The 230686-nt window shown below is 73.3% G+C and carries 208 protein-coding genes, 7 tRNA genes and 1 riboswitch (1 of these 216 cut by a window edge); of the genes, 152 read left to right on the top strand and 63 right to left on the bottom strand.

Annotated features, from left to right (window positions below; translation table 11 throughout):
* On the bottom strand, positions 1-44 hold the 5' portion of the coding sequence (locus ACIF6F_RS18285; protein ID WP_399947646.1) for a lysophospholipid acyltransferase family protein. The gene continues 691 nt to the left of window position 1, outside the view; only the first 44 of its 735 coding nucleotides appear in the window; its start codon is at positions 42-44; the stop codon falls past the left edge of the window.
* Between the two features lie 190 nt (positions 45-234).
* On the opposite strand from ACIF6F_RS18285, the gene ACIF6F_RS18280 reads away from it, so the two are divergent.
* The 3 genes from ACIF6F_RS18280 (at position 235) to ACIF6F_RS18270 (ending at position 2688) form a co-directional block, all read left to right on the top strand.
* Positions 235-1422 (top strand): glycerophosphodiester phosphodiesterase, encoded by a 1188-nt coding sequence (locus ACIF6F_RS18280; RefSeq protein ID WP_399947645.1) that lies wholly within the window; start codon positions 235-237, stop codon positions 1420-1422.
* 215 nt (positions 1423-1637) lie between these two features.
* Entirely contained in the window at positions 1638-2144 is a 507-nt protein-coding gene (locus ACIF6F_RS18275; protein ID WP_399947643.1) for an RNA polymerase sigma factor, read from the top strand.
* Positions 2145-2181: 37 nt separating this feature from the next.
* Entirely contained in the window at positions 2182-2688 is a 507-nt protein-coding gene (locus ACIF6F_RS18270; protein ID WP_399947641.1) for a GNAT family N-acetyltransferase, read from the top strand.
* 37 nt (positions 2689-2725) lie between these two features.
* Here ACIF6F_RS18270 and ACIF6F_RS18265 read toward each other — a convergent pair whose 3' ends face one another.
* Both ACIF6F_RS18265 and ACIF6F_RS18260 read right to left on the bottom strand, forming a co-directional pair.
* On the bottom strand, positions 2726-3139 hold the full coding sequence (locus ACIF6F_RS18265; protein ID WP_399947639.1) for a hypothetical protein: 414 nt from the start codon (positions 3137-3139) through the stop codon (positions 2726-2728).
* A complete protein-coding gene (locus ACIF6F_RS18260; protein ID WP_399947637.1) occupies positions 3132-3500 on the bottom strand; it encodes a hypothetical protein in 369 nt (122 codons plus the stop codon). The genes ACIF6F_RS18265 and ACIF6F_RS18260 overlap by 8 nt, the downstream gene beginning before the upstream one ends.
* Positions 3501-4125: 625 nt before the next feature.
* On the opposite strand from ACIF6F_RS18260, the gene ACIF6F_RS18255 reads away from it, so the two are divergent.
* The 8 genes from ACIF6F_RS18255 to ACIF6F_RS18220 all read left to right on the top strand — a co-directional run bounded on the left by ACIF6F_RS18255 (position 4126) and on the right by ACIF6F_RS18220 (position 15387).
* Positions 4126-5196 carry a methionine ABC transporter ATP-binding protein gene (locus ACIF6F_RS18255; protein WP_399947635.1) on the top strand — a complete coding sequence of 357 codons (1071 nt, stop codon included), beginning with the start codon at positions 4126-4128 and terminating at the stop codon, positions 5194-5196.
* Complete coding sequence (locus ACIF6F_RS18250) at positions 5193-5861, top strand: methionine ABC transporter permease (RefSeq protein WP_399947633.1); 669 nt, start codon at positions 5193-5195, stop codon at positions 5859-5861. The genes ACIF6F_RS18255 and ACIF6F_RS18250 overlap by 4 nt, the downstream gene beginning before the upstream one ends.
* Before the next feature lie 79 nt (positions 5862-5940).
* Positions 5941-6804, top strand: a complete 864-nt coding sequence (locus ACIF6F_RS18245) for a MetQ/NlpA family ABC transporter substrate-binding protein (RefSeq protein ID WP_399947631.1) — start codon at positions 5941-5943, stop codon at positions 6802-6804.
* A gap of 187 nt (positions 6805-6991) precedes the next feature.
* On the top strand, positions 6992-7630 hold the full coding sequence (locus tag ACIF6F_RS18240; RefSeq protein WP_399947629.1) for a GNAT family N-acetyltransferase: 639 nt from the start codon (positions 6992-6994) through the stop codon (positions 7628-7630).
* Positions 7631-7718: 88 nt separating this feature from the next.
* Positions 7719-8921 carry a precorrin-6y C5,15-methyltransferase (decarboxylating) subunit CbiE gene (gene cbiE, locus ACIF6F_RS18235; protein WP_399947627.1) on the top strand — a complete coding sequence of 401 codons (1203 nt, stop codon included), beginning with the start codon at positions 7719-7721 and terminating at the stop codon, positions 8919-8921.
* Between the two features lie 339 nt (positions 8922-9260).
* On the top strand, positions 9261-12653 hold the full coding sequence (cobT, locus tag ACIF6F_RS18230; protein ID WP_399947625.1) for a nicotinate-nucleotide--dimethylbenzimidazole phosphoribosyltransferase: 3393 nt from the start codon (positions 9261-9263) through the stop codon (positions 12651-12653).
* A 588-nt stretch (positions 12654-13241) separates the two neighbouring features.
* A complete protein-coding gene (gene cobA, locus ACIF6F_RS18225) occupies positions 13242-14486 on the top strand; it encodes a uroporphyrinogen-III C-methyltransferase (protein WP_399947623.1) in 1245 nt (414 codons plus the stop codon).
* Between the two features lie 82 nt (positions 14487-14568).
* Positions 14569-15387 (top strand): TrmH family RNA methyltransferase, encoded by an 819-nt coding sequence (locus tag ACIF6F_RS18220; protein WP_399947621.1) that lies wholly within the window; start codon positions 14569-14571, stop codon positions 15385-15387.
* Positions 15388-15474: 87 nt separating this feature from the next.
* Here ACIF6F_RS18220 and ACIF6F_RS18215 read toward each other — a convergent pair whose 3' ends face one another.
* From ACIF6F_RS18215 to ACIF6F_RS18205, 3 genes are all read right to left on the bottom strand, one after another.
* Positions 15475-18276 carry a VWA domain-containing protein gene (locus tag ACIF6F_RS18215; RefSeq protein ID WP_399947619.1) on the bottom strand — a complete coding sequence of 934 codons (2802 nt, stop codon included), beginning with the start codon at positions 18274-18276 and terminating at the stop codon, positions 15475-15477.
* A 23-nt stretch (positions 18277-18299) separates the two neighbouring features.
* The gene (locus tag ACIF6F_RS18210; RefSeq protein WP_399947617.1) at positions 18300-19067 is read right to left on the bottom strand and encodes a hypothetical protein; all 768 of its coding nucleotides are present in this window, start codon (positions 19065-19067) and stop codon (positions 18300-18302) included.
* Positions 19068-19302: 235 nt separating this feature from the next.
* Positions 19303-20511, bottom strand: coding sequence for a protein kinase (locus tag ACIF6F_RS18205; protein WP_399947616.1), 1209 nt, complete (start codon positions 20509-20511; stop codon positions 19303-19305).
* Positions 20512-21102: 591 nt separating this feature from the next.
* Between ACIF6F_RS18205 and ACIF6F_RS18200 the strand changes: the two genes are divergently transcribed.
* From ACIF6F_RS18200 to ACIF6F_RS18190, 3 genes are all read left to right on the top strand, one after another.
* On the top strand, positions 21103-21267 hold the full coding sequence (locus ACIF6F_RS18200) for a hypothetical protein (RefSeq protein ID WP_399947615.1): 165 nt from the start codon (positions 21103-21105) through the stop codon (positions 21265-21267).
* Between the two features lie 304 nt (positions 21268-21571).
* Entirely contained in the window at positions 21572-22546 is a 975-nt protein-coding gene (locus ACIF6F_RS18195; protein WP_399947613.1) for a phosphotransferase family protein, read from the top strand.
* A 66-nt stretch (positions 22547-22612) separates the two neighbouring features.
* On the top strand, positions 22613-22888 hold the full coding sequence (locus tag ACIF6F_RS18190; RefSeq protein WP_399947611.1) for a zf-TFIIB domain-containing protein: 276 nt from the start codon (positions 22613-22615) through the stop codon (positions 22886-22888).
* Between the two features lie 121 nt (positions 22889-23009).
* Here ACIF6F_RS18190 and ACIF6F_RS18185 read toward each other — a convergent pair.
* The 5 genes from ACIF6F_RS18185 to ACIF6F_RS18165 form a co-directional block, all read right to left on the bottom strand.
* A tRNA-Val gene (locus ACIF6F_RS18185) sits at positions 23010-23084 on the bottom strand.
* Positions 23085-23144: 60 nt separating this feature from the next.
* A tRNA-Val gene (locus ACIF6F_RS18180) sits at positions 23145-23216 on the bottom strand.
* A gap of 22 nt (positions 23217-23238) precedes the next feature.
* A tRNA-Val gene (locus ACIF6F_RS18175) sits at positions 23239-23310 on the bottom strand.
* A gap of 1 nt (position 23311) precedes the next feature.
* Positions 23312-23385 (bottom strand) — tRNA-Cys (locus ACIF6F_RS18170).
* Positions 23386-23424: 39 nt separating this feature from the next.
* Positions 23425-23497, bottom strand: a tRNA-Gly gene (locus ACIF6F_RS18165).
* A gap of 225 nt (positions 23498-23722) precedes the next feature.
* Between ACIF6F_RS18165 and ACIF6F_RS18160 the strand changes: the two genes are divergently transcribed.
* The 3 genes from ACIF6F_RS18160 to ACIF6F_RS18150 all read left to right on the top strand — a co-directional run bounded on the left by ACIF6F_RS18160 (position 23723) and on the right by ACIF6F_RS18150 (position 26524).
* Complete coding sequence (locus tag ACIF6F_RS18160; protein WP_399947610.1) at positions 23723-24781, top strand: chorismate-binding protein; 1059 nt, start codon at positions 23723-23725, stop codon at positions 24779-24781.
* Positions 24778-25602, top strand: a complete 825-nt coding sequence (locus ACIF6F_RS18155) for an aminotransferase class IV (RefSeq protein WP_399947608.1) — start codon at positions 24778-24780, stop codon at positions 25600-25602. Before ACIF6F_RS18160 ends, ACIF6F_RS18155 begins: the two co-directional genes overlap by 4 nt.
* Positions 25603-25681: 79 nt before the next feature.
* Positions 25682-26524: a GNAT family N-acetyltransferase gene (locus ACIF6F_RS18150; protein ID WP_399947606.1), complete on the top strand. Its 843-nt coding sequence runs from the start codon at positions 25682-25684 to the stop codon at positions 26522-26524.
* Positions 26525-26581: 57 nt separating this feature from the next.
* Here ACIF6F_RS18150 and ACIF6F_RS18145 read toward each other — a convergent pair whose 3' ends face one another.
* Complete coding sequence (locus ACIF6F_RS18145) at positions 26582-27103, bottom strand: DsbA family protein (RefSeq protein WP_399947604.1); 522 nt, start codon at positions 27101-27103, stop codon at positions 26582-26584.
* Positions 27104-27279: 176 nt separating this feature from the next.
* Here ACIF6F_RS18145 and ACIF6F_RS18140 point away from each other — a divergent pair, with 176 nt between their 5' ends.
* Together ACIF6F_RS18140 and ACIF6F_RS18135 are read left to right on the top strand one after the other, a co-directional pair.
* Entirely contained in the window at positions 27280-27711 is a 432-nt protein-coding gene (locus ACIF6F_RS18140) for a hypothetical protein (RefSeq protein ID WP_399947602.1), read from the top strand.
* Positions 27712-27780: 69 nt separating this feature from the next.
* Positions 27781-27939 (top strand): hypothetical protein, encoded by a 159-nt coding sequence (locus ACIF6F_RS18135; RefSeq protein WP_399947600.1) that lies wholly within the window; start codon positions 27781-27783, stop codon positions 27937-27939.
* A gap of 20 nt (positions 27940-27959) precedes the next feature.
* On the opposite strand, the gene ACIF6F_RS18130 is transcribed toward ACIF6F_RS18135, so the two are convergent.
* Positions 27960-28517, bottom strand: coding sequence for a CGNR zinc finger domain-containing protein (locus tag ACIF6F_RS18130; protein ID WP_399947598.1), 558 nt, complete (start codon positions 28515-28517; stop codon positions 27960-27962).
* Positions 28518-28713: 196 nt separating this feature from the next.
* Positions 28714-29127 (bottom strand): SsgA family sporulation/cell division regulator, encoded by a 414-nt coding sequence (locus ACIF6F_RS18125; protein WP_004002642.1) that lies wholly within the window; start codon positions 29125-29127, stop codon positions 28714-28716.
* 177 nt (positions 29128-29304) lie between these two features.
* Between ACIF6F_RS18125 and ACIF6F_RS18120 the strand changes: the two genes are divergently transcribed.
* The gene (locus ACIF6F_RS18120; RefSeq protein ID WP_399947596.1) at positions 29305-29736 is read left to right on the top strand and encodes a TIGR02611 family protein; all 432 of its coding nucleotides are present in this window, start codon (positions 29305-29307) and stop codon (positions 29734-29736) included.
* A gap of 70 nt (positions 29737-29806) precedes the next feature.
* A tRNA-Val gene (locus ACIF6F_RS18115) sits at positions 29807-29878 on the top strand.
* 56 nt (positions 29879-29934) lie between these two features.
* On the opposite strand, the gene ACIF6F_RS18110 is transcribed toward ACIF6F_RS18115, so the two are convergent.
* Positions 29935-32358 (bottom strand): SCO7613 C-terminal domain-containing membrane protein, encoded by a 2424-nt coding sequence (locus ACIF6F_RS18110; protein WP_399947594.1) that lies wholly within the window; start codon positions 32356-32358, stop codon positions 29935-29937.
* Positions 32359-32525: 167 nt separating this feature from the next.
* Between ACIF6F_RS18110 and ACIF6F_RS18105 the strand changes: the two genes are divergently transcribed.
* Both ACIF6F_RS18105 and ACIF6F_RS18100 read left to right on the top strand, forming a co-directional pair.
* Positions 32526-32987 carry an SRPBCC family protein gene (locus tag ACIF6F_RS18105; RefSeq protein WP_399947592.1) on the top strand — a complete coding sequence of 154 codons (462 nt, stop codon included), beginning with the start codon at positions 32526-32528 and terminating at the stop codon, positions 32985-32987.
* Between the two features lie 52 nt (positions 32988-33039).
* Positions 33040-33111, top strand: a tRNA-Val gene (locus ACIF6F_RS18100).
* 160 nt (positions 33112-33271) lie between these two features.
* Here ACIF6F_RS18100 and ACIF6F_RS18095 read toward each other — a convergent pair.
* A complete protein-coding gene (locus tag ACIF6F_RS18095) occupies positions 33272-33997 on the bottom strand; it encodes a 3'-5' exonuclease (protein WP_399947590.1) in 726 nt (241 codons plus the stop codon).
* A gap of 198 nt (positions 33998-34195) precedes the next feature.
* On the opposite strand from ACIF6F_RS18095, the gene ACIF6F_RS18090 reads away from it, so the two are divergent.
* From ACIF6F_RS18090 to thrS, 3 genes are all read left to right on the top strand, one after another.
* Positions 34196-34741: a DUF4365 domain-containing protein gene (locus ACIF6F_RS18090; RefSeq protein WP_399947589.1), complete on the top strand. Its 546-nt coding sequence runs from the start codon at positions 34196-34198 to the stop codon at positions 34739-34741.
* Positions 34741-35946, top strand: coding sequence for a hypothetical protein (locus ACIF6F_RS18085; protein WP_399947587.1), 1206 nt, complete (start codon positions 34741-34743; stop codon positions 35944-35946). Before ACIF6F_RS18090 ends, ACIF6F_RS18085 begins: the two co-directional genes overlap by 1 nt.
* A 130-nt stretch (positions 35947-36076) precedes the next feature.
* Entirely contained in the window at positions 36077-38053 is a 1977-nt protein-coding gene (gene thrS / locus ACIF6F_RS18080; RefSeq protein WP_399947585.1) for a threonine--tRNA ligase, read from the top strand.
* A 50-nt stretch (positions 38054-38103) separates the two neighbouring features.
* Here thrS and ACIF6F_RS18075 read toward each other — a convergent pair whose 3' ends face one another.
* On the bottom strand, positions 38104-38766 hold the full coding sequence (locus ACIF6F_RS18075; RefSeq protein ID WP_399947583.1) for a potassium channel family protein: 663 nt from the start codon (positions 38764-38766) through the stop codon (positions 38104-38106).
* A 67-nt stretch (positions 38767-38833) separates the two neighbouring features.
* On the opposite strand from ACIF6F_RS18075, the gene ACIF6F_RS18070 reads away from it, so the two are divergent.
* Positions 38834-39394, top strand: a complete 561-nt coding sequence (locus ACIF6F_RS18070; protein WP_399947581.1) for an HIT family protein — start codon at positions 38834-38836, stop codon at positions 39392-39394.
* A 104-nt stretch (positions 39395-39498) separates the two neighbouring features.
* Here the strand turns inward: ACIF6F_RS18070 and ACIF6F_RS18065 are convergent, their stop codons facing one another.
* Both ACIF6F_RS18065 and ACIF6F_RS18060 read right to left on the bottom strand, forming a co-directional pair.
* The gene (locus ACIF6F_RS18065; RefSeq protein ID WP_399947580.1) at positions 39499-41157 is read right to left on the bottom strand and encodes a hypothetical protein; all 1659 of its coding nucleotides are present in this window, start codon (positions 41155-41157) and stop codon (positions 39499-39501) included.
* Between the two features lie 197 nt (positions 41158-41354).
* On the bottom strand, positions 41355-43553 hold the full coding sequence (locus ACIF6F_RS18060; RefSeq protein ID WP_399947578.1) for an elongation factor G-like protein EF-G2: 2199 nt from the start codon (positions 43551-43553) through the stop codon (positions 41355-41357).
* Between the two features lie 251 nt (positions 43554-43804).
* On the opposite strand from ACIF6F_RS18060, the gene pgsA reads away from it, so the two are divergent.
* The 15 genes from pgsA (at position 43805) to ACIF6F_RS17985 (ending at position 59850) form a co-directional block, all read left to right on the top strand.
* A complete protein-coding gene (gene pgsA, locus ACIF6F_RS18055; RefSeq protein WP_399947576.1) occupies positions 43805-44533 on the top strand; it encodes a phosphatidylinositol phosphate synthase in 729 nt (242 codons plus the stop codon).
* Positions 44530-45435 (top strand): phosphatidylinositol mannoside acyltransferase, encoded by a 906-nt coding sequence (locus ACIF6F_RS18050; protein ID WP_399947575.1) that lies wholly within the window; start codon positions 44530-44532, stop codon positions 45433-45435. Before pgsA ends, ACIF6F_RS18050 begins: the two co-directional genes overlap by 4 nt.
* Positions 45432-46592 carry a glycosyltransferase family 4 protein gene (locus ACIF6F_RS18045; protein ID WP_399947573.1) on the top strand — a complete coding sequence of 387 codons (1161 nt, stop codon included), beginning with the start codon at positions 45432-45434 and terminating at the stop codon, positions 46590-46592. The genes ACIF6F_RS18050 and ACIF6F_RS18045 overlap by 4 nt, the downstream gene beginning before the upstream one ends.
* Before the next feature lie 759 nt (positions 46593-47351).
* Positions 47352-47897, top strand: coding sequence for a hypothetical protein (locus ACIF6F_RS18040; protein ID WP_399947571.1), 546 nt, complete (start codon positions 47352-47354; stop codon positions 47895-47897).
* Positions 47898-48062: 165 nt separating this feature from the next.
* The gene (pdxS, locus tag ACIF6F_RS18035) at positions 48063-48980 is read left to right on the top strand and encodes a pyridoxal 5'-phosphate synthase lyase subunit PdxS (RefSeq protein ID WP_399947569.1); all 918 of its coding nucleotides are present in this window, start codon (positions 48063-48065) and stop codon (positions 48978-48980) included.
* A 13-nt stretch (positions 48981-48993) separates the two neighbouring features.
* On the top strand, positions 48994-49587 hold the full coding sequence (pdxT, locus tag ACIF6F_RS18030; RefSeq protein ID WP_399947567.1) for a pyridoxal 5'-phosphate synthase glutaminase subunit PdxT: 594 nt from the start codon (positions 48994-48996) through the stop codon (positions 49585-49587).
* Between the two features lie 57 nt (positions 49588-49644).
* Positions 49645-50397 carry a YebC/PmpR family DNA-binding transcriptional regulator gene (locus ACIF6F_RS18025; protein WP_399947565.1) on the top strand — a complete coding sequence of 251 codons (753 nt, stop codon included), beginning with the start codon at positions 49645-49647 and terminating at the stop codon, positions 50395-50397.
* Positions 50398-50517: 120 nt separating this feature from the next.
* Positions 50518-51132, top strand: a complete 615-nt coding sequence (gene ruvC / locus ACIF6F_RS18020) for a crossover junction endodeoxyribonuclease RuvC (protein ID WP_399947561.1) — start codon at positions 50518-50520, stop codon at positions 51130-51132.
* On the top strand, positions 51129-51758 hold the full coding sequence (gene ruvA / locus ACIF6F_RS18015) for a Holliday junction branch migration protein RuvA (RefSeq protein WP_399947559.1): 630 nt from the start codon (positions 51129-51131) through the stop codon (positions 51756-51758). The genes ruvC and ruvA overlap by 4 nt, the downstream gene beginning before the upstream one ends.
* Positions 51759-51993: 235 nt before the next feature.
* A complete protein-coding gene (ruvB, locus tag ACIF6F_RS18010; RefSeq protein WP_399947557.1) occupies positions 51994-53070 on the top strand; it encodes a Holliday junction branch migration DNA helicase RuvB in 1077 nt (358 codons plus the stop codon).
* A 168-nt stretch (positions 53071-53238) separates the two neighbouring features.
* Positions 53239-53694: a preprotein translocase subunit YajC gene (gene yajC, locus ACIF6F_RS18005; protein ID WP_399947555.1), complete on the top strand. Its 456-nt coding sequence runs from the start codon at positions 53239-53241 to the stop codon at positions 53692-53694.
* Positions 53695-53843: 149 nt separating this feature from the next.
* Positions 53844-55604, top strand: a complete 1761-nt coding sequence (secD, locus tag ACIF6F_RS18000) for a protein translocase subunit SecD (RefSeq protein ID WP_399947554.1) — start codon at positions 53844-53846, stop codon at positions 55602-55604.
* A gap of 1 nt (position 55605) precedes the next feature.
* Positions 55606-56667: a protein translocase subunit SecF gene (gene secF / locus ACIF6F_RS17995; RefSeq protein WP_399947552.1), complete on the top strand. Its 1062-nt coding sequence runs from the start codon at positions 55606-55608 to the stop codon at positions 56665-56667.
* Positions 56664-57206, top strand: coding sequence for an adenine phosphoribosyltransferase (locus ACIF6F_RS17990; protein ID WP_399947550.1), 543 nt, complete (start codon positions 56664-56666; stop codon positions 57204-57206). The genes secF and ACIF6F_RS17990 overlap by 4 nt, the downstream gene beginning before the upstream one ends.
* Positions 57207-57408: 202 nt before the next feature.
* A complete protein-coding gene (locus tag ACIF6F_RS17985; RefSeq protein WP_399947548.1) occupies positions 57409-59850 on the top strand; it encodes a RelA/SpoT family protein in 2442 nt (813 codons plus the stop codon).
* Between the two features lie 119 nt (positions 59851-59969).
* On the opposite strand, the gene ACIF6F_RS17980 is transcribed toward ACIF6F_RS17985, so the two are convergent.
* Both ACIF6F_RS17980 and ACIF6F_RS17975 read right to left on the bottom strand, forming a co-directional pair.
* Entirely contained in the window at positions 59970-61199 is a 1230-nt protein-coding gene (locus tag ACIF6F_RS17980; RefSeq protein WP_399947546.1) for a DUF349 domain-containing protein, read from the bottom strand.
* Positions 61200-61344: 145 nt separating this feature from the next.
* Entirely contained in the window at positions 61345-62127 is a 783-nt protein-coding gene (locus ACIF6F_RS17975) for a peptidylprolyl isomerase (protein ID WP_399947544.1), read from the bottom strand.
* Between the two features lie 154 nt (positions 62128-62281).
* Here ACIF6F_RS17975 and ACIF6F_RS17970 point away from each other — a divergent pair, with 154 nt between their 5' ends.
* Both ACIF6F_RS17970 and hisS read left to right on the top strand, forming a co-directional pair.
* Positions 62282-62992 (top strand): MBL fold metallo-hydrolase, encoded by a 711-nt coding sequence (locus ACIF6F_RS17970; protein WP_399947542.1) that lies wholly within the window; start codon positions 62282-62284, stop codon positions 62990-62992.
* Between the two features lie 10 nt (positions 62993-63002).
* Complete coding sequence (gene hisS, locus ACIF6F_RS17965) at positions 63003-64265, top strand: histidine--tRNA ligase (protein ID WP_399947540.1); 1263 nt, start codon at positions 63003-63005, stop codon at positions 64263-64265.
* Between the two features lie 89 nt (positions 64266-64354).
* Here the strand turns inward: hisS and ACIF6F_RS17960 are convergent, their stop codons facing one another.
* The 4 genes from ACIF6F_RS17960 to ACIF6F_RS17945 are packed head-to-tail and all read right to left on the bottom strand — an operon-like array spanning position 64355 to position 67939.
* Positions 64355-64975 (bottom strand): response regulator, encoded by a 621-nt coding sequence (locus tag ACIF6F_RS17960; protein ID WP_399947538.1) that lies wholly within the window; start codon positions 64973-64975, stop codon positions 64355-64357.
* Positions 64972-66222 carry a sensor histidine kinase gene (locus tag ACIF6F_RS17955; protein WP_399947536.1) on the bottom strand — a complete coding sequence of 417 codons (1251 nt, stop codon included), beginning with the start codon at positions 66220-66222 and terminating at the stop codon, positions 64972-64974. The genes ACIF6F_RS17960 and ACIF6F_RS17955 overlap by 4 nt, the downstream gene beginning before the upstream one ends.
* A complete protein-coding gene (locus ACIF6F_RS17950) occupies positions 66180-67031 on the bottom strand; it encodes an ABC transporter permease (protein ID WP_399947534.1) in 852 nt (283 codons plus the stop codon). Before ACIF6F_RS17950 ends, ACIF6F_RS17955 begins: the two co-directional genes overlap by 43 nt.
* Positions 67028-67939 (bottom strand): ABC transporter ATP-binding protein, encoded by a 912-nt coding sequence (locus tag ACIF6F_RS17945; protein ID WP_399947532.1) that lies wholly within the window; start codon positions 67937-67939, stop codon positions 67028-67030. Before ACIF6F_RS17945 ends, ACIF6F_RS17950 begins: the two co-directional genes overlap by 4 nt.
* A 147-nt stretch (positions 67940-68086) precedes the next feature.
* Here ACIF6F_RS17945 and ACIF6F_RS17940 point away from each other — a divergent pair, with 147 nt between their 5' ends.
* Positions 68087-68692: a vitamin K epoxide reductase family protein gene (locus ACIF6F_RS17940; RefSeq protein ID WP_399947530.1), complete on the top strand. Its 606-nt coding sequence runs from the start codon at positions 68087-68089 to the stop codon at positions 68690-68692.
* A 109-nt stretch (positions 68693-68801) separates the two neighbouring features.
* Positions 68802-70151 (top strand): replication-associated recombination protein A, encoded by a 1350-nt coding sequence (locus tag ACIF6F_RS17935; RefSeq protein ID WP_399947528.1) that lies wholly within the window; start codon positions 68802-68804, stop codon positions 70149-70151.
* Between the two features lie 40 nt (positions 70152-70191).
* Here ACIF6F_RS17935 and ACIF6F_RS17930 read toward each other — a convergent pair whose 3' ends face one another.
* Complete coding sequence (locus ACIF6F_RS17930) at positions 70192-71118, bottom strand: DUF2470 domain-containing protein (RefSeq protein ID WP_399947526.1); 927 nt, start codon at positions 71116-71118, stop codon at positions 70192-70194.
* Positions 71119-71174: 56 nt separating this feature from the next.
* On the opposite strand from ACIF6F_RS17930, the gene rpsD reads away from it, so the two are divergent.
* Positions 71175-71786 (top strand): 30S ribosomal protein S4, encoded by a 612-nt coding sequence (rpsD, locus tag ACIF6F_RS17925; protein ID WP_399947524.1) that lies wholly within the window; start codon positions 71175-71177, stop codon positions 71784-71786.
* 57 nt (positions 71787-71843) lie between these two features.
* Here the strand turns inward: rpsD and ACIF6F_RS17920 are convergent, their stop codons facing one another.
* Positions 71844-73982 carry an ATP-binding protein gene (locus tag ACIF6F_RS17920; RefSeq protein WP_399947522.1) on the bottom strand — a complete coding sequence of 713 codons (2139 nt, stop codon included), beginning with the start codon at positions 73980-73982 and terminating at the stop codon, positions 71844-71846.
* 150 nt (positions 73983-74132) lie between these two features.
* Between ACIF6F_RS17920 and ACIF6F_RS17915 the strand changes: the two genes are divergently transcribed.
* The 18 genes from ACIF6F_RS17915 to ACIF6F_RS17830 all read left to right on the top strand — a co-directional run bounded on the left by ACIF6F_RS17915 (position 74133) and on the right by ACIF6F_RS17830 (position 91903).
* Complete coding sequence (locus tag ACIF6F_RS17915; protein ID WP_399947520.1) at positions 74133-74561, top strand: DUF948 domain-containing protein; 429 nt, start codon at positions 74133-74135, stop codon at positions 74559-74561.
* A gap of 7 nt (positions 74562-74568) precedes the next feature.
* On the top strand, positions 74569-74922 hold the full coding sequence (locus ACIF6F_RS17910; protein ID WP_399947518.1) for a DUF6167 family protein: 354 nt from the start codon (positions 74569-74571) through the stop codon (positions 74920-74922).
* Positions 74922-77591 (top strand): alanine--tRNA ligase, encoded by a 2670-nt coding sequence (gene alaS / locus ACIF6F_RS17905; RefSeq protein ID WP_399947516.1) that lies wholly within the window; start codon positions 74922-74924, stop codon positions 77589-77591. The genes ACIF6F_RS17910 and alaS overlap by 1 nt, the downstream gene beginning before the upstream one ends.
* Before the next feature lie 2 nt (positions 77592-77593).
* Positions 77594-78064 (top strand): Holliday junction resolvase RuvX, encoded by a 471-nt coding sequence (ruvX, locus tag ACIF6F_RS17900; protein WP_399947514.1) that lies wholly within the window; start codon positions 77594-77596, stop codon positions 78062-78064.
* A gap of 123 nt (positions 78065-78187) precedes the next feature.
* Positions 78188-79972: an endolytic transglycosylase MltG gene (gene mltG, locus ACIF6F_RS17895; protein WP_399947512.1), complete on the top strand. Its 1785-nt coding sequence runs from the start codon at positions 78188-78190 to the stop codon at positions 79970-79972.
* A 10-nt stretch (positions 79973-79982) separates the two neighbouring features.
* The gene (locus tag ACIF6F_RS17890; RefSeq protein WP_399947510.1) at positions 79983-80804 is read left to right on the top strand and encodes a shikimate dehydrogenase; all 822 of its coding nucleotides are present in this window, start codon (positions 79983-79985) and stop codon (positions 80802-80804) included.
* 45 nt (positions 80805-80849) lie between these two features.
* Positions 80850-81089, top strand: coding sequence for a hypothetical protein (locus ACIF6F_RS17885; protein WP_399947508.1), 240 nt, complete (start codon positions 80850-80852; stop codon positions 81087-81089).
* A 114-nt stretch (positions 81090-81203) separates the two neighbouring features.
* Entirely contained in the window at positions 81204-82388 is a 1185-nt protein-coding gene (gene aroC / locus ACIF6F_RS17880) for a chorismate synthase (RefSeq protein ID WP_399947506.1), read from the top strand.
* Positions 82385-82903, top strand: coding sequence for a shikimate kinase (locus ACIF6F_RS17875; RefSeq protein ID WP_399947504.1), 519 nt, complete (start codon positions 82385-82387; stop codon positions 82901-82903). Before aroC ends, ACIF6F_RS17875 begins: the two co-directional genes overlap by 4 nt.
* Complete coding sequence (gene aroB / locus ACIF6F_RS17870) at positions 82900-83988, top strand: 3-dehydroquinate synthase (RefSeq protein ID WP_399947501.1); 1089 nt, start codon at positions 82900-82902, stop codon at positions 83986-83988. The genes ACIF6F_RS17875 and aroB overlap by 4 nt, the downstream gene beginning before the upstream one ends.
* A complete protein-coding gene (gene aroQ / locus ACIF6F_RS17865; RefSeq protein WP_399947500.1) occupies positions 83985-84437 on the top strand; it encodes a type II 3-dehydroquinate dehydratase in 453 nt (150 codons plus the stop codon). Before aroB ends, aroQ begins: the two co-directional genes overlap by 4 nt.
* Positions 84438-84640: 203 nt before the next feature.
* Positions 84641-85363, top strand: a complete 723-nt coding sequence (locus ACIF6F_RS17860) for an AAA family ATPase (RefSeq protein ID WP_399947498.1) — start codon at positions 84641-84643, stop codon at positions 85361-85363.
* A gap of 71 nt (positions 85364-85434) precedes the next feature.
* Positions 85435-86541: an aminopeptidase P family protein gene (locus tag ACIF6F_RS17855; RefSeq protein ID WP_399947495.1), complete on the top strand. Its 1107-nt coding sequence runs from the start codon at positions 85435-85437 to the stop codon at positions 86539-86541.
* 58 nt (positions 86542-86599) lie between these two features.
* Positions 86600-87166, top strand: coding sequence for an elongation factor P (efp, locus tag ACIF6F_RS17850; protein WP_399947493.1), 567 nt, complete (start codon positions 86600-86602; stop codon positions 87164-87166).
* 2 nt (positions 87167-87168) lie between these two features.
* Complete coding sequence (gene nusB / locus ACIF6F_RS17845; RefSeq protein ID WP_399947491.1) at positions 87169-87600, top strand: transcription antitermination factor NusB; 432 nt, start codon at positions 87169-87171, stop codon at positions 87598-87600.
* Between the two features lie 264 nt (positions 87601-87864).
* Positions 87865-89853 carry a B12-binding domain-containing radical SAM protein gene (locus tag ACIF6F_RS17840; RefSeq protein ID WP_399947489.1) on the top strand — a complete coding sequence of 663 codons (1989 nt, stop codon included), beginning with the start codon at positions 87865-87867 and terminating at the stop codon, positions 89851-89853.
* Between the two features lie 113 nt (positions 89854-89966).
* Complete coding sequence (locus ACIF6F_RS17835; RefSeq protein WP_399947487.1) at positions 89967-90788, top strand: S-adenosyl-l-methionine hydroxide adenosyltransferase family protein; 822 nt, start codon at positions 89967-89969, stop codon at positions 90786-90788.
* A 50-nt stretch (positions 90789-90838) separates the two neighbouring features.
* The gene (locus ACIF6F_RS17830) at positions 90839-91903 is read left to right on the top strand and encodes an LLM class flavin-dependent oxidoreductase (protein WP_399947485.1); all 1065 of its coding nucleotides are present in this window, start codon (positions 90839-90841) and stop codon (positions 91901-91903) included.
* A gap of 150 nt (positions 91904-92053) precedes the next feature.
* On the opposite strand, the gene bldD is transcribed toward ACIF6F_RS17830, so the two are convergent.
* Positions 92054-92554, bottom strand: a complete 501-nt coding sequence (bldD, locus tag ACIF6F_RS17825) for a transcriptional regulator BldD (RefSeq protein WP_365034064.1) — start codon at positions 92552-92554, stop codon at positions 92054-92056.
* A 302-nt stretch (positions 92555-92856) separates the two neighbouring features.
* Between bldD and pyrR the strand changes: the two genes are divergently transcribed.
* From pyrR to ACIF6F_RS17755, 14 genes are all read left to right on the top strand, one after another.
* Positions 92857-93429, top strand: coding sequence for a bifunctional pyr operon transcriptional regulator/uracil phosphoribosyltransferase PyrR (gene pyrR, locus ACIF6F_RS17820; RefSeq protein ID WP_399947483.1), 573 nt, complete (start codon positions 92857-92859; stop codon positions 93427-93429).
* 116 nt (positions 93430-93545) lie between these two features.
* Positions 93546-94541: an aspartate carbamoyltransferase catalytic subunit gene (locus tag ACIF6F_RS17815; RefSeq protein ID WP_399947481.1), complete on the top strand. Its 996-nt coding sequence runs from the start codon at positions 93546-93548 to the stop codon at positions 94539-94541.
* A gap of 2 nt (positions 94542-94543) precedes the next feature.
* On the top strand, positions 94544-95830 hold the full coding sequence (locus tag ACIF6F_RS17810) for a dihydroorotase (RefSeq protein WP_399947479.1): 1287 nt from the start codon (positions 94544-94546) through the stop codon (positions 95828-95830).
* Complete coding sequence (locus ACIF6F_RS17805; RefSeq protein WP_399947477.1) at positions 95827-96408, top strand: hypothetical protein; 582 nt, start codon at positions 95827-95829, stop codon at positions 96406-96408. Before ACIF6F_RS17810 ends, ACIF6F_RS17805 begins: the two co-directional genes overlap by 4 nt.
* A complete protein-coding gene (carA, locus tag ACIF6F_RS17800; protein WP_399947475.1) occupies positions 96405-97547 on the top strand; it encodes a glutamine-hydrolyzing carbamoyl-phosphate synthase small subunit in 1143 nt (380 codons plus the stop codon). Before ACIF6F_RS17805 ends, carA begins: the two co-directional genes overlap by 4 nt.
* Positions 97540-100848, top strand: coding sequence for a carbamoyl-phosphate synthase large subunit (gene carB / locus ACIF6F_RS17795; RefSeq protein WP_399947473.1), 3309 nt, complete (start codon positions 97540-97542; stop codon positions 100846-100848). The genes carA and carB overlap by 8 nt, the downstream gene beginning before the upstream one ends.
* Before the next feature lie 99 nt (positions 100849-100947).
* A complete protein-coding gene (locus ACIF6F_RS17790; RefSeq protein WP_399947471.1) occupies positions 100948-102057 on the top strand; it encodes a quinone-dependent dihydroorotate dehydrogenase in 1110 nt (369 codons plus the stop codon).
* Positions 102054-102890: an orotidine-5'-phosphate decarboxylase gene (gene pyrF / locus ACIF6F_RS17785; RefSeq protein ID WP_399947469.1), complete on the top strand. Its 837-nt coding sequence runs from the start codon at positions 102054-102056 to the stop codon at positions 102888-102890. Before ACIF6F_RS17790 ends, pyrF begins: the two co-directional genes overlap by 4 nt.
* Before the next feature lie 557 nt (positions 102891-103447).
* Positions 103448-103771, top strand: coding sequence for an integration host factor (locus ACIF6F_RS17780; RefSeq protein WP_016638838.1), 324 nt, complete (start codon positions 103448-103450; stop codon positions 103769-103771).
* A 61-nt stretch (positions 103772-103832) separates the two neighbouring features.
* Entirely contained in the window at positions 103833-104396 is a 564-nt protein-coding gene (gene gmk / locus ACIF6F_RS17775; RefSeq protein WP_399947467.1) for a guanylate kinase, read from the top strand.
* A 39-nt stretch (positions 104397-104435) separates the two neighbouring features.
* Entirely contained in the window at positions 104436-104708 is a 273-nt protein-coding gene (gene rpoZ / locus ACIF6F_RS17770; RefSeq protein WP_004948662.1) for a DNA-directed RNA polymerase subunit omega, read from the top strand.
* Positions 104709-104812: 104 nt separating this feature from the next.
* Positions 104813-106015, top strand: coding sequence for a bifunctional phosphopantothenoylcysteine decarboxylase/phosphopantothenate--cysteine ligase CoaBC (gene coaBC, locus ACIF6F_RS17765; RefSeq protein WP_399947850.1), 1203 nt, complete (start codon positions 104813-104815; stop codon positions 106013-106015).
* A 194-nt stretch (positions 106016-106209) separates the two neighbouring features.
* A complete protein-coding gene (metK, locus tag ACIF6F_RS17760) occupies positions 106210-107418 on the top strand; it encodes a methionine adenosyltransferase (RefSeq protein WP_399947466.1) in 1209 nt (402 codons plus the stop codon).
* Positions 107419-107512: 94 nt separating this feature from the next.
* On the top strand, positions 107513-109633 hold the full coding sequence (locus ACIF6F_RS17755) for a primosomal protein N' (RefSeq protein ID WP_399947464.1): 2121 nt from the start codon (positions 107513-107515) through the stop codon (positions 109631-109633).
* A 592-nt stretch (positions 109634-110225) separates the two neighbouring features.
* On the opposite strand, the gene ACIF6F_RS17750 is transcribed toward ACIF6F_RS17755, so the two are convergent.
* Positions 110226-110762 carry a hypothetical protein gene (locus ACIF6F_RS17750; RefSeq protein WP_399947462.1) on the bottom strand — a complete coding sequence of 179 codons (537 nt, stop codon included), beginning with the start codon at positions 110760-110762 and terminating at the stop codon, positions 110226-110228.
* Between the two features lie 271 nt (positions 110763-111033).
* On the opposite strand from ACIF6F_RS17750, the gene fmt reads away from it, so the two are divergent.
* From fmt to ACIF6F_RS17720, 6 genes are all read left to right on the top strand, one after another.
* Complete coding sequence (gene fmt, locus ACIF6F_RS17745) at positions 111034-111966, top strand: methionyl-tRNA formyltransferase (protein ID WP_399947848.1); 933 nt, start codon at positions 111034-111036, stop codon at positions 111964-111966.
* Positions 111967-112056: 90 nt separating this feature from the next.
* Positions 112057-113529, top strand: a complete 1473-nt coding sequence (locus ACIF6F_RS17740; RefSeq protein ID WP_399947460.1) for an RsmB/NOP family class I SAM-dependent RNA methyltransferase — start codon at positions 112057-112059, stop codon at positions 113527-113529.
* Positions 113530-113664: 135 nt separating this feature from the next.
* Positions 113665-114351, top strand: coding sequence for a ribulose-phosphate 3-epimerase (gene rpe / locus ACIF6F_RS17735; RefSeq protein ID WP_399947458.1), 687 nt, complete (start codon positions 113665-113667; stop codon positions 114349-114351).
* A gap of 112 nt (positions 114352-114463) precedes the next feature.
* Positions 114464-115531, top strand: a complete 1068-nt coding sequence (locus ACIF6F_RS17730; RefSeq protein ID WP_399947456.1) for a sugar-binding transcriptional regulator — start codon at positions 114464-114466, stop codon at positions 115529-115531.
* A 144-nt stretch (positions 115532-115675) separates the two neighbouring features.
* The gene (locus ACIF6F_RS17725) at positions 115676-116122 is read left to right on the top strand and encodes a ribonuclease domain-containing protein (RefSeq protein WP_399947454.1); all 447 of its coding nucleotides are present in this window, start codon (positions 115676-115678) and stop codon (positions 116120-116122) included.
* Positions 116119-116529 (top strand): barstar family protein, encoded by a 411-nt coding sequence (locus tag ACIF6F_RS17720; RefSeq protein WP_399947452.1) that lies wholly within the window; start codon positions 116119-116121, stop codon positions 116527-116529. The genes ACIF6F_RS17725 and ACIF6F_RS17720 overlap by 4 nt, the downstream gene beginning before the upstream one ends.
* Positions 116530-116648: 119 nt before the next feature.
* Here the strand turns inward: ACIF6F_RS17720 and ACIF6F_RS17715 are convergent, their stop codons facing one another.
* The 5 genes from ACIF6F_RS17715 to ACIF6F_RS17695 all read right to left on the bottom strand — a co-directional run bounded on the left by ACIF6F_RS17715 (position 116649) and on the right by ACIF6F_RS17695 (position 120056).
* On the bottom strand, positions 116649-117110 hold the full coding sequence (locus ACIF6F_RS17715; protein WP_399947451.1) for a group II truncated hemoglobin: 462 nt from the start codon (positions 117108-117110) through the stop codon (positions 116649-116651).
* 10 nt (positions 117111-117120) lie between these two features.
* The gene (locus tag ACIF6F_RS17710) at positions 117121-117447 is read right to left on the bottom strand and encodes a putative quinol monooxygenase (RefSeq protein WP_399947449.1); all 327 of its coding nucleotides are present in this window, start codon (positions 117445-117447) and stop codon (positions 117121-117123) included.
* A 77-nt stretch (positions 117448-117524) separates the two neighbouring features.
* Positions 117525-118019, bottom strand: coding sequence for a hypothetical protein (locus ACIF6F_RS17705; RefSeq protein WP_399947447.1), 495 nt, complete (start codon positions 118017-118019; stop codon positions 117525-117527).
* 70 nt (positions 118020-118089) lie between these two features.
* Positions 118090-119793 (bottom strand): FAD-dependent oxidoreductase, encoded by a 1704-nt coding sequence (locus ACIF6F_RS17700; protein ID WP_399947445.1) that lies wholly within the window; start codon positions 119791-119793, stop codon positions 118090-118092.
* A complete protein-coding gene (locus ACIF6F_RS17695; protein WP_399947443.1) occupies positions 119790-120056 on the bottom strand; it encodes a UBP-type zinc finger domain-containing protein in 267 nt (88 codons plus the stop codon). The genes ACIF6F_RS17700 and ACIF6F_RS17695 overlap by 4 nt, the downstream gene beginning before the upstream one ends.
* 286 nt (positions 120057-120342) lie before the next feature.
* Here ACIF6F_RS17695 and ACIF6F_RS17690 point away from each other — a divergent pair, with 286 nt between their 5' ends.
* The 28 genes from ACIF6F_RS17690 (at position 120343) to ACIF6F_RS17555 (ending at position 148960) form a co-directional block, all read left to right on the top strand.
* Positions 120343-121167, top strand: coding sequence for a type 1 glutamine amidotransferase domain-containing protein (locus ACIF6F_RS17690; RefSeq protein WP_399947441.1), 825 nt, complete (start codon positions 120343-120345; stop codon positions 121165-121167).
* Between the two features lie 57 nt (positions 121168-121224).
* Complete coding sequence (locus tag ACIF6F_RS17685) at positions 121225-122868, top strand: thiamine pyrophosphate-binding protein (RefSeq protein ID WP_399947439.1); 1644 nt, start codon at positions 121225-121227, stop codon at positions 122866-122868.
* Positions 122869-122891: 23 nt separating this feature from the next.
* Entirely contained in the window at positions 122892-123323 is a 432-nt protein-coding gene (locus ACIF6F_RS17680) for a nuclear transport factor 2 family protein (protein WP_399947437.1), read from the top strand.
* 23 nt (positions 123324-123346) lie between these two features.
* Complete coding sequence (locus ACIF6F_RS17675) at positions 123347-123802, top strand: nuclear transport factor 2 family protein (protein ID WP_399947435.1); 456 nt, start codon at positions 123347-123349, stop codon at positions 123800-123802.
* A gap of 16 nt (positions 123803-123818) precedes the next feature.
* Positions 123819-124220 (top strand): nuclear transport factor 2 family protein, encoded by a 402-nt coding sequence (locus tag ACIF6F_RS17670; protein ID WP_399947433.1) that lies wholly within the window; start codon positions 123819-123821, stop codon positions 124218-124220.
* A gap of 10 nt (positions 124221-124230) precedes the next feature.
* Entirely contained in the window at positions 124231-125826 is a 1596-nt protein-coding gene (locus ACIF6F_RS17665) for a GMC family oxidoreductase (RefSeq protein WP_399947431.1), read from the top strand.
* Complete coding sequence (locus ACIF6F_RS17660; protein ID WP_399947429.1) at positions 125816-126430, top strand: DJ-1/PfpI family protein; 615 nt, start codon at positions 125816-125818, stop codon at positions 126428-126430. The genes ACIF6F_RS17665 and ACIF6F_RS17660 overlap by 11 nt, the downstream gene beginning before the upstream one ends.
* On the top strand, positions 126430-126864 hold the full coding sequence (locus ACIF6F_RS17655; protein ID WP_399947427.1) for a VOC family protein: 435 nt from the start codon (positions 126430-126432) through the stop codon (positions 126862-126864). Before ACIF6F_RS17660 ends, ACIF6F_RS17655 begins: the two co-directional genes overlap by 1 nt.
* Positions 126857-128677 (top strand): AGE family epimerase/isomerase, encoded by a 1821-nt coding sequence (locus tag ACIF6F_RS17650; RefSeq protein ID WP_399947425.1) that lies wholly within the window; start codon positions 126857-126859, stop codon positions 128675-128677. The genes ACIF6F_RS17655 and ACIF6F_RS17650 overlap by 8 nt, the downstream gene beginning before the upstream one ends.
* Positions 128678-128714: 37 nt before the next feature.
* Positions 128715-129077: an STAS domain-containing protein gene (locus ACIF6F_RS17645; protein ID WP_399947424.1), complete on the top strand. Its 363-nt coding sequence runs from the start codon at positions 128715-128717 to the stop codon at positions 129075-129077.
* Positions 129074-131212 (top strand): glycogen debranching protein GlgX, encoded by a 2139-nt coding sequence (glgX, locus tag ACIF6F_RS17640; protein WP_399947423.1) that lies wholly within the window; start codon positions 129074-129076, stop codon positions 131210-131212. Before ACIF6F_RS17645 ends, glgX begins: the two co-directional genes overlap by 4 nt.
* Positions 131213-131252: 40 nt before the next feature.
* Positions 131253-131564 (top strand): STAS domain-containing protein, encoded by a 312-nt coding sequence (locus ACIF6F_RS17635; RefSeq protein WP_399947421.1) that lies wholly within the window; start codon positions 131253-131255, stop codon positions 131562-131564.
* Entirely contained in the window at positions 131557-132030 is a 474-nt protein-coding gene (locus ACIF6F_RS17630) for an ATP-binding protein (protein ID WP_399947419.1), read from the top strand. Before ACIF6F_RS17635 ends, ACIF6F_RS17630 begins: the two co-directional genes overlap by 8 nt.
* Positions 132012-133256 (top strand): PP2C family protein-serine/threonine phosphatase, encoded by a 1245-nt coding sequence (locus ACIF6F_RS17625; protein ID WP_399947417.1) that lies wholly within the window; start codon positions 132012-132014, stop codon positions 133254-133256. Before ACIF6F_RS17630 ends, ACIF6F_RS17625 begins: the two co-directional genes overlap by 19 nt.
* Positions 133256-134002 carry a MinD/ParA family protein gene (locus ACIF6F_RS17620; protein ID WP_399947415.1) on the top strand — a complete coding sequence of 249 codons (747 nt, stop codon included), beginning with the start codon at positions 133256-133258 and terminating at the stop codon, positions 134000-134002. Before ACIF6F_RS17625 ends, ACIF6F_RS17620 begins: the two co-directional genes overlap by 1 nt.
* Before the next feature lie 70 nt (positions 134003-134072).
* Complete coding sequence (locus tag ACIF6F_RS17615) at positions 134073-134810, top strand: type 1 glutamine amidotransferase domain-containing protein (protein WP_399947413.1); 738 nt, start codon at positions 134073-134075, stop codon at positions 134808-134810.
* A gap of 47 nt (positions 134811-134857) precedes the next feature.
* Positions 134858-136342, top strand: a complete 1485-nt coding sequence (locus ACIF6F_RS17610) for an aldehyde dehydrogenase family protein (RefSeq protein ID WP_399947411.1) — start codon at positions 134858-134860, stop codon at positions 136340-136342.
* A gap of 6 nt (positions 136343-136348) precedes the next feature.
* Positions 136349-136975 carry an NADPH-dependent F420 reductase gene (locus tag ACIF6F_RS17605; RefSeq protein WP_399947410.1) on the top strand — a complete coding sequence of 209 codons (627 nt, stop codon included), beginning with the start codon at positions 136349-136351 and terminating at the stop codon, positions 136973-136975.
* Between the two features lie 89 nt (positions 136976-137064).
* Complete coding sequence (locus ACIF6F_RS17600) at positions 137065-137583, top strand: (2Fe-2S)-binding protein (protein ID WP_399947408.1); 519 nt, start codon at positions 137065-137067, stop codon at positions 137581-137583.
* The gene (locus ACIF6F_RS17595; RefSeq protein ID WP_399947406.1) at positions 137580-139982 is read left to right on the top strand and encodes a xanthine dehydrogenase family protein molybdopterin-binding subunit; all 2403 of its coding nucleotides are present in this window, start codon (positions 137580-137582) and stop codon (positions 139980-139982) included. The genes ACIF6F_RS17600 and ACIF6F_RS17595 overlap by 4 nt, the downstream gene beginning before the upstream one ends.
* A complete protein-coding gene (locus ACIF6F_RS17590; protein ID WP_399947404.1) occupies positions 139979-140821 on the top strand; it encodes an FAD binding domain-containing protein in 843 nt (280 codons plus the stop codon). Before ACIF6F_RS17595 ends, ACIF6F_RS17590 begins: the two co-directional genes overlap by 4 nt.
* A 156-nt stretch (positions 140822-140977) precedes the next feature.
* Positions 140978-142228: an MFS transporter gene (locus ACIF6F_RS17585; protein ID WP_399947402.1), complete on the top strand. Its 1251-nt coding sequence runs from the start codon at positions 140978-140980 to the stop codon at positions 142226-142228.
* A complete protein-coding gene (locus ACIF6F_RS17580) occupies positions 142225-143763 on the top strand; it encodes an ATP-binding protein (RefSeq protein ID WP_399947400.1) in 1539 nt (512 codons plus the stop codon). Before ACIF6F_RS17585 ends, ACIF6F_RS17580 begins: the two co-directional genes overlap by 4 nt.
* A gap of 1 nt (position 143764) precedes the next feature.
* Positions 143765-144106 carry a nuclear transport factor 2 family protein gene (locus ACIF6F_RS17575; RefSeq protein WP_399947398.1) on the top strand — a complete coding sequence of 114 codons (342 nt, stop codon included), beginning with the start codon at positions 143765-143767 and terminating at the stop codon, positions 144104-144106.
* Between the two features lie 89 nt (positions 144107-144195).
* On the top strand, positions 144196-144843 hold the full coding sequence (locus tag ACIF6F_RS17570; RefSeq protein ID WP_399947396.1) for a TMEM175 family protein: 648 nt from the start codon (positions 144196-144198) through the stop codon (positions 144841-144843).
* A 72-nt stretch (positions 144844-144915) separates the two neighbouring features.
* A complete protein-coding gene (locus tag ACIF6F_RS17565) occupies positions 144916-146205 on the top strand; it encodes an IS701 family transposase (RefSeq protein WP_399947394.1) in 1290 nt (429 codons plus the stop codon).
* An 8-nt stretch (positions 146206-146213) separates the two neighbouring features.
* Positions 146214-147377, top strand: a complete 1164-nt coding sequence (locus ACIF6F_RS17560; protein ID WP_399947392.1) for an XdhC family protein — start codon at positions 146214-146216, stop codon at positions 147375-147377.
* Positions 147378-147511: 134 nt separating this feature from the next.
* The gene (locus ACIF6F_RS17555) at positions 147512-148960 is read left to right on the top strand and encodes a GuaB1 family IMP dehydrogenase-related protein (protein ID WP_399947846.1); all 1449 of its coding nucleotides are present in this window, start codon (positions 147512-147514) and stop codon (positions 148958-148960) included.
* A gap of 171 nt (positions 148961-149131) precedes the next feature.
* Here the strand turns inward: ACIF6F_RS17555 and ACIF6F_RS17550 are convergent, their stop codons facing one another.
* Positions 149132-150124 (bottom strand): GDSL-type esterase/lipase family protein, encoded by a 993-nt coding sequence (locus ACIF6F_RS17550; RefSeq protein ID WP_399947390.1) that lies wholly within the window; start codon positions 150122-150124, stop codon positions 149132-149134.
* Positions 150125-150556: 432 nt separating this feature from the next.
* Here ACIF6F_RS17550 and ACIF6F_RS17545 point away from each other — a divergent pair, with 432 nt between their 5' ends.
* Positions 150557-152020 carry an amino acid permease gene (locus ACIF6F_RS17545; RefSeq protein ID WP_399947388.1) on the top strand — a complete coding sequence of 488 codons (1464 nt, stop codon included), beginning with the start codon at positions 150557-150559 and terminating at the stop codon, positions 152018-152020.
* 10 nt (positions 152021-152030) lie between these two features.
* On the top strand, positions 152031-152486 hold the full coding sequence (locus ACIF6F_RS17540; protein ID WP_030199146.1) for an Lrp/AsnC family transcriptional regulator: 456 nt from the start codon (positions 152031-152033) through the stop codon (positions 152484-152486).
* A 126-nt stretch (positions 152487-152612) separates the two neighbouring features.
* Here the strand turns inward: ACIF6F_RS17540 and ACIF6F_RS17535 are convergent, their stop codons facing one another.
* On the bottom strand, positions 152613-153194 hold the full coding sequence (locus tag ACIF6F_RS17535; protein WP_399947386.1) for a Repetin: 582 nt from the start codon (positions 153192-153194) through the stop codon (positions 152613-152615).
* A 288-nt stretch (positions 153195-153482) separates the two neighbouring features.
* Between ACIF6F_RS17535 and ACIF6F_RS17530 the strand changes: the two genes are divergently transcribed.
* Positions 153483-154280: a carbon-nitrogen hydrolase family protein gene (locus tag ACIF6F_RS17530; RefSeq protein ID WP_399947384.1), complete on the top strand. Its 798-nt coding sequence runs from the start codon at positions 153483-153485 to the stop codon at positions 154278-154280.
* Positions 154281-154377: 97 nt separating this feature from the next.
* Positions 154378-156075: a flavin monoamine oxidase family protein gene (locus ACIF6F_RS17525; protein ID WP_399947382.1), complete on the top strand. Its 1698-nt coding sequence runs from the start codon at positions 154378-154380 to the stop codon at positions 156073-156075.
* Positions 156076-156185: 110 nt separating this feature from the next.
* Here ACIF6F_RS17525 and ACIF6F_RS17520 read toward each other — a convergent pair whose 3' ends face one another.
* The 3 genes from ACIF6F_RS17520 to ACIF6F_RS17510 form a co-directional block, all read right to left on the bottom strand.
* Entirely contained in the window at positions 156186-156869 is a 684-nt protein-coding gene (locus ACIF6F_RS17520; protein WP_399947381.1) for a DUF5995 family protein, read from the bottom strand.
* Between the two features lie 77 nt (positions 156870-156946).
* Positions 156947-158338, bottom strand: coding sequence for a uracil-xanthine permease family protein (locus tag ACIF6F_RS17515; RefSeq protein WP_399947379.1), 1392 nt, complete (start codon positions 158336-158338; stop codon positions 156947-156949).
* A gap of 59 nt (positions 158339-158397) precedes the next feature.
* Positions 158398-159615 carry an MFS transporter gene (locus tag ACIF6F_RS17510; RefSeq protein ID WP_399947377.1) on the bottom strand — a complete coding sequence of 406 codons (1218 nt, stop codon included), beginning with the start codon at positions 159613-159615 and terminating at the stop codon, positions 158398-158400.
* Between the two features lie 69 nt (positions 159616-159684).
* Here ACIF6F_RS17510 and ACIF6F_RS17505 point away from each other — a divergent pair, with 69 nt between their 5' ends.
* Positions 159685-160821: an ROK family protein gene (locus tag ACIF6F_RS17505; RefSeq protein WP_399947375.1), complete on the top strand. Its 1137-nt coding sequence runs from the start codon at positions 159685-159687 to the stop codon at positions 160819-160821.
* Positions 160822-160900: 79 nt separating this feature from the next.
* On the opposite strand, the gene ACIF6F_RS17500 is transcribed toward ACIF6F_RS17505, so the two are convergent.
* From ACIF6F_RS17500 to ACIF6F_RS17490, 3 genes are all read right to left on the bottom strand, one after another.
* Entirely contained in the window at positions 160901-161656 is a 756-nt protein-coding gene (locus tag ACIF6F_RS17500) for an SDR family oxidoreductase (RefSeq protein ID WP_399947373.1), read from the bottom strand.
* Between the two features lie 49 nt (positions 161657-161705).
* Positions 161706-162602 (bottom strand): RNA polymerase sigma-70 factor, encoded by an 897-nt coding sequence (locus tag ACIF6F_RS17495; protein WP_399947371.1) that lies wholly within the window; start codon positions 162600-162602, stop codon positions 161706-161708.
* Between the two features lie 86 nt (positions 162603-162688).
* Positions 162689-165103 (bottom strand): chitinase C-terminal domain-containing protein, encoded by a 2415-nt coding sequence (locus tag ACIF6F_RS17490; protein ID WP_399947369.1) that lies wholly within the window; start codon positions 165101-165103, stop codon positions 162689-162691.
* A 320-nt stretch (positions 165104-165423) separates the two neighbouring features.
* Positions 165424-165554, top strand: a riboswitch (FMN riboswitch).
* A 184-nt stretch (positions 165555-165738) separates the two neighbouring features.
* Between ACIF6F_RS17490 and ribD the strand changes: the two genes are divergently transcribed.
* From ribD to ACIF6F_RS17440, 10 genes are all read left to right on the top strand, one after another.
* Entirely contained in the window at positions 165739-166806 is a 1068-nt protein-coding gene (gene ribD / locus ACIF6F_RS17485) for a bifunctional diaminohydroxyphosphoribosylaminopyrimidine deaminase/5-amino-6-(5-phosphoribosylamino)uracil reductase RibD (protein ID WP_399947844.1), read from the top strand.
* On the top strand, positions 166807-167430 hold the full coding sequence (locus ACIF6F_RS17480) for a riboflavin synthase (RefSeq protein WP_399947367.1): 624 nt from the start codon (positions 166807-166809) through the stop codon (positions 167428-167430).
* Complete coding sequence (locus tag ACIF6F_RS17475; protein WP_399947365.1) at positions 167427-168083, top strand: nicotinamide riboside transporter PnuC; 657 nt, start codon at positions 167427-167429, stop codon at positions 168081-168083. The genes ACIF6F_RS17480 and ACIF6F_RS17475 overlap by 4 nt, the downstream gene beginning before the upstream one ends.
* Positions 168080-169378 (top strand): bifunctional 3,4-dihydroxy-2-butanone-4-phosphate synthase/GTP cyclohydrolase II, encoded by a 1299-nt coding sequence (locus tag ACIF6F_RS17470; RefSeq protein ID WP_399947363.1) that lies wholly within the window; start codon positions 168080-168082, stop codon positions 169376-169378. The genes ACIF6F_RS17475 and ACIF6F_RS17470 overlap by 4 nt, the downstream gene beginning before the upstream one ends.
* A 50-nt stretch (positions 169379-169428) precedes the next feature.
* Positions 169429-169914, top strand: a complete 486-nt coding sequence (gene ribH / locus ACIF6F_RS17465) for a 6,7-dimethyl-8-ribityllumazine synthase (RefSeq protein WP_399947361.1) — start codon at positions 169429-169431, stop codon at positions 169912-169914.
* Between the two features lie 58 nt (positions 169915-169972).
* On the top strand, positions 169973-170245 hold the full coding sequence (locus ACIF6F_RS17460; protein WP_399947359.1) for a phosphoribosyl-ATP diphosphatase: 273 nt from the start codon (positions 169973-169975) through the stop codon (positions 170243-170245).
* Positions 170246-170339: 94 nt separating this feature from the next.
* Entirely contained in the window at positions 170340-171188 is an 849-nt protein-coding gene (hisG, locus tag ACIF6F_RS17455; protein WP_399947357.1) for an ATP phosphoribosyltransferase, read from the top strand.
* A 52-nt stretch (positions 171189-171240) separates the two neighbouring features.
* Entirely contained in the window at positions 171241-171705 is a 465-nt protein-coding gene (locus ACIF6F_RS17450) for a PH domain-containing protein (protein WP_399947355.1), read from the top strand.
* A 179-nt stretch (positions 171706-171884) separates the two neighbouring features.
* The gene (locus ACIF6F_RS17445; RefSeq protein ID WP_399947353.1) at positions 171885-173258 is read left to right on the top strand and encodes a hemolysin family protein; all 1374 of its coding nucleotides are present in this window, start codon (positions 171885-171887) and stop codon (positions 173256-173258) included.
* Positions 173255-174301 carry a hemolysin family protein gene (locus ACIF6F_RS17440; protein WP_399947351.1) on the top strand — a complete coding sequence of 349 codons (1047 nt, stop codon included), beginning with the start codon at positions 173255-173257 and terminating at the stop codon, positions 174299-174301. The genes ACIF6F_RS17445 and ACIF6F_RS17440 overlap by 4 nt, the downstream gene beginning before the upstream one ends.
* 25 nt (positions 174302-174326) lie before the next feature.
* Here ACIF6F_RS17440 and ACIF6F_RS17435 read toward each other — a convergent pair whose 3' ends face one another.
* Both ACIF6F_RS17435 and ACIF6F_RS17430 read right to left on the bottom strand, forming a co-directional pair.
* A complete protein-coding gene (locus ACIF6F_RS17435; RefSeq protein ID WP_399947349.1) occupies positions 174327-176258 on the bottom strand; it encodes an AAA family ATPase in 1932 nt (643 codons plus the stop codon).
* A 393-nt stretch (positions 176259-176651) separates the two neighbouring features.
* Entirely contained in the window at positions 176652-177278 is a 627-nt protein-coding gene (locus ACIF6F_RS17430) for a uridine kinase (RefSeq protein WP_399947842.1), read from the bottom strand.
* 314 nt (positions 177279-177592) lie between these two features.
* On the opposite strand from ACIF6F_RS17430, the gene ACIF6F_RS17425 reads away from it, so the two are divergent.
* The 5 genes from ACIF6F_RS17425 (at position 177593) to ACIF6F_RS17405 (ending at position 183392) form a co-directional block, all read left to right on the top strand.
* On the top strand, positions 177593-178963 hold the full coding sequence (locus tag ACIF6F_RS17425; RefSeq protein ID WP_399947348.1) for a peptidase C39 family protein: 1371 nt from the start codon (positions 177593-177595) through the stop codon (positions 178961-178963).
* Positions 178964-179670: 707 nt separating this feature from the next.
* Positions 179671-181071, top strand: a complete 1401-nt coding sequence (locus ACIF6F_RS17420) for a hypothetical protein (RefSeq protein ID WP_399947346.1) — start codon at positions 179671-179673, stop codon at positions 181069-181071.
* A 90-nt stretch (positions 181072-181161) separates the two neighbouring features.
* Entirely contained in the window at positions 181162-181311 is a 150-nt protein-coding gene (locus tag ACIF6F_RS17415; RefSeq protein WP_399947344.1) for an SCO1431 family membrane protein, read from the top strand.
* A gap of 66 nt (positions 181312-181377) precedes the next feature.
* Positions 181378-182016 (top strand): TetR/AcrR family transcriptional regulator, encoded by a 639-nt coding sequence (locus tag ACIF6F_RS17410; protein ID WP_399947342.1) that lies wholly within the window; start codon positions 181378-181380, stop codon positions 182014-182016.
* A gap of 203 nt (positions 182017-182219) precedes the next feature.
* The gene (locus tag ACIF6F_RS17405; RefSeq protein WP_399947341.1) at positions 182220-183392 is read left to right on the top strand and encodes an acyl-CoA dehydrogenase family protein; all 1173 of its coding nucleotides are present in this window, start codon (positions 182220-182222) and stop codon (positions 183390-183392) included.
* Between the two features lie 47 nt (positions 183393-183439).
* On the opposite strand, the gene ACIF6F_RS17400 is transcribed toward ACIF6F_RS17405, so the two are convergent.
* Entirely contained in the window at positions 183440-183661 is a 222-nt protein-coding gene (locus ACIF6F_RS17400; RefSeq protein WP_399947340.1) for a hypothetical protein, read from the bottom strand.
* Between the two features lie 982 nt (positions 183662-184643).
* Between ACIF6F_RS17400 and ACIF6F_RS17395 the strand changes: the two genes are divergently transcribed.
* Together ACIF6F_RS17395 and ACIF6F_RS17390 are read left to right on the top strand one after the other, a co-directional pair.
* Positions 184644-185717 (top strand): hypothetical protein, encoded by a 1074-nt coding sequence (locus ACIF6F_RS17395; RefSeq protein ID WP_399947840.1) that lies wholly within the window; start codon positions 184644-184646, stop codon positions 185715-185717.
* Positions 185718-185764: 47 nt separating this feature from the next.
* The gene (locus tag ACIF6F_RS17390) at positions 185765-186874 is read left to right on the top strand and encodes a phosphotransferase family protein (RefSeq protein ID WP_399947338.1); all 1110 of its coding nucleotides are present in this window, start codon (positions 185765-185767) and stop codon (positions 186872-186874) included.
* A 61-nt stretch (positions 186875-186935) separates the two neighbouring features.
* Here ACIF6F_RS17390 and ACIF6F_RS17385 read toward each other — a convergent pair whose 3' ends face one another.
* Complete coding sequence (locus ACIF6F_RS17385; RefSeq protein WP_399947337.1) at positions 186936-187349, bottom strand: hypothetical protein; 414 nt, start codon at positions 187347-187349, stop codon at positions 186936-186938.
* Between the two features lie 215 nt (positions 187350-187564).
* Between ACIF6F_RS17385 and ACIF6F_RS17380 the strand changes: the two genes are divergently transcribed.
* The 4 genes from ACIF6F_RS17380 (at position 187565) to fxsA (ending at position 192047) form a co-directional block, all read left to right on the top strand.
* Positions 187565-188005 carry an Lrp/AsnC family transcriptional regulator gene (locus ACIF6F_RS17380; RefSeq protein WP_399947838.1) on the top strand — a complete coding sequence of 147 codons (441 nt, stop codon included), beginning with the start codon at positions 187565-187567 and terminating at the stop codon, positions 188003-188005.
* A 239-nt stretch (positions 188006-188244) separates the two neighbouring features.
* A complete protein-coding gene (locus ACIF6F_RS17375; protein WP_399947335.1) occupies positions 188245-189888 on the top strand; it encodes an amidohydrolase in 1644 nt (547 codons plus the stop codon).
* A 385-nt stretch (positions 189889-190273) separates the two neighbouring features.
* Positions 190274-191068 (top strand): polyprenol monophosphomannose synthase, encoded by a 795-nt coding sequence (locus ACIF6F_RS17370; RefSeq protein ID WP_399947333.1) that lies wholly within the window; start codon positions 190274-190276, stop codon positions 191066-191068.
* A 394-nt stretch (positions 191069-191462) separates the two neighbouring features.
* A complete protein-coding gene (gene fxsA / locus ACIF6F_RS17365) occupies positions 191463-192047 on the top strand; it encodes an FxsA family membrane protein (RefSeq protein WP_399947331.1) in 585 nt (194 codons plus the stop codon).
* Between the two features lie 129 nt (positions 192048-192176).
* Here fxsA and ACIF6F_RS17360 read toward each other — a convergent pair whose 3' ends face one another.
* From ACIF6F_RS17360 to ACIF6F_RS17350, 3 genes are all read right to left on the bottom strand, one after another.
* On the bottom strand, positions 192177-192551 hold the full coding sequence (locus tag ACIF6F_RS17360; RefSeq protein ID WP_003959706.1) for an RNA polymerase-binding protein RbpA: 375 nt from the start codon (positions 192549-192551) through the stop codon (positions 192177-192179).
* 255 nt (positions 192552-192806) lie between these two features.
* Entirely contained in the window at positions 192807-194159 is a 1353-nt protein-coding gene (locus ACIF6F_RS17355; protein ID WP_399947836.1) for an MFS transporter, read from the bottom strand.
* Positions 194160-194268: 109 nt separating this feature from the next.
* Positions 194269-195054 carry a glycerophosphodiester phosphodiesterase gene (locus ACIF6F_RS17350; RefSeq protein ID WP_399947329.1) on the bottom strand — a complete coding sequence of 262 codons (786 nt, stop codon included), beginning with the start codon at positions 195052-195054 and terminating at the stop codon, positions 194269-194271.
* 166 nt (positions 195055-195220) lie between these two features.
* Between ACIF6F_RS17350 and ACIF6F_RS17345 the strand changes: the two genes are divergently transcribed.
* Complete coding sequence (locus ACIF6F_RS17345; protein WP_399947327.1) at positions 195221-196720, top strand: PLP-dependent aminotransferase family protein; 1500 nt, start codon at positions 195221-195223, stop codon at positions 196718-196720.
* A gap of 52 nt (positions 196721-196772) precedes the next feature.
* Here ACIF6F_RS17345 and ACIF6F_RS17340 read toward each other — a convergent pair whose 3' ends face one another.
* Complete coding sequence (locus tag ACIF6F_RS17340) at positions 196773-198383, bottom strand: hypothetical protein (RefSeq protein ID WP_399947325.1); 1611 nt, start codon at positions 198381-198383, stop codon at positions 196773-196775.
* A gap of 47 nt (positions 198384-198430) precedes the next feature.
* A complete protein-coding gene (locus ACIF6F_RS17335; protein WP_030199023.1) occupies positions 198431-198625 on the bottom strand; it encodes a hypothetical protein in 195 nt (64 codons plus the stop codon).
* A 312-nt stretch (positions 198626-198937) separates the two neighbouring features.
* On the opposite strand from ACIF6F_RS17335, the gene ACIF6F_RS17330 reads away from it, so the two are divergent.
* Positions 198938-199339, top strand: a complete 402-nt coding sequence (locus ACIF6F_RS17330) for an ankyrin repeat domain-containing protein (RefSeq protein WP_399947323.1) — start codon at positions 198938-198940, stop codon at positions 199337-199339.
* A 254-nt stretch (positions 199340-199593) separates the two neighbouring features.
* Positions 199594-200988, top strand: a complete 1395-nt coding sequence (locus ACIF6F_RS17325) for a HEAT repeat domain-containing protein (protein WP_399947321.1) — start codon at positions 199594-199596, stop codon at positions 200986-200988.
* A gap of 1459 nt (positions 200989-202447) precedes the next feature.
* Here ACIF6F_RS17325 and ACIF6F_RS17320 read toward each other — a convergent pair.
* The 3 genes from ACIF6F_RS17320 to ACIF6F_RS17310 form a co-directional block, all read right to left on the bottom strand.
* Positions 202448-203350 carry a biotin-dependent carboxyltransferase family protein gene (locus ACIF6F_RS17320; RefSeq protein ID WP_399947319.1) on the bottom strand — a complete coding sequence of 301 codons (903 nt, stop codon included), beginning with the start codon at positions 203348-203350 and terminating at the stop codon, positions 202448-202450.
* Positions 203351-203366: 16 nt separating this feature from the next.
* Positions 203367-204020, bottom strand: a complete 654-nt coding sequence (locus tag ACIF6F_RS17315) for an allophanate hydrolase subunit 1 (protein ID WP_399947317.1) — start codon at positions 204018-204020, stop codon at positions 203367-203369.
* A gap of 121 nt (positions 204021-204141) precedes the next feature.
* On the bottom strand, positions 204142-204903 hold the full coding sequence (locus ACIF6F_RS17310; protein WP_399947315.1) for a LamB/YcsF family protein: 762 nt from the start codon (positions 204901-204903) through the stop codon (positions 204142-204144).
* Positions 204904-205066: 163 nt separating this feature from the next.
* On the opposite strand from ACIF6F_RS17310, the gene ACIF6F_RS17305 reads away from it, so the two are divergent.
* From ACIF6F_RS17305 to ACIF6F_RS17295, 3 genes are all read left to right on the top strand, one after another.
* On the top strand, positions 205067-206572 hold the full coding sequence (locus ACIF6F_RS17305; protein ID WP_399947314.1) for a hypothetical protein: 1506 nt from the start codon (positions 205067-205069) through the stop codon (positions 206570-206572).
* Between the two features lie 241 nt (positions 206573-206813).
* Positions 206814-207731, top strand: a complete 918-nt coding sequence (locus ACIF6F_RS17300; RefSeq protein WP_399947312.1) for a hypothetical protein — start codon at positions 206814-206816, stop codon at positions 207729-207731.
* Positions 207732-207905: 174 nt separating this feature from the next.
* On the top strand, positions 207906-212624 hold the full coding sequence (locus ACIF6F_RS17295; RefSeq protein ID WP_399947310.1) for a hypothetical protein: 4719 nt from the start codon (positions 207906-207908) through the stop codon (positions 212622-212624).
* A gap of 121 nt (positions 212625-212745) precedes the next feature.
* Here the strand turns inward: ACIF6F_RS17295 and ACIF6F_RS17290 are convergent, their stop codons facing one another.
* Positions 212746-213258, bottom strand: a complete 513-nt coding sequence (locus tag ACIF6F_RS17290) for a hypothetical protein (RefSeq protein ID WP_399947308.1) — start codon at positions 213256-213258, stop codon at positions 212746-212748.
* A 327-nt stretch (positions 213259-213585) separates the two neighbouring features.
* Here ACIF6F_RS17290 and ACIF6F_RS17285 point away from each other — a divergent pair, with 327 nt between their 5' ends.
* The 4 genes from ACIF6F_RS17285 to ACIF6F_RS17270 all read left to right on the top strand — a co-directional run bounded on the left by ACIF6F_RS17285 (position 213586) and on the right by ACIF6F_RS17270 (position 218125).
* Positions 213586-216420, top strand: coding sequence for a nitrate- and nitrite sensing domain-containing protein (locus ACIF6F_RS17285; RefSeq protein WP_399947306.1), 2835 nt, complete (start codon positions 213586-213588; stop codon positions 216418-216420).
* Positions 216417-216857, top strand: coding sequence for a roadblock/LC7 domain-containing protein (locus ACIF6F_RS17280; RefSeq protein ID WP_399947304.1), 441 nt, complete (start codon positions 216417-216419; stop codon positions 216855-216857). The genes ACIF6F_RS17285 and ACIF6F_RS17280 overlap by 4 nt, the downstream gene beginning before the upstream one ends.
* 244 nt (positions 216858-217101) lie before the next feature.
* Positions 217102-217506 carry a DUF742 domain-containing protein gene (locus ACIF6F_RS17275; protein ID WP_399947834.1) on the top strand — a complete coding sequence of 135 codons (405 nt, stop codon included), beginning with the start codon at positions 217102-217104 and terminating at the stop codon, positions 217504-217506.
* On the top strand, positions 217487-218125 hold the full coding sequence (locus ACIF6F_RS17270; RefSeq protein WP_399947303.1) for a GTP-binding protein: 639 nt from the start codon (positions 217487-217489) through the stop codon (positions 218123-218125). Before ACIF6F_RS17275 ends, ACIF6F_RS17270 begins: the two co-directional genes overlap by 20 nt.
* 298 nt (positions 218126-218423) lie before the next feature.
* On the opposite strand, the gene ACIF6F_RS17265 is transcribed toward ACIF6F_RS17270, so the two are convergent.
* From ACIF6F_RS17265 to ACIF6F_RS17250, 4 genes are all read right to left on the bottom strand, one after another.
* Positions 218424-219614 carry a lipid-transfer protein gene (locus ACIF6F_RS17265; protein WP_399947301.1) on the bottom strand — a complete coding sequence of 397 codons (1191 nt, stop codon included), beginning with the start codon at positions 219612-219614 and terminating at the stop codon, positions 218424-218426.
* Positions 219611-220072: a Zn-ribbon domain-containing OB-fold protein gene (locus tag ACIF6F_RS17260; protein ID WP_399947299.1), complete on the bottom strand. Its 462-nt coding sequence runs from the start codon at positions 220070-220072 to the stop codon at positions 219611-219613. Before ACIF6F_RS17260 ends, ACIF6F_RS17265 begins: the two co-directional genes overlap by 4 nt.
* A 63-nt stretch (positions 220073-220135) precedes the next feature.
* A complete protein-coding gene (locus ACIF6F_RS17255) occupies positions 220136-220486 on the bottom strand; it encodes an Mpo1-like protein (protein WP_399947297.1) in 351 nt (116 codons plus the stop codon).
* Complete coding sequence (locus ACIF6F_RS17250; protein ID WP_399947295.1) at positions 220381-221118, bottom strand: M15 family metallopeptidase; 738 nt, start codon at positions 221116-221118, stop codon at positions 220381-220383. Before ACIF6F_RS17250 ends, ACIF6F_RS17255 begins: the two co-directional genes overlap by 106 nt.
* A gap of 156 nt (positions 221119-221274) precedes the next feature.
* On the opposite strand from ACIF6F_RS17250, the gene ACIF6F_RS17245 reads away from it, so the two are divergent.
* Positions 221275-221817, top strand: a complete 543-nt coding sequence (locus tag ACIF6F_RS17245) for an NUDIX domain-containing protein (protein WP_399947832.1) — start codon at positions 221275-221277, stop codon at positions 221815-221817.
* 22 nt (positions 221818-221839) lie between these two features.
* On the opposite strand, the gene ACIF6F_RS17240 is transcribed toward ACIF6F_RS17245, so the two are convergent.
* Positions 221840-222274 (bottom strand): Appr-1-p processing protein, encoded by a 435-nt coding sequence (locus ACIF6F_RS17240; RefSeq protein ID WP_399947293.1) that lies wholly within the window; start codon positions 222272-222274, stop codon positions 221840-221842.
* A gap of 48 nt (positions 222275-222322) precedes the next feature.
* Positions 222323-224761 (bottom strand): glycoside hydrolase family 31 protein, encoded by a 2439-nt coding sequence (locus tag ACIF6F_RS17235; protein ID WP_399947291.1) that lies wholly within the window; start codon positions 224759-224761, stop codon positions 222323-222325.
* A gap of 214 nt (positions 224762-224975) precedes the next feature.
* On the opposite strand from ACIF6F_RS17235, the gene ACIF6F_RS17230 reads away from it, so the two are divergent.
* A complete protein-coding gene (locus ACIF6F_RS17230; protein WP_399947289.1) occupies positions 224976-226955 on the top strand; it encodes an acetoacetate--CoA ligase in 1980 nt (659 codons plus the stop codon).
* Positions 226956-227033: 78 nt separating this feature from the next.
* Positions 227034-227933, top strand: coding sequence for a hypothetical protein (locus tag ACIF6F_RS17225; RefSeq protein WP_399947287.1), 900 nt, complete (start codon positions 227034-227036; stop codon positions 227931-227933).
* Between the two features lie 91 nt (positions 227934-228024).
* Here the strand turns inward: ACIF6F_RS17225 and ptsP are convergent, their stop codons facing one another.
* Together ptsP and ACIF6F_RS17215 are read right to left on the bottom strand one after the other, a co-directional pair.
* On the bottom strand, positions 228025-229695 hold the full coding sequence (gene ptsP, locus ACIF6F_RS17220; protein ID WP_399947285.1) for a phosphoenolpyruvate--protein phosphotransferase: 1671 nt from the start codon (positions 229693-229695) through the stop codon (positions 228025-228027).
* A 76-nt stretch (positions 229696-229771) separates the two neighbouring features.
* Positions 229772-230218, bottom strand: coding sequence for a PTS glucose transporter subunit IIA (locus tag ACIF6F_RS17215; RefSeq protein WP_399947284.1), 447 nt, complete (start codon positions 230216-230218; stop codon positions 229772-229774).
* Between the last annotated feature and the right edge of the window lie 468 nt (positions 230219-230686).

Raw genomic sequence — 230686 nt, 5'->3', positions numbered from 1 at the left:
GAGCGGTTCTTGCACGGCACGAAGTCAGTGCAGGTGAGGACCATACTCGCGGCTCTGCGCTGATCGCACATCGGGTTCACAGATCGGATACGCAGTGTTGACGCGTGTTTCCGCCATGTTCCGGCCGGGATCGCCCCGATGTAAGGGGCCGCTGCCTACCATCGCCGCACCGATGCGGGCCTTCAGGCCCCGGAGATCCCGGGGCGCGGGGCCCCACCGAGGTGAGGAGCACTCATGACGCAGGGAGGGACGGCGCGCCGCAGCGTGCTGGGCGCGGCGGTGCTCGCCGCCGGGGGGACCGCCGTGGGCCTGGCACCCGCCGCGGCCGCGACGGGTTCCGGGAGCCCGGCCCCCGCGGGCGCGGAGGCGGCGGCCGGGCACGGCGGCGAGGGCGGCCACCGGCGGCTGCCGGTGCCCGCGGTGATCGGCCACCGGGGCGCCAGCGGCTACCGCCCCGAGCACACCCTCGGCTCGTACCAGCTGGCCCTGGACCTGGGCGCGCACGTGATCGAGCAGGACCTGGTCCCGACCAGGGACGGGCACCTGGTGTGCCGGCACGAGAACGAGATCGGCGGGACCACCGACGTCGCGGACCACCCGGAGTTCGCCGGCCGGCGCACCACCAAGACCGTCGACGGCGTGGCCGTCACCGGCTGGTTCACCGAGGACTTCACGCTCGCCGAGCTGAAGACCCTGCGCGCGAAGGAGCGCATCCCGGCCGTCCGCCAGCGGAACACCCTCTACGACGGCCGCTGGGCCGTGCCCACCTTCGAGGAGGTGCTGCGCTGGGCCCGCCGCGAGGGCCGCCGCCGGGGCCGGGAGGTCTGGCTGCACGTCGAGACCAAGCACCCCAGCTACTTCCGCGGCCTCGGCCTCGGCCTGGAGGAGCCGCTCGCGCGGCTGCTGCGCCGGTACGGGCGCGACCGCCGCGACTCCGCGGTGTTCCTGCAGTCCTTCGAGCCCTCCAGCATCCAGCGGCTGGGCCGCCTGGTGGACTCCCCGCGCGTGGTGCTGCTGTCCGCGGCCGCCTCCCGGCCCTGGGACTTCGAGCAGGCCGGGGACCCGCGCACGGTGGCGGACCTGGTCACGCCCGAGGGCCTGAAGTGGATCGCCGGGTTCGCCCAGGGCATCGGCCCCACCCTCGACCTGGTCATCCCTCGCGACGCCGCCGGGCGGCTGGGCACGCCGACCACCCTGGTGCGGGACGCGCACGCGCACGGTCTGGTCCTGCACCCCTACACGGCGCGCAACGAGAACCAGTTCCTGCCGGCCGACTTCCGCAGGGGCACCGACCCCACCGCGTACGGCGACGTCTTCGGCGCCCTGCGCACGTACTTCGCGCAGGGCATCGACGGCATCTTCACCGACCAGCCGGACACCGCGCTGCTGGCCGCAGCCGACTTCACCGGGCCCTACAGCTAGGCCCCCGGTCCAGGGCTCTTTCCCCGGACCGGGAACCTCCGCGTGCCGGAACGTCCGCGTGCCGGAAGGTCCGCGCGCCGGAACGTCCGCGCGCCGGGACCCGGAGGAACGTTCAGCCCGCCCCGCGCGCCGTCAACCGCGGGGCGGAACCTCTCGTACGGCTGAGCCATGGCCGGAGACGAAACCGCCGGCCACGGCACGCCCGTCCCCCGGGCATGGACCTGGTAACCGAACTCGGCCCCCTGCTCTCCGCGGAGGCGGCCGCCGAGGCCCCCGCCGCCGGGGTCGACCCCGCCGACCTGGAACAGGCGGTCTGGCTGCGCCTGCTGGAGCGCGACACCGCCGCCGGCCGCACCCCCGAGGCGGCCCGCTGGCTGCGCCGGGCCGTCCGGGCCGAGGCGCGTGCGGCCCGCCGCCGGGCCCTGCGCGAGGTGCCGTACGCGGCCGTCGCCCCCGGCGCCGAGAGCTCGCCGGAGCGGGCCGCCCTGGACGGGGAGGAGCAGCGGGTGCTCCGGTCGGCCGTCGCCCGTCTGCCGGGCAGGTGCCCGGAGCTGTTACGGGCGCTTCTGTCGCCCAGGGACCTCACCTACCGAGAAATCGCAGGCGAGTTGGGTATCTCACAAGGAAGTCTTGGGCCCGTTCGTTCCCGTTGCCTGGGATGTCTGCGCAGAATGCTGGCGGCAGAGGTTGCGGCTCCTGAACTCCGGGGAAGGGAGCGGTAGACCGACGGGCTATCTGGTGAGCGGGAGGCATGCGCACATGGGCATGAGCGTGACCATCTCTGCGGCGGACGCGGACGATGCCGAGCAGATCTTCAGACTCCAGTACCTGTGCTTCCAGAGCGAGGCGGAGCTCTACGGCAACTACCGCATCCAGCCGCTCGTCCAGTCCCTCGACTCGGTCAGGGCCGAGCTCGCCTCGGACTGCGTGCTGGTGGCCCGGCTCGGCGACGAGGTGGTCGGTATGGTCCGCGGCGCCGCGGCCGAGGAGGGCACCGGCCGGATCGGCAAGCTCTGCGTCCACCCCCGCCTGCAGGGCCACGGTCTGGGCGCGCGGCTGCTGAACGCCGTCGAGGACGCGCTGGCCGGCCGCTCCGGCACGGTGAAGTACCAGCTGTTCACCGGCCACCGCAGCGAGGGCAACCTCCGCCTGTACCGCCGCGCCGGGTACGTACCGGTCGGCGACCGCACCGGCGAGGACGGCGTACGCCTGATCGTCCTGGAGAAGGACGCGAAGGAGCCCGGGAGCTACGCGGTCAGCGCCTGAGCCCTGCGCGCCCCGCTCCGGTACGCGCGCCCCGCGCTCAGCGCCGGGCGCGCAGCCAGAGCATCCCGGTGACCGGCAGGACCACCGGGATGAACAGGTACCCCATCCCGAAGTCCGACCACACGGTCGCGTCGGGGAAGGCGGCCGGGTCCACCAGCGTCCACGCGCCGACCACCAGCACACCGGCCAGCTCGGCGGCGCAGCACACCAGCGCCGCCCTGCGGGCCTTCTCGCCGCCCCGCACCAGGGAATAGGTGATGAAGGCGTACACGAGCGCGGCCACGGCGGAGAGCGAGTAGGCCAGCGGGGCCCGGTCGAACTCGGTGGAGATCTGGTAGACGGACCGCGACAGCGCGCCCACCACCATCACCCCGTACAGCCAGACCAGCAGCAGGCCGGGGCCGGATACCAGCCGCCGGCGCCCGTTCGTGACCTCGGCCGTCTCAGGCACCGGTGCCTCCCCAGATGTCGCTGAGCCGTACTTCGAGGACGGCGAGGACCACCGCGCCCGCGGCCACCGTCACCGAGCCCCACCTGGTCCGCTCGGACAGCGACAGGAACCCGGCGGCGGGGACGGCGGCGAAGGCGCCGACCAGGTACGCCACGAAGATCACGCCGCCTTCGTCGGGCTGCGCGCCCTGGAACAGCCGCACCGCGCCGATGACCAGCTGGGCCAGGGCCAGCACGGTCACCACGGCCATCCCGATGAAGTGCCAGTCCTTGGTCGGCTGGTCCTTGTACGCGGCGTGGCCGCACCACACGGCCAGGGCCAGCGCGGCCACGCCGAGGGTGAGGGTGAGGGCGTCGAGCATGCAGCGAGGGTATTACGGGCCGAAAGACCCGATGCGCGGGGCCCCCGGCCCGGGCCTTCCCCAAGGTCACGGCCTTCCGCACCCCGCCGAGATCGCGGCGGACCTGCTGCCCGCGGGCATGGGGACCGTGGCCTTGACCACAGCGCACCCCGCTCGCGTGTGCGTCGCGGACCGGGGCCCGAGGGGCCTCTCGGCCGTGTCCGCGCAGGTCACGGCGGGTGGTCCGGAGGTCGGGACGGAGGGCTGGGAGTGCCCCGCCCTGTCCGTTATGTGGCCGGATTCTGTCCGCTATACGGACAGTCGTGATCGGTCCGGGGGCTTGTCTGCTTTACTGATGCCCATGACCACGACGAGCAGCCGCACCCTTGCGACCGAGGCGATGATGACGCCCGGTGCTCGTTGTATGTGTCGAATGTGCGCCTTCTGAGGGCCCCTTTCCTGAGCCTCGCGCCCCGAAGCGAGACCCGGCCGAGCCTGTCCGCCCGCTGAACACCAGTACGGACCGGTTCCTGCCCCGCGCATGCGCTGCCCACCGGTTTTTCCCGGTTCAGCCCGTTTCGCGCCCCAGATGTTTGCCCCGTGCCCGGCACGCCCGCGCCGCGCACTCGACAGCGACGGAATTCCTGTGATCACCACATCGGGCCTCACGAAGGTCTACCAGTCCCGTGGCCGCGAGGTCACCGCCCTGGACGGCGTCGACCTGCACGTCCGCGAGGGCGAGGTCTACGGAGTCATCGGCCAGAGCGGCGCCGGCAAGTCCTCCCTGATCCGCTGCGTGAACCTGCTGGAGCGCCCCACCTCCGGCACCGTCACCGTCGGCGGGACGGACCTCACCGCCCTCGCCGGCGGCACCCGCCGCGCCGGCAAGGAGCTCCGCGAGGCCCGCAGCCGCATCGGCATGGTCTTCCAGCACTTCAACCTGCTGTCCTCCCGCACCGTCGCCGGCAACATCGAGCTGCCCCTGGAGATCCTGGGCGTCTCCGGCCGAGAGCGCTCCCGCAAGGCACTGGAACTCCTCGACCTCGTGGGCCTGGCCGACAAGGCCAAGGCCTACCCCGGCCAGCTGTCCGGCGGCCAGAAGCAGCGCGTCGGCATCGCCCGCGCCCTGGCCGGCGACCCCAAGGTGCTCCTCTCCGACGAGGCGACCAGCGCCCTGGACCCCGAGACCACCCGCTCGATCCTCCAGCTCCTGCGCGACCTGAACCGGCAGCTCGGCCTGACCGTCCTGCTGATCACGCACGAGATGGACGTGGTCAAGAGCATCTGCGACTCCGCAGCCCTGATGAAGCGCGGCCGGATCGTCGAGTCCGGCACCGTCTCGGAACTGCTGGCCACCCCCGGCTCGGAGCTCGCCGCGGAACTGTTCCCGGTCAGCGGCGCGGCCACCGGCGCCGACCGCACCGTCGTGGACGTCACCTTCCACGGCGAGGCCGCCACGCAGCCGGTGATCTCCCAGCTCTCCCGTACGTACAACATCGACATATCGATCCTCGGCGCCGCGATGGACACCGTCGCCGGCCGGCAGATCGGCCGCATGCGGATCGAGCTGCCCGGCCGCTACGAGGACAACGTCGTGCCCGTCGGCTTCCTGCGCGAGCGGGGCCTGCAGGTGGACATCGTGGACGAGGAGGACGCCGTCGCCGACGCCGGCGTCCGGACCGCCGGCCGCGCGCCGGTCAAGGAAGGTGCCAAGTGAGCTGGTCGGAGATGCAGCCCCTGCTGACCCAGGGAACCTACGACACCCTCTACATGGTGCTGTGGTCCACCCTGGTCACCGTCGCGGGCGGCCTGCCGCTGGGCATCCTCCTCGTCCTCACCGACAAGGGCGGACTCCTCCAGAACCGGATCCTCAACAAGATCATCGGCGTGATCGTGAACATCGGCCGCTCGCTGCCGTTCATCATCCTGCTGATCTTCCTCATCCCGGTGACCACCTTCGTCGTCGGCACCTTCATCGGGCCCACGGCGATGATCGTGCCGCTGGCCATCGGCGCCATCCCCTTCTTCGCCCGCCTCGTCGAGACCGCGGTCCGCGAGGTCGACCACGGACTGGTCGAGGCCGTCCAGTCCATGGGCGGCGGCGTCCCCACGCTGATCTGGAAGGTGTTCCTCCCGCAAGCCCTGCCCTCCCTGGTCGCCGGCGTCACCACCACCGTGATCACCCTGGTCGGCTACTCCGCCATGGCCGGCGCGGTCGGCGGCGAGGGCCTGGGCTCCAAGGCCATCACGTACGGCTTCCAGCGCTTCGAGACCGGCTTCATGATCGCGACCGTCGTGGTCCTGATCGCCATCGTCACCGTCATCCAGCTCGTCGGCGACGGCGTGGTACGCCTGCTCGCCCGCCGCGGCCGGACCGCCTGACCCACAGACTTCCCTCCCCCTCAGCCCGCACTCGTCGTGCTCGGGCGCAGTCAGCACCACCAGGAAAGAGGCACTCTTCGTGCGCAAGAACACCAAGCTCACCGCCGCCGCTGCCGCCACCGCCGCGATAGCCCTCGGCCTCACCGCCTGCGGCACCTCCTCCGACCCGGCCTCCTCGAAGGCCGACGGCGGCAAGGACGCCGCGTCCAAGCCCCTCGTCGTGGCGGCCTCGCCGAGCCCGCACGCCGACGTCCTGAACTTCGTCAAGGACAACCTGGCGAAGAAGGCCGGCCTCGACCTGGAGGTGAAGGAGTTCACGGACTACGTCCTGCCCAACACCGCCACCCAGCAGGGCCAGGTCGACGCCAACTACTTCCAGCACAAGCCGTACCTGGACGACTTCAACGCCAAGAACGGCACGACCATCGTCCCGGTCGTCAACGTGCACCTGGAGCCCCTCGGCCTCTACTCCAAGAAGGTCAAGGGCCTGGGGGACATCAAGGCCGGCCAGACCATCGCCGTCCCCAACGACACCACCAACGAGGGCCGCGCCCTCCAGCTGCTCGCCGCCAACGGCCTGATCACGCTGAAGGACGGCGTCGGCACCTCAGCCAAGCTCTCCGACATCACCGACAAGAAGGGCCTGGAGTTCAAGGAGCTGGAGGCCGCCACGGTCCCGCGCGCCCTGAACGACGTCGACGCCGCGGTCATCAACGGCAACTATGCCCTGGAGGCCGACCTCAAGCCCGCGAAGGACGCCCTGGTCCTGGAGAAGGCCGAGGGCAACCCGTACGCCAACTTCCTCGCGGTGAAGAAGGGCAACGAGAACGACCCGCGCGTCCAGAAGCTCGCCAAGCTCCTGAACTCCCCCGAGGTCAAGAAGTTCATCGAGGACAAGTACGACGGCTCGGTCATCCCGGCGTTCGGCGCCCCCCAGGCCTGATTCGACGGTCCCTCAGGGGCCCCGCGCAGCCGTCCGGCGCGCGGGGCCTTCGGGTGTCCGCAACGCGGACACCCGCCCATGCACTTCTCCCGGCCGATGCTGCATGCTGTGCCAAGGAGTCCCCCCAACTGGCCGCCTACGACACGGAAACGGCCCGGAAACCGGTCCCACTGGCATGGAGCTGCGCATGACTACCACCTTCCCGGACGTCTCGATCAGCACCGACCGGCTGGTGATGCGTCCCTTCGAGGAAGCCGACGTCATGGCGTTCACCGAGATGATGAACGACGAGCTCGTCACGGCCTGGACCTCGGCCCCCCACCCCTACACCGCCGAGGACGCCCGCGCCCGCACCCTCCAGCACGCGCCCGCCGAGCGCACCGAGGGCCGCGGCATCCTCTTCGCCGTCACCGAGTTCCTCACCCAGCGTCTGGTGGGCTACGTCCACCTGCGCAACACGAACTGGCGTACCCGCAGTACCGAGGTCGGATACGTCACCGCCCCCTGGGCCCGCGGCGAGGGCTACGCCTGCGAGTCCGTGCTCGCCGTCGCCCAGTGGCTCTTCAGCGACCAGAAGTTCGAACGCCTCGAACTGCGCACCGCGGCCGACAACACCGCCTCCCAGCAGGTCGCCCAGCGCATCGGTTGCATCAGTGAAGGCGTGCTCCGCAACGCGGGGATAGTGCGCACCCAGACGCAGGACGGCGGCTGGGCCGAGGTCCGCACCGACCTCATCGTCTGGAGCCTGCTGCCGGAGGACCTCGACGGCGTCGACGACCGCATGGTCGACGCGGGCGGATACGCCGGTTACACCGACTGGAACTGAGCCGATGACCAGGTAGTCTCACGATGCCCGCGCCGGTTGGTACAGACCGGCAGCCGCCGGGGGTGAGGACCTAAGGAGACTGACGACGATGGCCGACCGGGTCACGGTGATCGGCTGGGACGGCTCGCCCCTCACCAGGGCCGCCAGTTCCGCGCTCTCCGCCGCCACCCTCGTGGCCGGAGCCGCCCACCACCTGGCGCTCCCCGAGATCCCGGAGACCGCCGAGCGCGTCCGCCTCGGCAGCATCGGCCTCGCCGCCGGCCGCATCGCCGGCCACCGCGGCACCGCCGTCGTGCTCGCCGACGGCGACCCCGGCTTCTTCGGAGTGGTCCGCACCCTCCGCGCCCCCGAGCACGGCCTGGAGGTCGAGGTGGTCCCGGCCGTCTCCTCCGTCGCCGCCGCCTTCGCCCGCGCCGGGATGCCCTGGGACGACGCCCGGGTGGTCGTCGCCCACCCCCGTACGCTCCGCCGCGCCGTGAACGTCTGCCGTGCCCACCCCAAGGTGGCCGTCCTCACCTCACCGGGCGCCGGACCGGCCGAACTCGCCCTCCTCCTCGACGGGGTCCACCGCACCTTCGTCATCTGCGAGGAGCTCGGCACCGCCAACGAGCAGGTCACCGTCCTCACCTCGGACAAGGCCGCCGACCACAGCTGGCGCGACCCCAACGTCGTCATCGTCATCGGCGGCGCCGGCAGCGTGGACGGACACGACGGCGGCTGGCTCGCCGGAACCGTCGGCTCCGTCCGCGACCGCGGCTGGGCCCGCCCCGAACCCGACGCCACCGAGGGCAGCGGCGCCCAGCTCCGGGCCGCCCAGCTCGCCCGGCTCGGCCCCCGCACCGGCGACCTCGTCTGGGACATCGGCACCGGCAGCGGAGCCCTCGCCGTCGACTGCGCCGCGTTCGGCGCTGCCGTCATCGCCATCGACGCCGACCCACGCGCCTGCGAACGCGTAACGGCCGCAGCCCGGGCGCGGGGCGTACAGGTCCAGACTGTCCAGGGCCGGGCACCGCACGTCCTCGAAGCCCTGCCCGAACCCGACGTCGTGCGCGTCGGCGGCGGGGGACCGGAGGTGGTCGCCGCCTGCGCCGACCGCCGCCCCGAACGGATCGTCACCCACGCCGCCACCCGCGACGAGGCCGAGCGGCTCGGCCGGGCGCTGGCCGAAGGCGGGTACGCGGTCGAGTGCGTACTCCTCCAGTCCCTCGGGCTGGACACCCGCACCTGGGAGGAACACGAGCGGTCCGTCGTCTTCCTGCTCGCGGCCGAACGCGTGGACCGCGCCCCGTGATCCTGACGCCGCGCCACGGGGGGTAGGCTGGCCGATCGTTGTACCGCACTGGGCCGCGTGGTGGAATCGTCCACCAATGTCCGGAGAAGGCGCCCCGCTTGGGCGCCTTTTGTGGTACGGCGAGGCCGGAGGGGACGCGCGACGTGGCGCAGTCCACAGCGGGCCGTGGCGGCAAGGGCTGTCACGGCGGCGAACGGACGCGACAATGCTTCAGTAGTCGGCGGGCGTTCGTGCCGCGCGGCGCACCCGCTCGTTCTTCATGACGGGCGCCGGGGTGTGCCGCGATCGGGCGCCCGGTGAGCTGATCGCAGAAGCACAACCGATGGGCGAGGGGTACGCATGACTGACACCGGCCAGGTTCCGGGCGAGGGTTTCCCGGAGAACGCGGGCATGGTGGATCAGCAGGGCGGCATCCCCGCTGCCGACCAGCACACCCCCGTGCCCGGTGCCTACGCCTTCGTCGACCCCGCCGACAACGGCGCCGAGGACGACGACATCCTGCTGATGCCGAGCGCGCAGGGTGCGTGGAGCGACCCGCAGGTCGTGCCGCCGAACCCCTTCGTCCAGGAGACCGTCGAGACGGGCACCTTCGAGACCGGCGTGTTCGAGACCGGCACCTTCGACACGGGAGCCGTCGCCTACGAGGCGGGCGCGCACGAGGCCGCGGGCCGCGACTCCGGCCACGTCGACCTCGGGGGCGTACGGGTTCCCCCGGCGGCCGCACCCGGCGCCACGGCCGCCGGCCGCCGTCCGCTGCACATGGGCCCGCCCGTGCCGGACGCCACCGGCGGTCTCGTACGCTCCCTCGCCGACCGGGGCCCCGCCGCGCCGGCCGAGGCTCCGGCCGCCGCCGCCGTCCCGCCCGTCCCGCCCGTCGCCGTCCAGCCCACCCCCGTACCGGTGCGGCAGCCCGGCCCGCCCACCACGGGCCCCGAGTACCTCGACGTCCCGCGCACCGAGTCCGTGGTGCTGCCCGGCCCGCAGCTCGGCGAGATCCCGCCGCAGGCCGGGGCGCCCTGGGGCGACGGTGCCGCCCAGGTGGCGCCGGTGGCCGAGCCCGCGCAGGGCCCGGTGGCCGCGCCGCAGCCCGTGGCGGCCACCCCTGACGCATCCCCGGCCCCTGCAGAAACGGTCGTCCCGGCGGCCGCGGCCGCCGAGCCGGAGCAGCCGGCCGACTCCGCCGCACCCGCGGAGGCCCTCGGCGCCCCCGCGGCTCCGGAGCCCGTCCCGGCCGAGGCCGCCGAGGTTCCGGAGGCCGGCGCGGAGGCACCGGCCGTTGCGCCGGTCGCCGCCGAGCCGGTTGTCGCGGCCGAGGCGGTCGCCGAGCCGGTCGCCGGGCCCGTCGCGCCGGAGCCGGTGGCCGTGGAGCCGGCCGCCGCGGCGCAGCCCGTGGCCGAGGCCGTCGTGCCGCAGGCCGCCGAGCCGGTGGTCCCGGTCGCGCCGGCCGCCGTCGAGACCGCTGCGGCCACCGTCGTGGCCGAGGCGGCAGGTGTCGAGCCCGCGCAGCCCGAGGCACCGGCCGTGGAAGCCGTTCCCGCGGAGCCGGTGGCCGAGGTGCCCGCCGCGGCCGAGCCCGTCGAACCGCAGCCCGTGGCCGTCGAGCCGGTGGCCGTGCAGCCCGTGGCCCCCGAGGCCGTGCCGGTGCCCGTCGACGCGCCGGCGCCCGTTGCCGCCGCGGAGCCGGTGCTGGCCGACGTCCTGGTCTCCGGCGCCGTGCCGGCCGCCGTCCAGGTCCCGGCTGCCGAGCCGGTCGTACCGGCGGAGCCCGTCGTGCCGGCGGAGCCCGTCGTGCCGGCGGAGCCCGTCGTGCCCGCCGAGCCCCGGCCCGAGCCGGTCGCCGAGCAGTCCGCGGCTCCCGAGGCCGTGCCGCTGCCCGTCGCCGAGCCGGGGCTCGCCGAGTCCCCGGAGCCGGCCGAGGCCGCCACGGCTTCCGCGGCGGACGAGGACGCGGAGCAGCCCGCCACCGAGGCCGAGGCCGGGACCGAAGCCGTGGACCGCCCCGCCCCGGCCCCCGGCTACGCCGACGCCGAGCGCGAGGCCGTCCTGCGCGTGATGCGCGAGCGCCGCGACATCCGCAACGGCTTCCGCACCGACCCCATCCCGCACGAGGTGCTGCTGCGCGTCCTGGAGGCGGCCCACACCGCTCCCAGCGTCGGCCACTCGCAGCCCTGGGACTTCGTCGTGATCCGCTCCGCCGACACCCGGCGGACCATGCACGAGATGGCGACCCGGCAGCGCGAGGCCTACGCCAAGTCGCTGCCCAAGGGCCGGGCCAAGCAGTTCAAGGAAATGAAGATCGAGGCCATCCTCGACACCCCGGTCAACATCGTCGTCACGGCCGACCCGACCCGTGGCGGCCGGCACACCCTCGGCCGCCACACACAGCCGCAGATGGCCCCGTACTCCTCCGCGCTCGCCGTGGAGAACCTCTGGCTCGCCGCCCGCGCCGAGGGCCTGGGCGTCGGCTGGGTCAGCTTCTTCGACGAGCGTGAGATGGTCCGCGCGCTGGGCCTCCCGGAGCACCTGGAGGTCGTCGCGTACCTCTGCGTCGGGTACGTCGACGAGTTCCCGGACGAGCCCGAGCTGATGCAGGCCGGCTGGTCCAAGCGCCGTCCGCTGTCCTGGGTCGTCCACGAGGAGACGTACGGCCGCCGCGCGCTGCCCGGCGAGGAGCCGCACGACCTGCTCTCCGAGACCGTCGGCAACATCCGGCCGCTGGACGCCAAGGCGCTCGGCGAGGCGTGGGAGCGCCAGAAGCGGATGACCAAGCCCGCCGGTGCCCTCGGCATGCTGGAGATCATCTCCGCGCAGCTGTCCGGGCTGTCCCGGATGTGCCCGCCGCCGATCCCGGAGCCTGCCGCCGTCGCGATCTTCGCGGGTGACCACGGCGTGCACGCCCAGGGCGTCACCCCCTGGCCGCAGGAGGTGACCTCGCAGATGGTCGCCAACTTCCTCGGCGGCGGCGCGGTCTGCAACGCCTTCGCGAACCAGGTCGGCGCCGAGGTGTGCGTCGTGGACGTCGGCGTCGCCGGCGACCTCCCGGCCACCCCCGGCCTGCTGCCCCGCAAGGTCCGTCCCGGCACCGCCGACATGACCGCCGGTCCCGCGATGTCCCGCGAGGAGGCCGTCGCGGCCATCGAGGTCGGCATCGAGACCGCCCGCGACCTGGTCGCGGCGGGCAACAAGGCGCTGCTGACCGGTGAGATGGGCATCGCCAACACCACGGTGTCGGCCGCCCTGATCTCGGTCTTCACGGGCGTCGACCCGGCCGAGGTGACGGGCCGTGGCACGGGCATCAACGACGAGACCCACGCCCGCAAGGTCGACGTGGTCCGCCGCGCGCTCGAACTGCACCAGCCGGATCCGTCCGACCCGATCGGCGTGCTCTCCGCCATCGGCGGCCTGGAGCACGCGGCGATGGTCGGCCTGGTGCTGGGCGGCGCGTCGCTGCGTACGCCGGTGATCCTGGACGGCGTCAGCGCCGGTGCCGCGGCGCTGGTGGCCCGTGCCATCGCTCCCGAGTCGCTGGCGGCGTGCATCGCCGGTCACCGCAGTGCCGAACCGGGGCACGTGGCCGCCCTCAACAAGCTGGGCCTGCGCCCGCTGGTCGACCTGGACCTCCGCCTGGGCGAGGGCACGGGCGCCCTGCTGGCCCTCCCGCTGGTGCAGAGCGCGGCCCGCGCGATGCACGAGGTGGCCACCTTCGACTCGGCGGGCGTCACGGAAAAGTAGCCCCGCCAACTTCCGCTGCCGTGGGGGTGCGGGCCGTTGCCGCTGCGCGGAGCCGGTTCCCCACCCCGCCCTCCCCCAGACTTCGTCCGGGGGGACCCCCGTCCCGAAACCGGGGGCTCCGCCCCCAGACCCTCCCCCAGCTACCGCTGGGGGGACCCCCAGCGCCTCAAACGCCGGCGAGGCTTCGTATAGCCCCGGGGGGCAGATTCAGCCCCTCCGGCGTTTGAGGAGCTGGGGGTCTGGGGGCAGCGCCCCCGAAGGGGTCCGGGCGGAGCCCTGGGGGCACCTCCCTGCGGTAGCTGGGGGAGGAACGGAGGAAGGGCGGGTTGGGGGCACCTCCCAGCGGTAGCTGGGGGAGGGACAGCCCCGCAGGGCAACGACCCGCACCCGGCAACGACCCGCACCCGGCACGGGACCGGCACCCGGCACGGGACCGGCCAGCCCCGCCTAGGGACCCGCCCCGCACCCCGCAGGGGACCCGCGCCGTATCGTGGACCCCGCACCACCGGCAAACCCGCACGTCACCGACACGCCGCTCCAGCGCAGCAGCGGCGAAACAGGCCCACCGCCACTCAGGAGCGCACCGTCATGGCCGAAACCCCCGCCTACCCCGTTGGGCTGCGCCTCACCGGCCGCCGCGTCGTCGTCATCGGCGGCGGCCAGGTGGCCCAGCGCCGGCTGCCCGCGCTGGTCGCGGCCGGTGCGGACGTCGTGCTGATCTCCCCGTCCGCCACCCCCTCCGTGGATGTGATGGCGGAGACCGGCGAGATCCGCTGGGAGCGCCGCCGGTACCAGGAGGGCGACCTGGCCGGCGCCTGGTACGCGCTCATCGCGACCCGCGACCGCGAGGCCAACGACCGCGCCTCCGCCGAGGCCGAGCGCGAGCGGATCTGGTGCGTCCGCAGTGACGACGCCGAGGCGGCCACTGCCTGGACCCCCGCCACCGGCCGCACCGAGGGCGTCACCGTGGCGGTGCTCACCGGCAACGACCCCCGCCGTTCCGCCGCTGTGCGCGACGCCATCGTCGAGGGCCTGCGCGACGGCTCGCTGGCCGCCCCCGCCCACCGCGGGCCGGCCCGGAACCCGGGCGTGGCGCTGGTCGGCGGCGGCCCCGGCGACCCGGATCTCATCACCGTCCGCGGCCGCAGGCTGCTCGCCGAGGCCGACGTCGTCATCGCCGACCGCCTCGGCCCCCGCGACCTGCTGGACGAACTGCCGCCGCACGTCCAGGTGATCGACGCCGCGAAGATCCCGTACGGGCGCTTCATGGCGCAGGAGGCCATCAACAACGCCCTCATCGAGCACGCCAAGGCCGGCAAGGCCGTGGTGCGGCTCAAGGGCGGGGACCCGTACGTCTTCGGCCGCGGCATGGAGGAGGCGCAGGCGCTGGCCGAGGCCGGCATCCCCTGCACGGTGGTGCCCGGCATCTCCAGCTCCATCTCCGTGCCGTCCGCGGCCGGCATCCCCGTCACGCACCGGGGCGTGGCCCACGAGTTCACCGTGGTCAGCGGCCACGTCGCGCCCGAGGACCCGCGCTCGCTGGTCGACTGGGCCTCCCTGGCCCGCCTCACCGGCACCCTCGTGATCCTGATGGGCGTCGACAAGATCGGCGCGATCGCCGCGACGCTGGTCGCCCACGGGAAGTCCCCGGAGACCCCGGTCGCCGTCGTCCAGGAGGGCACCACGGCCGCCCAGCGCCGGGTCGACGCCACCCTGGCCACCGTCGGCGAGACCGTGGCCGCCCGGGAGGTCCGGCCGCCCGCCGTCATCGTGATCGGCGACGTGGTCAACGTCGGCATCCCGCCGATCGCGACCGAGCCGGTCACCGACTGATCCGGCCGCACCGAGTAACCGCGGGTAACAGATCTCGTACCCGGCCGTTGGCACCACACCCAGGACAAGGCAGTATCACCCTGTGGCTGATCTCATCACCGTCGAAGACCCCGACGACCCGCGCCTGCGCGACTACACGGGCCTGACCGACGTAGAACTGCGGCGCAAGCGAGAGCCCGCCGAGGGCCTGTTCATCGCCGAGGGCGAGAAGGTCATCAGACGGGCCAAGAGCGCCGGGTACGAGATGCGGTCGATGCTGCTCTCGGCCAAGTGGGTGGACGTCATGCGCGACGTCATCGACGAGCTCCCGGCCCCGGTGTACGCGGTCAGCCCGGAGCTCGCCGAGCGGGTCACCGGCTACCACGTGCACCGGGGGGCGCTGGCGTCCATGCAGCGCAAGCCGTTGCCCACCGCCGACGAACTGCTGGCCACCGCCCGCCGGGTGGTGATCATGGAGTCGGTGAACGACCACACCAACATCGGCGCGATCTTCCGGAGCGCGGCCGCCCTCGGCATGGACGCGGTGCTGCTCTCCCCGGACTGTGCCGACCCGCTCTACCGACGCTCCGTCAAGGTCTCGATGGGCGCGGTGTTCTCGGTGCCCTACGCCCGCCTGGAGTCCTGGCCGAAGGGGCTGGAGTCGGTGCGGGAGGCCGGGTTCAAGCTGCTCGCGCTCACCCCGCACGAGAAGGCCTCCGCCATCGACGAGGCGGCCCCGCACACCCTGGACCGGGTGGCGCTGATGCTGGGCGCCGAGGGCGACGGGCTGTCCACCCAGGCCCTGGTCGCGGCCGACGAGTGGGTCCGCATCCCGATGGCCCATGGCGTGGACTCCCTCAACGTGGGCGCGGCGGCCGCCGTGGCCTTCTACGCGGTGGCGACGGGCCGCCCGACGGGCTGAGCAGCAGGGGGCTGGCGGGACGCCCTCCGGGGCCGTCCCGCCACTCCCGCCACCTGAAGGCGATGCACCTCAGAAGGCGACGGCACCTCAGAAGGCCATGGCGCCCGACCTCACCTGCGCGAAGGCGTTCATCGCCCGGATGCCGGCGGGCGGCTGGCCGGAATCCGAGTAGGCGACGGCCTCGCCCAGGCCCTCCGCCAGCGCCTTGAACTTCTCCAGGGTCACGCGGTCGTTCGAGAGCTCCTCCGCGGGGGCGGCCGCCGCCACGTCCCGCAGCACCTGGATGTGCCGGTCGATCCGCCGCCCGGCGGCCACCCGGTCGTTCGCGTACAGGTCGTCGAGCGCGCGGTACGTGACCTCGCTGGTCCGCAGGCCCACCGCGTGCACGACCACGGTCTCCTCGGCCAGCGCCGCCCCCTCGGCCAGCGCGATCTCGCGGCTCCGGCTCTCCCGGGCGAGCGTGTCGGCGTACTGCACCGTCGCCGTGCCCAGCCCGTCCGCGGCGTGCCACCCCTCCGGGACCTGGACCTCCAGCACCACCCAGTACGTCTCCCCGTACGCCAGGTCGGGCGCGAAGATCCGGATCCCCTTCTCGCCGGTGATCAGGTCCGGCAGCACCTCGGTGCCGTACACCTCGCGCGCCGTCCGGGCGGCCCCGGCCGCGTCCTCGAACACCCGCGCCCGCTCCCGCGGGTCGGTCACCAGGTCGTGCCCGTAGAGGTGCCACGGCACCACCCCGGAGCCGAGGTCGATGCGGAGCTGGATGTCGACGGCGGCGAGGTGGTCCCGCCGCTCCAGGTCGTCCAGCAGCCCGGTGGCGACCTGCTCGGGGCGGGCGACGAAGGTCGCGCTGCCGCCGGCGGTCCCGGCCAGCGCGGAGAGCTCCGTCATCCGGGCGTTCGCGCCGAAGCCGAAGCAGGAGAGGGTCAGGTCGCCGCGCAGCCTCGCGGCCGCGTTCCGGCGGATCACCGTCCAGTTCCGCTCGCCGGAGTTCGGGTCGCCGTCCGAGAGCAGGTACAGCCGGTTGACCGTACGCGCGGGGCTCGCCCGGCGGCCGGTCTCCGCGATCCCGTACTGCACGCCGAGGTTGATGTCGGTGCCGCCGCCGGCCGACATGCCGGTCACGAGCTCGGCGAACCGCTCGGGCGGCAGCTCGGACTTGCGGGTGCCGGGGAGGAGGGTGGCCACCTCGGTGGCGAAGGTGACGATGCCCAGCGAGTCGGCGGGGCGGAGCCGCCGGTAGACCTCCTGGAGGGCGGCCTTCACCATGTCGAGCTTCGCCCCCGCCATCGAGCCGCTGACGTCGACCGCGAAGACGAGGTTGACCGGGAGCGGTTCGCCCGCCGGTGCCCCCTCCGCCGCGCCGGCCCCCGCCCTGAGGGCGATCTCGACGAAATGGGTGGTGGCCGCGCGGGCCCTGGACCCGGCGGGCACGGCGGCGATCCCGTGGCTCACGGCGACGGCCTCGCCCGGGGGCGGCCCGGGCACCTGGTCGGCGCGGGGCGCGACGAAGTCGTCGAACCGGATCTGGTCCTGCCCGACCATCACCCCGTTCTCGATCAGCTCGGGCACCCCCAGCCCGGCCCGCGTGCCGTAGGCGGTACTGCGGCGGATGAACAGCCCGTCGCGGGGGAGCGGCGACTCGGGATCCCGGCCGGGCCCACTCCGGGCGGGCGGTACGGACGGCCGGCTTCCGGCGTCGCGGTAGCGGCTGCGGACGGACCGCGTGGAGACGGTGTCACGCTCGCCGACGCGGTGGGAGGCGAAGAACGAATCCCCGACCTCGTCAAGGACCCCGGGGAACGCATCGTCGTAGTACGCAGCGTCCTCGCCCACGGAACCGGTGCCCAGGAATTCGCCCGGCCGCGCGGTGATTTCCCGGCGGACGTCCGCCACCTCGGCGCCGGCCCGGTCCAGCTGTTCCCCCTCCCGCTCGCGCAGGAGAGCCGCGTGCTGCCGCAGCCGCTCGATTTCCGCCTCCAGATCCCTCAGCCGCTCCGCGCTCACCTCCAGCTCCAGGTCGTACCGCCGCTGGAACTCCGCCTGCATCGCCGGGCCGTCGGCGCGCTCGGTCCCGTGCCGGTCCTCCCCCCTCAGGCCGGGCTCGCCCCTCTCCGCGTCCGACGCCGCGTCCCCCTTGGCCCGTACTCCCCGCCCCGGCTCCGCCGGAACCCGCACCCGACCCGTCGAGTGGACCACCACACCCCGCTCCAGCCACCGCCAGAGCGGACTCTCGCGGCGCCCCGGCCGCCCCTGCGCTCCGGCCGTTCCCGCTGTTCCCGCTGCTCCCTCCACGAAGGCATCGGCGTGGATGATCACGGTCACGCCAGGATCCCGGTGGTAGCGGCCCAGCTCCCGGGCGACGAACTCCCCGTACGTCACCCGGTCGTGGACGACGTCGATCCCGTACGCGCCGAGGAACGCCGCGTACCGCGCGCAGGCCCGCTCGCGCCCCGCCCGCTCCCCGGCCGGCAGCCCGGCAGCACCGAACGGATCGGCGACCAGCATCACCACCCGGCCGCCCGACCAGGTGTCGCGGGCGGCCCAGGACATCTCGCCGCCCTCCCGGCACAGCCGCAGCGAGGCCCCCAGCGCGAGCAGCCCCTCCACCGGCTCCGGGCCGCCGCGGAGCAGGTCCTCCCGCAGCGTCCGGCCCTCCAGCACCGGCCGGACCAGCACCCCGGCCCGCGGGTGGCGGTCCAGTAACAAGTCCACCAGTTCCGGGGCCCGGAGCGTCCGCCTCGGCAGCCGCAGTCCCTTCCGCCGTGCCTGCCAGCGCGTCTCCGACTCCGCTGCCGCGAAGGACGGCAGATCGTCCCCGCCCGCCGTCCTCGGCACGTAGAACACGGTCGGGGCGCCCTGCCCGGCCTCCCAGAACTCGTCCGTCATGCGCGTTTCCTCCGCCATCGATGTCAGCGCCCCGCCGGCCGGCCCTGCCGGACCGGCAGCGGGAAGCGGTCGTCCAGCTCGGTGTTGGTACGGACGCCGACCCGGAACATCCCCTCGGCCCGCAGCCGGCGCAGCCACACGTCCAGCCCCGCGTCCCGTCCCTCGGCGGCCGTGGCCAGCGCCTGCGCGCGGCCCAGGTCCGCGGGGTCCTGGCCGACCAGCAGGATCCGGATCTTGAGGGCGGTGGCGTGCGGGTTGCCCGGCTCCAGCTTCAGGGCCTCGTCCACGTACCCCAGGGCTGTCGCCGCGTTGCCGCCGGCCAGCGCGATCCGGGCCTTCCAGTACCAGAACTCCTCGGACTCCCGGTCCGTGCCCGAGCCCTCCAGCGCGCGCTCGGCCGCCGCGGGCTCCCCCTGGGAGACCAGCCGCGCCACGCGCGCCAGGGTCCGCTCCTCCGGGTCGGCCCCGGTGGCGGGCCCGGGGCGCGGCGCCACGAACCGGCCCACCAGGACCACCGCCGCCAGGAGGAAGAGCAGCAGCAGTCCCACCATGACCATGAACTTCGTGGCACCCCTGCCGTCCGCGAGCGTGGCGAAGATGCCCAGGATCGCGATGGCGAAGGTGAGGGTGATCACGGCCCCGAACAGGATGGTCGCCTGCGCGGCCGTCAGTGTCCTGAACAGCCTCTGGCGGATCAGGTTCTGGATGAAGTTGCGGTAGATCAGGAACAGTCCGCCGAGGGCGACGCCCCCGATACCGGCGATGGCGCCGAGCATCTGGAAGTCCAACATGCCACGGACTGTAGGACCTTGGGCCATGGCGACGCAGGGATACGGCGGGAGATCCCCCGTACCGGGCCGCCTAGGGGGTGTTGCGAAAGTCCCGCACGGCGCCCACGGCGCCCGGCACGCACTCTCGCCGCACCGGCCAGAGCCCCGAGTACGCCCGGTACGAGGGTCTTCGTCCGGCACGCCGAGAGCACGCACCGGACACCGCGGGCACCACACAGGACTTTCGCAACACCCCCTAGAAGTGCTGCGCCGCCGCGATGCCGAGCGCCACGATCAGCGTGACCACCACGAACACGATCAGCCGCTGCCGCAGGAGCCGCCGGTCGGGTCCGGCCGGCCGCCGACCGCCCGTGGTGCTCCGCGGCGCCGGCCGGCCGCCGGTCCGCGATCCGGTACGGGGACCCGTGCGGCCGGTGTCCCGACCCGCGCCCGGCCGTGCCTGCTCCGCGCCGCGCGCGGGGTTCCGGGTGCCGCTGGTGGCGCCGCCCTGGGGGCGCGGAGCGGGTGTGCCCGCGGTACGGCGTTCCGTGCGCTGGCGCGCGTACTGCTCCGCCAGCCGGCCGCTGGGCCGCTCCGGCTCCGTCCGCGGGGCCGGCGTACGCGCCTCGGGCAGCCCCTGGGCCTCGCGGGCCGCGATCTCCTTGAGCCGCATCGACAGCTGGAGGGTCGTGGGCCGCTCCTCGGGGTCCTTCGCCAGGCAGGCCCGCACCAGCGGCGCGAGCGAGTCCGGTACGCCGTGCAGCTGCGGCTCCTCGTGCACGACCCGGTACAGCATCACCTCGGAGCTGCCGTGCCCGAACGGGGAGTCGGCCGTCGCCGCGTACGCGAGGGTCGCGCCCAGCGAGAACACGTCGGTGGCCGGCGTCACGGCCGCCCCGCGCACCTGTTCGGGCGCGAGGAAGCCGGGTGAGCCGACCGCCGTGCCCACGTGGGTGAGGGTGCTCGCCCCGGTGGCCCAGGCGATGCCGAAGTCGATGATCCGGGGGCCCTTGGGGGAGAGCAGGATGTTCGAGGGCTTCAGGTCGCGGTGCACCACGCCGGCCTCGTGCACCGCCACCAGGCCCTCGGAGAGCGCCGCGCCGATGGCCGCGATCTGCGCCGCGGACAGGGGGCCGCCCTCGTTGACCTTGTCGTGCAGGGAGGGGCCGGGTACGTACTGCGTGGCGAACCAGGGGCGCTCGGCCTCCAGGTCGGCGGCCACCAGGCGCGCGGTGCAGCCGCCCCGGATGCGGCGGGCGGCGGACACCTCGCGGGCGAAGCGGGAGCGGAACTCCTGGTCCTCGGCGAGATCCGGCCGGATCACCTTCAGGGCGACGCGCTGGCCACGCCGGTCGGACCCCAGGTAGACCACGCCCATGCCACCGGCACCGAGCCGCCGGTGCAGCCTGAACGAGCCGACGACACGCGGGTCCTCGCGCCGGAGCCGCATCATCGCCATGTCCACCCCGCTGCCCGGTCGTCCTGTTGACGTGCCACAGCTTACGGACGATCCGCCATGTGTGCTCAGAGGCCGCGCCCTCGTCCCGGGATTCGATTGTCAGTGCGGCGGGGGACACTTGAGGGTTGGTCAGATCCCCGTGCTCGAACACCGGTTCGTGTCATGGGTGCGATCAAAATCCGCCGCGGCAAAGGGGATTGGGCCGCGAGGCGGTCCCGGGTGCGTGTTCCGGGGCGCACCGGCGCGACGGCGTGCGTGCGGACCGGTGCCCGCCCGGGCGAGCCGGCGGGCCGGGCGGCGGGAGGCCTGCCACCGTGGCGGAAGTGACCGAAGTCACGCGGTCGCGGGGTGTAACCGGCCGGAATCCGGGATCCCCTCCGGGAGGACCCCGACTCCGGGGGGACCGTCTCCACCCAGGGGAGTACGCGCGGGGGACCCCCGTCATCCTCCCGGAGGCCCGGGAAAGGGTACGGAGGCATGAGGACTCGGGACGCCCGCGCTCCTAGTGTTGAGGACAAGCGGCGGGTGGAGCACTCGTCCCCCGAGGTCAGACACCCGCCGCTGCCAGACCAGGGAGAGAGGACCGAGGAGCGGGACATGGCGATCATCCGCACGCAGGGACGCAAGCCGTCCGGGACGCGCCACCCGCTGGTGGCCGCGGCCATGGTCCTCCCCCTCGCCGCCCTCCTGGTCGTCGTCTTCGGCGGCTGGGAATCGGTGGTGACACAGGCGTCGTCCGTGGGCGCGTTGCTGGGGCGCTGAGCGGCGCCCCGGGTCCGGGAGAGCGGCCCGGACCGGGACATCGCCCATCAACCCCGTGGGGACGGGGGTACGGCGGACGGCTGTAAGAGGGTGTCGGCGGTGACGGCTGGGGAGCCGTCACCGCCGCCACCCTTTTCGACGTCCCGCAGCGTCCCGGCCCCGGGGCGTTCCGGCTCCTGGGTGCCGCCCCCGGCGTCCTCCGCCCGGTGGGCGTTGGCCGCGGCACCGGGCCGGGACGCGCGTACGGGGCGCGGGAACACGTACGATCCGAGCGGCGACCGGGACCGTACGACTGGGGGAATCCGTGAACGCGCGCTTCGCGGCGGAACTGGCCGCGCTGGTCGGCGGGGACGCCCCGCGGGGCCGGCCCGGTGTGCCCCGCCAGCACACCCTCCTCGCGGACCGGCCCGACGGCACCGTGGTCCGCACCGGCGGCGTCGTCGTCAAGGCCCACGCCCCCGGCACCGACCAGGCCGCCCTCGCCGTACGGGTCCGCCTGGCCGCAGCCCCCGCCCTCACCGGCATCCTGCTGCCCCCGCTGCCCGCCTTCGCCCGGGACGGCGAGCCCGCCCTGACCACCGTGCTGCGCGGCCGCGCCGTCTCCGCCTGGCCGCACGGCACCCCGGTGGACCCCGCCGCCCCCGAGGCAGCCCCCTGGGAGGACGCGGCCCGGCTGCTGGCGCGGCTGCACACCCTGCCGGCCGCCGCCCTGCCCGAGCGGCTGCCGCCGATGCGCGGCCCCGCGAAGGTGGCCCGCGCCCTGTCCCGGATGGCCGCGGCGGGCCCGCACCCCGACTCCGCCGCCGTCCTCGCGGCCGCCGCCCGGCTGCCCGCCTGGGCCCGCGGCGAGACGCCCGCGCCCCCCTCCGCCACCGTCTGCCACGGCGACCTGCACCTGGGCCAGCTGGTCCGGCACCCGGGCCCGGACGGCCCCTGGCTGCTCATCGACGTGGACGACCTCGGGCTCGGCCGCCCCGGCTGGGACCTGGCCCGCCCCGCCGCCTGGTACGCCGCCGGTCTCCTCGACCCCGGCGTGTGGACCCGGTTCCTCGGCGCCTACCAGGACGCCGGAGGCCCGGCCGCCGGCCCCCGGGGCGCCGACCCCTGGCCCGAACTCGACGTTCCTGCCCGGGCGCTGACGGTCCAGACCGCCGCCCTGGCCATCGCCAAGTCGGTCGCGGAGCGGCGCGGACTGGACGAGGTGGAGCGGATGATGGCCGACAGTTGTTCCCGAATCGCCACACTCCCGCCGGACTTGGAGTCCGTCCTTCCGTCGTAGGGTGAGCGTCACGTCACCGGGCAGGATTCCGGGGACGACGTCCGACGGCGAGGAGTTGAGCCGATCATGCAGTGCCCGAAGTGTCACGCGATGATGCACACGTACAACCGCAGCGGGGTCCAGATCGAGCAGTGCAGCGGCTGCCGGGGCATATTCCTGGACTACGGCGAGCTGGAGGCCCTGACCCGCCTGGAGTCCCAGTACGGCCAGGTCCCGCCGCCGCCCGCGCCCCCCGCGTACCCGGCCGGCCAGGCGCCCGCCTGGGGTGCCCCGCAGCACCACGGGCACGGCCACGGACACCACCACCGCGGCGGCTTCGGCCGGATGCTGTTCTCCTCCTGACCCGCGGGCGCCGAAGCCGCCGCGGTCCCGGCCCGTCGTACGTACGGCCGGGGACCGCGGTGGGCCGCGACCGTACACAGCGGAAAGCCCCGGCCGATCTGATCGGCCGGGGCTTTCCGGGTGGTGCGCGATACTGGGATTGAACCAGTGACCTCTTCCGTGTCAGGGAAGCGCTCTCCCGCTGAGCTAATCGCGCGGGACGATCCTTGCGGACCTGTTGACCATCGTCCGGAGACCGCAGGTCTGGCGTGCTGCGTGCGCGATACTGGGATTGAACCAGTGACCTCTTCCGTGTCAGGGAAGCGCTCTCCCGCTGAGCTAATCGCGCGGGGTGATCCTTGCGGATCAAGTGGACGATACTGGGATTGAACCAGTGACCTCTTCCGTGTCAGGGAAGCGCTCTCCCGCTGAGCTAATCGTCCTTGGAGGTGGAGACGGGATTTGAACCCGTGTAGACGGCTTTGCAGGCCGTTGCCTCGCCTCTCGGCCACTCCACCATGGAGCTGCAGGGGTTCTCGGGAAGATCCCCCACTTCGAGCGGACGACGAGATTCGAACTCGCGACCCTCACCTTGGCAAGGTGATGCTCTACCAACTGAGCCACGTCCGCAGGTCGCCGGTGTTGCTTCCGGGTTTTTTCCTTCGCTCCCCGGCGACGTGTTGAACTCTAGCGGATTCCCGGGCCAGCTCAAAAACGCGTTTCCGCAGCGTGCTGCGGCCGTTCACCGGAGCCCACCCGCACGGCCAGCTCAGCGGGGGTCCGGCCCGCCGCTCACCGGCGTCCCCGCCCCGCACCCACCGACGTCCCCACCCCAGCCGTCCTAGACTCACAGCCGTGCAGCACCTGCCTCCCATGGCCCGCTTCGGCGGCCTCATCGCGACCGACCTCCGTGACGTCACAGGCGACCCCTCAGCGCTGGACTCGGCCGGCTTCTGGGCCGTCTCGGCGGACTTCGAAGGCCGCCTCGTGTGCGCCCGCTTCGGAGACATACGCCCCGACCCCGTCCCCGCGCCCGTCCCGGGCGCCTGGCGGGGTCCCGGGACGTCGTCCTGGACCTCCTCCCTGGACCGCGAGGCCTACGTGGCCGGCGTACGGTCCATCCGCGCCCACATCGCGCGCGGCGAGGTCTACCAGGCCAACCTCTGCCGCGTGATGTCCGCACCGCTCCCCGACGCCGACGGCGCCGACGTGGACGCCCTCACCGCCCTGCTGGCCCGCGGCAACCCGGCGCCCTACGCAGGAACGATTCGGCTCCCCGCGCACGGCGTGGAGATCGCCACGGCCTCGCCCGAGCTCTTCCTGCGCCGCACCGGCCGCACTGTGGAGTCCGGACCGATCAAGGGCACCGGCCGCACCGCCGACGACCTCCTCCCCAAGGACCACGCCGAGAACGTGATGATCGTGGACCTGGTCCGCAACGACCTCGGCCGCGTCTGCGCCACCGGTTCCGTGACCGTCCCCGAGCTGTGCGCCGTCGAGGAGCACCCGGGACTGGTCCACCTGGTCTCCACCGTCCGCGGCGAGCTGGCCGACGGCGCCGGCTGGCCCGAGCTGCTGGCGGCCACCTTCCCGCCCGGCTCCGTCACCGGCGCCCCCAAGTCCTCCGCCCTGCGGATCATCGAGGCCCTGGAGACCGCCCCGCGCGGCCCGTACTGCGGAGGCATCGGCTGGGTCGACGCCGACCGCGGCACCGGTGAGCTGGCCGTCGGCATCCGGACCTTCTGGATCGACCGGGAGGCCCCCGGCGGCCCCCGGCTCCGCTTCGGCACCGGCGCCGGGATCACCTGGGGCTCCGACCCCGAGCGCGAGTGGGCCGAGACCGAACTGAAGGCCGCCCGGCTGCTCGCGGTAGCGTCGGGTACGTACCAGGCGAGTGAAGGGACCGTACGGTGAGGATCTGGCTCGACGGGCAGCTGCGGGACGCCGAGAACGCCCGGGTTTCCGTCTTCGACCACGGGCTGACCGTGGGGGACGGCGTCTTCGAGACGCTCAAGGCCGTGGACGGGGAGGCCTTCGCGCTCACCCGCCACCTGGACCGGCTGACCCGCAGCGCGCGCGGCCTCGGCCTGCCCGACCCGGACCTCGACGAGGTGCGCCGCGCCTGCGCCGCCGTCCTCGAGGCCAACCCGATGCCGCTGGGCCGGCTGCGCATCACCTACACCGGCGGGCTGTCGCCGCTCGGCTCCGACCGCGGCGAGACCGGCCCCACGCTGGTCGTGGCCGTCGGCGAGACCACCCGGCGCCCCGACACCACCGCCGTGATCACCGTCCCGTGGGTGCGCAACGAGCGCAGCGCCCTCGCGGGCCTGAAGACCACCTCGTACGCGGAGAACGTGGTCGCCCTGGCCAAGGCCCACGAGGCCGGCGCCTCCGAGGCGCTCTTCGCCAACACCGTGGGGCAGCTGTGCGAGGGCACCGGCTCCAACGTGTTCGTGGTCCTCGACGGCGAGCTGCACACCCCGCCCGTCCCCTCCGGCTGCCTCGCCGGGATCACCCGCGCCCTGGCGGTCGAGTGGACCGGGGCGCACGAGACCGACCTGCCCTTCGACGTGCTGGAGCGTGCCGACGAGATCTTCCTGACCTCGACGCTGCGCGACGTGCAGGGCGTCCACCGGGTCGACGGCCGCGAGCTGGCCGCCGCCCCCGGCCCCGTCACGGCCAAGGCCATGCGCATCTTCGACGAGCGGGCGGCCCAGGACGCCGACCCCGCGTAGCGGAGGCGCCGGAGTCCCGGGGCGCGGGCGCGTCACGCACCGGTGACGGGCGGGCCCGCGGGCGGGTACAACAGGCGTGATGACCACGACCCTGCGGCCGGCCGGGCCGCTCCAGAGCGCCGCGGAAGGGGCGCGCTCGCGCCCGTACGAGGTCCGCGTCAACAGCCGCGTCGTCGGGAAGGTGGAGCTGGCCGCCGATCCGGCCGCCGGCCCCGGCGTGGGCCTGATCCGCGGCCTGTGGATCGACCGCCCGGACCGGCGGCGCGGTCGCGGCACGGTCGCGGCGCTCGCCGCCGAGGAGGTGCTGCGCGGCTGGGGCTGCCGGCGGATCGACGTCGCGGTACCCGGGGACGCCGCCGAGGCGCGCCGGATGGCCGACGCCCTCGGCTACACCGAGACCGGCCGCCACATGGTCAAACGCGTCTCCGCCCGGTCGCCTGCCCTGCCCGCGGGCGACGCGGGCCGGCCGATGACGGCGGAGGAGTTCGAGGCCTGGCTGGGCCCGGCCGTCGAGGGCTACGCGGCCGTCTGGCGGGAGCGCGGCCTGGCGCCCGCGGAGGCGCTGGCCCGCTCGCGCGCGGCCCACGACGAACGACTGCCGCGGGGCCTCGACACCCCCGGCACGTCCTTCTCCGTCCTGGAGAGCGGGGGCGTGCCCGTCGGGCACGTGTGGGTGGGCTTCGGCGTCGCCGGCCTGCCGGGGGACCCCGGCGCGTACGTCTTCGACGTGGCGGTGGCAGGGGAGCACCGCGGGCGCGGCCACGGGCGCTCGCTGATGCTGCTCGCCGAGCGGGCCGCCCTGGCCGGCCGGGCCCGGCTGATCGGCCTGCACGTCCTGGTGTCGAACACCCCGGCCCGGCGGCTCTACGAGTCCCTCGGGTACCAGGTCGTCCGGCACAACTTCACGAAGCCGCTGATCTGACCCGGCGGGGGAGCGGCCGAACCGCGGCTGCCGGGCATCCCGGCAGCCGGGGGCGCCCTACCGGACGGCCAGCAGGCGGTCGGCGATCTCCTCGACGCGCTCGCGGAGGCCCTCCTGGCTCTTGCCGCCGTCCAGGCGCTCGCCGTCGATCACGTACGTCGGGGTGCCGGTGACGCCGATCGCCTTGCCCTCCGCCTGGTCGGCGTCCACGATCAGGATGTGCCGGCCGTCGATCAGGGCGGTGTCGAACTCCTCGGCGTCCAGGCCGAGTTCCTTCGCGGTCTGCACGAGGAAGGCCTCGCCCCGGCGCTCCAGCTCCTCGGCGCGGGCGAGCACGGCCTCCGCGTACGGCCAGCCCTGACCCTGCTCCACGGCCTCCTCGGCGGCCTGGGCCGCGGCGAAGGCGTGCTTGTGCTTCGCCAGGGGGAAGTGCCGCAGCCGGATGTCCATCCGGTCGCCGTACCGGGCCCGCAGGGCGCGCACGTCGTCCAGGGCGGTGCGGCAGTCGGTGCACTGGAGTTCGCACCAGACGTCGAGGACGACGGGACCGGGGGCGCCGGAAGGCTGGGAATCGCTCATGGGGCCAGTCTCCCAGACCCTCCCTGAGGAGGAGACCGACCCCGAGACGCCCCGGAGATCTCCCGGAGATGTGCCGCCACGGGCGCCGATCCGTGGCCCGTGCGCACCCGCCCGGTGCAGGATGGAAGGGGCGGAAACGCCCGCCCACGCGCCGCATCCACAGCTGGAGGGACCGCATGCTTGCCGAGACCATATGTTCCGCGGTGTCCGCGGCGGGCCTGGGCATCGCCGCGCTCACCGCCTACCGCAAGCGGTACCTGGCGGCCACGCGCATCGCGGCCTACTCGCTGGTGCCCGTGGCGCTGGTGATGACCGGCCTCGTGGAGTGGGTCACCGGCATCGTCTTCAAGCCCGGCGTCTGGATCGGCTTCGGACTCCTCGCCCTGGCCTGGGTGCTGCTCGCCACCACCCGCGCGGTGGAGCGCCGCGGCACCGGCACCCGCAAGGAGCGCAAGGAGCGCAAGGCGGCCACCGGCACGGCCCCGGCAGCCGTCGCACCCGCGCCCGCACCGACCACCCGCCCGCGGCAGACGCCCGCCTCCCCGGCGGTCACCCCCGCGGATGACTTCTCCGACATCGAAGCGATTCTGAAGAAACACGGGATCTAGCGAACTGCCGCGTGGTCCTGGCGTGTTGAGGGGGTGGGGCGAGGGGGCTGCGTCATCATTCGCCCCGAGATGCTGGACACATCGCGGGGCGAGCCCGCCACCACCGTTCCCACGGAGGAACAGCGCGGCTGCCTCTTCGCGCTCTCCCAGCCGCCGTTGATGATCTTCCTGGCGGTGATCGGCACCCTTCTGCTGCTCGCCGCCACGCACGACCTCTTCCTGCTCTAGGGCCGTGGCCGGGGTGGTGGCTACTCGGCGGCTTCCTTGCGCCGGGCGCGGTACGCGGCCACGTGCAGGCGGTTGCCGCAGGTGCGGGAGTCGCAGTAGCGGCGCGAGCGGTTGCGGGACAGGTCCACGAAGGCCCGGCGGCAGTCGGGGGCCTCGCACCGGCGCAGCCGCTCCCGTTCGCCCGAGACCACGATGAAGGCCAGCGCCATCCCGCAGTCCGCGGCGATGTGGTCGCCGACGGAGGCGCCGGGGGCGAAGTAGTGCACGTGCCAGTCGTAGCCGTCGTGGTCGGTCAGCCGGGGCGTGGTGCCCGCCGCCGCCACCAGCTCGTTGATCACGCCGGCCGCCACGCGGTCGGTGCCGGCCGCGAAGATCTGACCGAACAGGCCGCGTACCGTCCGCACCCCCGCGAGGTCGCGGGCGCCGAGTACCCCGACGTCACTGATCTCGTGCTCCCGTACGAACTCGCGCAGCGCCCCGAGGTCGGCCAGCCCGTCGGGCCCGCCCGGATCGGGCGAGGTGTTCACCAGATCGACGACGACGTCGAGTGCGCGACGCGTGTCGTGGGGGATCTGCATGGGGTTCTCGCTCCCTGGGGCCGCTGCGGGCCGGTGCCCGCCGATGTCGCCGAACAATAGCGTCCCCTGGAAAAAGCGCACCGGCGCCGTCCGCGCGGGTGGCTTCCGCGGGAACAGCGCCGGTACTGCCGTATGTGGTTGTCCGGCCCACACCGTCGCCCCGAGTCGGACGGTGTCGGGCGGCTCTCGCCCTGGCTCAGCTTTCCGCCAGGATGTGGGAGAGCTCCTGGTCGAGGTCGAAGTGGCGATGCTCGGTGCCGGGTGGCACCGCCGCGTCGGTCCGCTTCAGGAACGACTCCAGGGCCCTCGCGGGGGCTTCGAGCAGGGCTTCTCCCTCCGGTGAGCTCAGGGCGATGCAGACGACGCCCTGACCGTGGCTCCGGGACGGCCAGACGCGGACGTCTCCGGTACCGGTGGGCCGGTGGAGGCCCTCCGCGAGGAGGTCGCGGGCGAAGACCCACTCGACCGTCTCCTCGGCGCCGGTGTGGAAGGTGGCGTGCACGGCGTAGGGGTCGGCCGTGTCATACCGCAGGCCCGCGGGTACAGGCAGTGAGGACTCGCTCGACACAACGAGGCGCAGGTGCAGCTCGCAGCTGACCGTGGTGTTCATAAGCGCCAGGGCCTTTCGCTCAGTGTGCGCTCGGGGATTCGCACGTCGGCGAAATCGACATGCCACCTACGGTGCCGTTGTAAACCCCTCTGACCGTTTTGCGGGCGTTCAGGTACCTCGTACGGCGGATCCCGCAGCCCGTTCACCTGTGCTTGGAGCTCCGGTAGGTTTGCTCCCATGAACACGGGGAGTGACGGCCGCGGGAACAGCGAGAACCCGGCCGCAGAGACGGAAGAGGCGCCGCTCGGCTCGCGCGCGCCGGAATTCATCAAGGCACGCCGCACCCTGCACCTCAGCTGGCAGGTCGGCGTCTTCATCGTGGGCCTGGCCGTCGTGGGAGCGGGCGTCGTCATGCTCCCGCTGCCCGGTCCGGGCTGGCTGGTGATCTTCGCGGGCATGGCGATCTGGGCGACCGAGTTCGTCTGGGCGCAGCTCGTCCTGCGCTGGACCAAGCGCAAGGTGACCGAGGCCGCGCAGAAGGCGCTCGACCCGAAGGTCCGGCGCCGCAACATCATCCTGACCTCCATCGGCCTGGTGATCACCCTGACGCTGCTGGGGATCTACCTCTGGAAGTTCGGCTTCGCCATGCCGTGGAACATCGGCGAGTGACCCCGCGGGTGCCCGGCGCCTCCGTGGTCCCGGGCACCCTCTGACATGCGGTAATGTTTGAGGTGCGCCGGGGCGATTAGCTCAGCGGGAGAGCACTTCGTTCACACCGAAGGGGTCACTGGTTCGATCCCAGTATCGCCCACCCGGACCGAAGGCCCGGAGACTCGTGAGAGTCTCCGGGCCTTCGGCGTTCCCGCGTCACTTCATGCGGCCCAGCGCCTCACGGACCCGCCGCGCGTCCCGCAGGCGCCGCTCGTACGTGGCACCCACCGCCAGCAGCAGCACCCCGGCCAGCGCCGGCGGCATCCAGCGCGGCAGCGCGTCCGCGACCTGTACGACGTACGGCGCCAGCTCGTGCAGCGCGTCCAGGGCCAGCACCGCGCCGCCCAGCAGCAGCGGCGCCCGCAGCTTGTACCGCGCCCCCAGCAGCGTCACCACCAGGGCGGCCACCCCGAGCAGCAGCGGCCGCAGCCAGTGGGCGTCGCCCCACGCGGCGACCAGGCTCGGCACCAGCGTCGCGGCCAGTCCGGGCCCGTACGCCGTCCAGGACCCCGCCTCGGGGTCGCGCCGGCGCCGCAGCAGGCCCACCACCAGCGCGGGCACCGTCACCGGCAGGGTGTACGCCTCCGGCACGGTCACCCCGGACGCCGCCAGCCGCACCCAGGCGGCCAGCAGGAAGAGCGCCCCCGCCGCGTACCCCGCCGGCCGCCGGTCGGCCCGTACGGCCGTCCCCGCGCAGACCACCCCGAGCAGCGCCAGCACCAGGGCCAGCACCGGCAGGTCCGGCAGTGCCAGCGCCACGGCAAGCGCCCCCGCGCCCGCACCGGCCGCCTCGAACGGCACCCGTACCGGGCGCGCCGCCGGCGCCACCGCGGCCAGGGCGACCATCACGGGCACCGCCAGCACCAGCAGCGCGGTCGAGTGGGCCGGCAGGTCGAAGGCCCGGCCCAGGGCGAGCAGCAGCCCGGTGGCGTAGCCGACGGACAGCACCGCGGCCGCCGACCGCGCCCACACCGGCCCCCGGCCCGCGAAGGCGGCGGCGGCGAACAGCGCCAGGAAGGCCCCCAGCACCGCGAAGGTGCCCGGCTTCCCCGCCAGCGACAGCACCGACGCGCTCGCCGCACCGGCCACCGCGCACACCCCCGCGGCCACGGACCGCCCGAGCGCCCCCGCCACCGGCCCACCGGCCCACAGGGCGTACCCCACGGCCACGGCGGTCAGCAGCACCTGACAGCCGAGCACCACCGGGTGGGCCGACGGCAGCACCGCGGAGGCCGTGAAGAGGGCCGCCCAGACCAGGACGACCACCGCCGTCCCCGCCTCGGCCCGGCGCCGCACCCAGGGCCCGGCCATGCCCGCCACCACGAGCAGCACCACCGGCGCGGCCTGCATCCCCACCACCCGGACGTCGGAGGACACCGGCACCCGGCCCGCCCACACGCCGCCCCACACCTCGGCCGGCAGCGCCAGCGCCAGCAGCACCGCGGGCAGCGCCGACAGCGCGCCCAGCACCGCCACGCCCGCCCCGGCACCGGCCAGCCCGCGCCGCACCCCCGCGCGCACCCCGGCCACCCGCAGGAACAGCAGCAGCGGCACCGCACAGACCAGGTACGGCAACACCGCCCAGCCGTCCGGCAGCGCCGCCCGCGGCACCCCGCCGAGCGCCGCCACCGCGGCAGCGCCCGCCAGACCGGCCAGCGGCACCGCGCCCTGCTCCGGCACCCGGAACGCCACGGCCAGCGCCAGCACCGCGCCGCCCAGCAGCAGCGCGCCCGGTGCCACCGCCGCCGCGGGGTCACCGGCCGCCAGCGACAGCCACAGCGCGCCCAGCAGCGCCCAGCCACCCGTCGCCGCCCCGGCCACCGCCGCGAGCACCCGCACGAACCGGTCCCGCCACCACAGCGCCACCGCCGCGTCCAGCACCGCCGTCCCCAGCAGCGCCCAGCCCACGGCCTGCGCCGGAGCCCCGGCCGCCACCGCGCCCAGCGGCAGCGGCAGCTGGGCCGTCACCAGCGCCACCGGCACCGGCAGCCGCAGCGCGCCCAGGGCCAGCCCGTAGGCCGTCCACAGCGCGGCCAGCACCGCCGCCGCACCCGCCGTGTACGCCGTGCCGTCCGTACCCGGCAGCGCCACCGCGTACAGCGCGTACGCGTCCAGCACCGTCAGAGCCAGCCCCAGCCCCGCCACCGACTCGGCCGTCGACCGCAGCCCGCGGCGCAGCAGCGCCACCGGTGCCGCCAGTGCCGCGGCCGTCACCACGCCCAGCACCGCGGCCCGGCCGCCGATGCCCATGGAGCCCCAGCTCACCACCGTGAACGCGAACGCGGCGATGGTCAGCAGCACCGCGCCCAGCGTCAGCAGCACGTTCTGGGCACTCGGCCCGGACATGTCACGCGCCGGACCGGCGGCCGGCGGCGCCTGCCACCCGGGGAAGGGCGCGGCCGGGGCGGCCGGCGCCGTCAGCACCGAGACCAGCCAGGCCCGGCGGGCCAGCAGCTGCGCGCGGCGCGCGTCGAGCTGCACCAGCTCCCGGTCGAGCAGGACGAGCTCCTCGGCGGGCGGCGGTACGCCGGGCCCGGGCGGCCCCTGGGGCGGCGGCATGTGCGGCGGAACGTTTTCCATGCCCCGGAGTGTGGCGCCGGTCACCCGGCGGGAACATGGGTGCGGATACTCAGATTTCCGCGGGGACGCGCGTGAGTACGGGTGGGGGCGGCCCGCGGAAGCCGGGGGAGTGGGGGAAAGGCGGCCGCGGGCGAGTACCGGGCCCGCCCGGCGCGCAGACTCCCCCTATGGACTGGTGCCGCTACCGCTTCCGGAGCGTGTGGGAGCTCCCCGCGCCGCCCGGCCGGGTCTTCGCCGTACTCGCGGAGCCCGGGCGGTACCCCGAGTGGTGGCCGCAGGTCCGCCGGGTGGCCCCGGGCGGGGCGGGCACCGGCACCGCGCGCTTCCGCTCCCTCCTCCCGTACGACCTGGTCGTCACCGCCTCGGAGCGGCGCAACGACCCCGGGGCCGGCGTGCTGGAGGTCGCGATGAGCGGGGACCTCGACGGCTGGGTGCGGTGGACCGTACGCCCCGGCCCGGGCGGCGGCACACAGGCCGTCCACGAGCAGGAGGTCGTGGTGCGCAAGCCCCTGATGAGGTGGCTCGCGGTGCCCGGCCGGCCGGCCTTCCGCGCCAACCACGCCCTGATGATGCGCGCCGGACGGCGCGGACTGACGCGCTTCCTGGCGGAGGGCGGGGACGCTGCCTGAGGACCGGGTTTTGAACCACCCGCCCGTGCCCTGTATGGTTCAACTCGTTCCCGGGCGATTAGCTCAGCGGGAGAGCACTTCGTTCACACCGAAGGGGTCACTGGTTCGATCCCAGTATCGCCCACCGGGAGAGGCCGGTCCGTCACCAGACGGACCGGCCTCAACTCTTTTCCGGGGTACGCCGGTTCCGCGGGTACCCCGGTCCCGCGGGTACCCCGGTCCCGCGGGTACGCGGGTTCCGCACCTCCGGCGGCACGCCGGCTCCCCCGCGGCGCGCGCCCGGCTCACGCCGCCGCCGGCACCTCCGGGCGCAGCGGCCAGTGCGGGTCCACCGCCTCCTCCGAGCCGTTCCGCGCGAACCACGCCTGGAGCCCCCGGGCCTGCGCCGCGTGCCACACCGCCTGCAGGGCGTGCAGCTCCGCCGGGCTCAGCCGCTCCAGCCGCGCCGCGAACCTGCGCCCCACCGCCCGGACCACCTCCAGCGACGCCACCGCGTCCGCCGCCGCGTCGTGCGCGCCCTCCAGCGCTATGCCGTAGTGCGCGCACAGGTCCGTCAGTGTCCGCCGCCCCTTGCGGTAACGGTCCAGGTGCTTGTCCAGCACCCGCGGATCCAGCACCGTCAGCGGCCGGCTGTCGAGGTACCGCGACAGCGACGACGCCCGGTGCCTGCGCAACTCCCGGTCCAGCAGCGTCAGATCGAAGGGGGCGTTCATCACCACCAGCGGGCGGCCGGCCGCCGTCTGCTCCGCCAGGGCGCGGGCTATCTCCTCCACCACCGGCGCCGGCCACCGGCCGTTGCGCTGCAGGTGGCCATCGGTCAGACCGTGCACCTCGGTGGCCTCGCGGGGCACCGGGATGCCCGGGTTGACCAGCCAGCGGGTGGCCCGGACCCGGCCCCCCGCACACTCCTGGACCACCACCGCCGCGGAGACGATGCGGTCCTGCTCGACGTCCACCCCGGTGGTCTCGGTGTCAAATGCGGCCAGCGGCCCCTCGTACCAGCGCGTCATGTCCGAACTCCTCGTCCCCGATCGGCAGATGGCGCGCGCCTTCGATCCGGCCACCCCTGCCCGAGAGCGTGATACCCGTGGCCCCGGCGCCGTACGCCGTTTGCGGCACGCCCGTCGCGGAGACAACACCGGTGGGGGACCGTACACCTGAACGGTCGTCATGGACCGGCTGACACGACCCGGAAGGCACGGGGAGCCATGGCGCTCGTACAACCCGAGCGGACGGAGCCGCTGCGGGGCAACCTCGCCACCACCGCCTGCATGGAGACCCTCCAGGTGGGCTATCTGCACGCCGTCGCCGCGGCGGCGGGCTGCTCGCTGTCCCAGCCGTTCCCGGACAACGGCATCGACTGGCACGTCAGCCACGGATCCGACGGCCACACCGTCGACGACGAGGTCACCATCAAGGTCCAGCTCAAGGCGACCTACCAGGTGGCCCCCCGTCCGCCGGGGCCGAGCTTCGGCTTCACCCTCGACAACGACCACCTGGTCAAGCTCGCCCGCACCCCCGTCGCCGTGCACAAGATCCTCGTCGTGATGCTCGTCCCCCGGTCCCGCGGGGACTGGATCGGCGCCGGGCACGACGCCCTCGGGCTGCGGCACTGCTGCTACTGGACCAACCTGGCCGGACACCCCGTCACCGGCCGGAGCAGGACCACCGTCAGGATCCCCACCACCCGGATCTTCGACGACCGCGCGCTCTGCGAGATCATGACCCGGGTCGGGGTCGGAGGGAGACCTTGATGCACTGGACGCACCACGACACCCCGCCCCACCCCGCCGCCGCGCCCCGCCGGCCGGCCGCCGCGGACGTCGACCCGACCGTGCTGGGCGCCCTGCTGCACCGGCACGGCTGGCAGCGCAGGGGCGGGGCCGCCGGGAAGTACGGCCGCTGGACGCCGCCCGGCGCCGGCCCCGGCGGCACCAGCCTGCTGGTGCCCGAGAGCACCGGCTTCCCGGACAGCGAGGACCTGCTCGGCGAGGCCCTCACCGCCCTGTCGCACAGCGCCCTGCCCGGCGCCCGCGAGGTGCTCTACGGGCTCACCGTGCCCAGCGACGAGGTGCGCTGGTGGCGGGAGGTCCCGCCCGGGCTGCGCGAGGAGTCCTCCTGGGCCGCCCATGAACAGCTGCGGAACGCCGCGCACCGGCTGCTGCTCGCCGGGGCGCTGGCCGACCGGGCACGGGCCGGGTACCACGGGGCGCGGCACCGGGCGCAGGCCGAGCGGGCCCTGGAGGGGGTGCTGGTCGGGCCCTCGCCCGGCGGATCGCGGCTGACCGCCTTCGTGCCGGTGGACGGCGGCCGGGGCACGGTGATCCGGCTCCACCACGCGCTGCACGCGGCACGGGAGGCCGTCGACTACCGGCGGGCCACGGGAGGGATGGAGGCGTTCGACGCGGCGGTCGAGGCGGGCGTGAGCCGCGAGCTGGCCGAGGCGCTGATCGCCCTGGTGCGCGGCACGGAGGGGGCGCGGGTGGCGCTGGCCTGGGCGCCGGCGGCCGGGACCCCCGCCGGGTGCGCGGTGCGGCCCGAGCCCGTGGAGTTCTCGCCGGGGGACCTCCCGGTGCTGCGGGAGGCGGGGGAGCGGTACACGCGGGACGAGCCGGCCGTGCCGGTGCGGATCGCGGGCACGGTGGTGCGGATGCGGCGCGCGTCCGCGCGGGGCGGCGGGAGCGTACGGTTGCGGGTGCTGGCCGGGGCGGAGGTGCCGTACGTCCGTGCCGCGCTCGACGAGGAGGCGTACCAGGTCGCGGGCCACGCGCACCTGGCCGGGCTGCCCGTGCGGCTGTCCGGGCGGCTCCAGCGCCGGGGCGGGTTCCGGCGGCTCACCGACGCCCGCGACGTGGCTCCCGTACCGCTGGACGAGGTGGAGCGGGACCGGCTGATGAAGTCGCTCCAGGGCAGCGGGGACGGCGTGGACTTCCTGGCGGAGGCGTGCGACGAGGACTGACGGCGGGACCCGGGGTTAACCGTTTCGCGGGCGGGCCGCTCGGCTCGGTACGATTCAGGCGCGCAGTGACCACTGTCGCGATCTCCCCGGGCACTCGCCCGGGAGGTGCCCCCAGAGTCAGGAGAGACCGGTGTCAGACGTCCGTGTGATCATCCAACGCGATTCCGAGCGGGAAGAGCGCGTGGTGACCACGGGCACTACTGCGGCGGACCTCTTCCCCGGCGAGCGCACCGTGATCGCCGCGCGCGTGGCCGGCGAGCTCAAGGACCTCTCGTACGAGCCCGCGGACGGCGAGACCGTCGAGCCGGTGGAGATCTCCTCCGAGGACGGCCTGAACATCCTGCGCCACTCGACCGCGCACGTCATGGCGCAGGCCGTGCAGGAGCTGTTCCCCGAGGCCAAGCTGGGCATCGGCCCGCCGGTCCGGGACGGCTTCTACTACGACTTCGACGTGGCCAAGCCCTTCACCCCCGATGACCTCAAGGCCATCGAGAAGAAGATGCAGGAGATCCAGAAGCGCGGCCAGCGCTTCTCCCGCCGTGTGGTCACCGACGAGGCCGCCCGCGAGGAGCTCGCCGACGAGCCGTACAAGCTGGAGCTCATCGGCATCAAGGGCTCGGCCTCCACCGACGACGGCGCGAACGTCGAGGTGGGCGCCGGCGAGCTGACCATCTACGACAACCTGGACGCCAAGACCGGCGAGCTGTGCTGGAAGGACCTCTGCCGCGGTCCCCACCTGCCCACCACCCGGAACATCCCGGCGTTCAAGCTGATGCGCAACGCCGCCGCCTACTGGCGCGGCAGCGAGAAGAACCCGATGCTCCAGCGCATCTACGGCACCGCGTGGCCGTCGAAGGAGGAGCTGAAGGCCCACCTCGACTTCCTCGCCGAGGCCGAGAAGCGCGACCACCGCAAGCTCGGCAACGAGCTGGACCTCTTCTCCATCCCGGACGAGATCGGCTCCGGCCTCGCCGTCTTCCACCCGCGCGGCGGCATCATCCGCCGGACCCTGGAGGACTACTCGCGCCGCCGGCACGAGGAAGAGGGCTACGAGTTCGTCTACTCGCCGCACGCCACCAAGGGCGCGCTCTTCGAGAAGAGCGGCCACCTGGACTGGTACGCGGAGGGCATGTACCCCCCCATGCAGCTCGACGGTGGTACCGACTACTACCTCAAGCCCATGAACTGCCCGATGCACAACCTGATCTTCGACGCGCGCGGGCGTTCGTACCGTGAACTGCCGCTGCGCCTCTTCGAGTTCGGCACCGTGTACCGGTACGAGAAGTCCGGCGTCGTGCACGGCCTGACCCGGGCCCGCGGCTTCACCCAGGACGACGCGCACATCTACTGCACCCGTGAGCAGATGGCGGACGAACTGGACCGGGCCCTCACCTTCGTGCTGGACCTGCTGCGCGACTACGGCCTGACCGACTTCTACCTGGAGCTGTCCACCAAGGACGAGACCAAGTTCGTCGGCTCGGACGAGGCCTGGGAGGAGGCCACCGCGGTCCTCCGGCAGGTCGCCGAGAAGCAGGGCCTCCCGCTGACCCCCGACCCGGGCGGCGCGGCCTTCTACGGCCCGAAGATCTCGGTGCAGGCGCGCGACGCCATCGGCCGCACCTGGCAGATGTCGACCGTGCAGCTGGACTTCAACCTGCCGGAGCGCTTCGACCTGGAGTACACCGCGGCGGACGGCTCGCGCCAGCGGCCCGTCATGATCCACCGCGCGCTGTTCGGCTCCATCGAGCGGTTCTTCGCGGTGCTGCTGGAGCACTACGCGGGTGCCATGCCGCCGTGGCTGGCGCCGGTGCAGGCGGTCGGCATCCCGATCGGCGACGCGCACGTCGAGTACCTGCAGGAGTTCGCCGCCGAGGCGAAGAAGAAGGGCCTGCGGGTCGAGGTGGACGCCTCCTCCGACCGCATGCAGAAGAAGATCCGCAACCACCAGAAGCTCAAGGTCCCGTTCATGATCATCGTCGGTGACGAGGACATGGCCGCGGGCACCGTCTCCTTCCGCTACCGCGACGGTTCGCAGGAGAACGGCATCCCGAAGGACGAGGCGCTGGCCAAGCTGGTCAAGGTCGTCGAGGACCGCGTCCAGGTCTGAGGCTTCGAGGACTGAACCCCGCCGCGCGCGGGGCCGGACCCCCGGGGAGATCACTCCCCGGGGGTCTTCTCGTCCTCCCTGGTGAACACCTGGAGCAGCCAGGACGAGAAGGAGCCGGTCACCGCGCCGAGCAGGGCCAGGCCGCCGAACATCAGGCCCGCCGCGACCGTACGGCCGACCGGGGTCACCGGCACCACGTCCCCGTACCCGACGGTGGTCAGCGTGGTGCACACCCACCAGATCGAGTCGCCGAAGGTGACGATGGACGCACCGGGCGCCAGGTGCTCGTGGTCGTACACCGTCAGCGCCCCCGAGAACCCCAGCAGCACGGCGGAGAGGCTCGCGTACGCGATCACCCGGGCGTGCAGGCCCAGGCGCGGCTTGTCCCGCCGCTTCTGGAGCACGTTGTACATCCGCACCATGCGCAGCGGGCGCAGCAGCGGCAGGATCAGCACGAGGGTGTCCAGCAGGTGCGTGCGGGCGAAGTGCAGCGGGCGCCGGCCGCTGATCCTCAGCCGCACCAGGTAGTCGGTGCCGAAGCAGGCCCAGGCGCCGAGGGTCACCGCGAGACCGGCGTCCCGCAGGCCCTGGTCCGAGTCGGGCACCAGTACGCGGACCGCGTAGCCGGCGATGAAGGCCAGGGAGATGAGGAACAGGGGCAGCTCGGTACGGCTCTCCCAGCGCTCCAGGCGGGGATCGGCTACAGGGTCCATCCGGACAGGATCGCCGCAGGCCGGCCGGTGTGCGCCCCGGCGACACGCCGCGCGGGGGCGAAGCCATATGCTGCATGGCATGACGACTGAGCCGGAGCAGCAGATCGGTGTCGGGGTGCAGGACGCGTTCCAGCGGCTGTGGACGCCCCACCGGATGGCGTACATCCAGGGCGAGAACAAGCCCACCGGCCCGGAGGCGGGCGACGGCTGTCCGTTCTGCGGGATCCCGGACATGACCGATTCGGACGGCCTGGTCGTGGCGCGGGGCCGGCACGTCTACGCGGTGCTCAACCTCTACCCGTACAACGGCGGGCACCTGATGGTGGTCCCGTACCGGCACGTTGCCGACTACACCGACCTGGACGGTCCGGAGACCGCGGAGCTCGCCGACCTGACCAAGCGGGCCATGGTCGCGCTGCGGAAGGCCTCGGGCGCCCACGGTTTCAACATCGGCATGAACCAGGGCGCGGCGGCCGGTGCCGGCATCGCCGCCCACCTGCACCAGCACATCGTGCCGCGCTGGGGCGGGGACACGAACTTCATGCCGGTGGTGGGGCACACCAAGGTGCTGCCGCAGCTGCTGGCGGACACCCGCGCGATGCTGGCGGACGCCTGGCCGACCGACTGACGCCGCCCGGCCGAGCGGCCGGCCCCGGCCGCCGGCCCGGTGCCGGACGCGAGGGGGCCCGTACGGATCGCCGTACGGGCCCCCTCGCACAGGTGCGCGGCGCGCTACGCGTCGTACAGGTCCGCCTTGCGCGGGGACGGGTCCTGGACCAGGCCGCTGACGATCATCGAGCGGTTGGTGAAGCGCTCGGTGTCCACGCCGTTCTCCTCCAGCACCTTCATCGCGGCGGAGTGCACCACCCGCAGCACCGGGGTCGCGGCGCGCATCGCGTCGTCGGCCATGAAGCGGTGGCGCCAGGGCTGGGCGGCCCAGACGTGGCGGACGCCGAACGGCTCGGGCAGGACGATCTTGCCGCCGAGGAAGTTCAGCACCGGCGGGTACCAGCTGAGCAGGGCGCGGACGCTGAGCCTGACCACCTCGTTGGTGTCGCAGAGCGGCTCGACGACCTCGACGGTCTCCCAGAACCGGATGCTCTTGGGAACCTCGTGGGTCTTCGGCGCGGACTTGGTGGTGAACAGGCCGTGGACCGGGCCCAGGGCGTGGCCGGTGACCTCCACGCGCAGGGTCTGGTAGAGCACGGTGACGGTGACCAGCATGGTGAGCACCAACTGGCCGTCCCAGAGGGTGAACTGGACGCCGAGGTAGTGGCGGTTGCCGCTGCCGAACTGCTGCTCGTTGCAGATCCGCGTTATCTCCTGGCCGGTGATCTGGAAGCTGTCGGCGCCCTCGCCGGACGGCCGGGTCACCTCCTTGGCGCCCTCGCCGACCGGGCTGACGATCCAGTGCTTGACGGAGGGGGCGGGGAAACCGCCGGTGTGCAGGGGACCGCGGTCGAGCTGGGTGAGCTGCTTCTCGATCATGCGGATGACGTCCCAGCTGCGGAACGGGTGGATCTCCGTGCCGGCGGTGCGGGGGGCCAGTTCCTCGGCCAGCTGCCAGCTGCCCCACCGGGTGCCCATGCCGAGTATCCCCTTGGGGCCGGCGTAGAAGACCGAGTTGCTGCGGTCCTCGGCAGTGAGCCTCGCCAGCTGGCGGCGCAGTTCCTCGGCCGCGGTCTCGTCGGGGTTGCCGGGCACCGCCTCGGGGATCTTGGCGCCGATGCCGCCCCCGGAGAGCAGGCCGTCCCAGCGGGCCCGCATGTCCTTGGCGGTGGACTCGCAGATACGGCGGGCCAGCGGCCAGCCGACGGCGGGGGCGATCACCATGGCGCGGAGGTAGTAGCCCCAGAAGCCGGTGAACGGCAGCCGGAACATGGCCACGGCGGCGACGATGCCGATGCCCACGAGGACGGCGGTGCCCATCCAGGTGGCCTTCCGGTCGCCCTCCTTGCCCGCGAGGGTCTTGCGGAGCTGGAAGAGGCCGAGCCACAGCAGGAGGCCGGGCAGGAAGACCACGCCGCACACGAACATGATCATGCGGAGTTTGGCGTCGCGCTCCTTGCGGATGCGGGAGGCGGCCAGGCAGTGCTCGACCACGGTCTGCGGTTCGGCCCCGAAGGACTGGACGAGGGGCTTCCGCTTGGCGCCGAGCATCCGGGCCTCGACCGCGGTGCAGAAGGCCTCGCCCAGGTTGGGCTTGAAGAGCGAGAGCTTGCCCGCCTTCACGTCGGTCTTGTACCAGTCGTTGTCGGCCTTCTGGATCTCGTCCACGGGGCTGTCGCGGTACGCCGCCGAGGCGAGGGCGTTCGTCGCCGCGGTCTGGCCGCCCGCGCCCTGGAGCGGGACCTGTGCTCCGGGACTGAAGTCGAAAAGATCGTCCGCCACCGCTGCCCCCATCACGCGCGCTTGACCCCGCCCGCCGTGCCCGGGCGGTGCCCCCTACCTTGCGGCTGTTCCCCGTGGTCACACCCGGCACACTTCGTGACGAAGCCTATCCGCCAGGTGTACCACCCCGGAACGGGACCCGGAAATGCCGCCCGCCGCAAGTGAGTTGGGCGGGCGGCTCCGGACGGCACGACCGACTACGCTCCCTTCCGGGCCTCTTCGCGCATCTTGTCCGCCAACTGCTGCGGCATGGGCTCGTGCCGGGCGTACGCGCGGTCGAAGCGGCCGGTGCCGTGGGAGACCGAGCGCAGCTCCACCGCGTACCGGTCGATCTCGATCTCGGGGATCTCGGCGCGTACGAGCGTCCGGCCGGGGCCGGCCTGTTCGGTGCCGACGACCCGGCCGCGCCGGCTGGACAGGTCACTCATGACCGGGCCGACGTACTCGTCGGGGATCAGCACGGACAGCTCCGCGACCGGTTCCAGCAGGTGGATCCGGGCCTCCGCGGCCGCTTCGCGCAGGGCGAGCGCGCCGGCGGTCTGGAAGGCGGCGTCGGAGGAGTCCACCGAGTGCGCCTTGCCGTCGACCAGGGTGATCCGTACGTCGACCAGCGGGTACCCGGCGGCCAGTCCCTTGGCGGCCTGGGCGCGCACCCCCTTCTCGACGGACGGGATGAACTGCCGCGGCACGGCGCCGCCCACCACCTTGTCGACGAACTCGATCCCGCTGCCGGGCGGCAGCGGCTCGACCTCGATCTCGCAGATGGCGTACTGGCCGTGGCCGCCGGACTGCTTGACGTGGCGGCCGCGCCCGGCGGCCCTGGTGCCGAAGGTCTCCCGGAGCGAGACCTTGTGGGGCACGGCGTCGACGTGGACGCCGTACCGGGTGCGCAGGCGCTCCAGCGCGACGTCCATGTGGGCCTCGCCCAGGCACCACAGGACCACCTGGTGGGTGTGCTTGTTCTGCTCCAGCCGCATGGTCGGGTCCTCGGCGACCAGCCGGGCCAGGCCCTGGGACAGCTTGTCCTCGTCGGCCTTGCTGTGCGCTTGGATGGCGAGGGGGAGCAGCGGGTCGGGCATCACCCAGGGCTCCATCAGGAGCGGGTCGTCCTTCGAGGAGAGGGTGTCGCCGGTCTCCGCGCGGGTGAGCTTGGCCACGCAGGCGAGGTCACCGGCGATGGCCCTGCCCAGGGTGCGCTGGGCCTTGCCGAAGGGGGAGGAGAGGGCGCCGACCCGCTCGTCGACGTCGTGGTCCTCGTGGCCGCGGTCCTTCAGGCCGTGGCCGGAGACGTGCACGGTCTCGTCGGGGCGCAGGGTGCCGGAGAAGACGCGTACGAGCGAGACGCGGCCCACGTAGGGGTCGGAGGAGGTCTTGACGACCTCGGCGACGAGCGGGCCGGCGGGATCGCAGGTGACGGCGGGGCGCGCCCTGCCCTGGGGGGTGGTGACGGCGAGTTCCGGCCGTTCCTCGGGGGTGGGGAAGCCGCCGGTGATCAGTTCGAGGAGTTCCACGGTGCCCAGGCCCTGGCGGGCGCCGTCGGTGGCGGGCGCGGCCATCAGCACGGGGTGGAAGGTGCCGCGGGCGACGGCCCGCTCCAGGTCGTCGACCAGCGTTTTCAGGTCGATCTCCGCGCCGCCGAGGTAGCGGTCCATGAGGCCCTCGTCCTCGCTCTCGGCGATGACGGCCTCGATGAGCCGGTTGCGCGCGTCCGCGATCAGGGCCAGTTCGTCCGGCTCCGGGTCGCGCTCGCGGCGTTCGCCCGAGGTGTAGTCGTACACGCGCTGGGAGAGCAGGCCGAGCAGGCCGTGGACGGGCGCGTGGCCGTCGGGGCCCGGGGGGCCGTGGAGGGGGAGGTAGAGCGGGGTGACGGCGTCGGGGTCGTCCGCGCCGAAGATCTCGCCGCAGACCGCGGTCATCTGGGCGTAGTCGGCCCGGGATGCCTCCAAATGGGTGACGACGATGGCCCGGGGCATGCCGACGGCGGCGCACTCCTCCCAGACCATGCGGGTGGCGCCGTCGACGCCGTCCGAGGCCGAGACGACGAAAAGGGCCGCGTCCGCTGCCCGCAGACCGGCCCTGAGTTCCCCGACGAAGTCGGCGTATCCGGGGGTGTCCAGAAGGTTGATCTTGATGCCGCCCCATTCGACCGGGACGAGCGAGAGCTGTACGGACCGCTGCTGGCGGTGTTCGATCTCGTCGTAGTCCGAGACCGTGCCGCCGTCCTCGACCCGTCCGGCCCGGTTGACCGCTCCGGCGGTCAGCGCGAGCGCTTCGACCAGGGTCGTCTTCCCGGCACCGCTGTGGCCGACCAGCACCACGTTCCGGATGTCGGAGGGCCGGTCGGCCGTCAGTGCCCTGCCGGCGGCCCCGGGCTGTTGGTTCGCCTTGTCGCCCATGGTTGCCTTGCCTCCCTGTTCCTTGCACGGCGAGGAGGGTGTGAGCGCGGACCCAGGGGAGGCGCGAGGGGAATCGACGGCTCCGGCGACGCCCGCGGTCCTTCGAGCTTTGCACCCGTGTCACGGTGCGTCCATACGTCGTACCCGACGCGAACCGGTGGGTGCGAGGGGGTGAACACGCCACCCCTGGCTACGATGGGCCAGCCGGTGGCCGCTGTGGCCGCGCGGCCCAGCGACCCTCCGGGAAGGCCATGCTGAACAAGTACGCGCGTGCATTCTTCACGCGTGTCCTCACACCGTTCGCCGCGTTTCTGCTCCGCCGGGGGGTGAGCCCGGACGCGGTCACCCTCATCGGCACCGCCGGTGTGGTGGCGGGTGCGCTGGTCTTCTTCCCCCGGGGCGACTTCTTCTGGGGCACGATCACGATCACCCTGTTCGTCTTCTCCGACCTGGTCGACGGGAACATGGCGCGGCAGGCCGGCGTGTCCAGCCGGTGGGGCGCCTTCCTCGACTCGACCCTGGACCGGGTCGCCGACGCGGCGATCTTCGGCGGCCTGGCGCTCTGGTACGCGGGCGGCGGGCACGACAACGTGCTGTGCGCCGTGGCGATCTTCTGCCTGGCGAGCGGCCAGGTGGTCTCGTACACCAAGGCGCGCGGCGAGTCGATCGGGCTGCCCGTGGCCGTGAACGGCATGGTCGAGCGGGCGGAGCGGCTGGTCATCACGCTGGTGGCGGCCGGTCTGTCGGGCCTCCAGACCTTCGGGGTGCCCGGCTGGATCGGCGTGCTGCTGCCAGTGGCGCTCTGGGTGGTGGCGGTCGGCTCGCTCGTCACGCTGGTGCAGCGCGTGGTGACCGTGCGGCGGGAGTCGGCGGAGGCGGACGCGGCCGAGCGCTCCCGTACCGCGGGGGACGGCGGGGCCGGGGACGGCTCCCGTACCGCCGGAAACGGCGCCCACCCGGCCGGGGACGGTGCCGCGTGAACCTGCGCGACCGGCTGACGGACGGGGTGTACGGGCTCGGCTGGAGCACCGTGAAGAAGCTGCCGGAGCCCGCGGCGACCGGGCTGGGGCGGCGCATCGCCGACTTCGCCTGGCGTCGGCGCGGCAAGAGCGTCCTGCGGCTGGAGTCGAACCTGGCCCGGGTGGTGCCCGGGGCGGACGCCGAGCGGCTGCGCGAGCTGTCGCGGGCCGGCATGCGCTCGTACATGCGCTACTGGATGGAGTCCTTCCGGCTCCCGGCCTGGGACGCCGAGCGGGTCCGGGAGACCGTGGAGATCAAGGACGACCACATCCTGCGGGAGGCGCTCGCCTCCGGACGCGGTGTCGTCATCGCCCTGCCGCACCTGGCCAACTGGGACCTCGCCGGCGCCTGGGTCACCACGTACCTCGGAGTGCCCTTCACCACCGTCGCGGAGCGGCTCAAGCCCGAGTCGCTGTACGACCGGTTCGTCGCCTACCGCGAGAGCCTGGGCATGGAGGTGCTCCCGCACAGCGGCGGCGCGGCCTTCGGGGCGCTGGCCCGGCGGCTGCGCTCGGGCGGCCTGATCTGCCTGGTCGCGGACCGGGATCTGTCCTCCTCGGGCGTCGAGGTGGACTTCTTCGGCGCCGCGGCCCGGATGCCGGCGGGGCCCGCGCTGCTGGCGCAGCAGACCGGGGCCGTCCTGCTGCCGGTGACGCTCTGGTACGACGGGGCGGCCATGCGCGGCCGCATCCACCCGGCGGTCGAGGTACCCGAGGAGGGCACCCGGCCCGCGAAGACGGCGACGATGACGCAGGCGCTGGCCGACGCCTTCGCCTCCGGCATCGGCGAGCACCCGGAGGACTGGCACATGCTCCAGCGGCTGTGGCTGGACGACCTCGAACCGCGGGGGGACCGCGCGTGAAGATCGGCATCGTCTGCCCGTACTCCTGGGACGTACCGGGCGGGGTCCAGTTCCACATCCGGGACCTGGCCGAGCACCTGATCCGGCTGGGCCACGAGGTCTCCGTCCTCGCGCCCGCGGACGACGACACCCCGCTGCCGCCGTACGTGGTCTCCGCGGGGCGGGCCGTGCCGGTGCCCTACAACGGCTCCGTGGCGCGGCTGAACTTCGGCTTCCTGTCCGCGGCGCGGGTGCGGAGGTGGCTGCACGACGGCACCTTCGACGTGATCCACATCCACGAGCCGGCCTCGCCCTCGCTCGGCCTGCTCGCCTGCTGGGCGGCGCAGGGGCCGATCGTGGCCACCTTCCACACCTCGAACCCGCGCTCCCGGGCGATGATCGCCGCGTACCCGATCCTCCAGCCGGCGCTGGAGAAGATCAGCGCCCGCATCGCCGTGAGCGAGTACGCGCGGCGCACGCTGGTGGAGCACCTCGGCGGCGACGCGGTGGTCATCCCCAACGGCGTCGACGTCGGCTTCTTCGAGAAGGCGGAGCCGAACCCGGAGTGGAGCGGCCGGACCCTGGGCTTCATCGGCCGCATCGACGAGCCGCGCAAGGGGCTGCCGGTGCTGATGGCGGCGTTCCCGGAGATCGCGGCGGCCTGCCCGGACGTACGGCTGCTCGTGGCGGGCCGGGGCGACGAGGAGGAGGCGGTGGCGACGCTGCCGGCCGAACTCCGCTCGAAGGTCACCTTCCTGGGCATGGTCTCGGACGAGGACAAGGCGCGGCTGCTGCGCAGCGTGGACGTGTACGTGGCGCCCAACACCGGCGGCGAGAGTTTCGGGATCATCCTGGTCGAGGCCCTCTCGGCGGGGGCTCCGGTGCTGGCCTCGGACCTGGACGCGTTCGCGCAGGTGCTGGACCAGGGCGCGGCGGGCGACCTCTTCACGAACGAGGACCCGGCGTCGCTGGCCCGCGGCGCGGTGCGGCTGCTGGAGGACCCGGCCCGCCGCGCGGAGCTGAGCGCCCGGGGCTCGGCGCACGTGAAGCGCTTCGACTGGTCGACGGTGGGGGCGGACATCCTGGCGGTCTACGAAACGGTCACGGACGGGGCGGCCTCGGTCGCCACCGACGAACGGGTCCCCCTCCGCACGAGGTGGGGCCTGACCCGGGACTAGGGGGTGTTGCGAAAGTCCCGCACGGCGCCCACGGCGCCCGGCACGCACTCTCGCCGCACCGGCCAAAGCCCCGAGTACGCCCAGTACGAGGGCCTTCGTCCGGCACGCCGAGAGCACGCACCGGACACCGCGGGCACCACACAGGACTTTCGCAACACCCCCTAGGCCGCGTCTTTCGGATCGGGCCGGATCAGCCCCGCCCCCGAGGGCCCGGCCCCTGGCCGCCCGATACAGGCTCTGGCTCCTTCCAGGGCCTCGGTGGGGCGGCCCCCGGCCCCCGAAGCGGGCCCTGGATCCCTCCCTGGCCCCGGCGGGGCCGGCCCTGGCTTCCGGAAGCGGCCGCCTGGCGCCGGGCATCCGGAGCGGCCCGACCTGTCGGTGAGTGCCCCGGCCGGCCGGAGGGTGCCCAAGCCGCGAAGGCGGCGCCGCAGCCGCAGCCGGCTCTGGCTTGCCGAAGCCGGCCCCACCGGAGCGGGGGCACGGACGGCCGGTACGGGGATGGTGGAGCCGGGTCGGCTGAGCGGTGCCGGGGTGGACGGGCCGGGCGCCGTGCGCCGGCATCGTGGACGGGGCCGCGGCGGTCAGGCCAAGCGCGGGGCCGCCGGCACCGCGGACGGGGTCCGGGGCGGTCGGGCCGGGCGCCGGGCCTCGAATCGGCCACCGCCACCCTCCAGCGCCGGCATCGCGGACGCCGGCCGAGCGCGGCGGACCGGTACCGTCGGGACCGCGCCGCGCAGCGGACCGGTAGAGTCGCCGGGCGTGATCGAAACCCTCGTCTGGATCGCCCTGGTGCTCGTCGCCGTCGGGATCTACCTCAGCTGGACCGCCGGACGGCTCGACCGGCTGCACACGCGCATCGACGCCGCCCGCGCCGCGCTCGACGCCCAGCTCGTGCGGCGCGCCTCCGTCGCGCTGGAGTTGGCCACGTCGGGGGTGCTCGATCCCGCCGCGTCCATCGTGCTCTACGAGGCCGCGCACGCGGCCCGCCAGGCCGAGGAGGACCACCGCGAGGTCGCCGAGAGCGAGCTCAGCCAGGCCCTGCGGGCCGTCTTCGAGGAGCCCGACCAGGTCGAGGCCGTCAAGGAGGCGCCCGGCGGCGAGGAGGCCGCCGGCGAGCTGGCCGCGGCCGTGCGCCGCGTACCCATGGCCCGGCGGTTCCACAACGACGCGGTCCGCGCGGCCCGCGCCCTGCGCCGCCACCGCAAGGTCCGCTGGTTCCGGCTGGCCGGCCACGCGCCGTTCCCGCTCGCCTTCGAAATGGACGATGAGCCTCCGGTGGCCTTGGCAGACCGCCCCGGCAGCTGACACTGGCCACTCTGGCCATGCGGAAGGATCCACTCGCTCCACATTGGCCCTTGCAGTGGACTGATCGGCCCGGTTTCCTGGCTCAGGTCGGACTTTCCGGCCCACGCCGGGTTTCCTGGCTGCGTAGTACCGCAGTACCCCGTCTGCATCGAGTGAGGTCAATCCGTGAGCACGCTTCCCACCACCCCGCAGTCCGCTGAGTCGGCCATCGGCACCTCCCGCGTCAAGCGCGGCATGGCCGAGCAGCTCAAGGGCGGCGTGATCATGGACGTGGTCAACGCCGAGCAGGCGAAGATCGCCGAGGACGCCGGCGCCGTGGCCGTCATGGCCCTGGAGCGGGTTCCCGCGGACATCCGCAAGGACGGCGGCGTCGCCCGCATGTCGGACCCGAACATGATCGAGGAGATCATCGACGCGGTCTCCATCCCGGTGATGGCCAAGTCCCGCATCGGCCACTTCGTCGAGGCCCAGGTCCTGCAGTCCCTCGGCGTCGACTACATCGACGAGTCCGAGGTCCTCGCCCCGGCCGACGAGATCAACCACTCCGACAAGTGGGCCTTCACCACCCCCTTCGTCTGTGGCGCCACCAACCTCGGTGAGGCCCTGCGCCGCATCGCCGAGGGCGCGGCCATGATCCGCTCGAAGGGCGAGGCCGGCACCGGCAACGTCGTCGAGGCCGTCCGCCACCTGCGCCAGATCAAGAACGAGATCGCCCAGCTGCGCGGCTACGACAACAACGAGCTGTACGCCGCCGCCAAGGAGCTGCGCGCCCCGTACGAGCTCGTCAAGGAGGTCGCCGAGCTCGGCAAGCTCCCGGTCGTGCTGTTCTCCGCCGGTGGCGTCGCCACCCCGGCCGACGCCGCCCTGATGCGTCAGCTCGGCGCCGAGGGCGTCTTCGTCGGCTCCGGCATCTTCAAGTCCGGCGACCCGGTCAAGCGCGCCGCCGCCATCGTGAAGGCCACCACCTTCTACGACGACCCGAAGGTCATCGCGGACGCCTCCCGCAACCTGGGCGAGGCCATGGTCGGCATCAACTGCGACACCCTGCCCGAGGCCGAGCGCTACGCCTCCCGCGGCTGGTAAGGCACCCCGGACCATGAACAACCCTCCCATCATCGGCGTCCTGGCCCTCCAGGGTGACGTCCGGGAGCACCTGATCGCCCTGGCCGCGGCTGACGCCGTGGCCAGGCCGGTCCGGCGCCCCGAGGAGCTCGCCGAGGTCGACGCCCTGGTCATCCCCGGCGGCGAGTCCACGACCATGTCCAAGCTCGCCGTCCTCTTCGGCATGCTGGAGCCGCTGCGCGAGCGCGTGCGCGCCGGGATGCCGGTGTACGGCACCTGCGCGGGCATGATCATGCTCGCCGACAAGCTCCTGGACGGCCGTGAGGACCAGGAGACGCTCGGCGGCATCGACATGATCGTCCGCCGCAACGCGTTCGGCCGCCAGAACGAGTCCTTCGAGGCGCAGATCGCCTTCGAGGGCATCGAGGGCGGCCCCGTCGAGGGCGTCTTCATCCGCGCGCCGTGGGTGGAGTCGGTCGGCGCCTCCGCCGAGGTCCTCGCGACGTACGACGGCCACACGGTGGCCGTGCGCCAGGGGAACGTGCTGGCGACCTCGTTCCACCCGGAACTCACCGGCGACGACCGCGTCCACGCGTATTTCGTCGACATGGTGCGCGCGAGCGCCTGACGCGGCCCCGGTAGGATCTGAGGCGAACACTGTTGGTTACGCGAAGGAGACAGGCGGATGTCCGGCCACTCTAAATGGGCTACGACGAAGCACAAGAAGGCCGTGATCGATGCCAAGCGCGGCAAGCTCTTCGCGAAGCTGATCAAGAACATCGAGGTCGCGGCCCGCACCGGCGGTGCCGACCCGGACGGCAACCCGACCCTCTTCGACGCCATCCAGAAGGCCAAGAAGAGCTCGGTGCCCAACAAGAACATCGACTCCGCGGTCAAGCGTGGCGGTGGTCTTGAGGCGGGTGGCGTCGACTACGCCACGATCATGTACGAGGGCTACGGCCCGAACGGTGTCGCGGTGCTCATCGAGTGCCTCACCGACAACCGCAACCGTGCCGCGTCCGACGTGCGCGTCGCCATGACCCGCAACGGCGGTTCGATGGCCGACCCGGGCTCGGTCTCGTACCTGTTCAACCGCAAGGGCGTCGTCGTGCTGCCCAAGGGCGACCTGACCGAGGACGACGTCCTGGAGCACGTGCTCGAAGCGGGTGCCGAGGAGGTCAACGACCTCGGTGAGCAGTTCGAGGTCATCAGCGAGGCCACCGACCTGGTTGCGGTCCGCTCCGCGCTCCAGGAAGCGGGCATCGACTACGACTCGGCCGAGTCCAGCTTCGTCCCGACCATGCAGGTCGAGCTGGACGAGGAGGGCGCGCGCAAGATGTTCAAGCTGATCGACGCGCTGGAGGACAGCGACGACGTGCAGAACGTCTTCGCCAACTTCGACGTCAGCGACGAGGTCATGGCGGCGGTCGACGCCTGATCGGCAGCGGCTCCGGCGGGCCGGCGGGGGACACACCCCCCGCCGGCCCGCCGCCGTTTGGGCGGCGCTGTCGGCGGCACCCGGTAGCCTGCTCGAACCGGAGACCACAGGGAGGGTGACGTGCGCGTTCTCGGGGTGGACCCGGGGCTGACCCGGTGTGGCGTGGGGGTCGTCGAGGGAACCGCCGGCCGGCCCCTGACCATGCTCGGCGTGGGCGTCGTCCGCACGCCCGCCGACGCGGACACCCCGGTCCGGCTGGTCGGGATCGAGGCGGGCATGGAAGCCTGGCTCGACGAGTACCGGCCCGAACTGGTCGCCGTGGAGCGGGTGTTCAGCCAGCACAACGTCCGTACGGTGATGGGCACCGCCCAGGCCAGCGCGGTGGCCATGCTCTGCGCGGCCCGCCGCGGCATCCCGGTCGCCCTGCACACCCCCAGCGAGGTCAAGGCCGCCGTCACCGGCAGCGGCCGGGCGGACAAGGCTCAGGTCGGCGCGATGGTCACCCGGCTGCTCCGGCTCGACGCCCCGCCCAAGCCCGCCGACGCCGCCGACGCCCTGGCCCTCGCCATCTGCCACATCTGGCGCGCCCCCGCGCAGAACCGCCTCCAGCAGGCGGCCGCCGCACACGCCGCGGGCAGGCGGGGCGGCGGGTCCCCCGCCGAGGCCCTCCTCGCCGCCCGCCGGCCCGCCCGCACCCCGTCCGCCGCCCGCAGCCCGAAAGGCCCCACCGCATGATCGCCTTCGTCACCGGCCCCGTCGCCGCGCTGGCCCCGACCACGGCCGTGATCGAGGTCGGCGGCGTGGGCATGGCCGTCCAGTGCACCCCCACCACCATCGCCGGGCTCCGGCTCGGCGAGCAGGCGCGGCTGGCCACCTCGCTGGTCGTCCGCGAGGACTCGCTCACCCTGTACGGCTTCGCGGACGACGACGAGCGGCAGGTCTTCGAGCTCCTCCAGACCGCCAGCGGCGTCGGCCCGCGCCTCGCCCAGGCCATGCTGGGGGTGCACAGTCCCGACGCGCTGCGGACGGCGGTCTCCACCGGGGACGAGAAGGCCCTCATGGCAGTGCCGGGGATCGGCAAGAAGGGCGCCCAGAAGCTGCTGCTGGAGCTGAAGGACAAGCTGGGCGCTCCGCTGGGCTCCTCCGGTCTGGTCGGCGCCCAGCGGGTGGCGGCCGGGCCGGCGCCCTGGTCGGAGCAGCTGGCTGCCGCGCTCATCGGCCTCGGGTACGCCTCCCGGGAGGCCGACGCCGCCGTCGAGGCGGTGGCTCCGCAGGCCGAGGCCGCCATCGCCGCCGGCGGCAGCGCCCCCGTCCCGCAGCTGCTGCGGGCCGCCCTCCAGACCCTGAGCCGCACCCGCTAGCCGGGGCTCCGCCCCAACGCCGGCGAGGCTGCCTACAGCCCCTCCGGCGTTTGAGGAGCTGGGGGAGGGTCCGGGGGCGGAGCCCCCGAAAGGGGTCCGGGGCGAAGCCCCGGGAAACGGAGAAAGGGCGGGGCGGGGAGAAAGCCCCGCAGGGCAACGACCCGCACCCGGCACGGGACCGGCACCCGGCAGCGCACCGGACGACCACCGCACGACACCGAAAAGGGCAGACAACGTGAACTGGGACGAGGACGACGACACCGGCACCGCCGCGGAGCGACTGGTCGGCGCCGTCGCAGACGGCGAGGACAGCGCCGTCGAGGCGGCGCTGCGCCCGAAGGACCTCGACGAGTTCGTCGGCCAGGAGAAGGTCCGCCAGCAGCTCGACCTCGTCCTCAAGGCGGCCCGCCAGCGCGGCGCCACCGCCGACCACGTCCTGCTCTCCGGCGCCCCCGGCCTCGGCAAGACCACCCTCTCGATGATCATCGCGGCCGAGATGGGCGCCCCGATCCGGATCACCTCGGGCCCCGCCATCCAGCACGCGGGCGACCTGGCGGCCATCCTCTCCTCCCTCCAGGAGGGCGAGGTGCTGTTCCTCGACGAGATCCACCGGATGTCCCGGCCCGCCGAGGAGATGCTCTACATGGCGATGGAGGACTTCCGCGTCGACGTGATCGTCGGAAAGGGCCCCGGCGCCACCGCCATCCCCCTGGAGCTGCCGCCCTTCACCCTGGTCGGCGCCACGACCCGGGCCGGCCTGCTGCCCCCGCCCCTGCGCGACCGCTTCGGCTTCACCGGCCACATGGAGTTCTACGCCCCCGAGGAGCTGGAGCGCGTCGTCCACCGCTCCGCCCGCCTGCTCGACGTGGAGATCGACGCCGACGGGGCCGCCGAGATCGCCGGCCGCTCCCGCGGCACCCCCCGCATCGCCAACCGCCTGCTCCGCCGCGTCCGCGACTACGCCCAGGTGAAGGCCGACGGTGTGATCAACCGCGAGATCGCGGCAGCGGCCCTCGGCGTGTACGAGGTGGACGCGCGCGGCCTGGACCGCCTCGACCGCGCCGTGCTGGAGGCCCTGCTGAAGCTCTTCGGCGGCGGCCCGGTGGGACTGTCCACCCTGGCCGTGGCCGTGGGGGAGGAGCGCGAGACCGTCGAGGAGGTGGCCGAACCCTTCCTGGTGCGCGAGGGACTGCTGGCCCGCACCCCGCGAGGCCGGGTGGCCACGCCCGCGGCCTGGGCCCACCTGGGCCTCGTACCGCCGCGGCAGGCCGGAAGTGGATCAAGCGGACAACAGGGCCTGTTCGGGGCGTGACGGCGCGGAGGGTCGCCTGGTCAGGAACCCGGGTGCCATGCTGGGCGTTGTTCCATCGGTGCGGACTCGCCTAGACTCCGCCGATGCCGACCGTCCGAGGTCGGCGTGCCCACCCCCGTAGAAAATGGCCGCCTCTCCTGCGCGGTCGTGCGAAGGAAACTCCGTCCCGTGAACAATCTCGTGACCTTCCTCCCGTTCATCGTGCTCATCGGGGCCATGTTCCTGATGACCCGCTCCGCCAAGAAGAAGCAGCAGGCGGCGGCATCGATGCGCGACCAGATGACGCCCGGCACCGGTGTGCGCACGATCGGCGGCATGTACGCCACGGTGAAGGAAGTCGGCGACGACACCGTCACCCTCGAGGTCGCCCCCGGCGTCCACGCGGTCTACGCGAAGAACGCCATCGGTGCCGTCCTCGAGGATGCGGAGTACAACCGCATCGTGCACGGCGCCGGCGATGATCTGACCATCGACACGCCGGTCGTCCCGGACGACGCGTCCTCCCTCACCGAGGCCGCGGACAAGGCGGACGACACCAAGATCGACCTCGGCAAGTCCGAGGCCGACGGGGACACCCAGGGCACCAAGGACGGCAAGACGGACGGCGAGGCCGACGCGAAGTAAGCCGGCCGACGGGGACCGCGCGACGCCCACCGGCGTCCGGCGCGGTCCCGGTCAGTGCTCACTTCTGCGGGGGGCAGGCCCCCACAACACTTTCGTGGCCGCCTGAGCGCACACCCGGCGCGGGCGGTTGGACAGGGAGATACGACAAGGTGGCAGCACCGAAGAAGGGCCGACGGCCCACGGGGGCTCAGGGCAGGCCGGGGCGTGCCCTGGCGGTGATCCTGATCGCGATGGTGGCGCTCACCGCGGGGATGTTCATCTCCAAGCAGACGACGCCCCGCCTGGGCATCGACCTGGCGGGTGGCACGACCATCACGCTCAAGGCCAAGAGCGAGCCCGGCAAGCCGAACGCGGTCAACGAGACCAACATGAACACCGCGGTCGGCATCATCGAGCGCCGTGTCAACGGTCTCGGCGTCTCCGAGGCCGAGGTCCAGACGCAGGGCCGCGATCACATCATCGTGAACATCCCCAAGGGGACGAACGAGAAGCAGGCCCGCGAGCAGGTCGGCACGACCGCGCAGCTCTACTTCCGCCCGGTCGTGGCGTACGCGCCCGGCGCCCCGGCGGCCCCCGAGCCGACCCCGTCGGCGAGCCCCTCCGGCAAGCCGAAGGCGGAGGGCGGCAAGAGCACCGCCACCCCGACCCCCAAGGCGAGCGCGAGCTCCCAGGGCCGCGCGGTGCCGGAGGCCCTGAAGGCCCCGAGCCCGACGCCGACGCCGGACGCCTCGAAGAAGGCCGACGACAAGAAGGCGACCCCGGCTCCGACGCCGACCCCGGACGCCGCCACCGGTGACCTCCAGAAGCAGTTCGCCGCACTGGACTGCACCAAGGAGGCCGTGCGGGCCAACGCCGGCAAGAACGCCAAGCCCACCGAGCCCACCGTCGCCTGTGGCCTGAACAACGCCGGCCAGTGGTCGAAGTGGCTGCTGGGCCCGGTCGAGGTCGACGGCCAGGACGTCTCCGACGCCAAGGGTGTCCTCGACCCGCAGCGCGCGATGTGGATCGTCCAGCTGAAGTTCACGGACAAGGGCGCCGACAAGTTCGCCAAGACCACCGGCGCGCTGGCTGCCAAGCAGTCCCCGCAGAACCAGTTCGCCATCGTGCTCGACGGCGAGGTCATCTCCGACCCGTCCGTCAGCACCGCGATCACCGGCGGCAACGCCGAGATCTCCGGCGGCTTCACCCAGCAGTCCGCCCAGGACCTGGGTAACATGCTCTCGTACGGCGCCCTGCCGCTGTCCTTCCAGGAGGACAGCGTCACCACCGTCACCGCCGCGCTCGGCGGCGAGCAGCTGAAGGCCGGCCTCATCGCCGGTGCCATCGGCCTCGCCCTCGTCGTGATCTACCTCGTGGCGTACTACCGGGGCCTGGCGTTCATCGCCATCATCAGCCTCCTGGTCTCCGCGATCCTCACGTACACGATCATGGCGCTGCTCGGCAAGGGCATCGGGTTCGCCCTGAACCTGCCCGCCGTCTGTGGTGCGATCGTCGCCATCGGCATCACCGCGGACTCGTTCATCGTGTACTTCGAGCGCATCCGCGACGAGGTCCGCGAGGGCCGCACCCTGCGCCCGGCCGTCGAGCGTGCCTGGCCGCGCGCCCGGCGCACCATCCTGGTCTCCGACTTCGTGTCGTTCCTGGCCGCGGCCGTGCTGTTCATCGTCACCGTCGGCAAGGTGCAGGGCTTCGCGTTCACGCTGGGCCTGACCACCCTCCTCGACGTGGTCGTGGTCTTCCTCTTCACCAAGCCGATCATGACGCTGCTGGCGCGCACCAAGTTCTTCGCCGACGGCCACCCGTGGTCGGGCCTGGACCCGAAGCGCCTCGGCGCCAAGCCGCCGCTGCGCCGCTCCCGCCGTGCCACCGCTCCTGCCGCTGGCAGCCCCGTCGAACCGAAGGAGGCCTGAGATGTCGAAGCTCGGTAACCTCGGCGCCCGGCTGTACCGAGGCGAGGTCGGCTACGACTTCGTCGGCAAGCGGATGATCTGGTACGCCGTCTCGATCCTGATCACCATCACGGCGATCGTGGCGCTGGCCGTCCAGGGCCTCAACATGGGCATCGAGTTCAAGGGCGGTGCCGTCTTCACCACCCCGAAGACCACCGTGTCGGTGGAGAAGGCCCAGGAGGACGCGGAGACGGCCTCCGGCCACGACGCGATCGTCCAGGAGCTCGGCACCGGCGGCCTGCGCATCCAGATCTCCGGTCTGGACACCGACCAGGCCAACGACGTGAAGACGAAGCTCGCCGCCGACCTGGGGGTCAAGGAGGCGGACATCAACGCCGACCTCGTCGGCCCCAGCTGGGGTGAGCAGATCGCGAACAAGGCCTGGACCGGCCTCGCGGTCTTCATGATCCTCGTGGTGATCTACCTCGCCATCGCCTTCGAGTGGCGCATGGCCGTCGCCGCGCTGATCGCGCTCATCCACGACCTCACCATCACCGTCGGCATCTACGCGCTGGTCGGCTTCGAGGTCACCCCGGGCACGGTCATCGGTCTGCTGACGATCCTCGGTTACTCCCTCTACGACACCGTCGTCGTCTTCGACGGTCTGAAGGAAGCCTCCAAGGACCTCACCAAGCAGACCCGCTACACCTACAGCGAGGTCGCCAACCGCAGCCTCAACGGCACGCTGGTCCGCTCGATCAACACCACCGTCGTGGCGCTGCTGCCCGTCGCCGGCCTGCTGTTCATCGGCGGCGGCGTGCTGGGTGCCGGCATGCTCAACGACATCTCGCTGTCGCTGTTCGTCGGCCTCGCGGCCGGCGCGTACTCCTCGATCTTCATCGCCACCCCGCTGGTCGCCGACCTCAAGGAGCGCGACCCGGCGATGAAGGCCCTCCGCAAGCGCGTGCTCGCCAAGCGGGCCGCGGCCGCCGCGAAGGGCGAGTCCCCGGACGACGCCGACGACGCGGGCGCCGAGGTCGTGGGCCAGGGCGGCCGTACCGCGCGGACGGGACACCGCCGGTGACCGGGGCCGTACGCGAGCTGCTGCTCAGCCGGATCAAGGACGTACCGGACTACCCGAAGCCCGGGGTGATGTTCAAGGACATCACCCCGCTGCTGGCGGACCCGGAGGCGTTCGGTGCCCTCACCGAGGCCCTCGCCGAGCTGTGCGCACGGTACGGCGCGACGAAGATCGTCGGTCTTGAGGCACGCGGGTTCATCCTCGCCGCCCCGGTGGCGGTCCGGTCGCGGATCGGCTTCGTGCCGGTCCGCAAGGCCGGCAAGCTGCCCGGGGCGACCCTCCGGCAGGCGTACGAGCTCGAGTACGGCACCGCGGAGATCGAGGTGCACGCCGAGGACCTGGTCCCGGGCGACCGGGTCATGGTCATCGACGACGTACTGGCCACCGGCGGCACCGCCGAGGCCTCGCTGGAGCTGATCCGGCGGGCCGGGGCGGACGTCGCGGGCGTCGCGGTGCTGATGGAGCTCAGCTTCCTCGCCGGCCGCGCGCGCCTGGAGGCCAGCCTGGGCGGGGCCCCGCTGGAGGCCCTGATCGTGGTCTGACGACCGCACTCTCCCGCGGAGCGGCGGGCACCGGAACACGTCCGGCGCCCGCCGCTTCCGTGTCTGCGGGGGTCCCCGGGGCCGTCCGCAGGGCGGCCGCGGGGAACGTGCCGGGCCACAGGTCGCTACCATGGGTTTTCCGGACCTGACCGGGGCCCCGGAACCTCCCCCGGACTCCGGGGGGACCCCCAGAGGAGCGCTCTTGCCAGACGAGGTCCAGCCACTCTCCGCCGCGCAGCCCGACAAGAAGGCAGACCCGGCCACGGCGCCCGCCGCCACGCCCCCCGCGGCACCCAAGCCCGTACCGCCGGTTCCGCCCCGGCCGCTGCCGGCCAAGCCCGGCGGTTCGTCCAACCGCGTGCGGGCCCGACTCGCCCGGCTGGGCGTCCAGCGCTCCAACCCGTACAACCCGGTCCTGGAGCCGCTGCTGCGCATCGTCCGCAGCAACGACCCGAAGATCGAGACGGCTACGCTCCGGCAGATCGAGAAGGCCTACCAGGTCGCCGAGCGCTGGCACCGCGGCCAGAAGCGCAAGAGCGGCGACCCGTACATCACGCACCCGCTCGCGGTGACGACGATCCTCGCCGAGCTGGGCATGGACCCGGCCACGCTGATGGCGGGCCTGCTGCACGACACCGTCGAGGACACCGAGTACGGGCTCGACCAGCTCCGCCGCGACTTCGGTGACGCCGTCGCCCTGCTCGTCGACGGCGTCACCAAGCTGGACAAGGTCAAGTTCGGTGAGGCCGCGCAGGCCGAGACGGTCCGCAAGATGGTCGTCGCCATGGCCAAGGACCCGCGCGTCCTGGTCATCAAGCTCGCGGACCGCCTGCACAACATGCGCACCATGCGCTACCTCAAGCGGGAGAAGCAGGAGAAGAAGGCCCGCGAGACGCTTGAGATCTACGCGCCCCTGGCCCACCGCCTGGGCATGAACACGATCAAGTGGGAGCTGGAGGACCTCGCCTTCGCGATCCTCTACCCCAAGATGTACGACGAGATCGTCCGCCTGGTCGCCGAGCGCGCCCCCAAGCGGGACGAGTACCTCGCCGTCGTCACCGACGAGGTCCAGGCCGACCTGCGGGCCGCCCGCATCAAGGCGACCGTCACCGGCCGCCCGAAGCACTACTACAGCGTCTACCAGAAGATGATCGTGCGGGGCCGCGACTTCGCCGAGATCTACGACCTGGTGGGCATCCGCGTCCTCGTCGACACCGTCCGCGACTGCTACGCGGCGCTGGGCACCGTCCACGCCCGCTGGAACCCGGTTCCGGGGCGGTTCAAGGACTACATCGCGATGCCCAAGTTCAACATGTACCAGTCGCTCCACACGACGGTCATCGGGCCCAACGGCAAGCCGGTCGAGCTGCAGATCCGCACCTTCGACATGCACCGCCGCGCCGAGTACGGCATCGCCGCGCACTGGAAGTACAAGCAGCAGACCGTCGCCGGCGCCTCCAAGATCCGCACCGACGTCCCGCAGGCCGCCAAGGGCAGCGCCGGCCAGGACACGGTCAACGACATGGCCTGGCTGCGCCAGCTGCTGGACTGGCAGAAGGAGACCGAGGACCCGGGCGAGTTCCTCGACTCTCTGCGCTTCGACCTCTCCCGCAACGAGGTCTTCGTCTTCACGCCGAAGGGCGACGTCATAGCGCTCCCGGCCGGGGCCACGCCGGTCGACTTCGCCTTCGCCGTCCACACCGAGGTCGGCTACCGGACCATAGGGGCCCGGGTCAACGGCCGCCTCGTCCCGCTGGAGTCCACCCTGGACAACGGCGACCTCGTGGAGGTCTTCACCTCCAAGGCCGAGGGCGCCGGGCCGTCCCGCGACTGGCTGACCTTCGTCAAGTCGCCGCGCGCCCGCAACAAGATCCGGGCCTGGTTCTCCAAGGAGCGCCGCGACGAGGCGATCGAGCAGGGCAAGGACGCCATCGCGCGGGCCATGCGCAAGCAGAACCTGCCGATCCAGCGGATCCTCACCGGCGACTCGCTGGTCACCCTGGCCCACGAGATGCGCTACCCCGACATCTCCTCGCTGTACGCGGCGATCGGCGAGGGACACGTGTCGGCGCAGGCCGTCGTCTCCAAGCTCGTCCAGGCCATGGGCGGTGAGGAGGCCGCGAACGAGGACATCGAGGAGAGCGTCCCGCCGTCGCGCGGCCGCTCCAAGCGGCGGGCCAACGCCGACCCCGGCGTCGTGGTCAAGGGCGTCGAGGACGTGTGGGTCAAGCTGGCCCGCTGCTGCACGCCGGTGCCGGGCGACCCGATCATCGGCTTCGTCACGCGCGGCAGTGGCGTATCGGTTCACCGCGCCGACTGCGTGAACGTCGACTCGCTCTCGCAGCAGCCCGAGCGGATCCTCGAAGTCGAGTGGGCGCCCACCCAGTCGTCCGTCTTCCTGGTCGCCATACAGGTCGAGGCGCTGGACCGGTCCCGCCTCCTGTCCGACGTCACGCGGGTCCTCTCCGACCAGCACGTCAACATCCTGTCGGCGGCCGTGCAGACCTCCCGCGACCGGGTGGCCACCTCGCGGTTCACCTTCGAGATGGGCGACCCCAAGCACCTGGGCCACGTACTGAAGGCCGTACGCGGCGTGGAGGGCGTCTACGACGTCTACCGCGTCACCTCGGCCCGCAGGCCCTAGCCGGCCGGCCCGCAGGGCCCCGGCGGCCGGGCGACGACACGAAGAGGGGCTCCCGTACCGCGGTACGGGAGCCCCTCTCGTTCGCTCGGGACGGCGTCCCGGCGGCCTGATCGGCCTGATCAGCCGCCGAACTCCTCCAGGCCCTTCAGCGCCTGGTCCAGGAGGGCCTGGCGGCCCTCCAGCTCACGCTGGAGCTTGTCGGCCTTGGCGGTGTTGCCCGCCGCGCGGGCGGCCTCGGCCTGCTCGCGCAGCTTGTCGACGGCCGCCTGCAGCTGACCGGTCAGACCCGCGGCACGCGCCCGCGCCTCCGGGTTCGTCCGGCGCCACTCGGCCTCCTCTGACTCCTGGATGGCCCGCTCGACGGCGTGCATCCGGCCCTCGACCTTGGGACGGGCGTCCCGCGGCACGTGGCCGATGGCCTCCCAGCGCTCGTTGATGGACCGGAACGCGGCACGCGCGGCCTTCAGGTCCGTCACCGGGAGGAGCTTCTCGGCCTCGTCGGCCAGCTCCTCCTTGAGCTTCAGGTTCTCCGCCTGCTCGGCGTCACGCTCGGCGAACACCTCGCTGCGCGCCGCGAAGAAGACGTCCTGCGCGCCGCGGAAGCGGTTCCACAGGTCGTCCTCGGCCTCGCGCTGCGCCCGGCCGGCCGCCTTCCAGTCCGCCATCAGCTCGCGGTAGCGGGCGGCCGTCGGGCCCCAGTCGGTGGAGCCGGAGAGGGACTCGGCCTCGACGACCAGCCGCTCCTTGATCTTGCGGGCGTCCTCGCGCTGCGCGTCCAGGGACGCGAAGTGCGCCTTGCGCCGCTTGGAGAACGCCGAGCGGGCGTGCGAGAAGCGGTGCCACAGCTCGTCGTCCGACTTGCGGTCGAGGCGGGGCAGCCCCTTCCACGTGTCGACCAGGGCGCGCAGCCGCTCGCCCGCGGACCGCCACTGGTCGCTCTGCGCCAGCTCCTCGGCCTCGGCGACCAGCGCCTCCTTCGCGTGCTTGGCCTCGTCGGTCTGCTTGGCCTTCTGGGCCTTGCGCTCCTCGCGGCGCGACTCGACCGTCTCGACCAGCTTGTCGAGCCGCACGCGCAGCGCGTCGAGGTCGCCCACCGCGTGGTGCTCCTCGACCTGCTGGCGAAGGTGATCGATCGCCGTCGTCGCGTCCTTGGCGGACAGGTCGGTGGTCCGCACCCGTCGTTCGAGGAGGCCGATCTCGACCACCAGGCCCTCGTACTTGCGCTCGAAGTAGGCCAGGGCCTCCTCAGGGGTGCCCGCCTGCCACGATCCGACGACCTGCTCGCCCTCGGCAGTACGCACGTACACGGTGCCCGTCTCGTCGACGCGGCCCCACGGGTCGCTGCTCACAGCGCCTCCTCCACCTGATGCCGGGGGTCAAGCCCCCTGGCATCGTCCACAGTTTCCTGGGGCGGGCAGCGCCCGCCCTGCACAACGCCAATCTAGGCGACCGCCGGGCCGCCTGTCCGCATCCGGCGACACGGAATCTCGCCCGTCAGCCCTTGGCGACCGTCGCCTTTTCGATGGTCACTCCCTTTTGCGGCGCTCCGTCCGTCGCACCGCCCGCGACACCGGCCTTCGCGACCTCCTCCACGGCCTTCAGACCGGCCGCGTCGAGCTTGCCGAAGGGCGTGTACGTCGGGGGCAGCTTGCTGTCCTTGTACACGAGGAAGAACTGGCTGCCGCCCGAGCCGGGCTGCCCGGTGTTGGCCATGGCCACGGTGCCGGCCGGGTACGTCACCGTGCCGTCCGCGCCCGCCTTGCCCAGGCCGTCCAGGTTCTCGTCCGGGATCGTGTAGCCCGGGCCGCCACTGCCGGTGCCCTGCGGGTCGCCGCACTGGAGGACGAAGATGCCGCCCGTGGTCAGCCGGTGGCACTTCGTCTTGTCGAAGTAGCCGGCGTCGGCCAGCGACTTGAACGAGTTCACGGTGTGCGGGGTCTTGGCCGCGTCCATCGTGATGCCGAGGTCGCCCTGGTTCGTCTTGAGGGCGAACGTGTACTTCGCCTTCCGGTCGATCGCCATCGCGGGCTCCTTCTTCGCCTCCGGCGTGGCCGAAGGTGTCGCCGTGGCGCTCGGCCGGGCCTCGGGGGTGGCGTCGTCCTTCGAGGAGAACGCGCCGGACGCCACGGTCGCCACGACCGCCGCGATCACCACCGCCACCGCCGAGCCGATGACCGCGCCCTTGCGGCGCGCCTTGCGCTGGGCCTCCACCCGGCGCTGCTGCTGCCGCTCGAACTTCTCCCTGGCGTTCTTCCGCCGCTGCTCACTGGTGACCACCGGGTCGTCTCCTTGTGCTCTCACGTACTGCTGTCCGGGCTGGGTCAGGCCGTACCGTATATGGGTTCGCTGTGTGCTGAGCAGCGCCGGTAGGCTCTGATCTGCCGCAATCCGCCGGCCGCTACGCCGGCCCGATGACGATCTGAGGACGAACGTGCTCATTGCCGGGTTCCCCGCCGGGGCCTGGGGGACCAACTGCTACGTGGTCGCCCCCGCCGCCGGCGAGGAGTGCGTGATCATCGACCCGGGCCACCAGGCCACCCAGGGAGTCGAGGACACCCTCCGGAAACATCGGCTCAAGCCCGTCGCGGTCGTCCTCACCCACGGCCACATCGACCATGTCGCCTCCGTGGTTCCGGTCTGCGGGGCGCACGACGTGCCCGCCTGGATCCACCCCGAGGACCGCTACATGATGAGCGACCCGGAGAAGGCCCTGGGCCGTTCCATCGGGATGCCGCTGATGGGCGAGCTGACCGTGGGGGAGCCGGACGACCTCCGCGAGCTCACCGACGGCAGCGAGCTGAAGCTGGCCGGTCTGGACCTCACCGTCGCGCACGCGCCCGGTCATACCAGGGGGTCGGTGACCTTCCGGATGCCCGAGCTCGCGGACGTGCCGTCCGTGTTCTTCTCGGGCGACCTGCTGTTCGCCGGCTCCATCGGACGCACCGACCTGCCCGGCGGCTCCCACGCCGAGATGCTCGAGTCGCTGGCCCGCGTGTGCCTGCCGCTCGACGACTCCACCGTGGTGCTGTCCGGCCACGGCCCCCAGACCACCATCGGCCGCGAGCGCGCGACCAACCCGTACCTCCGGGAAGTCGCCGCCGGCCTGGGAGACGGCACCGCCGCTCCACGACGAGGAATGTGACGAGAGTTTCGTGAGCACCTTCAAGGCCCCCAAGGGCACGTACGACCTGATCCCGCCGTACTCCGCGAAGTACCTGGCGGTGCGCGAGGCCATTTCCAGTCCGCTCCGCACGTCCGGCTACGGCTACATCGAGACCCCCGGCTTCGAGGACGTCGACCTCTTCGCCCGCGGCGTCGGCGAGTCCACGGACATCGTGACCAAGGAGATGTACGCCTTCGAGACCAAGGGCGGCGACAGGCTCGCCCTGCGTCCCGAGGGCACCGCCTCCGTGCTGCGCGCGGCCCTGGAGGCCAGCCTGCACAAGCAGGGCAACCTGCCGGTCAAGCTCTGGTACTCGGGCTCGTACTACCGCTACGAGCGCCCCCAGAAGGGCCGCTACCGCCACTTCTCGCAGGTCGGCGCCGAGGCGATCGGCGCCGAGGACCCGGCCCTGGACGCCGAGCTGATCATCCTGGCCGACCAGGCGTACCGCTCGCTGGGCCTGCAGAACTTCCGCATCCTGCTGAACTCGCTGGGCGACAAGGAGTGCCGCCCGGTCTACCGCGAGGCGCTCCAGACCTTCCTGCGCGGCCTCGACCTGGACGAGGAGACCCTGCGCCGGGCCGAGATCAACCCGCTGCGCGTGCTGGACGACAAGCGTGCCGACGTCCAGAAGCAGCTCGTCGACGCCCCGCTGCTGCGGGACTACCTGTGCGACGCGTGCAAGGCGTACCACGAGGAGGTGCGTGCGCTGGTGACCGCGGCGGGCGTGGTCTTCGAGGACGACGCGAAGCTGGTGCGCGGCCTGGACTACTACACCCGCACCACCTTCGAGTTCGTGCACGACGGCCTGGGCTCGCAGTCCGCGGTGGGCGGCGGCGGCCGGTACGACGGCCTGTCCGAGATGATCGGCGGCCCCGCGCTGCCGTCCGTGGGCTGGGCGCTGGGCGTGGACCGCACGGTGCTGGCCCTGGAGGCCGAGGGCGTGGAGCTGGACATCCCGGCCGCCACGGCCGTGTTCGCCGTCGCCATCGGCGAGGAGGCCCGCCGGCTGCTGTTCGGCAAGGTGACCGAGCTGCGCCGGGCCGGGGTCGCGGCCGACTTCGCGTACGGCGGCAAGAGCCTCAAGGGCGCCATGAAGGACGCGAACCGCAGCGGCGCGCGGCTCACCGTGGTCGCCGGCGAGCGGGACCTCGCCGAGGGCGTCGTCCAGCTCAAGGACATGGAGTCCGGCGAGCAGACCGCGGTGCCGGTCGCGGACCTGGTGGCCACGGTTCAGGCGAAGCTGGCGTAACGCCGGCCGGCCGGGCGAGCCCGGCGCGGCACCGGCCGGACGCCGGAGGGGCCTGCCGCGAGCGGCAGGCCCCTCCAGCGCCCCCGCGTCTACAGCAGGCCCTCGCGCAGGGCGGTGGTCACGGCTGCGGTGCGGTCGTCCACGCCCAGCTTGCCGAAGATCCGCAGCAGGTGGGTCTTGACCGTGGACTCCGCCACGTAGAGGCGGCGGCCGACCTCCGCGTTGGTCAGGCCGTCAGCGACCAGCCGCAGCACCGCCACCTCCCGGTCCGAGAGCCGGGGCCGCTCGGACTTCGCGCGCAGCCGGTCCACCAGGCGGCCCGCGACCGTGGGGGCCAGCACCGTCTCGCCGCGCACGGCCGCCCGCACCGCCTCGGCCAGCTCCCCGCGGGCCAGGTCCTTCAGGAGGTAGCCCGCGGCGCCCGCCTCCACCGCCCGCAGGATGTCGCGGTCCGTCTCGTACGTCGTGAGGACCACGACCCGGCAGGGCAGGCCCGCCGCGGTGATCCGGCCGGTCGACTCGACCCCGTCGCCGCCCGGCATCCGCAGGTCCATCAGCACGATGTCCGGCCGCAGTTCGGCGGCCAGGGCCTCCGCCTGCGGGCCGCTGGCGGCCTCGCCGACCACCTCCAGGTCCTGTTCGGCGCTGAGCATGCCGCGCAGGCCCTCCCGTACCACGGGGTGGTCGTCGGCGAGCACGATGCGGATCACGGGGCACTCCCGGGGTCGGTCGGCAGGGTGACGGAGACGGTGGTGCCCAGGCCGGGGGCGCTGGTCACGGACGCGGTGCCGCCCGCCTCGGCGGCGCGGGCGCGCAGGCCGCGCAGGCCGAATCCGCGGGTCGGGGCGTCGGGCGCGAAGCCGCGGCCCCCGTCCCGCACCGACACCGTCAGTTCGTGATCACCGTAGGCGAGCGAGAGCCGGACCGCGGCGCCGGGGCCCGCGTGCTTGGCGGCGTTGGCCAGGGCCTCCTGGCAGGTGCGCAGGGCCACCACGTCCAGCGCGGGCGGCAGCGGCCGCACCGGGCCGGTGACGGCGACCTCGGCCGGGGGTTCGTGCCGGGCGGCCAGTCGTCGTACCGCGTCGGGCAGCGAGCCGCCGTCCAGGTCGGCCGGCGCGCCGCCGGCGACCAGGGCCCGGGCCTCGGCGAGGTTCTGCCTTGCCGTGACCGCCATCAGGTCCAGGTGCCGGCGGGCCTCCGGCAGGTCGTGGTCGAGCTCGGACTGCACGGCCTGGACGAGCATCAGCAGGCTGGTGAACCCCTGGGCCAGCGTGTCGTGGATCTCCCGGGACATCCGCTCCCGCTCGGCCAGCGCGCCGCGCTCCGCGGAGAGCCGGGCCACCTCCTCGCGGCGGGCCTCCAGTTCGGCGATGAGGCGGGCCCGGTCCCTGCTCTGCTCGATGATCCGGATGATCCAGCCGCCGAAGAAGGCGGAGAAGACCAGCGTCACCACGGCGAACACGGAGTTGAAGAAGACCACGTGGACCGGGGGCCGCCAGATCAAAGCCCAGCCGGCGACCGGTCCGAGGTTCAGCACGGCGGACGCGGCCATCGCCCGGCGCAGGGACAGCAGCATGAAGCAGTGCGGCGCCAGGGCGAAGGTGGCCAGCCGGGTCTCGCCGGCCAGGAAGCCGGCGGGCAGGAACAGCGCCATCGCCCCCGCGAGGTACACCGTCGAGCGCCGCAGGTCCTCGCCCTCGGTGAGGATCGCCGGCCGTCCCACCACCACGTACCAGGGCACGAGGACCGCCAGCAGGCCCACGGCGGTCAGCCGGTACGGGGCGGGCGGTTCGGCGGCCCCGAGCAGGAACACCGCGGTCGCCGCCCAGACGACCGCGAAGTAGAGGTCCCAGGGCCGGAACGCGCGCTCCCACACGTGGGCGTCGCGCGCTCCGGCGCTCCCGGCGAACTCCGTCAGCCGTCGCGGCGGCTCTTCCACTTGAAGGTGAGCAGACACAGCACCAATCCTCCGATGCACCACGCGCCCAGCACCAGGGCGGTCCGTCCGTACTCCCAGCTCCCCGCCTGCTCCAGCACGGCGGCCGACTCCGGCAGGAACACCCCGCGGAAGCCCTGGCACATCCACTTCAGGGGGAACAGCGCGCCGATGTTCAGCAGCCAGTCGGGCAGCGAGCCGACCGGGATGTACACCCCGGAGACGAACTGCAGGACCAGGAACGGCAGGACGACCACGGAGCTCGCGCTCTTGCCGGAGCGGGGCAGGCTGCTGATCGCGATGCCGAGGAGGGCGCAGCCGGTCAGGCCGAGGGCGAACACCCAGCCGAAGGTCAGCCACTTGGCGGCGGTGCCCGGCAGGTCGAGGCCGAACAGCGCGGTGCCCACGCCGAGCAGCAGCGCGGTCTCGGCGAGCCCGGTGACCAGCACCAGCCAGACCTTGCCGAGGAAGTAGGCGGCCGGGGGCATCGGCGTGCCGCGCAGCCTCCGCAGCACCTTCTCGTCGCGCTCGATGGCGATGGAGATGCCCAGCGACTGGAACGAGACGGACATGACGCCCGCGGCGACCATGCCGGCCGCGTAGAGCTGGGAGGCGGTGATGTCGGTGCCCTCCACCTGGTCCCGGAAGATCGAGGCGAACAGGGCCAGGAACACCACCGGGAAGGCGAAGGTGAAGATCACCTGGTCGCGCTGGCGGAAGAACTGGCGCAGTTCCAGGACGCCCCGGGCAAGGCCCAGGGTCCAGGCGCCGGGCAGGGCGCGGGCGGCGGCCTTCGGGGAGGTCGCGGCCGTGGCGGCGGCGGTGGTCATCGGACGTCCTTCCGGGTGAGGGGGGCGGTCGCGGCCGGGCCGGCCGTGCCGTCGGCGGGGCCCTGCTGTCCGGTCACGCGCAGGTACACGTCTTCGAGGGTGGGGCGGGTGACGCGCAGCCCCGGGATCTCGCCGTCGAAGCGGGCCATCAGCTCGGCCACGGTCCGGGTCGGGGTGTCGGTCGCCATGGAGCGGGACGCGCCGTCCGGGCCGTCGGTCCACTCGACGGTGGCGCCGGTGCCGTACCGGCGGCGCAGCGCGGCCGGTTCGCCCTCGGCGACGACCCTGCCGCCGGCCACCACCGCGAGCCGGTCGGCCAGGGCCTCGGCCTCCTCCAGGTAGTGGGTGGTGAGCAGGATGGTCGTGCCCTCGTCCGCCAGCTGCCGGATCAGCTCCCAGAACTGTCGCCGGGCGGCCGGGTCGAAGCCGGTGGTGGGCTCGTCGAGGAGCAGCAGCTGCGGGCCGCCGATGACCCCGAGCGCCACGTCGAGGCGGCGCCGCCGGCCGCCGGACAGGCCCTTGACCCGCCGGTCCGCCTCGGCCTCCAGGCCGACCAGGGCGATCACTTCGCGCGGGTCGCGCGGCGCCGGGTAGTAGCGCGCGAAGTGCTCGACGGTCTCCCGTACCGTCAGCTCCGCCGGGGCCGACTCGTCCTGCCAGACGATGCCGACCCGGGAGCGCCAGGCCCGGCCGGCCGTCGCGGGGTCCGCGCCCAGGACGCGGACCTCGCCGCCGTCGCGGGTGCGGTGCCCCTGGAGGATCTCGACCGTCGTGCTCTTGCCGGCGCCGTTGGGGCCGAGGAGGCCGAAGACCTCGCCCTGCCGGATCGTCAGGTCGAGGCCGTCGACGGCCCGGACCTCCCCGTACTGCTTGCGCAGTCCGTGTACTTCCACTGCGAGAGTCGTCATGTCCAAGAGCCTGGCGGGCGGGTGGCCGGAACGGTCCCCCCGCCCGTACGGACTCGTGTCCACCGAACGGTGGACAGCGGGGCCCGTGCGGCACAATGACCTTGCTCCTACGGGCCGGACGACCGATGACGGGATACGAACGACGCCATGACCACCACAGCTGAGAAGACCACGCGGACCGTCGGCGGGAGCAGGGCGCTGGCGTGGCTGCTGGTGATCACCGGGGCCGCGGGCCTGCTGGCCTCCTGGGTGATCACGATCGACAAGTTCAAGCTCCTGGAGGACCCGAACTTCACCCCGGGGTGCAGCCTCAACCCCGTGGTGGCGTGCGGCAACATCATGAAGAGCGAACAGGCGTCGGCCTTCGGCTTCCCGAATCCGATGCTGGGCCTGGTCTCCTACGGCATCGTGATCTGCGTCGGCATGAGCCTGCTGGCCGGGGCGAGCTTCCGGCCCTGGTACTGGCTGACCTTCAACGCCGGCACCCTCTTCGGCGTGGGGTTCTGCACCTGGCTGCAGTACCAGTCGCTGTACGTCATCAGCTCGCTGTGCCTGTGGTGCTGCCTGGCCTGGGTCGCCACGATCTTCATGTTCTGGTACGTCACCGCGCACAACATCCGCGAGGGGCTGCTGCCGGCGCCCGCCTGGCTGAGGAACTTCCTGGCCGAGTTCACCTGGGTGCTGCCGGTGCTGCACATCGGGATCATCGGGATGCTGATCCTGACCCGCTGGTGGGACTTCTGGACCTCCTGACCCCCGGCCGCCCCGGCTCCCGGGGCGCCGGCCCGCCGCCGCCCCGCCGCAGGCCGGGCGGCCACCGGGCCGGGCCCGGTTGTCGGCGGCCTGCCCTAGGCTTTCAGGCGTGGAACCCGATCTGTTCACCGCCGCCGCCGAGGACCGCCAGGAGAAGGACCCGGCGAGCTCGCCGCTCGCCGTCCGCATGCGCCCGCGCACCCTGGACGAGGTCGTCGGCCAGCAGCACCTGCTCAAGCCCGGCTCGCCGCTGCGGCGTCTGGTCGGGGAGGGGCAGGGCGGTCCGGCCGGCGCCTCCTCCGTGATCCTCTGGGGCCCGCCCGGCATCGGCAAGACCACCCTGGCGTACGTCGTCAGCCAGGCCACCCGGAAGCGCTTCGTGGAGCTGTCCGCGATCACCGCGGGCGTCAAGGAGGTGCGGGCCGTCATCGAGGGAGCCCGCCGCGCGGCCGGGGGGTACGGCAAGGAGACGGTCCTCTTCCTCGACGAGATCCACCGCTTCAGCAAGGCCCAGCAGGACTCGCTGCTCCCGGCCGTCGAGAACCGCTGGGTCACGCTGATCGCGGCGACGACGGAGAACCCGTACTTCTCGGTGATCTCCCCGTTGCTCTCCCGCTCGCTGCTGCTCACGCTGGAGCCGCTGACCGACGAGGACCTGCGCGGCCTGATGCGGCGTGCGCTCACGGAGGAGCGGGGGCTCGGCGGCGCGGTCACGCTGCCGGAGGACGCCGAGGCGCACCTGCTGCGGATCGCGGGCGGTGACGCGCGGCGCGCGCTGACCGCGCTGGAGGCGGGCGCCGGGTCCGCCATCGCCAAGGGCGAGGACGAGATCACCCTCCAGACGGTGGAGGAGGCCGTCGACCGCGCGGCGGTCCGGTACGACAAGGACGGCGACCAGCACTACGACGTGGCCAGCGCGCTCATCAAGTCCATCCGGGGCTCGGACGTGGACGCGGCGCTGCACTACCTGGCGCGGATGATCGAGGCGGGGGAGGACCCGCGGTTCATCGCCCGGCGGCTGATGATCTCGGCCAGCGAGGACATCGGGCTGGCGGACCCGACGGCCCTGCCGACCGCGGTGGCCGCGGCCCAGGCGGTGGCGATGATCGGTTTCCCGGAGGCGGCACTGACCCTCTCGCACGCGACGATCGCGCTGGCGCTGGCCCCCAAGTCGAACACCGCCACCACGGCGATAGGCGCCGCGCTCGCCGACGTCCGCGCCGGCCTGGCGGGGCCGGTGCCGGCGCACCTGCGGGACGGCCACTACAAGGGCGCGGCGAAGCTGGGCCATGCGCAGGGGTACGTGTACCCGCACGACGTGCCGGGCGGGATCGCGGCGCAGCAGTACGCGCCGGACGCGGTGGCGGGCCGGCGGTACTACGAGCCGACGCGGTACGGGGCGGAGGCGCGGTACGCGGACGTGGTCGAGCGGGTCAGGGGCCGCCTGCGCGGCGAATAGGACACCGGTCCCGTGCGGGTCCCGTGCCGGCCGCGGCCGGTCAGCACGCCGCCTCGAACAGGGCGCGCATCGCGCGCCGCAGCCCGCACACGTCCCGGACCGGCTCCGGGAAGTCGAAGCGAGCGTCGAAGGGCCGGTCGCCGGTGAAGCGGACCCGCAGTCCGAAACGGTCCAGCGCCAGGGGCACCGCCCGGCGTCCTCCCGCCTCGGCCTCGCGCGCGCCCAGCAGTCCCGTAAGCCCGCCCACCCGGTCGCCGTGGGCCGCGTGCAGGTGCTGCAGCAGCTCCGCCTCGTGCGCGGCCAGCGGGTCCGGGGATGCGGCGGCCAGGGCGTCGGGGTCGACGTACTCCGTGCCCCACAGGTCGTCCACGCCGATCTCCCCGACCTCCAGGCGCAGCAGCATCCACGCCGGGCGGCCGTACGCACCGGGCGCGGGGTCGGGGTGGAGGGCCTCCCCGAGGCCCAGCAGCTCGCCCACCGGCTGCCGCTCGGCCAGCAGCATGGCGGCCGCGGCCCGCTCCTCCCCGCGCACGGGGGTCAGCCACCCGGCGAGCCACGCGCGGCCCCGGATACGATGGGGCACGGACACCGGCGCCACGTCCGTGATCTCGATCACGGCCGTGAGGTCGTCGTCCTGGGCGTGAGCGGCCGCCCTGGCAGCCGCGCTTTCCCCTGGAACCAGGAGAAGCACGTCCCCGTCCGGGGTGACGGTCCGCGCGACCGGCATCCCTGTCCCCGGCTCTACGGGCCCGTACGCGCCCCGCGCGTCACGAGCACCCGGCAGAGTGAGGGATACTGAGGCGTTGGACTCAACGAGGGTTCGTACGCGCTCGGCTCCGGTGAGCTGTCGAGCGCCTTCCCTGGGACGCGGCTGACCTTGCCTACCGTCGTCGTCAGCGGACGTGGATTGGTTCTCGTCCGAACTGCGATGCGCACTGGGCAGGGAGATCCCATGTGGTCGAGACATTACGTCCTCCTCGAATAAGGTAAGGCTCACCTAACTTACATGGAGGTAGGTTCCTCGTGAACCAGGCACGACCCAAGGTCAAGAAGTCTCGCGCCCTCGGCATCGCCCTGACGCCGAAGGCCGTCAAGTACTTCGAGGCTCGCCCCTACCCGCCGGGCGAGCACGGCCGTGGCCGCAAGCAGAACTCGGACTACAAGGTCCGTCTGCTGGAGAAGCAGCGTCTGCGCGCGCAGTACGACATCTCCGAGAAGCAGATGGCCCGCGCGTACGACCGCGCGAAGAAGGCCGAGGGCAAGACGGGCGAGGCGCTGGTCGTCGAGCTCGAGCGTCGCCTCGACGCCCTGGTGCTGCGTTCGGGCATCGCCCGCACCATCTACCAGGCCCGCCAGATGGTCGTTCACGGCCACATCGAGGTCAACGGTGGCAAGGTCGACAAGCCGTCGTTCCGCGTCCGTCCCGACGACGTCGTGACGGTCCGCGAGCGCAGCCGCGACAAGCACCCGTTCCAGGTCGCCCGCGAGGGTGGCTACGCGGGTGAGGGCGAGACCCCTCGCTACCTGCAGGTCAACCTGAAGGCCCTGGCCTTCCGCCTCGACCGTGACCCGAACCGCAAGGAAATCCCGGTCATCTGCGACGAGCAGCTCGTCGTCGAGTACTACGCCCGCTAAGCCTCCGCGAGCGTAGGGGTGGCCCCGGCGGCGACGCCGGGGGAACCCACAGGCTGGTCAGGCCCGCCGGCTCCCCTCACGGGAGTCGGCGGGCCTGTTCTGTTGTGCGGCCCCGCCGGTACGCGGCGTCGGCAGGGCCACCCGCGCGCGGGCCGGCCCGCGCAGCGCCCGGGCGGCCAGCGCGTCCGCGTCCAGCGTCCGGCCCTCGGCCGCCAGCGCCTCGTACCGCTGCTCGCCCAGCGCCTCGCCCGCCTGCTCCTTGCAGGCCAGCCGGGGGCCGTTGAAGTACCCCGAGCCGAACAGCCGCAGCCCGACCGAGTCCCACAGCCGGTCCGCCGCGCCCTGGAGCACCGCGGCCTCCGCGGGATCGCCCTCCGTGACCGTGAGCAGCGCCAGCAGCTCCACCGCCAGCACCAGGCCCAGCAGGTCGTGGAAGGCGTGGTTGATCGTCACGCACTCGCCGAGCAGCGCCCGCGCCCCCGGCAGGTCGCCCCCGCCCAGCGCCGCGTACCCCAGCACGTACAGCACGTACGCCTTCGCCCACCGCTCCCCGTGGTCCTCGCAGATCTCCCGGACCTCGTGGCACAGCCGCAGCGCCCCCGCCATGTCGCCCTGGAAGGCCAGCGCCAGCGCCAGCTCGACCTGGCACATCAGGACGTTGCTGTTCAGCTCACCGACCTCGCGGTACTGCTCCAGCGCCGCCCCGAACAGCTCCCCGGCCCGCTCCACCTCGTCCGAGACCAGCGCCAGGCAGCCCAGCCGGTGCACCGCGTACGCCATCGCCACCGGGTTCCCGGCCGCCGCGGCACCGTCCCGGCACTCGTGCAGCGCCGCGAGCGCGGCCACCGGGTCGCCCTGCAGGGCCGCCACGTACCCCAGCACCCACAGCGCCTTCAGCCGCGAGCCGTCGTGGTCCGCCGTCACCTCCAGCGCCCGGTCTAGCCAGTGCCGCCCCTCCGCCAGCCGTCCGCAGCCCGCCCAGTAGAACCACAGCGTGCCCGCCAGGTACTGGCCCAGGTGGCCGTCCTCCGGGTCGTCCAGGCAGCACTCCAGGGCCAGCCGCAGGTTCGGCAGCTCCGTGTCCACCCGCGCGGCCACCTCCGCCTGCCGCGGGCTGAACCAGTCCAGCTCGCACCAGGTCGCCAGTCCCATGTACCAGTCCCGGTGCCGCCGCCGCAGCCGCTCGGCCTCGCCCTGCGCCGCCAGCCAGCCCGCGCCGTACTCCCGTACGGTGTCCAGCATCCGGTAGCGGACCCCGGCCGGGCCCTCCTCCCGGACCAGCAGCGACTGGGCCAGCAGCTCGCCGACCACGTCCAGCACGTCGTCCTGGGGGAGTTCGGGTCCCCCGCACACGTACTCCGCGGCGTCGAGGTCGAACTGGCCGGCGAACACGGACAGCCGGGCCCACAGCAGCCGCTCCTGCGGGGTGCACAGCTCGTGGCTCCAGCCGATGGCCGTACGCAGCGCCTGGTGGCGCGGCAGCGTGCCGCGCGCCCCGCCGGTCAGCAGCCGGAACCGGTCCTCCAGGCGGGTGAGCACCTGCCCCACGGACAGGCTCCGCAGCCGCCCGGCCGCCAGCTCCACCGCCAGCGGGATCCCGTCGAGGCGGGCGCACAGCTCCGCCACCGCCTCCCGGTTGCCCTCCGTCAGCGCGAAGCCGGGCACCACCGCGCCCGCCCGCGCCTCCAGCAGCTCCGCCGCCTCCGGCCCGGCCATCGGGGCGAGCGGGAAGCACTGCTCGCCGTCCAGGCACAGCGGCCTGCGGCCCACCGCCAGCACCCGCAGCCCGGGCGCCCTGCGCAGCAGCTCCCGCACCAGCTCCGCGCACGCGTCCACCAGCTGCTCGACGCCGTCCAGCACCAGCAGCGCCCGGCGGTCGGCCAGATGCTCGGCCAGCACCTCACGCGGCGGCCGCGCGGTGTGGTCCGTGAGGCCGAGCGCCTCCGACACGGCGTGGTCCAGCAGCGCCGGGTCGCGGACGGCGGCCAGCTCCGCGAGCCACACCCCGTCGCAGTAGCGTTCCTGCACCTGACGGGCGGCCCTCAGTGCCAGCCGGGTCTTCCCCACGCCGCCGACACCGGTCACCGTCACCAGCCGCGAGGCCTCCAGCAGCCGCCCCAGCTCGGCGAGTTCGGGACCCCGCCCGAAGAAGCCGTTCAGCTCAGAGGGAAGATTGCCGTACGTGCTTGCTCGCATGGGACACGGAGCGTACTGCTCCGGATGCGCTGCGTACAAGGCGCTCGTCGAACCCCGGAATTCCGGTACGGCGGCGCACCCCCGGCGCGATAGGGTCGGGGCACGGCTTTTTCGTTTTTCGATGTGTTCTTCGATCAGGGAGCGGTGCACGTGTCCGGTGGAGAGGTGGCCGGGATCATCGTGGCCGTCTTCTGGGCGATCCTGGTCTCGTTCCTCGCCGTGGTGCTGGCGAGGCTGGCCCAGACGCTCAGGGCGACCACCCGGCTCGTGGCGGACGTGACGGACCGCGCGGTGCCGCTGCTGGCCGACGCGTCCACGACCGTACGCTCCGCCCGCACCCAGCTCGACAAGGTCGACGCCATCACCAGCGACGTCCAGGAGGTCACCTCCAACGCCTCCGCGCTCTCCTCGACCGTGGCCTCCGCCTTCGGCGGCCCGCTGGTCAAGGTCGCGGCCTTCGGCTACGGCGTGCGCAAGGCACTGGGCCGTACGGAGGAGGTGCCCGCCCGGGCGACCCGGCGTACGGTGATCGTCGGACGGACCGTACCAGCGGCCCGGCGCCGGAAGCAGAAGGACTGAGATCGCGATGTTCCGCCGTACCTTCTGGTTCACCGCAGGCGCCGCAGCGGGCGTGTGGGCCACCACCAAGGTCAACCGCAAGCTCAGGCAGCTGACCCCCGAGAGCCTCGCCGCGCAGGCCGCGGACAAGGCCGTCGAGGCGGGCCACCGCCTCAAGGACTTCGCCCTCGACATCAGGGCCGGCATGGCCCAGCGCGAGGACGAACTGAACGACGCACTCGGGCTGCGCCAGGACCCGGACCAGGTCCAGGCACTGCCCGCCCCGCGACGGCGTGCGGAGATCGAGAACGACCCGTCCGCCGCCCGCGGCCGCAAGCAACACCCCCGACTGAATTCGTACAACCGGAATGAGGACCACTGATGGAGTCGGCTGAAATCCGCCGCCGCTGGCTGAGCTTCTTCGAGGAGCGCGGTCACACCGTCGTCCCTTCGGCGTCGCTCATCGCCGACGACCCGACTCTGCTGCTGGTCAACGCGGGCATGGTGCCGTTCAAGCCGTACTTCCTCGGTGAGACCAAGCCCCCGGCCCCGCGGGCCACGAGCGTGCAGAAGTGCGTCCGCACGCCCGACATCGAAGAGGTCGGCAAGACCACCCGCCACGGCACGTTCTTCCAGATGTGCGGCAACTTCTCCTTCGGCGACTACTTCAAGGAAGGCGCCATCAAGTACGCCTGGGAGCTCCTCACGACTCCCGTGGCGGACGGCGGCTACGGCCTGGAGCCGGAGAAGCTCTGGATCACCGTCTACCTCGACGACGACGAGGCCGAGACGATCTGGCGCGACGTGATCGGCGTCCCCGCCGAGCGCATCCAGCGCCTGGGCAAGAAGGACAACTTCTGGTCCATGGGCGTCCCGGGCCCCTGCGGCCCCTGCTCCGAGATCAACTACGACCGCGGCCCCGAGTTCGGCGTCGAGGGCGGCCCGGCCGTCAACGACGAGCGGTACGTGGAGATCTGGAACCTGGTCTTCATGCAGTACGAGCGCGGCGCCGGCGAGGGCAAGGAGGACTTCCCGATCCTCGGCGACCTGCCCTCCAAGAACATCGACACCGGTCTCGGCCTGGAACGCCTCGCGATGATCCTGCAGGGCGTGCAGAACATGTACGAGACCGACACCCTGCGCGTCGTCATGGACAAGGCCACCGAGCTGACGGGCGTCCGCTACGGCGCCGCGAAGGACACGGACGTCTCGATGCGCGTGGTCGCCGACCACATGCGCACCTCCGTGATGCTCATCGGCGACGGCGTGACCCCGGGCAACGAGGGCCGCGGCTACGTGCTGCGCCGCATCATGCGCCGCGCCATCCGCAACATGCGCCTCATGGGCGCCACCGGCCCCGTGGTCAAGGACCTCATCGACGTCGTCATCGACACGATGGGCCGGCAGTACCCGGAGCTGATCACCGACCGCAAGCGCATCGAGACCGTCGCGCTCGCCGAGGAGGCCGCGTTCCTCAAGGCCCTCAAGGGCGGCACGAACATCCTCGACACCGCGGTGACCGAGACCAAGGCCGCCGGCGGCACGGTCCTCTCGGGCGACAAGGCGTTCCTGCTCCACGACACCTGGGGCTTCCCGATCGACCTCACCCTGGAGATGGCCGCCGAGCAGGGCCTCTCCGTGGACGAGACCGGCTTCCGCCGCCTGATGCAGGAGCAGCGCGACCGCGCTAAGGCCGATGCCAAGGCCAAGAAGACCGGCCACGCGGACATGTCCGCCTACCGCGAGATCGCCGACGGTTCCGGCGGCACCGAGTTCACCGGCTACGCCACCACCCAGGGCGAGGCCACCATCGTCGGCCTGCTGGTCAACGGCGTCTCCGCGCCCGCCGCCTCCGAGGGCGACGAGGTCGAGGTCGTCCTCGACCGCACCCCCTTCTACGCCGAGGGCGGTGGCCAGCTCGCCGACCAGGGCCGCATCAAGCTCGACTCCGGCGCCGTCATCGAGGTCCGCGACGTCCAGCAGCCGGTCCCGGGCGTCTCGGTCCACAAGGGCTCCGTCCAGGTCGGCGAGGTGACGGTCGGCGCCTCCGCGTACGCCGCCATCGACGTCAAGCGCCGCCGGGCCATCGCCCGTGCCCACTCGGCCACCCACCTGACCCACCAGGCGCTGCGCGACGCCCTCGGCCCGACGGCCGCCCAGGCCGGCTCCGAGAACTCGCCCGGCCGCTTCCGCTTCGACTTCGGCTCCCCGAACGCCGTCCCCGGCACGGTCCTGACCGACGTCGAGCAGAAGATCAACGAGGTGCTCTCCCGCGAGCTCGACGTCACCGCCGAGATCATGAGCATCGACGAGGCGAAGAAGCAGGGCGCCATCGCCGAGTTCGGCGAGAAGTACGGCGAGCGCGTGCGCGTCGTGACCATCGGCGACTTCTCCAAGGAGCTGTGCGGCGGCACGCACGTCGGCAACACCAGCCAGCTCGGCCTGGTCAAGCTGCTCGGCGAGTCCTCCATCGGCTCCGGCGTGCGCCGCGTCGAGGCCCTGGTCGGCGTGGACGCGTACAACTTCCTCGCCAAGGAGCACACGGTCGTCGCCCAGCTCCAGGAGCTGGTCAAGGGCCGTCCGGAGGAGCTGCCGGAGAAGATCTCCTCGATGCTCACCAAGCTCAAGGACGCCGAGAAGGAGATCGAGAAGTTCCGCGCGGAGAAGGTCCTCCAGGCCGCTGCCGGACTCGCCGAGAACGCCCAGGACATCCGCGGCGTGGCCCTCGTGGTCGGCCAGGTGCCGGACGGCACCGGCGCCGACGACCTGCGCAAGCTGGTCCTCGACGTGCGCGGCCGCATCCCGGGTGACCGCCCGGCCGTCGTGGCCCTCTTCACCACGGCCAACGAGCGTCCGCTGACGGTCATCGCCACCAACGAGGCCGCCCGCGAGCGCGGCCTCAAGGCCGGCGACCTGGTCCGTACGGCCGCCAAGACCCTCGGCGGCGGCGGTGGCGGCAAGCCGGACGTGGCCCAGGGCGGCGGCCAGAACCCGGCCGCCATCCCCGAGGCCATCGCCGCGGTCGAGCGCCTCGTCGTCGAGACGGCCTGACGATGACCCTGCGCCGCGGACGTCGGCTCGCGATCGACGTCGGGGACGCCCGGATCGGGGTCGCCTCGTGCGACCCCGACGGGGTGCTCGCCACACCGGTGGAGACCGTGCCGGGACGTGACGTCCCGGCCGCCCACCGGCGGCTGCGCCAGCTGGTCGAGGAGTACGAGCCCCTGGAGGTCGTGGTCGGACTGCCCCGTTCGCTCAGCGGGCGGGAGGGTCCGGCCGCGGCCAAGGTGCGGGCCTTCGCCACCGAACTGGCCAAGGGCATCAAGCCGGTGACGGTCCGTCTGGTGGACGAGCGGATGACGACCGTCACCGCGGCCCAGGGCCTGCGGGCCTCCGGGAAGAACGCCAGGAAGGGCCGTTCGGTCATCGACCAGGCAGCCGCTGTGGTGATCCTTCAGAACGCTCTTGAGACCGAACGGGTATCAGGTAATCCGCCCGGCGAGAGCGTCGAAGTGGTCATCTGATCGCGATACGGTAACGTTCCGCGCCATGTGGCGGCTTTTCGAACAGCCGTCGCCCATGGAAGAGGCGGACCGGAAGCCGTGGTACCCACGCCAGGGCCACCGTCTCGCGGCTCCAGGAGACCGATGACTGAGTATGGCCGGGGCACGGGCCCCGAACCGTGGCACCCTGACGACCCCCTGTACGGGGACCAGGCGTGGACCGGACACCAGGCCCAGCACGGCCAGGTGCCGTACGAAGGCGCGCAGCAGCACTACTACTACCAGCAGCAGCCGCAGCAGCCCCAGGTCCCGTACCACCCCCAGCAGCCAGGGGGGCAATACCAGCCGCAGCAGCCGCAGTACCAGGACCCCCAGTACCAGGACCCGCACTATGGGGACCCCCAGTACCAGGACCCCCAGTACCAGGACCCGCACTACGGGGACCCCCAGTACCAGGACCGGCAGCAGGCGTACGGTGCCCAGCCGCAGCAGGCCGACCCCGGCCAGTACCCCGGGGACGGCACAGGCGGCTGGGACACCGGCTCCTGGAACACCGGCGCGCCCGACCCGTACGGCGCCCAGCAGCCCGTGGGCTACCCCGCCGAGGCCCCCGACCGGTACCGCACCGCGGAGGCCTACCCGCCTCCGCAGCCGCCCAACCGCCGCCACCTCGTACCCGAGCCGGCGGGGGAGTGGCTGGACGAGCAGGCCGAGGACGGCAAGGACGCCGAGCCGGAGGAGCCCGAGCACGCGTTCTTCGCCGGCGGCGGGGACGACGACGACCACGACGACGACTCCGGCGACCGGGGCGGCCGCGGCAAACGCGGCGGCCGGGGCGGTCGCAAGCAGAAGGGCCGCAGCGGAGTGGCCTGCCTGGTCGTCTCCCTCGTCCTGGTGGGCGGCGTCGGCGGCGGCGGGTACCTCGCCTACGACTTCCTGAAGGCCAAGTTCGGCCCGGCCGAGGACTACGCGGGCGAGGGCACGGGCTCGGTCGAGGTCGAGATCAAGGCGGGCTCCGGCCTGTACGAGATGGGCAACGTGCTCAAGGCCGCCGGCGTGGTCAAGAGCGCCGAGGCCTTCGTCACCGCCGCGCAGGAGAACCCGCGCGGCACCGGCATCCAGCCCGGCCTCTACACGCTGAAGAAGACGATGTCGGGCCAGGCTGCCGTCGAGGCCATGCTCAGCGGCACCGCCCAGAACGTGCTGATGGTCAACCCCGGCATGCGCAATGCCGAGGTCTACAAGGCCATCGACAAGAAGCTCAAGCAGCCCGAGGGCACCACCGCGGGGGTGGCCAAGAACCAGGCCAAGAACCTCGGCCTGCCCGCGTGGGCCGACGACAACCCGAAGATCAAGGACCCGCTGGAGGGCTTCCTCTTCCCGCAGCGCTACGACCTGAGCGCCGGGGCCACGCCGGAGAAGCTGCTCAAGCAGATGGTCGCCAAGGCCTCCGCGCAGTACCAGGAGCTGGGCTTCGACCAGAACAAGGCCAAGTCCCTGGGTCTGGACTCGCCGCTCCAGCTCGTCACGGTCGCCAGCCTCGTGCAGGCCGAGGGCATGAACCACGACGACTTCCGCAAGATGGCGGACGTCATCTACAACCGACTCAAGCCCACCAACGACATCACGAACCGGAAGCTTGAGTTCGACTCGACGATCAACTACGCCAAGGGCACGAGCAACATCCACGTGGGCCGCACCGAGGCGCGGACCCTGGAGGACCCGTACAACACGTACAAGCACGAGGGTCCGCCGCCCGGCCCGATCGGCAACCCGGGTACGGACGCCCTCAACGCCGCCCTCAATCCCGACAAGGGCGGGTGGATGTTCTTCGTATCAGTTGACGGAAAGACGACCACCTTCACCAAGACCTTCGCCGAGCACGAGAAACTGGTCGCGGAGTTCAACAAGAAGCACAACAACGGGTAGGTAGTCACAGATGTCTGGTCGTCGGGCCGCGGTGCTGGGTTCGCCCATCGAGCACTCTCTTTCTCCGGTGCTGCACCGCGCCGCCTACCGGGAGCTGGGCCTCGCCGACTGGTCGTACGACCGGTTCGAGGTCGACGAGGCCGGGCTCCCGGCGTTCGTGGCGGGGCTCGACGACCGCTGGGCCGGGCTGTCGCTGACCATGCCGCTCAAGCGGGCGGTCATGCCGCTGCTGGACGAGGTCAGCGAGACGGCCGCCTCCGTCGAGGCCGTCAACACGGTGGTCTTCACGGAGGACGGACGCCGGATCGGCGACAACACCGACATCCCGGGCATCATCGCCGCGCTGCACGAGCGCGGCGTCGACGAGGTGCCCTCGGCCGCCGTCCTCGGCGCCGGGGCCACCGCCTCCTCGGCGCTCGCGGCCCTGTCCCGGATATGCACCGGCGAGGTCACCGCGTACGTCCGCAGCCAGGCCCGCGCGGCCGAGATGCGGCAGTGGGGCGAGCGGCTCGGCGTGGCCGTGCGCACCGCGGACTGGGCCGATGCAGCCGCGGCGCTCAGCGCGCCCCTGGTCGTCGCCACCACCCCCGCCGGGACCACCGACGCCCTCGCGGCGCGCGTCCCCGATGCCCCCGGCACCCTCTTCGACGTGCTGTACGAGCCCTGGCCCACCGCCCTCGCGGCCGCCTGGGACCGGCGTGGCGGCCAGGTCGTCGGCGGTCTGGACCTCCTCGTCCACCAGGCCGTGCTCCAGGTCGGGCAGATGACCGGCCACCCCGGCCCCCTCGCCGCCATGCGGGCCGCCGGAGAGCGCGCACTGGCCGCCCGATAGGCTCCCCACCTGCGACGACGCAGGTGAAACCGAGGGGGAGCGGTCATGGACGGGGCGACGGGCACGGTGCTGGCAGGCAAATTCGACTTCCTGTGGGACCTCGGGGCGTGGATCCCGGCCCTCCTCAGACTGGCCTTCGGGAACGCCCCGGAGTGGGTCCGGTACTCCCTGCTCGCGGTCGTCGGCGGCTGCTTCCTGTGGGCCGGCATGCGGTGGCTCCAGCGTCGCGGCGCGGTCGTCAGGACGCCCCGGGCCGGCTCCGCGGATGAGACGGGCGTCCGATAGCTGGACCAGAGATCGGTCCCGCACGCTGGACGTGGGAGGATTCGGGTACGGCGGGCCAGGGCCGCGCACCCGGACCGGCCGTGGCAGTTCCAGGCGCGAGCATGAGGAGCATCGTTGAGCAGGTTGCGTTGGCTGACCGCTGGGGAGTCGCACGGACCCGCGCTGGTCGCGACGCTGGAGGGGCTTCCCGCCGGCGTTCCGGTCACCACTGAGCTGGTGGCCGACCACCTCGCGCGGCGACGCCTGGGCTATGGCCGCGGTGCGCGGATGAAGTTCGAGCAGGACGAGGTGACCTTCCTCGGTGGTGTCCGGCACGGGCTGTCGCTGGGTTCGCCGGTGGCCGTGATGGTCGGCAACACCGAGTGGCCCAAGTGGGAGAAGGTCATGTCCGCCGACCCGGTGGACCCGGCGGAGCTGAAGGAGACCGGCCGCAACGCGCCGCTCACCCGCCCGCGCCCCGGGCACGCCGACCTGGCCGGCATGCAGAAGTACGGCTTCGACGAGGCGCGCCCGATCCTGGAGCGCGCCAGCGCCCGGGAGACGGCCGCCCGCGTCGCCCTCGGCGCCGTGGCCCGGTCCTTCCTCAAGGAGGCCGCCGGCATCGAGATCGTCTCCCACGTCGTGGAACTGGCCGCCGCCAAGGCCCCGTACGGCGTGTATCCCACCCCGGCCGACGTCGAGAAGCTCGACGCCGATCCGGTGCGCTGCCTCGACGCCGACGCGAGCAAGGCGATGGTGGCCGAGATCGACCAGGCCCACAAGGACGGCGACACCCTCGGCGGCGTCGTCGAGGTCCTGGCCTACGGCGTGCCCGTCGGCCTCGGCTCCCACGTCCACTGGGACCGCCGTCTCGACGCCCGCCTGGCCGCGGCCCTGATGGGCATCCAGGCCATCAAGGGCGTCGAGGTCGGCGACGGCTTCGACCTCGCCCGCGTCCCCGGCTCGAAGGCGCACGACGAGATCGTCGCCACCCCCGAGGGCATCAAGCGCACCTCCGGGCGCGCCGGCGGCACCGAGGGCGGCCTGAGCACCGGCGAACTGCTGCGCGTCCGCGCGGCCATGAAGCCGATCGCGACCGTGCCCCGCGCGCTCGCCACCGTCGACGTGGCGACCGGCGAGGCCGCCGCGGCCCACCACCAGCGCTCCGACGTGTGCGCGGTGCCCGCCGCGGGCATCGTCGCCGAGGCCATGGTCGCCCTGGTCCTCGCGGACGCGGTGCTGGAGAAGTTCGGCGGCGACTCGGTCGCCGAGACCCGCCGCAACGTCACGTCGTACCTCGACAACCTCCAGATCCGGTGACCGGCGGACCCCTGGTCGTCCTCGTCGGACCCATGGGATCCGGCAAGTCCACGGTGGGCGCGCTGCTGGCCGAGCGGCTCGGCGCGCCCTACCGGGACACCGACGCGGACATCGTCGCCGCCCAGGGCCGGGAGATCTCCGAGATCTTCGTGGACGAGGGCGAGCCCTACTTCCGCGCGCTGGAGAAGGCGGCCGTCGCGGCCGCCGTCGCCGAGCACCGGGGCATCCTGGCGCTCGGCGGCGGCGCCGTCCTCGACGCGGACACCCGCGAGCTGCTGGCCGGGCAGCCGGTGGTCTACCTGTCGATGGACGTCGAGGAGGCCGTGCGCCGGGTCGGCCTCGGCGCCGCCCGCCCGCTGCTCGCCGTCAACCCGCGCCGGCAGTGGCGCGAGCTGATGGAGGCCCGCCGCCACCTGTACACCGACGTCGCCCGCGTCGAGGTGGCCACCGACAACCGAACCCCTGAAGAGGTCGCCGAGGCGATCCTCGACGCACTGGAGTTGAAGGACGTATGACGGACGTGACGCGGATCCAGGTCGGCGCGAGCGCAGGCCACGACGCGTACGAGGTCCTGGTCGGCGAGCAGCTGCTCGGCGAGCTCGCCGGTCTGATCGGCACCAAGGCCAAGCGCGTCGCCGTGATCCACCCGGAGGCGCTCGCGTCCACCGGCGAGGCGCTCCGCGACGACCTGGCCGAGCAGGGCTACGAGGCCATCGCCATCCAGGTGCCCAACGCCGAGGAGGCCAAGACCGCCGAGGTCGCCGCGTACTGCTGGAAGGCGCTGGGCCAGTCCGGCTTCACCCGCACCGACGTGATCGTCGGCGTGGGCGGCGGAGCCACCACGGACCTGGCGGGCTTCGTCGCGGCCACCTGGCTGCGCGGGGTGCGCTGGGTCGCCGTACCGACCACCGTGCTGGCGATGGTGGACGCAGCCGTGGGCGGCAAGACCGGCATCAACACCGCCGAGGGCAAGAACCTCGTCGGCGCCTTTCACCCGCCGGCCGGCGTGCTGTGCGACCTGGCGGCGCTGGAGTCGCTGCCGGTCCACGACTACGTGAGCGGTCTGGCCGAGATCATCAAGGCCGGCTTCATCGCCGACCCGGTGATCCTGGACCTCGTCGAGGCCGACCCGGAGGCCGCCCGGACCCCGGCCGGTCCGCACACCGCCGAGCTGATCGTCCGCTCCATCCAGGTCAAGGCCGACGTGGTCTCCAGCGACCTCAAGGAGTCCGGCCTGCGCGAGATCCTCAACTACGGGCACACCCTCGCCCACGCGATCGAGAAGAACGAGCGCTACAAGTGGCGGCACGGCGCGGCCGTCTCCGTCGGCATGGTCTTCGCCGCCGAGCTGGGCCGTCTCGCCGGCCGCCTGGACGACGCGACCGCCGACCGCCACAAGTCGGTGCTGGCCTCCGTCGGCCTGCCGCTGACCTACCGGGGCGACCAGTGGCCCAAGCTGCTGGAGACCATGAAGGTCGACAAGAAGTCCCGCGGCGACCTGCTCCGGTTCATCGTCCTCGACGGCCTGGCCAAGCCCACCGTCCTGGAGGGCCCCGACCCGGCCGTCCTCGTGGCGGCGTACGGCGAGGTCTCCGCGTGAGCCGCCGGGTGTTGGTCCTCAACGGGCCGAACCTCGGCCGCCTCGGCTCCCGCGAGCCGGACGTGTACGGGGCCACCTCGTACGCCGGCCTGGTGGACACCTGCCGGAAGCTCGGCGCCGAGCTGGGCTTCGACGTCGAGGTCCGCGAGACCAACGACGAGGGCCAGATGATCCGCTGGCTGCACGAGGCCGCCGACGGCCGGCTGCCCGTGGTCATCAACCCCGGTGCCTTCACGCACTACTCGTACGGGATGCGCGACGCGGCGGCGCAGCGCACCGCGCCGCTCATCGAGGTGCACATCTCCAACCCGTACGCCCGGGAGGAATTCCGGCACACCTCGGTGATCGCGGCCGTGGCGACCGGGACCGTGGCCGGGTTCGGCATCGGCTCCTACCGGCTGGCCCTGCGGGCGCTCGCCGACGAGCTGGCCGACCAGCTGGGCGACTGACCGCCGGGCGACCGGCCGGAGGGTCGACCGGCCGGGCAGCGGACCCGCGGCGACCGACCGGCGGGCGCCGGTCGCGGGCCGGCCGATTCCGGCCGAATCCCGGACAAGGGGCACTCCTGACCGTCCCCGGCCGTTCTTCGCAGGACGGCCGGGGACGGTAACGTTTCCGCATCAGTGGCGTGGTACGGACGGAGTGGCAACGGATGCAGCACGCAGTGGGGGGCTGGGGCCAGCCGGGACAGCACCCGGCGGCGCAGGTTCCGCCGGGGGGCCCGGCGGCCCTGGGCTGGACCGACCCCACGGGGCACCTGGCGCTGCCGCCCGGAGGCCCCGTACCGCACCCGGCACCGCCCGCGCAGGGTACCGGCCACGCGACCCTCGCCGTCCTGCTCATAGGCCCGGCCGGCGCGGGCAAGACCACCGTGGCCCGGCACTGGGCGGCGAGCCGGCCTGTGCCCACCGCCCACATCAGCCTCGACGACGTGCGCGAATGGGTCTGCTCGGGCTTCGCCGACCCCCAGGCCGGCTGGAACGAGCACTCCGAGGCCCAGTACCGGCTGGCCCGCCGCACCTGCGGCTTCGCCGCCCGCAACTTCCTGGCCAACGGCATCTCCTGCATCGTCGACGACGCCGTCTTCCCCGACCGGCCCGTGGTGGGCCTCGGCGGCTGGAAGCGGCACGTCGGCCCGGGCCTGCTGCCCGTGGTCCTGCTCCCGGGGCTGGAGATCGTCCTGGAGCGCAACGCGGAGCGCAGCGGCAACCGGCGGCTGTCCGACGAGGAGGTCGCCCGGATCCACGGGCGGATGGCCGGCTGGTACGGCTCCGGGCTGCCGATCATCGACAACTCGCAGTACGACGTGGAGACCACCGCCCGCGCCCTGGACGAGGTGCTGGCCCGCGCCATCGCGGCCCCGCCCGGCTGGTAGCCGCCCTCCCCGCACCCCGTCCGGACGCGCTCGGCAGGCCGGGCGGCCGGCACGCTCGTACGCTCGGAAACATGTCAGAGGTGTACGCGGTCCGCCGCGGCCTGCTGCGCGACCGGTTCACCGCCGCCGGCAGCCAGGCCGCCCTGATCTCCCGTCCGGCCAACGTCCGCTATCTCGCCGGCGCGGCCCCCCGGGGCGCCGTGCTGCTCCTCGGCCCTCGCGAGGACGTGCTGTTCTGCCCCGACAGTCCGACCGGCGAGCCCGAGGAGGGCCGCCTCGACGAACTGCTCAAGGTCTCCGTACTGGCGCGGCCGGGCGGTGATCCCGCCGTCGCCGCCGCCGACCTCGCGGCCGGCGCCCGCGCCGACGGCCTCGCGGTCGAGGAGCACCACCTGACCGTGGCCCGGCACCGGGCACTCGGCTCCGTGGCCCCGCGCCTCCGCCTGGCCGACCTCGGCCTCGCGGTCGAACAGCAGCGGCTGGTCAAGGACGAGGAGGAGATCGCCTGCCTCCGGATCGCCGCCGAGATCGCCGACCAGGCCCTCGGCGAGCTGCTGGAGTCGATCCTGGTCGGCCGCACCGAGCGGCACCTCGCCCTGGAGCTGGAGCGCCGGCTGGTCGACCACGGGGCGGACGGCCCGGCATTCCGCACCTCCGTGGCCACCGGACCGCACTCCGGCCGCTCCGGCCACCGCCCCACCGACCGGCGGGTCGAGGAGGGCGACTTCCTCTCCGTCTGCCTCGGTGCCAACTACCGCGGCTACCGCTGCGAGATCGGCCGCACCTTTGTCATCGGCACCACGCCCGCCGACTGGCAGATCGAGCTGTACGACCTGGTCTTCGCCGCCCAGCGGGCGGGCCGCGAGGCCCTCACCCCAGGCGCCGCGTACCGCGACGTCGACCGCGCCGCACGCCAGGTGATCGACTCCGCGGGCCACGGCGAGGCCCTCGCGCCCTGGACCGGACACGGGGTCGGACTCGAAATCGACGAGGACCCGCAGCTCGCACCCGACGCAATGGGTAAACTGGACGCTTGCGTGCCGGTCACCGTCGAACCGGGGGTCCACCTCCCGGGCCGGGGCGGCGTCCGGATCGATGACACGCTCGTCGTACGCCCCGAGGCGGACGGCGGACCCGAGCTACTCACCATTACGACCAAGGAGCTGCTCGCGCTGTAGCCGCTCGTGCGGCACGGGCGCGCGCCCGTGGTCTTTCAGTCCAGGAGATTTGGCAACCGTGGCTTCCACGAACGACCTCAAGAACGGCATGGTGCTCAAGCTCGACGGGGGCCAGCTCTGGTCCGTCGTCGAGTTCCAGCACGTCAAGCCCGGCAAGGGCCCGGCCTTCGTGCGCACCAAGCTCAAGAACGTGCTGTCCGGCAAGGTCGTCGACAAGACCTTCAACGCGGGCGTGAAGGTCGACACGGCCACGATCGACCGCCGCGACATGCAGTTCTCCTACATGGACGGCGAGTACTTCGTCTTCATGGACCTGGAGACCTACGACCAGCTGCACATCGACCGGAAGGTCGTCGGCGACGCCGCGAACTTCCTGATCGAGGGCTTCGAGGCCTCGGTCGCCCGCCACGAGGGCGAGGTGCTGTACGTCGAGCTCCCGGCCGCCGTCGAGCTGACCATCCAGCACACCGACCCGGGCGTCCAGGGCGACCGCTCCACCGGTGGCACCAAGCCCGCCACCCTGGAGACCGGCCACGAGATCCAGGTGCCGCTCTTCGTCACCACCGGTGAGAAGGTCAAGGTCGACACCCGCAACAGCTCCTACCTCGGCCGGGTGAACGACTAACCGTGGCTGCCCGCAGCAAGGCCCGCAAGCGCGCCTTCCAGATCCTCTTCGAGGCCGATCAGCGCGGCGAGTCCGTGCAGACCGTTCTCGCGGACTGGATCCGCCACTCGCGGTCGGACGACCGGCAGCCGCCGGTCGCGGAGTACACGATGCAGCTCGTCGAGGGGTACGCCGACAAGGTGGCCCGGATCGACGACCTGATCGTCACCTACGCGAAGGACTGGGACCTCGACCGCATGCCGGTCGTGGACCGGAACATCGTCCGGCTCGCCACGTACGAGCTGGTGTGGGAGGACGACACCCCCGACGCCGTCGTGATCGACGAGGCCGTGCAGCTCGCCCGGGAGTTCTCCACCGACGACTCCCCGGCCTTCGTGAACGGCCTGCTCGGCCGCTTCAAGGAGCTGAAGCCGAACCTGCGTCGCGAGGCCTGAGCGCCTCCCGACGGTTCCGCGGACACGGAAGGGGCCCGCAGCGCACGCTGCGGGCCCCTTCCGTGCGTCCGGGACGGCTCCCGCCCTCAGACTCCCGCCCTCAGGCCCTCGCCCTCGGGCTCCGCCCTTCCGGCCGTTGGTCCGGACCGGGTGCGCCTTCCGGCCAAAGGCGCTGGGGCCCCTTGAGGCCCACACGTCACCGGTGACATATTCGGGGCGCACTCTCCCGGTGGAAATCCGACAGGCACACACGGGGTGACAGCGATGCCGGACACGGTTCCGAGGGCCCTCCAGGACGACGTACCGACCGCCCTCCACGACGACTTCCTCAGCCGGCCCGCCGCGCGGGCCGCCGACACCGCGTGGCTGGAGCGCCGGCGCTGCGGCATCCACGCCCGGGCCAGGGACCGGTGTACCGGCCCGGCCGGGGAGACGGCGGAGGCGGAGGCCCTCTGGGCCGCCCGCTCCTACCCCGTCCTCGCTGTCCTCGCGCCCGTGATGAGCACGCACGAGGAGAAGATCGAGTTCCCCGGCGACCCCATGTGCCTCTACACGGCACTGAGCCACGCCATCGCCCGCATCGCCGAGGTGCGCGCCTCGGGCGCGCTGACCGTCGACGGGTACAACGACTTCTGTCCGGCGCTGGGCCGATTACCCTCGCCCGACTACCGATTACGGGCCCCGGAGGGAGCCGTCCGCTTCACTCCGGAAGACCTCGCCGCCGGCGAGCTCACCACCGACCAGTGCGTCTTCGACCCGCGCGTGTGGAACGCCCGGGCCGAGACCTGCTTCCGCGAGCGGGTCCTGCGGGTCCTGCGCCCCCGCGCCGTCCTGATCAGCACCGTCTCCCCGGGCCACCGCTACGCCCTCGCCATGGCGCGCGTGGTCAAGGAGGAACTGCCCGACTGCCTCGTCGTCCTCGGCGGCCGCCACGTCGACGAGACCGTCCGCTACGACCCCCGCGCCCGCCGGGTCCGCCTCGCCCCCAGCAGCCCCCTCGTCGCCGACCGGCCCCGCGGCTCCCTGCCGGTCGACCTGCTGTGCGCCGGAGAGGGCTCGTACGCGCTGGACCTGCTGCTCCGCGCCGTCTCCCTGGCCTGCGACCCCTTCACCGGCGTGCCCAGCACGGACCGGACGGTGGCGGCGCTGGAGCTGCTCGCCCGGCACGAGAAGGAGGTCAGGGGGAGCGCGCTGATCCTCGCCCTCGGCACCACGGACGGCCGCCGCCACGCCTTCCCCCTGGACGGCGAGCGCATCGCGCTGGAGAGCCTGCCCGCCCCGTACGCGGCCTTCGCCGTGCGGGCCCGCTTCCCCGTTTTCACGCGCCCCGACGGCGCCGGCATGCTGACCGCGCACATGATGCTCACCAATGCCTGCCCGTACCACTGCAACTTCTGCTCCGAGGGCGCGCTGGTCGTCGGCGGTCTCAAGCGCTTCCCGCGCCACGCGGTGACCGCGGCCGTGGAGCGGGTCGCCGAGTACGTGTCGTACGGCGCCGAGTCCCTCTTCTTCGACGACTCGATCCTGTGGGCCGGGGACTTCACGGCCGTCCGGGCCTTCTGCGCGGAGCTGTCCGCCCTTCGCACGGCCGGTCCCGGCGACGCCCTCCCCGGCGCCCGGCTGCTGCGCACCCCCGCCGAGCGGGACCGGCTGCGGGCGCTGAAGTGGGGCGAGCAGTTCACCGTCGACTCGCTCACCGGCCTGCGCTCGCCCGGGGAGGTGCGGGAGACCCTCGCGGCGCTGCGGGCGGCCGGGTGCACGTACGCCTACGTCGGCATCGAGAGCCTGGCGCCCGAGGTGATGCGGCACATCCACAAGAACCTCCGCCCGGACGCCCCGGAGAGCTGGGAGGAACGCGTCCGCGCCGCCCTCACCCTGCTGCGCGGGGCCGGCATCGAGGTGGGCAGCTCGGTGCTGTTCGGCCTCGAAGGGGAGACCCGCGCGACCATCGACCACACCATCGCCGGGGTGTCCCGGCTGATCCGCGACGGGCTGCTGTCCATCGCCAGCCCCAACATCCTCACCTACCACCCCGGGACGCCGCTGACCCGGCAGCACGGGATGGCGGACCGGCTGGACTACCACAGCCCGGACGTGGAGAGCCGCCCTCCGTACACCTACTTCGAGGAGGCCTTCCCCGGTGTCGTCTCGCGCGCCCTGACCGAGGAGGACATCTGGCACATCCACCGGGCCGCCCAGGCCGCCTGGGGCGGGCACCGCAACAGCCAGCCGATGGCCGAGACCGCGCTCTGACCGCAGCCCCGTCCGTGACTCGCGTCCCCGACTCCCGTCTCCGACTCCCGCCCCGTCCCCGTCCCCGTCCCGCACCACCGTCCCCCACCGCCGACGAATCGCGAGGATCCGCCGTGATCTCCTTCCTGACCGACTACGGGCTGTACGACGGCTTCGTCGCCGCCTGCCACGGGGTGATCGCGCGGATCGCCCCGGACCAGCGGATCACCGACATCACGCACCTGGTGCCCGCGCGCGACATCCGGCGCGGGGCGGCCGTGCTGGCCGAGACCGTCCCGTACCTGCCCGACGGCTCCGTGCACGTCGCGGTGGTCGACCCCGGCGTGGGCACCGGGCGCCGGGCGGTGGTGCTGGTGTCCGCGCGGGGCGACCTGCTGGTCGGGCCCGACAACGGCCTGCTGCCCGAGGCGGCCGGGGCGCTGGGCGGGCTGGTGGCCGGGTACGAGATCAAGAGCCCCGCCGTGCTCGCCGCGCGGGTCTCGCACACGTTCCACGGGCGGGACGTGTTCTGCCCCGCGGCCGCCCGTCTCGCGGCCGGCACCCCGGTCGCGGAGGTGGGGCCGGAACTGGACCCGGCCTCGCTGGTCCGGCTGCACGCCCCGGTCTGCCGGCGCGATCCGGCGACCGGGGAGGTGGTGGGGGAGGTGCGCACGGTCGACCACTTCGGGAACGTGCAGACCGCGATCGGCGCCGGACCGCTGGCGGAGTCGGGGCTGGTGCCGGGCGCCGGGGCGGCCGTGCTGCTGCGGCTGACCGGCCGGGCCCAGCCGCTGCGGGTGCCGTTCGGGCGGACGCTCGGCGACGTGCCGCCGGGGGAGCTGGTCGCGTTCCTCGACTCCGCCGGGCTGTTCACGGTGGCGGTGAACTGCGGCGACGGCGCGTCCCGGCTGGGCGTGCGGCCCGGCAGCACGGTGGTGGTGAGCCCGGCCCGCTGAGCCGGGCCCGGCGTTGTGGCGTACGACGAGATCCCGGCCAGGAGGGCCCGATGGACTTCGGCATCAACTTCTTCCCCGCCGTCAGCCCGGCCGAGAAGGCCGCCTCCCGCTACTTCGCCGAGGCGCTGGCCCTGGTGGAGCTGGCGGAGGACCTCGGCTTCGGCCACGTGAAGGCGGTGGAGCACTACTTCTTCCCGTACGGCGGCTACAGCCCCGACCCGGTGGCCTTCCTGGCCGCCGCCGCGGCCAGGACCAGCCGGATCCGGCTGGTCACCGGTGCCGTGATCCCCGCGTTCAGCCATCCCGTGCAGCTGGCCGGAAAGCTGGCGATGCTGGACAACCTCGCGCACGGCCGGCTCGACGTGGGCGTGGGGCGGGGCTTCCTGCCGGGGGAGTTCGAGGCCTTCGGCATCCCGATGGAGGAGAGCCGGGAGCGGTTCACCGCCGGGGTCGAGGCCGTGCGCCGGCTCTGGAGCGAGGAGGAGGTGCGGGTCGACGGACCCTGGTTCCGCTTCGGCCCGGTGACCCTGCTGCCCCGCCCGTACCAGCGACCGCACCCGCCGCTGCTGGTGGCCGCGGCGGTGTCGCCGGAGTCGTGCCGGGCGGCGGGCGCCGCGGGGCACGGCCTGATGCTGGTGCCCTCGGTGGCGCCGCGGGAGACGGTCCGGTCGATGATCGACGTGCACCGGGAGGCCTGGCGGGCCGCCGGCCACCCGACGGGCGCGGAGCGGGTGCACCTGACGTACGACTGCTTCGTCCACGAGGACGGGGCCGCGGCCAGGGCGGCGGCGCGAGCCTACGCGGGCCGCTACCAGGAGCGCTTCCGGGCGGCCCTGACCGGCGGGGGCGGCGCCGACCGGCCGGGCTACGAGGGCTACCGGCGGCTGGTCGAGCAGGTCGGTACGGGCGACCCGGACGCGGCGGTGCGCGAGGACCGGGTGGTGGCGGGCACCCCGGACGAGGTGCTGGCGCAGCTGACCCGGATCCGGGACTGGTTCGGCGACGTCGCGGTGAGCCTGAACCTGGGTACGGGGGCGGAGCCCCCGGAGGAGGCCGAGCGGACGGTCCGGCTGCTCGCCAAACACGTGCTGCCGGCCTTCCCCGAGCCGTCCTGAGCGCGAGCCCCCGTGAGCCGCCCTCCGGTGCCCGAGGCATCCTGAGCCCCACCCCGCCTCGGAACCCCCGGGAACGCCGAGGGGCCGGCGGGAGCCCGAACGGGTTCCCGCCGGCCCCGGCGGTACGTTTCTGCTGGGTCCTGCGAGGGGTTATGCGTCCTCGTGGGTGACCGCGCGGCGCGCGTCGGCGTCGAGCACGCCCCAGCTGATCAGCTGCTCGGTCAGGACCGAGGGGGACTGGTCGTAGATGACGGCCAGGGTGCGGAGGTCGTCCTGACGGATCGACAGCACCTTGCCGTTGTAGTCGCCCCGCTGGCTCTGGATGGTGGCGGCGTAGCGCTGCAGCGGGCCGGCCTTCTCGGCGGGCACGTGCGCCAGGCGCTCCAGGTCGAGACGCAGCTTCGGCGGCGGCTCGGCGGCGCCGCCCGGGGTCGTACCCGGCAGCAGCTCCTGTACCGGCACCCCGTAGAAGTCCGCGAGCTCGGCGAGCCGCTGGACGGTCACGGCGCGGTCCCCGCGCTCGTAGGAACCGACCACGACCGCCTTCCAGCGGCCCTGGGACTTCTCCTCGACACCGTGGAGGGAAAGCCCCTGCTGGGTGCGGATCGCGCGGAGCTTGGCCCCGAGCTGTTTGGCGTATTCGCTGGACATAAGGCTCCCGGACGCTGTGACGACGTGCGGCTCCGCCGCGCGGCTGGTAACTCACTGTGAGGTTACGCAGCGTTACGTGGATGCGTCAAGCCGAATGGTCGCCGCCGCCCCCTTACGAGCCCGTGGCGGACCGGTGTCCGAAAAGCCTGGCGGGGGGCCTGATCGACTTCACACCCCGGTTCACCCCCCGGTGTGACGGGCCCCCGCGGCGCGGCGGCCCCGCGCCTGCTGGTACGGTGGACGGCGTACATCAGACGTCCTTTAAATGCCGTCCCGTGAGGCGGAGAAGGAGGTCCGCTTTCATGGACACCAGCACGACCGATGCGGCCCGGCCCGTTCTCGAAGGCCCGGACATCGCGCGGGTTCTGACCCGCATCGCCCACGAGATCGTCGAGCGCGCCAAGGGTGCCGACGACGTGGTGCTCCTCGGCATCCCGACGCGCGGCGTCTTCCTCGCCCGCCGGATCGCCGCCAAGCTCGAAGAGATCACCGGTGCCAAGATCCCGGTCGGCTCCCTCGACATCACGATGTACCGCGACGACCTGCGCATGAAGCCGGCGCGCGCCATCGGCCGCACGGAGATCCCCGGCGACGACATCGACGGCCGCCTCGTGGTCCTCGTCGACGACGTGCTCTTCTCCGGCCGCACCATCCGCGCCGCCCTCGACGCCCTGGGCGACATCGGCCGGCCCCGCGCCGTCCAGCTCGCGGTCCTCGTCGACCGCGGCCACCGCGAACTCCCGATCCGTGCCGACTACGTCGGCAAGAACCTCCCCACGTCGCTGCGGGAGACGGTCAAGGTCCAGCTCCAGGAGGAGGACGGCCGTGACGCCGTCCTGCTCGGCCAGCGGACCGACACGGCAGACCAGCACTAGCCCGTCCGGGTGATGGACCCTTCCCCGCGCCCGACGGCCGGAGGAACCGGGTCCACGCCGAGGCCTGCCCGCCCGCATTCCCGAGCCACCCTCCTCCCCACCCACGGAGCACCCAGATGAAGCGCCACCTCATCTCGGCCGCCGACCTCACGCGCGACGACGCCGTCCTCATCCTCGACACCGCCGAGGAGATGGCCCGGATCGCGGACCGGCCGATCAAGAAGCTGCCGACCCTGCGCGGCCGCACGATCTGCAACCTCTTCTTCGAGGACTCCACCCGCACCCGGATCTCGTTCGAGGCCGCGGAGAAGCGCCTGTCGGCCGACGTCATCAACTTCGCCGCGAAGGGCTCCAGCGTCTCGAAGGGCGAGTCCCTCAAGGACACCGCCCAGACCCTGGAGGCCATGGGCGTCGACGCGGTCGTCATCCGGCACGGCGCGTCCGGAGCCCCGTACCGCCTGGCGACCTCCGGCTGGATCGACGCCCCCGTCATCAACGCGGGCGACGGCACCCACCAGCACCCCACCCAGGCCCTGCTGGACGCCTTCACCATGCGCCGCCGCCTGGTCGGGAAGGACGCGCTCGGCCAGGACCTGGCCGGCAAGCGGATCACGCTCGTCGGTGACGTGCTGCACAGCCGCGTGGCCCGCTCCAACGTGGACCTGCTGCACACCCTGGGCGCCGAGGTCACCCTGGTGGCCCCGCCCACCCTGGTCCCGGTCGGCGTGGAGACCTGGCCCTGCCAGGTCAGCTACGGCCTCGACGAGGTGCTGCCGAAGTCGGACGCGGTCATGATGCTGCGTGTGCAGCGCGAACGCATGAACGCCGCCTTCTTCCCGACCGAGCGCGAGTACAGCCGCCGCTACGGCCTCGACGCCGTGCGCATGGCGAAGATGCCGGAGCACGCGATCGTGATGCACCCCGGCCCGATGGTCCGCGGCATGGAGATCACCGCCGAGGTCGCCGACTCCGACCGCTGCACGGTCGTCGAGCAGGTCGCCAACGGCGTCTCGATCCGCATGGCCGTCCTGTACCTGCTGCTCGGGGGCTCCGAGCCCGCCGTGACCACCCCCGCCGCCCCCACCGCCACCGCCACCGAGGAGACGAAGTAACCATGAGCAAGATCCTGATCCGTGGCGCGAAGATCCTCGGCGGCGAGCAGCAGGACGTCCTGATCGACGGCGAGACCATCGCCGAGGTGGGGCAGAACCTCTCGGCGGAGGGCGCGCAGGTGATCGAGGCCGAGGGCCGGATCCTGCTGCCCGGCCTGGTCGACCTCCACACCCACCTCCGCGAGCCCGGCCGCGAGGACTCCGAGACCGTCCTCACCGGCACCCGCGCCGCCGCCTCCGGCGGCTACACCGCGGTGTTCGCCATGGCCAACACCTTCCCGGTCGCCGACACCGCCGGCGTGGTCGAGCAGGTCTACCGCCTCGGCCGGGAGCACGGCTACTGCGACGTGCAGCCCATCGGCGCCGTCACCGTCGGCCTGGAGGGCAAGCAGCTCGCCGAGCTGGGCGCCATGCACGAGTCCGCCGCCGGCGTGAAGGTCTTCTCCGACGACGGCAAGTGCGTGGACGACGCGGTGATCATGCGCCGCGCCCTGGAGTACGTGAAGGCCTTCGGCGGCGTCGTCGCCCAGCACGCCCAGGAGCCGCGCCTCACCGAGGGCGCCCAGATGAACGAGGGCACGGTCTCCGCGGAGCTGGGCCTGGGCGGCTGGCCGGCCGTCGCCGAGGAGTCGATCATCGCCCGCGACGTCCTCCTCGCCGAGCACGTCGGCTCCCGCGTGCACATCTGCCACCTGTCCACCGCTGGCTCCGTCGAGATCGTCCGCTGGGCCAAGTCCCGCGGCATCGACGTCACCGCCGAGGTCACCCCGCACCACCTGCTCCTCACCGACGAGCTGGTCCGCACGTACAACCCGGTCTACAAGGTCAACCCGCCGCTGCGCACCGAGGCCGACGTGCTGGCCCTGCGCGAGGCCCTGGCCGACGGCACGATCGACATCGTCGCCACCGACCACGCCCCGCACCCGCACGAGGACAAGGACTGCGAGTGGGCCGCGGCCGCCATGGGCATGGTGGGCCTGGAGACCGCGCTGAGCGTCGTCCAGCAGACCATGGTCGAGACCGGGCTGCTCGACTGGGCGGGCGTCGCCGACCGGATGTCCTCCGCCCCCGCGCGCATCGGCCGTCTCGACGGCCACGGACGTCCCGTCTCGGCAGGTGAACCCGCCAACATCACGCTGGTCGATCCTGCGTACCGTGGTGTCGTGGACCCCGCAGACTTCGCCTCCCGCAGCCGCAACACGCCCTACGAGGGCCGCGAGCTGCCGGGTCGTGTCACCCACACCTTCCTGCGGGGCCGGGCAACGGTCGTGGACGGGAATCTCGCGTGACACCTGAAGCAATCCTTCTGGCCGCAGGGGCCGCCGAACGCGAATCGGCGAAGGTGACGGACTGGGGCGCACGCATCGCGTGGGTCGTCGGCCTGGTCGTCTTCATCGCGTTCGTCTACTGGCTGATGCGCCAGGGCTGGAAGTGGCGCGGCGCGCTCCAGGGCGACCTGCCCGAGCTGCCCGCCGCCCCCGAGGGGCTGCCGGCCCACCGGCTGGCCCTCACCGGCCGGTACCACGGGTCCACCACGGCAGGGCAGTGGCTGGACCGGATCGTGGCCCACGGCCTCGGGGTCCGCAGCCGGGTCGAGCTCACCCTCACCGACGCGGGCCTGGACGTGGTCCGTCCGGGTGCCACCGACTTCTTCGTACCGGCCGCGCAGCTGCGCGGCGCCCGCCTCGACAAGGGAATCGCGGGCAAGGTACTGACCGAGGGCGGACTGCTCGTCGTCACCTGGGCGCATGGCGACAAGCTGATCGACTCCGGTTTCCGCTCCGACCGCGCGGCCGAGCACGCCGCCTGGGTCGAAGCCATCAACTCCATGAACCAATCCATCACGACGGAAGGCGCCGAACGATGACGACCTCCACCAGGGGAGCTGTGAAAACTCCCGCCGTACTCGTCCTGGAGGACGGCCGCATCTTCCGCGGACGCGCCTACGGGGCCGTGGGGGAGACCTTCGGCGAGGCCGTGTTCTCCACCGGCATGACCGGGTACCAGGAGACCCTGACCGACCCCTCGTACCACCGCCAGGTCGTCGTCATGACCGCCCCGCACGTGGGCAACACCGGCGTCAACGACGAGGACCCCGAGTCCTCCCGCATCTGGGTCTCCGGCTACGTCGTCCGCGACCCCGCCCGCATGCCCTCCAACTGGCGCTCCCGGCGCTCGCTGGACGAGGAGCTCACCGCGCAGGGCGTCGTCGGCATCTCCGGCGTCGACACCCGCGCCCTCACCCGCCACCTGCGCGAGCGCGGAGCCATGCGCGTCGGCATCTTCTCCGGCGAGGCCGTCGCGGACGACGCGGCGCTGCTGGCGAAGGTCCGGGAACAGCCCCAGATGAAGGGAGCCAACCTCTCCGCGGAGGTGGCCACCAAGGAGGCGTACGTCGTCCCCGCGATCGGTGAGAAGAAGTTCACCGTCGCCGCGGTCGACCTGGGCATCAAGGGCATGACCCCGCACCGGATGGCCGAGCGCGGCATCGAGGTCCACGTGCTGCCCGCCACCGCCACCGCCGAGGACGTCTACGCGGTGGACCCGGACGGCGTGTTCTTCTCCAACGGCCCGGGCGACCCGGCCACCGCCGACCACCCGGTCTCCGTCATGCAGGCCGTGCTGGAGCGCAAGACGCCGCTCTTCGGCATCTGCTTCGGCAACCAGATCCTGGGCCGCGCGCTCGGCTTCGGCACGTACAAGCTGAAGTACGGCCACCGCGGCATCAACCAGCCGGTGCAGGACCGCACGACCGGCAAGGTCGAGGTCACCGCGCACAACCACGGCTTCGCCGTCGACGCGCCGCTCGACAAGGTCTCCGAGACCCCCTACGGCCGCGCCGAGGTCTCCCACGTCTGCCTGAACGACAACGTGGTGGAGGGCCTCCAGCTGCTCGACCAGCCGGCCTTCAGCGTCCAGTACCACCCCGAGGCGGCCGCGGGCCCGCACGACGCCGCGTACCTCTTCGACCGCTTCGTTTCTCTGATGGAGGCCGAGCGTGCCTAAGCGCACCGATATCCAGTCCGTCCTGGTCATCGGCTCCGGCCCGATCGTCATCGGCCAGGCCGCCGAGTTCGACTACTCCGGCACCCAGGCCTGCCGCGTCCTCAAGTCCGAGGGCCTGCGGGTCATCCTGGTGAACTCCAACCCCGCGACGATCATGACCGACCCGGAGATCGCCGACGCCACGTACGTCGAGCCGATCACGCCGGAGTTCGTCGAGAAGATCATCGCGAAGGAGCGCCCCGACGCGCTCCTGCCCACCCTCGGCGGCCAGACCGCGCTGAACACCGCCATCTCCATGCACGAGCAGGGCGTGCTGGAGAAGTACAACGTCGAGCTGATCGGCGCCAACGTCGAGGCGATCAACAAGGGCGAGGACCGCGACCTCTTCAAGGAGGTCGTCGAGGAGGTCCGCCGCAAGATCGGCCACGGCGAGTCCGCCCGCTCGGTCATCTGCCACTCCATGGACGACGTCCTCAAGGGCGTGGACACCCTCGGCGGCTACCCCGTCGTCGTCCGCCCCTCGTTCACCATGGGCGGCGCCGGCTCCGGCTTCGCGCACGACGAGGAGGAGCTGCGCCGCATCGCCGGCCAGGGCCTGACGCTCTCCCCGACCACCGAGGTGCTCCTGGAGGAGTCCATCCTCGGCTGGAAGGAGTACGAGCTGGAGCTGATGCGCGACAAGGCCGACAACGTCGTGGTCGTCTGCTCCATCGAGAACTTCGACCCGATGGGCGTGCACACCGGTGACTCGATCACCGTCGCCCCGGCGATGACCCTCACCGACCGCGAGTACCAGCGCCTGCGCGACATCGGCATCGCCATCATCCGCGAGGTCGGCGTCGACACCGGCGGCTGCAACATCCAGTTCGCGATCAACCCGGACGACGGCCGCGTCATCGTCATCGAGATGAACCCGCGCGTCTCCCGCTCCTCGGCGCTCGCGTCGAAGGCCACCGGCTTCCCGATCGCCAAGATCGCCGCCAAGCTGGCCATCGGCTACACCCTCGACGAGGTCCCGAACGACATCACCGAGAAGACCCCGGCCTCCTTCGAGCCCACGCTCGACTACGTCGTGGTCAAGGCCCCGCGCTTCGCGTTCGAGAAGTTCCCGCTGGCCGACGCCACCCTCACCACCACCATGAAGTCGGTGGGCGAGGCCATGGCCATCGGCCGGAACTTCACCGAGGCCCTCCAGAAGGCCCTGCGCTCCCTGGAGAAGAAGGGCTCGCAGTTCACCTTCACCGGCGAGCCCGGCGACAAGGCCGAGCTGCTGCGCGTCGCGGTCCGCCCGACCGACGGCCGCATCAACACCGTCATGCAGGCGATCCGCGCCGGTGCCACCCCCGAGGAGGTCTTCGACGCCACGAAGATCGACCCCTGGTTCGTGGACCAGCTCTTCCTGATCAAGGAGATCGCCGACGAGCTGGCCGGCGCCGAGAAGCTCGGCCCCGAGCTGCTCGCCGAGGCCAAGCGCCACGGCTTCTCCGACGCCCAGATCGCCGAGATCCGCGGCCTGCGCGAGGACGTCGTCCGCGAGGTCCGGCACGCCCTCGGCGTCCGCCCGGTCTACAAGACGGTCGACACCTGCGCCGCCGAGTTCGCCGCTAAGACCCCGTACTTCTACTCGTCCTACGACGAGGAGACCGAGGTCGCGCCCCGCGAGAAGCCCGCGGTGATCATCCTGGGCTCCGGCCCGAACCGCATCGGCCAGGGCATCGAGTTCGACTACTCCTGCGTCCACGCCTCCTTCGCGCTCAGCGACGCGGGCTACGAGACCGTGATGGTCAACTGCAACCCCGAGACCGTCTCGACGGACTACGACACCTCCGACCGCCTCTACTTCGAGCCGCTCACGCTCGAGGACGTGCTGGAGATCGTGCACGCCGAGTCCCTCGCGGGCCCGATCGCCGGCGTCGTCGTCCAGCTCGGCGGCCAGACCCCGCTGGGCCTCGCCCAGGCGCTGAAGGACAACGGCGTGCCGGTCGTCGGCACCTCCCCGGAGGCCATCCACGCCGCCGAGGACCGCGGCGCCTTCGGCCAGGTCCTGCTGGAAGCCGGCCTGCCCGCCCCGAAGCACGGCACCGCCACCACCTTCGCCGGAGCCAAGGCCATCGCCGACGAGATCGGCTACCCCGTCCTCGTACGCCCCTCGTACGTGCTCGGCGGCCGCGGCATGGAGATCGTCTACGACGAGGCGCGCCTGGAGTCGTACATCGCCGAGTCCACGGAGATCTCCCCGACCCGCCCGGTGCTGGTCGACCGCTTCCTCGACGACGCGATCGAGATCGACGTCGACGCGCTCTACGACGGCCACGAGCTCTACCTCGGCGGCGTCATGGAGCACATCGAGGAGGCCGGCATCCACTCCGGCGACTCGGCCTGCGCCCTGCCCCCGATCACCCTCGGCGGCTTCGACATCAAGCGCCTGCGCGCCTCCACCGAGGCGATCGCCAAGGGCGTCGGCGTCCGCGGCCTGATCAACATCCAGTTCGCGATGGCCGGCGACATCCTCTACGTGCTGGAGGCCAACCCCCGCGCCTCCCGGACCGTCCCCTTCACCTCGAAGGCGACCGCGGTCCCGCTGGCGAAGGCCGCCGCCCGCATCTCGCTGGGCGCCACCATCGCCGAGCTGCGCGCCGAGGGCCTGCTGCCGAGGACCGGCGACGGCGGCACCCTGCCGCTCGACGCGCCGATCTCCGTCAAGGAGGCCGTGATGCCGTGGAGCCGCTTCCGGGACATCCACGGCCGCGGCGTGGACACCGTCCTCGGCCCGGAGATGCGCTCCACCGGCGAGGTCATGGGCATCGACTCCGTCTTCGGCACGGCGTACGCCAAGTCGCAGGCGGGCGCCTACGGCCCGCTGCCCACCAAGGGCCGCGCGTTCATCTCCGTCGCCAACCGCGACAAGCGCTCGATGATCTTCCCGGCCCGTGAGCTGGTCGCCCACGGCTTCGAGCTGATGGCCACCTCCGGCACCGCCGAGGTGCTGCGCCGCAACGGCATCAACGCCACCGTGGTGCGCAAGCTCAGCGAGGGCGAGGGCCCGAACGGCGAGAAGACCATCGTCCAGCTGATCCACGACGGCCAGGTCGACCTGATCGTCAACACCCCGTACGGCACCGGCGGCCGCCTCGACGGCTACGAGATCCGCACGGCGGCCGTGGCCCGCAGCGTCCCGTGCCTGACGACGGTCCAGGCGCTGGCCGCCGCCGTCCAGGGCATCGACGCGCTCAACCACGGCGACGTGGGCGTGCGCTCCCTCCAGGAGCACGCGGAGCACCTGATCGCGGCCCGCGACTAGCAGCCCGTACGGAAGGGGGGCACCGGCGAGAACGACCGGTGTCCCCCCTTTCATGGGGTCAATCCGAGCGCACAACGGACACAAGGGATAAACCGGACGATGTACAAGCTGTTCTTCAACCTGGTCTTCAAGCGGATGGACCCCGAGCAGGCCCACCACATGGCCTTCCGCTGGATCCGCCTGGCAGCCCGCACCCCCGTGCTGCGCACCTTCGTGGCCGCCTACCTCGCCCCCCGCACCAAGGAACTGCGCACCGAGACCCTGGGCCTGCGCTTCCACAGCCCCTTCGGCCTCGCCGCCGGCTTCGACAAGAACGCCGTCGCGATCGACGGCATGGCGATGCTCGGCTTCGACCACGTCGAGATCGGCACCGTCACCGGCCAGGCCCAGCCCGGCAACCCCAAGAAGCGGCTCTTCCGCCTGGTACCGGACCGCGCGCTGATCAACCGCATGGGCTTCAACAACGAGGGCTCCGCAGCCGTGGCGGCCCGCCTCGCCGCCCGCCGCCCGGTCTTCAAGCCGGTCGTCGGCGTCAACATCGGCAAGACCAAGGTCGTCCCCGAGGCCGAGGCCGCCGCCGACTACGTGGTCTCCGCCGAGCGCGTCGCCCGGCACGCCGACTACCTGGTCGTCAACGTCTCCTCGCCCAACACCCCCGGCCTGCGCAACCTCCAGGCCACCGAGTCGCTCCGGCCGCTGCTGACCGCCGTGCGCGAGGCCGCCGACCGCACCGTCACCGGCCGCCGCGTCCCGCTGCTGGTCAAGATCGCCCCCGACCTCGCCGACGAGGACGTGGACGCCGTCGCCGACCTCGCCGTGGAGCTGGGCCTGGACGGCATCATCGCCACCAACACCACGATCGCCCGCGAGGGCCTCGGCCTGAAGTCCGACCCGGCCCTGGTCAAGGAGACCGGCGGGCTCTCCGGCGCCCCGGTCAAGGAGCGCTCCCTGGAGGTCCTGCGCCGCCTCTACGCGCGCGTCGGCGACCGGATCGTCCTGGTGGGCGTCGGCGGCATCGAGAACGCCGAGGACGCCTGGCAGCGGATCCTCGCCGGCGCCACCCTGGTCCAGGGCTACAGCGCCTTCATCTACGAGGGCCCCTGCTACGCCCGCGCCATCCACAAGGGCCTCGCCGCGCGCCTGGCCGCCAGCCCGTACGCCACGCTCGCCGACGCCGTCGGCGCCGAGACCCGGAAGGCCTCCCTGTGACGCTCCCCTTCGGCACCCGCCTCCGCCAGGCCATGGACGCCCGTGGCCCGCTCTGCGTCGGCATCGACCCGCACGCCTCGCTGCTCGCCTCCTGGGGCCTGACCGACGACGTGGCAGGCCTGGAGAGGTTCTCCCGCACGGTGGTCGAGGCGCTGGCCGACTCCGTGGCGGTGTTCAAGCCGCAGGCCGCCTTCTTCGAGCGCTTCGGCTCCCGCGGCATCGCGGTGCTGGAGCGTACGGTGGCCGACGCGCGCGCCGCCGGCACCCTGGTTCTGATGGACGCCAAGCGCGGCGACATCGGCTCGACCATGGCCGCCTACGCGGAGACCTTCCTGCGCAAGGACTCCCCGCTCTTCTCCGACGCCCTCACCGTCTCCCCGTACCTCGGCTACGGCTCGCTCAAGCCCGCCGTGGACCTGGCCCGGGAGTCCGGATCCGGCCTGTTCGTGCTGGCCCTGACCTCCAACCCGGAGGGCGCCGAGGTGCAGCGCGCGGTGCGCGAGGACGGCCGGACCATCGGTGCCACCATGCTGGCCCACCTGGCCGAGGAGAACGCCGGCGCCGAGCCGATGGGCTCCTTCGGTGCGGTGGTCGGCGCCACCCTCGGCGACCTGTCCACGTTCGACCTGGACATCAACGGCCCGCTGCTGGCCCCCGGCATCGGCGCGCAGGGCGCCACCGCGGCCGACCTGCCGGCCGTCTTCGGCTCCGCCGTCCGCAACGTGGTCCCGAACGTCTCGCGGGGCGTCCTCGCGCAGGGCCCCGACGCGGCCGCGCTGCGGTCCGCCTCCGACCGCTTCGCGGACGAGATCCGCGCGGCCGTCGCCGCGTAGCGCCGACCCCGGGAGGGGGGTGCGGGGAGGTCTCCCGCACCCCCCTCCCGCGCGTCCGGCCCCCGGCCGACCGTCGGGTGCGGCCCGTTCGAGCGGCGGTCGATGATGGCCGGAAACACACCCCCGGAACGGGCCCGCTCGCGCCCGGATCCGACACCGCGCGCGACGGTCCCGCCGTTCGGACCGGCCCGGGACCCGGCGCACCGGGGCGCACCGGTGGCGCTCCGTGGCCCCGCCGCCGCGCTCCGGAGCCGCGGCGACCTGCGCGGTCGCACCGGCAAGCACCGAATCTCGTCATTCCGCGTGTCGCTCACCCCCGGCTCCCGGCCGTCTTGACGAAATCCTCACCCAAAACCGGGGTGTTTTGTCTGTGATGTACGGTTCAGTGGAGGCTGACCAGGACTTTTCGTTCGTTCTCGCTGACTGGAGCGGCCTTGGCCGCTAGTCTCCGACCAGAGCGAACGCACACACCCGTTGTGTGCAGCTCGCCTGGTGGGGTGCCCTGTGGTGCTCCGCCGGTCCGTATCCGACAGTTCGACATCCGAGGTGACGTAGGCGTGGCTCTTCCGCCCCTTACCCCTGAACAGCGCGCAGCCGCGCTCGAAAAGGCCGCCGCGGCTCGCCGGGAGCGGGCCGAGGTGAAGAATCGACTCAAGCACTCCGGCGCCTCCCTGCACGAGGTCATCAAGCAGGGCCAGGAGAACGATGTCATCGGCAAGATGAAGGTCTCCGCCCTCCTCGAGTCCCTTCCCGGCGTGGGCAAGGTCCGCGCCAAGCAGATCATGGAGCGCCTCGGCATCTCCGAGAGCCGTCGTGTCCGTGGTCTCGGTTCCAACCAGATCGCCTCCCTGGAGCGCGAGTTCGGCGGCAGCGGCGCCTGAGGCGTCGCCCCGAGTTGTCCGAGTGTTCTCAGGCAGTCCTGAGAACCGGGATAATCGCTCCATGGCAGCAGAGGTTCGTCCGCGGCTGACCGTGCTCTCCGGCCCCTCCGGGGTCGGCAAGAGCACGGTCGTCGCGCATATGCGCAAGGTTCACCCCGAGGTATGGCTCTCGGTGTCGGCCACCACCCGCAAGCCGCGACCCGGCGAGCGGCACGGAGTCCACTACTTCTTCGTCTCCGACGACGAGTTCGACAAGCTGATCGCCAACGGCGAGCTGCTGGAGTGGGCCGAGTTCGCGGGCAACCGCTACGGCACCCCGCGGGCCGCCGTCGGCGAGCGCCTCGACGCGGGCGAGCCCGTGCTGCTGGAGATCGATCTCCAGGGTGCCCGGCTGGTCCGGGAGTCGATGCCGGAGGCCCAACTGGTCTTCCTCGCCCCGCCGAGCTGGGACGAGCTGGTCCGCCGCCTCACCGGGCGCGGCACCGAGGCCCCCGAGGTCATCGAGCGCCGGCTGGAGGCCGCGAAGGTCGAGCTCGCGGCCGAATCCGAGTTCGACACGACCCTGGTCAACACCTCCGTCGAGGACGTAGCACGCGAGCTGCTAGCCTTGATGGAAGTTGTTTGATCGTTGTTTGATCTTTTACCCATCTTCGGAAGGTAGAGCGTGTCCTCTTCCATCACCGCGCCCGAGGGCATCATCAACCCGCCGATCGACGAGCTGCTCGAGGCCACGGACTCGAAGTACAGCCTCGTGATCTACGCGGCCAAGCGCGCGCGTCAGATCAACGCGTACTACTCGCAGCTCGGTGAGGGCCTGCTGGAGTACGTCGGCCCGCTGGTGGACACCCACGTCCACGAGAAGCCGCTGTCGATCGCCCTGCGCGAGATCAACGCGGGTCTGCTGACCTCCGAGGCCATCGAGGCCCCGGCCCAGTAAGGCGCGAGCAATACCTTCACCACAGGCCCGGCAGCGCAGCTGCCGGGCCTGTGGTGTGTCATGGGTGGGAAGAGGGAGTACCGATGCCGGGGAGCGGAGTCGCAGTGGACAAGCCGAAGGTCGTCCTGGGGGTGAGCGGCGGAATCGCCGCCTACAAGGCGTGCGAGCTGCTGCGGCGGCTGACCGAGTCGGGGCACCACGTCCGCGTGGTGCCGACCGCCTCGGCGCTGCACTTCGTGGGCGAGGCCACCTGGTCGGCCCTGTCCGGCAACCCGGTCTCCACCGAGGTCTGGGACGCCGTCCACGAGGTGCCGCACGTGCGCATCGGCCAGGGCGCCGACCTGGTGGTGGTGGCCCCCGCCACCGCGGACATGCTGGCCAAGGCCGCCCACGGGCTCGCCGACGACCTGCTGACCAACACCCTCCTGACCGCCCGCTGTCCCGTGGTCTTCGCCCCCGCGATGCACACCGAGATGTGGGAGCACCCGGCCACCCAGGAGAACGTGGCGACCCTGCGCCGCCGCGGCGCCGTCGTCATCGAGCCGGCCGTGGGCCGCCTCACCGGCGTCGACACCGGCAAGGGGCGGCTGCCCGACCCCGAGGAGATCTTCGAGGTCTGCAAGCGCGTCCTGGCCCGGGGTGCCGCCGAGCCCGACCTGCTCGGCCGGCACGTCGTGATCAGCGCGGGCGGCACCCGCGAGCCCCTGGATCCGGTGCGCTTCCTCGGCAACCGGTCCTCCGGCAAGCAGGGCTACGCGCTGGCCCGCACCGCCGTCGCCCGGGGCGCCCGCGTCACGCTGGTCGCCGCCAACACCGCGCTGCCCGACCCGGCCGGCGCGGACGTCGTCCGGGTCGGGACGGCCGTACAGCTGCGCGAGGCGGTCCTGAAGGCGGCGGCCGACGCCGACGCCGTGGTGATGGCCGCCGCGGTGGCGGACTTCCGCCCGGCCGCGTACGCCGAGGGGAAGATCAAGAAGAAGGACGGCGAGGAGCCGGCGCCGGTCGCCCTGGTCCGCAATCCGGACGTGCTGGCGGAGATCTCCGCAGACCGTGCCCGGCCGGGGCAGATCATCGTGGGCTTCGCCGCCGAGACCGACGACGTTCTGGCCAACGGATGGGCGAAACTCCGCCGGAAGCAGTGTGATCTTCTCGTCGTGAACGAGGTCGGCGAGAGCAAGACCTTCGGTTCCGAGGAGAACGAAGCCGTCATCCTGGCATCCGATGGCGTCGAGACGGCGGTGCCTTACGGCCCCAAGGAGGCGCTCGCGGACCGGATTTGGGACCTCGTGAGCCCGCGACTCGCCTGACCGGGGGACCTTGTTCCGTGCGTTCGGCGTGGGCCACAATGGAGTGCCGCAGGTCACAGCCCTTCCATTAGGCGAGACGCGTGGTCCGGCGCACGGGAGCGCCCGATAAACTAAACCCGGAACCGGCCGGGCGCAGCCTCCGGGCGGCTCCGCCAAATGATCAGCCAGCAGCCGCTGCAACCCCAGGGAGCGATGTGTCCCGCCGCCTGTTCACCTCGGAGTCCGTGACCGAGGGCCACCCCGACAAGATCGCTGACCAGATCAGCGACACGATCCTCGACGCCCTGCTCGCCGAGGACCCGACCTCCCGCGTCGCCGTGGAGACGCTCATCACCACCGGCCTGGTCCACATCGCGGGCGAGGTGACGACGAAGGCGTACGCGCCGATCGCCTCCCTGGTCCGCGACAAGATCCTGGAGATCGGCTACGACTCCTCGAAGAAGGGCTTCGACGGCGCCTCCTGCGGTGTCTCGACGTCCATCGGCGCGCAGTCCCCGGACATCGCGCAGGGTGTCGACACGGCGTACGAGCAGCGGGTCGAGGGCGACGAGGACGAGCTCGACAAGCAGGGCGCGGGCGACCAGGGCCTGATGTTCGGCTACGCCACCGACGAGACCCCGAACCTCATGCCGCTGCCGATCGAGCTGGCCCACCGGCTTTCGCGGCGCCTGTCCGAGGTGCGCAAGAACGGGACCATCCCGTACCTGCGTCCCGACGGCAAGACCCAGGTCACCATCGAGTACGACGGCGACAAGCCGGTCCGCCTCGACACGGTGGTCGTCTCCTCGCAGCACGCCTCCGACATCGACCTCGACTCGCTGCTCGCGCCCGACATCCGCGAGTTCGTCGTCGAGCACGTGCTCAAGGAGCTCGTCGAGGACGGCATCAACCTGGAGACCGACGGGTACCGTCTGCTGGTCAACCCGACCGGCCGCTTCGAGATCGGCGGCCCGATGGGCGACGCCGGCCTCACCGGCCGCAAGATCATCATCGACACCTACGGCGGCATGGCCCGCCACGGCGGCGGCGCCTTCTCCGGCAAGGACCCGTCGAAGGTCGACCGCTCCGCCGCGTACGCGATGCGCTGGGTCGCCAAGAACGTCGTGGCCGCCGGCCTCGCGGAGCGGTGCGAGGTCCAGGTCGCGTACGCGATCGGCAAGGCCGAGCCCGTCGGTCTCTTCGTCGAGACCTTCGGCACCGCCAAGGTGGACGTCGCCAGGATCGAGCAGGCCATCTCCGAGGTCTTCGACCTCCGCCCGGCCGCGATCATCCGCGACCTCGACCTGCTGCGCCCGATCTACGCCCAGACCGCCGCGTACGGCCACTTCGGCCGTGAGCTGCCGGACTTCACCTGGGAGCGCACCGACCGTGTCGACGCGCTGAAGGCCGCCGCCGGCCTGTAGCCCGCGCGGACGTCGTGACGACGGCCCCGGACCCTCGTGGTCCGGGGCCGTCGGCGTTCCCCCGGTGTCGGTACCCTTTGGTAAGAATGCTGGTGTGAGCAGCGAGAACGAATCAGGCGAGCGGGCCGGGGGGCCGCCCGAGCAGCTCGCGCTCATCCGGGAGACCGTCCGCGCCGCGAAGGCCGCCGCGCCCAAGGCCAAGCCGCGCACCTGGCGGGGCGCGGCCCTGGCCAAGGAGCTGCCGGTGGCCCGCATCCTGGTCAACAAGGGGGTGCTCCACCTCGACCAGCTCTGGGACTACGCCGTCCCCGCCGAGCTGGACGAGGCCGCGCAGCCGGGCGTGCGCGTCCGGGTGCGCTTCGGCGCGGGCGCCCACCACGTCCGGGAGGGGCGCCGGGAGGGCGGCGGGCTCATCGACGGCTTCCTCGTCGAGCGGCGGGCCGAGTCCGACTACAACGGACCGCTGGCCGCGCTCGCGCACGTGGTCTCCCCGGAGCGGGTGCTCACCCCCCGGATGCTGGCCCTGACCCGGGCCGTCGCCGACCGCTACGCCGGCAGCCTGGCCGACGTACTCCAGCTCGCCCTCCCGCCGCGGAACGCCCGGGCCGAGTCCAAGCCCTCGCCCGACCCGCTGCCGGCCCCGGCCGTGCCGGAGCCGGGCGGCTGGGAGCGCTACCCGGCGGGGCCTGCCTTCCTGCGGTCGCTGGCCGCCGGGCACAACCCGCGCGCCGTCTGGACGGCCCTCCCCGGCCCCGGCTGGCCCGACGAGCTGGCCCGCGCCATGGCCGCCGCCCTCGCCTCGGGACGCGGCGCGCTGGCGGTGCTGCCCGACGGCCGGTCGGTGGCACGGCTGGACGCCGCGCTCACGGCCGTACTGGGGGAGGGGCGGCACGCGGTGCTCACGGCGGAGTCCGGCCCCGAGAAGCGGTACCGCCAGTGGCTGTCCGTGCACCGGGGCTCGGTGAAGGCGGTGATCGGCACGCGGGCTGCGATGTTCGCGCCGGTGCGGGACCTGGGGCTGGTGGCCGTCTGGGACGACGGCGACTCCAGCCACAGCGACGACAACGCGCCCTTCCCGCACGTGCGGGAGGTGCTGGAACTGCGCTCCGCGCACGACGACTGCGGCTTCCTGCTGGGCGGCACGAGCTGCACGGTGGAGGCCGCCCAGCTGGTCGAGTCCGGCTGGGCGCGGCCGCTGGCGGCGGACCGCGAGCGGGTGCGGGAGGCCGCGCCGCTGGTGCGGACCGTGGGCGAGGAGGACCTGGCCCGGGACGAGGCCGCGCGGGCGGCCCGGCTGCCGAGCCTGGCCTGGCAGGCGGTGCGGGAGGGTCTGAAGACCGGGCCGGTGCTCGTCCAGGTGCCCCGGCGCGGTTACGTGCCCCGGCTGGCCTGCGAGCGCTGCCGTACGCCGGCCCGCTGCACGGCGTGCGCCGGTCCCCTGGAGGCGCCGGACCAGCGGGCGCTGCGGTGCGGGTGGTGCGGGCGGGACGAGCCGTCCTGGCAGTGCGGGGAGTGCGGCTCGGTGCGGCTGCGGGCGAGTGTGGTCGGCGCGCGGCGGACGGCCGAGGAACTGGGGCGTGCGTTTCCGGCGGTGCCGGTGCGGACTTCGGGGCGGGACCACGTGCTGGACGGCGTACCGGACCGGCCGGCGCTGGTGGTGAGCACGCCGGGTGCCGAGCCGGTGGCGGAGGGGCCGGGGTACGCGGCCGCGCTGCTCCTGGACGGCTGGGCGATGCTGGGGCGGCCCGACCTGCGCGCGGGCGAGGAGGCGCTGCGGCGCTGGATCGGTGCGGCCTCGCTGGTGCGGGGGAGCGGGACGGTGGTGGTGGTCGCGGAACCGACGCTGCGGCCGGTGCAGGCCCTGGTGCGGTGGGATCCCGTGGGGCACGCGGTGCGGGAGCTGGCGGAGCGGGCCGAGCTGGGCTTCCCGCCGGTGTCGCGGATGGCCGAGGTGACGGGCCGGCCGGAGGCGCTGGCGGAGTTCCTCGCGGGGGCGGCGCTGCCGGGGGACGCGGTGGTGCTGGGGCCGGTGCCGGTCGCTGCGCGGGGCGGGGCTCGGGTGGACGATGCCGTGGAGCGGGCGCTGGTGCGGGTGCCGCCGGGGTCGGGGGCCGCGCTGGCCGCCGCGCTGAAGTCGGCCCAGGCCGCGCGGCTGGCTGCCCGTGGCACCGGTGACCCGGTCCGGGTCCGCATCGACCCGCCAGCCATCGGCTGACGCCGGGTGGGTTGGGTTCGGTGCTGCGGTGCCGGGCCGGCCGGTGCTTCGGGTCGCGGGCGGCGGGTGCGGCGCCGGTACGGGGTGCGGGCGGAATCCCTGCGGGGCGGTTCCCCTACCCGCCCTTCTCCCGTTCACCGGGGCTGCGCCCCGGACCCCGCTGGGCTGCGCCTTGGGCCCCGGTGGGCTGCGCCCGGGCTCCCGGTGGGCTGTGCCCCGGACCCCGCTGGGTTGTGCCCCGGACCCCGCTGGGCTGCGCCTTGGGCCCCGGTGGGCTGCGCCCGGGCTCCCGCTGGGCCTCGCCCCGGACCCCGGCGGGCTTCGCCCCGGACCCCTGGCCTCGCCCCGGACCCCTGGGCTTCGCCCCGGACCCCCGCGGGCTGCGCCTCGGGCCCCCGGTGGGCTGTGCCCCGGGCCCCGGCGGGCTTCGCCCCGGACCCCCGTCGGGGGGGTCGCCCCGGGCCCCTCGGGGCTGCGTGCTGGGCCCCGAGGGGGCTGCACGGACGGGTGTGAGCCGGTGTGGGGCCCGGGTGCGGGCGCCCGGAGGTACGGGGGCCCGGGACCCCGTGGGGGTGGGTCCCGGGCGTGGGGGTCAGCCGGTGCGGGGGCCCGGGAAGGCCGGGGAGCGGGGGGCCGTGGTGGCGTCCTCGCGCAGGGCCCCCGAGCCGGACGTCGGCTGGGGCGGCATCGAGCGGGCCGCCGGGATGCCGAGCGTGCGCGGCGCGGCCGTCCCCTCGGCCAGCGGCTCCGCGGCCTCCGCCGGTGCCGTCGTGACGGCGCCCGCCCGGCGCGCCCCGTACCGCCGGTGCACCGCCTGCTTCGTCACCCCGAGGGCGGAGCCCACCGCGTCCCACGAGAAGCCGAGCGAGCGGTCGAAGTCCACCGCAGCGGTGACCAGCGTCTCCACGCTGTCCCGCAGCTCCTGCGCGAGACGGACGGTCGGCGCGGGTGCCCGGCCGTAGACGACGAAGCCCGTGGAGGGGCCGGAGCGACGCGGGCGGTACACGTTGCCGAGCTGGGCGGTGAGGGTACGCAGGGCATCCACCTGTCGGCGGACCCGCTCGATGTCCCGCACCAGCAGATGCAGGCTGGCCCTCGCTTGGGCGTCGTGGGTGGCGTGGTCGGCCATGAACAAGCCTCTCGAACCGGGGGGTTGAAACGGATCGGGCCGGCTGCACAATGCGGCCCGTTTCGGTCAATCTCTCTTGACCAACGCTCCATGCGGCACGGAGGTCACGCCCCCGGGGCGTGTCGGCATATGCGAGAGGCGCGCGTGTGTGCGTACGCCCCCCGCCCCGGTCGGGCGGGCCGGGCGCCACGGCCCATAGACTGGGCCGTTGCTCCTCATTCGTCTCATCCGTCGTCTCCAACGGCCCGCCGCAAAGCGAGGTATGACCCAAGTGAAGCTCGTCTTCGCAGGAACCCCCGAGGTGGCCGTGCCCGCCCTCGACGCCCTGATCGCCTCCGGCCGCCACGAGGTCGCCGCCGTCGTCACCCGGCCCGACGCCCCCGCCGGCCGCGGCCGGCGCCTGGTCGCCAGCCCGGTCGCGCAGCGCGCCGAGGAGGCGGGCATCGAGGTGCTCAAGCCCGTCCGCCCGCGCGACCCGGACTTCCTCGCCCGGCTCGCCGAGATCGCCCCGGACTGCTGCCCGGTCGTCGCGTACGGCGCCCTGCTGCCCAAGGCGGCCCTCGACATCCCGGCCCGCGGCTGGGTCAACCTGCACTTCTCCCTGCTGCCCGCGTGGCGCGGCGCGGCCCCCGTCCAGCACTCGGTCATGGCCGGTGACGAGGTCACCGGCGCCTCCACCTTCCTCATCGAGGAGGGCCTGGACTCCGGCCCGGTCTACGGCGTGCTCACCGAGGAGGTCCGCCCCACCGACACCAGCGGCGACCTGCTCACCCGGCTGGCCTTCGCCGGCGCCGGGCTGCTCGCCGCCACCATGGACGGCATCGAGGACGGCACCCTGCGCGCCGTGCCCCAGCCCGCGGAAGGCATCACCCTCGCGCCCAAGATCACCGTCGAGGACGCGCAGGTGAACTGGGCCGACCCGGCGCTGCGCGCCGACCGCGTCGTACGGGGCTGCACCCCCGCGCCCGGCGCCTGGACCCTCTTCCGCGGCGAGCGGCTCAAGCTGGTCTCCGTCGGGCTGGTGCCCGAGCGCACCGACCTCGCGCCCGGCGAGCTGGCCCCCGCCAAGAACAACGTGTACGTCGGCACCGGCTCGCACGCCGTCGAGCTGCTCTGGGTGCAGCCCCAGGGCAAGAAGCCGATGAAGGGCGCCGACTGGGCCCGCGGCGTGCGCATCGCCCCCGGCGAGCGGCTCGGCGCGTAGCCCCCGCACACCCCGGCGTACGCTGAAGACGCGCCCGCCGGCGCCTTCAGGCCTCCCCGTTCCACCACCCCTCAGCGGAGCACCTTTCACGTGACCGACCAGCCCCGTCGCCGTCCCGCCAAGCAGCACAAGCCCCAGCACAAGCCCTACCGGCGTCCCCAGAAGGACCCCGTCCGCGTCCTCGCCTTCGAGGCGCTGCGGGCCGTGGACGAGCGCGACGCCTACGCCAACCTCGTCCTGCCGCCCCTGCTCCGCAAGGCCCGGGAGTCCGCGGAGGCCAAGGGCGGCTCCTTCGACGCGCGGGACGCGGCCCTCGCGACGGAGCTGGTGTACGGCACGCTGCGGCGCCAGGGCACGTACGACGCGATCATCGCGGCCTGCGTGGACCGGCCCCTGCGCGAGGTCGACCCGCCGGTGCTCGACGTGCTCTCGCTCGGCGCGCACCAGCTGCTCGGCACCCGCATCCCCACCCATGCCGCGGTCTCCGCGAGCGTGGAGCTGGCCCGCGTGGTGCTCGGCGACGGCCGGGCGAAGTTCGTGAACGCCGTGCTGCGCCGGATCGCCGCGGACGACCTGGACGGCTGGCTGGCCAAGGTCGCCCCGCCGTACGACGAGGACGCCGAGGAGCACCTCGCCGTGGTCCACTCCCACCCGCGCTGGGTGGTCTCGGCCCTGTGGGACGCCCTCGGCGGCGGCCGGGCCGGCATCGAGGACCTGCTGGAGGCGGACAACGAGCGGCCCGAGGTGACGCTCGTGGCCCGGCCCGGCCGCGTGGAGCCCGGCGAGCTGGTCGAGGCGCTGGGCGAGGACTCGGTGCTGCCGGGCCGCTGGTCCCCGTACGCGGTCCGGCTGGCCGAGGGAGGCGAACCGGGCGCCATCGAGGCCGTGCGCGAGGGCCGCGCCGGCGTCCAGGACGAGGGCAGCCAGCTGGTCGCCATCGCCCTCGCCAACGCCCCGGTCGAGGGGCGCGACGAGCGCTGGCTGGACGGCTGCGCCGGCCCCGGCGGCAAGGCGGCACTGCTGGGCGCGCTGGCGGCCGGACGGGGTGCCGCGCTGCTCGCGTCCGAGAAGCAGCCGCACCGCGCCCGGCTGGTGGAGCGGGCCCTCGCCGGCAACCCCGGCCCGTACCAGGTCATCGCCGCCGACGGCACCCGGCCGCCGTGGCTGCCCGGCTCCTTCGACCGGGTGCTGATGGACGTGCCCTGCTCGGGCCTGGGCGCGCTCCGCCGCCGCCCGGAGGCCCGCTGGCGCCGCCGGCCCGCGGACCTGGAGGGCTTCGCCCCGCTCCAGCGCGCGCTGCTGCGCGAGGCGCTCGGCGCGGTCCGCGTGGGCGGCGTCGTCGGGTACGCGACCTGCTCCCCGCACCTCGCGGAGACCCGGGTCGTCGTGGACGACGTGCTCAAGGGCCGGGGCGGTGCGGCCCCCTTCGAGGCGGAGTGGATTGACGCGCGTCCGCTGCTGCCGGGCGTCCCCGCCCTGGGCGACGGCCCGGACGTCCAGCTCTGGCCGCACCTGCACGGCACGGACGCGATGTACCTGGCGCTCCTGCGCCGCACGGCCTGAGCCGCGGCCCCGGCTCCTCCGGGGGCCGGGGCGACGGCCGGGGAGAGGGCCGGTGCGACGGTCGGGGCCGGGGTCCGCGCGGCCGGTTTCGGGGGTGCCACCGGTGGAGGCCCGACGGCATGGCACGCTTGGGGCATGGCCGTTCAGATCAATCCCAGCATCCTGTCCGCGGACTTCGCCCGCCTCGCCGAAGAGGCGAAGGCGGTCGAGGGTGCCGACTGGCTCCACGTCGACGTCATGGACAACCACTTCGTCCCGAACCTCACGCTCGGCATGCCGGTCGTGGAGTCCCTCAGCCGCGCCACGGACACTCCGCTGGACCTGCATCTGATGATCGCCGACCCGGACCGCTGGGCCCCGCAGTACATCGAGGCCGGTGCCGGATCGGTCACCTTCCACGCCGAGGCCGCGGGCGCCCCCGTACGGCTGGCGCGGGAGATCCGGGCCAAGGGCGCCCGCGCCTCCATGGCGCTCAAGCCCGCCACGCCGATCGAGCAGTACGAGGACATCCTCCCCGAGCTCGACATGGTGCTGATCATGACGGTCGAGCCGGGCTTCGGCGGACAGCCCTTCCTCGACGTGATGCTGCCGAAGATCCGCCGTACCCGGGAGCTGATCGCCAAGCACGGCCTGGAGGTGTGGCTGCAGGTCGACGGGGGCGTTTCGGCGTCCACCATCGAGCGGTGCGCCGAGGCCGGCGCGGACGTGTTCGTGGCCGGTTCCGCCGTGTACGGGGCCGTGGACCCGGCCGCCGCGGTGCGGACGCTGCGCGAGCAGGCGGGGGCCGCGATCGCGGCGGCGCCCTGGGCCTGCGAGCACTGAGGGGCGCCTGGGGCGCCGAGGAAGAAGGCTCGGTGAACAGCTCGGTGAACGGGAGCTGTCCGGGCTGATCAACGGCCGCCGGATCTGACAGGATGAACGGCGAGTCGAGAGTGTGAACAGCAGTGAGGAGATCGCGGTGTCTGGTGTGTCGGCGGGACGCTCAGCCCTGCGGATGGGACCCGCGGAGCTGGTGCAGGCGGCGGCCATGGCCCGTCGCTTCTACCTGGAGGGCAAGTCCAAGATCCAGATCGCCGAGGAGTTCGGCGTGAGCCGCTTCAAGGTGGCCCGGGTCCTGGAGACCGCCCTGGAACGCGACCTCGTCCGGATCGAGATCCGGGTGCCGGCCGAGCTGGACGCGGAGCGCTCCGACGCGCTGCGCGCGCGGTACGGGCTGCGTCACGCGGTCGTCGTGGAGTCCCCGGCCGACGCGGCCGAGGACGCCCCCGACCCGGAGAACCTCGGCGCGGTCGCGGCCGACCTGCTGGGCGAGCTGGTCAGCGAGGGCGACGTGCTCGGACTGGCGTGGGGGCGGTCGACCATCCACATGGCGGCCGCCCTGCACCGCCTGCCGCCGTGCACCGTCGTCCAGCTGACCGGCGTGTACGACGCCGGGACCGCGGAGCGCGGCTCGGTCGAGGCCGTGCGCCGGGCCGCCCAGGTCTCCGGCGGCGACGCGCACCCGATCTACGCGCCGATGCTGCTGCCGGACCCCGCCACGGCGGCCGCACTGCGCAACCAGACCGGGATCGCCCGGGCCTTCGAGTACTTCGACAAGGTCACCGTCGCCGCGGTGTCCATCGGCTCCTGGGAGCCGGGCATCTCGACCGTGCACGACATGCTCTCCGACGAGGAGCGGGCGCACTACGCGTCGCTCGGCGTCGCCGCCGAGATGTCCGCGCACCTCTTCGACAAGGACGGCCGCCGGGTCGGCCGGGACCTGGGCGAGCGGTGCATCACCGTCGAGGCCGACCGGCTGCGCCGGATCCCGGAGGTCGTGGCCATCGCCGGCGGCCTGCGCAAGGCGGCGGCGATCGGCGCCGTGCTGCGGTCCGGGCTGGTGACCAGCCTGGTGACGGACACCGCCGTCGCCGACTACCTGCTGACCGAGTCGGTGCCGGGTGCGCGGCCGGCGCTGGAGCGGGCCGACCCGGACGACGGGGCGATCGCGTCGGGCCGCTGAGCGGTCGCGGGGGCCCGCTGGTCCGGTGAGCCGGTCGGCTCGGGCGGCTGAGCCGGGCCGGGTGGCTGTGCCGAGCCGGCTGACAGGGGCCCGTTGAGGCGGGGTCCGTTCGCCGGTGCGCCTGTTGTTTGGCAGCATCGGTGCATGATCTTGCGGAGCGTGCCCCGGCTCTTGGGGGCCGTGTTCCTGACGGTGCTGCTGGGGACCGTCGCGGCCTGCGGCGGGAGCGGTGGCGGTTCCGGCGGGGCGGACCGGGCCGCTGCTCTGGTCACCCCGACCGCCGGCGCCCCGAGCACGCCCGGGTGGGCGCGGGGGATGGCGGTCGTGCGGGCCGCCGACCTGCCCGTGCAGGCGCGGGAGACGCTGGCGCTCATCGACCGGGGCGGACCCTATCCGTACCGTCAGGACGGCACGGTCTTCGGGAACTTCGAGCGGGTGCTGCCCCGGCAGAAACGGGGCTACTACCACGAGTACACCGTACGGACGCCGGGGGAGCGGGACCGGGGCGCGCGGCGCATCGTCACCGGGCGGGGCGGCGAGTTCTACTACACGGACGACCACTACCAGAGCTTCCGGGCGGTGCTGCGATGACCCTCGACGCGTTGTCCGGGCCGCCGGCCCCGCGGGTGTGGCCCGCGGACGAGCCGCTGGAGCCGGCGCTGGCCGCCGCGCGGGGGGCGGGTTGGGCAACCGTGCTGCTGGAACTGGACGGCGTACGGTCCAAGGCGACGCTGATGGACCGGTGCGAGCGGGCATTCGGGCTGCCGGGGTGGTTCGGGCGGAACTGGGACGCGCTGGCGGACTGTCTGACGGACCTGTCCTGGGCGGCGCCGGTGCCGGGGTGGCTGGTCGCCGTCACCGGGTGGGGGGGCTTCGCGGGTGCGCGGGCCCGTGATGCCGAGGTGCTGCACGAGGTGCTGGAGGGGGCGGTGGAGTTCTGGGCGGAGTCGGATGCGGGGCCCGGGTTCCGGGTGCTGCTGGTCGAGGGGCGGGGCTGAGGCCCGGCCCTCGCGGGGCGGAGGTCCGGGCTGCGCCCCGGACCCCCCTCGGGCTGTGCCCGGGTCTTCCCCCCCGGACTTCGTCCGGGGGGATCTCCTGGGCTGCCGTGGCGGAGGGGCTAGGAGCCCGTCCACGGTGGGGTTTGGCCCCAGGACCAGACCGGGACCTTGGCCGCGTCGACCGGTGGGGGGTTGTCACCCGAGTAGATCAGGGCCATGCGGGTGCCCCACTCGATGTAGTAGACGAACACCGCGCGGAACTCCGGGTCCGTCGGGAGGCCGACCTCGTCGGCGGTGTCGAGGAGGAGGTCCACCCAGCGGCGGCGCTGCTGCTCGGTGATGCCCCGGCCCAGGTGCTTGGTGGCCATGTGCCGGTGGCCGCCGTGGTGTGCCGTGTAGTCCGCCGGGCCGCCGAAGACCTCCGACAGCCAGGCCGCCACGTGCTGCGGGTGCCCGGGGTCCATGCCGGCGAACACCGGGGCGAGGATCTCGTCCTGCAGCGCGTGGCCGTAGAAGGCGGCGGTGAGGCGGTTCATCGCCTCGCCCCCGCCCATCCACTCGTAGATCGTGGGGGTGCTCATCGTGCCTGCCTCACTGTCCCGCGGCCTTGCCCGTGCCGACGACCTCGGTGACCTGGTAGTGCTGCATCTCCTCGATCGCGGTCACGTACGGCCGGATCGCGCTGAAGAAGGCGGGGAAGTGCTCGCCCCGCCGGAAGCCCTGGAGGTGCGCCTCGGTCGAGGTCCAGCGGATCCGGAGGATGTAGCGCTCCTGCTCCTCCTCGCAGCGGGCCAGCTCGTAGTCCACGCACTCGGGAGCGGCGGCCAGCGACTCCGCCGCCTTGCGGTACGCGTCCTCGAAGGACTGCTGCTCGTCTAACGCGATGCGGTAGCGGATGTACTCGACGGTGGTGGCCATGACGGTTCTGCCTCTCCGTGGTGATCAGCTGCTGCGGCTACCCTGACGCGATCATCGGTGCCCGTCAGCCGAATGCGTCATTCCTGGTCGGACTCCATGGAGTCGGGGCCCTGGGCCCGGACCCTGCCGACCTCCTCCAGGGAGGCCCGCAGGTCCGCCAGCCACGTGTCCGTGTTGCGGCCCACCAGCCGTACGCACCAGGCCAGGGCGTCCGCCCGGCTGCGCGCGACCCCGCCCGCCACCAGCGTGTCCAGCACCTGGCGCTCGGACTGGCGCAGCCGGGTCATCACCGGGACGGCCAGATGGGTGAAGAGCGTGCGTTCGCCGCCCTCACCCTCCACGCCCCAGGCCACCTTGCGGCGGTAGAGCTCCTCCGCCTCGCGGGCGACGGCGATGCGCTGCTCGCGGGTGCGGGCCCGGAACTCCGCGGCCGTCTCCCCGGCCGGGGCGCGGCCGATCACGGTGATCTCCTCGCGGTCGACCACCACGTCGGCCACGCTCTCGTAGACGTCTTCCGGCAGGCGGCCGGCGAACCAGCCGCGGAGCTGCTCTCTCTGTTCGGCTGTAATCATGTAATCAACGTTGCATCTGCGCGCACGTTGATCGCAAGGGCGCGGTCCGCCTTCCGCCGCCGGCGAACGGTCAGCCCATCGCGCGGTACCGGTGGACGAGGGAGACGGCCATCGCGCCCTCGCCGACGCCGGAGGCCACCCGCTTGACCGAGTGGGCGCGGACGTCGCCGGCCGCGAACACGCCCGGCACGCTCGTCTCCAGCGGGTACGGGGCCCGCTCCAGGCTCCACTCGGCCGGCAGCTCCCCGCCGTTGGCGATCAGGTCGGAGCCGGTGAGGACGAAGCCGAACTCGTCGCGTTCCACCACGCCGGCCAGCCAGTCGGTGTGCGGGCGGGCGCCGATGAACGTGAACATGAACCGGCACGGGGTCTCGGTGTCCTCGCCGCTCTCCGCGTCGTGCAGGGTGATGCGCTCCAGGTGCTCGCCGCCGTCGAGCGCGACCACGGTGGTGCGGACCTTCACCTCGATGTTGGGCGTGCGGCCGATCTCGTCGATCAGGTAGCGGGACATGCTGGCGTCCAGCGACTGCGCGCGGACCAGGATCGTGACCCGGGCGGCGTACTTCGCGAAGTGCACGGCGGCCTGGCCGGCCGAGTTGGCGCCGCCCACGATGAAGACGTGCTGGGAGATGCAGGCGGAGCTCTCCGTGGTGGCCGCGCCGTAGTAGAGCCCGGCGCCCTCGAAGCGGTCCGCGCCGGGGGCCTGGAGGCGGTTGTACGCGACGCCCGTGGACAGCAGCACGGTCTCGGCGCTGATCTCCGTGCCGTCGGCCAGCGTGAGGATCTTCGCGGGGTCGTCGCGGGTGAGCGAGACGACCTCCACCGGGTGCAGGATCTCCGCGCCGAAGCGGGACGCCTGGATGGTGGCCCGGCGGGTCAGGTCGCTGCCGGACAGGCCCGAGGGGAAGCCGAGGTAGTTCTCGATGAGGCTGGAGGTGCCGGCCTGGCCGCCGGGCGCGCGGGAGTCCAGCATCAGCGTCGACAGGCCCTCCGAGGCCGCGTACACCCCCGCCGCGAGGCCCGCCGGCCCCGCGCCGACGATCACGCACTCGTAGTGCGGGCGGGAGGCCGTGGTGGCCAGGCCCAGCCGCTCCGCGAGTTCGGCGTCCGTGGGGGCCGAGAGCACCTCGCCGCCCGGGAAGCGGACCAGCGGCAGGGGCGCGTCCGGGCGGTCGGCGATCAGGGTCAGCGCCTCGGGGTCCCGCTCGACGTTCAGGAAGCGGAAGGGCTGGCCGTTGCGGGTGAAGAAGTCGCGCACGGCGTGCGTGCCCGGGGCCACCAGGTGGCCGGCGACGATGATCCCGTCGTACGCGGGGCGGTAGGTGGCCAGCCAGTCCGAGAGCAGGTCGTCCAGGACCGGGAAGAGCCGCTCGTGGGGCGGGTCCCAGGGCTTGAGCAGGTAGTAGTCCAGCCGCACCCGGTTGATGGCGGTGATGGCCGCGTCGGTCTCCGCGTACGCCGTCAGCAGCACCCGGCGCGCGTCCGGGAAGCGGCTGACCGCCTCCAGCAGGAACTCCACCCCGGTGACGTCCGGCATGCGCTGGTCGACCAGGAAGAGGGCCGGGTCGTGGCCCCGCTCGTCCAGGGAGTCCAGGATCTTCAGCGCGTCCGCGGCCGAGGACGCGCCCAGCACCCGGTAGCGGTCCCCGTACGCGCTGCGCAGGTCCCGGCGTACGGCGCGGAGCACCTGGGGGTCGTCGTCGACGGCCAGGATCACCGGCTTGCGGCCCTCGCGCTCCTCGCGGGCCGGGGCGCTTTCCCGCGCGGTGCTCATGCGCGCTCCAGCATCAGCTTGTCGGCGTAGCACCACGCCCAGTCCTCGCCCGGCTCGTGCGAGGCGGCGATGGGGTGCGCCGTGGTGCGGAAGTGCGAGGTGGCGTGGCGGTTCCGGGAGGAGTCGCAGCAGCCGACGTGACCGCAGCTGAGGCACATCCGCAGATGCACCCAGGAATCACCCGACGCAAGGCATTCCGCGCAGCCCTCGGTCCCCGCCGACACCGGGCGTATCTCATCGACGTGCACACACCTGCTGTCCATCGGACCCCGTCCTTCTCTCTTGCCGCACGGAGCTCCCGAGCCCCAGCGGCGACTCGTCCCGGAGAATCCCCACGACCATAGATCGTGAATTTCCCGGCGGTTCACTTATTCGGCCGAAGTCAGGAAGTCCCCCGGCTACTTCCTGACCTCTGCCGCCGACTTCCTGAGGTGCCCGGAACACCTGGTCCGCTACCTCACGAAGTCGTGTGTGCGGCCTTTGACGCCGACCCGGCCGACCAGCAGTGTGGGGTGCGCCAACGACAACAGGCGGCGCCAGGAGGAATACGTGAGCAGAAAGATTCTGGTCATTGTCTCCGAACACGGTTACTGGGCCGAGGAACTCATCGGTCCCGTTTCCGAGTTCGATGCGCGTGGCTATGAGGTCGTCTTCGCGACGCCCACCGGAAAGCGCGCCCACGCCCTTCCGCCGAGCCTCGACGCGAACTACGTCGACCCTCCGCTGGGCCGGTCGGTGACCACCGAGGAGAACGCGCGGCTGGGCCGCGAGTTCGAACGCTCCAGCCGGCTGGACGCCCCCCTCGACATCGAGGCGTGGGTGCCCGAGCGCCCGTACACCAGCGACGACGGGTACCTGCGCAAGCTGGAGCAGTACCACCGCGACCTCGACCGGCTCGACGCCGACATCGCCTCGTACGACGCGATCCTGATCGTCGGCGGCAGCGGCCCGATCGCCGACCTCGCCAACAACGAGCGCGTGCACGCCCTGATCCTCGCCTTCCGGAAGGCCGGAAAGGTGGTGGCCGCGGAATGCTACGGCGTGGCCTGCCTGGCCTTCGCCCGCGACTGGGACGACCGGCGCAGCATCATCTGGGGCAAGCACGTGACCGGGCACTGCAAGGAGTACGACTACAAGGACGGCACCGGGTTCCTCGGCACCGACTTCAACATGGGCCCGCCGCCGTATCCGCTGGAGTACATCCTGCGCGACGCCACCGGGCCGGACGGCGCCTATCACGGGAACTTCGGAAAGCCGGTGTCGGTGATCGTCGACTACCCGTTCGTCACCGGCCGGTCCACCCCCGACTCGTACCTCACCGGACAGAAGATCGTGGAAGTCCTGGAAGAGGGGCTCACCCGCTGGGGATGGTGATCCTGAATTCGGCGGGAGCGTCCGTCCGGTAAACCAGCCGGGAACGAGGGGGAATTCATGAAAGCGACTCCGGGCCGGGAAAGGCTCATCGAGCAATTCAAGGCCGACGGCCTCGACGTGATGTTCGGAAATCCCGGCACGGTCGAGCAGGGGTTCCTCGACGCGGCCGACGCCGCCGAGGGCTTCCGGTACGTCCTCAGCCTCCAGGAGACCGTGGCCGCCGGCATCGCCGACGGCTACGCGCGGGCCACCGGCGGTGCCGCGCTGCTCCAGCTGCACTCCGGCGTCGGCCTGGGGAACGGCATCGGCATGCTGTACCAGTCCCTGCGCGGCCACACGCCCCTGGTGGTGGTCGCCGGAGACGCCGGGGTGCGGTACGACGCCATGGACGCGCAGATGGCCGCCGACCTGGTCGCGATGGCCCGGCCGGTCACCAAGTACGCCACCCGCGTCACCGACCCCGCCTCCGTGCTGCGCACCGTGCGCCGCGCGGTGAAGATCGCGCTCACCCCGCCCCGCGGGCCGGTCTTCGTGGCCCTCCCGATGGACGTGCTGGACGAGCTCAACTCCGAGCCCGTGCTGCCGGCCGTCGTGCCCGACACCGACGTGGCGCCCTCGGACGCCGCCGTCGGCCGGGCCGCCCGGCTGCTGGCCGGCGCGGAGCGCCCGCTGGTCCTGGTCGGCGACGGGGTGGCCCTCTCCGGGGCGCAGGCCGAACTGGCCGCCGTCGCGGAGCTGCTGGGCGCGGACGTGTACGAGGTGGACTCGTCCGAGGTGAACATCCGGGCCTCCCACCCGCTGCGCCGCGGCCAGCTCGGCCACATGTTCGGCGCGCACAGCGCGGAACTGGTGCGGGGTGCGGACGCGGTGCTGATCGTCGGCACGTACGTCTTCCCGGAGGTCTTCCCGGAGCTGGTGAGCCCCTTCGCGGAGGGCGCGCGGATCGTCCACGTCGACCTCAACACGTACGAGATCGCCAAGAACCACCCGGTGGACCTGGCGCTGGCCGCCGATCCCCGGCGGACGCTGCGCGCGCTGGCGCCCGTACTGGAACGGGAGCTGAGCCCCGCCGCCCGGGCCGCCGCGGCCGCCCGCCTCGACGTCCGCACGCGGGAGCGCGCGGCCGCCGCCCGGACGGGGGAAGGGGACCGGGACGGCACGCCGATGGCCGTCTTCCTGCGCACCCTGGCCGAGCGGACCGGGGGCGACCTCATCGTCTTCGACGAGGCGCTCACGACCTCCCCGCTGGTCACCGCCCACCTGCCGGCCGAGCGGCCGGGCGACTACCACCTGACCCGCGGCGGCTCTCTGGGCGTGGGCTTCCCGGGCGCGGTCGGCGCGAAGCTGGCCCACCCCGACCGGCTGGTCGTCGGCTTCGCCGGCGACGGCGGGGCGATGTACACGTACCAGGCGCTGTGGACCGCGGCCCGGCACGGCATCGCGGCCAAGTTCGTGGTCTGCAACAACCGCAAGTACCGGCTGCTGGACGACAACATCGCCCAGTACTGGCGGGAGCGGGACATCCCGGAGCACGCCTTCCCCGGGTCCTTCGACCTGTCCCACCCGGAGATCGACTTCGCCGGGCTGGCGCGCTCCCTCGGCGCGGGCGGCACCCGGGTGGAGAAGCCGGAGGAGGCGGCGGCCGCGGTGCGGCTGATGCTCGACCACCCCGGCCCGTTCCTCGTGGACATCCAGATCTGACACCACATCACAGGGAGGCGCGCATGCCCGCCGAGCGGCTGACCGAGGACGCGATCCGCACCTTCGCGGGGGCCTGGTACACGGCCCTCGACCAGCACGTACCACTCACCGACGTGCTGGACTTCATCACCGGCGACCTGGAGTTCAAGGTCCCCGAGGACACCTTCCTCGGCCACGAGGGCTTCGGCCGCTGGTACGAGGCCGTCACCCACCGCTTCTTCGACGAGGTGCACACCGTCACCAAGGTCGAGCCGGTGATCGACGGGGACCGGGCCGAGGTCCGGGTCCTCGTCAACTGGCAGGCCAAGGTCTGGGACCCGCCGGCCGCGCGCAGCGTCTGGCTCGGCTTCGACGCCGACCAGACCTGGACCGTCGTATCCGGTCCGGCCGGGCCGCGGATCAAGACGTACACCGTCAACGAACTGGCTCCGATGCCCGGTTCGGCCTCCCTCTGACCTCGCGACAGGAGAAGCGGACCATGACCCACGTGACGCGCCAGCGCGTCGAGGCGGCCTACCGCGCGCTCGGCTCCGGAGACCGCGCCAGGATCCTGGAGTACTACTCCGAGGACCTGCGGTGGCTGGTGCCCGGCAACCACCCGCTCGCCGGCTGGTACGAGAGCCTGGACGCCTTCCTGGAGCTGATGGGCCGGACCCACCGGCTCACCGACGGCACCTTCCGGATGGACATCGAGCACGTCCTGACCGGCCCGGACGTCTCGGCCGACGTGTGCCGCAACACCGGTCTGCGGGCCGGCGCCAAGGAGGACGCGCAGTCCCCCTACGAGCGCATGGACTACCAGGTCTTCCACTTCATGCGCTGGCGGGACGGCCGGATCGTCGAGGGCCGCGACGGCCTCTTCGGCGACACCGCGAGCGCCTTCAGCAGCTTCTGGGCGCCCTTCGCGCCGGACGGCATCCGCAGGGACCGATAGAGGGGGGACGACCGCGATGGACGCACACCAGATCCTGACCAGGTACTACGAGTACGCCAACGCCGGCGACTGGGACCGCTGGTGCGACCTGTTCGCCGACGACCAGGTCATGGACGAGCAGCTCGCCGGGCACATCGAGGGGCTCGACACGCTCCGCTCGATGATGAAGGGCATGGGCACGATGTACCGGGTCTTCCGGAACGAGCCCCTGCACCTCCTCGTCGACCGGCCCGCGCCCGGCTCCGGGACGCCCGGCACCGTCAAGGCGGCCGCCGTCTCGCACCTGACCGCGGTCAGCGCCTCGGGCGAGGAGATCACCGCCGAGGTGATGAACTTCTTCACGATCGTCGACGGGAGGATCGCCTACATGGCGAACTTCCACGACACGGTCCCCTTCCAGGTCCTGGCCCAGGACTGAGGGGGCGGCCGTGACGGAGTACGACTACGTCGTCGTGGGGTCCGGTACGGCGGGCAGCGTCCTGGCGAACCGGCTCTCGGAGGACCCGGACGTCTCGGTGCTCGTCCTGGAGGCCGGCGGCGGGCGGATCCCGCCCGAGGTCGACGACCCCTCGTCCTGGTACAAGCTGCTCGGCGGCCCCGTCGACTGGGGCTACCAGAGCGTCCCGCAGCCCGGCCTCGACGGCCGCCGCACCTACGAACCGCGCGGCAAGGCCCCCGGCGGCAGCAGCAACCTCTACATCATGATGCACATCCGGGGCCACGCCTCGGACTTCGACAACTGGGCCTACCAGGGCGCCGCAGGCTGGTCCCACCAGGACGTCCTGCCGTACTTCGCCCTGCTGGAGGCCCAGGAGGACCGGACCGCCGCCACGACCGGCACCGCCGGCCCCCAGCGGATCACCAACGCGGGCCGGCACGGCCCCAACCCGGTCTCCCGCGCCTTCATCGACGCGGCCGTCGAGCTGGGCCACGAGGAGATCGCCGACTTCAACACCGACGGCCCCCGGCGCGGCCTCTTCGGCACCGGCTGGCACCACATCGACGTGGCCGACGGCAGGCGGCAGGGCACCCTCGCCGCCTACCTGGAACCGGCACTCGACCGCCCCAACCTCACCCTGCGCACCGGCGCCCAGTCCACCCGGCTGCTGGTCGAGGACGGCACCTGCACCGGCGTCGAGTACCTCCAGACCAGTCCGCCCGCGGACTTCCCGGGCCGGGACGTCCCCGCGGCCGCCCCCGAGGGCCCGGGCCTGCACACGGTCCGCGCCCGCCGCGAGGTGATCGTGGCGGCCGGGGCGATCGAGTCCCCGAAGCTGCTGCTGCTCTCCGGCATCGGCCACCCGGAGCAGCTCGGCCGGCACGGCATCGAGGTCACCGCACCCCTGCCCGGGGTCGGCGAGAACTTCCACAACCACGTGCTCACCGGCCTGATGGCCGAGGTCACCCAGGAGCTCCCGCCGCCCGCGCAGAACCTCTCCGAGAGCGCGCTCTTCCTGGCCTCGCGGCCCGGGCTGCCCGCCCCCGACCTCCAGATCGCCTTCGTCCACGTCCCGTTCGACGTGATCGTCGGCCAGTCGCACCCCAACACCGTCAGCATCCTGCCCGGCGTGGTCCGCCCGGTCTCCCGCGGCTGGATCCGGCTGGCGAGCGCGGACCCGCTGGCCCACCCGCTGATCCACCCCAACTACCTGGGCGACCGCTGGGACCTCGACCGCATGGTCCAGGGCGTGCAGCTGGCCCGCGAGATCTTCGCCACCTCCGCCTTCTCGCCCTGGTACAAGCAGGAGCTCCAGCCCGGGCCCGGCACCGTCACCGACGACGAGCTGCGCGCCTTCGTGAAGCGGAAGTCCGAGAGCTACCACCACCAGGCCGGCTCCTGCCGGATGGGCGTGGACGACCTCGCCGTCGTCGACCCCGAACTGCGCGTCCACGGCGTACGGAACCTCCGCGTCGCCGACGCGAGCGTCATGCCCGCGGTCCCGTCGGGCAACTGCCACGCCGCCATCGCGATGATCGCGGAGCGGGCGGCCGACTTCCTCAAGGGGGTGTCCCGTGCCGGGTGACGTGGTGCTGCGCGAGGGAGCGCTGTCCGGGACGCGGATCGCCGTACTCGTCGAGAGCGACTTCTACGAGCCGGAGATCTTCTACTACCAGCGCCGGTTCGCCGAGGAGGGCGCGCGCGTCGACTTCCTCACCCGGCTCTGGGGCCAGGAGTCGATCACCTTCACCGGCCACGAGTACCGGGCCCCGTTCACCGCGGACCAGAGCCTCGAAGGCCTCTCCGACGAGGAGCTGCGCGGGTACGCCGCCCTGATCGTGCCCTCCGGCATGGTCGCGGACCGGCTGCGCTACACCGAGGACGTGGACGTCCTGGCCCCGGCCACGGAACTGCTGCGCCGCGCCTTCGGTGAGCCGGCCGTCCTGAAGGGGATCATCTGCCACGGCATGTGGCTGGCCTCCTCCATCCCGGACAAGGTGGCCGGCCGCAAGGTCGTCTGCCACAACAACCTCATCGGCGACGTGCGGAACATGGGCGCGCAGTACGTGGACGAGGACGTGGTCGTCGACGGCGACCTGGTCACCGGCCGCACCGGCGCCCACCACCACCTCTTCGCCCGGCGGATCATCGAGCTGCTGACGGCCGGCCGGGGCCGGAGGGCCGACTGATGCGCTGGTCGCACGTGGGCCTGAACTGCGCCGACCAGAAGGTCACCGAGGAGTTCTACACCCGCTGGTTCGGCTTCGCCCGGGCCCGGGTGGTCGACCTCGGGGACGCGCAGATCGTGTTCCTGCGCAAGGGGGACGCGTACCTGGAGCTGTTCCCGGCCGGCACGGGGACCGCGAGCCCCGGGCAGGACGACGGGCCCCAGGAGCCGGGCCGGATGCGCCACCTGGCCTTCCAGACCGACAGCGTCGACGCGTTCCTCGCCGACCTCGGGGACGCGGCCGACGTGACCCTGGGCCCGCTGGACTTCGACGACTTCATCTGCGGCTGGCGGACCGTTTGGCTGCGCGACCCCGACGGCGTGGTCGTCGAGGTCAGCCAGGGCTTCGCGGACGAAGCCGACACCCACGACAAGGAAGGTGCCCGACATGGCTGACGCCGTGAGCTTCTCCTTCTCCGACACCATCGCCGGATACGTCGGACACTTCGACTCCGAGGCCCGGCTGCTGCGGCTGACCACCGCGGACGGGCGCGCCTTCGAGGTGTCGCTGGCCGGCGGCCCGAGCGCCGAACTGGTCCGCAACCTCGACGAGCCGTACATCGACGCCTCGGGCCACATCGACGAGATGCTGTCCCCGGGCCGCTTCCTCTTCGCCTACGGGGTCCACTACCCCGAGCAGGGCGGCCGCTTCGAGGCCAAGCGCCTGGTATTCCTCGGCCGCGGCGCCGAGGACTACCGCTTCGAGGAGGCCGGCTGGTGGGTCAAGCAGATCGAGTCCCTCGCCGCCTTCTACAAGCGGGCCCAGTTCGGTGACGGACCGGTCGACTTCACCGAGTACCGCACCGAGATCCGCCTCGGCGGCGACAAGACCGCCAGCCACGTCCAGGAGACCGACACCATCTCCCGGCTGGTCTACGGCATGGCCTCCGCCTACCTGCTGACCGGCAAGGACGAGTACCTGGAGGTCGCCGAGCGCGGCACCGAGTACCTCCGGGCGCACATGCGGGTCGTCGACACCGAGGAGGACGTCGTCTACTGGTACCACGGCATCAGCGTGGACGGGGACGCCGAACGCAAGCTCTTCACCTCGGAGTTCTACGACGACTTCGACGCGATCCCGATGTACGAGCAGATCTACGCCCTGGCCGGCCCGGTCCAGACGTACCGCGTCACCGGCGACCGGCGGATCAAGGACGACGCCGACGGCACCATCCGGCTCTTCGACAAGTTCTTCTTCGACCGCGAGCAGGGCGGCTACTACTCGCACGTCGACCCGATCCTGTTCAGCGCGGACCACGAGTCCCTCGGGGAGAACCGCGAGCGGAAGAACTGGAACTCGGTCGGCGACCACGCGCCCGCGTACCTCATCAACCTCTACCTGGCGACCGGTGACCCGAAGTACGCCGACTTCCTGGAGTACACCTTCGACACCATCGCCGAGCGCTTCCCGGACTACGAGCACAGCCCGTTCGTCCAGGAGCGCTTCTTCCGCGACTGGTCGCACGACACCGCGCACAGCTGGCAGCAGAACCGCGCCGTGGTCGGCCACAACCTGAAGATCGCCTGGAACCTGCTCCGGATGAACTCCCTGAAGGCCAAGCCGGCCTACGAGGAGCTCGCGAAGAAGATCGGCGAGCTGATGCCCGAGGTCGGCAGCGACCTCCAGCGCGGCGGCTGGTACGACGTGGTCGAGCGCCTCAAGGAGGGCGACCAGGAGACGTATCGCTTCGCCTGGCACGACCGCAAGGCCTGGTGGCAGCAGGAGCAGGCGATCCTCGCCTACCTCATCCTGAGCGGCACGGTCGGCGGGGAGCGCTTCCGCAAGGAGGCCCGCCAGGCGGAGGCCTTCTACAACACCTTCTTCCTCGACCACGACGAGGGAGCGGTCTACTTCAACGTGCTCGCCAGCGGCACGCCCTACCTGCTCGGCACCGAGCGGCTCAAGGGCAGCCACTCGATGTCCATGTACCACTCGGCGGAACTCTGCTATCTCGCCGCCGTCTACAACAACCTGCTCATCAACGGCCGGGAGATGGACTTCCACTTCAAGCCCGACCCGACCGACCTGCCCGGGCGCGTGCTGCGGGTCTCGCCCGACCTGCTGCCCGCCGGCGCGGTGCGCATCGCCTCCGTCGAGATCGACGAGAAGCCGTACGACGACTTCGACGCCGAGGCCCTCACCGTCACGCTCCCTGACGTCCAGGGGCGGGTCAAGGTCAAGGTCCGGCTGCGGCCGGTGGCCAAGTAGCGCTCAACGGGGGCGCCCCACAGCAAGGGGATGGGAAATGACTCTGACCATCAAGGAACGCCGGACCAAGGCCGCGACGGTGCTCGCCGCCTCCGGTGAGATCAACAGTGAGACCTCCGGACAGCTGCTCGACAAGCTGCTCCCGCTGGTCCGCGACGGCCAGACCCTGCGCATCGACCTCAAGGCCGTCACGTACGTCTCCAGCGCGGGCCTGCGTACCCTCCTCGTGGTCTACCGCGAGGCCCAGCACGCCGGCGTCGCCGTCACCCTGTCCGGGGTGAGCGACGAGGTCCGGTTCGTGATGTCGGCGACCGGCTTCCTCGACTTCTTCGAGACCGGCGAGGCCGCCGAGGCCGAGGCCGCCCGCAAGGAGCGGCTCGCCGCGAGGACCACCCGGTGAGCCCCGAGGCCGCCGCCCGCGCCGACCAGGTCCGCATCGACGCCTACCCGACCCACGACGTGGCCGGGTACGGCGTCCGGGCCGGCAAGCCCTACCCCTTCGGGGCCTGGGTCGTCCCCGGGGGCGTGAACTTCTCCGTCTTCTCCGACCAGGCCACCTCCATGACCCTGGTCCTCTACAAGCGGGGCGAGCCGGAGCCGTTCGCCGAACTGGAGTTCCCCCAGGAGTTCCGGACCGGCAGCGTCTTCGCGATGACGGTCTTCGGGCTCGACCACGAGAACATCGAGTTCGGCTACCGGGCCGACGGCCCCTTCGACCCGGTCACCGGGCACCGCTTCGACGCCCGGCAGGTGCTCTCCGACCCGTACGCCCGGCTCATCGCGGGCCGGGACGTGTGGGGCACCGAGCCCGACTACAGCCGCGGGTACCAGTACCGCTCCCGGGTCTGCCTCCAGGACTTCGACTGGGGCGACGACGCCCCGCTGCGGATCCCCGCCGAGGACCTGGTGGTGTACGAGACCCACGTGCGCGGCTTCACCCGGCACCCCTCCTCCGGGGTCACGGCGCCCGGCACCTTCGCCGGCCTGCGGGAGAAGATCCCGTACCTGAAGGAGCTCGGCGTCAACGCCATCGAGCTGCTGCCGATCTTCGAGTTCGACGAGACCGACAACCCGCGCACCAACCCGCTGACCGGCGAGAAGCTGTACGACTACTGGGGCTACAACACCGTGGCCTTCTTCGCGCCCAAGGCCGGCTACGCGGCCACCGGACGCTACGGCATGCAGGGCGACGAACTGCGCACCCTGGTCAAGGACCTGCACGCGGCGGGCATCGAGGTCATCCTCGACGTGGTCTTCAACCACACGGCCGAGGGCAACGAGATGGGCCCGACCATCTCCTTCAAGGGCCTCGACAACGCCACGTACTACATGCTCACGCCCGAGGGGTACTACTTCAACTTCAGCGGCACCGGGAACACCGTCAACTGCAACCACCCCGTGGTGCGCAACTACGTCCTCGACTGCCTGCGCCACTGGGTCGCGGACTACCACATCGACGGATTCCGCTTCGATCTCGCCGCGATCCTCGGACGGGCCCTGGACGGCACGCCGCTGCCCAACCCGCCGCTGCTCGAATCGCTCGCCTTCGACCCGGTCCTGCGGCACACCAAGCTCATCGCCGAGGCCTGGGACGCCGCCGGGCTGTACGAGGTCGGCAACTTCCCCGCCTACGGCCGCTGGGCCGAGTGGAACGGGAAGTACCGCGACACCGTGCGCCGCTTCCTCAAGGGCGACCCGGGCGTCACCGGGGAACTGGCCACCCGCATCGCCGGCTCCCCGGACCTGTACTCCACCCGCGGGACGGCCGCCTCCGTCAACTTCCTGACGGCGCACGACGGTTTCACCCTGGCCGACCTGGTCTCGTACAACGACAAGCACAACGAGGCCAACGGCGAGGGCAACAACGACGGCGCCAACGACAACAACAGCTGGAACTGCGGCGCCGAGGGCCCGACGGACGACCCGGAGATCAACGCCCTCCGGCTGCGCCAGATGAAGAACGCCGTGGCGATCCTGCTCACCAGCCAGGGCATCCCGATGATGCTGTCCGGCGACGAGGTGGGCCGCACGCAGCAGGGCAACAACAACACCTACTGCCAGGACAACGAGCTCTCCTGGTTCGACTGGGACCAGGTCGACGAGAACGCCGAACTGCTCCGCTTCGTCCGGCAGATGATCGCCTTCCGCAAGCGCCACCGCGAACTGCGCTCCACCACCCACCCCACCGGAGCCATCCGCGAGGGCCTGGGCCTGCCGGACATCAGCTGGCACGGGGCCCGCGCCTGGCTCCCCGACTGGTCGCCCGAGTCCCGGCTGCTGGCCGTGGCCCGCTGCGGCGCCGGCGACGACGACGTGGTGTACGTCGCCATGAACTCCCACTGGGAGGCGCACGACCTGGAGCTGCCGGTGCTGCCCGGCGGCCGCAGCTGGCACCTGTTCGCCGACACCGGCGCCGAGGCGCCGTACGACATCCGCACCCCGGGCGCGGAGAGCGAACTGGACAACGCAGGCAAGTACCTGATCGGACCGCGCTCGGTCGTGATCCTGGTGGGCCGCGTGCCCACCGAGGACTGACCGGCGAGCCCTGGACCCCGTACGCCAGAAGGAGCCTGACATGCCGCTTTCCGTGTCCCTGAGCATCGCCGGCGACACCACCGTCATCGAGCTCAGCGGAGAACTGGACGCCAGCACCGCGCCGGACTTCCACCAGACCATCGAGAAGGCCGCGGGGCACGGCACCACCACCGTGGAGATCCGGATGGCCGGCGTCGGCTACATGGCCAGCGCCGGACTGCGCTCCCTGGTCTTCGCGCAGCAGAAGGTCGCCCCGAACGTCACGATCAAGGTGGTCGGCGCGATCGACCCGGTGGCCCGGACCATCAGGACCGCCGGTCTCCACCACAGCATCGTCCTCTCCGATGGGTGACGGGGTACGGCTGGCCCGGCGGGCCGCGGACCTGGAGGTGCCGGCCACCGTGGCGGCACTGGCGGACATCGCCGCCTTCGTCCGGGACCTGGCCCGCCGGGCCGGGCTCGGCAAGGGGGCCGCGTACCGGCTCCGGCTGGCGGTGGACGAACTGGCCACCAACGTGGTGGTCCACGGCTACCGGGGCGGCGACGGGCGGATCACCGTCCGCGGCCGCGCCGGGGCCGGCCGGGTCCGGGTCGTCATCGAGGACACCGCACCGCCCTTCGACCCGGTCGCCGGGTGCCTGCCGCCCGCCACCGGGGTCCCCCCGGAGCGGCGGCGGGTCGGCGGGCTCGGCATCCACCTCGCGCTGACCAGCGTCGACGAGTTCAGCTACGTACGCAGTGAGGGCCGCAACACCAGCACCCTGACGGTCCTCGCCGATGAGGCAGACGGGACGCGGCCATGCCCTCCACCACCGTGATCATCCTGGATGAGTACCCTCCACCGCCCCAGTCCCTGCTGGACGCCCTGAGCCGGATGGACGCGGCCTGTTCGGTTCGGACGCTGAGCCAGCTGCTGCACGGACCCGTGGCCGGCCTGCCGGAGGCGGACGTGCTGCTGGCCCCCGCGCGGGTACCGGGAGAGGGGGTCCGCAGCGCGGTGCGCAGGCTCCGGATGCGCGCCGGGGCGCCGACCGCGGTGGTGTGGACCGTGGACGACTTCGAGGCCCTGGAGGCCCATGTACGGCTGGGCCACGACTACCTCGTACCGCCCTTCCTGCCGGCCCTGGTCGGCGCCCGGCTGCAGAGCTGCTCGGAACGCGCCGAACTCGGCCGCACCCTGCGGGAGGCCGACGCCAGGGCGGAACTCATGAGCTACGAGAAGGAGCTGGAGATCGGCCGGGAGATCCAGGCGGGCTTCCTGCCGGAGGCGCTGCCCGTCCCCGAGGGCTGGGAGATCGACGTGCGCTTCCGCCCCGCCCGGCAGGTCGCCGGCGACTTCTACGACGTCTTCGAGCTGGTCCACCGGCGCAGGCTCGCCCTGGTCGTCGCCGACGTGTGCGACAAGGGCGTGGGATCGGCCCTCTTCATGGCGCTGATCCGCTCGCTGCTGCGGCACACCGCCGAGAACAGCGGACTCCAGCACCTGGTCGCCGCCGGCCGCTCCGGCGGGGGCATCCCGGTGGTCGGCGCCACCCCGCTGCTCAACGCGGTGACCGCCACCAACGGCTACCTCACCCGCAACCACCTGCGCCAGGGCTACTTCGCCACGCTCTTCTTCGCGGTGCTCGACCCGCTCACCGGCAGCCTCGTCTACATCAACGGCGGTCACAACCCGCCGCTGTTGCTGCGCGGTGACGGGTCCGCGCCGGTCCCGCTGGAGCCCACCGGCCCGGCCGTCGGCGTCCTGCCCGACTGCAGCTACGCGCTCGGCCACACCCGGCTCGACCCCGGCGACACCCTCTTCGCCTACACCGACGGCGTGCCCGAGGCACGCTGCCCTGACGGCCGCTTCCTGGGCGACGAGCGGATGCTCGACCTGCTCTCGCAGCACACCGGGAACGGCAGCGCCGTACTGGACCGGATGGACCTGGCCGTGCGCGAGCACACCGGGGAGGCCGAACAGCACGACGACGTGACCATGCTGGCCCTGCACCGGCCACGTGCGGCGCGGGGGCCGCACGCGACGGGGAAGGCGGTGGCCTGATGGCCCGCACCATCGTGATGCACTCGCACCGGGGCGGCACCGGCAAGTCCACGGTGCTCGCCAACCTCGCCCTGCTCATCGCGGCGGAGGGCCGCCGGGTGGCCCTCGTCGACACGGACATCCCGTCGCCGACGCTCGACGTGCTCTTCCGGACCGGCCCCCGGGTCTTCTCGCTCACCGACTACCTGCTCGGCCGCTGCGAGATCGAGGCCGCCGCCCACCCGGTGGGCCCGCCGGGCCTGTGGCTCGTACCGGCCAGGACCACCACCGACTCGCTGCCCGAGATCATGGCCACCGGCTACGACGTCGGGCTGCTGCCCGAGGCCTTCGCGCGGCTGATCGACCGCTACGCCCTGGACGTGCTGCTGCTCGACACGCACGCCGGGCTGAACAACGAGACCGTCACCGCGATGGCCAGCGCCGACGTGCTGGTGATCATGGCGAGGGCGGACCGGATCGACCTGTCGGGCGTCGACGAGACCCTCGCCCTGGTCGGCCGGCTCGCCTGCCGGCGCACGCTGATCATGAGCATGGCGCCGGAGGGGATCGACCGCGAACTCGTACGGGACCGGGCCGAGCGCGTCTACGGCGCGCCCCTGGCCGGAATTCTTCCGTACGTGCCGGAAATGGCCGCGCTCTGCGGCGAACGCATATTCGCGGAAGCACGTCCCGACCACCCCCTGGTGGATGAATTCCGGCACATCATCGCGGTACTCGACGCACGTGACGAAGTATCGCGGGCCTGACCGCAGACCCTCGCGCGCCCCAGAACCGGCGTGTTGAATCGGCACCACTCCAGAAAGAGGAGAAAGAGTCATGAAGATTCTCGTCGTCATGACGGCCAAGGCCACGCTCCACCTCCTGGACGGGGAACTCCACCCCTCCGGATTCTGGGCCGAGGAATTCGTCGTTCCGTACCAGCTCTTCCGCGCCGCCGGACACAGCGTCGACGTGGCGACGATCGGGGGCAGGGCCCCCACGGTCGACCAGACCAGCATCGACCCGAACTTCCTCAAGTGGGTGCGGCCCGAGGGATCCGCGGACGACGACGCGGCCAACGCGGCCGAGTACGTCCGGGTCATCGCCGGCACCCCGCAACTGAAGGCGCCGCTCGCCCTGGAGGACCTCGGCGAGAAGGACATCGCCGGCTACGACGGGATCTACGTGAGCGGCGGCCACGGAGCCATCGGCGACCTGCCCAAGTCCGACGAGCTGGCGCAGATCCTGCGCTGGGCCATCGCCCAGGACAAGCCGCTGGCCACGGTTTGCCACGGCCACACCTCGCTGCTCGCCCTGCGCGACGGCGAGGGCCGCTGGCCCTTCGAGGGCTACCGGATGACGGCCTTCTCGCACAGCGAGGAGCTGGTCACCAACATGGCCGGCCGGCTGCCGTTCATCCTGGAGGCGGAACTCACCCGGCTCGGCGCCCGCTACGAGAAGGCCGACCTCATCTGGGACTCCCACGTGGTCGTGGACCGCAACCTGACCACCGGTCAGAACCCGTACTCCTCCAAGGCCCTGGCCGAGACGTTCTTACGGCAGCTCGGCAACTGAGGCCCGTGGGGGCCTCCCGAACCCCCCACCCACACCGGAAGGCAGCCATGACGAAGCTCGCGCTCAGCGACCAGCCCCTGGCGAACCCGGGGAAGCTGTTCATCGGCGGCGAATGGCGTGCGGCCCAGGACGGCCGCACGGAGCCCGACCTCAGCCCCGTCGACGGACAGGAGATCGTGCCGGTGGCCCAGGCCACCGCCGCGGACGCCGACGCCGCCGTGGCCGCCGCCCGGGCGGCCTACGAGGAAGGCCCCTGGAGCAGACTCTCCGCCCAGGAGCGCGCGCTGCGGCTCAACCGGGTCGGTGAGCTCATCGAGCGCGACCTGGAGGAGATCGCCCTGCTGGAGACCGTGGACATGGGCAAGCCGTTCGCGTTCTCCAGCACGGTCGACGCCCCCATGGCCGCCCAGCTGATGCACTACTACGCCGGCGCCGTCACCCGCGTCGACGGCTCCTCCCGCAACCCCGCGGGCGGCCAGCTCGCGTACACCCTGCGGGAACCCCTGGGCGTGGTGTGCGCGATCACCCCCTTCAACTTCCCGCTGCTCCTGTCGATGACGAAGATCGCCCCGGCGCTCGCGGCCGGCAACACGGTGGTGCACAAGCCCTCCCCGGCCACCCCGCTGACCGCGCTGAAGATCGCCGAGCTGTTCCAGGAGGCCGAGATCCCCGACGGGGTGCTCAACGTGGTCACCGGGCCCGGCGTCGAGCTGGGCGAGACCCTCACCGGCCACCCCGGCATCGACAAGATCGCCTTCACCGGCTCCACGGCCGTGGGCCAGAGCATCATCCGCCGGTCCGCCGGCACCCTGAAGAAGGTCACGATGGAACTCGGCGGCAAGTCCGCCAACATCGTCTTCGCCGACGCGGACCTCGACCTCGCCGAGGAACTGGCCTTCTTCGGCATCTACTACAACAAGGGCGAGATCTGCACGGCCGGCTCCCGGCTGCTGCTCCAGCGGCCCATCCACGACGAACTGGTCGAGCGCCTGGTCGCCCGGGCCGCCGCCCTCCGTCCCGGCGACCCCCGCGACCCGGCCACCCTCTTCGGGCCGCTGGCCCACCGGGGCCAGTTCGAGAAGGTCAGCTCGTACATCGAGACCGGCCAGAAGGAGGGCGCCACCCTCCGCACCGGGGGCACCGGCTGGATCCCCGAGGGCGCGTCCTCGGAGGGCCTGTACTTCCTCCCCACGGTCTTCACCGACGTCGACAACTCCATGCGGATCGCCCAGGAGGAGATCTTCGGCCCGGTCCTGTCCGTCATCCCCTTCGACACGGAGGAGGACGCGGTACGGATCGCCAACGACAGCGCGTACGGGCTCGCCGCCGGCGTCCACACCCAGGACCTGCGCCGCGCCCACCGGGTCGCCTCGCAGATCAAGGCCGGCACCGTCTGGGTCAACTGCTACAACCAGTACGACCCGGCGGTGCCCTACGGCGGCTACAAGGCCTCCGGCTTCGGCCGCGAGTGCGGCCCCGAATCCCTCGAAAGCTACACCCAGACCAAGTCGGTCTGGATCGGCATGAGCTGAGGAGACATGGACACTGGCGTCATCGGCACCGGGCGGATCGGATCCACCCTGGCCCGCATCCTCGTCGCGGCAGGCCACCGCGTCGCCCTGGCCAACGCGAGCGGCCCGCGGTCGCTGGCCCCGCTCCTCGCGGAACTGGGCCCGGCCGCCACCGCGGGCACTCCGGCCGAGGTGGCCGGAGCGGCCGAACTCCTGGTGCTGATGGTGCCGTTCGACAGTGCGCGGGGCCTGCTGCCCGCCGCCGCGGTCCGCGGCAAGGTCCTGGTGGACGCGATGAACGCGTTCACCGGGCCTGGCCGGCCGCGGGACCTGGGCGGCCGCTGCTCCAGCGAGTTCACCGCCGACTGGTACCCCGGCGCGCGGCTGGTGAAATCGCTCAACACCATGCACTTCGTCACGCTCGGCTCGGCCGGCACCACCGGAAAGCCCGAGGAGGAACGCCTCGCACACTACGTCGCGGGCGACGACCCGGAGGCCAAGGAAATCGTGGCCGGAACCGTCAGGGGACTGGGATTCGCGGTCCTCGACACCGGCTCGCTGCACACCGGCGGAATCCTCCAGCAGCCCGGCGGTCCGCTTTTCAACCGGACGCTCACGGCGGAGCAGGCGCTCGCCGCAATCGGCGCGCGGTGACAGCGCACGCGGCCGGCGGAGCACGCGCGGAGAACCGCGCGCGTCCCCGCCGGCACGCGGTCAACGGAGCACAGCGAAGGGGCGTGGTCATGAATGTCGAACTGAACGTCAACGGCGTGCCGGAACGCTTTCCGGCCGAACCGAACGAACTGCTCGTCGAGCGGCTGCGCGACGGACTCGGACTCACCGGCACCAAGGTCGGCTGCGACACCGGCCAGTGCGGCACCTGCGTCGTCCGCCTCGACGGCAGGTCCGTCAAGAGCTGCCTGCTGCTGACCGTGCAGGCCGACGGCAGCGCGGTCACCACCATCGAGGGCGTCGCCGCCGGCGACGAGCTCACCGGCCTCCAGGAGGCCCTGCGCCAGGAGCACGGCACCCAGTGCGGCTTCTGCACGCCCGGCATGGTCATGTCCCTCGGCGAGCTGCTCGACGTCAGCCAGGACGGACCCGCGCCCACCGAGCCCGAGATCCGCGAGTGGCTCACGGGCAACCTGTGCCGCTGCACCGGCTACCACAGCGTGGTCCGCGGTGTGCAGCGCGCCTGCGCCGCCACGGCCGCGGAGCCCGCGGCCGCCGCCTCCAGACCGGCCGCCACGACGGAGGGATGACCGCGATGACCACCGTGGTGGGGGACCTCAACCGACCGCTCGGCCAGCCGCTCGACAGCCGCGAGGACCCGCAGCTGCTGCGCGGCCGGGCCACGTACGTCGCCGACATCGAACTGCCCCGCATGGCCCACATGGCCATCCTCGGCAGCGACCGCGCCCACGCGCGCATCCTGGGCATCGACACCAAGGCCGCCGAGCAGCTGCCCGGCGTCCTGAAGGTGGCCACGGCCGCCGACTTCCAGGACGTCATGCCGCTGCCCTGCATCTGGATACCCGGCGGGGTGGAGAGCCACTTCCCGCCCCACCCGTACGGACTGCCCGGCGCCCGCCCCGTGCTCACCGGCGACACCGTCCGCCACGTCGGCGACCCCATCGCCGTCGTGGTCGCCGAGACCCCGAAGCAGGCGCACGCCGCGCTGCGCGCCATCACCGTCGAGTACGAGCCGCTGCCCGTGGTCACCCGCGCCGACCACGCCCTCGAAGAGGGCGCCCCGCAGCTCCACGAGGCCGTACCCGGCAACCTCAACGCCTACTGGACCTGCGGCGACCGGGAGCGCACCGACCGCGCCATCGCCGAGGCCGAGGTCGTCGTCGAACTCGACCTCGTCAACCAGCGCACCATCAACAGCCCCATCGAGCCCCGCGGCGCGGTCGGCGAGTACGACGCGGCCACCGGCGAGTACACGCTGCACGCCTCCACCCAGGGCCCGCACAACCACCGCTTCCTGCTGTCCGCGCTGGTCCTCGGCATCCCGTTCAACAAGCTCCGGGTCGTCGCCCCCACCGTCGGCGGCAGCTTCGGCACCAAGGGCTACCTCTACCCGGACATGGCCCTCGTGCTCAAGCTCGCCAAGGCGCTGGGCCGCCCGGTCAAGTGGGTCGACACCCGCACCGGCCTGATGAACTCCACCGTCCAGGGCCGCGACCACCGCCAGCACGTCACCCTGGCCGGCACCCGCGACGGCCGGATCACCGCCGTGCGCTGCACCAGCCACGCCAACCTCGGCGCGTACCCGTCCACCATCGGACCCGGTGTGGCCACCGCCCTGATGGGCCGCTCCATCACCGGCATGTACGACGTCGACGCCGCCTTCTGCGAGGTGTACGCGGCCTTCACCAACACCGTGCCGCTCGGCGCCCAGCGCGGCAGCGGCCGCGCCGAGGCCGCCTTCCTCATGGAGCGCCTGGTGGACCGGTACGCCGCCGAGATCGGCCAGGACCCCGCGGCCGTGCGCCGCAAGAACCTGGTCCCGGCCGAGAAGTTCCCGTACGACAACGGCCTCGGCTGGACCTACGACTCCGGCAGCTACCAGGAGAACTTCGACAAGGCCCTGGCCCTGGCCGGCTACGCCGACATGCCCGCCCGCAAGGCCGAGGCCCGCACCCGCGGCCGGCGGCTCGGCGTCGGCCTGGCCACGTACGTCGCCATCTGCGGGGTCGGCCCCTCCACCCGGATGTCCCAGGAGGGCATGCTGGGCGGCACCTGGGAGAGCGCCAACATCCGCGTCCACCCCACCGGCGAGGTCACCGTGACCGTCGGCTCCGCCTCCACCGGCCAGAGCCACGGCACGGTCTTCGCCCAGGTCGCCGCCGACGTGCTCGGCATCGACCCGGAGCTGGTCCAGGTGTACGAGGGCGACACGCTCAAGGCCCCCTACGGCCAGGGCACGTACGGCAGCCGCTCCTTCAGCATGGCCGGCCCCTCCGTCGCCCTCACCGCCGGCAAGGTCAAGGAGAAGATGCGCCGCGCGGGCGCCGCACTGCTGCAACTGCCGGAGGACCAGGTCGTCTACGAGGGCGGCCGGGTCTGCGAGCGGGCCAACCCCGAGAACGGCAAGGCCTTCGCCGACCTCGCCATGGCCTGCTGGTACGGCTGGAACCTCCCGCCGGAGATCGAGCCCGCCATCGACGAGACCACCCACTTCGACCCGCCGGACTTCAACTACCCCTTCGGCACCCACGTCGCGGTGGTCGAGGTCGACGAACTCACCGGCGAGACCGAGGTGGTGGCCTACACCGCCGTCGACGACGCCGGCAACATCGGCAACCCCAAGATCGTCGAGGGCCAGATCGAGGGCAGCATCCTGCACGGCCTCGGCCAGGCCCTGATGGAGGCCGCCGTCTACGACGACGAGGGCATCCTGGTCAGCAGCGACCTGCGCAGCTACGCCCTGCCGCGCGCCGCCGACGCGCCGTTCTTCGCCCTCGACAAGACCGTCACCCCCACGCCGCACAACGTCCTGGGGGCCAAGGGCGCCGGCGAGATCGCCACCGTGCCGCCCGCCGCCGCGGTCGTGAACGCCGTCGTCGACGCCCTGTCCGACCTCGGCGTCACCCACATCGACATGCCCCTCACGCCGGAGAAGGTCTGGCGCCGCCTGCGAGGAGAGGCCCAGTGATCCTCACCGAGTTCGACTACGCGCGCCCCGCGACGCTGCCCGAGGCGCTGGCGCTGCTCGGCTCGGCCGAGGGCGCGCGGGTGCTGGCCGGCGGCCAGAGCCTGCTCGCCGACCTGCGCACCGGGGACGCCGTCTTCCCCGACCGGGGTCCGCGGCTGCTGGTGGACGTCCGCCGGCTCGCCGAACTGCGCGGCATCCGCCGGACCGACGGCGGGGGCCTGCGGATCGGCGCGGCCACCACCCTGGCGGAGCTCGCCGCCGACCGGCGGGTACGGGAGACCGCCCCCGCTCTGGCGGCCGCGGCCCGCGCCAACGGCGACCCGCAGGTGCGCAACCTCGGCACCGTCGGCGGCAACCTGGCCGCCGGAGGCCGGGCCACCGACCTGCCGGTCGCCGCACTGGCGACCGACGCCCGGGTGCTGCTGGCCGGGCCCGGCGGGCGGCGGTCCGTACCGGCCGAGGAGTTCGCGCTGTCGGGCCCGCCCGCCGCGTCCGTGGTCACCGCGATCACCGTGCCGGCCGCACCCGCCACGGCCTTCGAGAAGACCGCCGACCGCGCCACCCGCTACCCGGTCTGCGCGGTCGCGGTACGGCTCGGGCCCGACGGGCTCCGCGTCGCGGTCACCGGCGCGACCGCCCGGCCGGTCCGGCTGCGCGGCGTCGAGGACCGGCTGCGGGGCGGCGGCCTGGACACCGCGGCCGTGCTGGCCGCCTTCCGAGAGGAGCCGCCGGACCGGTTCGTGCCGGGCCGAGGGGTGTCGGCGGAGTACCTGGGACACCTGGCGGGGGTGCTGACCGCCCGGGCCCTCGCCCGTGCGGGGGCCGCCCTGCGGGGCTAGCCCCGGCCCGCCCCTGCTCCGCGTCCCGGGAGTCCGCCCCGGACCCCGTCCGTGGGGGCGCCGCCCCCACGCCTTCCCCCGGCCACCGCCGGGGGAACCCCCCAGCCCCTCGAACGCCGGAGGGACCGGGAGCAACCACAGTTCGGGGGAGTAGCTGTGCTGAGCGAGACGTCCAAACGGCAGACCGGCGGTGCCCACCGGGCCCGCCGGGAGGCACGGGCGGGCAACGGGTTCCGGGTGGTCGGGGCGGTCCTCGTGCTGCTCATGCTGTCCTCGTCCGTGCCCTCCGCGCTGTACGTGCTGTACCAGCAGAAGTGGGGCCTGTCCTCCGGCGCGGTCACCGTGGTCTTCGCCGTCTACGCGGTGACCGTGCTGGCCGGGCTGCTCGGCTTCGGCTCGCTCTCCGACACCCTGGGCAGACGGCCGGTGCTCGGCGCGGGGCTGGTGCTCGCCATCGTCTCCATGCTGCTGTTCGCCGGCGCCCAGGGCCTCGGCTGGCTGCTCGCCGCCCGCGCCGTGCAGGGGCTCGCGGTCGGGCTGGCCACGGGTGCGATGGGCGCCGCCCTGCTGGAGCTGGCCCCGCCCGCCCGGCCGGCCCTCGGGGCACAGGTCAACAGCGCCGGCCCCACCGTGGGCATCGGGCTCGGGGGGCTCGGCGCGGGCCTGCTGGTCCAGTACGCCCCGGCCCCCACCGTCCTCAGCTACCTGCTGCTGGTCGGCGCCTTCGCCCTCGCCCTGGCCGGGGTGGTCCGGATGCCGGAGAGCGCACCGGGCGCGGGCGGCGGCATGCGGATCGTGCCGCACCGGATCCGGGTGCCCGCGGGCGTCCGGGGCCGGTTCGCCGTACTCGTCCTGACCATCGTCGCGGTCTGGTCGGTCGGCGGCTTCTACCTGTCCCTCGGGCCGCACCTCGCGCTCTCCCTGCTGGAGAGCACCGACTACCTGGTCGGCGGCGCGACCGTGGCGCTGCTCGCCGGGGCCGCCACCGCCGCGCAGCTGCTGCTCGGCGCGGTGGCCCCGCTGCGCACCGCCCTGCTCGGGCTGGCCCTGATGGTCACCGGCCTCGGCCTCGTGCTGCTGGCCCTCTCGCTGCGGTCGCCGGCCGTGTTCCTCGGTGCCACCGCCGTGCTGGGCAGCGGCTGGGGTGCCGCCTTCCTCGGTTCGTTCCGCGCGCTGAGCGCCCTGGCCGAGCCGGCCCACCGGGGCGAACTCACCGCCGCCGTCTACGTCTTCGCGTACCTCGCGATGAGCGTCCCGGCGGTGCTGGCCGGCCTGCTGACCAACGTCCACGGACTGCACCGCACCTCGGTCGGCTTCATGGCCGCCGTGGCCGGGGTCTGCCTGGTCGCCCTCGCGGCGACCCTGGGGCTGGCCGCCCGGGTGCGGCGCGAGGAGGCGACCGGATGAGCGACCTGCGCGCGACCCTGCGTTCCCTGGAACTGTTCGAGCGGCTCACCGAGGAGCAGCTCGACTGGCTGGTCTCCGTCTCCCGGCCGCGCACCCTCGCCGACGGCGAGGTGCTGTTCCACGACGGGGACCCGGACGCCGAGTTCCACGTCCTGCTCGCCGGCGGGCTGGTCGTCACCAAGGTGGTCGACGGCCGTGAGGAGGTCCTCACCCGGCACTCCACCGAGGAGGAGGGCGCCGACGGGCACGACGGCAAGCCCTCCGCCGCCCACCGCTTCACCGGCGAGCTGCCGCTGCTCACCGAGGGCGGGTACGTCGCCACCGCGGCCGCCTCGGGACCGGCGACCAGCGTGGTCACGTACCCCCGGCAGGTCTTCTTCGAGATGCTGGGCCGCTGCCACGGCGTGGCCGCGGTGCTGCTGCCCGTCCTCGCCTGGCGGATCAAGTCCTCCGAGGTCCAGGCCCGCAAGCGGGCCACCGTGGAGGCCCTCGGCACCCTCGCCGCGGGCCTGGCGCACGAGTTGAACAACCCGGCCGCCGCGGTGGCCCGGGCGGCCCAGGAGCTCGGGCCCGCCGTCGACCGGCTGGTCCGGACCGCGCAGAGCTGGGGCGCGGTCGCGGACGGCGCCGAGCGCGCGGTGCTCGACCGGCTCGCCGCCGGCCTCGACGCCCTCCCGCCGCCCGCCACCAGCGACCCGCTCGCGCAGGCCGACGCCGAGGAGGAGCTGGCGGACTGGGCGGAGGAGACCGGCGCGGAGGGCGCCGGCCTGCTCGCCGCGGGTCTGGCCGACCTCGGCCTGGAACTGGGCTGGCTGCTGGAGCGGCTGGAGGGCGTCACCGAGCCGGCGCTGCCCGCCGCCCTGGACCACCTGGCCGCCCTCCTGGAGACCCGGGCGCTCACCGCCGAGCTGCGCGCGGCCGGCCCCCGGATCTCCCAGCTGGTCGCGGCCACCCGGGACTACGCCAACCTGGACCGGGCGCCGGAGCAGCGGTTCGCCGTCACCGAGGGCCTGGAGAACACCCTCGTCGTGCTGCGGGCCAAGCTCACGGGTATCACCGTCGTCCGTGCGTACGAAGAGAACCTGCCCGAACTGACGGGCTATCCCAGCGAGCTCAACCAGGTGTGGACCAACCTCGTCGACAACGCCGCCGAGGCCATGGAGGGCTCCGGGACGCTCACGCTCCGCGTCCGGGCCGAGGGCGGCTGCATGGTCGTGGAGGTCGCCGACACCGGCCGGGGCATCCCCGAGGAGTCCCTGCCCCGGGTCTTCGAGCCCTTCTACACCACCAAGGACGTGGGCAAGGGCACCGGCCTGGGGCTCCACCTCTCGTACCGGATCGTCACCCAGCGCCACCGCGGCTCGCTCACCGCCCGGTCCGTGCCGGGCGACACCCGGATGACCGTACGCCTGCCCCTCGCACCGGGGCGCTCCGCCACCAACGGCCCGCCCCGGCCGCCCGGTCCGTCCGGTCCACCCGGTCGATCCGGTCCGTCCAGTCCGTCCAGCCCGTCCAGTCCGTCCACAGGGAGTTGACATGCCCAAGTTCGAGATCGAGAAGCTGCACCCGGTGTTCGTCCGCCAGATGGAGGCCCTGGCCGCCCTCGACATCGACGCCGTCATGAAGAACTACACGGACGACGCCGTGCTGCTGCGCTTCGAGGGCGTCTCCACCGGCATCGACGCCGTACGCGAGACGTTCACCGGCTATCTCACCCTGAAGCCCGCCCTGGTCGAACTCCAGGAGTACATCGAGACCGACGACACCATCTTCTACCGAGCGATCATGAACCTCAACGGCGAGCCCGAGCACGCGTTCGGGACCCTCGTCGTCCGCGATGGCCGGATCTGGCGGCAGACGGCCGGCTTCGGAAGCTGAACCGGGTCCGGTGGGTAGGCGTGTGCGGGGAGGGGCCGGGAATCCCTCCCCTCCCCGCACACACACGACAAACGAATCCAGGGACGGTCATGGAGCAGGAGACCAACCGCGTCGAGGCTTTCAGCGACGGCGTGTTCGCCATCGTCATCACGATCCTGGTGCTGGAGATCAAGGTGCCTGAGGAAGGCGGGCACGAACTCTGGCACGCCCTCTGGGAGCAGTGGCCGCACTACGCCGCGTACGTCGTCAGCTTCCTCATCATCGGCGTGATGTGGGTCAACCACCACACGATCTTCAGTCACCTCAAGCGGGTCGACCGGCCGCTGCTCTACCTCAACCTGCTGGTCCTGATGGTCGTCTCGGTGATCCCGTGGACGACCTCGGTACTGGCCGAGAACCTGAACGACCCGGAATCGGACAACGCCGCGGCCATCCTCTACAGCGCGTGGACGGTCGTATACGCCCTGGCCTTCCTCGGCTTCTGGTGGTACGTGACGCGGGTGGGGCACCTGTTCCACGAAACGGTGGACAAGGAGGGGGCCCGGGCCACCCGGATGCGGTTCGGTCTGGGCGCGGTGGCATACCCCTTGACCGTCATCCTGTCCTTCTTCTCCGCTCCCGCCACACTGGTCGCACACGGGCTCATCGCGGTCTACTACGCGGCGAACCAGATCCCCGTTCCGCTCGTGGTGGGAGAAGAAGAGCGGCTCGAAAGCGCCAGCGACCTCAGGAAGTAACCTCGGTGGCCTACGGGCGTTCGAAACGGTCAAGTAGGGTATTGGATCTAGAAGTTGGCGGGGGAGGCGCAGATGGCTCGCGGAGTCCTGCCGGAGGAATCCACGAAGGAGCTCTCCGAATTAATCGACGTACTGATTCCATTGTTCTTCGAATCATTACCCCGGCGGGACCAGCGGAACTGGGCCCGCGTCTATCTCAACGGTCTCGTATCCACCGAGGGTAAGAAGACCATCCGCAATATCGCCGGCGCGGGGGCCAGTTCCGTGGAACAGAGCCTCCAGCAGTTCATCAGCAAATCCCCGTGGGACTGGACCCCGGTACGCCGGTCCCTCGCCCAGCACCTCGAACGCACCGCGCAGCGGCCCCTGGCCTGGGTGGTCCGCCCCATGGTGATCGAGAAGGCGGGCGACCGGTCCGTCGGCGTCGGCCGGCAGTTCGTACCGCAGCTCGGACGCACAGCCAACTGCCAGCAGGCGGGCGGCATCTGGCTCGCCTCCAGCGAGGCCAGCTTCCCGGTCGAATGGACCCTCACCCTCCCGGGTCCCTGGACCAGCGAACTCCTGCGCAGGCGGCGCGCCGGCATCCCGGACACCGCCCGCTCCCTGACCCCCTCCCAGGACGCCGTGCACGCCGTCCAGCGGATGGCCGCCACCTGGCAGCTCCAGCGCCGCCCGGTGGTGATGGAGGTCGGCAACTCCGAACTCCCCGGCACCATCGACGCCCTCGGCGTCCAGGACATTCCCTTCGTCCTCAAGGTCGACGGCTCCCTCCCGGTGGCCTTCGGCGGCTCGGGCCGCCACAAACCGGGGTTCCACCTGGCCCCGGCGCGCGAGCTGATCGACTCCCTGCGCTCCCAGCGCCGGGTGGTCGAATGGACCAGACACGGCCGCACCGAGGGCGCGGTGACCCTGCTGACCTCGGCGACGATCCTGGGCACCCACTGCGAGGAGCGCAGCGGCCCGCCCCACCCGCCGCTGCTGCTCATCGGCGCCTGGACCGAGGCAACCCTGCTGCCCAGCGAGTTCTGGATCACCAACATCGGGGACCGCCCCCTGGCCCAGCTGTTCCTGCTGGCCAAGCTGACCGACCGGGTCCAGCTCGACTTCGCCGAGGTCTGCGAACCCGTCGGCATCCGCGACTTCGAGGGCCGCTCCTTCCGCGGCTGGCACCACCACGCCACCCTCGCCAGCGTCGCCCACGCCGCGACGCTGCTGTCGGCCCGCCGCCGGAGCGAGAGCTCCTTACGGGCCGGCACCGGCACCCTCGACCCGGGGGCGTACGGGTCCCGGCGGACCGGACCGGTCCTGCCGCCCCGCCCCCTGATCCCCGGCCAGAGCGCGCGCCGCGCCTCCATCCGCTGACGGCCGCCGTGCTGGACATCGCATCGGAACTGCGCGCGTGGTGTGTGGCCCCGCGGGAGTTCGCGCTGGCCACCGTGGTCGCCGTCAGCGGCAGCGCGCCGCGCGGGCCCGGGTCCTCCCTGGCCGTCGACGACCGGGGCACCGCCCTCGGGAGCGTCTCCGGGGGCTGCGTCGAGGGCGCCGTGCACGAACTGTGCCTGGAGGCCATCCGGACCGGCACGCCCGGCGTGCACCGCTTCGGGTACAGCGACGACGATGCCTTCGCCGTGGGCCTGACCTGCGGGGGAGTGCTGGACGTGCTGGTCGCCCCGGTGCGGACCGGGGACCCCGTGCGGCCGGTGCTCGGGTCGGTGCTGGAGACCGCCGCGCGGGGGGACCGGGCCGCGCTGGCCCGGGTGGTGGCCGGCCCGCCGGAGCGGCTGGGGCGGGCACTGGCCGTGCGGGACGACGGCTCGTACGAGGGCGGGCTCGGCGGGGGTGCGGCACTCGACCGCGCCGCCGCCGGGCGGGCCCGTGCGCTGCTGCTGGCCGGGCGGACCGGCACCGCCGAGCTGGGGGAGGCCGGGGGCCTGTGCGGGGAGCCGCTCACGCTGCTGGTCGAGTCCGCCGCCGCGCCGCCCCGGATGCTGGTGTTCGGGGCCGTCGACTTCGCGGGCGCGCTGGCCAGGGCCGGGGCCTTCCTCGGGTACCGGGTGACCGTGTGCGACGCCCGGGCCGTCTTCGCCACGCCCGAGCGGTTCCCGGGCGCCGACGAGGTGGTCGTGGACTGGCCGCACCGGTACCTGGCGGCCGAGGCGGCGGCCGGCCGGCTGGACGCCCGTACCGCCGTCTGCGTGCTCACGCACGACGCCAAGTTCGACGTACCGCTGCTCGCCCTGGCCCTCCGGCTGCCGGTCGGCTACGTCGGCGCCCTGGGCTCCCGGCGTACGCACGACCACCGGCTGGCCCGGCTGCGCGAGGAGGGGCTGCCCCCGGAGGCCCTCACCCGGCTGCGCTCGCCCATCGGACTGGACCTGGGCGGCCACACCGCGGAGGAGACCGCCCTGTCCGTGGCCGCGGAGATCGTCGCCCTCCGGCACGGCGCCCCGGGCACCCCGCTGACCGGCGCCACGGGCCCCGTCCACCGCCGCCCCACCCTCCCCATGAGCCCCGGAAGGACCAAGGTCCCGTAGGAAACGACCAGCCGGCCCGGTATGTCCTGGACGATCGTCCCGGGAGTCGCAATGGTCCGGACATGGGAGAATGAAGTACGTGCGTTTTGCCTCGGCTGCCGCCCTGTCGAGGTACCTCCGAACGACTGGGATGTCTGCACGTGCGTTTCCTCAATGACCTGAAGCCGCCGTACGACCTGACGTACGACGACGTATTCATGGTGCCGAGCCGCTCCGCGGTCGGCTCCCGCCAGGGCGTCGACCTCTCCTCGCCCGACGGCACCGGTACGACCATCCCGCTGGTGGTCGCCAACATGACCGCGATCGCGGGCCGCCGCATGGCGGAGACCGTCGCGCGCCGAGGTGGCCTCGTGGTCATCCCGCAGGACATCCCGATCGAGGTCGTCACCGAGGTCATCTCCTGGGTCAAGACCCGGCACCTCGTGCTGGACACCCCGATCGTGCTGGCCCCCACCCAGACCGTGGCCGACGCGCTCTCGCTGCTGCCGAAGCGCGCCCACGGCGCCGGCGTGGTCGTGGACGAGGAGCAGCGCCCGGTCGGCGTCGTCACCGAGCACGACCTGACCGGTGTCGACCGCTTCACCCAGCTCTCCGAGGTCATGTCGAGGGAGCTGCTGCTCATCGACGCCGGCATCGACCCGCGCGAGGCCTTCAACAAGCTCGACGCCGGCCACCGCAAGCTGGCCCCGGCGGTCGACGCCGACGGCCGCCTCGTCGGCATCCTGACCCGCAAGGGCGCGCTGCGCGCGACCCTGTACAGCCCGGCCGTCGACGCCGAGGGCAAGCTGCGCATCGCCGCCGCCGTCGGCATCAACGGCGACGTGGCGGGCAAGGCCAAGCAGCTGCTCGACGCGGGCGCGGACGTGCTCGTGATCGACACCGCGCACGGCCACCAGGAGAAGATGATCGAGGCGATCAAGCTCGTCCGCGCGCTGGACCCGCAGGTCCCGATCGTGGCCGGCAACATCGTCGCCGCCGAGGGCGTCAAGGACCTCATCGACGCCGGCGCGGACATCATCAAGGTCGGTGTGGGCCCGGGCGCCATGTGCACCACCCGCATGATGACCGGCGTCGGCCGGCCGCAGTTCTCCGCGGTGCTGGAGTGCGCCGCCGAGGCGAAGAAGTACGGCAAGCACGTGTGGGCCGACGGCGGCGTCCGCCACCCGCGCGACGTGGCGATGGCCCTGGCCGCCGGCGCGTCGAACGTGATGATCGGCTCCTGGTTCGCGGGCACGTACGAGTCCCCGGGCGACCTCCAGCAGGCCGCCGACGGCCGCCTGTACAAGGAGTCCTTCGGCATGGCCTCCGCCCGCGCCGTGCGGAACCGCACCTCGGACGAGTCCTCGTACGACCGCGCCCGCAAGGCGCTCTTCGAGGAGGGCATCTCCACCTCGCGCATGTTCCTCGACCCGTCCCGTCCGGGCGTCGAGGACCTGATCGACTCGATCATCGCGGGCGTCCGCTCCTCCTGCACCTACGCCGGTGCCGGCTCGCTGGCCGAGTTCGAGGAGAAGGCCGTCGTGGGCATCCAGTCCGCCGCCGGCTACGCCGAGGGCAAGCCGCTGTACGCCTCCTGGAGCTAGTCGCTCCGGACTGACGGACCCCCGCCGGGGCCGGAACCGCACCACGCGGTTCCGGCCCCGGCGCGTTTCGGGGGCGCGCGGCGTGGGGTTCCCGGTGCCCGGCGGCGCGGACAAGACGCCGTTCAACGTGGCGACCGGGCCGCTGCCGCCACCGCCGGGCGGGGCGGCCGGCTACGCGACGAAGCCCTCCTCCCGCAGCGCGCGGGCCACGGCTGCGCCCAGCCGGGCGTGGCCCTCGTCGTTCGGATGGAGGCCGTCGGCCAGGTGCTCCGGGGCCAGCAGCGGCAGCCCCGGCAGCACCGCCAGCCGGCGGTCGCCGGCCAGGATCCGTTCCCGTGCCGCCCGCTCCATCGCGGCCCGCAGCTCGCCCAGGGTGGCGCCCAGCTTGTTCGGCACCCGCTCGGCGTCCGGCCGCAGCACGGGGGAGACCAGCAGCAGGGGCGTCTCCGGGTGGCCCTGCCGGACCAGGTCGAGGAAGGCCCGCGTGGTCTCGTACAGCAGGGGGGCCGAGAACGGCACGCGGGACCAGCAGTTGGTGCCGAAGGCGAGGGTCAGCAGGTCGGCCGGGAGCCCGGCGAGCTGCTCCGCGGTGGGGAGTTCGCCGCGCGCCGCCCCCGCGTATCCGAGGTTCACCGTGTCGAGGCCGAGGGCGCGGCCGGCCACCGCGGGCCAGCCGTGCGCGGGACGGGTGGACCACCAGCCCTCCGTGATGGAGTCGCCGTGCACCACCCAGCGCGGGGCGTGCGGGGCCGGCCGGAGCTCCCCGCCGATGCCCCGCACCGCGAGGATCAGCGGGGACTGGGTCTCCGGGGGGTGGACGGTGAACGGGCCCAGCCCCGTGGGGAGTTCTATCCGCACCACCGCCTCCGCGGCCGGCTCGGTGAACACCTCCAGCAGGGGGCCCTCCCGGTTCCACAGCGCGAAGCCGTGTGCGAGGTCCCGCAGCGAGTCGGTGGGCCCGGGCACGGTCGCCCGGTACCGGATCTCCACCGCCTGCGCCGCCGGCGCGGCGAACTCCAGCCGTACGCCGATGGGCAGGGTGGCCCGCTCGCCGGTGTCCCAGGGCAGCCGGGCCGCGTCGGCCGGGTCGGCCCGCACCGCCCGCCCGCCGTCCAGCCAGGCCACGCCGCGCAGGAAGGGGACAGGGTCCAGCCATGTGCTCACCGGTCGCCTCCGATCGTCGGGTGCGGGACGTTCGCGCCCACGCCGCCGTCCACCCCCAACGTCTGCCCCGTCGGGGACCCGGCCATGGGCGGGGGCGGCGAAATCCGGCGCCCTGCGATGCCGGAGCGGGCGCACCTTCCGCCAGATCTGACGAAGTGTCAAGTATGGTCGCGGAGCGTTACCGCGCAGTGATCTTTCACCGGCGTGCAACAAACACCCATCCTGGACAGATGTGCGCAATGATCGTGCGCCAATATGCAAGGATGGTGCATTACGGGCGGTTACCGGCTGCTCGTAGGCTCACTCGCTGTACGTGGAGTGGCGCGACCGCCTGCTCGGCGGTCCCCATGCTCCTGCCTGCCCAGGCACTGCTCTGCTCCGGACCGTCGCGGTCGATGCCTTTCCCGATCCGCGACGACAAGGAGTCCCCCCGTGCTGGACCACGGCCAGGCACCCCCCGCCACCCCCGCCGCCGGGCACCCGCAGCCCGCCGGCAACCCGCTCTTCCGGCGCAAGCCGGTCGAGCGGCTGGTCGCCGAAGGCGGTCAGGGTGAGGGCGGCGCCCTCAAGCGCTCCCTCACCATGTGGCAGCTGACGATGATCAGCATCGGCGCCACCCTGGGCACCGGCATCTTCGTGGTCCTCGGCGAGGCCGCGCCGCTGGCCGGCCCGGCGGTGACGATCGCGTTCGTGGTCGCCGGTCTGACCGCCCTGTTCTCCGCGCTCTCCTACGCCGAACTCGCGGGCTCCATACCGGTGTCCGGCTCCTCGTACTCGTACGCCTACGCCACCATGGGCGAGCTCGTCGCCTGGGTCTGCGGCTGGTGCCTGATCCTCGAGTACGGGGTCTCGGTCGCGGCCGTCGCCGTCGGCTGGGGCGAGTACCTCAACGAGCTGCTCGACGGCACCATCGGCATCACCATCCCCGAGGGCCTCTCGGCGCCGCTCGGCGAGGGCGGGTACATCAACCTGCCGGCCCTGGTCGTCGTCCTGCTGGCGATGGTCTTCCTGATGCGCGGCGCGAAGGAGAGCGCCCTGGTCAACACGATCATGGTCGTGGTGAAGATCGTCACCCTGCTGCTCTTCATCGGCATCGGCGTCATGGGCATCAAGGCGGGCAACTACGCCCCCCTCGCCCCCATGGGAATGACCGGCATCCAGGCCGCCGCGGCCACGCTGTTCTTCTCGTACATCGGCTTCGACGCCGCCTCCACCGCGGGCGAGGAAGCCAAGAACCCCAAGCGCGACCTGCCGCGGGCGATCATGCTCTCGCTGGGCATCGTCACCCTCCTGTACGTCCTGGTCGCCCTGGTCGCCGTCGGCGCCATGCCCTGGAAGGACTTCGGGGGCACCGAGGCCGCCCTGGCACAGATCATGAAGGACGTCACCGGCCACAGCTTCTGGGGCGTGGTCCTCGCCGCCGGCGCGGTCGTCGCCATCGCCTCCGTGGTCTTCGCCGTGCTCTACGGCCAGACCCGCATCCTCTTCGCGATGTCCCGCGACGGCCTCGTGCCCAAGATCTTCGCCAAGGTGAACCCCAAGACCGGCGCCCCCCGCGCCAACGCGATCATCGTCTCGGTCTTCTGCGGCGCCCTGGCCGCGTTCATCCCCCTGGGTGAACTGGCGAACGCCACCAGCATCGGCACCCTCTTCGCCTTCGCCCTGGTGAACGTCGCGGTGATCATCCTGCGCTACACGCGCCCGGACATGAACCGCACCTTCAAGGTGATGCTCTTCCCGCTCATGCCGATCCTCGGTTTCGCGGCCTGCATCTACAACATGTGGGGCCTGCCCCTCGCCACCTGGATCGTCTTCGGTTTGTGGATGGCCGCGGGCCTCGTGTTCTACTTCCTGTACGGCATCCGCCGCTCCCGACTGGCCACTGCAGAGAAGTGATCCACCCGCTTTGCGACTGAACGATCTCGACGAACGCATCGTCCACGCCCTCGCCGAGGACGCCCGCCGTTCCTACGCGGACATCGGCTCCGAAGTGGGCCTGTCGGCGCCGGCCGTGAAGCGGCGCGTCGACCGGCTGCGGGCGGAGGGGGCCATCACCGGCTTCACCGTCCGCGTCGACCCCGCCGCCATGGGCTGGGAGACGGAGGGCTTCATCGAGATCTACTGCCGCCACAACACCTCGCCGGACGACATCCGGCGCGGTCTGGAGCGGTACCCGGAGGTGGTGTCCGCGTCGACCGTGACCGGCGACGCGGACGCCCTGGTGCAGATCTTCGCCTCCGACATGCGGCACTTCGAGCGGGTCCTGGAGCGGATCGCGGGCGAGCCCTTCGTGGAGCGCACCAAGTCCGTCCTGGTCCTCTCCCCGCTGCTGCGGCGCTTCTCGTCGGGCTCGCCCGCGTAGCGCCCGTACGCCGCTCGGCCTCCCGTAGGACGCCCGGCTCCCGTACGGCCCGGAGGCCGCGCACACCCGGACCCCCGTCCCGGTCGTGCGCGGCCTCCGGCGTTTCCCGGACGGCGTTTCCCGGACCTACTCGCCGGCCTGCGGGTACTCCGGGATCCAGGGCAGCACCTTCCAGTCGCCCGAGCCGGCCTTGACCTTCTCGAACGGCGCGGCGCTCGTGCACGGCAGCGGCTCGCCCTCGCCCGGCACCCCGGTCGCGGCCCAGCTGTAGCCCAGGCGGTCGTGTCCGCCCAGGTCGTGCACCGTGACGCCGACCCGCTTGCCCAGGGCGTCGGCGGCGACCCCGTCCGCCTTGGTGACGACGCCGGTCACCACCGCGACCTTCCCGCCCGTGATCAGGCAGTCGACCTTCACCTCGGCCGAGGCGCCCCAGGTGTCCGTGTAGTGGCTGAAGCGGAAGGTGCCGGTGGCCGCCCGCGGGTCCATGTTGTGCTGCTTGGCCAGGTGGGCGTCGAACGTGAAGGTGATGTCGTCGCCGGCCGGCCGGTACAGCTTGGCCGTCCCGGTCAGCGCCGCCGCCTCACGGGTCGCACCCCGGCCCGGGGCGTCGTCCCCCGACGCAACGGCCGAACCCGCCGCGCCGGCGGTCATCAGCAGGGCAGCGCCCAGGGCGGCGATCTTCGTACGGCGGTGCGCGATGCGGTTCATGTTCGGTCCCTTTCAGCTGGTGAGAGGGGGTGTCCCCCCGACACGCACCACTCTGTCGCGCCCCGCGCCCGGCGGCATCGGACGCCGGACGGGTCCCTCCTCCGCCATGCGGCGGGGCCCGCTACGCCTGAGGTACGACAGGAACCGCGCAACGAATCGCCGCGGACCGCCCGCAACACGCAACGAATCGATCAGCGCCGCGCAACGCTGGCGCCTTGTCCGGGCCGAACGGCGACCCGTACGGTCTAGAAGTCCCCAGGAACACACTTTCGCCCCAGAGGTACGCCCATGCCCCCGCTGCGCACCGCACTCCTCCAGAGCTCCGGACGGATCGGCGACGTCGCCGAGAACCTGAAGGCGCTCGACGAGGCCGCCGGACGTGCCGCGGCCGCGGGCGCGGGCCTGCTGGTGACCCCCGAGATGTTCCTGACCGGCTACGCCATCGGCGAGGACGTCCCCCGGCTGGCCGAGGCCGCCGACGGCATGTCCGCCCGCGCCATCGGCGAGATCGCGCGCCGCCACGGCCTGGCCGTGCTCTACGGCTACCCCGAGCGCGACGGCGAGACCGTCTACAACTCCGCGCAGCTGATCGGCCCCGACGGCGCCTCGCTGGCGAACTACCGCAAGACCCACCTCTTCGGCTGCTTCGAGCAGGAGAGCTTCACCCCCGGTGACACGACGGTCGTCCAGGCCGAGTACGCGGGCCTCACCATCGGCCTGCTGATCTGCTACGACGTCGAGTTCCCGGAGAACGTCCGCGCCCACGCCCTCGCCGGAACCGACCTGCTGCTGGTGCCGACCGCACAGATGCACCCGTTCCAGTTCGTGGCCGAGCAGGTCGTGCCGGTGCGCGCCTTCGAGAACCAGATGTACGTCGCGTACGTCAACCGCACCGGCCCCGAGGGCGAGTTCGAGTTCGTCGGCCTCAGCTGCCTGGCGAGCCCGGACGGCGCCACCCGGACCCGCGCCGGACGCGGCGAGGAGATGGTGTTCGGCGAGGCCGACCCGGAGCTGCTCCGGGCCTCGCGGGAGAACAACCCCTACCTCCGCGACCGCCGGCCGGGCCTGTACCGGTCGCTGATCTGACCCCGGCCGACCCGCCCGCACCCCGTCCCCACCCCAGGGGGCGTCCCCGCTCACGCCCCCGCCTGCCACACCACCCCCGCGCAAGGAGCCGTACCCCATGACGTCCACGGTGCCCACGACCGCCGTTCCGCACAGCGACGGCCAGCCGCCGATCACGATGTTCGGTCCGGACTTCCCGTACGCGTACGACGACTTCCTCGCGCACCCGGCCGGCCTGGGCCAGATACCGGCGACGGAGCACGGCACCGAGGTCGCGGTCATCGGCGGCGGCCTGTCCGGCATCATCTCCGCCTACGAGCTGATGAAGATGGGCCTCAAGCCCGTCGTCTACGAGGCGGACCAGATCGGCGGCCGCCTGCGCACCGTCGGCTTCGAGGGCCAGGGCACCGAGGGTCTGACGGCGGAGATGGGCGCCATGCGCTTCCCGCCCTCCTCCACCGCGCTCCAGCACTACATCGACCTGGTGGGCCTGCAGACCGAGCCCTTCCCGAACCCGCTGGCCGAGGCCACGCCGTCCACGGTCGTCGACCTCAAGGGCGAGACCCACTACGCCGAGACCATCGCCGACCTGCCGCAGATCTACCGCGACGTGGCCGACGCCTGGAACGCCTGCCTCGAAGAGGGCGCCGACTTCTCGGACATGAACACCGCGATGCGCGAGCGGGACGTCCCGCGCATCCGCGAGATCTGGGCCAAGCTCGTCGAGAAGCTCGACGACGAGACCTTCTACGGCTTCCTCTGCAAGTCCGAGGCCTTCAAGTCCTTCCACAAGCGCGAGATCTTCGGCCAGGTCGGCTTCGGCACCGGCGGCTGGGACACCGACTTCCCGAACTCCATCCTGGAGATCCTCCGCGTCGTCTACACCGAGGCGGACGACCACCACCGCGGCATCGTCGGCGGCTCGCAGCAGCTGCCGCTGCGCCTCTGGGAGCGCGAGCCGGAGAAGATCGTGCACTGGGCCCAGGGCACCTCGCTGTCCTCCCTGCACGACGGCACCCCGCGCCCCGCGGTGACCCGCCTGCACCGCACGGCCGGCAACCGCATCACCGTCACCGACGCCGCCGGCGACATCCGCACCTACCGGGCCGCGATCTTCACCGCGCAGTCCTGGATGCTGCTGTCGAAGATCGAGTGCGACGACACGCTCTTCCCGATCGACCACTGGACGGCGATCGAGCGCACGCACTACATGGAGTCCTCCAAGCTCTTCATCCCCGTGGACCGGCCGTTCTGGCTGGACAAGGACGAGGAGACCGGCCGCGACGTCATGTCGATGACGCTGACCGACCGGATGACCCGCGGCACGTACCTGCTGGACAACGGCCCGGACCAGCCGGCCGTGATCTGCCTGTCGTACACCTGGTGCGACGACAGCCTGAAGTGGCTGCCGCTGTCCGCGAACGAGCGGATGGAGGTCATGCTGAAGTCCCTGGGCGAGATCTACCCCAAGGTCGACATCCGCCGCCACATCATCGGCAACCCGGTCACCGTCTCCTGGGAGGACGAGCCCTACTTCATGGGCGCGTTCAAGGCCAACCTGCCCGGCCACTACCGCTACCAGCGCCGCCTGTACACCCACTTCATGCAGGACCGCCTCCCCGAGGACAAGCGCGGCATCTTCCTCGCGGGCGACGACATCTCCTGGACGGCCGGCTGGGCCGAGGGCGCCGTGCAGACCGCGCTGAACGCGGTGTGGGGCGTCATGCACCACCTGGGCGGCGCGACCGACAGCACCAACCCGGGCCCGGGCGACGTCTACGACGAGATCGCCCCGGTCGAACTCCCCGAGGACTGACCGTCCGACTCCGTGTGACCGCACGGGCCATGTGACCACGGGCCGCCTCCGCGCAAACATCGCGGAGACGGCCCGTTTCCATGTCCGGGTCCCGGCAGCGGCCGACTCCCTCAGCGCCCCGACGGAGTCAACAGGCAGCGGCCCACCAGGCCCACTCCTGCCGACAGGGAGTCGGTGACCTCGCGGACGAAGTCGGGGCGGTCGCGCAGGGTCCACAGGAGCCGGGCCGAGGACCAGGCCGCGTCGCGGGCGCGGTCCAGGCTCCACGAGCCCAGCAGGTGGGTGAGCGGGTCGGCCACCTCCAGGAGGTCCGGGCCCGGCATCAGGTCCTCGCGGATGCGTTCCTCCAGGGCGACCAGCGTGTCGCCCACCCGGTCGAAGTCCGCCTCCAGTGCCGCCGGGGGCACCGCGAGGGCTCGGCAGGTGGCGACCACCGCGATCGGCAGGTCGTGGCCGATGTGCGCGTTGATGCCGGCCAGCGCGTGCTGGAGGGGGCGCACCCCCGGGTGGCGGCGGTACTGGAAGAGCGGGCGCCAGCACGCGGGTACCGGCTCGTCCTCGGAGGCCGCGTCGACGGCCGCGAGGTAGCGCTCGGCGAACCGTACCGCCAGCGTCTCGGCCGTCCGTACGACCGGGAACTCGCCGTCCCCGATCCGGCGCCCCAGCTCCTCCGTGACCGCCAGGTACACCCGGTTGAACACCGCCACGCCGTCCCGCGGGTGCAGGCGCCCGTCCAGCGCGCGCATCCGCGCCACCACCGGACCAAGCGACACCCCGACCGTCATCTGCGCCATGACCGAGAGGGTCCCAGGCGCGGGCCCGCGTACGGGGGACTTGGCCGCGCGCTTCGCCGGTTTGGGCGAAAGCCGGGTTACGGCGCCTCGTCGCCGCGCTTCTCGTCGTACGCCGAGGTGCCCGCGTCCAGCAGCGGCTCCTGGTCCTTGAGGTGGGCCGGGGCGAACAGCCGCAGCGCGTGGTAGCCGACGATCACCACGATGGTGCCGAGCGCGATGCCGCCCAGCTCGAAGCTGTCGGTGATCTTCAGGCTGACGCCGCCGACGCCGATGATGATGCCCGCGGCGGCCGGCACGAGGTTCAGCGGATTGCGCAGGTCCACCCGGCCGTTGATCCAGATCTGCGCGCCGAGCAGGCCGATCATGCCGTACAGGATCACGGTGATGCCGCCGAGCACCCCGCCGGGGATCGCGGCCACCACCGCGCCGAACTTCGGGCAGAGGCCGAAGAGCAGGGCGAAGACCGCGGCGGCCCAGTAGGCGGCCGTGGAGTAGACCCGCGTCGCGGCCATCACGCCGATGTTCTCGGAGTACGTGGTGTTCGGCGGCCCGCCCACGGCCGTGGACAGCATCGAGGCGGCACCGTCGGCGGCGATCGCGGTGCCCAGCCGGTCGTCGAGGGGGTCGCCGGTCATCTCGCCGACGGCCTTCACGTGCCCCGCGTTCTCCGCGATCAGGGCGATCACGACGGGCAGCGCCACGAGGATCGCCGACCACTCGAAGGCCGGCGCGTGGAAGGACGGCAGACCGATCCAGTCCGCCTTCGCCACGCCCGAGAAGTCCAGCCGCCAGTGGTCCACGGCCTCGCCGCCGCCGACGGGGGAGTGGATCTGCCCGAAGACCCGGTCGAAGAGCCAGGAGACCGCGTACCCGAAGACCAGCCCGAGGAAGATCGCGATCCGCGACCAGAAGCCGCGCAGGCAGACCACGGCGAACCCGGTGAAGCCCATCACCAGCAGCGCGGTCCACTGGTCCTGCGGCCAGTACGTCGAGGCGGTCACCGGGGCCAGGTTGAAGCCGATCAGCATCACCACCGCGCCGGTCACCACCGGCGGCATCGCCGCGTGGATGACGCGCGCGCCGAACCGCCGGACCGCCAGGCCGGCGAGGAACAGCACCGCGCCCACGACGAAGACCGCACCCGTGACGGTGGCGCTGTCGCCGCCGCTCGCCCGGATCGCGGCGGCCACGCCGACGAAGGAGAGGGAGCAGCCGAGGTAGCTGGGGATCCGGCCGCGCGTCGCGAGCAGGAAGATCATCGTCGCGACGCCGGACATCATGATGGCGAGGTTGGGGTCGAGCCCCATCAGCACCGGCGCGACGAAGCTCGCGCCGAACATCGCGACCACGTGCTGGGCCCCGAGCCCGGCGGTCCGCGGCCACGACAGCCGCTCGTCCGGCCGGACGACCGCTCCGGGGGCGGGGGTCCGCCCGTCACCGTGCAGGGTCCAGCGCACGCCGAGGCCCATTCCCACTCCATTCGCCGTCGCGACCGTTCATGATCGGCCGTGGTACGGCCAGCGACATATTACGGCCGGATTCTTTCCGGTTTTTCCTGCTTCACCAGGACCTCCGTCCCGCCGTTCGTCCTCTGCCGCAGCACCCCGGCCCCCAGCGCCAGCGCACACGCCAGTGCGGTCACCAGCGCGAAGGACATCACCAGCGACGTGGCGTCGGCGACCGCGCCGATCGCGGACGGCGCGATCAGGCCCGAGGTGTACGTGATCGTCGCGACGCCCGCGATGGCCTGGGCCGGTGCCGGGCCGCTGCGCGCCGCCGCGGCGAAGGCCAGCGGCACCACGACCGCGATCCCGAGCCCGGTCATCGCGAACCCCGCCATGGCGGCGGCCGGTTCGCGGACCAGCACCACCAGCAGGCCGCCCGCCGTGGCCAGCAGGCCCCCGGCCCGTACCGTCCGCACCGGCCCGAACCGGTCGACCACCCGGTCGCCGGCCAGCCGGGCCACGGCCATCGTGAGCGCGAACGCGGTGGTGGAGGCGGCGGCCAGGCCCGCGTCGGTGTGCAGCACGTCGCCGAGGTAGACCGCGGACCAGTCCAGGCTCGCGCCCTCGGCGAACACCGCGCAGAAGCCGATCGCCCCGATGAGCACCGCGGACCTCGGCGGCAGCGCGAAGTGCGGCGGCGGCTCCTCGTCCGCCTCGCTCCGCAGGTCCAGCACCCCGCGCACGGCGACCAGGCCGAGCGCCGTCAGGACCAGTGCGGCGACCAGGTGGTGCGTGCGGGCGTCCGTACCGGAGTGGGCCGCGACCGTACCGGCGGCCGAGCCGAGCAGGGCGCCCACGCTCCACATGCCGTGCAGCGAGGACATGATCGACCGGCCCAGCCGGTTCTCGGTCTCGACGCCGAGGGCGTTCATCGCCACGTCCGACATCCCGGCCGAAGCGCCGTACACGAGCAGTGCCAGACACAGGACGGGCAGGTTGGGGGCGAGGCTCGGCAGGATCAGGGAGAGGGTCCACATCGCCAGCAGCCCGCGCAGGGCGGCGCGGGCGCCGAAGCGGTGGTTGATCCGCCCCGCCAGCGGCATGGTCACGGCCGCGCCGACGGCCGGGAAGGCGAGCGCGAGGCCGAGGGTGCCCGCGCTGAGGGAGGCGTGGTCCTGGATCCACGGGATGCGGGTGGCGAAGCTGCCGGTGACGGCGCCGTGGACCAGGAAGACGGAGGCTACGGACGTGCGGGCGCGCCGGAGGCGCCGCAGGCTGAGGTCGGGTTCGCCGAGCGACATGCCGATAAACTATCAGGGAACCTGCCTGATAAATAATCCCCGCGACCTGACGCCGATTAGGATTCCGCCATGCGTCCCGCCTCCCCGAGCACCGCGCGCGCCCTCAACGACCGGCGCGCCCTGAGCCTCCTCCAGGACCGGGGCCCCCTGACGGCCACCCAGCTCAAGGAGGCGACCGGGCTCTCCCGGCCCAGCGTCGCGGACCTCGTGGACCGGCTCCGCGAGGCCGGCCTGATCGAGGTCGTGGGGGAGTCGGGCGAACAGCGCCGCGGCCCGAACGCCAAGGTGTACGGGATCGTCGCGGACCGGGCCCACCTCGCCGCCCTCGACGTGCGCACCGACAGCGTGCACGCCGTCGTCGCCGACCTGCTGGGCCGCCCGGTGGCCGCCGCGGAGCTGCCGGTGGACGCCGTGGACGAGGCCGTGGCCGCGCTGGTCCGGGCCGCCGCGCAGGCCCGGGCGGAACTGCACACGGTGTGCGTCGGCGCCCCGGGACTGGTCGACCCCGAGACGCGGGAGCTCCGCGACACAGCCAAGCTCCCCGGCTGGCACCGGGAGCTGACCGGCGCCCTCCAGCGCCGGCTGCCCGCGGTGGTGATCGTGGAGAACGAGACCAACCTGGCGGCGGTCGCCGAACGCGACGAGGGTGCCTGTCGCGACCTGGACTCCTTCGTGCTGCTCTGGCTGGGGGAGGGCGTCGGCGCGGCCGTCGTCCTCGACGGGAGGCTGCGCCGGGGTGCCTCGGGCGGCGCGGGCGAGATCGGCTTCCTGCCGGTGCCGGGCACCGGCACGCTGCCCTCGGCCACCGGGTGCGACGGCGGCTTCCACAGCCTGGCCGGCGGGGCCGCGGTACGCGAGCTCGGGCGCGCGTACGGGTTTCCCGGCGACGCGGGAGCGGTGGTGCGCGGCGCCGTCGCCGCCGGGCCCGACGGCAAGGCCCTGCTGGACGCCCTCGCCGAGCGGATCGCCCTGGGTGCCGCCGCGGCGGCCGCCGTCCTGGACCCGGGCTGCGTGGTGCTGGGCGGGCAGACCGGGCACGCCGGCGGCCCGGTGCTCGCCGCACTGGTCGCGGAACGCCTGGCCGCCCTGACCCCGGTGCCCACCGAGGTGCGGGCCACGGACCTCGGCGACGCGGCGGTGCTGCGGGGCGCCCTGCTCACCTCCCGCGCGGCGGCCCAGGACGCCCTGTTCGCACCGCCCGCCTAGCTGCTGCTGTCCCGGGAGGCCGTGCGCCCGCGCGGCGTTCGTGCGGCCGAGTCGTGCTCGTACCGCCCGCGCGTGTCGCTCAGCCCTGCGCCGGGTGCCGCTGGGCGAGGTAGTGCGCGAAGGTGCCCTTGCCCACCGCGTGGGCCGGGGAAAGGTGGCCGCCGCGCCGGAAGCCCGCGTACGCCTTGCCCGCGAGCGGCACCTCCACCACCCGGCGGGTGCTGCCGTGCGCGGCGAGCCAGGCCCGCACGAAGTCCGCGAGGGTGTGCGTCTCCGGCCCGCCCATGTCCGGCACCCGGCCGGCCGGCGGTGCCGCCGCCAGCTCCGCGAGCCGTTCGGCGACCTCCTCGGTGGCCAGCGGCTGCACCCGTACGCCCTTGGGCACCGGCACGACCGGCAGCCTGGCCACCGTCCCCGCGAGCATCGCGACGAGGTCGTGGAACTGGGTGGTCCGCAGGATGGTCACGCCCAGGCCGGACTCCTCCAGCATCTGCTCGACCCGGTACTTGCGCCGGTAGTAGCCGAGCGGGACCCGGTCGACGCCCACGATCGAGATGTACACGAGGTGCCCCACCCCGGCCCGCCGCGCCGCGGCGACGAGGTGGCGGGCGGCCTCGTCGTCGCCCTTGCCCGCGCGCCGGGTGTTGCTGGCGCAGTGCACCACGGTGTCCGCGCCCGCCATGGCCGCGTCCAGCCCGGAGCCGTCCATGAGGTCGACGGGGTACTGGGGGGAGTGCCGGCTCAGCACCCGGACCTCGTGTCCGGCCGCCCGCAGGCGGCCGGTGACGAGGCTGCCCAGGGTGCCGGTGCCGCCGGTGACGAGAATGGTGCTCATGGTTCGGTCCTTCCTCGGGGTCGCTTCCCCAGCTGAGACCGGGCACCCGTCAGGAACGTGACAGCTGGCGCTGTACGAATCCCAGCTTGTCCGGGTTGACCACGGCCCGCAGCCCGAGGATCCGCCCGCCGGCCATGTCCACGACCAGCACCCCGGCCACCGCGCCCCCGGCCCGGACCAGCACCGCGGGGGCGCCGTTGACCTCGGCGAAGCCGAAGTCCAGCCCCGCCGCGTACTTGCTCCACAGCCCCGCCACCAGGCGGGCGACCCGGTCCCGGCCGGAGACCGGGCGCCGCGCGGCGCCGACCTTCTCGCCCCCGTCGGACCAGTACGTGACGTCCGCGGCCAGCAGCTCCTCCAGGGCGGCCACGTCCCCGTCCCGGGCGGCCGCGAGGAAGGTGTCGACCAGGCCGCGCAGCCGGGCCGGGTCGGCCTCGTACCGGGGCCGGGGCGCGGCCGTCCGCTGGGCGGCCCGCCGGTGGAGCTGGCGGCAGTTGGCCTCGGTGAGGTCCAGGAGCGCGGCGATCTCCCGGTGGCCGTATCCGAAGGCCTCGCGCAGCACGTACACCGCGCGCTCGGCCGGGGTGAGCCGTTCCAGCAGCACGAGCAGGGCCAGCGACACGCCGTCGCGCTGCTCGGCCGACTCCAGGGGCCCGAGCGCGCCGCCGGCGGTGAGCACCGGCTCGGGCAGCCAGGGGCCGACGTACCGCTCGCGGCGGACCCGGGCCGAGTCCAGGCGGTTGAGGCAGAGCCGGGTGACGGTCTTCGCGAGCCAGGCCGCCGGCTGCCCGACGTCCGTGCGGTCGGCGCCGCTCCAGCGCAGCCAGGCGTCCTGGACGGTGTCCTCGGCCTCGTCCGCCGAGCCCAGCATCCGGTAGGCGATGCCGAACATGCGCGGGCGGTGCTGCTGGAAGACGGCGGTGCCGTCGCGGGTTTCGTCGGTCACCGCACGAGCGTGCCAGAGGGCCCGGCGGCACATGGCCACCGGGCCCTCCTCGTCACTCACTCCGTCCGCCCCCGCGGGTCAGGGGATCAGCAGGCGCCGAGGTCCTCCCAGACGCCCCACTGGCCGGTGGTGCCGGGCTCCTCGTTCTGCGTCCACCACTTGGCCTTCCAGTTGTGGCTCTTGTGGGAGACGAGCGAGCCGCCGGTGTAGACGTTGCCCGCGACGTAGGCCGGGTTGGTGCAGGTGCCACCGCCGCCCGTGGTCCCGCCGGTGGTGCCGCCGGTCGTCCCGCCGGTGGTGCCGCCCGTCGTCCCGCCCGTCGTCCCGCCGGTGGTGCCGCCCGTGGTTCCGCCGGTGGTGCCGCCCGTCGTGGAGCCGGAACCCGGCTCGACCACGGTGGTGCCGCGGGCCAGGTCGTCGGCCAGCGCGTAGCTCGTGCCGTTGATCTTCACCGTCCAGTTGGAGGGGGTGGAGACCGGCAGGTAGTAGTTGAAGGTGACGTCGACCGACGCGCCCGGGGCCAGCGACTGCCAGCTCGGCAGCTTCAGGGAGACCCGGTGGAAGTCGCCCTTCAGGCCGCCCACGTTGTTGCCGGTGTGGCCGGTGCTGACGACCGTGGTGCCGAAGCCGGACTGGTCGGAGGCGTTGCCCGGGGCCGAGGTGGAGTAGTCGAACTGGAACTCCGTGCCGCCCGGCAGCGTCGTCTGCGTGTTGTTGGTGATCTTGATCTTCGGGGTGATCGGGTAGTTCTGGTCGCCCAGCTTGAAGTCGGTGAAGTCCACGCCGACCTTCACGGCCTGGGTCGGCAGGGCCGTGGCGCCCGCCTTCTTCGCGCCGTACGGGGTGGCCGCCTTGAACTTCTCGTACATCGCGCTGGTCAGGGTGTCACCCGGCTCGTACTGGCCCTTGGCCGCGTTCCAGGAGTAGTCGCCCGCGAGCTCCCAGACCATCGTGCCGCCGATGCCCTTGTCGACCACGTAGTCGGCCTTCGCGTTCACCGACTGCTCGTCCTCGGTGGAGAGGAAGACCTTCTTCTGCGCGTTCCACAGCCACGGCGCCACCAGGGTGGAGTCGTAGTTGCGGACGTAGGTGCCGGTCAGGGTGGTGTTCGCCGGGAAGCCGTACGTGGTGACGTAGTCGCCGACGACGCCCCGCTCCAGGTTCTTGGCGTGCCACATCGGGTTCGAGCCCGCGGGGGACTCGACGCCGTTGGTGTCCTTGTCGTGCCACAGGTTGTCGATGCCGACCGCGCCGTCACCGCACTTGGTCAGGCCTGCGCCGGCCGGGCAGCTGGTGGCCGCGGCCTTGCCCCAGAGGCCGTTGGTGCCGCCCTGCACGTTCTTGAAGCCGCGGGTGTAGTACGGCAGGCCGATGTTGATCCGGCCCGACGGCATCGAGCCGCGGAAGTAGTGGTAGGCCCAGTCGGTGTTCAGGTAGCCGATGCCGCCGTACTGGGAGGTGCTGTACACGCTCGCGGCGGCCAGCTCGCCGTCCTTGCCGTCGTCGAAGAGCGAGGCGTTCGGGCCGACGTACTCGTTCCAGGCGCCGTGCAGGTCGTACGACATGATGTTGACGTAGTCCAGGTACTTCTGGACCTGGAAGGTCTCCATGCCGCGCAGCAGGTAGCCGGAGGACGGGGCGGCCACGGAGAGCAGGTAGTGCTTCCCGTCGGCGGCGCCTGCCGCGTCGAGCTTCTCGCGCAGGGTCTTCATCAGCGCGGCGTAGCCCTTGACGAGGCCCGCGCGGCGGCCGTTGGCCAGCTGCCAGTCGAGCGGGTTGCCGGCGTCCTTCATGGTGGTCGGGTACTCGTAGTCGATGTCGACGCCGTTGAAGCCGTACTTGCGGACGAACTCGACGGAGGAGTCCGCGAAGGTGTTGATGCCCGCCTGGTTGACCGAGCCGTCGGCGTTGGTGGCCATCGAGTAGAAGCCGCCGGAGGCCACGCGGTCGCCGTTGTCGGCGAAGTAGCCGCCCGTCTCCGCCCAGCCGCCGACCGAGATCAGCGTCTTGACGTTCGGGTACTGCTTCTTGAACTTGCTGAGCTGGTTGAAGTGGCCCTTGTAGGCGTACGCGGGGTCCATCTCGGCCCCGGCCACGCCCGGCCAGGTCATCCCGGTCGCGGAGTTGTTCGGGCCGTCGGTGCCGACCGAGATCCTGTTGTCGGAGCCGACGTGCGCGAAGGCGTAGTTGAGGTGGGTGACCTTGCCCCACGGGATGTTGTTGGCGAGGTAGGCGGGGGTCCCGTCCTTGCCGGTACGCCAGCCGGTGAAGTAGCCGATGACGCGCCGCTGGTGGTCGGCGCCCATCTTCTCGCGGCCCTCGGTGTCGTAGACCGAGCAGTAGGGGACGTCGACGCCGGGGGTCTTGTAGAGGCCGTCGGGGCGACACGCCTCGTTGTCTGCGGCGTGCGAGACGCCGGTGGAGAGCGTGCTGATCAGCAGGCCCGCGACGGCGGCTCCCGCGGCCATCAGCGCGGCCCTCGTACGCGTGGGGGACAGCATTGTGCCTCCTGGGGAAGGGAGGTTGGCAGGACACAACGAACAGGCGGAACACAACGAGCAAAGGGGTGGCGCGTGTTGACCCGTGATGTGCGCACATCTGACGGGCTGTCTCCCTGGGAATGTGAAGGAGACATTAAGGAGGACTAGACCACCAGTCAATAGGTCTGGACCATCTCTGGAACCTCGGCCCCGCCGACGGCACGGCGCGCAGGAGCCGCCCTCGCGGAACGGTGGAATCCGGCCAGTCTGTGAGCCAGCACACAGCGCATCGCCCGCATGGGTGTCGATCAGCCGTGGCAGACTGGGTTCAGTACCAGTAGCAGCGCACTCCGGGGTCGGTGTAATTCCGAACCGGCGGTTATAGTCCGCGACCCGTCCGCAGCCAGCGGCCGGTTGACCAGGTGAAATTCCTGGACCGACGGTTAAAGTCCGGATGGGAGGCAGTGCGCGGCGGGCCAGTCACGGTACGCCGCCTTCGGCGGTTCGCGGGCGTACGAGCACGTACGCGGCGGAACCGTCGGGCCCCGGCGTATCCCGTGTGCGTCCCGCTCATCTGTCGTATCGACAGGCCCCGGAGTCCGTGCCCGACGAGGCAGGAGGACCCGGTGGCCACCACCGCCGACGCAGCGACCGCCATGCGGCGCGCCATCGCGCTGGCCGCCCGCGGCCTCGGCGCCACCAGCCCCAACCCCGTCGTCGGCTGCGTCATCACCGCACCCGACGGCACCGTCGTCGGCGAGGGCTGGCACCAGCGGGCCGGCGGCCCCCACGCCGAGGTCCACGCCCTGCGCGCGGCCGGCGAGGCGGCCCGCGGCGGCACCGCGTACGTCACCCTCGAACCCTGCAACCACACCGGCCGCACCGGCCCCTGCGCCCAGGCCCTCGTCGAGGCCGGCATCGCGACGGTCCACTACGCGGTCGGCGACCCGAACCCGCAGGCCACCGGCGGTGCCGCCACCCTGCGCGAGGCCGGCGTCGAGGTGCACGGCGGACTCCTGGAAGACGAGGCCGAGGCCGGCAACACCGCCTGGCTCACCGCCGTACGCCTGGGCCGCCCGCACGTCACCTGGAAGTACGCCGCCACCCTGGACGGCCGCACCGCCGCCGCCGACGGCACCAGCCGCTGGATCACCTCGGCCGAGTCCCGCGCCGACGTCCACCGGCTGCGCGCCGAGTCCGACGCCGTCCTGGTCGGCTCCGGCACCCTGCGCGCCGACGACCCGCACCTCGCGGTCCGCGGCGTCGAGGACGCCGTCCAGCCGCTGCGGGTCGTCCTCGACACCCACGCCCGCATCCTGCCGACCGCCCGCGTCCTCGACGGCGCGGCGCCGACCCTGCTCGTCGTGGGGGAGGACGCCGACACCCGGCACCTCCCCGAGGGCACCGACATCCTCCGGCTCCCCCTCACCGACGGCCGCATCGGCATCCACGACCTGCTTCCCCGGCTGTACGCGCGCGGCGTGCGCGCCCTCTTCCTCGAAGGCGGCGCCACCCTGGCCGGCGCCTTCGTCGAGGGCGGCGCCGTCGACCGCGTCGTCGGCTACCTCGCACCGGCGCTCCTCGGCGAGGGCCCCGCGGCCCTCACCGGCGCCGGCATCGAGACCATCACCCAGGCGCTCCGCCTCGACATCACCGACGTCGTCCGCCTGGGCCCCGATCTCCGCATCACCGCTGTCCCCACCACCGCCCCCAAGGAGCACTGAGTGTTCACCGGAATCGTCGAAGAACTGGGCGAGGTCACCGCCGTCGAGCGGCTCGCGGACGCCTCCCGCTTCCGCCTGCGCGGCCCCGTCGTCACCGAGGGCGCCAAGCACGGCGACTCGATCGCCGTCAACGGCGTCTGCCTGACGGTCGTCGAGACCGAGAACGGCGAGTTCACGGCCGACGTGATGCAGGAGACCCTCAAGCGCTCCAGCCTCGGCGCCCTGGAGCCCGGCTCCCGCGTCAACCTGGAGCGCCCGATGGCCCTCGGCGGCCGCCTCGGCGGACACCTGGTCCAGGGCCACGTCGACGGCACCGGCACCATCCTCGACCGCACCCCCTCCGCGCACTGGGAGATCGTCAAGGTCTCGCTCCCGGCGGAGCTGACCCGGTACGTGGTCGAGAAGGGCTCCATCACGGTCGACGGCGTCAGCCTCACCGTGGTCGAGGCCGCCGCCGACTGGTTCACCATCAGCCTGATCCCCACCACGCTCGCGCTGACCACCCTCGGCACCAAGCAGGCCGGCGACCCGGTCAACCTGGAGGTCGATGTCCTCGCCAAGTACGTCGAGCGCCTCCTCGCCGCCGGCGTCGACCCGCTGACCGCGAAGGAGACCGGGCAGTGAGCGCGCTGAGCTGGCTCAACTCGGAGGCCTTCACCGTCTTCGACCAGCACATCGTGTGGTCCGACATGATCGGCAACACGATGGGCCTGATCGCCCTCGCCCTCGGCTGGCGCCGCTCCATATGGACCTGGCCCACCCAGTTCCTGTCGGGCGCGGTCCTCTTCGCCGCCTTCGCCGCCGGCCACCTCTCCGGCAGCGCAGGCAAGCAGGTCGTCGTCATGCTCGTCGCCGCCTGGGGCTGGCTCCAGTGGACCCGCGGCCGGCAGCAGGCCCAGGACGGCTCGCTCGCCGTCCGCTTCGCCACCTGGAAGGAGCGCGGCGCCCTCCTCGGCGCCGCCGCCCTCGGCACGGCCGCCGTCACCGGGCTGTTCACCCTCTACCCCTGGATGAGCTGGAACCCGCTGCCGGACGCCTACATCTTCGTCGGCACCATCGTCGCCATGTACGCGCAGGCCAAGGGCATGGTCGAGTTCTGGTTCGCCTGGCTGCTGGTCGACGCCGTCGGCGTCCCGCTCGCCTACACCAGCGGCTACGCCTTCTCCGCCTTCGTCTACGTCGTCTACGGAGCGCTCGTCGTCTGGGGCGCCTACGACTGGTACCAGCGATCCCGCACCACCACCCCCGCCACGGCCCTGGAAGGAGCGACGGCATGACCTCCGTCAAGCCCACCCTCACGCCCGTCCCGGACGACTACGAGGCCTTCCGCCTCGACCCCGTCGAGCAGGCGATCCGCGACATCGCCGCGGGCCGGCCGGTCGTCGTCGTCGACGACGAGGACCGCGAGAACGAGGGCGACCTCGTCATCGCCGCCGAGAAGGCCACGCCCGAGATCGTCGCCTTCATGATGAGCGAGTGCCGCGGCCTGATCTGCGCCCCGATGGAGGGCCCCGAGCTGGACCGGCTCGAACTCCCCCAGATGGTCCAGAACAACACCGAGTCGATGAAGACCGCCTTCACCGTCTCCGTCGACGCCACCGCCGCCCACGGCGTGAGCACCGGCATCTCGGCCGCCGACCGCGCCACCACGCTGCAGCTGCTGGCCGCCGGCAGCTCCACCGCCGAGGACTTCGTACGCCCCGGCCACATCTTCCCGCTGCGCGCCAAGCCCGGCGGCGTGCTGGTCCGCAACGGCCACACCGAGGCCGCCGTCGACCTGGCCCGCCTCGCGGGCCTGCGACCGGCCGGTGCCATCGTCGAGATCGCGGGCGAGGACGGCGTCATGCTGCGCCTGCCCGAGCTGATCCCCTTCGCCCGCAAGCACGGCCTGACGATCATCTCCATCGAGGACCTGATCGCCTACCGCCGCTCCGCCGAGCCCACCGTGCGCCGCGAGGCCGAGGTCAGCCTGCCGACCTCGTTCGGCCACTTCACCGCCTACGGCTACCGCTCCACCGTCGACGGCGTCGAGCACGTGGCCCTGGTCCACGGCGACCTCGGCGACGGCCGGGACATCCTGGTCCGGATGCACTCCGAGTGCCTGACCGGCGACATCTTCCAGTCCCAGCGCTGCGACTGCGGCCCCCAGCTGCACGCCTCCATGGAGCGGATCACCAAGGAGGGCCGCGGCGTCGTGGTCTACCTCCGCGGACACGAGGGCCGGGGCATCGGACTGCTGTCCAAGCTGCGCGCCTACGAGCTCCAGGAGCGCGGCCGCGACACCCTGGACGCCAACCTCGAACTCGGTCTGCCCGCCGACGCCCGGGACTACGGCGCCGGCGCCCAGATCCTGGCGGACCTCGGCGTCCGCGAGGTCCGGCTGCTGACCAACAACCCCGAGAAGGCCGACGCCCTCGTCCGGCACGGCATCGCGGTCACCGACCGCGAGCCCATGCCCGTCGAGGCCGGCGAGCACAACCTGACGTACCTGCGCACCAAGCGCGACCGCATGGGCCACGACCTGCCCTGGCTGGACGGCGGCCCGGTCGCCACCGCCTGCGGCAACCAGTAACACGCACCACACCACCCGAACACCACCGGCAAGAACCACCGAGGAGAGCTGTGAGCGGCAAGGGCGCACCCGAACTGAGCGTGAAGAACTGCGGAGACCTGCGGGTGGCCGTGATCGCGGCGCAGTGGCACGAGAAGGTCATGGACGGACTGGTGGACGGCGCCCTGCGCGCCCTCCACGAGCTGGGCATCGACGAGCCCACCCTGCTCCGCGTCCCGGGCAGCTTCGAGCTCCCGGTCGTGGCTAAGGTCCTCGCCGAGCGCGGCTACGACGCGATCGTCGCCCTCGGCGTGGTCATCCGCGGCGGCACCCCCCACTTCGACTACGTGTGCCAGGGCGTCACCCAGGGCCTGGTGCAGGTGTCGATCGACACCGGGGTCCCCGTCGGCTTCGGCGTGCTGACCTGCGACAACGAGGAGCAGGCGCTGGACCGCGCCGGCCTGGAGGGGTCGAACGAGGACAAGGGCCACGAAGCGGTCACCGCCGCCGTCGCCACCGCCACCACCCTCCGCACGGTCAGCGAGCCCTGGCGGTAGTCCACGGAGTGAACCCCGGCAACGGGGCACCCGGGCGAAGCCGTACCCTAAGGGCATCATGGCGAACAAAACCTTCGAAGCGCTCTTCACCGAGCTCCAGCTCAAGGCCGCCAACGGCGACCCCAGCACCTCCCGCACCGCCGAGCTGGTCGGCAAGGGCGTCCATGCCATCGGCAAGAAGGTCGTCGAGGAGGCCGCCGAGGTCTGGATGGCCGCCGAGTACGAGGGCAAGGAAGCCGCCGCCGAGGAGATCTCGCAGCTGCTGTACCACGTCCAGGTGATGATGGTCGCGCGCGGGATCTCCCTCGACGACGTCTACGCCCACCTCTGACGCACGCCTCCCGGCCCCGGCCGGGAGGACCGCGTCCACCCCCACCCCACCCGCTCCGCACAGCGCTCTTCACGCGAACAAAGGAACCGACCTCATGCTGCGCATCGCCGTCCCCAACAAGGGTTCACTGTCCGGACCTGCGTCGGCGATGCTCCATGAGGCCGGCTACCGCCAGCGCAAGGAGTCCAAGGAGCTCGTCACCGTCGACCCCGAGAACGAGGTCGAGTTCTTCTACCTGCGGCCCAAGGACATCGCGATCTACGTGGCGTCCGGCAAGCTCGACATCGGCATCACCGGCCGGGACCTGCTGCTCGACTCCGGAGCCAACGCCGAGGAGATCCTGCCGCTGAACTTCGGCCGCTCCACCTTCCGGTACGCCACCAAGCCCGGCACCGCGAAGGGCCCCGAGGACTTCCACGGGATGACGATCGCCACCTCGTACGAGGGAATCGTCGCCAAGCACCTCGCCGAGCAGGGCATCGACGCCTCCGTCGTCCACCTGGACGGCGCGGTCGAGACCGCCATCCAGCTCGGCGTGGCCCAGGTCATCGCCGACGTCGTGGAGACCGGCACCAGCCTGCGCAACGCCGGCCTGGAGGTCATCGGCGAGCCGATCCTCAAGTCCGAGGCCGTGGTCGTGCGCCGCGAGGGCGCGGACACCGACCACCCGCAGGTGCAGCAGTTCCTGCGCCGCCTCCAGGGCGTCCTCGTCGCCCGCTCGTACGTGATGATGGACTACGACATCCGCGCCGAGCACCTGGAGCGCGCGGTGGCCCTCACCCCGGGCCTGGAGTCCCCGACCGTCTCCCCGCTGCACAACGAGGGCTGGGTCGCGGTCCGGGCCATGGTCCCGGCCAAGGAGGCCCAGCGGATCATGGACGACCTGTACGAGCTGGGCGCCCGCGCGATCCTCACCACCTCGATCCACGCCTGCCGGCTCTGACCCGCCCCGTCGTCCCGGCTCGACACGTCATCGCAAAGGCTTCAAGAACACCATGAGCGAGTCCGCCGCCCGCGCCGAACTGCCCGCCCTTCCGGTCACCTTCCGGCCGACCCGTACGCGGGCCGTCCTGCTGGGCGTCGGGCTCGCCATGTTCACCACGATCACGGCCATCGCCCTGATGCTGGAGCGCCTGAGCACGGGCGAGCGGATCAGCTTCGTCTTCACGGCCGTCCTGCTCACCTCGGTCCTGGTGCTGCTCAGCCGCCCCAAGGTCGTCGCCGACGACGGCGGTGTCACGGTGGTCAACCTGACCACCAAGCGGCGCCTGGAGTGGGCGCAGATCCTGCGCGTCAACCTCCGCCCCGGCGACCCCTGGGTCTTCCTGGACCTCAGCGACGGCACCAGCCTGCCCGCCCTCGGCATCCAGCCGGGCGTCGCCCGGCAGCAGGCGGTCGCCGACGCCCGGGCGCTGCGCGCGCTCGCCGAATCCCGCGGCACCGGCGCACACGACAACTGACCGCCATTGCGGTCGGGACCCCAATGACTACCCTGGTGGCGGGGCGCACGCGCGTGCCCCCGCCCCGCGCCCCGGGACCCCGTGGCCCGTGGGCTCCTGCGACTTGAGGAGTGACTCCCTCCAGCAATGGACGGATCGTCCGGTAGTACCCGCGCCGCCACCTCCCCGGAGGCGGCGGCATGACCATTCCGCTACTGCTTCTCGCGGCGGCCTTCGCCCTGATCCTCGCCAACGGCTTCTTCGTGGCCGCCGAATTCGGCCTCGTGACCGTGGACCGGCCCGACGCCGAACGCGCCGCCGCCGAAGGCGACCGAAGGGCACGCACCGTCGTCACGGCCCTGGGTGAGCTGTCCTTCCAGCTCTCCGGCACCCAGCTCGGCATCACCATCACCTCCCTGGTGACGGGCATGCTCGCCGAGCCCGCCCTGGCCGCCCTGCTCACCGGCCCGCTCCGGGCGACCGGCCTGCCCGGAGGCGCCGTACCCGGCATCGCCGTGCTCGTCGGCATGCTCCTCGCCGCGGCCGTGCAGATGGTGGTCGGCGAACTGGTGCCCAAGAACTGGGCCGTCTCCCGCCCCCTCCAGGTGGCCCGCTTCGTCGCGGGCCCCCAGCACGCCTTCTCGCGCGCCTTCCGCCCGGTCATCGCGGCCCTCAACGCCGTCGCCAACCGGCTGGTACGCGCGCTCGGCGTCGAACCCGCCGAGGAGCTGGCCTCCGCCCGCACCCCCGGCGAGCTGGTCTCCCTCGTCCGCCATTCGGCGGAACAGGGCGCCCTGGAGCAGGACACCGCCGACCTGTTCGTGCGCACCCTCTCGCTGGGCGGTCTCACCGCCCAGCACGTCATGACCCCCCGCGTGAAGGTCAGCGCCCTCCAGTCGACCGCCACCGCGGCCGACGTGCTGAACCTGACCCGCGCCACCGGCCTGTCGCGCTTCCCGGTCTACCGGGAGCGCATCGACGAGATCGTCGGCGTGGTCCACCTCAAGGACGCCCTCGCCGTACCGGAGGCCGACCGGCTGCACAGCACCGTCGGCCGGATCTCCGTACCGCCCCTGCTGGTCCCGGAGACCCTGCCCGTCCAGCCGCTGCTCGAACGCCTGCGCAACGAGCAGCCGATGGCCGTGGTCGTCGACGAGTACGGCGGCACGGCCGGCGTCGTCACCCTGGAGGACATCGTGGAGGAACTCGTCGGCGAGGTCCGCGACGAGCACGACCGGGCCGAGGCGGAGACCCCCGAGCTGGCCACCGTGCCGGCCGAGGACGGCCGCCCCGCCTGGGACGCCGACGGCAGCTGCCGCGTGCACACCCTGCGCCGGATAGGCCTGGACGTACCGGAGGGCCCGTACGAGACGGTCGCCGGCCTGGTCGCCGACCTCCTCGGCCGCATCCCCGCCCCCGGGGACCACGCCGAACTCCCCGGCTGGCAGCTCTCGGTGCGCCAGGTCCGCCGCTACCGCGCCGACCGCGTCCGCCTGGTGCGCACCGCGCCGGCCCCGGGCAGTCCCGGCACCCCGGGCAGCTCGCCCGAGGCGGAGATGGCGGTCAGCCGGTGAACACCCTCCAACTCCTCTTCGCGCTGCTGCTCGTGCTCGCCAATGGCTTCTTCGTGGCGGCCGAGTTCGCCCTCGTCTCCGTGCGGCGCAGCCAGATCGACCCGCTGGCCGCCACGTCCGCCCGCGCCCGCCAGGTGCTGTACGGACTGGAGAACCTGCCCCGGATGATGGCCGCCGCGCAGTTCGGCATCACCCTGGCCTCCCTGACCCTCGGCGCGGTCGCGGAACCCACCGTGGCCCGGCTGCTGGAGCCCGTCTTCCACTGGGCCCACGTACCGCAGGGCCTGATCCACCCGCTCGGCTACGCCGTCGCCCTCGCCGCGGTGGTCTTCCTCCACCTCGTCGTCGGCGAGATGGTGCCGAAGAACCTGGCCATGGCGGCCCCCGAGAAGGCGGCCCTCTGGTTCGCCCCCGGGCTGGTCGGCTTCGCCCGGATCTGCGGCCCCGTCACCACGGCCCTGGGAGCCTGCGCCCACCTGGTGCTCAAGCTGTTCAAGGTCGAGCCCAAGGACGAGGTGGAGGCCGTCTTCACCAGCTCCCAGCTGGGCCGGCTGGTCGAGGACTCCCGCCAGGCCGGTCTCCTGGAGCCGGTCGAGCAGGAGCGCCTGGAGGACGCGCTGGAACTCGGCAGCCGCCGGGTCGCCGACGTCGTCCTGGACAGCGCCCACCTGGTCACCGTCGCCCCCTCGGCCACCCCGCGGGAGATCGAGCAGCTCACCGTCCGCACCGGCTACTCCCGGTTCCCGGTCCGCACCGACAGCGGAGCCTTCATGGGCTACCTGCACGTCAAGGACGTACTGGACCTGGACGACCGGGAGCGGGCCGTGCCGCAACACGTCTGGCGGCGGATGACCACCCTGTGCGCCAACCTTCCGCTCGACGACGCCCTGACGGTCATGCGCCGGGACGCCACCCACCTGGCCCAGGTCGCCGACCAGGGCGGCCGGATCATCGGCCTGGTCACGCTGGAGGACGTCCTGGAGATGCTGGTGGGCGAGGTCCGCGACCCCGCGCACCGCACCTCCAGGCTCGCCGGCGTCTGAGGCCCCGGGAGGTCCGGGCCGCCGCCTACAGGGGCGGCGGCTCGGACCGCCCCCGGTCCTGCGGCCCCCTCCCGGACAGCACCTCCCCGTACGCCTGCATCAGGTCCGGCAGGCGCAGCGTCGCGAGGTCCTCACGGGTGGGTGTACCGGCGTACCCCGCGAGCCGCAGGTCCCGGTACGCGCAGCTCTTCTCGTACAGCGTGCGCAGGAACCTGCCGTTGCCCAGCTCGTCGATCCAGCCCTGGTCGACCACGTGCCCGCTGATGCTGCGCAGTTCGTCCAGGGCCTCCTCGTCCCACCGGTCGCCGTTGCCGTCGGCCAGTACCTCGCCGATGGCGGTCAGCTCCAGGGGGCGGTAGCTGGGGAAGTCCACCCGGGTGGTGAAGCGGGAGGACAGGCCCGGGTTGGTGGCGAGCAGCCGGTCCATGCCGGCCGGGTACCCGGCGAGGATCACCACGAGGTGGTCGCGGTTGTCCTCGGCGCGCTTGAGGAGCACCTGGAGCGCCTCGTCGCCGTACGCGTCGCCCTTGGTGTAGCCGGAGTTGGAGAGGCTGTACGCCTCGTCGACGAACAGCACCCCGCCCAGCGCCGAGTCGATCAGCTCGTTGGCCTTCACGGCGGTCTGTCCCAGGAACTCGCCCACCAGGTCGGCCCGTTGGGCCTCCACCAGGTGGTCGCCGCCCAGCAGCCCCAGCGCGTAGAAGACCCGGCCGAGGATCCGGGCCACCGTGGTCTTGCCCGTACCGGAGGGGCCGGAGAACACGAAGTGGCGTTTCGGCGGCTGGACGGGCAGCCCCTGGCCGGCCCGCAGCCGGGCCATGTGGAGCTGCGCCGAGAGCGCCTTCACCTGCCGCTTGACCGGCTCCAGGCCGACCATCCGCTCCAGTTCGGCGAGCGCCTCCGCCAGCAGCGCCGGATCGGAGGGCCCGGCCGGCAGCCCCGACGGCGCGGCCTGCGGCGGTACGGAGAACCGGCGGCGCACCCCCTCGCGCGGCACCCCCGACCCCACCGGCTGCCCGCCGAGGCCCGGGCCGAACCGCGGCTCGCGTCCGTCCGGCGGCTCACCGCCCCCGGAACCGTCCGTCTCCGCGGGGCCGTCCAGGGCGTCCTGCCCGAGGCTGCCGGAGAGCGCCACGGCGGCCAGGTCGACGCCGGGGTCGTAGCCGCCCAGCCCGTCCGTGCCGTCCATCCCGTCGCCCTCGGCGATCGCGGTCAGCCGGGCGGCGGTGTCCATGAAGGCCGGGTCCACCCGGTGCACCGCGCGGTACAGGGGGAGCGCCGCGGCACTGCGGCCGGTGCCCTCGTGGGCCCGGGCCAGCCAGTAGCGCAGCTCCTTGCGCTGGGGCTGCTCGCTGCGGCAGCGCATCAGGGCCGCCGACAGCATCGGCTCGGCCTGCCCGTACATCTCCAGCCGGACCCGCGCCATGCCGCCGAACAGCCCGGCCTCGATGCCCAGCAGCGGGTCGTCCACCAGCGGCTCGGTGTGCCGGACCAGTTGGTCCCAGTCCTTCACCAGGTACGCGCGGCAGGCGTGCAGGAAGCGCACCTGCGGGTCGGCGTCCACCGGCGGCAGGCCGGCCAGCGCCTGGTCCAGCTCGGGTACGTGCCGCCCGTCCAGCCAGTGCGAGGCGTGCGCGAGTAACAGGTCCCGGCGGCTCTCCAGCACCGGCTGCACCCACCAGCCCAGCCAGTACCAGGAGTTCAGCGTGCGCCGGTGCCGGGCGCGCTGCTCGCCGAACCGCTCGCGGTGGGCGTACATGCGCAGCAGCGCGTTCGTGGTGTCCACGCGCAGCGCGTGCAGCCCGAGCCACGCGTCGGCCATCGCGGGATCGAGTCGTACGGCCGACCTGAACTCCTCCTCGGCCTGCGGGTAGGCGCCCATGGTGTAGGCGTCCACCCCCCGCAGCCAGGCGAGTTCGGCCGGGGCGTGCGGGCTGCCCTGCGTGCCGAAGTCCATCCCATCCCCCACAAGCCTGCCCCCGTGGTGCGCGACCGAGCCCCTGCCCGGCTGCCGGATTGACCAAACCTCCGCGTCCAGGACGGGAGTTGCGCGACTGAGCCGTGAAATCCGTCGCATCGTACCTGCGGTGACGGTCCTTACACAGGCTGTCGTCGCCACCTTCCCTCGCGGGAGCCGGGCGACGGTGGTGACGGAGGGTGAGGAAAGGGAGGGGTGGGGATGGCCGGAAAGCGCCCCGGGACAGAACGAAGCCCCCGATCACGGGGGAACAATCGGGGGCTTCGTGTCCGTGTCGGCCGTGGAAGACCGCACATTCAGAACGTAAGACCTCCCCAGGGGCCAGGTCAAGCGGGAGCGGAGGGCTCCATCAGGTGCCTCCGCGGGCTCCGCTCAGGCCCGGGGCAGGTCGTGACCCTGAGTGACGGAACCGAGGATTCCCGGCGTCCCAGGAGCCCCGGAAGTCCACTCGTATCCCGTATCCCTCTGGTGCACCAGGGCGTGGGCGAAGGGGCGCGAAGGGTCGTCCGCGAAGTGCGCGCGCTCCGCGCGCTCCCATCCGTCCCAGAAGCCGGACAGCTCCGCGCCGTCGCGCCGGCGGCCGCGCCCCCAGGAATCGGCCCGGGGCGTCTCCATCCAGAGCAGCCCCGCCAGGTCCGGGCGCAGCTCCCGCCGCCCCGCTCCGACCCCCTCCATCAGCACCACCGGCGCCGGCTCCAGCACCCGCTCGGGCCCGAAGCGCCGCGCCACCCAGTCGTACGGGGACCAGTGCGCCGCCCGCCCCGCGGACAGCGGCTCCAGCACCTGGGCCCGCAGCCGGCCGGTCCACGCGAAGAGCTCCTCGTGCGTGGCCACGTCGTCCAGGTGCAGCACCGGCGCCCCGCCCAGGGCCGTCGCCAGCAGGCCGGTGAAGGTGCTCTTGCCCGAGCCCGCGTGGCCGTCCACGGCGATCAGCCGGACCGGGCCGAGGGACGGGGGCAGCGCGGCCAGCTCGGCGGCCAGGTCTTCGAGTCGGTGCACGCCCTCAGCGTACGTCGGCCCACGACACGGTCCGCGACACGAGCCGCGCACCCTGGCAGCGGCCCCCACGGGCCGGGATAGTGGCGGGGGTGCCGCGGCCGCGGCCGGCCCGGCACCCGCGGGGTCGGCGGACAGCCGCACCCCCGCGGCGCCCGCAGCACCCGCGAGCCCGCGCCGCACCGGCGGTACCGGCAGCACCAGCAGCACCAGCAGTACGTGTAGCACCACCACCAGCAGCACCAGCAGCACCAGCAGCACCAGCAGCACCAGCAGCACCACCGCACCGACCGGATCCGACTGGGGGTTCCCCGCCGATGACCGCAGCCACGCCCCGCCGGGCCGTCCTGGCCGCCGCCCTCGCCGCCGCCACGGCGGCCTCCGTGCCCACCGCCGCCGGCGCGGACTCACAGCCGGGAGACGGAGCGGGGACGGGCGACGAACGGGAGACGGACGCCCCGACGGTCGACAACCGGTTCTGGTACGCCTACTCGCACTGGCGGTCGGGCGAGCACCACGGCACCGCCGCCGTCGGCGGACGCCGCCCGGGCCTGCTGATCGCCGCGCCGGAGGGACGCACCGACTACACCGACCCGCACACGGGCCGGACCGCCACCTGGGAGTACGCGAGCTGGACCTCGCCCCTGCACCGGCCCGCCGTGCCCGCCACCGAGCTGATCGCCTCCTGGAACGCCTGCACCCCCGAGGGCACCTGGATCCAGGTCGAGCTCTGCGGCGACTACTCCGACGGCACCACCACGCCCTGGTACGTGATGGCCCGCTGGGCCTCCGGTGAGGCCGACATCCGGCGCACCTCCGTCGACGGGCAGAAGGACGGCAAGAGCACCGTCTGGACCGACACCCTCTCCGTGGACGACCCCGCGGGCGGGCTGCGCCTGACCGGCTACCGCCTCCGGCTGACCCTGCACCGCGCCCCGCGCTCCGGGCTGACCCCGGTGGTCTGGCTGGCCGGGGCGATGGCCTCGGATGTGCCGGACCGGTTCACGGTGCCCGCCTCCGAGCCTGGGCCGGCGCGCGAGCTCGACGTACCGCGCTACTCGCAGGAGATCCACGCCGGGCGGTACCCCGAGTACGACAACGGCGGCGAGGCCTGGTGCAGCCCGACCTCCTCGCAGATGGTCGTCGAGTACTGGGGGCGCCGCCCCGCGGCGGAGGAGCTGGCCTGGGTCGACCCGTCGTACCAGGACCCGCAGGTCTGCCACGCGGCGCGGCGCACGTACGACGCCCAGTACAAGGGCTGCGGCAACTGGCCCTTCAACGCCGCCTACGCCGCCACCTACGAGGACCTGGCCGCGGTGGTGACCCGGCTGCGCTCCCTGACCGACCTGGAGACCCTGGTGCGGGCCGGCATCCCGGCGATCACCTCGCAGTCCTTCCTGGCGGGGGAGCTGACGGGCGCGGGCTACGGGACGGCCGGCCACCTGATGACGGTGATCGGCTTCACCGCCGACGGCGACGTGGTGGCCAACGACCCGAACTCGGCCTCGAACCCGGCCGTCCGCCGGGTCTACGCGCGCCGGGAGTTCGAGAACGTCTGGCTGCGCACGAAGCGGCACAACGCGGCCGGCAAGGTGGTCTCCGGCTCCGGCGGCGTCTGCTACCTCTACGCCCCCGCCCGCCCTGCCCCGCGCCAGCTCGCCGCCCTCCGCGAGGTGGGCGTCCTCTGACCGATTCGCCTGCGGCGGGCGCGCGGAGTGCGGCTGAATGGGCGGATCGGACCGACGACGCGACGGAGGCGGGGCGGTGTTCCCACACATGCGGGGGCCAGGGGACGGGCCGAAGCGGCCGACGGGGCCCGAGGGTCCGGACGAGCCGCAAGCGCCGCAGCCGCCGGACGGTGACGCCCCGCGGAACCACGGGGCGGGGACCCCGCTGCCGTCGCCGCCGACCCCGCTGGCGGACGGGACGGCCGCCCCCGGCTGGAACGGCCGGCGGCCGGAGCCTCCGTACGACCCCTTCGACGACCTCCTCCCGGAAGGCCCGCGGGCCGGCCCGTCCCCGCTCGCACCGGAGCCACCGGGCCACCTGGCCTGGACGGCCACGCCCGACGCGCGGGACGCCCCCGGCCGAGGGAAGGCACCGGCCACGGGACCGGAGGGCCCGCCGCCCGACGCGCGTGTCCCTGGTCGCGGGGAGGCGCCGGCCCCGGCGAGCCCCGGGCGGCTGTCCGCCGGCCCCGCCGCCGACGGCTCGGCCCACGGGCCGGAGGGCCCGCGGCCCGAGCCGGGAGCCCCTGGCCGTGGGGAGGCACCGGCTGCCCCGCCGAGCCCCGCTCAGTCGTCCCCCGGACCCGACGCCTTGGCCTTCCGGTCGGAGGATCCGCTGTACGACCCGCCGGCGGCGCTGCTCGGCGCGCTGTCCGGCCCCGCCGCCGATGGACCGGACGACCCTGCCCGCGGTCCCGGCCGACCGGCCGCACCCGCCGTCGCGGAGCCCGGCTCCGGCCGGGACGGATCTTCTGAGGCCCCGGAACGCAGGAGCGCCGAGGCCGTCAGAGGGCCGATCCCCGGGCGGGACGGGGGCCTCGGGGACCCAGGACGCGGGCGAGACGGGCTGGACGGGCTGGACGACAGCACCGGCTCGGATCGGGCTTTCGGGGAGGCGCCGGTCGGGGAGTCGGCAGTCGGGCGGGACACGGCCCTGGCCGGTCAAGCACGCCGCCGCGCTGCTCCAGGCCGCACCCGCGGAGTTCGAGGCCCGGGAGACGCGCCTGCGGCACGACAGGGCCGTCGCCGAGGCCGCCCGCCTCGAAGCGGCCCTGGAGTCCACGCGGGCCGAACTCACGCAGGCCCGCAACGCCGGCACGCAGGCCGGACTGGAGCTCCAGGCCCTTCGGGAGCGCATCGACACCCTCACCCGGGAGCTCGCGGCCGCCCTGGACCGGATCACCGCACTCCAGCGGCGCATCGACGAGCTGGAGGCGGAGCTCGCGCGGGCGACGGACCCGGCGGACGCCCCCGCGCTCGCCGCCGACCCGTGGCGGGCCGCCCAGGTCCTGGCAGCCGTCACCGACCCCGCCCACCGCGCGGGACTGGCGGCCGGCCTCATCCAGGAGCTGGACGGGCCGCAGGCCGTCGAGGTCTTCCTCACCGAGCTGCTCCACCGCACCGGCCCCGAGGCCATCGCGCCCGTCCTGGAGGAGGCGATGACCGCGATCCCCGTGCCGGCGCTCGCCGCCCTGCTCGCACCCCGGCCGGAGGGCCGCGGGCCTGCCACCGCCCAGGATCCGCCCGCCGTGCCCCCGGCCGACGCGTCGGCCACGCCCGGGCTCGGCACCCGGCTCGGCGCCGGTCGCGTCGACGGGCCCTACGACGCTCCGTCCCCCGGGGACGACAGGGAGCACGCAGGCTTGGCCACCCTGGCCACCTCGGCCACCCCGCCGGGCCCGGCGACCGAGCCGGCCGACCGGCTCCGGGACGGGATCCGCGACGGCCTCCGCGACGGGCTCAGGGACGCGCTCCGGGAGCTCCTGCTCCTCTCCGCCGGCCGCCACCTGGACGCGCATGCCCTCGCCGCGGTCGCGTACCTCCTCACCGAGCAGCCGCACCACGGGACCGTCACGCGGGTGCTCACCGAGGCCGCCCGAGAGGACGACCGGGACGTCGCGGAGGTGTCGGCCGCCCTCGGCGCGCTGACCGGCCCCCGCCTGCGCGCCGCCGTGGCCGCCCGTACGCCCGGGAAGACGGCCGCGCTGGCCTCGCACTTCCTCGCCGCCGGACGCGACCACGACGCCCTGGCCGTGCTCCGCCCGGACCCGGGACCCGCCCCGGCGTGACGAACGTCTCCACCCGCGCACCCGGATCGGCTGGCACATTGGACAGACGTCGGGGGACGTTCACTGCCAGACGACCACAAGCGAGACATCATGACCGCGAACACCGCTGCCCTCACCCGCGCCCGGAAGCTCGTCCGCACCGGCGGTCCCAAGGACGGCCGCACATGGCTGGAGCACGTCGCCGGCTGGACGCTGGTGGTCGTCCTCGCGATGTTCGTGACCCAGACCGGCCTGCTGTAGCCCCCACCCCCAGCCCTGGCTGCCATACCGCGGGCAACCTGAGGCAGTTCGAGGCTGGGGCCGGATTTGAACAAAAGTCAACAGCGCGGAACCACCGGGCGTTCGCAGGCCCGCAGGGCCGAACTCATAGCGACCGGAAGGAAGTTGTTCGCCGACACGGCGTACGACGCGCTTTCCGTGGACGACATAGCCCAACACGCCGGTGTCGCCAAGGGGTTGATCTACTACTACTTCAAGAGCAAGCGCGGCTACTACCTCGCCATCGTCGAGGACTCCGTGGCCGAACTGCTCGCCCGCGCCGGCAGCGACACCGAGCTCCCCCGCGGGGAGCGCGTGCGCCGCACCGTCGACGGCTACCTCCACTACGCCCAGCACCACCAGGCCGCCTACCGCACCATCGTGACCGGCGGCGTGGGCTCGGACGCAGAGGTGCTCGCCATCCGCGACGCGGTCCGCGAGGAGCTGGTCGCCGCCATCGCCGAGGGCGCGTACGGGCGCCGCTCCGTGCCTCCGCCGGCCAGGCTCGCCCTGATCGGCTGGCTGGGCGGCGTCGAGGGGATCACCCTCGACTGGATCGCGCCCGGTACGCCCGGCCCCGTACCCCCGCGGGAGGAACTCGGCGCCCTTCTGGTCCGGACCTTGCGGAGCACCCTGACCGTGATCGAGGAGTTCGTCCCGGAGTGCCCCGCACCCCCTCCTTCCTAGGGTTTCCCGCGGTTACCCGTAGTCGATCTTGGACCCGTGACGCGGCGGGGATTGTCGGGCATACTCGACCCGCCGCAGCCGCTGATCAGCCCCTTCCGTGACCCGGGAGGGCAGCATCGGCTGTGAGAGCACAGAACATCCGGCGCCGCGGCCGCACCCTGGACGCGCCGTCGCAGTGCCCGACCAGGGAGGAGAGCGCCGCCATGACCGACCGCGCCCCGCAGCCGGTGGACCGACAGCTGCCGACCGAGGAGTCCCGTGACCTCCTCGCGCTCGTACGCGAGATCGCGCAGCGAGAGATCCGGCCGCGCGCCGCCGAGGAGGAAGAGGCCGGGCGGTTCCCGCGCGAGGTCTTCTCCCTGCTGTCCGAGTCCGGGCTGCTCGGTCTGCCGTACCCGTCCGACTTCGGCGGCGGCGACCAGCCGTACGAGGTCTACCTCCAGGTCCTGGAGGAGCTGGCCGCGGCCCGCCTGACCGTCGGCCTCGGCGCCAGCGTCCACACCCTGGCCTGCCACGGGCTCGCCGGCTTCGGCACCAAGGAGCAGCGGGCCGAGCACCTGCCGGCCATGCTCGGCGGCGGACTGCTGGGCGCCTACTGCCTGTCCGAGCCCTCCTCGGGCTCCGACGCCGCCTCCCTGAGCACCAAGGCCGTGCGCGACGGCGGGGACTGGGTGATCAACGGCACCAAGGCCTGGATCACCCACGGCGGCATCGCCGACTTCTACACCGTGCTCGCCCGCACCGGCGGCGAGGGCCCGCGCGGCATCACGGCCTTCCTGGTCCCGGGCGACGCGCCGGGCCTGAGTGCCGCCGCCCCCGAGAAGAAGATGGGCATGAAGGGCTCGCCCACCGCCCAGCTGCACTTCGACGACGTACGGGTCCCCGACTCCCGCCGGCTCGGCGAGGAGGGCCAGGGCTTCACGATCGCCCTCGCCGCGCTGGACTCGGGCCGCCTGGGCATCGCGGCCTGCGCCATCGGCGTCGCGCAGGCGGCGCTGGACGAGGCCTTGGCGTACGCGGGCGGGCGGCAGCAGTTCGGCCGGCCGATCGCGGACTTCCAGGGGCTTCGCTTCATGCTGGCCGACATGGCCACCAAGATCGAGGCGGGCCGGGCGCTGTACCTGGCCGCGGCGCGGCTGCGGGACGCGGGCAAGCCGTTCTCGCGGCAGGCGGCCATGGCGAAGCTCTTCTGCACCGACGCCGCGATGAGCGTGACGACGGACGCGGTGCAGGTGCTGGGCGGCTACGGCTACACCCAGGACTTCCCGGCCGAGCGGCTGATGCGCGAGGCGAAGGTGCTCCAGATCGTCGAGGGCACCAACCAGATCCAGCGCATGGTCATCGCCCGTCACCTGGCGGGTCCGGAGAGCCGCTGACGCGGTGGCGGCCTGCAGCCTGTGGCCTACAGCCTGCGGCCTGCGGCTCAGAACGGGTCGCGGCCGCCGGGCCAGACCGGGGACGACGTGAGCCGGGACCACTCCGGATCGCGGCGCCCCGGGAGGGTGCGCCCGTCGGTCGCCCAGCGGGCGAGCAGGGCGCGGTAGATCGGCGGGTCGGCCGGGTGGTGCTGAACCGATTCTTCGTAACCGGGCGACGTCGGCTTGCGTCGTCGCCCGGTGCTGGGAGCGGACTGCAGCATGGTCATGACCGGCCAACGCGACCCGCGGGCCCCAGGTAATCCCCGCACCCGGGCGCCCATCCGTTCGACGTGTACCCGGCCCGCCGTCCGGCCGAGCCCGGGCCGTCTCGGAGGGGCTGCCGATGCGATGCGCCGGCCCGGCGCAGGGTCAGGTGCTCGGCCGCCCGCACCGCACGGGCGGCCCCGGGCCGGGACCCGGAGGCGGGGTGCTTCCTGCGCCCGTCCCCTTGCCGCGGCGTGCTGAGACGGTGGTCCTGTGCGGAGAAGGCGTCGCGGGCCCCGATCCCGTCGTACGCGCCCTCCGCGCGCGTCGTCGCGCAGGGCGGGGCCGTAGCCGGGGGCCGTAGCCGCCCTCCACGCCAGTCGGTGCTCCTCCGCGTCGAGCAGGCCGCGAAGGCGTCCGGCGCGGCCGCGTCCTCGTCGGCCGACTCGGGCCCCGCGGGCTGCCCTCGCGCGCCGAACCGGCCGTCGGCGTGCCGGACCACGGCGGCACTCCGCGCATCGTCCCTGTCGGCGGCCGGCTCGCCCGTCCCGGCGGGGCCCCGGCCGTCGCAGGGACCTCGCCCGCGGCGAACCCGCCCGCGGCGAACCCCTGGCGACCCCGTCCGCGGCGTTCCACGATCCGTCGTCGCCCTGCCGTACGCGGTCCGCGTCCGCGCCCCGTCCGCGCCCCGGCGCCAGGTCCCGCGTCGCGCCGCCCCGGCACCCGGCGGCCTCACCTGCACCGCCCGCCCGGGCCCCCGCCCGCCCCCGCGCACCGCCCGCCCGGGCCTTCGCCCGCCCCCGCGCACCTCCTGCGCCGGGCCCCTCCCCGTCCCCCTCGCCACTCCCGCACGGTTTCGTGTCAGCGGGTGACACGAGTATGGTCCGGCAGCCGTTTCTGACGTACCGTCATATCCGCTTGTCCGCCCGTACCAGGAGGTTTGACGTGCCCGCGGATCGTCCCATCGCGCTCGACGAGTACCCCATCCACCAGGCCCCGCTGTCGATGAAGCACGTCGTCACCGGCGACCGGAACGCCTACGACCGGTGCATCTTCCACGTGTTCGACCACGCGGGCCAGGCCGTACTCGTCGTCGGGCTCGGCGTCTACCCCAACATCGGGGTCATCGACGCGTACGCCACCCTCCGCCGCGGCGACGAACTCCTCGCCGTCCGCGCCTCGGACGCGCTCGGTGACGACCGCATGGACCTCTCCGTCGGCCCGCTCCGCATCGTCGTGGACGAGCCGCTCAAGCGCATCACCCTCCGCTGCGACCCCGCCCCCGCGGACCCCGACGGCCTCTCGTACGAGCTCACCTGGACCGCTGACTTCCCTGCCGTCTGGGAGCCCCACCACGTCCAGCGGCGCGGCGACCGGCTGATGCTGGAGGGCCGCCGCTTCGTCCAGGCCGGCCACGTCACCGGCCTGATTCGGGCCGGGGGAGAGGAGTACGAGGTCACCGCCGGGCAGTGGACGGGCACCCGCGACCGCAGCTGGGGCGTGCGGCCCATCCCCGGCGAGGACGGCGGCCGCGCCGCCGAGGAACACCGGCCCGAGGGCTTCCACTGGCTCTGGATCCCGGTCCGCTTCGAGGACCGCTTCCTGATGGTCATCGCCCAGGAGGACGCCGACGGCCACCGCTTCCTCAACGAGGCGCTGCTGGTCCACCCGGACGGCAGCGGCCGCCCGGACGTCCAACTCGGCTGGCCGCACACGGACATCACCTACCGCTCCGGCACCCGCCACCCCGAGCGCGCCGTCGTCCACCTCACCGACCCCACCCGCAAGCCCCTCGAACTCGGCGTGGAGATCCTCGCGTCCAACCCGATCGCCGTCGGCGCCGGCTACCCGCCCGCCACCGACTGGCAGCACGGCACCTGGAAGGGCCGCGGCTGGACCGACCGCCGCGTCTACGACCTCTCCGACCCGGCCGCGCACCCGATGGCCGCCTTCGGCGTCACCGACCACTCCGCCCGCTTCACCCTCGACGGGCAGACCGGCTACGGGATCTTCGAGCACGGCAGCTTCGGCCGCCACGACCCGAGCGGCTTCACCGGGTACGACTCCGTCGCCCCCTGAGCCCCCCACACCCGAATCCGCCGTCACCAGCCGAGGGGAAACACCGCATGGCAACCGCGCCCCGCCCCCGCACCTCCACCCGCGACCCAGAGGAACTCGCCCGGCGGCTCACCGCCTGGCTCGGCCGGGAACTCCCCGGCGCGCGGGTGGCCAACGTCTCCGTACCCGGGTCCAACGGCATGTCCAGCGAGACCCTGCTCTTCGACATCGAGCACCCGGACACCCCGCTGCGCGCCTGCGCCCTGCGGCTCGCCGCCGACCCCGCGGCGTACACGGTCTTCCCGGCCTACGACATGCCGCGCCAGCACCGGGTGATGAGCCTGGTCGCCCGGCACACGGACGTGCCCGTGCCCCGCGTGCGCTGGCTGGAGGAGGACCCGGCGCCGCTCGGCGCCCCCTTCTTCGTGATGGAGCGTGCCGAGGGGCGCGTACCGCCCGACGTCATGCCCTACACGTACGAGGGCAACTGGCTGCACGCCGCCACCGACGCCGAGCGCGCCCGGCTCCAGGAGGCGAGCATCTCCCTACTCGCGCGCCTGCATGACCAGTTCCCGGCCAAGGAGGCCGAGTTCCTGCTCCCGGAGGGCGCACCCGGCTCGCCGCACGCCGGCAGCCCGCTGCGCCGGCACGTCGAAGCCCAACGCGCCTACTACGCATGGGTGGTTGACGGTCTCTCCCGCTCACCCCTCATCGAGCGAGCCTTCGACCGGCTGGAGGAGCTGTGGCCCGCGGACGAGGGCCCGGCGGTCCTCAACTGGGGCGACGCGCGCATCGGGAACATCGTCTACGACGGCTTCGAGCCCGCGGCCGTGCTCGACTGGGAGATGGCCGCCTTCGCCCCGCGCGAGGTCGACCTCGGCTGGACCGTCTACCTGCACCGCTTCTTCCAGGACCTGACCGTCGGCTTCGGCCAGGCCGGGCTCCCCGACTTCCTGCGGCGCGAGGACGTCGAGACGCGGTACGCGGAACTCACCGGCCACACCCCGCGCGACATGGAGTTCCACACCCTCTACGCGGCCCTGCGGCACGCGATCGTGATGCTCAGGATCGCCTACCGCCAGGCCCACTTCGGCGAGGTCGCCGTACCCGAGGACCCGGACGGCCTGATCCTGCACCACGCCAGCCTGGCCGCCATGGTGCAGGGCACCTACTGGTGACACCGCGGCCCGCAGGGTCCGTACGGGCCGCGGCGCCGGCGCCGGTGGTTCGTACGGGCCTTCAGGCGGCCTGTACGTGCTGCCGCATCTGGGGCAGCTGCATCCGCACCGGACGCGAGCCAGGGCCGCCCACGTGCGAGAACGGCTGGGTACGCCAGTCCAGTCCCTGAGGGAGCGTCAGCAGGACCACGTCCAGCTCCCCGGCGTCGGCGGCGTCCTCGGAGGGCTCGGTCTCGACGGCCGGACGGCCCGTGCCGCGGCAGACGGTGAGCCCGAACGGGTTCCACGGGGACAGGCAGAGCCCGTGCTCCGGCAGGAACTCCTCGTCGGCGACGAGGGCGATCGACTGCCCGCAGTCCGGGCAGGTCGCGTGGTGGACCTCGAAAGAGTCGTAGGCCTCGGACTCGTCGTCGGCGAGGACGTCGCTATCGAGGGGCTCCGGTTCGGTGCGCCCGGAACGCTTGGTGTTCGGCATGGATGTACTCCCCCTTGGGTGGGCCGGGCAGACGGTTCGGGCCTCGGCCACAGCAAGCACTTCCCGCCACGCGGCACGAGTAACCACAACACTCCGGCGTACGCGTTCATACCCTTGTGGCATTGGTCACATGCCTGCCGCAGGTGCCACTTCCGGGGCCGTCGCCACTGTGCCGGGAGCGCCCCGGGGCAATAGGTTGGGCGGCTATGAGCGCAATGGAGGAATTGGACCGGCAGATCGTGGATCTGCTCGTCAGAGACGGGCGGATGAGCTACACGGACCTGGGCAAGGCCACCGGCCTGTCCACGTCGGCGGTCCACCAACGAGTACGCCGCCTGGAGCAGCGTGGGGTGATCCGCGGGTACGCCGCGGTCGTCGACCCCGAGGCCGTCGGGCTCCCCCTGACGGCGTTCATTTCGGTCAAGCCCTTCGACCCCAGTGCACCGGACGACATCGCCGAGCGCCTGGCCGGAGTGCCCGAGATCGAGGCCTGCCACAGCGTGGCCGGCGACGAGAACTACATCCTCAAGGTCCGGGTGGCGACCCCCCTGGAGCTGGAGGACCTGCTGGGCCGCCTGCGCGCCCTGGCCGGGGTGTCGACCCGTACCACCGTGGTCCTCTCCACCCCCTACGAATCGCGGCCACCCCGCGTCTGAGCCCGAGCCTTTCCCGTCCCTCGCACCAGCCGTCCGTCGTACCACCTGCCCCCCGCATCACCCGCCCCCGCACCGGCCGGCCCCGCCGGCCCCGGAGGGCATCCCCGGCCCCGCAAGGGCATCCCCATGCCCCGCAAGGGCATCCCACCAGCCCCGGGGGAGCCGCGGCGGACCCTGTCCGGCAGGCTCCGGCCCCCCGGTGGCGACCGGCGCCCCACGAAGGCGCGAGACTGTTCCGCATGACCGAGCGCACCCCCACCCCCGCGGGCACCCCCGCAGCCGGAACCGACCGCACCGTCCTCCTCCGCAGAGGAGAGGTGCACAGCCCCGCCGACCCGTTCGCCACCGCGATGGTCGTCGAGCGCGGGGAGGTCGCCTGGGTGGGCTCCGAGGGCGCGGCCGACGCGTTCGCCGACGGCGTGGACGAGGTCGTCGACCTCGACGGCGCGCTGGTCACCCCGGCGTTCACCGACGCCCACGTGCACACCACCGCCACCGGCCTCGCCCTGACCGGGCTGGACCTGTCCGGGGCGCCCACCCTGGGCCGGGCCCTGGAACTCGTACGCGAACACGCCGACCGGCGGCCCGGCGACCGGGTCCTGCTCGGCCACGGATGGGACGCGGCGCGCTGGCCCGAACGACGGGCCCCGCGCCGCGACGAGCTCGACGCCGCCACCGGCGGCCGTCCCCTCTACCTCACCCGGGTCGACGTGCACTCCGCCGTCGTCACCACCGCCCTGCTCGACCTGGTCCCCGGCGTGCGCGAGCGCACCGGCTTCCTGGACGGCGAGCCGCTGACCGGCGACGCCCACCACGCGGTGCGCGCCGCCGCCTACGCGGCCCTCACCCCCGCCCAGCGCACCGAGGCCCAGCGCGCCGCCCGGCACCAGGCGGCCTCCCTCGGCATCGGCACCCTCCACGAGTGCGGCGGCCCCGAGATCTCCTCGCCCGAGGACTTCACGGGCCTGCTGGAGCTGGCCGCGGCCGAGCCCGGTCCCCGGGTGTTCGGCTACTGGGCGGAGCAGGACGTCCGGCGGGCCCGCGAGCTGGGTGCCGTCGGCGCGGCCGGCGACCTCTTCGTCGACGGCTCCCTCGGCTCCCACACGGCCTGCCTGCACGCCTCGTACCAGGACGCCCCGCACACCGGGGTGGCCCACCTGACGACGGCCGACGTGGCCGCCCACGTGGTCGCCTGCACCGAGGCCGGGCTCCAGGCCGGTTTCCACGCCATCGGCGACGCCGCGGTCTCCTCCGTCGTGGACGGCTTCCGGGCTGCCGCCGAGAAGCTGGGCACCGGCCGGATCCGCGCCGCCCGGCACCGCGTCGAGCACGCCGAGATGGTCACCCCCGAGACCATCGCCGCCTTCGCCGAGCTGGGGCTCACCGCCTCCGTGCAGCCCGCCTTCGACGCCGCCTGGGGAGGCGAGGACGGCATGTACGCCGACCGGCTGGGTGCCGAGCGGGCCCGTACGCTCAACCCCTTCGCCGCGATGCTGCGCGCCGGGGTGGCGCTGGCCTTCGGCTCGGACGCCCCGGTCACGCCGCTCGACCCGTGGGGCACCGTGCGTGCCGCCGCGTTCCACCGCACGCCCGAGCACCGGGTCTCCGTACGCGCGGCCTTCACGGCGCACACGCGGGGCGGGTGGCGGGCCGTCGGACGGGACGACGCGGGCGTCCTGGTGCCCGGAGCCCCCGCCGACTACGCCGTCTGGCGGACCGGGGACCTGGTGGTCCAGGCCCCGGACGACCGGGTCGCCCGCTGGTCCACGGACCCCCGCTCCGGCACGCCCGGCCTGCCCGACCTGACGCCCGGGCAGCCGCTGCCCGAGTGCCTGGCCACGGTGGTCCGGGGACGCACGGTGTACGCACGCCCGGAGGGGTGAGCGGGTTGCCTGTGGGGTGGGCTGCTTGCTTGTGGGGGTGGGCTTGCCCATAGGGGTGGGCAGCCGTGTTGACAGGCGGCGCCGGCCCCCGGGTACCTTCTGCGGCGTCCACCACAGGACGTCCGACTCGGCAGGACCCGTACGTCCGCGCGCCCGCGCCTCGGGGGCGAGGGAAAGGTTTCACCGAGTCGGGGTCCCCCCTGCTCACGAGGGCCCGGGGGCGGTGCGAACCGGGTGGGGCCCGGCTCCAGTAGACAACGGCCCCGGCCGCCCGCAGCCGGCGGGCGCCGGGCCGGCCCGAAGGACTCCGGGCCCCGATCCGCGGAACCCGCGGCCCGCCTCGCTAAGGTGGGGACCCTGTGAACGGACGCGTTAAGGGGTATCAGTGAGCGACGGCGGTGTGGGGATCCCCGCGGACGGAGTCCGGAGGAGGAAGTACGGTCCCCTCGGCACGGCACTGGTGATCATTCCGACCTACAACGAGGCGGAGAACATCGGGCCGATCGTCTCCCGGGTCCGCGCGGCCGTACCCGAGGCGCACGTCCTGGTCGCCGACGACAACAGCCCCGACGGCACCGGCAAGATCGCCGACGAGCTCGCCGCCGAGGACGACCACGTCCAGGTCCTGCACCGCAAGGGCAAGGAGGGCCTCGGTGCCGCCTACCTCGCGGGCTTCCGCTGGGGCATCGAGCACGGCTACGGCGTGCTGATCGAGATGGACGCGGACGGCTCCCACCAGCCCGAGGAACTGCCCCGGCTGCTCACCGCCCTCAAGGGCGCCGACCTGGTGCTGGGCTCCCGCTGGGTGCCCGGCGGGCGGGTGGTGAACTGGCCCGCGCACCGCAAGCTGCTGTCCCGCGGCGGCAGCACGTACTCCCGGCTGATGCTGGACGTGCCGATCCGCGACGTGACCGGCGGCTACCGCGCCTTCCGCAAGGAGACCCTGGAGGGGCTGGGCCTGGACCGGGTCGCCTCGCAGGGCTACTGCTTCCAGGTCGACCTGGCGCGGCGGGCCGTCGAGGCGGGCTTCCACGTGGTGGAGGTGCCGATCACCTTCGTCGAGCGCGAGTTCGGCGACAGCAAGATGAGCCGCGACATCGTGGTGGAGGCTCTTTGGCGGGTCACCGCCTGGGGGCTGGCCACGCGCGCGGGGAAGATTTTGGGGCGGCGGCGGGGCTGAGGGGCTGAGGTTTTGGGGCTGGGGCCGTTCGGGGCTGGGGCTGTGTGGGGCGGCCGGCTTCAGCGGGGTGCCGGTTGTTCTGGCCGGCCGAAGCCTGCTTCGGGGGTGGGTCGTGGGGTGTGTGGGTCCCCTCGCTGCTTGACCCGTCGTGGCCTGCAGGCCTCCCCCAGCTACCGCTGGGAGGTACCCCCAGCGGCAGGCCCACCCCGGGGGCAAGGGAGCTTCGCCCCTGGCCTTCGGCCACCCCCGGCCCGGGCCTGCCTCCGGACCAGCCTGCCACGACGCCTCAAGCACCTTCCCCACACACCACACGACCCACCAGGGCACTGAGTAGGAACCCCGAGGGACCGGCCGCTTTATGCGGCTCCGGCAGGGGTGCGGGCACACTGGGAGCATGATGACCGGCGTTCCCACCTCGACGGCCCCCAAGCGATCCCGAGCGCGTTCCCTGCTGCCCCTCGCGGTGGCGGCCTGGGTGGTCCTGGAGATCTGGCTGCTCACCCTGGTTGCCGAGGCGGCCGGCGGACTGACCGTCTTCGCCCTGCTGGCCGGTGGCTTCGTGCTCGGAGCCGTGGTCATCAAGCGGGCGGGCCGGCGGGCCTTCCGGAACCTCACGGACGGCATGCGGCAGGCCCAGGCGCAGATGCAGGCGGGGGAGATGCCCACGGCCCCGCCCGCCAGGGGCAGCGGCAATGCCATGACGATGCTCGGCGGCCTGCTGTTGATGGTGCCGGGCCTGCTCTCGGACGTGGCGGGTCTGCTGTGCCTGGTCCCGGGCGTCCGCGAGCGGATCGCGAAGATGCTGGGGCGCACGTTCGAGCGGCGGATCGCCGCGGCGGGCTCCGGGAGCCTGGGCGGCGCCTTCCAGCAGGCCCGCATCCACTACCCGGACGGCATGGTCGTCCAAGGGGAGGTCATTCGTGAGGAGGATCACCCGGCCGGTCCGTACGACCGGCCGCGTCCGCCGCTGACCCCGTGAGGGCATGAGTACGCCCGGGGCCCCCGGACGCTGTGAGCGTCCGGGGGCCCCGGCGCAGGACAACGAGCCGAGGGCCGTGTCACCAGGTGGTGGCACGGCCCTCGGCTCGTATCGCAGCGTGTACGCGGATTATGCGGACTTGCGGCTGTCGCGCGGGTGTACGGCGATGTTCATGGCGCCGGAACGAAGGACCGCCAGCCGTTCGGCCAGCACCTCTTCCAGCTCTTCGCGGGTACGCCGCTCCATGAGCATGTCCCAGTGCGTTCGCGCAGGCTTGCCCTTCTTCTCCTCGGGCCCGTCCCCGTCCACCAGGAGTGCCTGGGCGCCACACGCCTTGCACTCCCACTCCGGCGGAATCTCCGCCTCAACCGAGAACGGCATCTCGAATCGATGTCCGTTCTGGCATGCGTACTCCACCGCCTGGCGCGGGGCCAGATCGATGCCACGGTCCGTCTCGTAGCTGGTAACCACGAGCCGCGTGCCGCGGAGAGCTCGCTCACTCATGAATCGTGCCTCCCGGGCTTGTCGCCCACAGGACAGGTGTCGCTGTCGTCGTCATCCGGACAACGTCCGGTCGGCGGTATAGATTCCCGCTCCGGGTCATGCGTCGCCCGTCGTGCCGCCCCTTGTTGTACCCACCAATGCCCGTTTTGTCACATCTGGCAGCAGATGTCACCCAACGTCTTCACTTCTTCAGCGCGCAGTAACGGTCCGCCTGGCAGGCCAAAGGCGTACACTACCGGCCTTTGACTTCGACGTCTAAATCCGGTCCGGAACCGGGTTTCCGGCAGCCTCCACGGCGCGCCGTACGGGCACCCGTGCGAGCAGTACGAACCCCAGCGCGAAGAAGGCCACCAGCGAGATGATCGCGTCCCGGTAGCTGCCCGTCAGCTGGTACGTCAGGCCGAACACCAGGGGCCCCACCCAGCTCACCCCGCGGTCGCTCATCTCGTACGCGGAGAAGTACTCGGCCTCCTTGCCGCGCGGCACCAGGTGCGAGAACAGCGAGCGGGACAGCGCCTGGCTCCCGCCCAGCACCAGCCCGATCATCGAGGCCAGCGCGAAGAACGCCACCGGCGCCCCCGTCGGCAGGAAGTACCCCGCCGCCAGCGTCAGCGTCCAGGCCGCCAGCGAGCCCAGGATCGTCCGCTTGGCCCCGTACGAGCGCGCCAGGCGCCCCATGCCCAGGGCGCCCACGACCGCGAGCACCTGCACCAGCAGGACCGCCACGATCAGCGTGGACTGCTCCAGCTTCAGCTCCTCGGAGCCGTACACGGACGCCTGCGAGATCACGGTCTGCACGCCGTCGTTGTAGATCAGGTACGCCAGCAGGAAGGACAGCGTCAGCGGGTGCTTGCGCATGTCCTTGAGCGTGGCCACCAGCTGCTTCCAGCCCGTGCCGGCCGCCGGCCCCTCGCCCTCGGCGCGCACCACCGCCCGGTCCCGCAGCCGCTTCAGGGGGATCAGCGCGAAGGCGCCCCACCACAGGCCGGCCGAGGCCAGGCAGATCCGCACCGCCGCGCCCTCGGAGAGCCCGAAGGACTCGTGCCCCTGGAACAGGACGAGGTTGAGGACGAGCACCAGCGCGCCCGAGGTGTAGCCGAAGGCCCAGCCGCGCGAGGAGACCGTGTCCCGCTCGTCCGGTTCGGCGATCTGCGGCAGGTAGGCGTTGTAGAGCACCATCGAGACCGCGAGCGAGGCGTTCGCGACGATCAGCAGGAAGCCGCCGAGCAGGTAGCGCTCGCCGCTCAGGAAGAACATCCCCGCCGTGGCGGCCGCACCCGTGTACGCCGCCACCGCCAGCAGCGGCTTCTTCCGGCCGCGCCGGTCCGCGGCGGCGCCCACCAGCGGCATCACCAGCACCGCCACGATCACCGAGAGCGAGACGCAGTACGCGAAGAACGACCCGGCGCGCACCGGGATGCCCAGCGGGTGCACGTACCCCTCGGCGTCGGCGGCCGCCCGGGCCACCGCCGTGAGGTACGGGCCCAGGAACACCGTCAGCACGCTGGTCGAGTAGACCGAGCACGCGAAGTCGTAGAAGTACCAGCCGTGCTGCTCGCGCCGCCGCTCGGCCGCCGATGCCGCGGCCTCGCCGCCGCCGGCCGCGATCGCCTCCGGCGGGCCGTCCGCCCCGTCCGTGGTCTCCGAAGTCACCCGTGCCCCCTCGCTGTCCCCGTCAGGCACGGGAGGAGGTGACCCGGCACGGGGGAGCGGGCGCTCAGGCCCAGGCCCCGCGCTGGTCCAGCACCGTGCGCAAGATGTCGATCCGGTCGGTCATGATGCCATCCACACCCAGGTCGAGAAGAGCCTCCATACGTTGCGGTTCGTTCACGGTCCAGACGTGGACCTGCAGGCCGCGCGCGTGCGCCGTCTCGACGAACCGCCGGTCGACCACGCGGATGCCCGCCTGGGTCTCCGGCACCTGGGCGGCCACCGCGCCGACGCGCAGGGCGGCCGGGATCGCGTACGAGCGCAGCCGCAGGCCGAGAACGCCGCTCACGCCGTACGAGGTGGCGAGCCGGGGCCCCGCCAGGCGCTGAGCCCGCGCCACCCGGCGCTCGGAGAACGAACCGACGCACACCCGGTCCCACAGGCCCCGGCGCGCGATCAGGTTGATCAGCGGGTGGAGGGCCGACTCGGCCTTGATGTCGATGTTCCAGCGGGCGTCGGGGAAGGTGTCCACCAGCTCCTCGAAGAGCGGCAGCGGCTCCTCGCCCGCGACCCTCGCCTCGCTCACCTCCCGCCAGGGCAGGTCGGCGATCCGGCCGGCGCGGTCGGTGACCCGGTCCAGCGTGGGGTCGTGGAAGGCGACCAGCTTGCCGTCCAGGGTGGCGTGGACATCGGTCTCGAAGTACCGGTAGCCGGCCTCGGACGCCCGCCGGAAGGCGGTGACCGTGTTCTCGAGCCCGTCCGCCGCCCCGCCGCGGTGGGCGAAGGGGATCGGGGCGGGGTGGTCCAGATACGGGTGGGGGGTGCGTACGTGCGTCACGGCGGCAGTATGCATCCCCGCACGCCACGCCGGATGGCCGGGCGGTGAACAGAGACCAGGCCCACACCCCCCCTGGTGGAGGGCGCAGGCCACATGACACCCTGGGAGCCGGGAAACGCGATCCAATAGCGCCCCTCGGCACGGCCTCGATGGCCAATCGGACGAAGATGGACCGGACGGCATGGCTCAGTGGACCTCGGCGGTGGGCGCCGCGCAGCTCGCCCGGCTCATCGGCTCCCAGCAGCCGCGCCCGGCCTCGCCCGGCGCCCGCAAGCCCCCCGCGTACCGCTCGCTGGCCGACGGCATCCGGGTGCTCGTCCTGGAGGGCCGGGTCCCGGTCGCCGCCCGGCTCCCCGCCGAGCGCGAACTGGCCGTCGCCCTCAACGTCAGCCGCACCACCGTCGCCGCCGCGTACGAGGCCCTGCGCACCGAGGGCTTCCTGGAGTCCCGGCGCGGCGCCGGCAGCTGGACCGCGGTCCCCGCGGGCAACCCGCTGCCCGCGCGCGGCCTGGAGCCGCTGCCCCCGGAGTCCCTCGGCTCCCTCATCGACCTCGGCTGCGCCGCCCTGCCCGCCCCCGAGCCCTGGCTGACCCGGGCCGTCCAGGGGGCCCTGGAGGAGCTGCCGCCCTACGCCCACACCCACGGCGACTACCCGGCCGGGCTGCCCGCGCTGCGCCGGATGCTCGCCGACCGCTACACGGCCAAGGGCATCCCCACCATGCCCGAGCAGATCATGGTGACCACGGGCGCGATGGGCGCCATGGACGCCATCTGCCACCTCTTCGCCGGCCGCGGCGAGCGCATCGCCGTCGAGTCGCCCTCCTACGCCAACATCCTCCAGCTCATGCGCGCCGCCGGCGCCCGCCTCGTGCCGGTGGCCATGGCGGACGGCCTGGCCGGCTGGGACCTGCCGGTCTGGCGCCAGGTCTTCCGTGACGCCGCTCCGCGCCTGGCGTACGTCGTCGCCGACTTCCACAACCCCACCGGCGCCCTGGCGGACGAGGAGCAGCGGCGCGCGCTCGTCGAGTCCGCCCGCTCGGCGGGCACCGTGCTGGTCGTCGACGAGACCATGATCGAGCTACACCTGGAGGCGGACCTGGAGATGCCCCGCCCGGTGTGCTCCTTCGACCCGGCCGGCTCCACCGTGATCACCGTCGGCTCGGCGAGCAAGGCCTTCTGGGCCGGCATGCGGATCGGCTGGGTCCGCGCTGCACCGGACGTGATCCGCAGCCTGGTCGCCGCCCGCGCCTACGCCGACCTCGGCACCCCGGTGCTGGAACAGCTGGCCGTGAACTGGCTGATGCGCACCGGCGGCTGGGAGGAGGCGGTGGCACTGCGCCGTACCCAGGCGCGGGAGAACCGGGACGCGCTGGTCGCGGCGGTGCGCCGGGAGCTGCCGGACTGGGAGTTCGAGGTGCCCCGGGGCGGCCTGACCCTGTGGGCGCGAGCCGGCGGGCTGTCCGGCTCGCGCCTCGCGGAAGTCGGGGAGCGGGTCGGCGTACGGGTCCCCTCGGGCCCGCGGTTCGGCGTCGACGGCGCCTTCGAGGGCTACGTACGGCTGCCCTTCACCGTCGGCGGCCCGGTCGCCGAGGAGGCGGCCGCACGCCTCGCCGGCGCCGCCCGCCTGCTGGACACCGCGGGCCCCGGCACGGCCGAGACCCTGCGCACCTTCGTGGCCTGACACGGCACGGCCGGCACCCCGGGTCGCCAGGAGTGCCGGCCGCGCGAAGCCGCTAGCGGGCGCCCTCTACCTCGCCCTTGACCGTGTTCACCTCGGGGATCTCCGCGGCCGTGATCTCCACGCCGGACAGCGTGTCCGGACCCGGATCGGCCGGCCCCTGGCGCTGGGGCAGCAGCTCCCGCACGGCCTGCCGGTGCGGGGCGGCCGCCGTGTCGTCGTACGGATCGGGCGTGGCCGGCACCTGGAGCCGGTGGACGGGCCCGGAGCCCAGCCGCGCGTACCCCCGCCCCGGTGCGACCTGCGCGGTCGGCGTCGTGTGCGGCGGCACCCCGAGGACCCCCGCGATCTGCGGGATCGAGGCGGGGCCCAGCACCACGCGGGCCCGGGTGTGCGCGTACACGGCGTCGGACAGCAGCTCCAGGTGCTCGAACTGCTCGGCGACGACGACCGTCACGTGGGCGGACCGGCCGTGCCGCAGGGGGACCTGCAACAGCGACAGGGGATCGGGGCGGCCCTCGGCCGCGGCGAGGTGCCCGAGCACGCTGGGCCGGTCCAGCAGCAGCCACAACGGGCGCCGGGTGTCCTCGGGGGCCTGCTGCCCGGCCTGGCGTGCGCGGTTGGCGGCGATGAGCCTGCGCTCGGTCTCCACGGAGACCCACTCCAGCGTGGCCAGCGCCCCCGTGAGCCCGCACTCGACGGCCAGCACACCGGCGCGGCCGCCGAGGCAGGCGTACTCGCCGGTGCCGCCGCCTTCCACCACCAGCACGTCGCCGCCGTGGTGCAGGGCCTGGAGTGCGATGGAGCGCAGCAGCGTGGAGGTGCCGCTGCCGGGCTGGCCGACGGCCAGCAGGTGCGGTTCGGTGGAGCGGGCACCGGAACGCCACACCACGGGCGGGACGTCCCGGATCTCCTCGCCGTCGGCGACGGGCAGCGTGCGCTGCACCCCGCCGGCGTCCGTGAAGCCCAGGACCACCTCGCCGGGGGCGGTGACGAAGCGCTGGGCGGCGATGCCCGTCGGCAGCGCCGCCAGCACGGTCATGTCGAGCTGGTTGCCCTCCTCGTCCCATTCGAAGAGGTACTCGCGGCCGCGCCCGGACTTCGCGGCGAGCAGCTGCTCGATCCGCGCCCGGGCCGCCGCCTCGCCGTCCGTGAAGTAGGCGGGGTAGCGGATCCGCAGCCGGGTGATGCGGCCGCCCTCGTCGAAGGCGTAGCCGCTGAAGGCCTTGTCCCACTCCCCGCCGTGGGCGAAGAGCGGGGCAGGGTCCTCGGGGACGGCGAAGTACGGCACGAGCGCCTCGTACAGCGCGCCCAGGCGTTCCGTCTCCGCGTCGCTCGGTCCCGTCTTCACCGGGGTGCGGTCCCGGCCCTGCCACGCGGCCGCGGCCATGAGAGTGACGAGGGCCAGCAGCGGCCCGTACGGGACGAGCGCGACCACCAGCAGGCAGGCCGCCACCAGGAAGAGCGTGGGACCACGCTTGTCCTTGGGGGTGTCGGCCCACCTGCGCCGTGCGGTCGCGGCCAGCACGCGCAGGCCGCGCCCGACGGTGAGGAGCGGATGGATGACGTCCGTGGCGCTGTCGGCGGCCGTGCGCGCGAACTCGCGGCCCTTGGCCAGCGACGCGCTGCCGCTGCTGAGGATGCGGGGAAGTGGTCGCCGGGCCACGGGCGTCTCCTGGAGTTGTCTCTTTCGTGTCCTTGCGGGGCGGAGGGTCAGAGCTTGATCCCGCCCAGCAGCGAAGCGATGCTCGCGGTGCTCGCCGTGATGCTCGGGGCGATGGCGGAGCCCGCGAGGAAGAAGCCGAAGAGTGCGGCGACGAACGCGTGCGACAGCTTCATCCCGTCCTTCCTGAAGAACAGGAAGCAGATGATGCCGAGCAGCACGACGCCTGAGATGTTCAGGACCATGAGAAGTTCTCCTGGTTGATGGGGACAGTCACCATGAGTTCTTCCAGGCTCACAGGAAGTATCTATGCGATAAAAGGTGCATTTGGGTGAATCGGTGTGGATTTCACTTGACCGGCCGCGTTCGAGTGGCGCGAACCGCCCCGCTCGGTGCAGGAGAGGTCACTCCCGGGTGATCTTTGCCTCGGCCGGGTCCCGCCACGCCCCCGCCGGGGCAGTACCCTGTCGATTCACTCGTACGGACGCAGCGCCGTACCGCCCCAGACCCGCCCGGCCTGGGGAAACTCGTGCCAACAGCGGCGGAAGGCGGCAGTGATGAGCGAGACCCCGGAGACCCCGGACGCCGACGTGGTGGAACTGGCCACCAAGATCTTCGACCTGGCGCGCCAGGGCGACGCCGAGGCCCTCGCCGCCTACGTGGACGCCGGCGTTCCGGCGAACCTGACCAACGACCGCGGCGACACCCTCGTCATGCTCGCCGCCTACCACGGCCACGCCGAGGCGGTCACCGCCCTGCTGGCCCGCGGCGCCGAGGCGGACCGCGCCAACGACCGAGGTCAGACCCCGCTCGCCGGAGCCGTCTTCAAGGGCGAGGAATCCGTCATCCGGGCCCTCCTCGCGGGCGGAGCCGACCCGGAAGCGGGCACGCCCTCGGCCGTGGACACGGCCCGCATGTTCGGCAAGACCGCGCTGCTGGAGCTCTTCGGAGCCCAGTGAGCCGGAAGCCGGGGCATCGCCGCAGGGGAGGCCGTAAATGTGGTCGCGGCGTGCAAACCGGCTGGGTCATCATGGCGTCGGATCGGGACTTACACCCCGACATCACGGGGGGAAAGCTCCGGACACTGACGAAAGGCTGAATGTGATGGTCCACATCAAGCGGAAGACGACTGCGGGCGCCCCGACATGCTGTTACGCGGCCACGTGAATCCCGTTTCCCGGTTGCGTCCCCAGCTTGATTTGAGGCCTTTCCCATGTTCGAACCGTCCATAGCGCCAAGCGGCACCCTGCTCGGCCTCCTCCAGAGAGGCCGAGGCGACGGGACGCTGCACGCGCTCGCGGCGCCGCGCGCCGAGGCGCTCGCGGCACTGAACCAGTGCGTGCTGAGCGACCCGCGCCGCGACTGGCAGGTCGAGAACCGCTCCCTCTACTACGCCCGCCTGTACGTCGACCTCGACGGACCCCTGGGCGCCATCGAGGCCCACCTCTTCTCCGCCGAGGACCTCCTCGACGAGGACGAGAACCGCACCGGCCTCGCCCTCTCCGTCCTGGGCCACCTCGCCTCGTACGGCCGTGACGACGCGCTCATGCTGCTGCGCCGCTACGCCGCCGCGGGCGCCAACTGGTCCTGGGCGCTGGACGAGCTCGCCGTCCGCGACGACGACGCCGGCCTGCGCTCACTCGGCGCCCCCGTGCTCGCCCGCTTCCCGGAGACCCCGGAAGGCGCGGCGCGGCTGGCCGCCGCCGTACGCGACGCCTACGAGCCGCGCCCCTGGCGCCTGTGGGAGGAGCTGCCGCAGTTCACGGCACGCCTCTCCGCCGCCCGCGAACAGGGCTCCTTCGACCGCTGGCAGCGCCAGATGACCCCGGCCGGCCCCCGCCCCGGCTGGAGCGTCGACGCCGTCTTCGAATGGGCCGAGCAGGGCCTGCGCCGCGGGACCCCGCTGCACGTGCCCGCGGCCCGCTGCCTCGCCGCCGTGGCCACCCCGGAAGACCGCCCCCGCATCCTCGCGGCGGCGGCCACGGGCACCGAGGCCGCCCGCGCCACCGCCCTCCACCACCTGGTCACCGCCGAGCCGGAGAACGCGGCCGTGCTGGACCTGATCGAAGCGGCCGCCGAGGACGAGGCCGTGGTCGCCGCGTACGAACGCCTCCTCACCGACGCCGCCGTCGACCGCGCCCGCGCCTGGGTCCACCGCCCGGACGCCCTCGGCGCCGCCGCCGGCCGCATGCTGGCCGCCCACGGCGACGCCGCCGACGCCCCCCTGGTCCTGGGCGCCCTCCGGGAGTCGGTCCGCACCTCGGGCCCCGACTCGGCCGCCCTCTGGCCGCTGGTGGACGGCACCGGCCGCCTCCACATCGCCTGCGCGGCGCCGGTGCTGCGCCACGTCTACCGCGAAACGGCCTCGTCCCACCTCCGCGGCCGCGCAGCGGCCGCCCTCTCGGCCACGGACCCGTCCTTCGCCACGGGCTTCGCGGTGGAGTGCCTGTGGGACTGTGAGGAGTCCACGAGGGAGATCGCCGCCCGCCACGCGGAGACCGGCGACGCCCGGGTGGTGGACCGCCTCCGCCGCCTGGCGGCGGACCCGGCGGAGGAAGAGGAAGTCCAGTCGGCGGTCCGCAGCCGCATAGACCCCCGAGTGGCCTGACGCCGCCGCGCGCCGCGCGGCCGCGCCCGCAACCCCTGGAGCCTCCGCCCATCGTGAAGGGCGGAGGCTCCGGGGGTTGGGGTGGTGGTGGGCCGGCATCGGGGGCCGACCGGGGGCTGCGGCCGGGCACCTTCTGACCGACGTCGGAGAGGCGGGCGGTGGCCGCAGTGGCCGCAGAGCGATACCACCTGGCCGGAGCCGGCGGGGTGGCCGGAGGGCGGCATCTCCTGGGCCGGTGTCGGGGAGGGCGCCGGTCTGGGGCCGTCCGCCGACCGAGGGTTTCCGGGCCGGGGCACCCTGTCAAGGGCGCTCCGCGTCGCTGCGCGATGACCCTTCGGGTCACCCTTGACAGGGCACCCCGGCCCGGAAGGCAAAGCCCTCGGCGGACAACCCCAGGAAAGACGCCCAGGGGGACTTCCCAGGCCAGTCAGTACCGGGTGCCTGCGCCGGCACCGAGGCCGGGCCTCCGCCCGACGGGGCGGACGCGTTCCCGTCCGTAGGCCCTCCGCCCGTCTCGGCGGCTTCCGGGCCGCCCGTGCCCCTTCATAGGCCGCCACAAATCGCTACGCGCTCCTGCCTCGGGCGGCGAACCGCCGTCTGGGGCCGGACATAGGCCGCCAAGGATCGCTACGCGCTCCTTCCGGCCGGCGACCGGCAGGCCGTCGGTGGTCGGGACGGCCGCCCACGATCACTGTGCGCTTCTCTCTCCCGGCGGCCGGCGGCCGGCGGGCCGTCGGTGGTTGGGACGGCCCCCCACGGTCACCACGTGCTTCTCTCGGCCCGGCGGCCGGCGGGCCGGTCGTGGGGAGGCGAGAGCCGCTCACGACGGCCTCGTGCTGCTCTCGCTCGGTGGCCATGGGCCGTCTCCGCCCGCCAGTTGCAGGAAATGGTCACTGGATCCAGGTCATCCCCGACGCCCGTCCCTTTCCACGTCCCTTCCCAGCCCACGACGGCCGTCTGTCGCCGTGAGGTAGGAGCGCGTAGCGATCGTTGGCGGCTTATGAAGGGGCACAGGCGGCCCGGAGGTCGCTGAGTCGGGCGGTGGGCCTACGGGTGGTGGTGCGCCGCCCCGTGGGGCGTGGCCGGGCCCCGGTGCCGGGGGCGCGCACCTGGTACCGGAAGGCATGAGGTGTCCCCTGGGCGTCTTTCCTGGGGTTGTCCGCCGAGGTCTTTGCCTTCCGGGCCGGGGTGCCCTGTCAAGGGTGGAACGAAGTGGAATCGCCGCAGGCGACGCGGAGCGCAGCGGAGCGCCCTTGACAGGGTGCCCCGGCCCGGAAACCCTCGGTCGGCGGACGGCCCCAGACCGGCGCCCTCTCCGAGACCGGCCCAGGTGGTGTGGTTGGTGGGTTGCCTTGCTGCCGTTGGCCTGGGTGATGCCGTCGTCCGGCCACCTCCCTCCCCCCGCCCCAGGCGACGCCGCCGTCCGGCCACCTCTCCGATCCCGACCCGCCCCCCGGCACTACCTCCGCGGTACGAAAACCACCGGCGTCCCCGGGCGGGCCTGGGCCGCTGCGTCCAGGGCCCTGCGGGGAACGACTCCGACCACCGGGTAGCCGCCCGTCACAGGGTGGTCCGCCAGGAAGACGACCGGCATCCCGTCCGGCGGCACCTGTACCGCCCCCAGCACCATGCCCTCGCTCGGCAGCTCCCCGGACCCGGCGCGCGAGCGCACCAGAGCGGGCCCGCCCTCCGTTCGCAGCCCGATGCGGTTGCTGGCCGGGGAGACCCGGTAGCTGCCGCGCGCCAGCGCCTCCGCGGCCCCCTCGAACCAGTCGTCCCGCGGCCCCAGCAGGACGGGCAGCACCAGCTCAACGGGCGGAGCCGGCGCGGGCAGTACGTCGATGCCGGGGATCTCCCCGGCGGCCCCGGCCACCCCACCCACGGCGAGCTCGACCCCGGCGGCCAGCGGCTCCGGCCCGAGCCCCGAGAGCAGGTCCGCGGACCGGCTGCCCAGCACCTCCGGCACGACAATCCCGCCCCGCACCCCCACGTACGAGCGCACGCCCCGCACCGCGCGCCCCACCTCCAGCACCGCGCCCGCCGGCACCAGCACCGGCGCACCCCAGGCCACCGGGCGCCCGGCCACCCGTACCGGGCACGGCGCACCCGTCACGGCCACCGTGACCGGCACCAGTGCCCTCAGCCCCACCCCGTCGAGGGTGGTCTCCAGCGTGGCGACACCGGGCGGATTGCCCAGCAGCCGGTTGGCCAGCACGTGGGCCCCGCGGTCCAGGGCGCCCGACAACGGGACCCCCACGTGTGCGTACCCGGGCCGCCCGAGATCCTGCACGGTGACGAGGGCGCCGGCCCGCACCACCTCCAGCGCGGCACCGAGGGCACCCGCAGCACCCCCTGCGCTCACCCCACGCACCCCACGTTCATCGCCCACCGCGCCCACCGCACCCACCGCACCCACTCCACACCCCCACCTCCCGGAACCGCACCCGGGTCCCCGGTGTGAAGAGGGCCGCCGGGTCACGATGCGGGTCCCACAGGACCGCGTCCGTGCTCCCGACCAGCTGCCACCCACCCGGAGACGACCTCGGGTACACCCCGGCGAACTCGCCGGCCAAGGCCACCGAGCCGGCCGGCACCGCCGTACGCGGCGTCGCGCGGCGCGGCACGTGGAAGCGCTCGGGCAGCCCCGTCAGGTAGCCGAACCCGGGCGCGAAACCGCAGAAGGCCACCCGGAACGCGACGGACCCCATGACCTCCGCCACCGGCGCACCCCACAGCTCCGCGACCTCCGCCGCGTCCGGCCCGTCGTACCTCACCGGAATCACCACCTCCGGACCCGCGGCCGGCACCAGCGGCGGCACCTCCCACCCAGGCAGCCGGCCCGCCAGGGCAGGCGCGTCCTCCACGCCGTCCAGCAGCACGGTCCGAGCCGCGGGCACGATCTCCCGTACGACCCCGAGCGTGCCCGCCGCACGCAGCCGCACCAGCTCCGCGTGCAGCGCCGCCACCTCCTCCCCGGAACCCACCTCGATCAGCAGCGCCTCGTGCCCCACCCGCAGCACCTTCACACGCACACCCCCACCGGCAGCCCCCGCTCCACCGGCAACCCCCGCTCCACCCCTAGCAACCAGCCCACCATCAGCCGCACCCGCCGCACCCGCCGCACCCGTCCCATCCACCCCACCCGCCGCACCCTCACGCAAACCCCTCCACCCGCACCCCCGCCGCCTCCAGCTCCCGCCGCACCCGCCGGGCCAGTTCCACCGCGCCCGGTGTGTCCCCGTGCAGGCACAGCGACCGGCCGGCCCCCGCGTCCACGAGTGCCAGGGCCTGGGACACCACCGCCTCCGGCTCGTGCAGCACCGCTCCCGGCTCGGTGCGCGGCACCAGCGTGCCCGCTTCCGTGTACGCCCGGTCCGCGAAGCACTCCGGCACGGCCGTGAGCCCCGCGCCCGCCGCCGCCTCCAGCAGCAGCGAACCCGGCAGCCCCAGCACCGGCAGGGCGCCGCCCGCCAGCCGGACGCCGGCGACCACCGCCCCCGCCTGCTCCGCGTCGTGCACGGTGCGGTTGTAGAGGGCGCCGTGCGGCTTGACGTACGACACGGCGGACCCCGCCGCCCGCGCGAACACCTCCAGCGCCCCGATCTGGTACGCCACCTCGTCCGCCAGCTCGCGGGCCGGCACGTCCATCGCGCGCCGCCCGAACCCCGCCAGGTCCCGGTACGAGACCTGCGCCCCGATCCGCACGCCCCGCTCCGCGGCCAGCTCGCACACCCGCCGCATGGTCGACGGGTCCCCCGCGTGGAAGCCGCACGCGACGTTCGCGCTGGTCACCACCGACAGCAGCGCCTCGTCGTCCGTCAGGGTCCACCGGCCGAAGCCCTCACCCAGGTCGGCGTTGAGGTCGACGACCCGCAGAGCGGTTCCCGGCGCGCCAGCTACGATCATGGAATCCATGCCGCGAGCGTAGGCCACGTGCCCGCCGCACCCGCCCCGGCCGCCCACCCCGCCCAGCCCCCCGTCTCCACACCCCGAGTGCACACCGCACCCCGCCCCAGAACAATCCATCCGAACCCCGCCGTTTGGGTCGTTGTCAGGGTGACCGCCTAATCTTTCCGTCGTGACGTTTCCTGCCCCGGCGAAGACCCTTCCGTCCCCGGCCCCGGGCCCGGCCGCCGACGAGGGCCTGGCCCGGCGGCTCCGCGCGCTCGCGTGCACCGCCCCGCTGCACGACCTGGACGCCCGCAAGGCCAACCTGGCCGGCGAGTACACGGTCTACGCCATGGCCGAGGTCGCCCTCGCCGCGATCGACCTGGTCACCCTCAACATGGACTTCGACACGGGCGCGGACCACGAGCAGATAGTCACCCGCCTCCTGCCGCGCGTCGCGGCCCAGGCCCCCGGGCGCCCCGCCGCCGAGCACGAGCGCGTGGCCCGCTGGGTCCTGGAGAACCTGATCAACGTCGGCAGCGTCGACCGCGGCTTCCGCGCGGTCTACGGCACCTTCGGCCCCGACGGCGTCTACGTGCGCCGGGACTACGACTTCAAGCTGATCGAGGAGGTCCCCGGGTACGGCGGCACGGTCTACCTCCGGACCACCGACGAGGCCGTCAACGTCCTGGTCGGCGCCCTGGACACCGACGTGACCAGCGCCCAGATCGCCGCCGAGGTGAAGCTGGAGGTGCTGATCAGCCGCGGCCGCCTCGCGGACGCCCAGCTGGCCGCCGAGCAGGCCCGCTACCGCACCGTGCAGTTCGCCGAGACCCTCCGCAAGACCCTGGACGCCACCCGGCGCAACGTCCGCGCCGTCGACTGGCTCCAGACCGTCCCCGACATGATCGCCGAGGCGCTGGACCACGTGGCGGACCGCTACCGCCACGAGAACGCCATCCTCACCAACATCCGCAAGGCCCGCGACGAGGCCGAGGACCCCGAGAACAAGCGGCGCGCCGCCGAGCTGGTCGACATCGTCAAGGACTGCATCCGCCGCCACACGCAGCTCCAGTCCCGCCTCCTCGAAGCGGGACCGCTGTTCCGCGCGGAGCAGGACCGGCAGGCCTTCGCGGCGCCCGCCGCCCGCGCCGGCATCGACCTGTACGGACAGCTCCTCGCGCCCACCCTCCCGCTGCCCCTGGAGCAGGCGACGCAGATCACCGACGCCTTCTTCGCCGCCGGTACGGGCCTGCGCACGCCGGTGTCGGTGCGGGTCGCCGACCTGGTGGAGATCCTGCTCACCCCGCCCCTGGAGCGGGAGCACCTCGGCGCCGAGATGCCCGAGCCCGACCTGATCGCGACCCCGGACGACAGCCGGTTCAGCGAGGAGCAGCTGGCGGCCGCGACGGAACTCCTCGACCTGCCCCACGACGCCCCGCGCCGGCTGTCCGGCCTGCTGGCCGAGGCACGACGGCTCGACCCCGACCTTCCCTACCTGGTCGCGCTGCTGGCCGTGCACGCCGCCAGCCCGGCCGTCGGCACGGCGTACCGCCAGGGCGAGGAACGGCTGCTGTTCGCCGTGGACGACGGCACGCGGCTGGACGACCCGGAGTTCGGCGGCGCCGACCTGATCGTCGGCACCGCGCTGCTCGACGCCGCGGGCATGGCGGCCGACCGTACGGAGGCGGCGTGACCCCGTACGAGACCGTCCGCCGCCGCTGCGGCGACACCTGGGCCGCCCCAACCCGGGCCGCCCACACTCCGGCAACCGGCACCCGGACCGACTACCGTCCCGGTCCCGGCCCGAGCCCCGGCCCCGGTCCCACCCGGAGCCCCGGCCCCACCCCGAGCCCCGGTCCCAGCCCCGACCTGAGCCTCGCCCGCCCCCGTACGACCAGCAGTCGACCAGCAGTGACAGCCAAGGAGCCCCAGCCGTGACCGACCACGCCGAGCACCCCGCGTGGAGCGACCCCGACGCCCCGTCGGACCAGGTCACCACGGCTCCCGCAGGCACCGCGGGGGCACCCGCCGCCGTCACGCCCGCCGACGCCGCGGACGCGGCCCGCCTCGTCGCCTTCGGCCTCCAGCCCAAGCTGGCGCCCGCCCGCGACCACGAGTACGCCGAGCTGCTCCGCCGCTACCGCGAGGACCCCGCCTTCGCGCGCCTGTCCGACGCCGTCGCGACCGGGCTCGGCCTGGTCGTCCTGGAGGTTTCCCCCCGCGCCGGCATGGCCGTGGCCGCCGGCGAGGACTCCGTCTTCGCGGTCAGGATGGGCGACTACGCGCGCCGTACCGCCGCCGACTCGGGCGACCGCTTCCTGCACGGCCTGGCACACCTCGCCGTGGCCGCCCTGGCCTTCCCCCGCCCCGAGGACCTCGCCGACGACGGGTACATCGGCCGCATCACGGTCAACGGCGTCGACGCCTTCGTCCGGCAGACCTGCCGCCGCCTGGAGGAGCGCGCCGAGGAGCTGGGCGAGAACTCCGACCCCGCCAGCGACGCCCCCGGGCTGGAGGCCGCCTGGCGCGTCTACGCCCGCCGCAGCGCCACCGGTGCCACCAAGGACGCCCGCCGACTGGCCGGATCCACCACGGGCATCGTCGGCAAGGCGGTCGCCTTCCTCACCGACTCCGGCTTCCTCCAGCGCACCGGGGACGACGCCGGCGGCACGTACCGCACCACCGCCCGCTACCAGCTCCAGGTCCGGGACATGGCGGGCAGCGCCGCCATGGCGGAGCTGCTGGAACTGGGCGTGGTCCCCGTTACCGACGGCTCGGCCAGCCTGCTGCCGCCGCCGGAGGGCGACGACCTGGAACTGGCCGCGGACGCGGGCCTCCCGTTCCACGCGTAGCCGCGCCCGGCAGCGCGCCGAGCAGCACCGGCCCCCGGACCCCGCGCCTCCGGCCCCCGGACCCCGCGCCTCCGGCCCCCGGACCCCGCGCCTCCGGCCCCGGACCCCGCGCCTCCAGCCCCCGCCTCCAGCCCCGCACCAGCCGCACGACCACCACCACGAGAGTCCGCCGCCATGTACGAGCTGTCCCGGATCCGCCTCTACTCCATCGGGCCCGCCGGCGCACGCTACGCCGACACCGTGCTCGACCTGCGCGGGGTCGGCGAGCCGGTGCCCCACCCGGCCCCCATGCAGGCGGAGTTCTTCGAGGAGGAGCCCGTCGGCCCGCCGCGCCGGCCCGCGCCCGCGGGCGTGCTGTTCCTGGAGAACGGCGGCGGCAAGTCCGTACTCCTGAAGCTGATCTTCTCGGTGATGCTCCCCGGTCACCGCAACACCCTCGGCGGCGCCAGCTCCGGCGTGCTCCGGAAGTTCCTGCTCGCCGACGACTGCGGGCACGTGGCGCTGGAGTGGCAGCACACGCAGACCGGCGAGTGCGTGGTCGTCGGCAAGGTCAGCGAGTGGCGCGGCCGCCAGGTGTCCAACGACCCGCGCAAGTTCGCCGAGGCCTGGTACTCCTTCCGCCCCGGCCCGGGTCTGAGCCTGGACAACCTCCCGGTCGCCGAGTCCACGGCGGTCCGCCCGCCCGTCGAGGGCGCCTCCGGCGCCCAGGGCCGGCGCCGGACCATGAAGGGCTTCCGCGACGCGATCACCGAGGCCGGCAAGGCCTACCCGCACCTCGACGTGTGCTGGGAGGAGATCCACGACCGCTGGAACGAGCACCTCACCGAACTCGGCCTGGACCCGGAGCTGTTCCGCTACCAGCGCGAGATGAACGCCGACGAGGGCGAGGCCGCCGGCCTCTTCGCGGTCAAGAAGGACTCCGACTTCACCGACCTCCTCCTGCGCGCCGTCACCGACACCCGGGACACCGACGGCCTCGCCGACCTCGTGCACGGCTTCGGCAACAAGCTGGGCCGCCGCGCCGAGCTGATGGCCGAGCGCGACTTCACCGCCGGCTCCGTCGACCTCCTCGGCCGCATCGTCGAGGCCGCCGACACCCGCGCCCGCACCCGGGACATCCACGCCGGCGCCGAGCGGCGCACCCGCACCCTCGCCCGGCGCCTGTCCGCCCGGGCCGCCGAGGAGCGCGGCCGGGCCGCCGAACTGGCGCAGGCCGTCACGGCCGCAGCCCACCAGGTCACCGAGGCCGAGGGCGCCCGAGGCCGCAGCTCCCTCGTGGCCGCCGAACTCGCCTACCGGCACGCCTCCCTGGCCCTCGCCGTGGCCGAGAAGGCCGCCGCCGCCCAGAAGCGCGAACTCGGCGACGCCCGCACGCTGTACTCGGCCTGGCAGGCCGCCGAAGCCGTGCTGCGCCACCGCGCCGCCGCCGACCGCTCCGCCCGCGTGGCCGCCGCCATCCGCGAGGCCGAGCGGGACGCCGCGCCCGCCCTGGCCGCCCGCGCCACGGCCGCGGCCGAGCTGGTACGCGCGCTCCACGCGGCCGCGGGGGAGGGCGAGCGCGTCGCCAACGAGGAGGAGGAACGCTCCGCCGGGCTCCAGGCCGCAGGCGAGGCCGCCCACCGCGACGCCACGGCCGCGGCCACCGCCGCACAGCGGGCCCGCAGCGAGGCGGAGCACCTGCGCCAGCGCCTCGCCGAGGTCGAGCAGGAGACCGCCGAGGCGGTCCGCGCCGGCTGGCTGGACGACTCCGCCCCCGACGCCGACCCGGCCCGGGCGGCGCTGGCCGCCAGCGACGCCGAGAAGACCGCCGTCGCCGCGTGGGACGAGGCCCGCGAGGCTGCCCGGGGCGCCGCCGACACCGCCCGTGAGGCCGCGGCCGCGGCGGCCCGCGGTGAGCTGGCCGCCGCCCGCGCCGCGGACGCCGCCGACGCCGCCGAAGGTGCGTACGAGGCCGAGCGCCGCGCCGCCGAGTCGCTGGCCCGGGAGCCCCGCCTCGCCGAGCTCCTCGGCCTCCCGGCCGCCGGCGACCCGGCCCAGCCGGCCCCCCGTCCCACCGACGACGGCACCGCGGACGCCGGACCGCACACCCCCGGCGCGACCGCCGACCCCGCCGGCCCCGGCCACCCGGCCACCCACCCCGGATCCCTCACCCCCGAGGACCTCGACCGCAACGCCGAGGACCTCCAGCACCTCCTCGACCAGCGCGTCACCGCGGCCGAACGCCAGCTCTTCGAGCTGCGCACCGCCGCCGCCGACGACTCGCGCATCCTCGGCGCCCTCGGCGACGGCGGTCTGCTGCCGCCCGGCCCCGACGTGCTGGCTACGGTGGAGTACCTCGGTGAGCACGGCATCCCGGCCCTGCCCGGCTGGCGCTACCTCGCCCAGTCCGTGGACCCCGCCGACCACGCCGCCGTCCTCGCGGCCCGCCCCGAGCTGGTCGACGGCGTCGTCATCACCGACCCCGACAGCCACGCCCGCGCCCGCGAGGTGCTCGGCTCCGCCGCGCTGCTGCCGCGCTCCGCCGTGGCCGTCGGCACCGCCGCCGCCCTGCTCGCCCCCGTGCCGCCGGCCGGGGCCGACGCGGGCGTGTTCCTCGTTCCGCCGAACCCGGCCATGCACGACGAGCACGCCGCCGACGAGGAGCGGCAGGCCCTGCGCACCCGGGCCGCCGAGCGCGACACCGAGATCCGCGCGCTGGCCGCCCGGCTCGCCGGGGACCGCGCCCTCGCGGCCCGGCTCGGCTCCTGGCGCACCGGCTGCCCGCCCGGCCGCCTCGCGGAGCTGGCCGAGCACGCCCGTGCCGCCCGTGCGGCCGCCGAGGAGGCCGCCGCCGGGCTGGCGGAGGCCCGTACCCGGCGCGCCGAGACCGAGGAGGCGGCCGCCGACGCCGCCCGGGTCCGCGACGAGCGACAGGAGGCGGCCCAGCGCGCCCGGCGTGCCGCCGACGCCCTCGCCGGACTGGCCTTCCGGCTCCGCGAGCGCGCCGGCTGGGGCACCCGGCTGCGCGAACTGGCCGAGGAGGCCGCCGAGTCCGAGGCCCGCGCCGAGGCCTGCCTGGAGCGCGCCCGCGCCGCGGACGAGGACCGGCGTGCAGCGCAGCGCGCCGCCGACGACGCCCGCCGCACCGCCCGCGCCCTGCGCGCCGAGCGTGCGGAGATCGCCGGCGCCCCGGACCCGGCCGCCGAGAACCCCGACCACCTCCCCTCCCCGGACGCCGGCGAAGAGCGGCCGCGGGTCTCCCTCCCGGCCCTCCGAGAGGCCTACCGCGCCGCCTCCCAGCTGTACGAGAAGGTCGGCGTCGGCGCCGACCTGCGTGCCGAACAGGCCCGCGCCGAGAGCGACGAGAGCGCGGCCCTGGCCGAGCTCGACCGGCTCACCAACAAGGTCCGCACCCGCGCCGCCCAGCTCCTTGAGGGCACCGACGGCGCCGACGGCCCGTCCCGCCAGGCCGCGGCAGCCCGCGCCGAGTCGCTGGTCCAGATGCTGGAGTCGCGCGCCTCCGCGGCCAGCGAGCAGCTTGGCCGCCTGCGCGGCGAGGCCGAGCGCCTCGCCCCCACCGACGGCGAGGCGCACGTCGAGCTGGCCGAGGAGCAGATCCCGGCCGACGTGGAGCGGGCCCAGGCCATGCTCCGCGCCGCGAGCGCCCAGCTCGCCGCCCACACCGGGGCGGTGGACAGCGCCCGTGCCGCGCACACCGAGCTGCTGGCCGCGCACCGGGCCGCCGAGGACGCCGTCGGCGGCTTCGACGAGACCGCCGCCCTCCTGCGCGACCTGTTGCGTGACCACCACCCCGCCGAGGACGAGGACCAGGAGACCGGCCCGTACCCGGGCAGCCTGGAGGAGGCCCGGCACTCCGCGGCCGAGGCCCGCCGCTCGCTGCGCGGCTGCTCCGCCGACCTCTCGGCCGCCGAGGCGGCCGTGCGCGAGGCGAGCGACGTCCTCGTACGGCACGCCAACTCCACCCGGTACGAGCAGGTGCGCACCCCCGCGCGCCAGCAGATCCGGGAGCTCCCGGCGGCCGCGCTGCCGGAGCACGCGGCTTCCTGGGCCGCCGCGTTCGCCCCGCGCCTGCGCGTCCTGACCGACGAGCTGGAGCAGCTGGAGCGCAACCGCGACAGCATCGTGGACCGGCTCCGCGGACTCGTGGAGTCCGCGCTGGCCACGCTGCGCTCCGCCCAGCGGCTGTCCCAGCTGCCGGAGGGCCTGGGGGAGTGGTCGGGCCAGGAGTTCCTGCGGATCCGCTTCGAGGAGCCCGACCAGGCCACGCTCACCGAGCGGCTGGGCGAGGTGATCGACGAGGCCACCCGCTCGGCAGTCAGGAAGAACGCCTCCTTCGGCGAGGGCCGCCGCGACGGCATGTCCCTGCTGCTGCGCGGTGTCCACGCGGCGCTGCAGCCGCGCGGCATCTCCGTGGAGATCCTCAAGCCGGACGCCGTGCTGCGCGCCGAGCGCGTGCCGGTGGGCCAGATGGGCGACGTGTTCTCCGGCGGCCAGCTGCTCACCGCCGCCATCGCGCTGTACTGCACGATGGCCGCGCTGCGCAGCAACGACCGCGGCCGCGACCGGCACCGCCATGCGGGCACGCTGTTCCTCGACAACCCCATCGGCCGCGCCAACGCCACGTACCTGCTGGAGCTCCAGCGCGCCGTTTCGGACGCGCTCGGCGTGCAGCTGCTCTACACCACGGGTCTGTTCGACACGACGGCCCTCGCGGAGTTCCCGTTGGTCATCCGGCTGCGCAACGACGCGGACCTGCGGGCGGGCCTGAAGTACATCAGCGTGGAGGAGCACCTGCGGCCGGGCCTGCCGGTGCCCGACCCGGAGGGCGAGCAGGTGCACGGCGAGATCACGGCGACACGCATGTTCCGGCGCAGCCAGACGCCGGCGGAGTAGCCGGCGCCCCCGCCCCGCCGGCGCCCCCCGCCCCCGGCGCACCCGGCGGGCTCAGCCGGGCGCCGCGGGGCGGGCGCACGCCCCGCGGCGTGCGGCCGTACACAGCCCCGCGGCGCGGCGGTCAGGCTTCCTTCAGCCGGCCGCCGCGCTGCCGTATCCGGGCCGCCTTGCGCGCCCGCCGGCGTTCCCGCCGCCGCTCGCGGCGGAGTCGCCGGGCCGTGCTGCTCGGCACCGAGACCACGCCGTTCCGCTGGTTCCACATCTGCCGGGTCACCCACACGTCCAGCACGCCCCAGGTGGCGACGACGGTGCCGGCGATCGCGCCCAGAACCATCGGGAAGGCCAGCCAGGACCCGGTGACCGTCAGGAGGAAGGCCACCGAGGCCTGGATCAGCGTGAGCGACACCAGCAGCACGGCCCGCACGGCGGAGGTGCGCACCGGATCCGGCAGTCTGCGCCGTCCGACGGGTTCCTCGACCCACAGCCCGCGCTGCCTCGGGACACCGGGCCCCGAGCGGTAGCCGTAACCGAAGGCCACGCCGGAGCGGTAGCCGTAGTCCTCTTCCTGCGTCGCGTACGCGGTCCCGCGGCCGGTCCCGGCCGTGCGCACCGCTTCGTACTGCTCCCTGCCCATGGTCCGCTCACTCCCCACCACACGGCTCCCCATGCCGCTCTGAACAGAAAGACGATTCACACCCGCTCGTGATTCCCGCCGGAGCATGACGGAACGAAAGATTCCAGCCAACCGCCGCGATGGGCGAACTGACGCCTCACCAGGTGTCATGTGCCACATTTCGGGCCGCTCCTGACCGGAAGTATCGGACAACTGGTGATCTTCGTCCAGGGCTCCGGCCGAAAACGTCCGGACATGCCTTCGAGTTGCCTGCGGGGCAGTAGTAGGCTCACGCCGTTTATTGACGGAACACCTACCCCGCACGCGGGGGTTGAGCTGGGGGAGGCCATGCGCTTTCGCGGGGGAACCATCCGCCGGAAGATCGTGGCGCTGCTGCTTGTGCCGCTCGTCTCCCTGACGGCCATGTGGGGCTTCGCCACCGTCATCACGGGCCGCGAGGCCGCCCAACTCCTCGACGTGGCCTTCGTGATCGAGAAGGTCGGCTACCCCGTCGAGGACGTGGTCCGGGTCATCCAGAAGGAGCGCCGCCAGAGCCTCGTGCTCCTCGGCGACCCGCGCGCCTCCCAGGAACTCGCCGAGCTGGCGCGCCGCCGCACCGCCACCGACAAGGTGGTCGCGAAGATCCGCCGCGACGCCCTCGACCCGGACGTCCAGGAGGAGCTGTCCTCGGACACCTCCAGCCGGCTGAACTCCATCCTCGACGCGTTCGAGGAGATCGAGGCGCTGCGCCGCTCCGTCGACCGCACCGAACTCGATCCCGACCAGGCGCTGGAGCTCTACAACCGGCTGGTCGACCCCTGCTACACGTTCCTGATGAACCTCCACGGCCTCGACAACGTGGAGATGGACAAGCAGGGTCGCGCGCTGGTCGGCATCACCCGTGCCCGCGAGACCCTGTCGCGCGAGGACGCCGTGATCGCCGCCGCGCTGGCCGCCCGCCGCGTCACCGCCCAGGACACCCGGACCGTCTCCGACCTCATCGCCAACCGCCGCCTGCTCTACGCGTTCAACCTCGAGGTCCTGCCTGGCGAGGAGCGCGAGCGCTTCGAGAAGTTCTGGCTGAGCCCCGAGACGCGCCCGCTCCGCGACGCCGAGGAGGGCTTCATCGCGCAGGGCCCCACCAAGCGCCCGCGCGCCGTGACCGCCGCCGAGTGGAAGGAGGCGACCGGCCAGGTCCTCGACAAGCTCGGCGAGATGGGCACCCAGGCCGGCGACCGCTACCAGCAGCGCGTCGAGCCCCAGGCCCACCTCGTGCTCCTCAAGGCCGCCATCGCCGGCTTCCTCGGCTTCCTCGCCCTGCTGGTGTCCGTCCTGCTCTCCGTGCGCATCGGCCGCGACCTGGTCCGTGACCTCTCCCGGCTGCGCAAGGAGGCCCACGAGGTGTCCGGCGTCCGCCTGCCGAGCGTGATGCGCCGCCTCGCGGCCGGCGAGCAGGTCGACGTCGAGACCGAGGCGCCCCGCCTGGAGTACGACAAGGACGAGATCGGCCAGGTCGGCAAGGCCCTCAACACCCTCCAGCGCGCTGCCGTCGAGGCCGCCGTCAAGCAGGCCGAACTCCGCCGCGGCGTCTCCGAGGTGTTCGTCAACCTCGCCCGCCGCAACCAGGTGCTGCTGCACCGCCAGCTCACCCTGCTGGACGCCATGGAGCGGCGTACCGAGGACTCCGAGGAGCTCGCCGACCTCTTCCGGCTCGACCACATGACCACCCGCATGCGCCGCCACGCCGAGGGCCTGGTGATCCTCTCCGGCGCCGCGCCCTCCCGCCAGTGGCGCAAGCCGGTCCAGCTGATGGACGTGGTACGGGCCGCGGTCGCCGAGGTCGAGGACTACGAGCGCATCGAGGTCCGGCGGCTGCCCCGGCTCGGCATCGCCGGCCCCGCCGTGGCCGACCTCACCCACCTGATCGCCGAACTCATCGAGAACGCCACCGTGTTCTCGCCCCCGCACACCGCCGTGCAGGTGCTCGGCGAGCGCGTGGCGAACGGCTTCACCCTGGAGATCCACGACCGCGGCCTGGGCATGGCGCCCGAGGCCCTGCTCGACGCGAACCTCCGGCTCGCCGAAACCCCCGAGTTCGAACTCTCCGACACCGACCGGCTCGGCCTCTTCGTGGTCAGCCGGCTCGCCCAGCGCCACTCCGTCCGCGTCTCGCTCCAGACGTCCCCGTACGGCGGCACCACCGCCGTCGTGTTCATCCCGGCGCCCCTGCTCACCGAGGCACCCGAGACCAACGGCACCGGATTCCGCCTCGACAAGCCCGACCGCGACGAACGCAGGGCGGTCGGCCCCGGCCGCACCGGCGGTGCGCCCGGCCTGCCCGGCGCACCGCGGCGGCCCGGCCTGGCGGGCGTACCCGTGCAGGCCGGCCCCTCGATGGTGCTGGACGGCCCGGTGGAGCTGGAGGCCCCGATCAGCGTGCTGGGCCTGGACGACGCCGAGGTGCTGGACGGCATCCCGGGCATCGACGACGCCCCCTCCCGCGGCGGCCTGCTCGGCGGCGCCCGGCCCGGCACCGCGGCGCAGGAACGTCACGCCGGCGGACCCGTACGACTGGAGAGCGCCCGCCTGGACGGCGTACCCGGCGACGGCGGCCGGACCGAGGGCCCGCGCCTGGAGGCCGCCCGCGCCGACTCCGCACGCCCCGTCTCCGGCGGCCCCGTGCCGCTGCCGCGCCGGCGCCGCACGCCCACGCTGGTCGCCGACCACGGGCGCCGCGTCGACACCCGCCCGGTGTCGGTCGTGCCCCAGCCGGCCCCTGCCGAGCCCGCACCCGTCCGCGAGGGCGGCCCCGCGGGGCGGACCGCACGCCCGGCCACCCGGGACGCAGGCCCCCACGGCCCGACGGGCCCGGACCGCGCCGCCCTGGCCGGTCGACCCGCAGGCAGGGAGCCGGCCACCGGCGGCGAACCGCCCACCGGGCCCGGCGGACTGCCCCGCCGCATCCGGCAGGCCAGCCTGGCTCCCCAGCTCAAGGACGCGCCGCCGGCACCGGCGCCGACCGGACCGGCCGACGACCGGGACGCGGAGGAAGTGCGCAGCAGGATGTCCGCCCTCCAGCGCGGCTGGTCGGCGGGCCGACGGCACAACGCCGGGCAGCCGCCCGGTCCAGCCCTGAACGACCCACGCAACGCAAGCAGCACATCGGAGGGGGACGGTCGATGACCGCACCGCAGACCGCAGCGCACGAATCCGGCAGCCGGGGCGACGGCCAGCTGAACTGGCTCCTCGACGAGTTGGTCGACCGGGTCGGCAGCATCCGCAAAGCGCTGGTCCTCTCCGGGGACGGACTGCCGACCGGCCGCTCCAAGGACCTCACCCGCGAGGACAGCGAGCACCTGGCCGCGGTCGCCTCGGGCTTCCACAGCCTGGCCAAGGGCGTCGGCCGCCACTTCGAGGCGGGCCAGGTCCGCCAGACCGTGGTCGAGCTCGACGAGGCCTTCCTCTTCGTCACGGCCGCGGGTGACGGCAGCTGCCTGGCCGTCCTGTCCGATGCGGACTCCGACGTCGGCCAGGTCGCGTACGAGATGACCCTGATGGTCAAGCGAGTGGGCGCCCACCTGGCGACCGCGCCGCGCGGCGGGGCCCCAGCCGGAGGGTGAGGCGGACCGCATGACGGCCACAGGTCCGATCCCCACCCCGTACCACCCGGAGGACTCCGCGGACGCGTTCCAGGAGCCGGAGGGCCCCGACGGCCTCCGGCACCCGGACGCGGCCCCGGAGGACGCGTTCCCGGTGTCCGACCCGTACCCGGCGTCCGACCCGTCCGGTCCTCACCCGGCGGACGCGTTCGCCGCGCAGGAGCCCTCCGCCGCCGACGCCTACCCGGCCCCGGGCCAGGAGCCCGTGGGCGCGTCCGCGGGGGAGTACCGCGAGGACCCCGCGCACTGGTTCGACGACGAGGCCGGCCCGGTGGTCCGTCCGTACGCGATGACCCGCGGCCGGACCAGCAGCGCCGGCCGCCTCAGGCTCGACCTCATCGCCCTCGTCGTCGCGGAGCCCGGCGAGGACCCGGAGTGGGAGCAGACCCTCTCCCCGGAGCACGCCGACATCCTCGGCCTGTGCCGGACCAGGCCCCAGTCCGTCGCCGAGCTCGCGGCCGAACTCGACCTGCCGGTCGGGGTGGTCCGCGTCCTCATCGGCGACCTCGTCGACGACCGGCTGGTGCACGTCACCCGGCCGGTCCCGCCGGCCGAACTGCCTGACGAATCCATTCTCCGTGAGGTGATCGATGGCCTTCGGGCGCTCTAGCCGGCCCGCCGGCACCGCCACGCACACCGGAGCGGGCGGTCCCGCCCCGGTGGAGCCGCTGACCCTGAAGATCCTCGTCGCGGGAGGCTTCGGGGTGGGCAAGACCACCCTGGTCAGCTCCGTGAGCGAGATCCGGCCGCTGCGCACCGAGGAGTCCCTCTCGGAGGCGGGCCGGCCGGTCGACGACACGGTGGGGGTGGAGGGCAAGAGCACCACCACCGTCGCGATGGACTTCGGGCGGATCACCCTGCGCGACGACCTCGTGCTGTACCTGTTCGGAACGCCCGGGCAGGACCGCTTCTGGTTCCTCTGGGACGAGCTGGCACAGGGCGCGCTCGGCGCGGTGGTGCTCGCCGACACCCGGCGCCTGCAGGACTGCTTCGCCGCCGTGGACTACTTCGAGCGGCGCGGCATCGCCTTCGTGGTCGCCGTGAACTGCTTCGACGGTGCCGACCGGCACCCCGCCGACACGGTGCGCCAGGCCCTCGACCTGGACCCCGACGTGCCGGTGCTGCTCTGCGACGCCCGGCAGCGCTCGTCCGCGAAGGAGGTGCTGGCCGCGGTCGTGGAGCACGCCCTCGACCTGGCCCGCGCCCACCGGGCGCCCGCCCGCGCCTGACCGACCGCGCGGCGGCAGCCCGTACGCACGGCAACGCGGCCCGTACCCCCGCCGACTGGGGTACGGGCCGCGTGCGGTGTCCAAGGAGTGTTCTCCCGCTGCGGGGGCCCGTCAAGCACCCTCGCTGCAGTCCGTGCCGGGATCACTCCGGGGAGCCACCGGGGCCGGGCGGCGCTCCCCGCGGAGCGGACGGCGCGGACCGCTCACCGGCCGATCGCCGGGCTGCGCGCCGGCCGCCGGCGGGACCGCTCACCGGCCGCCGGCCGCGGACCTCTCACCGACACGCGCATCGGACGGGTCACCGGACCGCCACGATGGCCGAGCCGTGCCCGAAGAGGCCCTGGTTCGCGGTGATCCCGGCCCGCGCCCCGGGGACCTGCCGGTCGCCCGCCGTGCCGCGCAGCTGCCAGGTCAGCTCGCACACCTGGGCGATCGCCTGGGCCGGCACGGCCTCGCCGAAGGAGGCCAGCCCCCCGCTGGCGTTCACCGGGATCCGCCCGCCCAGCGCCGTCGCCCCCTCGCGCACGAGCTTGGCGCCCTCGCCCTCCGCGCACAGGCCGATGTCCTCGTACCACTCCAGCTCCAGCGCGGTGGACAGGTCGTACACCTCGGCCAGGGACAGGTCCCCGGGACCCAGCCCCGCCTCCTCGTAGGCGGCGGCCGCGATGGAGGAGCGGAAGCTCCCCGGCGCGGGCTCGACCGCCACAGCGGAGTCGGTGCCGATGTCGGGGAGGTCGAGCACCGTGCGCGGGTAGGTCGGGGTCACCGTCGACACCGCCCGGATCCGCACCGGATCGGCCACCCCGCGCGAGCGGGCGAAGTCCATGCCGGTCAGCACCAGGGCCGCGGCCCCGTCCGAGGTGGCGCAGATGTCCAGCAGCCGCAGCGGATCGGCCACCACTGCCGAGGCCGCGACCTCCTCGGCCGTGACGGGCTTGCGGTACCGGGCGTTCGGGTTGAGCGCCCCGGCCGCGGCGTTCTTCACCTTGACCAGCGCGAAGTCCTCGGGGGTGTCGCCGTACACGGCCATCCGACGGCGCGCGTACAGCCCGAAGTACGCCGGGTTGGTCGCGCCCAGTACGCGGAACCGCACCCAGTCCGGGTCGTCCGGCCGGTCCCCGCCCGCCGGGGCGAAGAACCCCTTGGGTGCCGAGTCCGCACCCACCACGAGCACCACGTCGGCGAGCCCCGCGAGGATCTGTGCCCGCGCCGCGCCCACCGCCTGTGCCCCCGAGGCGCAGGCCGCGTACACGCTGGTCACCCGCGCCCCCTGCCAGCCGAGCGCCCGCGCGAAGGTGGCCCCGGCGACGTAGCCCGGGTACCCGCCGCGCACCGTGTCCGCGCCCACCACCGAGTCCACGTCGGACCACTCCAGGCCCGCGTCGGCCAGCGCGGCCCGCGCGGCCGCCGTCCCGTACTCGACGAAGCTTCGGCCCCACTTGCCCCAGGGGTGCATGCCCGCACCGAGCACCGCCACGTCGCCGCTCACGACCGCACCTCCACGGGCCGGAACCGCCACGTGGTCCAAACGGTGTCCGCGTCCTCGTTGAGCACGCCCGGCACCACCTCCACGGTCGTCCCGACCTCCAGGTCGGCCGTGGTCACACCGGTCTCGGCCTGCCCCAGCACCACCATCCGCTCCGCCTCCAGCTCCACGGCGAGCAGCGTGTACGGCTCCCAGGGCGCGTCCGGATCGGAGACGTACGGCGCCGGCGGGCGGTACCTGCCGTCGGTGTACGACCAGACGCGGCCGCGCCGCGACAGGGGCACCTCCGCCAGCTCACCGCCGGCGCAGGCCGGGTTGCGGCAGAAGGAGTCCTCCCGAGGGAAGAACACCGAGGCACAGGCCGTGCACCGGGTGCCCAGCAGGCGGAACTCCTCCTCGCCCGACGCGAGCGTGACGTGGGTGAACCAACCGGCCACGACCGGTGTGCGTGTGCGCGCCAAGACCCCTCCCCGGCATCTGATCTGACGATACGTCAGAAGTCTGCCACGGGGCGGGCCCGCGGGTCAGCGGTTCTCCGCCAGCCACTTCTCCGCTGTCTCGGCCAGCTCGGCGTCCCGCCCGGCCAGCATCATCCGTATCATCTGGGCGTCACCGCGCAGCGACCACGCGGGATGCCCGAAGGTCGCCGGGTTGTTCCCCTCGATCAGGAAGTGCGCGGGCCAGGCCGTGCCGTACCCGATGAGGGGGAGAGCGGCGGCGTACCGCTTCCGCCCCCGGGCCAGCCCGTACACCGTGACGGCCAGCCCGGTCAGCGTCCCCGCCAGGTGCACCCAGCGGGTGGCGGCGCGGGAGTGCATGGCGACGTAGTAGGGCCAGAATTCCTCGTACGACTCGAAAGAGCGCTCTGCTGCCATGTCCCGACGGTACTGCGGCCCGCCGACAACGTGACCGGTACGTCGAAGGAGGTTTCGGGGAACGGCTCGGTCCTGAGCGTGAAGTGCCACCACTCCTCGGGCAGGTTGACGAACCCCACGGCCTCCAGGGCCCCCTTCAGCCGCATCCGCCCCGCCCGCTGCTCCGCCGTCACCCGCCGGTCTTCGGTGTGGGAGAGGGGGTCGAAGAGGTCGAACGCCCCGCCCATGTCGACCTCGTGGCCGCCCCTGGCCCCAACCCCGGCCGCGCCGCCGGTGCCCTGGCCCGGCAGCCGCACCAGCGTCACGTCCACCGTGCTGCCCCGGCTGTGCGCGGACCGCTCGGCGATGTACCCCAGCTCGAAGAGCCGGCCCTTCTCGACGCGCGGGTAGAACTCCGCCTTCGTCCGCTGGTCCGCCGGGTCCCGCGCCCACCGCACGAAGTGCGCCACCGCCCGGCGCGGCCGGTAGCAGTCGTACACCTTCAGCCCGAACCCCCGGGCCAGCAGAGCCCGCTGCGCCCGCGCCAGAGCCCGGGCCGCCTCCCGGGAGAGCAGGCAGACCCCCTCCTCGTACCCGTCCACCCGCACGCCCAGGAGGTTGTGCTCCGTGGCGTACCGCATGTCCTCGGCCACGCTCGGATCCACGTCCCGCAACGCCACGAGCCCGGCGGGCCCCCCACCCGAGGCCCCGGCACCCCCCGCCCCCACGAGCAGCACCGTGCACACGAGCCCCACCAACCGGACCCGAAATCCCCCGACAGGCATCCATCGCATGGCCCTTGCTCTACCATCCCCACCGTGTCAGCACCGGTGAAGGACTCGCACTGCTCCGCCTGCGGAGCCCCCTACCCGCCCGCCGCGACGTGGCCCCGCACCTGCCCCGCCTGCGCGACCGTGGCGTACCGCAACCCGCTGCCCGTCGCGGTGGCCCTGCTCCCCGTCGTGGACGACGAGGGCACCGGCCTGGTGGTCATCACCCGCACCATCGAACCCGCCCGCGGCGGCACCGCACTCCCCGGCGGCTTCATCGACCACGGCGAGGACTGGCGGACCGCCGTCGTCCGCGAACTCCGCGAGGAGACGGGCATCGAGGCCCCCGCGGACCAGGTCGAGCTCGCCGACGCACTCAGCTCCCCGGCCGGCCACCTGCTCCTCTTCGGCCTCCTCCCGCCCCGCCCGCGCACCGAGCTCCCGCCCCCGGTCCCCACCGCCGAGACCACCGGCTGGCACACCCTCCGCACCCCCGCCCCCCTGGCCTTCCCCCTCCACACCCGGGCCGCGTCCGCCTGGTTCGCCGGCCGCTACACCCCCTCCACCCGCGGCCCTGCCTGACCCGCCCGCCGCATCCGCACGGCTAACGGTCGTACACGGTCACCGCTATGTCCCGCGCGCACAGCTCCTCCGTGACCAGCGGCTCGATCCGGTCCCACTTCCCGCCGGCCAGCCCGCACCCGATCCGCGGCATGTGCACGGAAGCCCCCAGCTCCGTCGCGTGCCCGGCGAGCGCGCGCAGGCACCGCGCCACGGCGTCGTACCGGATCGGCGGCCCCCCGCTGCCGGTCCTGATGCCCCGCTGGCCGACCATGTTGGCCACCCACGTGTCCTCCCCGACGCGGACGAGCCGTACCGCGCCCAGCCCGAAGTCGTGGCCCGCCCGCCACCGGCGCGAGAGGGCGAGGACGAAGCCCTTGCCCCAGCCGCCCAGGTCGTTGCAGACATGCGTGATGATCTTCGGCCCCCTGGCCTGCGGGACGGTCGCGTCCCCGGCGATGATTTCGAGTTCCCTCACCACCCCATGCTCGCCCCCACCACTGACAGCCACGGCACCGAAGCCCCGTCACACCCCCCGCACCCGGACAGGCAGTCCCGGCTGCGAGCCGTCCTCGCGCTCCACCCACACCTGGCCGCCAGCCCAACGCGAGACGAACCGCTCCACCTCCGGCAGCGCGAAGCCGTCCCCCTCGTCCCGTACGAGCAGACCGCCTCCCGTCCGGCCGAGCGCCGGCGCCCACACCTCCAGCTCCAGACCCTCCGCGCCCCGCACCGGCACCACCGCACCCGCCCGCGCCAGCACCGGCACCCGCCCCGCCGGCGCGTCCAGCAGCACCTGCCCCGGACCCTCGTACGCGGCCCCGGTGGCCGTGTCGTACCACCGCCCCCGCGGCAGCCGCACCGCCCGCCGGTCCGCACCCGGTTCCAGCACCGGAGCCACCAGCAGCGCGTCCCCCAGCAGGAAGGCGTCCTCGCAGTCCCGCAGCGCCCGGTCCTCCGGAGCCCCCCACCACACCGGCCGCACGTACGGCGCCCCGGTCCGGTGGGCCAGCTGCGCCAGCGTCACGAAGTACGGCCGCAGCCGCTCCCGTTCCGCCAGCGCCGCCCGCGCGTGCTCCAGCACCTCCGCCCCGAACTCCCACGGCTCCCGGCGCCCCGCCCAGATCGCGGCATGGGTGCGGAACAGCGGCAGGTACGCCCCCAGCTGGAACCACCGCAGGTACAGCTCCGGCGACGGCGAACCGCCGAACCCGCCCACGTCGGGACCCGAGTACGGCACCCCGCACAGCCCCAGCCCCAGCACCAGCGCCAGCGACGCCCGCAGCCCCGGCCAGCCCGTCTCCACGTCACCCGACCACGTGCCCCCGTACCGCTGCATCCCCGCCCACCCCGACCGCGAGAACAGGAACGGCCGCTCCGCCGGGCGCAGCCGCACCAGCGCCTCGTACCCCGCCCGCGCCATGGCCAGCCCGTACACGTTGTGCGCGGCGCGGTGGTCGCCGCCCGCCCCCTCCAGCGCGTGCCGCGCCGACCGAGGCAGCGTCATGTCCCCGAACGGCCGGAACGACACCGGCTCGTTCATGTCGTGCCACACCCCCGAGAAGCCCTGGCCCAGCCGCTCCGCGTACAGCCCGCCCCACCACTCCCGCGCCGCCGGATCCGTGAAGTCCGGATACACGCACTCACCCGGCCACACCTCCCCGCGGACCTCCCGCCCGCGCCCGTCCCGCACGAACGCCCCCGCCGCGCGCCCCCCTTCGTAGACCGCGTCCCCCGGCTCCGCCTTCACCGCCGGGTCCACGATCGACACCAGCCGCACGCCCTGCTCCCGCAACTCCCCGGCCAGCGCCGGAAGATCCGGGAACCGCTCCCGGTCCACGGTGAACACCCGGTGCCCGTCGTAGTGGTCGATGTCCAGGTGCACGGCCGCCAGCGGCAGCCCCCGCTCCCGGTACCCCGCCACCACCCGGCGAACCTCGCGCTCGCTGCCGAACCCCCACCGGGCGTGCTGGTACCCCAGTGCCCAGGACGGCGGGACCGCGGCAGCCCCCGTCAGCCCGGCCCACCCGCGCAGCACCCGCGCCGGCGTCCCCACCAGCACCCAGACCCGCAGCGGGCCGCCCTCCATGCGCAGCTCGGACACGCCGGGCCGGTCCTGACCCGACCCCGCGCCCTCCTCGCCCTCGCGCAGCGTCACGCGCCCGTCCCACGTGCTGTCGTGGAACATCAGGTGAGTCCCCGCGTCCGACACCACCACCTGCACCGGCATCGTGATGTACAGCGGATCGTCCTCCGGGCCGAAACCGCCCCGCGGGTCCGTGTTCCACAGCCGGTACGTGCCGTCCCGCAGCCGGGGCCCCGACGCCCGCCCTCCCAGCCCGAAGAACCGCGCGTCCGCGGGCACCTCGGCCCGCGCCAGCCACCGCGCCCCGCCCACCGCGCGCCCCGCAGCCCCGACGGGCACCCCGTCGACCCCGGTGCCCGCCTCCCCGCCACCGGCCCGCGCCGCCCCGGCCCGCGGACTCCCGTCCGCAGCCTCCCCCACCGGCTCCCACCAGCGCGGCGGCAGCTCCCGCCGCAACATCGCGCCCCCCGGCGTCCGCACCTCCACCGCCCCGGTCCGCGACACCACCACGGTCACCCGCTCCGACACCACCCGCCAGCCGCCGTCCGTGTCCGGCTCCAGAACCGCCCGTGCATCGGGCTCCGGCCCGCCGCCCGCCAGCGCGTACGACGGCGTACACCCCGCACCGTCCCACCCCCAGAACACCGCGCCGCCCACCGCGACCATCACCCGCAGCTGCGAACGGGCGAACCTCAGCACTCCGCCACCCGGCCGGGGCTCGGCACCCGTCAGCGCCCCCGGCACCCGCGCCCGCTCCGCACCCCGCCGAGGCAGCGCCGCCGCGTCCGCCCGGTCGTGCCGCCAGGCCGTACGCAAAGCGCGCAGGCCACGGGCCGATCCGGCGTCCTTCACCGTCCGTACGAGATCACGAGCGTCCATGCCGATCACCCTGCCACCCGCCCCCGGCCGCGCGGGCTCCGTTCAACTGGCGTTCACCCACATCCGGGACCCCGCCGACCTGTGGCCACCCGCTCTGGTGCGGATGTCGATCACGTGGCATGGTCCCTCTGAGCCTGACGCGCACCACCCCCCGCGCGCCGGCACCGTACGCAGACCCCGCGCAGAGCCGCCGAACACCGGGAGCCGAAGACCCATGACCTCAGCCACTCCGCAGCCCGCACCCCTCTGGCAGCCGAGCCCCGAGCGGATCGCCGCCGCCCGGATCACGGCCTTCCAGAGCTGGGCCGCCGAGCGGTACGGGGCGCCCGCCGACGGCGGCTACGCCGCGCTCCACCGCTGGTCCGTCGACGAGCTCGACACCTTCTGGCGCGCCGTCGCCGACTGGTTCGACGTCCGCTTCACCACCCCGTACGAGCGCGTCCTCGGCGACCGCGCCATGCCCGGCGCCGAATGGTTCCCCGAGGCCACCCTCAACTACGCCGAGCACGCCCTGCGCGCCGCGGAGGACCCGGCCCGCGCCGGGGACGCCGCCCTGCTGTACGTCGACGAGACCCACGACCCCGAGCCCGTCACCTGGGCCGAGCTGCGCCGCCAGGTCGGCGCCCTGGCCGCCCGGCTCCGCGAACTCGGCGTCCGCCCCGGCGACCGCGTCAGCGGCTACGTCCCCAACATCCCGCAGGCCGTCACCGCGCTCCTCGCCACCGCCGCCGTCGGCGCCGTATGGACCTCCTGTGCCCCCGACTTCGGCGCCCGCAGCGTCCTCGACCGCTTCCAGCAGGTCGAGCCGGTCGTCCTCTTCACCGTCGACGGCTACCGCTACGGCGGCAAGGAGCACGACCGCCGCGACACCGTCACCGAACTCCGCGCCGAGCTCCCCTCCCTGCGCGCCGTCGTGCACATCCCGCTCCTGGGCACCGGGACCCCCGAGGGCGCCCTGTCCTGGGACGAGCTGACCGCCGGCACCGACGAGCCCGTCTTCGAGGCCGTCCCCTTCGACCACCCCCTCTGGGTGCTGTACTCCTCCGGCACCACCGGCCTCCCCAAGGCCATCGTCCAGTCCCAGGGCGGCATCCTCCTGGAGCACCTCAAGCAGCTCGGCCTGCACTGCGACCTCGGCCCCGAGGACCGCTTCTTCTGGTACACCTCCACCGGCTGGATGATGTGGAACTTCCTCGTCTCCGGCCTGCTCACCGGCACCACCGTCGTCCTGTACGACGGCAGCCCCGGCTACCCCGAGACCGGTGCCCAGTGGCGGATCGCCGAGCGCACCCGGGCCACCCTCTTCGGCACCTCGGCCGCCTACGTCATGGCCTGCGGCAAGGCGGACGTCCACCCCGCCCGCGACCACGACCTCTCCGCCGTGAAGTGCGTCGCCACCACCGGCTCGCCCCTGCCGCCCGACGGCTTCCGCTGGCTCCACGACGAAGTCGCGGACGACCTCTGGATCGCCTCCGTCAGCGGCGGCACCGACGTGTGCAGCTGCTTCGCCGGGGCCGTCCCCACCCTCCCCGTCCACATCGGCGAACTCCAGGCCCCCTGCCTCGGCACCGACCTCCAGTCCTGGGACCCCGCCGGCAAGCCCCTCGTCGGCGAGGTCGGCGAGCTGGTCGTCACCAACCCCATGCCGTCCATGCCGATCCACTTCTGGAACGACCCCGACGGCAGCCGCTACCGCGACAGCTACTTCGAGATGTACCCCGGCGCCTGGCGCCACGGGGACTGGATCACGATCACCGACCACGGCTCCGTGATCATCCACGGCCGGTCCGACTCCACGCTCAACCGCCAGGGCGTCCGGATGGGCTCCGCCGACATCTACGAGGCCGTCGAACGCCTCCCCGAGATCAAGGAATCCCTGGTCATCGGCCTGGAGGAGGCCAACGGCGGCTACTGGATGCCGCTCTTCGTGCACCTCGCCCCCGGCGCCGCCCTCGACGACGACCTCCGCGCCCGCATCAAGGCGACCATCCGCGAGCAGCTCTCCCCGCGCCACGTCCCCGACGAGATCATCGAGGTCCCCGCGATCCCGCACACCCTGACCGGCAAGCGGATCGAGGTCCCCGTCAAGCGCCTGCTCCAGGGCACCCCGCTCGCCAAGGCCGTCAACCCCGGCTCCGTCGACAACCTCGACCTCCTCCGCTTCTACGAGGAGCTCGCCCGCACCCGCCGCTGAACCTCACTCACGGTGGCGTTGTCAGTGCCCACGGTTACTTTGGGTGAGCACTGACAGCCACCGCAGTGGGGGGACACCATGGCGTCGTACGCCAAGCACACCGGAAACCTGCGCCGCAGCCTGCGCCGCGAAGCCCCGAGCACCGTCGGCCTCCTCGCCGACCCCGAGGACTTCGCGGCCATGGCACGGTACGAAAGCTTCCCCTTCGAGGACCATCCCGCCTACCTCCGGCAGGTCGAAGGACTCCTCAGATCACTCGCCGCCCAGGGCATCCACACGACCGTCGCCCTCTTCGATCCGGAGGACTACGCCGACTACTGCCGCGACCAGCGGCTCGCGCCGGACTCCGCCGCCGCCCGCACCCGCTTCACCGCCGAGGTCGCCGGCACCGGCGCCGGCGTCCCCTACACCGGCCAGTCCATCGGCGAGCTGGCCACGCTCGTCATCGACGAGACCGTCCGCCAGGCCACCTGGGAGTACGCCACGCTCCTCCTGGCCGGCCTCGGCCCCTGCGCCCACTGCGGCGAGGACATCGGACAGGCCTCCTTCGACCGCGCCACCCGCCTCCTGAAGCACCTCGTCGACGGCGCCGGCCCCGGCCGCCACCACCTGGTCTGCAGCATCCCCGCCGACGAGGAGCAGCTGACCACCGTCCTGCACGCCGACGCCACCGCGGACACCGGACCGGCCCGGCTCGACAGCCGCGAGGCGCTCGACTTCGTCACCGTCCTCGCCGCCGGACTCGCGCTCCGCGGACCCGGGGGAGTGGTCCTGCGCAGCACCACCCCGGACCTTCCCGACCGCGTCCACGCCTGGCGCCTGGACCACGGCGCCGTCCGCCCCCTGACCGCGGGCGAGGTGTTCAACGCCTACTGCACCGACGCGGAGACCGGCGAACTCGTCCCGCCCGAGCCCGGCGTCGAGCACCGCGCCGGGTACCCCGTCGACCACGAGGTCCCGCACCACCCGCGCGAGTAGACCCCACGGAAGCGAAGAAGGAGAGGGGCTCCCGCCTCTCGACAGGAACCCCTCCCCTCTCTCACACGACGCACCTCGGCGCGTCACCGGCTCACTCGCCGGACAGCACCGCCTGCGCGGCCACCCGCGCCTCGTCGGCGGAATCCGCGGCACGGGCCGCGGCTGCCGCACGCTCGCACTGAGCCAGCGTGTACTTCGCCAGCGTCGCCCGCACGTACGGAATGGAGGCGGCACCCATGGACAGACTGGTCACACCCAGACCCGTCAGCACACAGGCGAGCAGCGGGTCCGACGCGGCCTCGCCACAGACACCACAGCTCTTGCCCTCGGCCCTGGCCGCCTCGGCGGACATGGCGATCAGGTCGAGCAGCGCCGGCTGCCACGGGTCCTGGAGGCGGGACACCGCACCCACCTGGCGGTCGGCGGCGAAGGCGTACTGCGCCAGGTCGTTCGTGCCCAGCGACAGGAACTCGACCTCCTGGAGGATCGAGCGGGCGCGCAGCGCGGCCGACGGGATCTCGACCATCGCGCCGAACTTCGCCTGGAGACCCGCCTCGCGGCAGGCGTCCGCGAAGGCCTTCGCGTCCGTCCGGTCGGCCACCATCGGGGCCATGACCTCCAGGTACACCGGCAGCCCCTCGGCCGCCTTCGCCAGGGCGGTCAGCTGGGTGCGCAGCACCTCCGGGTGGTCCAGCAGGCTCCGCAGACCGCGCACGCCCAGCGCCGGGTTCGGCTCGTCCGCCGGGGTCAGGAAGTCCAGCGGCTTGTCGGCACCCGCGTCGAGCACGCGCACCACCACCCGGCCCTCCGGGAAGGCCTCCAGCACCTTGCGGTACGACTCGATCTGCTTCTCCTCGGACGGCGCCTTCTTGCTGTCGTCCAGGAAGAGGAACTCCGTGCGGAAGAGACCGACACCCTCGGCCCCCGCCTCCACGGCCGCCGGCACGTCCGCCGGACCGCCGACGTTGGCGAGCAGCGGCACCTTGTGCCCGTCGGAGGTGGCGCCCGGACCGGAGGAGGCGGCCAGCGCCGCCTTGCGCTCCGCCGCGGCGGCCTCCAGCTCGGCCCGCTTCTCCGGGCTCGGGTCGACGAAGATGTCGCCCGTGCTGCCGTCGACGGCGATCACCGTGCCCTCCGCCAGCTCGCCCGCGCCCGGCAGCGCCACGACGGCCGGGACGCCCAGCGCCCGGGCCAGGATGGCGCTGTGGCTGGTCGGCCCGCCCTCCTCGGTCACGAAGCCGAGCACCAGCGCGGGGTCCAGCAGCGCCGTGTCGGCGGGTGCCAGGTCCCGGGCGATCAGCACGTACGGCTCGTCGCTGTCCGGCACGCCCGGCATCGGCACGCCCAGCAGGCGGGCCACGATGCGATTGCGCACGTCGTCGAGGTCGGCCACCCGGCCGGCCATGTACTCGCCGGCCCCGGCGAGCAGCTCGCGGTACGAGGCGAAGGCGTCGTACACCCCGCGCTCCGCCGTGCTGCCGACGGCGATCCGCCGGTCCACGTCCGCCATGAGCTCCGGGTCCTGCGCGATCATGGCCTGGGCCTCCAGCACGTGCTGGGCCTCGCCACCGGCCAGCTGGCCACGCGCGATGAGGTCGGCAGCCACGGCTTCCACGGCCTTGCGGGCGCGCCCCTGTTCGCGCTCCGCGTCCTCCGCGGGGATCTGCCTGGCCGGCGGTTCGAGTACCGCCGTGCCCATGTGCCGTACCTCGCCGATCGCCACTCCGTGGCTCACGCCGACGCCTCGCAGCGTTGTCTCCATTTCACCCGTCTCCGATAGTGCGGCGGACCCGCCCGCCGCGATGGATGTCCGACTCGCCTGGGCGGCGAAGGGCACGTCAGGCCCAGCTGAAGAGGCTGTCTCCGGCCTTCACGTCACCCTCGACGACGTCAGAGAGCGCGTCGGCGGTGGCCTCCAGGGCCACGATCGGGCAGATGGGGGACTTGCCGGCGGCCTCGACGGCGGCCGGGTTCCACTTCACGACGGCCTGGCCGCGCGTGACGGTGTCGCCCTTGTTGACGAGCAGCTCGAAGCCCTCGCCGTTGAGCTGGACAGTGTCGATGCCCAGGTGGGTGAGGACGCCGTGGCCCTCGGAGTCCACGACGACGAACGCGTGCGGGTGGAGGGAGACGACCACGCCGTCGACGGGGGCCACCGCCTCCGAAGGCTCGCGCACAGGATCAATGGCGGTACCGGGACCCACCATCGCGCCGGAGAACACCGGATCGGGCACTGCCGCGAGTCCGATGGCACGCCCGGCAAGAGGGGACGTCACGGTGGTCATGGAGGGCCTCCCAGGGGTGGGGCTTCGTCGTGTCGCCGTCACTATGCGTATGTGTCCGGCGTACTTTTTAGAAGGGTAAGACATAAGAAGTCCGGGTTCGCCCGGTGTTGGTCCCCACCTGGGCTGGCCCTTCGGTCCTGGAGACTAGTGGACTAGACCGGTGGACTAGACCACCATAGCCCGAGCGATTTGCTTCGTCACCGGGCGAGAGGTACTGTCTTAAGTCCTGCCCGACCGCCCGCGTGGTTCCACGTGATCGACGGAGGGCGGGCAACCCACTTCATCACTTCGCTGATCAGATCTCGATCTTTCGGCTCGTTCCGCATGCTTGCGGTCCGGGTGGTCGGAGAGAGCGAAAAGCGCTGATAGTGTGGGAAACGCCGAAAGGGAAAGCGACGGAAACGCCGCTGGAACCGGAAAGCGCCGAGGAAATCGGGTCGGAAAGATCTGATAGAGTCGGAAACGAAG

Origin of the sequence: Streptomyces sp. NPDC086023 (assembly GCF_044540325.1) — a bacterium.
Lineage (GTDB): Bacteria > Actinomycetota > Actinomycetes > Streptomycetales > Streptomycetaceae > Streptomyces.
The sequence above is the reverse complement of the archived record's forward strand: the minus strand, read 5'-3'. Positions and strand labels throughout refer to the sequence as shown.

Excerpts from the sequence above, each read along its gene's own strand:
- ACIF6F_RS18280 (WP_399947645.1), top strand. The coding sequence starts at position 235 with ATGACGCAGGGAGGGACGGCGCGCCGCAGCGTGCTGGGCGCGGCGGTG.
- ACIF6F_RS18275 (WP_399947643.1), top strand. The coding sequence starts at position 1,638 with ATGGACCTGGTAACCGAACTCGGCCCCCTGCTCTCCGCGGAGGCGGCC.
- ACIF6F_RS18270 (WP_399947641.1), top strand. The coding sequence starts at position 2,182 with ATGGGCATGAGCGTGACCATCTCTGCGGCGGACGCGGACGATGCCGAG.
- ACIF6F_RS18260 (WP_399947637.1), bottom strand. The coding sequence starts at position 3,500 with ATGCTCGACGCCCTCACCCTCACCCTCGGCGTGGCCGCGCTGGCCCTG.
- ACIF6F_RS18240 (WP_399947629.1), top strand. The coding sequence starts at position 6,992 with ATGACTACCACCTTCCCGGACGTCTCGATCAGCACCGACCGGCTGGTG.
- cbiE (WP_399947627.1), top strand. The coding sequence starts at position 7,719 with ATGGCCGACCGGGTCACGGTGATCGGCTGGGACGGCTCGCCCCTCACC.
- cobT (WP_399947625.1), top strand. The coding sequence starts at position 9,261 with ATGACTGACACCGGCCAGGTTCCGGGCGAGGGTTTCCCGGAGAACGCG.
- cobA (WP_399947623.1), top strand. The coding sequence starts at position 13,242 with ATGGCCGAAACCCCCGCCTACCCCGTTGGGCTGCGCCTCACCGGCCGC.
- ACIF6F_RS18215 (WP_399947619.1), bottom strand. The coding sequence starts at position 18,276 with ATGACGGACGAGTTCTGGGAGGCCGGGCAGGGCGCCCCGACCGTGTTC.
- ACIF6F_RS18210 (WP_399947617.1), bottom strand. The coding sequence starts at position 19,067 with ATGTTGGACTTCCAGATGCTCGGCGCCATCGCCGGTATCGGGGGCGTC.
- ACIF6F_RS18200 (WP_399947615.1), top strand. The coding sequence starts at position 21,103 with ATGGCGATCATCCGCACGCAGGGACGCAAGCCGTCCGGGACGCGCCAC.
- ACIF6F_RS18190 (WP_399947611.1), top strand. The coding sequence starts at position 22,613 with ATGCAGTGCCCGAAGTGTCACGCGATGATGCACACGTACAACCGCAGC.
- ACIF6F_RS18150 (WP_399947606.1), top strand. The coding sequence starts at position 25,682 with ATGACCACGACCCTGCGGCCGGCCGGGCCGCTCCAGAGCGCCGCGGAA.
- ACIF6F_RS18145 (WP_399947604.1), bottom strand. The coding sequence starts at position 27,103 with ATGAGCGATTCCCAGCCTTCCGGCGCCCCCGGTCCCGTCGTCCTCGAC.
- ACIF6F_RS18140 (WP_399947602.1), top strand. The coding sequence starts at position 27,280 with ATGCTTGCCGAGACCATATGTTCCGCGGTGTCCGCGGCGGGCCTGGGC.
- ACIF6F_RS18135 (WP_399947600.1), top strand. The coding sequence starts at position 27,781 with ATGCTGGACACATCGCGGGGCGAGCCCGCCACCACCGTTCCCACGGAG.
- ACIF6F_RS18130 (WP_399947598.1), bottom strand. The coding sequence starts at position 28,517 with ATGCAGATCCCCCACGACACGCGTCGCGCACTCGACGTCGTCGTCGAT.
- ACIF6F_RS18125 (WP_004002642.1), bottom strand. The coding sequence starts at position 29,127 with ATGAACACCACGGTCAGCTGCGAGCTGCACCTGCGCCTCGTTGTGTCG.
- ACIF6F_RS18120 (WP_399947596.1), top strand. The coding sequence starts at position 29,305 with ATGAACACGGGGAGTGACGGCCGCGGGAACAGCGAGAACCCGGCCGCA.
- ACIF6F_RS18110 (WP_399947594.1), bottom strand. The coding sequence starts at position 32,358 with ATGGAAAACGTTCCGCCGCACATGCCGCCGCCCCAGGGGCCGCCCGGG.
- ACIF6F_RS18105 (WP_399947592.1), top strand. The coding sequence starts at position 32,526 with ATGGACTGGTGCCGCTACCGCTTCCGGAGCGTGTGGGAGCTCCCCGCG.
- ACIF6F_RS18095 (WP_399947590.1), bottom strand. The coding sequence starts at position 33,997 with ATGACGCGCTGGTACGAGGGGCCGCTGGCCGCATTTGACACCGAGACC.
- ACIF6F_RS18090 (WP_399947589.1), top strand. The coding sequence starts at position 34,196 with ATGGCGCTCGTACAACCCGAGCGGACGGAGCCGCTGCGGGGCAACCTC.
- ACIF6F_RS18085 (WP_399947587.1), top strand. The coding sequence starts at position 34,741 with ATGCACTGGACGCACCACGACACCCCGCCCCACCCCGCCGCCGCGCCC.
- ACIF6F_RS18075 (WP_399947583.1), bottom strand. The coding sequence starts at position 38,766 with ATGGACCCTGTAGCCGATCCCCGCCTGGAGCGCTGGGAGAGCCGTACC.
- ACIF6F_RS18070 (WP_399947581.1), top strand. The coding sequence starts at position 38,834 with ATGCTGCATGGCATGACGACTGAGCCGGAGCAGCAGATCGGTGTCGGG.
- ACIF6F_RS18060 (WP_399947578.1), bottom strand. The coding sequence starts at position 43,553 with ATGGGCGACAAGGCGAACCAACAGCCCGGGGCCGCCGGCAGGGCACTG.
- pgsA (WP_399947576.1), top strand. The coding sequence starts at position 43,805 with ATGCTGAACAAGTACGCGCGTGCATTCTTCACGCGTGTCCTCACACCG.
- pdxT (WP_399947567.1), top strand. The coding sequence starts at position 48,994 with ATGAACAACCCTCCCATCATCGGCGTCCTGGCCCTCCAGGGTGACGTC.
- ACIF6F_RS18025 (WP_399947565.1), top strand. The coding sequence starts at position 49,645 with ATGTCCGGCCACTCTAAATGGGCTACGACGAAGCACAAGAAGGCCGTG.
- ruvA (WP_399947559.1), top strand. The coding sequence starts at position 51,129 with ATGATCGCCTTCGTCACCGGCCCCGTCGCCGCGCTGGCCCCGACCACG.
- secF (WP_399947552.1), top strand. The coding sequence starts at position 55,606 with ATGTCGAAGCTCGGTAACCTCGGCGCCCGGCTGTACCGAGGCGAGGTC.
- ACIF6F_RS17950 (WP_399947534.1), bottom strand. The coding sequence starts at position 67,031 with ATGACCACCGCCGCCGCCACGGCCGCGACCTCCCCGAAGGCCGCCGCC.
- ACIF6F_RS17945 (WP_399947532.1), bottom strand. The coding sequence starts at position 67,939 with ATGACGACTCTCGCAGTGGAAGTACACGGACTGCGCAAGCAGTACGGG.
- ACIF6F_RS17940 (WP_399947530.1), top strand. The coding sequence starts at position 68,087 with ATGACCACCACAGCTGAGAAGACCACGCGGACCGTCGGCGGGAGCAGG.
- ACIF6F_RS17930 (WP_399947526.1), bottom strand. The coding sequence starts at position 71,118 with ATGTCTCGACCACATGGGATCTCCCTGCCCAGTGCGCATCGCAGTTCG.
- ACIF6F_RS17920 (WP_399947522.1), bottom strand. The coding sequence starts at position 73,982 with ATGCGAGCAAGCACGTACGGCAATCTTCCCTCTGAGCTGAACGGCTTC.
- ACIF6F_RS17910 (WP_399947518.1), top strand. The coding sequence starts at position 74,569 with ATGTTCCGCCGTACCTTCTGGTTCACCGCAGGCGCCGCAGCGGGCGTG.
- alaS (WP_399947516.1), top strand. The coding sequence starts at position 74,922 with ATGGAGTCGGCTGAAATCCGCCGCCGCTGGCTGAGCTTCTTCGAGGAG.
- ruvX (WP_399947514.1), top strand. The coding sequence starts at position 77,594 with ATGACCCTGCGCCGCGGACGTCGGCTCGCGATCGACGTCGGGGACGCC.
- mltG (WP_399947512.1), top strand. The coding sequence starts at position 78,188 with ATGACTGAGTATGGCCGGGGCACGGGCCCCGAACCGTGGCACCCTGAC.
- ACIF6F_RS17890 (WP_399947510.1), top strand. The coding sequence starts at position 79,983 with ATGTCTGGTCGTCGGGCCGCGGTGCTGGGTTCGCCCATCGAGCACTCT.
- ACIF6F_RS17885 (WP_399947508.1), top strand. The coding sequence starts at position 80,850 with ATGGACGGGGCGACGGGCACGGTGCTGGCAGGCAAATTCGACTTCCTG.
- aroB (WP_399947501.1), top strand. The coding sequence starts at position 82,900 with ATGACGGACGTGACGCGGATCCAGGTCGGCGCGAGCGCAGGCCACGAC.
- ACIF6F_RS17860 (WP_399947498.1), top strand. The coding sequence starts at position 84,641 with ATGCAGCACGCAGTGGGGGGCTGGGGCCAGCCGGGACAGCACCCGGCG.
- ACIF6F_RS17855 (WP_399947495.1), top strand. The coding sequence starts at position 85,435 with ATGTCAGAGGTGTACGCGGTCCGCCGCGGCCTGCTGCGCGACCGGTTC.
- ACIF6F_RS17840 (WP_399947489.1), top strand. The coding sequence starts at position 87,865 with ATGCCGGACACGGTTCCGAGGGCCCTCCAGGACGACGTACCGACCGCC.
- ACIF6F_RS17830 (WP_399947485.1), top strand. The coding sequence starts at position 90,839 with ATGGACTTCGGCATCAACTTCTTCCCCGCCGTCAGCCCGGCCGAGAAG.
- bldD (WP_365034064.1), bottom strand. The coding sequence starts at position 92,554 with ATGTCCAGCGAATACGCCAAACAGCTCGGGGCCAAGCTCCGCGCGATC.
- pyrR (WP_399947483.1), top strand. The coding sequence starts at position 92,857 with ATGGACACCAGCACGACCGATGCGGCCCGGCCCGTTCTCGAAGGCCCG.
- ACIF6F_RS17815 (WP_399947481.1), top strand. The coding sequence starts at position 93,546 with ATGAAGCGCCACCTCATCTCGGCCGCCGACCTCACGCGCGACGACGCC.
- ACIF6F_RS17810 (WP_399947479.1), top strand. The coding sequence starts at position 94,544 with ATGAGCAAGATCCTGATCCGTGGCGCGAAGATCCTCGGCGGCGAGCAG.
- carA (WP_399947475.1), top strand. The coding sequence starts at position 96,405 with ATGACGACCTCCACCAGGGGAGCTGTGAAAACTCCCGCCGTACTCGTC.
- ACIF6F_RS17790 (WP_399947471.1), top strand. The coding sequence starts at position 100,948 with ATGTACAAGCTGTTCTTCAACCTGGTCTTCAAGCGGATGGACCCCGAG.
- gmk (WP_399947467.1), top strand. The coding sequence starts at position 103,833 with ATGGCAGCAGAGGTTCGTCCGCGGCTGACCGTGCTCTCCGGCCCCTCC.
- ACIF6F_RS17750 (WP_399947462.1), bottom strand. The coding sequence starts at position 110,762 with ATGGCCGACCACGCCACCCACGACGCCCAAGCGAGGGCCAGCCTGCAT.
- rpe (WP_399947458.1), top strand. The coding sequence starts at position 113,665 with ATGGCCGTTCAGATCAATCCCAGCATCCTGTCCGCGGACTTCGCCCGC.
- ACIF6F_RS17725 (WP_399947454.1), top strand. The coding sequence starts at position 115,676 with ATGATCTTGCGGAGCGTGCCCCGGCTCTTGGGGGCCGTGTTCCTGACG.
- ACIF6F_RS17720 (WP_399947452.1), top strand. The coding sequence starts at position 116,119 with ATGACCCTCGACGCGTTGTCCGGGCCGCCGGCCCCGCGGGTGTGGCCC.
- ACIF6F_RS17715 (WP_399947451.1), bottom strand. The coding sequence starts at position 117,110 with ATGAGCACCCCCACGATCTACGAGTGGATGGGCGGGGGCGAGGCGATG.
- ACIF6F_RS17710 (WP_399947449.1), bottom strand. The coding sequence starts at position 117,447 with ATGGCCACCACCGTCGAGTACATCCGCTACCGCATCGCGTTAGACGAG.
- ACIF6F_RS17705 (WP_399947447.1), bottom strand. The coding sequence starts at position 118,019 with ATGATTACAGCCGAACAGAGAGAGCAGCTCCGCGGCTGGTTCGCCGGC.
- ACIF6F_RS17700 (WP_399947445.1), bottom strand. The coding sequence starts at position 119,793 with ATGAGCACCGCGCGGGAAAGCGCCCCGGCCCGCGAGGAGCGCGAGGGC.
- ACIF6F_RS17695 (WP_399947443.1), bottom strand. The coding sequence starts at position 120,056 with ATGGACAGCAGGTGTGTGCACGTCGATGAGATACGCCCGGTGTCGGCG.
- ACIF6F_RS17685 (WP_399947439.1), top strand. The coding sequence starts at position 121,225 with ATGAAAGCGACTCCGGGCCGGGAAAGGCTCATCGAGCAATTCAAGGCC.
- ACIF6F_RS17680 (WP_399947437.1), top strand. The coding sequence starts at position 122,892 with ATGCCCGCCGAGCGGCTGACCGAGGACGCGATCCGCACCTTCGCGGGG.
- ACIF6F_RS17675 (WP_399947435.1), top strand. The coding sequence starts at position 123,347 with ATGACCCACGTGACGCGCCAGCGCGTCGAGGCGGCCTACCGCGCGCTC.
- ACIF6F_RS17670 (WP_399947433.1), top strand. The coding sequence starts at position 123,819 with ATGGACGCACACCAGATCCTGACCAGGTACTACGAGTACGCCAACGCC.
- ACIF6F_RS17655 (WP_399947427.1), top strand. The coding sequence starts at position 126,430 with ATGCGCTGGTCGCACGTGGGCCTGAACTGCGCCGACCAGAAGGTCACC.
- ACIF6F_RS17650 (WP_399947425.1), top strand. The coding sequence starts at position 126,857 with ATGGCTGACGCCGTGAGCTTCTCCTTCTCCGACACCATCGCCGGATAC.
- ACIF6F_RS17645 (WP_399947424.1), top strand. The coding sequence starts at position 128,715 with ATGACTCTGACCATCAAGGAACGCCGGACCAAGGCCGCGACGGTGCTC.
- ACIF6F_RS17635 (WP_399947421.1), top strand. The coding sequence starts at position 131,253 with ATGCCGCTTTCCGTGTCCCTGAGCATCGCCGGCGACACCACCGTCATC.
- ACIF6F_RS17630 (WP_399947419.1), top strand. The coding sequence starts at position 131,557 with ATGGGTGACGGGGTACGGCTGGCCCGGCGGGCCGCGGACCTGGAGGTG.
- ACIF6F_RS17625 (WP_399947417.1), top strand. The coding sequence starts at position 132,012 with ATGCCCTCCACCACCGTGATCATCCTGGATGAGTACCCTCCACCGCCC.
- ACIF6F_RS17620 (WP_399947415.1), top strand. The coding sequence starts at position 133,256 with ATGGCCCGCACCATCGTGATGCACTCGCACCGGGGCGGCACCGGCAAG.
- ACIF6F_RS17615 (WP_399947413.1), top strand. The coding sequence starts at position 134,073 with ATGAAGATTCTCGTCGTCATGACGGCCAAGGCCACGCTCCACCTCCTG.
- ACIF6F_RS17610 (WP_399947411.1), top strand. The coding sequence starts at position 134,858 with ATGACGAAGCTCGCGCTCAGCGACCAGCCCCTGGCGAACCCGGGGAAG.
- ACIF6F_RS17605 (WP_399947410.1), top strand. The coding sequence starts at position 136,349 with ATGGACACTGGCGTCATCGGCACCGGGCGGATCGGATCCACCCTGGCC.
- ACIF6F_RS17600 (WP_399947408.1), top strand. The coding sequence starts at position 137,065 with ATGAATGTCGAACTGAACGTCAACGGCGTGCCGGAACGCTTTCCGGCC.
- ACIF6F_RS17595 (WP_399947406.1), top strand. The coding sequence starts at position 137,580 with ATGACCGCGATGACCACCGTGGTGGGGGACCTCAACCGACCGCTCGGC.
- ACIF6F_RS17580 (WP_399947400.1), top strand. The coding sequence starts at position 142,225 with ATGAGCGACCTGCGCGCGACCCTGCGTTCCCTGGAACTGTTCGAGCGG.
- ACIF6F_RS17575 (WP_399947398.1), top strand. The coding sequence starts at position 143,765 with ATGCCCAAGTTCGAGATCGAGAAGCTGCACCCGGTGTTCGTCCGCCAG.
- ACIF6F_RS17570 (WP_399947396.1), top strand. The coding sequence starts at position 144,196 with ATGGAGCAGGAGACCAACCGCGTCGAGGCTTTCAGCGACGGCGTGTTC.
- ACIF6F_RS17565 (WP_399947394.1), top strand. The coding sequence starts at position 144,916 with ATGGCTCGCGGAGTCCTGCCGGAGGAATCCACGAAGGAGCTCTCCGAA.
- ACIF6F_RS17535 (WP_399947386.1), bottom strand. The coding sequence starts at position 153,194 with ATGAACCGCATCGCGCACCGCCGTACGAAGATCGCCGCCCTGGGCGCT.
- ACIF6F_RS17530 (WP_399947384.1), top strand. The coding sequence starts at position 153,483 with ATGCCCCCGCTGCGCACCGCACTCCTCCAGAGCTCCGGACGGATCGGC.
- ACIF6F_RS17525 (WP_399947382.1), top strand. The coding sequence starts at position 154,378 with ATGACGTCCACGGTGCCCACGACCGCCGTTCCGCACAGCGACGGCCAG.
- ACIF6F_RS17520 (WP_399947381.1), bottom strand. The coding sequence starts at position 156,869 with ATGGCGCAGATGACGGTCGGGGTGTCGCTTGGTCCGGTGGTGGCGCGG.
- ACIF6F_RS17515 (WP_399947379.1), bottom strand. The coding sequence starts at position 158,338 with ATGGGCCTCGGCGTGCGCTGGACCCTGCACGGTGACGGGCGGACCCCC.
- ACIF6F_RS17510 (WP_399947377.1), bottom strand. The coding sequence starts at position 159,615 with ATGTCGCTCGGCGAACCCGACCTCAGCCTGCGGCGCCTCCGGCGCGCC.
- ACIF6F_RS17505 (WP_399947375.1), top strand. The coding sequence starts at position 159,685 with ATGCGTCCCGCCTCCCCGAGCACCGCGCGCGCCCTCAACGACCGGCGC.
- ACIF6F_RS17500 (WP_399947373.1), bottom strand. The coding sequence starts at position 161,656 with ATGAGCACCATTCTCGTCACCGGCGGCACCGGCACCCTGGGCAGCCTC.
- ACIF6F_RS17490 (WP_399947369.1), bottom strand. The coding sequence starts at position 165,103 with ATGCTGTCCCCCACGCGTACGAGGGCCGCGCTGATGGCCGCGGGAGCC.
- ribD (WP_399947844.1), top strand. The coding sequence starts at position 165,739 with ATGCGGCGCGCCATCGCGCTGGCCGCCCGCGGCCTCGGCGCCACCAGC.
- ACIF6F_RS17470 (WP_399947363.1), top strand. The coding sequence starts at position 168,080 with ATGACCTCCGTCAAGCCCACCCTCACGCCCGTCCCGGACGACTACGAG.
- ACIF6F_RS17460 (WP_399947359.1), top strand. The coding sequence starts at position 169,973 with ATGGCGAACAAAACCTTCGAAGCGCTCTTCACCGAGCTCCAGCTCAAG.
- hisG (WP_399947357.1), top strand. The coding sequence starts at position 170,340 with ATGCTGCGCATCGCCGTCCCCAACAAGGGTTCACTGTCCGGACCTGCG.
- ACIF6F_RS17450 (WP_399947355.1), top strand. The coding sequence starts at position 171,241 with ATGAGCGAGTCCGCCGCCCGCGCCGAACTGCCCGCCCTTCCGGTCACC.
- ACIF6F_RS17445 (WP_399947353.1), top strand. The coding sequence starts at position 171,885 with ATGACCATTCCGCTACTGCTTCTCGCGGCGGCCTTCGCCCTGATCCTC.
- ACIF6F_RS17435 (WP_399947349.1), bottom strand. The coding sequence starts at position 176,258 with ATGGACTTCGGCACGCAGGGCAGCCCGCACGCCCCGGCCGAACTCGCC.
- ACIF6F_RS17425 (WP_399947348.1), top strand. The coding sequence starts at position 177,593 with ATGACCGCAGCCACGCCCCGCCGGGCCGTCCTGGCCGCCGCCCTCGCC.
- ACIF6F_RS17420 (WP_399947346.1), top strand. The coding sequence starts at position 179,671 with ATGGACCGGACGACCCTGCCCGCGGTCCCGGCCGACCGGCCGCACCCG.
- ACIF6F_RS17415 (WP_399947344.1), top strand. The coding sequence starts at position 181,162 with ATGACCGCGAACACCGCTGCCCTCACCCGCGCCCGGAAGCTCGTCCGC.
- ACIF6F_RS17405 (WP_399947341.1), top strand. The coding sequence starts at position 182,220 with ATGACCGACCGCGCCCCGCAGCCGGTGGACCGACAGCTGCCGACCGAG.
- ACIF6F_RS17400 (WP_399947340.1), bottom strand. The coding sequence starts at position 183,661 with ATGACCATGCTGCAGTCCGCTCCCAGCACCGGGCGACGACGCAAGCCG.
- ACIF6F_RS17395 (WP_399947840.1), top strand. The coding sequence starts at position 184,644 with ATGAAGCACGTCGTCACCGGCGACCGGAACGCCTACGACCGGTGCATC.
- ACIF6F_RS17390 (WP_399947338.1), top strand. The coding sequence starts at position 185,765 with ATGGCAACCGCGCCCCGCCCCCGCACCTCCACCCGCGACCCAGAGGAA.
- ACIF6F_RS17385 (WP_399947337.1), bottom strand. The coding sequence starts at position 187,349 with ATGCCGAACACCAAGCGTTCCGGGCGCACCGAACCGGAGCCCCTCGAT.
- ACIF6F_RS17380 (WP_399947838.1), top strand. The coding sequence starts at position 187,565 with ATGGAGGAATTGGACCGGCAGATCGTGGATCTGCTCGTCAGAGACGGG.
- ACIF6F_RS17375 (WP_399947335.1), top strand. The coding sequence starts at position 188,245 with ATGACCGAGCGCACCCCCACCCCCGCGGGCACCCCCGCAGCCGGAACC.
- fxsA (WP_399947331.1), top strand. The coding sequence starts at position 191,463 with ATGATGACCGGCGTTCCCACCTCGACGGCCCCCAAGCGATCCCGAGCG.
- ACIF6F_RS17360 (WP_003959706.1), bottom strand. The coding sequence starts at position 192,551 with ATGAGTGAGCGAGCTCTCCGCGGCACGCGGCTCGTGGTTACCAGCTAC.
- ACIF6F_RS17350 (WP_399947329.1), bottom strand. The coding sequence starts at position 195,054 with ATGCATACTGCCGCCGTGACGCACGTACGCACCCCCCACCCGTATCTG.
- ACIF6F_RS17345 (WP_399947327.1), top strand. The coding sequence starts at position 195,221 with ATGGCTCAGTGGACCTCGGCGGTGGGCGCCGCGCAGCTCGCCCGGCTC.
- ACIF6F_RS17335 (WP_030199023.1), bottom strand. The coding sequence starts at position 198,625 with ATGGTCCTGAACATCTCAGGCGTCGTGCTGCTCGGCATCATCTGCTTC.
- ACIF6F_RS17330 (WP_399947323.1), top strand. The coding sequence starts at position 198,938 with ATGAGCGAGACCCCGGAGACCCCGGACGCCGACGTGGTGGAACTGGCC.
- ACIF6F_RS17325 (WP_399947321.1), top strand. The coding sequence starts at position 199,594 with ATGTTCGAACCGTCCATAGCGCCAAGCGGCACCCTGCTCGGCCTCCTC.
- ACIF6F_RS17310 (WP_399947315.1), bottom strand. The coding sequence starts at position 204,903 with ATGGATTCCATGATCGTAGCTGGCGCGCCGGGAACCGCTCTGCGGGTC.
- ACIF6F_RS17295 (WP_399947310.1), top strand. The coding sequence starts at position 207,906 with ATGTACGAGCTGTCCCGGATCCGCCTCTACTCCATCGGGCCCGCCGGC.
- ACIF6F_RS17290 (WP_399947308.1), bottom strand. The coding sequence starts at position 213,258 with ATGGGCAGGGAGCAGTACGAAGCGGTGCGCACGGCCGGGACCGGCCGC.
- ACIF6F_RS17285 (WP_399947306.1), top strand. The coding sequence starts at position 213,586 with ATGCGCTTTCGCGGGGGAACCATCCGCCGGAAGATCGTGGCGCTGCTG.
- ACIF6F_RS17280 (WP_399947304.1), top strand. The coding sequence starts at position 216,417 with ATGACCGCACCGCAGACCGCAGCGCACGAATCCGGCAGCCGGGGCGAC.
- ACIF6F_RS17270 (WP_399947303.1), top strand. The coding sequence starts at position 217,487 with ATGGCCTTCGGGCGCTCTAGCCGGCCCGCCGGCACCGCCACGCACACC.
- ACIF6F_RS17255 (WP_399947297.1), bottom strand. The coding sequence starts at position 220,486 with ATGGCAGCAGAGCGCTCTTTCGAGTCGTACGAGGAATTCTGGCCCTAC.
- ACIF6F_RS17235 (WP_399947291.1), bottom strand. The coding sequence starts at position 224,761 with ATGGACGCTCGTGATCTCGTACGGACGGTGAAGGACGCCGGATCGGCC.
- ACIF6F_RS17230 (WP_399947289.1), top strand. The coding sequence starts at position 224,976 with ATGACCTCAGCCACTCCGCAGCCCGCACCCCTCTGGCAGCCGAGCCCC.
- ACIF6F_RS17225 (WP_399947287.1), top strand. The coding sequence starts at position 227,034 with ATGGCGTCGTACGCCAAGCACACCGGAAACCTGCGCCGCAGCCTGCGC.
- ptsP (WP_399947285.1), bottom strand. The coding sequence starts at position 229,695 with ATGGAGACAACGCTGCGAGGCGTCGGCGTGAGCCACGGAGTGGCGATC.
- ACIF6F_RS17215 (WP_399947284.1), bottom strand. The coding sequence starts at position 230,218 with ATGACCACCGTGACGTCCCCTCTTGCCGGGCGTGCCATCGGACTCGCG.